We start from the raw sequence: 227186 nt of genomic DNA on the forward strand, positions 1-227186 counted from the left end.
TGCCACGTCCGGGTATTGCTTGATGAAGCTGCTGATCACCGGCGGCAGTGCATAACGGGCCTGGGTGTGGGTGGTGGCGATCGAGAGGGTGCCTTTCTTCTCGTTGGAGAATTCCTGGGCGATCTGCTTGATGCTCTCGACCTTGCGCAGAATCTCGCCAGCGGTGGTGATGATGCGTTCACCAGCCGGGGTGACACGGGTCAGATGCTTGCCGCTGCGAGCGAATACCTCGACGCCCAGCTCGTCCTCGAGCAGGCGGATCTGCTTGCTGATGCCCGGTTGCGAGGTATAAAGGCTTTGGGCTGTAGCCGAAACGTTGAGGTCGTGGTGCGCCACTTCCCAGATGTAGCGCAATTGTTGAAGCTTCATATGAATCCCTCAAAGCAGATAGACGCCACGGGCATCAGCGACGGTATATAACTATATTAATGGTTCGAAGAATTAATCTAGAACTTTTCTTCAGAAAATTCCAATAGCCGCGTCAGATATCTCCGAGCCGCCGACGCTGCACCAAAGGCACTAGATAAACCGGAACCTTGGCCAGTTGCAGTACCCGCGCGGCCGTCCTGCCCAATGGAGTTTCACCGCCCGTCCCATGGCTGTGACTTCCTACGATCAATAAATCCACAGAGAGTTTCGACGCCTGTTCGAGAATGACTTGCGAAGGGTCCCCCTGGAAAACCCTGACCGATTGAATCAACGCGAGATCCTGCATGCCCTCCCCCAGCTCTTCACGAAAGCTGTCGAGCACTCGTTGTTCGATATTCGCCATCACCGTGCTCAGGCCCTGGCTGTGAAACTCATTCAAGGCCTGCTCGTCGAGATAGCTTTGCAACACCGATTCGGCAAACAGCCCCATGGGTTCTACCGCATGAACCACGTGCAAGTCGGCATTGAATGTCCGAGCCAATTCCAAGGCATGTTGCATCACATAGGGCGCATACAGACCGAGGTCAGTGGCATACAGCATCGAACGAATCATATGACCTCCTCGACTGCCAATATGGCGGAGATTGATTCAGCTTAGCAGTGCCAAGGCGACTACGGCGTCCGGCGCAAGCCCGTGGCCATTGAGTCAAACCTTGGTTTCATTGCTGATGCCATGAGGCACATGGCCGGTGGCGACCACTTCGCGAGCCAGCTCGCAATGGCCCGCCTGATCGTCGAAGAACACATCGGCAGCGAAGGCTTCGAGAAACGCTGCCTTCTCCAGGCCACCCAGGAACAACGATTCGTCCAGGCGGATATCCCATTCGCGCAGGGTGCGGATCACCCGCTCATGGGCCGGTGCCGAACGTGCAGTTACCAGGGCAGTGCGGATCGGACAATCGTCGTCGGGAAACTCGCGCTGCAATAAATTGAGCGCGGCGAGGAAGCCTTTGAACGGCCCCCCACGCAACGGCTCACGGGCGGACTCGCGCTCCTTGGCCTGAAAGGCTTCCAGGCCCCCGAGCTGATAGACCCGCTCCGACTCATCGGAAAACAGCACCGCGTCGCCGTCGAAGGCAATCCGCAGTTCGGCGCTGGCGGCACGCCGAGCGCCACCGGAAAGAATGGTCGCCGCGGCAAACCCGGCGTCCAGCGCACTGCGCACATCCTCGGCATGGGTGGAAAGAAACAGGTCGCAACCAAAAGCCGCGAGATAGGGATAAGGGCTTCGCCCACCGACAAAAGCGGCCCGGGAAATATCCAGGCCGTAATGCTGGATCGAATTGAAAACCCGCAGGCCCGTATCGGCGCTGTTACGCGATACCAGCACCACCTCGACCCGTGCACGGCCGAGGCTGGCATTGAGGCTCAGGAGCTTTTTCACCAGGGGGAACGCATCGCCCGGTTCGAGCGACTCCTCCTCGTGATCGATCTGATACTTGCGGTAGGCCTCGACCCCTTCGGCCAGATAGACCTTATGGCTTTCACTGAGATCGAACAGGGCCCGCGACGAGATCGCCACCACCAATTTACCGCCCAAGCCCTTTGCCATTTCGCCTCCCCCAATACTGCGATCAACCGTTATGCCGGTCGATAAAACTCAACGCCTGATACAAGGCCTGCATTTTCGGCAGTTCGCATCCCGCCGCCTTGGCCGCTGCCAATGGCGCAGCGTAGATGGCCGATAGTTCCAGCGCACGCTTGTGCTGGTAGTCGTGGTACATGCTCGGCCAATAGTCCGGCATGTTCTCGGTCACCTTGAACAAGTGCTCAGCATAGCCGTCCGGCATGCTATGGCCACAGGCCTGGGCGCCCTGCACCACTTCACGCATCAAGGCCTGAATCAACTCGCGACTGTCGGCATCGGCCATCAGCGGCGTGGTGCTGGCCTTGAGCAACACCGACAAGCCGTTATACGGCACATTCCACACCAGTTTCTGCCAGCGTGCCTGTTGCAGATTGGCCATGGCCTGGGAACCGATCCCAGCCTTGCGGAACAGATCGGCGCCCTCTTCAACTATCGCCTGGCGCTGCGACTCGTCTTGTGTTGCCGGGCCGCTGTGATAACCCAGGTTCACCGCGCCCAGCGCCTGATGCTCGATCACCCCCGGCCCGGCACGGTGCACGCAGATAAAACACAGGCCGCCCAATAGATGCAGCGCGTCGGGAAGCAGGTCGCGCAAACCGTCTTCCACATCCAGGCCATTCTGCAGCAACAGCACCTTGGCGCCGGGAGCTGCCGCGGCAAGGATGGCCGGAGCCAACTCGGCGTTGCTGGTGGTCTTGGCCCCCACCAGCAGCCAATCGCAGGGCGGCATGTCTTCAGCATTCGCGTAAGCCTGGACCGGGTTCAGGGTCAGCCCGCCATGCACAGCGCTATGCAATTGCAAACCGCGCTCAGTGACCGCGGCGAATTCGCTGCGCAACAGGAAATGCACATCCAGGCCGGCTCGCGCCAGCAGCATCCCATAGAAACCACCGATCGCTCCGGTACCGATAATGCCGATTCGCGGCGTGTGGACTGCTTCCATCAAGGCAACTCCTCTGGAATTCGATTCAACGCGTGCACCAGGCGCTCGCTGAGCTCGCCGGGTATCAGGCGCGACTGTAAGGCCCCATAAAATTCACCGTCGCGCACCACAAACAATGCCGGCAGGTGAAACACCTGATAACGCTCGACCGCTCCGCCATTGTTCCCCGCGTCGATCCAGCACAACCGCTCGATCGGCAGATCGAACCCGGGCAGCTGCTGCCGGGCCCAACGACAGCTGGCGCAACCCGCGCTGGTAAATATCACCAGCGAGACACCGCTCATCGCCAACAATTGCTGATCGATATCGAAATCAGTCAGCTCCAATTCGACCACTATACTGGGGGAAACAATGTCACATAGCCGACACTCGGAGTCCGCGTTCATGGGACGTTTCATTCCTCATCCTGACGATGTTCCGGTTGAGCTGACCTTACGCAAGCACGCCTGCATTTCGCGTCAACGGTTGCACACTATCAGCCTGGGCGGCATGGCTTGCAATTATCACCGCGCCTGGCGCCATGGCACCGCACTGCAAGTAAGCATGCCCACTCTGGGGGAAAACGCCCGCTACAACGGTTATGTGGCCTGGTGCCTGCGACGCAAGCGCGGTTATCTGGTGGGCATCGCCTTCGTTGACGAACAAACCCTGTTCCGTGCGCGGATGAGCGAGCAGGTCTGCCAGATTACGCATTACTGCCACCTGCATGAACCTCAAGCCGAACAGCGACAGATCGAGGCCCTGGCCCAGCAATGGGTCGAACAGCACGCCGCCGAGTTCTCCCACGACCGGGTTCATCAGGCTTTTATGCGGCCAGCGCTGGATTAAACCCGCCTCTGCCCATTGTCGACCCCCGGTGTAACGCGCTAAGGTTCGGCTCCCCGACGCGCTTAAATCCGCTGTGCACCGCCGCGCGGGGATCGCTGGCGGCCGGCACCCGTGACCTGACGAGTAACACGATGGCTGATTTACCGATCAACGACCTTAACGTCGCCTCCAACGAAACCCTGATCACTCCCGATCAGCTCAAGCGTGACATTCCTCTGAGCGATGTCGCCTTGCGCACCGTGACCAAAGGTCGCGAAGTGATCCGCAATATTCTCGATGGCACCGACCACCGCCTGTTCGTCGTCATCGGCCCTTGCTCGATCCACGACATCAAGGCTGCCCACGAATATGCCGAACGCCTGAAAGTCCTGGCCGCCGAAGTCTCCGACACCCTTTACCTGGTGATGCGTGTGTACTTCGAAAAACCGCGGACCACCGTTGGCTGGAAAGGCTTGATCAACGACCCCTACCTGGACGACTCGTTCAAGATCCAGGACGGTCTGCATATCGGTCGCCAACTGCTGCTGGACCTGGCCGAAATGGGCCTGCCGACTGCCACTGAAGCGCTGGATCCGATCTCCCCGCAGTACTTGCAGGACTTGATCAGCTGGTCGGCGATTGGCGCGCGCACCACCGAATCCCAGACCCACCGCGAAATGGCCTCGGGCCTGTCTTCGGCGGTCGGTTTCAAGAACGGCACCGATGGCGGTCTGACCGTTGCCATCAACGCCCTGCAATCGGTTTCCAGCCCTCACCGCTTCCTCGGCATCAACCAGGAAGGCGGCGTATCCATTGTTACCACCAAGGGCAATGCCTACGGTCACGTGGTTCTGCGCGGTGGCAATGGCAAGCCGAACTATGATTCTGTCAGCGTCGCCCTCTGCGAACAGGCGCTGAACAAGGCGAAGATCAAGCCGAACATCATGGTCGACTGCAGCCACGCCAACTCCAACAAGGACCCGGCCTTGCAGCCGCTGGTAATGGAGAACGTGGCCAACCAGATTGTCGAAGGCAACCAGTCGATCATTGGCCTGATGGTTGAAAGCCACCTGAACTGGGGCTGCCAGGCAATTCCCAAGGACCTGGCCGAACTGCAATATGGCGTGTCGATCACCGATGCCTGCATCGATTGGGAAAGCACCGAGAAAACCTTGCGCAGCATGCACGCCAAGCTCAAGGACGTCCTGCCGAAACGGGTTCGTAACTGATCCCGTATCGCAGACACAAAAACGCCGGGCCAAGCCCGGCGTTTTTTTTGGGGACGTCCCCGCTCAGAGCTTCGCGGCGTGACGCTGATGGCGCTCCATATAGCGCTCCACATATGAGCACGACGGAATTACCGTGTAGCCCATACGGTCAGCATATTCCAACGCCTGCTCGGTCAGTGCCGCAGCGATACCACGGCCACGCAACGCGTTAGGCACGAACGTCCGATAAATATCCAGGGTCTGCTTACCCAGGTCCATATAGGTCAGGTAGGCACGATGACCGTCCACATTGGTCTCGAACTGATGACCAGCCTGGTCATGGTGGATGGACAACGCCTCGCTCATCACTACTCCTCGCGGGTCTTGGATTCTGACCCCTACCTTACCGATGTTTTTCCGGCGAAGGAACAACTCTACGCCACCCCGTGCCTGTCAGGACACCGAGAAGAGCTTGTCGCTCTCGCATGACCGAGCACGTTTCAAATAGTAGGCACCATTGGCGCCAATGCTCAAGGGACGCTTGTGCTCCAGCTACTGGCGGCAGGCCAGTTTAGCGTCGACGCAGCCCCCGAAAACCTGTTCCAGATACATGCGTAGCGGTCGATCAAAGCGCCTGATGATCAACAACCTGAACATCGCCGGATGTTGAGATTTAAGACGAGCCCGCCCATTTAAAGTCACCTCAACATGGACAAAGATGCGTGAGACGCCCCGCAGAATCTGAACAAAAGTGTAGACGAATCGATATAGATAGACTTTGTCCTACATTCCGCAAGCGCTGTGCAAAGAGGCTCTACGGCAGATTCGGTTAACAAGCGCAAGCTCCCAACTGGGTGACAAGGTTGCGTATTTTTTATACAGATCGATAAAAAGTTGCTCGAAAAAGATTCAACGCCTAGAATTTTTTTTGCTTCTTGCGCTACGTCAGTTTACTTACTACAAGTAATGGGTAGTATGTACGCCGGCCATTTCATCACTCGGATGAGATAGCTACTTAATAGAAAGTCCTTGAAGGGGAACACGATGAACAACGTTCTGAAATTCTCTGCTCTGGCTCTGGCCGCAGTTCTGGCTACCGGTTGCAGCAGCGTATCCAAAGAAACCGAAGCTCGTCTGACTGCAACTGAAGACGCAGCAGCTCGCTCCCAGGCTCGTGCAGACGAAGCCTACCGTAAAGCTGATGAAGCTCTGGCTGCTGCTCAAAAAGCACAACAGACTGCTGACGAAGCTAACGAGCGCGCTCTGCGTATGCTGGAAAAAGCTAGCCGCAAGTAATAGTCCCTCGGGATTGTTATCGAGCCGACCCATTTATTGGGTCGGCTTTTTTATTGCCCGGGTTTTCTTGCGGCAATAAAAAACCCGTCGACGCCCTGAAGCCTCGACGGGTTGTCGTTTCAGCCGTTATTGCTGCATATCGATAGGCAGCGCCGATGCCACGGGGGCATTAGTCGGTATGGCGATCTCTACTGGCAAACCATCTTCGGCCGCCACCACGTCGCGCACCACATCCCAGTTCATTCGCAGGTTATTGGCCAGGTCTTCACGCTTGAGCAAGGCATTGATCACCGCAGTGTGCTTGTCCACGACCGAAGGATTACCTTTGTCATCCAGTGGCGTGTGGGCCTCCAGATAGACTTTGCCAGCGCTGATACCAAACTTGTACGGGTCGTTGAGAATACGTACCGATGTTCCCACCGGCACCATGCTCGCCATTTCCAGGACGTTATTGTTGAACATCCGGAAACAGCCATGGCTGGTGCGCATGCCAATACCGAACTTCTTGTTCGAACCGTGGATCAAGTAGCCCGGCGTCCCCAGGGTAAATTTGAATGGCCCCAACGGGTTATCCGGCCCCGCCGGCACCACGTTTGGCAGCGGGTCACCGTCAGCCGCATGCTCGGCCTTGATCGAGGCAGGCGGAGTCCAGGTCGGATTCGGGGTTTTCGCGACAATGCTGGTATGGGCGATCGGCGATCCCCAACCTTCCCGGCCAATGCCCAGGGGGAAGGTATAAACCACGTCCCGCCCTTTCGGGTAGTAATACAGGCGATATTCGGCCAGGTTGATCACGATGCCTACACGAGGCCCCGGCGGCAGGATGAAGCGCGTCGGCAACACCACTTCGGTACCTGCACCCGGCAACCAGGGGTCGACTCCCGGGTTGGCCGCGACCATCTCGTAATAGCCCAGGTCGTAGGTCGTGCCCAGATCGGCGAAGGTGTCTTCGTACTTGGCCTTGATTACCTGTACCTGACCGACGATATCTTCGCCTGGTGGAGGTAGAGGCAGTTCCAATGCGGCAACAGGGCCGGCCACACACAAGGCGGCAAGCGTCAGGCAACGGGTGACGACAGGAAAGCGCGGCAACATCCGGAAAATCCTTCGCATGATCAACGAGTAAAAAAAGTGATTGTACACCCGCCCACAGGGCTGCGGGAGCGGCAGCTGTAACAGCATAAGGGTGACCGGGCGGGACCTTGCTGTCTTAGAGTTCGAAACGCAACTCTGGCCAGATCGGTGGCGTACCACGCTTTTGCGATTCGAGGATTGCCCGACACAACGGACACAGACGCTGATCCTGGAAAATGGTCCGGTCGACACTCGACCAGCGCGGTTGCGCGGGCAGCAAGGTGCCACACAAGGTGCGATCGGCAGATCCACCCAACTCCAGCTGACGCGTCACCAGATGCACCCGGACTTCCTGGCAGGCGAACAGGTCGAGCTGTTCGTCAGGCTCGATCAGTTGGTAGGCAAACAGGGACCAGGCGGGACGCGGCATCGGGGGCTCCAAATCGGGGGCGCCACATTAGCCGAAACACTGCCGGTAGAAAAGCGTCAAAGCAGCGGTTTTAGCGTCGGCCAGACATTTTCCAGCAACTTGCCCTGAGCGGTGACCGCAGGGTGGATGCCATCAGCCTGCATCATCTCGGGATGGCCACCGACCCCTTCCAGGAAAAACGGCACCAGCGGCACGCTTTTTTCGCTCGCAAGCCTGGTGTACACCTCGGCGAATGCCTGGGTGTAGCGCACGCCGTAATTGGGTGGCAATTGCATGCCAAGCAACAGCACCTTGGCACCACTGGCCTTGGAGCTGTCGATCATCGAAGCAAGATTTTGTTGCAATTGCGTTGGCAGCTGCCCACGCAAGCCATCGTTGCCGCCCAGTTCGAGAATCACCAGCTCCGGCTTATGCTCTGCAAGCAGCGCCGGCAGGCGCGCCTGGCCCCCTGCGCTGGTGTCTCCACTGATGGAAGCATTGACCACCTTATCGTTGAAACCTTCGCTCTTGAGCCGCTGCTCGAGCAATGCCACCCACCCCTGCCGGGTATCCAGGCCGAAAGCCGCGCTGATACTATCGCCAACGATCAGGACTGTACCTGCCGCTGCGTTCTGGGCCATGCACATCAAGGCCAGGCCAGCACTCAAAAACCACACACGCATCGGATTCTCCATGGGCGCAAGCATTCTCACTGCGCGGAACCTTAGCAAAGTGGTTCCCAGCGCGGAAGGTGAACTGACCATCCTGCACGAACTCAGCCTGGAACTGAACAAAGGCGACAGCCTGGCCATCGTCGGCAGTTCCGGCTCCGGAAAATCCACCCTGCTCGGCCTGCTGGCCGGGCTCGACCTGCCCAGCAGCGGCGAAGTCACTCTGGCCGGCCGCGGCCTGAGCAGCCTGGACGAGGATCAGCGCGCGCGGATCCGCGCGGAACATGTGGGTTTTGTCTTCCAGTCGTTCCAACTGCTCGACAGCCTCAATGCCCTGGAGAACGTCATGTTGCCCATGGAGTTGGACGGCCGTCGGGATGCCCGCGAGCGCGCAACGGAACTGCTCCAGCGCGTCGGCCTCGGGCAGCGCCTGAGCCACTCCCCGCGGCAGCTCTCAGGTGGCGAACAACAGCGGGTGGCCATTGCCCGAGCTTTCGCCGCCGAACCTGACGTGCTGTTCGCCGACGAGCCGACCGGCAACCTGGACAGCCATACCGGCGAGCGCATCAGCGACCTGCTGTTCGACCTGAACAAGGAAAGCGGCACGACGCTGGTCCTGGTCACCCACGATGAACGCCTGGCCCATCGCTGCCGGCGCCTGATCCGTCTTGAAGCCGGCCTGCTGGTCGCCCCACTGGAGCCTTGATGGCACGCCTGCCGCTGTTGCGCCTGTTCAGCCTTGCCATTCGCCAACTCCTGCGCGACGCCCGCGCCGGAGAACTGCGGGTATTGTTCTTCGCCCTGGTCGTGGCGGTAGCCGCCAGCACCGCCATCGGCTATTTCGGCGCGCGCCTCAACGGCGCAATGCTACTGCGCGCGACGGAGTTTCTTGGCGCGGACCTGCTGCTTGAAAGCAGCTCTCCGGCAAGGCCCGAACAGATCCAGAGCGGCCGGGAACTGGGCCTGCAACATGCGCAGGTGGTGGAATTCTCCAGCGTGATCGCCACCGACAACGGCATCCAGCTTTCCAGTATCAAAGCCGCAGACGACGCCTACCCGCTACGCGGCGAACTTAAAAGTGCCCCGGCCCCCTACGCGGCGGAAGAAACCGGCGGCGGCCCACAACCGGGCGAAGCCTGGGTCGAAGGCCGATTGTTGACGGCGCTGGACCTGAAAATCGGCGACAGCATCGACGTCGGCATGAAAACTCTCCGCCTGATCCGCGTACTGACTTACGAGCCGGATCGCGCCGGCAACTTCTACAGCCTGACCCCCAGGGTGCTGATCAACCTCAGCGACCTGAACGCCACCGGCGTGGTGCAGCCGGGCAGCCGGGTTAGCTATAAAGAGCTCTGGCGCGGCCCGGGAGCGGCCCTGGAAACCTACCGCCAATTGATCAAACCCGGCCTGGCGGCCAACCAGCGCTTGCAGGATGCCCGTGATGGCAATCGCCAGATCGGCGGAGCCCTGGGCAAGGCCGAACGCTACTTGAACATGGCCAGCCTAGTGGCGGTATTGCTGGCAGGCGTGGCGGTTGCCCTCTCCGCTGCGCGCTTCGCTTCCCGCCGCTTCGACGCCAGCGCACTGCTGCGCTGCCTGGGCCTGTCCCGCCGGGAAACCATGTTGCTGTTTACCCTGCAATTGGCCCTGCTCGGTATCCTGGCCAGCGTAGTGGGCGCACTGCTCGGCTGGCTCGCCCAGCTTGGACTGTTCTATCTATTACATGACTTGCTACCCACCGATGTGCCTCCCGGCGGGCTTCTCCCTGCTGTCGCCGGCATCGGCACCGGCCTGGTGGCACTCGGCGGGTTCGCCTTGCCGCCACTGGCGGCGCTGGGACGTGTCCCACCCTTGCGGGTGCTACGTCGCGACCTGCTGCCGATCCCCTCGAGTACCTGGATGATTTACGGCACGGCGTTACTGGCCCTGGGCCTGATCATGTGGCGCCTGAGCCTGGACCTGCTGCTGACCTTCGCCTTGCTCGGCGGCGGCGTCATTGCCGCCCTGGTTCTGGGCGGGTTATTGCTGCTGGCGCTGCAGAGCCTGCGCCGCTTGCTGGCCAGGGCGTCGCTGCCGTGGCGCCTGGGGTTGGGTCAGTTGCTGCGACATCCCTTGGCCGCTGCCGGACAATCCCTGGCCTTCGGCTTGATTCTGCTGTCGATGGCCCTGATTGCGTTATTGCGCGGCGAGTTGCTCGACACCTGGCAAAACCAGTTGCCAAAAAACGCCCCCAACTATTTCGCGCTGAATATCCTGCCCGCGGACAAGCAGGCCTTCACGGACAAGCTAGTGGCACTTTCCGCGCCTTCCGCGCCGCTGTATCCGGTGGTGCCAGGGCGGCTGATCAGCATCAACGGCGAACCGGTCCGGGAAATCGTCAGCAAGGATTCCAGCGGCGACCGCGCCGTACAACGGGACTTGAGCCTGACCTGGGCCGCGGATCTACCCGCGGGCAATAAGATCACCAGCGGCTCGTGGTGGGCCCAGCAGCCCGAAGGGGATCTGCCTGGCGTCTCGGTCGAGGCCCAAGTCGCCGAAAGCCTGAAACTCAAGCTCGGCGACCAGATGATGTTCAGCGTCGGTGGAGTCAATCGCGAGGCCAGGGTGACCAGCCTGCGGGAAATCAACTGGGACAATTTCCAGCCCAACTTCTTCATGATTTTTCAGCCGGGCACGCTGCGGGACCTGCCCGCCACCTACCTGACCAGCTTCTATCTGGCCGCGGGGCACGACCAGCAAGTGGTCGAATTGTCTCGGGCCTTCCCGGCGGTGACCATCCTGCAGGTGGAGGCCTTGCTCGAACAACTGCGCAGCATCCTGGCCCAGGTCACCCTGGCCGTGGAGTACGTGCTGCTGTTTGTACTGGCCGCCGGCATGGCGGTGCTATTTTCCGGGTTGCAGGCCACCCTGGACGAACGTATTCGCCAAGGCGCGCTGCTACGAGCACTGGGAGCGGAGCGACAGTTACTGGTCAAGGCCCGGCGAATCGAATTCGGGCTCCTGGGGGCCGTCAGCGGGTTACTGGCTGCATTGGGATCGGAGTTGGTAAGCCTGGTGCTCTATCGGTTTGCCTTCGACCTGCCTTGGCATCCTCATCCCTGGCTACTGCTCCTGCCCGTTATCGGCGCCTTGCTGATCGGCGGGGCCGGTGTCTATGGAACGCGCCGGGCATTGAACGCCAGCCCGCTGACAGTACTGCGCGAGGGGTAAAACCCTCGCATGCGGTTCACTTCACATATTCAATCTGATTGATCCACCAGCACATCTCTCCGCCAGGTGTCTGCACCAGCGCTTCGTCGCCGACTTCCTTCTTCAGCAGCGCCCGGGCCATGGGCGAATCGATAGAGATGTAATCTTTCTGCCCATATATCTCGTCGTAACCAACGATGCGCAAGTGCTTGGTTTCGCCCTCCTCATTCTCGATATCAACCCAGGCGCCAAAAAATACCCGGCCTTCCTGTTCCGGTGAGTAGGACACCACCTTCATGTCTTCGAGCCGCTTGCGCAGGTAGCGCACTCGTCGGTCGATTTCCCTCAGCAGTTTCTTGTTGTATTGGTAATCAGCGTTTTCACTCCGGTCCCCCAGGGAAGCGGCCCAAGTTACTTTTTGCGTCACATCCGGACGTTTCTCCCGCCACAGGTAATCCAGCTCTTTTTTCAGAGCTTCGAAACCTTCCTGCGTAATGAGCTTGGTACTCAATTGGTTAATTCCCCATGCAGCGCCTTGTGGGCTGTTCAGCATTATTGGATGAGCGATGCAGGTGCCCTTGTGCCTTGGACGATGCTCGCCATCTTGAGCGAGAACCATGATAAATGAACCTGCTCGACTGCCTCTACTTTACCCACAAAAAGCGTGAACTCACTCATTGGGCATAAAACAGACAGCCATAAAAATATAACCAACTTCCCGACAAGCAACCGTCATTCGAAACGCAACCTGCCCGATATTCAATACTTTAAAACATTAGCGCCAAACCCCAGCCAAGGCCCGAGAAACAAGGCCAACGGCGGTATGTTTGACGTACAAGTAAAACGTCATTCAGCTCATCTATGACACTATAAGATTCGTCTGATTTGCTTTTCAGATGAGGTGGATAACATACCTGAATAATCATCAAGACATCGAGATGCCTATATGGGAAGTATCATTATTGTCGACGATCATCCGTTGATTCGACTCGCTACAAGAACCGTTCTGGAGCCTCATGGACATCATATCGTCGCAGAGGCAGACAATGGAGCAGACGCTGTCCAGCTGGTACGCAAGCATCTTCCAGACCTGCTCATCCTGGATTTGAACATACCCAATCTCGACGGTTTTTCCGTCATCTCACATATAAAATCCGCCGGATTGCCTACAAAAACCCTGGTGCTGACTTCCAGCAACTCCAAGAACTTCGCATTGCGTTGCTTACAAGCCAGTGCAGCCGGTTTTCTGTGCAAGAACGATAATCTGAACGAACTGGCCAATGCGGTAAAAGCCATATTATCGGGTTATAGCTATTTCCCCGAAGATACCATCAGCACCTTGCAACAGAATACAAACGCCGCCTGTCAGGAAAGTGTGTTGATTGCCCAGCTGACAGACCGGGAAATCACCGTCCTGAAACTATTGGCGAGCGGTCTGAATAATCAGAAAATTGCCGATGCCCTGCTGATCAGCCACAAGACGGTGAGCACTTATAAGGTCAGGCTGCTAAAACGGTTCAACGTTTCCAATCTGGTAGCACTGGCGGAGTTGGCCAAACGCAACTCCGTGGTTTAAACCCTGGATATGGATCGAGCCTTGGAACTCGGAAATATCAGCAAACTTCAACCTCGACAAGGCCGATCACTACCTACGGGTGATCAAGCCTTGGCGAGCCACACGGGTCAGATGCCGGATGACTTCAGCAGCATTTTCCGAGCTGGGCGCCTGTATTACTGCGAGATCAAAACTGTCGTTGGCAAAACGCGCCAAGGACTCGCCGTCTTCGATGAACTGGATCAGAAAAGCCGCAGGGCCTGTGCTGCGACGTGGCCAGCCGTCGAGATAACGCAGCAATGTGGGCTGGTGGGTGCCGCCAAGCAGAATTTTTGGATTGCGCTGAACAAGATTCGCCGTGATTGGCGCCAGACGTACAGGAGGGTGGAGTGCATTCATCGTGTCGTGTCTCTGCCTCAATTTTCTGCCGGGCAGGTGAGAGGCAACACCGAACCAGCGCTTTAGCGGTATTTCGAAGCCCGTCGAGCTTCTATCGGTGATATCCCCATCACCTGGCGCCCCGCAAGTAGCTGTTTAAATCGGCGCATAAGCGGCAATCCTAGAGAAGCCGACGGGGTAGTGTCAAGAATCCCCAATAATGAAATCGACAATGAAAAAAGGCCCGCTACAAGCGGGCCTTTGGGCATTTGCTGGAAGTTACTTGGCGATCGCGGCATCAAGCGATAATTTGCCCGCACCTTCGATCAGAACCGCGATAGTGCCACCGAGCAGAGCCAGGGCGAACTCATAACCATTGTTCGCCATGAACAGGCCATTGCTGATATGCACGGAGAAAATCGCGACCAGCAAAGTGAAGCTCAACCCCAACGCAGCAGGACGTGCCAGCAGGCCGATAATCAGCGCCAGACCGCCAAAGAACTCGGTCCCCCCGGCCAGCAACGCCATCAAATGTCCCGGCGCCAGACCAATGCTCTCCATCCACTGTGCCGTACCGGCCAACCCATAACCGCCAAACAGGCCGAAGAGTTTTTGCGCGCCATGAGCGGCGAAAATGATGCCGACAAAAACTCGCAGGACAGTCAGGCCATAACCTGCGCGGGTGCTCAGTACAGTTTTGATCAGTGTGCTCATGCTGTGTAGTCCTTTGTAGTGGGGGTATGGGTCGCTATATTAATCATAAAAACTCATGTTAAAAGTGCAAAAATAGCAAGATAACAATCAAGTTTATCGATTATTTCCGTGAGACGACCTTACGCGCTTGCGGCTCCAACGATTCGCGTTCCCGGTCAAACGCCAGATAGTATTTGTTGACGCTATTAACATAGCTGACGGCGCCCATTCCGACCTGCTCCATGGCAATGCGCTCTACCTGGAAAAACCACTGGTTGGGATTCAACCCGCGCCGTCGGGCTTCGGTCCGCATACCCTGCACACGCTCCGGCCCCATGTTGTAGGCCGCGAGGACAAACGCCATGCGTTCGCGCTCGTTGAGCTTGGGGCTGGCAAAGAATTTGCGCCGGATCAACGCCAGGTACTTGGCGCCGGCCAGGACATTGTTGTCGAGCGTCTGGATGTTACTTACCCCGACCCGCTGGGCAGCCGAGGGAGTGATCTGCATCAGGCCGGTCGGGCCGCTGCCGCTCCTGGCATTGGGCTGCAACGACGACTCCTTGAAGGCCAGGGCCGCCAGGTTCAACCAGTCCATGTTCTGTGCATCGGCATGCTTTTGTAATACCGGGCGCAGTTTTTCCAGACGCTGGCGATCGGCCCGAGTCAACGGATTATGGACTTGGTAAAGGCGCCGATAGATGCGCAAGAAAGCAACGTCCTGATCGGCTGGTGCCTTATACACCTTCAGAAAACGATCGATGCTCGCCCGCAGCATCGAAGCGTCACGCCGCACGAACCAATGCTCCTGGCCTGGCTCGCTGATAACCAGTTGCCGATCGAAACGCAGCTTTGGCAGGACTTTTCCCCAGCGCTCGGCAATGGGCTTTTCGACGATGGTCAGGTGAAAAATTCCGCCCTGAACCATTTCCAGGACATCTTCGACGGCCAGGCTCGGGTCGACCCATTCAACCTTGATCGGCGCCAGCTTATGCAGCGCCAGCTTCTGGTTGATCTGGCTCACCGCATCCCCGGCGGCACTGCCCGTGGTCAACGCCAGTGTCTTGCCGGAAAGCTGCTCGAGGCGGGTATAACGCCGCTCGCCCTTGATGCCCACCAGCAACAGCGGGACGTTGCTGGCAACCGGCTCGCTGGGGCTCACCGCCTGCCCCGGTAGCGCCTCCAGTAATTCTCCCGGAGCCACCAGATCCCCTTCCCCACGCAGCAGCGCACCGAGCAGCTGATCCTTGGCTTTGGGAATGATCTTAAGACTGATTTCCTGACCGTCGCGGGCATGGCCATTGAGGTATTGCTCAAAGGCACGCAGGCGGTGGTATTCGACGCCGATGGCCTGCCCCTGGACCTCGCCGGAGCTGTTGCGGCTCTGGTTGACCAACACCCGCAAGACCCGACTGCCGCGAATTTCCGCCAGGTCGCGAACCTTGCCCGCAACAGCGGCTTCCGGAGGGCCAGCCAAGCGCGCAACCGCCGGCAGGGGCAGCAGCAACGACAAGCACAACGCTAGCAAAACCGAGGGTCGCGTCATCCGCTCTCCGGGAAGAATACTGGCCGTTTAATCGAACACGGGCGAAAAAACGAACGACAGAAACAGAGCGCCTAGAGCGCTGACAAGATGCGAAAGACTGGCACAACCACGGCAGGCACACCAACCACGGCCTTTCTTCCGGCAGCAAGAGACAGCTTCAACTCATTGTAGTTCTTGGCTTTTCTTATAAATCTACAAGCTCTGATATGCTTTCCGGCCGCAGGCGGAGATAGCACCATGCAACTCATCGATATCGGCGTCAACCTGACCAACCCGAGTTTCGCCGAAAAACACCGGGCAGTACTCGACCGCGCCTATGCCGCCGGTGTCTGCCAATTAGTGCTGACCGGCACCAGTGTCGAAGGCAGCGAACAGGCGCTCGAACTGTCGCGGCAATTGGACGAAAGCGGTCGCCAGTTATTTTCTACCGCCGGTATTCATCCGCACTGCGCCAGCGATTGGAATGCCGACAGCGCACAGCGCCTGCGCAGCCTGCTCAAGGAAAATAGCGTCAAGGCCGTGGGAGAATGCGGCCTGGATTTCAATCGGGATTTCTCGCCCCGCGCGCAGCAGGAAAAAGTCCTGGAAGAACATCTGGCGCTGGCCGCTGAACTGCAACTGCCAGTATTTCTGCATGAACGCGACGCCAGCCAGCGGCTGCTGGAAATACTCCGCGATTTCCGCGATCGGTTGCCGGCCGCGGTGGTGCATTGTTTCACCGGTGAACAGCGCGCGCTGTTCAACTACCTGGATCTTGACCTGCACATCGGCATTACCGGGTGGATCTGCGATGAACGCCGCGGCACTCACTTGCACCCTCTGGTACGCGAGATTCCCCGCGGGCGCTTGATGCTCGAAAGCGATGCCCCCTATCTGTTGCCCCGCAGCTTGCGCCCCAAACCGAAAAACGGTCGCAACGAACCGGCCTACTTGACCGAAGTGTTGCGCGAGGTGGCCCTGCATCGAGGTGAAAGCCAGGAAGAACTGGCGGCCCACAGCACTGCCAGCGCCCGGGCCTTTTTCGACTTGCCCGATATTGCTTGATGCATATCAAAATTCGGCACTCTGCATAGCGGCACAATAATGGCACCTTGCCAATACTGTTCCGCTTAATCAGAGAAGACCTTCCATGGGTGCCTGGCTCAGCAATATCTCACTGAAATACAAGTTCTGGGCGGTCAATGCGGTCGCCTTCGTCACCACGCTGTTATTGGTCCTGTACGCCGTCCAGCTGGAACAACACGCGCGTAGCCAGGCCTCGCAAAACTCCGCCAAGGCTCAAGCCAGCCTGCTCGGCGCCTGGCCCACCGGGCAGACGCTGCCCAGCGCTGAAAATATATTGAGCTTCGCTGCCGGCCAAATTCCCAGCCTCGACAAACGCCCCTTACCGCAATTGAGCAATGCCAAGGGATGGGTGGCGCTCGATGAAATGCCACTGTTCGGTGAAAACCCGCTGATTGGTGCACAAGTGCTGCGCCGTCCCGATGGCCAACAGGTTGCAGTGCTTGCCCATGGGCCGAGCCTGCACCAGGTGTTCAGCGAACGCTTCAGCCAATACGCGCTGGCCGTGCTGGTCCTAATGCTGGCAATGCTGGGAGCTTCGCAACTGCTGATCCGTTTTCTGCTCAGCCAACTGAACACCCTCAAGGATGTGATGCTGCACGTGGAAAAGACCGGCGACCTGTCGGCCCGCGTGCCCTTGTCATGCACGGACGAAGTCGGCCAGATGGCCAGCGCCTTCAACGCGATGCAGGCGGGTTACCAGCGAGTGGTCAATACAGTCGCCAACACCGCCCGGCAGCTGGATATCGGTGCCGCGCGCCTGGCATCGAGCATGAACGATGTGCGTCACGGCATGCTGGGCCAGCAAAGCGAAACCGATCAGGCCGCGACAGCGATCAACGAGATGTCCGCCACCGTCTATCACATCGCCCAGCATGCCGGGGCCACGCGAGACCGCTCGCAGACCGCCGACGCCCTCGCCGGCAGCGGCCAGGAAGTAGTGGGCCGCGTGCAAAAGTCCATTGCCGGGCTCTCCACTGGCGTGCAACAGACCGCCGAGATGATCCAGCGCCTGGCCGAGGACAGCCAGAAGATCAATGGCGTGGTCAATGTGATCCACAGCATTGCCGAACAAACCAACCTGCTGGCGCTCAACGCCGCGATCGAAGCGGCGCGCGCGGGTGAAATGGGCCGGGGGTTCGCGGTCGTTGCCGATGAAGTACGCAACCTCGCCAAGCGGGTGCAGACCTCGACCGACGAAATCACCCGGATGGTCTCCGCCCTGCAAGCCGGTACTCGCGACGCGGTGGACTTCATGCAGGAAAGCTCATTCAAGGCGGATGACTGTGTACAGCAGGCACAGGAAGCCGGTGCAGCCCTGGAGGAAATCACCGCTGCCGTGGCGCAGATGCGTGAAAGCAATACTCAGATTGCGGTGGCGGCCGAGCAGCAAAGCCAAGTGGCGGAAGAAATGAACCGCGCCGTGGTGAGTATTCGCGACGTCACCGAAAACACCGTGCAGCAGACCGTCGACTCGGCGACCACCAGCAACGAACTGGCGACCCTGGCTGGGGAACTGAGCAAGGCCATCGGTCAATTGAAGCTGTAAACCGCGACTTTCGCTCCTGCAGGATCGACCTGCCTGCAGGAGCTGCTCCCCTGCCAGCCTATCGCCCCCATAGCCAGCCTTGATTCGCCGACGCCCCGCGTGGGGCCTATCCTTTGATGCATAGGCTTCTACGAATCAAGGATCGCAGTCATGGGCAAACGTCACCCCAACCTCCCCGCCTGGCAATGGCGCTCCTACCCGCATAACCACCGCAACCCGACCAACCTGGTGTTGCATCTGATTGCGGTGCCGTTGTTCATTGTCGGCTTTCTGTTGCTGGTTTCAGGGGTGTTCGGCTTGAACTTCACCAACGTCGCCATAGGCGTGGTCGGCCTGATCGCGGCCTTGGGCCTGCAGCGTCACGGCCACAGCCTGGAGGCCCAGGCCGCCGAGCCTTTCAGCGACCGTAAAGATGCGGTCCAGCGCCTGCTGGTAGAACAATTCGTGACCTTTCCACGTTTCGTCCTCAGCGGCGCCTGGTGGCGTGCATGGCGCAAGCGCCACCGGCATTGAGAAGGTTTCAGCCGAAGATGGTGACCGTCTGGCGGCTGAGCGCGATCAATTGACCTTCCGCACTCCAGAGTGTCGCAGCCGCATGCCCGTAACCGTCACGGGCATGTTCGATACTGACCCGGTATTTGCACCAGTCCAGGGTGCTCAACGCCTGCAGCGGCTGCACGAATTCAATGGTCCAGGTCAGGGTGCTGCCGGGCGCCGGGCTGGTCAGGTGTGGTAGCAAGGCCGGTGGCCAGGCGTCCACCAGCGCGAGGATGTGCGACTCGCTCATGGGCTCTTCCTTCACATCGCCACGCAGGCGCACCCAGCCCCCCATATCCCGCGATTTGTTACCGGTAAACGGCATGCCACCGATGCTCCAGCGCATTGCCAAATAGCGCATGAACGCCGGTGTCACGCCCTCGATGCAAGGCAGCTCCGGGCATTCGTCCCAATGCTTCATGGCCGGCGCTTGCTCGGCGACGACCGAGACCTCGGATGGGCGAGAAGCACCGAAACTTCCCTGCACCAGCGTCACCACCTGGCCGTCCTGCACGGCGCGCCCCAGCACCTGGCTGACGGCCTTGCCCTCGCGCAGCACCTCGACTTCGAAGCTGACCGGCACATCAGGGCTAACCGGCCCGACAAAGGTGATCGCCAAAGAGCGTACTGGACGCTCGGCGGGGACTTTTGCGCGCATGGCCTCATACTGCAAAGCCGCTACCAAGCCGCCAAAGCTGGCCCGCCCCTGCGCCCAGTCGGCTGGAATGGACAGCTCCAACGGGGTCTGGCGGACGGCATCAAGCAAGTCGCAAAAGCGCATGAGAACCTCAGGTCAAAAGAGAGATTCGAGGATCTTAACCAGCAGCAGCCAGCCATCAAGCATTTATACCCGCCAAAAATACTGGCAGATAAGCCGCCAGGCGATTTCAGGAGCGGAAGCAGGCAGCGCTCAGTTTGTCGAGTACCCGATCGGCACGGGCCTCGGCTTTGTGCATGGTGGCATGCCAGACCGGAACACAAGGCAACAGGTCTGCCTGCCGCTCGGCCTGGGCCAGCCATTGCCAGCAATCATGCCAGTCGCCCAGCGCGCCCTGGGCGTCCTTCAAGAGAGAAACCGCCTTGGGCGACAATTCGGCAAGCTCGGGGTAAGCCTCGGCGGCGTAGCGCACACGCTTGATCAGCAGGCGTAGGCGGTGCCGATCATGAGCCGGATCATGCAGGGCCTGATCCAGTGCCTTCCATTGCTTGGCCAGGCGTTTTTCGATGCGCTTGCGCAAGCCACGCAACAGTTCCTGACGCTGCGCCGCCCGCAGGAAACGCGGAAAGGCATCGATCACCAGCAACAGTTGCTTGAGTTCGGCACCGGTCGCCACCGCCCGATATTCATCCGCCAAGCCGGTGGTACGACGCTCGGCGGCCTGATGGTAATCATGCTTGTGCAGGTACGCGGCCAGGACCTCGCGGTCGCGCAGCGGCGTCGTCAATTGCCCGACCGCCGAAGCAGCCGCTTCCAACTGTTCGACGCCCGGCAAGCCGCGCAGCGCCCGCAACAAGCTGCGCAGGCGACGCACCGTAGTGCGCAGATCGTGCAGCGCCTCGGCATCGGTCACCGCCAGCAACCGTGCCTGGCACGCCAACAAGCGCACCTCCAGTGCCAATACCTGTGCCACCAACCGATCAACCAAGGCAGACATCATGATCCTCGAAACGAATGGCCCGGTCCGCAGCACAAAGGCTGCGACCGGGCTCTGGCAGGATGGGCAGGCGTAACACGACGCCTGCGAGACTGAAACTGAAGAGCGCTCTTCAGTCTAGCGGCAAACGGCGCGACCGCGATCAGCGACCGGCGCGCGACTCACGAATATAGAAACGGGCTTTCTCGGCTTTTTTGGTGCAACCCTCGAAGGCTTCGAATTGCTGCTGGGTCTTGGCACCGGTCAGCAGCGACAAGGCTTTGGAATAGCTGACCGTGCCAGCGAAGCCTTCAGCCTTGGCCAGGTCCAGTTCGCGCCAGGCCGCATCCAGTTGCGAACCGCAGCTGTCGCGATAGGCGGTCTTGCCGGCACAACCACCGAGTACCAATGCAATCAACGGCAGACAGATCCAGGCTTTCATCAATGACACCTCAAATTAGGGGAAAACAGTCGTGAATAAATAAGAACAATCGTTAACGTAAGACGATCGCCGCCGCAAAAAGTGCCTTGGCCCGCCCTGGCAATATAGCCGCGCGAGCATACCTTCATGCGGCAAAACATGGGAAAAATCCCTTTGCCCAAGGCCCGGACCGGCATCAGTGATTGAACCGAAACCCTCGATGGGTGCATTGTGGAAATCTGTCCGGCTAAGGATCGAGTCATGAAGAAGCGTGTCGCACTGGTCCTGGGCTCTGGTGGTGCCCGGGGTTACGCCCACATAGGGGTGATCGAAGAAATCGAAAGAAGAGGTTATGACATTGCCTGTGTCGCAGGCTGTTCCATGGGCGCGGTGGTCGGTGGCATCTACGCCGCCGGCAGGCTGGATGACTATCGCAGTTGGATCGAAAGCCTGGATTACCTGGACGTACTGCGACTGGTGGACGTCAGCTTTCGCCTAGGGGCGATACGCGGCGAGAAGGTGTTCGGCCAGATCCGCAAGATCGTTGGCGAAATCAACATCGAAGACCTGCGCATCCCCTACACGGCCGTGGCTACCGACCTGACCAACCAACAGGAAATCTGGTTCCAGGAAGGTTGCCTGCATCAGGCCATGCGGGCTTCGGCGGCGATCCCCAGCCTGTTTACGCCGGTCATGCAAGGCAATCGCATGCTGGTGGACGGCGGCTTGCTCAACCCGCTGCCGATCGTGCCGGTGGTCTCCAGCCACTGCGACCTGATTATTGCCGTCAACCTCAACTCGACCAACCAGCGTCGCTACCAATTGCCGGTGATCCAGCGCCCCGCCGCCTTCAAGAGCCGCTTCGACAGCCTGATCAATTCCCTGGGCTCGCACCTGCCCTTTCGCCGCAAGCAAGCCGAACAACTGCTGCTGCTCGAACAGGAGGCGCTGCGCAGCGAGGCAGCCGATGTTGGCGCGCCCTGGATCGAATCCGCCGAGCCTGAGGCCCAGCAACCGGCCGCGGCTCCGGAAACCGACGGCGCGCCAAAATCGGCGACCGGCTCGTTCATTATCGACAACGTCGGCCCCGCGTCCCTGCTGGACCTGATCAACCAGAGCTTCGAGGTCATGCAGACTTCGCTGGCCCAGTACAAGATCGCCGGCTATCCCCCGGACATCCTGATCAACGTGCCCAAGCGGGTATGCCGGTTCTTCGAGTTCTACAAGGCTCCGGAACTGATCGCACTGGGGCGGGAAATCGCCAGCGATACCCTGGACCGTTACGAAAACGAGCTGAATTGAAAGGGGTTTGCGGGGAACGGAATATGGCTATCGCGAACAAGCCCGCGCCTACAGAGCGAGCTTGCCCGCGATAAGCTCACCTCACTCCTGCGCTTCCAGCAACCGGTATCCCACTCCGGCCTCGGTCACGATAAAACGTGGCCGGGTCGGATCGTCCGCCAGCTTCTGTCGCAGGTGGCCGACCACAATACGCAGGTAATGACTGTCCTCGGTGTGCGTCGGCCCCCAGATGTCCTTGAGCAATTGCTGCTGGGTGATCACCCGTCCCGGATGCCGCGCCAGCTGCGCCAGTACGGCGTACTCCTTGCGCGTCAGCGCCACTTCGGCACCGTCGAGCAGGACCCGGCGATACGCCAGGTCCACGCTCAGCGGGCCAAAATTCAGGGCTGCCTCCTGCGCTTCGCCAGCGGGTGCCTGGCGCAACAACGCCCGAATCCGCGCGAGGAATTCCTGGATGCCAAAAGGCTTGGTCACATAATCGTTGGCGCCGCTGTCCAGCGCTTCGACCTTCTGCCCTTCGCTGGCCCGCACCGACAGCACCAGCACAGGTACGCCCGACCATTCGCGAAACTCGCGCAGCACCTGCTGGCCGTCCATGTCCGGCAGGCCAAGGTCGAGCACCAGCAGGTCCGGCTTGTTCAGCGCGGCCTGGGCCAGGCCCTCGTTGCCGGTGCCGGCCTCCAGCACCTTGTAGCCCTGGGACACCAGGCTGATACGCAGGAACTTGCGAATTTGCGGCTCGTCATCAATGACCAGGATGGTCGCGGTCTGGCTCATGGTTTTGCTTCAAGACAAATAAGTGGCGCAAGAGTAGCGCAGACCGCGCCCTGGATCGTAAAGAACATGTGCGGCCCTCCTGGCCTCGTTGGGTTGACGCTGTTTATCGGCACTCAGGCCTCTCCTTCAAGCTCGGGTTGCACTTGCAGCGGCAAGCACAGGGTGATGCAGGTGCCACGCCCCTCGATCCCCTCGCCCACGGTGATATGCCCCCCGTGTGCACCGACCATGCCCTGACAGATCGCCAGCCCCAGGCCGGTCCCCTGCCCGCCGCGATCGCCCCGTGCGGCGGTGTAGAACATGTCGAAAATCCGCGGTCGATCTTCCACAGGAATCCCCGGCCCCTCGTCGCTCACGGCAAACAGCAGCTCGGTATCGCTGGTCCCGACGCTCAGTTGCAAACGGCCGTTGGCCGGTGAAAAGCGCGCGGCGTTTTCCAGGACATTGATCAGCGCCTGTTCGATCAGCGCCGCATGCACGAACAGCAAAGGCAGTTCGGCCGGCAGCTCGGTGCTGACCTGCAGCGGCGCCAGCACCACGCGCAGGCGATTTATGGCGCTGCCAACGATATCGGCCGGCGCCACCCAGTCTCGCGCCAGCTTCAACGAGCCATGGCCGAGACGGGTCATGTCCAGCAGATTCTGAATGTAGCGATCCAGGCGCTCGGCTTCATCGCGTGTGCCTTCGAGCAGTTCGCGACGGTCTTCCAGCGGGATCGCCTCGCCCAGCGCCAACAGGCTGTCGATGCTACCGCGCATCGAAGTCAGCGGTGTGCGCAAGTCATGGGACACCGAGGCCAGCAGCGCACTGCGCAATTGCTCGGTTTCGCCATGCAGGCGCGCCGCTTCCAGGTCCTCGGCCAACTGTGCACGGGCCAGGGCCTGGGCCAGCGGCTGGCTCAAGGCGCTCAACAAGCGACGACGCTGAGCATTGAGCTCCTCGCCTTCTTTAGGGCACACCCCCAGCAAGCCCAGCGGACCTTCGTCGACAGATAACGGCCACCACCACCAACGCCCGAACGGCAGGGTTCCGGTGCCCCTCCCCGCCGGTTGATCGTGTTGCCAGGCCCAGTCGGCGGCGGCCCGTTCGGATTCGGAAAACTGCAGCGGCCCGCCTGTCTCGACCTTCCAGCCGCCCTGCCCGTCGCGATTGAGCAGGCACAGCTGCAGCTCTTTCCAGCCATTGAGATGCTGCGCCGCGGCGCTGATCACCGCCTGCCGGTCGGTGGCGGCCGTGAGTTTGCGTGACAGGTCCAGCAGTTCGCTGGTTTCTTCCTGGGTGTCGCGCAAGGCCTGCAGCTGCCGACGCTGGCGCGCCGCCAGGTTGCCGGTCAAGGCGGCCATCAACAGGAAGAACAGCAGCGTCAGCACGTCTTCCTCGCGCTGGATGCTGAAAGAGAACGTCGGCGGAATAAACAGGAAATCGTAGGTCAGGAACGACAGCGCCGCGCACACCAGCGCCGGCCCAAGGCTACTGCGCACCGCCACCAGCAGCACCGCGGCGAGGAACACCAGGGAGATGTTCGGCAGCGCCAATACGCTCGCCACCGCCCACGACAGCCCGGAAGCCAGGACCGTCGCCAGCACCGCCAGGGCATAGTCGAACCAGATCAGCGAACGCTCCGCCCGCAGGCGTGGCTGTCCGGGTTCGTCCTCGCTGTCGAGCACATTGATTTCCAGGCCCTGGGCATTGCGCAACAGGCGCGCCGCCAGGCCGCCGCCGAACAAGCGGCGGCGCAGGCGTTTGCGCGACTGCCCCACCAGCACCAGGCTCGCGCGTCGCTCCGCGGCATGCTGGATCAGGGTCTTGGCCACCTCGCCGGCGCGCAGCAGGACCACCTCACCCCCCAGGCGCTCGGCCAGTTGCTGGGCGCTTTGCAGGCGTTGGCGCGACTGCTCGTCGGGAGGCCGGCCGTTATCCACATGCACCAGGCTCCATGGCAAATGACGGCGCCGCGCGACATGACTGGCATGGCGCACCAGGCGCTCGGCCTGGGCATCACCGTCGACCCCCACCAGCAAGCGCCCACGCACTGCCGGCGCGGCCTGCCCAAGCTTGCGATAACCCTGGGCCAGATCGTCGTCGACCTGCGCCGCCGCGGCCTGCATCGCCAGCTCGCGCAACGCGGTGAGGTTGGTCTGGGTGAAGAACGCGTCGATCGCCGCCCGGGCCTGCTCCGGCACATACACCTTGCCTTCGCGCAGGCGCTCCAGCAGCTCGCGCGGCGGCAGGTCCACCAGCAGCAATTCGTAGGCTTCCTGCAACACCCAGTCGGGCAAGGTTTCGCGCACTTGCACGCCGGTAATGCCACGGACCTGGTCGTTGAGACTCTCCAGGTGCTGCACGTTGACCGTGGTGAAGACGTCGATGCCGGCCGCCAGCAATTCCTGGATATCCTGCCAGCGCTTGGCGTGCCGGCTGCCGGGGGCGTTGGTGTGGGCCAGTTCGTCCACCAGCACCAGCTTGGGCCTGGCCTTGAGCAGACCGTCGAGGTCCATCTCTTCGAGCATGACCCCGCGGTATTCGGAACGCACCAGCGGCTGCTGCGGCAAACCACTGAGCAAGGCTTCGGTTTCCGCGCGGCCGTGGGTTTCCACCACCCCGGCCAAAACCTTCACCCCCTGGCGCAATTGCGTGTGCGCCGCCTGCAACATGGCGTAGGTCTTGCCGACGCCCGGAGCGGCGCCCAGGAAGACTTTGAGCCGGCCGCGGCCGTCATGGGGCAGATCGGCTAACAGGGCGTCGGCGCGGCCGGAATCACTCATGCATTTTTCTCTCTGAATTCAAAAGACATCCCATCTGCAATCTAGCCGCTGACGAAGGCGGCGACCGGCCGCCAACCCGGTAGTAGAGGCGATCAGGCCGCAAATCCGTGAAACCTGATTTTACGGCCGCTGCGCAGCCGATCGCAGGCTGCGCCAGCGGCTACATGGGTCATTTCACGGCCAGGTGTTCCAGCGCCATGTTCAGCGCCAGCACATTCACCACCGGCGGGCCAACCAGCGGCTGCTCGACATGAGCGTCCACCAGTTGCTGCAGCGTGGCGAGCGGCAGGCTGCGAGCCGCTGCGACCCGCGCCAGTTGATAGTTAATCGCCGCCGGTGGCAAGTGCGGATCCAGGCCGCTGCCCGAAGTCGTCAGCAACGCCAGCGGTACCGGCCCCTGCCCGGGCACCGCCAGCTTGTTGGCCTCGTCGATCACGCGGGTGGCCAGGGCCGGGTTGCTCGGCGCCAGGTTGCTCGCGCTGCTGGACACCGTGGCAAAGGCCCCGGCCGATGGGCGCGGGTGGAACCAGCTGTCGCCGCTGAAATCCTGGGCGATCAAGGCCGAGCCACGAACCTGGCCCTCGCCGTCGAGCACCAGGCTGCCATTGGCCTGTTTCGCAAACGCCACCTGGGCCACACCGGTGACCGCCAGCGGATAGGCCACGCCAGTGATCAGGGTCATCAACACAATCAGGCTCAAGGCCGGACGCAATACACTAGACATTCTCAAATCCTCGATTCGGTTAACAAACCCAGCAGGAGCCAGCTTGCCGGCGCCAGGCGCCGCGCGGTGCGTCAGGCACGACGCTCGCTCCTGCGGGGGATGCAGTTACACCAGGTGCAAAGCGTTCAGCAGCATGTCGATCAGCTTGATGCCCAGGAACGGCACCAGGATCCCGCCCAGGCCGTAGATCAGCAGGTTGCGGCGCAGCAGATGGGCCGCGCTGGCCGCCTGCACCCGCACCCCGCGCAGGGCCAGCGGGATCAGCACGACGATGATCAGGGCGTTGAACACGATCGCCGAAAGAATCGCGCTCTGCGGGCTGCTCAACTGCATGACGTTGAGCACCCCGAGCTGTGGATAAATCGCCGCGAACAGCGCCGGCAGGATCGCGAAATACTTGGCTATATCGTTGGCAATGGAAAAGGTGGTCAGGGCGCCACGGGTGACCAGCAGCTCCTTGCCGATCTGCACCACGTCTAGCAGCTTGGTCGGATCGCTGTCGAGGTCGACCATGTTCGCCGCTTCGCGCGCCGCCTGGGTGCCATCGTTCATCGCCATGCCGACGTCGGCCTGGGCCAGCGCCGGGGCGTCGTTGGCGCCGTCGCCGCACATGGCGACCAGGCGACCGTCATTCTGCTCGTGGCGAATGCGCGCCAGCTTCTTCTCCGGCGTGGCTTCGGCCAGCACGTCATCTACCCCGGCCTCGGCGGCGATGGCGGCGGCGGTCAGCGGGTTGTCGCCGGTGACCATCACGGTGCGGATCCCCAGCTTGCGCAGCTCGGCGAAACGCTCGCGAATGCCTGGCTTGACCACGTCCTTGAGGTGGATGGCCCCCAGCAGTTTGCCCTCGGCGCACACCAGCAACGGCGTGCCGCCGCTCTGGGCGATCTTGTCGATCTCGCGGGACAGCGCCGGCGCCAGGTCGCCGCGTTGCAGGCCGACGAAGGTCAGCACCGAATCCACCGCGCCCTTGCGATAGACCCGCCCTTGATAGTCGACACCGGACAGCCGGGTCTCGGCACTGAACGGCACGGCGGTCAGCGCTTCGGTGCCGGGCTCGGGCTGTGGATAAAGTCCACGCAGGTATTCGACGATGGATTTGCCTTCGGCCGTGTCGTCCGCCAGCGAGGCCAGCAAGGTCGCCTCGGCCATTTCCTGGTTGTTGACCCCGGGCGCTGCGTGGATGGCCGCGCAACGACGGTTGCCGAAGGTGATGGTGCCGGTCTTGTCCAGCAGCAGCACATGCACATCGCCCGCTGCTTCCACTGCGCGGCCGGATTTGGCGATCACATTCAGCCGTACCAAACGGTCCATCCCGGCGATCCCGATGGCCGACAGCAGGCCACCGATGGTGGTCGGAATCAGGGTCACCAACAACGCCACCAGGAACACCAGCGGCAGGCTGCCATTGGCAAAATGGGCGAACGGCTGCAGGGTCACGACCACGATCAGGAAGATCAGGCTCAGGCCGATCAGCAGGATGTCCAGGGCCACTTCGTTCGGGGTCTTCTGGCGCTTGGCGCCTTCTACCAGGGCGATCATGCGGTCGAGGGTCGATTCGCCCGGATTGCTGGTAATGCGCACCAGCAACCAGTCGGATACCAGCCGGGTATTGCCGGTCACGGCCGAGCGATCGCCGCCGGACTCGCGAATGACCGGAGCCGATTCGCCAGTGATGGCCGCTTCGTTGACCGCGGCAATGCCTTCGATGACCTCACCGTCGCCGGGAATCATTTCCCCGGCATCGACGCGCACCACATCGCCTTTGCGCAAATTGGCGGCCGGGATCACCTGGAAACTACCATCGGCTTTCTTCAGGCGCGCACTCAGGCCTTCGCTGCCGGCCTTGAGGCTGTCGGCGCGGGCCTTGCCACGGCCTTCGGCCAGGGCCTCGGCGAAGTTGGCGAACAGCACGGTGAACCACAGCCAGAGGGCGATCTGCGCGGCGACGAAGGTCGGGACCGTGGTCTCCGGCAAGAAGCACAGCACGGTAGTGAAGATGGCGGTCAGCTCGACCACCAGCATTACCGGCGAACGTTTCAACTGGCGCGGGTCGAGCTTGACGAAGGCCTGCACCAGCGCCGGACGCCACAGGGCCGCGATCGAGGTTTTCTGTTGTTCGTCGGTTGTGTGTTTCGAAGCCGCGGCTTTGACGCCGGGCATTTCGGTTACGGCCTTCTTGGAGGAAGGAACATGCATATTCATCGTTAAGTCCTCAGCCCTTCATTCCAAAGGCAGCCAAGCTCAAGTGTTCGGCAATCGGGCCCAGCGCCAGGGTCGGCAGAAAGGTCAACCCGCCCACCAGCAATATGGTCATGGTCAGCAGCGTGACGAACAGCGGGCCATGGGTGGGGAAACTGTTCTGGCCGACCGGCGCGGTCTTTTTCAGCGCCAGGCTGCCGGCCAGTGCCAGCACCGGCAGGATGTAGCCGAAGCGGCCGATCAACATGCCCAGGCCCAGCATCAGGTTGTGGAACGGGGTATTGGCCCCAAGGCCGGCGAAGGCCGAACCGTTGTTGGCGCTGGCCGAGGTGTAGGCGTACAGCAACTGGCTGAAGCCATGGGCGCCTGGGTTGCTTACCGCTGATACCGGCCCAGGCAGGCTCGCGGCAATGGCGCTGAGCACCAGCACGCCGACCGGCATCACCATCAGGGTCACCACCAGCAACTGCACTTCCCTGGCCTGGAGCTTCTTGCCCAGGTATTCCGGGGTGCGGCCGATCATCAGGCCGGCCAGGAATACAGCGATCAGCACGTTCAGCAACATGCCGTAGAGGCCCGCGCCGACCCCGCCGAAAATCACTTCGCCGACCATCATGTTGATCAGCGCGACCATGCCGCTCAGCGGGCTGAGGCTATCGTGCATGCCGTTGACCGAACCGTTGGAGGCCGACGTGGTGGTCACCGACCAGAGCACGGTGGCGGTGGTACCGAACCGCGATTCCTTGCCTTCGAGCGGCGCGGCCTGTTCGACCGCGGCATTGTTCAGGGCCGGGTTGGGCTGGGACTCGGACCACAGCGAGGTCGCTCCACCGATCAGGAACAGCGCCAGCATGCAGGCAATGATCGCCCGGCTCTGCCGCAGGTCCTTGACGTAATGGCCGAAAGTGAACACCAGCGCCACCGGAATCAGGATGATCGAGGACACTTCGAAAAGGTTGCTCCAGGCCGTCGGGTTCTCGAACGGATGCGCCGAGTTGACGCCAAAGAAGCCCCCGCCGTTGGTGCCCAATTGCTTGATGGCGATCTGGCTGGCGGCCGGGCCCAGCGGGATCACCTGGTCGACGCCTTGCAGGGTCACGGCGTTGACGTAATGGGCCAAGGTTTGCGGTACGCCCTGCCAGACCAGCAACAAGGCCAGCAGCAGGCACAACGGCAACAGGCCGTAGAGGGTGGCGCGGGTCATGTCGACCCAGAAGTTGCCCAGGGTCTTTGCCGAACGCCGGCCGATGCCTCGGCACAAGGCAACCAGCACGGCCAGGCCGGTGGCGGCGCTGACGAAGTTCTGCACGGTCAGGCCGATCATCTGGCTCAGGTAGCTCAGCGAGGCTTCACCGCTGTAGGACTGCCAGTTGGTGTTGGTCATGAAGCTGACCGCGGTGTTGAACGCCAACGTCCACTCTTGCCCCGGCAGGTTCTGCGGGTTGAGTGGCAAATGGTCCTGGAACAACAGAATCGTGAACAGCAGCACAAAGCCGGCCAGGTTGAACGCGAGCAGGGCCAGGGCATATTTCTGCCAGCTCTGTTCGCTGTGCGCATCGACGCCCGAGAGCCGGTAGCAGGTGCGCTCGACCGGTCCCAGCAGCGGCGTCAGCCAGGTGCGCTGGCCCTCCATCACCTTGTAGTAGAACCGCCCCAGGAAAGGTGCGGGCAGCAGCACCAAGGCAAAGAAGCCGAGGATCAGCCAATAGTCATAACTGTGCATAGCCGCTCCTAGTTCCGATCCGCGCGCAACAGCGCAACCAGTAGATAGATGAACAGCCCCACTGCCAGCAGCAGGGACACCCCGTCCAGAACGCTCATGGAATCTCTCCGTCGTACGGCAATCGCCGCGTGTGGGGGGCATTGTCGGCAGGGAGGCTGTAAAGGAACGAGGGCGAGGGCGCGCAAGGCGCATAAAGAATGCGTAAAGAATGGCTTTACGCGGGGTTTACGTCGGGGCCGGCAAGCCTTTGGGAAGGTTCCAGGGCGGCCATCGCGAGCAAGCTTGCCTCTACGGAAAAGCAGGGTTTATTTGAGGTCGCGATCAGCACCTCCAGGCCGCCGCCGCCCTCTTGTGGCACGTTCGTGCACCAATCCGAATGCCTTGGCTCGCGAAATATCCGGAAACATCCTCGATGCGACAGCTTTTTGCGCTTTACGACGCCCCTTCCCGCCCTGGCATGAGCGGTGCAATGAGCAGCCCGAGCACTTCATTCCGTTCCGGGAGCCATGCATGAACACACAACTCAAACCAACGCTGGGCACGCTGCATTTATGGGGGATCGCGGTCGGGTTGGTGATTTCGGGGGAATACTTCGGCTGGAGTTATGGCTGGGGCGTCGCCGGTACCCTGGGCTTTCTGCTGACCTCGCTGATGGTCGCTGCCATGTACAGCTGTTTCATCTTCAGCTTCACCGAACTGACCACCGCCATTCCCCATGCCGGCGGCCCCTTTGCCTATAGCCGCCGGGCCTTCGGCGAAAAAGGCGGGCTGATTGCCGGGCTGGCGACCCTGATCGAATTCGTCTTCGCGCCACCGGCCATTGCCCTGGCGATCGGGGCCTACCTGAATGTGCAGTTCCCCGCCCTGGACCCGAAGCATGCGGCGGTCGGGGCCTATATCGTGTTCATGGGGTTGAACATCCTCGGCGTCAAACTCGCCGCGACTTTCGAGCTGGTGGTCTGCGTGCTGGCGGTGGCGGAATTGCTGGTATTCATGGGCGTGGTCGCGCCGGCCTTCAGCTTCAGCAACTTCGCCCTCAACGGCTGGGCGGGCTCGGATACCTTCGGCGCCCCCGCGATTGCCGGGATGTTCGCGGCGATTCCGTTCGCCATCTGGTTCTTCCTCGCCATCGAAGGCGCGGCCATGGCCGCCGAAGAAGCCAAGGACCCGAAACGCACCATCCCCAAAGCCTACATCAGCGGCATCCTGACCCTGGTGCTGCTGGCCATGGGCGTAATGTTCTTCGCTGGCGGCGTGGGCGACTGGCGCGCCCTGTCGAACATCAACGACCCGCTGCCCCAGGCCATGAAAGCCGTGGTCGGAGACAACTCCGGCTGGCTGCACATGCTGGTGTGGATTGGCCTGTTCGGCCTGGTGGCGAGCTTCCACGGCATCATTCTGGGCTACTCGCGGCAGTTCTTCGCCCTCGCCCGCGCCGGCTATCTGCCGGCATCGCTGGCCAGGTTGTCGCGCTTCCAGACGCCGCACCGCGCCATCATCGCCGGTGGCCTGATCGGCATCGCCGCCATCTACAGCGATGGCTTGATCAACCTGGGCGGCATGACCCTGACCGCGGCGATGATCACCATGGCCGTATTCGGCGCCATCGTGATGTACATCATGAGCATGCTCAGCCTGTTCAAGCTGCGTAAGACCGAACCGCACCTGGAACGCACCTTCCGCGCCCCCGGCTATCCGCTGGTTCCGGCCATTGCCCTGGCGCTGGCAATCGTCTGCCTGGTGGCCATGGCCTGGTTCAACAGCCTGATCGGCCTGATCTTTCTCGGCTTCATGGCGGTCGGCTTCATTTACTTCCAATTGACCGCGCAGCTACGCGCCAATGCGCCGGCGGATGCAATGCTGACCGGGCTCTGAGCGGTTGCCGGCCATCTGCGAGCGCTGCGACACGACCGCTGTTCAGCCGCCGGTAACGGCTAGAAGACTGATACGAGAGAAGTCATGGGGGCAGATCAGGCTTAGAATGGAACCACTGCGAAATGCTGTAACTCGAAGTGGTATGGCAACTTGACGGGCGAAACTCCTCGCCCGCCGGTATGCCCTCAAGGAGAGCCCTATGCCCTGGTATGCCTGGTTGATTCTGGTCGTTGCAATCGGCTCGATCGTTGGTGGCCTGATGCTGCTGCGCGACACCGCCAACAAGGTGGAACTGACCGATGAGCAACGCAAGCGCGTTGCAGAGCGCAACGCGGAAGCGGACGCCAAGGACGCGCAAGACCGCTGACTGGATCGCCCTATCGAACAGCCCCGCCCTTCTCGAAATGGCGGGGCTTTTTTATCCGCCTCGGTGGCCGGCAGCGTTATTTCTCCCAGGCAGCCTTGGCGATCTGCAGACCGTGCAGGCCTTTGTAGGCGGCCCGCTCAGGCTGGCGCCAGCCTTCGAGCAATGCCTCGTCGAGCCGATAGATCTCCACGCCCAACGGCCGGCAGACGCTGAGCGGGTCCTGAGCCTCGGGCCCCCACATTGGCAGCGACAAGTCGCCACCCGGGCAGGTCGATAGGGCGCACAACAGATCGATCTCGGCAAAGAATTCCAGGTAATCGCCCTTCTGCGCCGGGCACGCCTTCATGAAATACATGTCGTCGTGATTGAGCCCGGTGCACTGAAAGATGTTCAGCACGTCATGCACATCGAATTCGGTCAGGCCGTGGGGCAAGACCGCACGCGTCAGGTTGGAATGGCAATGGTGGTGAAAATCCTCGCCGGTGAGCATGCGGTTCACGTAGGGGTCGCAGCGGGTGCCGAGCAGGTCGTGCAGGCGCCCGCCATGCTCGTCGATGCCGTAACCGGCCAGGCTGTCGTCGGTGATGGTCACCAACGGCCGCAAAAACGGCAGGTTCGACCACAGCCGGTCATGGGTGCTGACATGCGCCCCCTGCAATTGCCGGGTACGGGCGGCCCACAGACGCTCGCGCGGGTCGTTGGCATTCCAGACGTTGAAATCCCCGACTTGCGGGCCGGCCGGCGTGGTCACCCGGAACACATGCCCGGCCGGCACATGCCAAGCGCGCCCGGTGCGGATCGGCACCTCGAATTGCTCGATCAAGGTACGTTGGCCCTTGCTGTCGCGGACCCGCTCATAAAAGGCCGTATCCACCTGCAGGGCCGAGCCTTTGCTGACCTGATAAGCCGCGGGATAGTCTTTGTACATGGTTGAAATCCTCGATCAGTGGCGGGAAGAGTGGCTGAGGATGTCGAGCAGCAGCCGTTCGGAATCGTCGAGGTAAACCGCCAGGGTTTCACCAGCGGCATGCTTGTCGCCTTCGGCGAGCAAGTCATGGATCAGCCGGTCCCGGGCCAGCCAGGGCGATTGAAAATGCTGCTCGTCAGGGGCGGCACAGAACACCAGGCGCATCTGCGCCACGACGTTGGTGAAGAATTCGTCGAACAAGGGGCTGCGCATCAGGCCGACGATGTGTTGATGAAAGGCCAGGCTGTGGGTGCCCACCGAGCGCCAATCCTCGCGCTCGCGGGCGAGTTCGCTGGCCTCGATTGCCTCGAGCATCCGGTCGGATTGGTACTCACGCAACGGCTTGCTGGAGGCGATGGCCTGAAGTTCCAGGGTACGCCGCACCTGGAACAGGTCCCGCACCTCATCTATCCCCAACCTGCGCACCGTGACGCCCTTGTTGCGTGTATAGCGGGCCAGGCCTTCTTGCCCCAGACGGTGCAAGGCCTCGCGGATGGTATTGCGCGAGGCGTTGTAGGCGGACACCAGGTCGCTTTCCACTAGGGGCATGCCCGGCAGCAAGCGACCGCCGATGATATCGGCGCGTAATTCGAGGGTTATCTGATCGGCCAGGGACAATGCGTCGTTCATGAATATCGCCTTGCGATTGTTGAACAATCCATGGATATCCAATAACCACTATTCATGCCAATAGCTGGAAAACATCATTAAATCGCGCCCTTTTCTGCTGATTTAACGGAGACAGCGTGAGACTTCTGGGATAAAAAGTGCAGTCATCCTGCTATCAACCTTGGGTAAGATGGCTCCCCGGTTGTGGAGATTTCCCCGATGCGTTATTCGCAAGACCATAAAGCCCAAACCCATCAGCGCATCATCAAGGAAGCCGCCGAGCGCTTTCGGCGCGACGGCATCGGCGCGACAGGCCTGCAACCGTTGATGAAAGCCCTGGGCCTGACTCATGGCGGTTTCTACTCGCACTTCAAATCCAAGGACGAGCTGATCGAAAAAGCCCTGCAGGCCGCGGCCGCAGAACTCGATACCCACTGCGCCATGCTGTTTGCCCAGGAAAAACCACTGCAGGCCTTTATCGACAGCTACCTGTCCGAGTGGCATCAGACCTCCCCCGGTCAAGGTTGCCCGCTGCCCACCATGTCTTCGGAACTAGGCCTGCGCGGGCAAGCGAGCCCCACCACGGATGCGGAGCTCAATGCGCGACTCACGCAGGTAGAGGCAAACCTCAAGGGAGAAGATGCCGCCGACCAGAGCCTGGTGATCATGTCGACCCTGGTCGGAGCCCTGGTGCTGTCGCGCGGCGTCGAGAACCCCGATCTGGCCAAACGGATACTGGAAGTAACACGCGAGCACCTGAAAAAGCAGGATGGGCAGACGGGGTGATCCGCATCATCCTCCCGCCTCAGCATGGTTATTTGTAGCGAGCTGCCGCGCTGCTTTTCGACAAGTTGGGCCCCGGCAAAACGCGCAACTACGAAGGCGTCCTAATCAGCCGAGTCGGGTAGCGAGGGGATGGTGATCAACTCACCCTGATCAAAACCGGCCAGAGCTGCATCCACTATCTCGGTGGCATCCATAACCATTTCAGCTGGAATCCCCTGGGCGTCGATGCCCGAGCGCTCCCAGAAGATCTCAGTGCGGGTTACCCCGGGCAATACCGCCTGGACCTGCACGCCTTTACCGTCCAGTTCCGCAGCAAGCGACTGAGTCAGGCTCAGGACATAGGCCTTGGTCGCACTGTAGGTCGCATTAAAACTCTCGGGAATCAGCGCCACCACCGAAGCGATATTGATGATCGCCCCTCTTCCCGCTGCCGAGAAGCTGGCGGCAGCAGCGGCAGCCAGACGAGTGACCGCGATCACATTGAGCTGGATCATCGCCTCCAGCCGATCCGTATCGGCAACGGCCAGGCTTCCGTCGGCAACGATACCGGCATTGTTCAGCAACAGATTGATACTCGAGTCGGAACGCAAACGCTGCTCGACCTTCAACACATCGGCCTTGAGCGTCAGATCGGCTTTCAACACTTCAACCTGCACCTTGTGCTCGGCCCGCAGCCGGGTAGCCGCGGTTTGCAGGCGCGGCTCATCTCGTGCAACCAGCAACAGATCGTAACCACGAGCGGCCAACCGCTCGGCATAAACCGCACCGATGCCAGATGAAGCACCGGTGACAAGTGCCAGCCCCTTGGGGGAAATCGAGTTCATAACGGATCTCCAGAAAAGTGCTTGAGAAGGGAAAGACAAGGAATTGATACGCTGCTTGGGAAGCGATTTAATTATAGTCATAATTCAATAAAATATTACGATCATAATTATATTGAGACGAGTAGACAACATTGAATGGCGCAATCCTGCTTATGGTGCTTTGCGCACTATGGGCCCGAAAAACACAAGGCCGATCAATGATCGGCCTTGTGCATGAATTGAAGCGTCAGTTGACCTTCAACTTTTCCCGGTTGCTTTCCAGAATCGCCCTGCCGATTCCCTTGACCTCGAGCAGTTCGTCTACTGACGAGAAAGCTCCATTAGCTTCACGATATGCAACAATTGCCTTGGCTTTTACTTCACCTACCCCCAACAGTTCACGCTGCAACGTAGCAGCGTCAGCCCTGTTGATATCGACCATGGCAGTTTGTGGGGCAGCTACCGCAGTCACGGCTGGCACCGTGCTTGCCGTCTCTTGTTTCGACGCGGGAGCAGCAACTACGCTGATAGAGGCGCTTGTCAGCAGGGCAAAAAGCAGGGAATAGAAATAGTTTGTACGCATAAATGACACTCCATGACACCGTTGATAAAGATGCAGCTTTTCCGAAGCTGCCTCTCAAACGTAGGCCATGGTGATGCACTGTCAAAAATGGATTGATTGCAGTTTATGTAATAGTGCCGCCCTCATCACTCTGCTCGGCGCTCCGACTCACCGGCCCGATACTTCACAGCTAGAATGAGCAACGGTACATAGGCCACGATCACCCCCAATCCTCCGTCTAGCTTCTGCATGGCAACAAACAGACCGATGGGTAACAGCCAGAGAAGGTTGATCGATGCGACGCCCAAGGTAACCTGGAAATGACTTCCCAGTTGGCGTGAAGCGAACTGATAACCATGGCTGCGATGAGCTTCATAGATGCGCTCTCCACGTAAAAAACGCCGGATCAAGGTAAAAGTCGCATCAACAATGAACACCCCGAGCAAAATGCACCATACCCACAGGAAATCGGCGTTTCTCCAGGCGGCCTGCAGTGAAAGAATACCCAGCACAATACCCAGGAAACCGCTGCCGATATCACCCATGAAGATTTTCGCCGGCGGAAAATTCCAGTACAGGAAACCCAGTGTCGAGGTGGCGAGCAGCAAGGGCGGCCAGATCAAATCGTCATATCCCGACAACCAATAGATCAGGCAAATACTCAGGCAGGATGTCACGGCTTCGACACTGGCAATTCCATCGATGCCATCCATGAAGTTGTAGAGGTTCAACATCCAGACCAGATACACCACAGCCAATGCATGCCCGATCCAGCCAAGCTCCAGCGTCATGCCGAACACCTCAAGCGCCGGCAACCCTCCCAGCCAGAACAAGGCCCAGAGACTACCTGCAAAATGTCCGAGCAAACGCCAGCGGGCCGCAATGGGCCGATGATCGTCAATAAACCCAAGCAAGGCGATACCAGCACCCGCGCCTGAGAGACTCCAGACCAGATTCGGGCCGATAGCTCCAAGCATGCCGGCCAAGGGCAAGGCAATAAGGAAGGTCAGGACGATACCTACCCCGCCACTACGCGGAGTAGGAATGGAGTGGGAGCTGCGTGCGTTCGGAATCTCCATCAGCCTGTGAGCCAGCGCATAACGAAGAAAAGCTCCAGTCACCCCCAGCGAGAGGGTCGCCATGATCGGTAGCGACCACAAAAGCCCTATCCAGGGAAACCATAAGTCAGACGATGCTTGAAAGCTCAAGGTGTCGACTCCAACGGCATGTCGTGGCAGCGAAGTCCGGAACCAGACTGCAGTCCCGGCTGACCACTTCAATATGTTTTTTATTTTTGTAGTTGCAGAGCAGAACGTTTTTACCGACGGGTCAAGGCAGTGCCGCCCCCATAGTGTCCACTCTGTGTAAGTACAACAAGAACGCAGGTAATGCTTAACAAGTGTAATCGCCCCTCAGCACCAAACAGCAAGTTCATGGCGACCGAAGGGCTAATGATGCAACTAGGGCTCGAGCCGGCGCTGCTGATAAATCCAGTCGACAATCTCGCTGTCCGGAGTGTAGCCACTGACCGTGTCGCGCAACAGTTGCCGGACTCTCGAGTAATCATCCTGGTCGACCGCCAACAGCAACTCGCCCAGCCTGGCCTTCAATACATCCCAAGGCAGATAGTCTTCATTGGCGCTCATGATCATTGGATGCTGCGTCGCTACGACGTTATCGCCGATCAACAGTTCTTCATAGAGCTTTTCGCCTGGCCGCAGTCCCGTGAACTCGACGGCTATGTCGCCATGGGGGTTCTTTTCGGAACGCAAGCTCAATCCGGACAGATGAACCATCTTCTCGGCCAGTTCGACAATCCTGACCGGCTCGCCCATATCCAGCACAAACACATCACCACCCTGCCCCATGGAGCCCGCCTGGATTACCAGTTGGGCCGCTTCCGGAATAGTCATGAAATAACGCGTGATACGGGGATGGGTGACCGTCAAAGGCCCACCGGACTTGATCTGCTTGTGAAACAACGGAATGACCGAACCGGAAGAGCCCAGCACATTGCCGAAACGCACCATGGTAAAGCGGGTTTTATTCACCCGGGAAACATTGGCGTGCTCCCCGAACAATACCGGAGCCACCTCACGGCTCAGAGCCTGCAGCGTCATTTCGGCCAGACGCTTGGTACTGCCCATGACATTCGTCGGGCGTACCGCCTTATCCGTTGAAATTAGCACGAAGTTCGCGACATTCGCACGAAGAGCGGCCTGCGCCGTACTCAATGTGCCCATCACATTGTTCAACAGGCCTTCAGCGATATTGTGCTCGACCATGGGGACATGCTTATAGGCTGCGGCGTGATACACCGTATCCACATGCCAGGTTTGCATGATATCGAGCAGTTTTTCCTGATTACGCACGGACCCCAGGATCGGCAACAACTTCACGGACAGCGACTCGCGAACGATGCGCTGTTCGAGTTCCTGCAAGATGCTGTAGAGATTGAACTCACTGTGCTCGTAGAGCAGCATCGTGGTCGGGCGCAACGCAAGAATCTGACGGCACAGTTCCGAACCGATCGAACCACCGGCACCCGTGATCAGTACCGACTGCTCCTTGATGCAATGCTCGAGCAACTCTTCCTGAGGGGGGACCGAGTCGCGCCCCAGCAGGTCTGCAATGTCGACTTCCTGAATATCATCGACTTTGACTCGTCCGCTCGCCAAATCCATAAAACCCGGCACACTTTGCACATGCAGACCGAACCCCTCGAGGAAACTCAGGATCTCTCGGCGTCGCGTACGGTTGGCAGAAGGGATTGCCAACAGGATCTGCTGAGCTCCGGTCACATCGATCATTTGCTGAATATGTTTGGGCTTATAGACATGCAGCCCGGAAATCACTCGCTCGGCAATATTGCTGTCGTCGTCGATAAATGCTACTGGGCGCATCAAGCGCCCCATCCGCAAAGCAGCGACCAACTGGTTACCCGCCGCACCGGCGCCGTAGATGGCCACTTTAGGCAAACCGTCATCTCGAGCAGCGAATGGAACATGTTGAGCCGCGGTAAACCAATCGCCCAGAAAATACTGCCTCATCCCCAGACGCAGCCCCCCAATCATTACGAGGCTCAGCCACCAGTAGTTGAAAATGATAGATCGTGGAACCACATTCTGATGATTGCTATACCAATAGACTACCATCCCCAGTATTAAAGCAGACAGGCTTACTGCTTTGATAATTGCAATAAGCGCGTCATTACCAAAATAGCGCATCACAGCGCGATACATACCGAAGCGAATAAATAGCGGAATAGCGACAACCGGTGCACAAATGAATAGCCATGAGTGGGCTAACAACGGGTTGATCATCTCATCAACCCCCAGGCGAACAACGAAAGCCAGCCACAGAGCAATCCAGACTAAAACGATATCCGTTGCAACCTGGATTAATCGCTTTTGCCGGCGCGGCAAACTCAGTAGCCAGTTACGTAAGTTGTCAATCATCCTTTGTTAACCCCACCACCTGCAATCTGCTGAACATCCCGATTAAACTCAAGCATATGCCAAAGTAAATGCCGTTCATTTTTTTCAATTAGAAACCGCAAGTCTCATTACTTCCTCCAAGATGAGGCAGGTTTTTTCCATTTCAACTTCAGTTAATGTAGGATGAACAAGAAACATTAAACTTGTCTCTCCTAACTCTAGTGCAATAGGTAATCGTGTTACAGGACGCCACTCAGTACCCTCAAACGCCTTCTCCAGATAGACTTCCGAGCAAGAGCCTGAATAACATGGAACCCCCCGACTGACTATCTCAGCGATAATGCGATCACGAGACCATCCCTTTGCCAATCTCAGTGGATCCACAAATACATAGCATTTGTAAGCTGCGTGGATGATATCGGGCTCTGCTTCGGGAACTCTTAAACCTGACAACATTTCAGCGCAACGCCATATGCGTTGCGCATTTGCTAGTCGAGAGGCATGCCAATCAGGCATACGAGCCAACTGAATCCGACCAATCACCCCTTGTACTTCAAGCATGCGCCAGTTGGTACCAAAACTCTCATGTACCCAACGGAAGCCCGGAGCGTGCTGGCGTTCATAGACAGCCTCCCAGCTTTTGCCGTGATCTTTGAATGCCCACATCTGTGCCCAGAGGCCGCGATCATTGGTAGTTACCATACCGCCCTCTCCGCCCGTAGACATAATCTTGTCCTGGCAGAACGACCATGCTCCCACATGACCTATGGAGCCAACAGGGCGTCCCTTATATCGGGCACCGTGCGCTTGGGCACAGTCTTCAATCACCTTGATATCATAACGGGCTGCCAACGTCATGATAGGGTCCATGTCACAAGGCCAACCTGCCAGATGGACACAGATGATGCCTCGAGTACGAGGCGTCAACACCGCCTGAATAGTCTCTGCGGTTATATTCTGGGTGTCTCGATCAACTTCAGCAAACACTGGAACCGCACCAGCATTAACGATACTGGAAACGGAGGCCAGAAAGGTGCGCGGGGTAACGATGACCTCATCTCCAGCACCGATCCCCAATGCATGCAACGCTAAATCAAGTGCAACAGTACCGTTTGCCAAAGCGATCGCATATTCCGTACCGGCCCACACGGCAAACTCTTTCTCAAACTCGCGACACTCCTGCCCCGTCCAATAATTTACTTTATTGGAAAGCACCACATCGCGAACGGCGTTGGCTTCTTCATCCGTGAACGACGGCCAAGGAGAAAATGGGGTATTCAACACAGTTTTTACCTGCTATCCAAAATTGAAAAGGAACTATTGGTAATCAAACTCGCCATTTGGCTAACGACGCCTGACCGGCTGTTGATTTACGAGACTCAGGATCTGTCCAGCACTCGTGCAGGCACCCCGGCTACGGTCATATTATCAGAGATATCGGATACCACCGCGGCACCGGCACCCACAACCACATTGTCACCTATATGGATCTGTTGCCTGACACTGGCACCGATGCCGATCCAACTGGCGTCACCTATCTGAACCCCACCCGCCAGGCTCGCCCCCGGACTGATATGGGTACACACCCCGACAACACAGTCATGTTCAATACAGCAGCTCGTATTGAGTATCACCCCTTCGCCCACCGACGCGAATGCATTTACCACTGCAGATGCAAAAACAACGGAGCCCGAACCGATAGACGCATACTGACTGACCACCGAAAGCGGGTGAACAAGTACGGGCAACCGTGCCCCAGCGGCCTTCAACTCATAAAGCTTGCTTCGACGAATACCGTTATTGCCAATAGCAACCAAAATACCATCGAATTCCTGCACTCGACTGAGCAGATCCTTACTCGTTCCGACCACTGGCCATACTTCATTGGACGTAACCCCTGGCCAGGCGTCATCAAAGAACTCGATCACCCGCCAACCGCAACATTCGGCCGTATCTGCAACAACTTTCCCATGACCGCTGGCCCCGAGAATAGCCAGCCTTTTCATTTCTTCGTCCCGGTAAATCGCGACATCGTCACTTCGCCCTCGGCGCTGATTCCATCCTTGATCACAACTTTTTTGATCGTGAGAAAAATAATTTTCAGATCGAGCCACACGGATTGGTTATCCACATACCAAACATCAAGCTTAAACTTCTCTTCCCAAGACAGTGCATTTCGACCATTGATCTGTGCCCACCCAGTAACCCCCGGTCTAGCTTCATGCCTACGCAACTGCTCTTCGTCATACAAAGGCAAATACTCCATCAACAAAGGCCGTGGCCCCACCAGACTCATATCCCCCTTGATCACATTCCACAGCTCCGGCAATTCATCCAGGCTGCTGGAGCGAAGAAACGTGCCGAATGGTGTCATCCGCTCCGAATCCGGAAGTGGTTTACCGCTGGCGTCCACTGCGTCTCGCATTGTACGAAACTTGATCATTTCAAATGGCTTACCACCGAAACCAGGACGTACCTGACGGAACAATATCGGCGACCCCAAGCGTTTGCGAATAAGATAAGCGACCACCAGTATCAAGGGAAATAAGAGAATTAACCCAATTCCAGCCGCTAAAACATCGAAGAAGCGCTTTAACATCAAAGATCCCTGAAAAATTTTGAGCAGCGTTACATAACTGAATCGCAATAACAGCTAGCGTTTCGACAAGCGTTTAAAGTGTTCACCAAAACGTGCAACCCCCACACGCAAGGACAGTACCCTCTTGTAATACGCCTGACCGCTTTGCGCCATCCAATCACGCTCCGATGAGGGGGTATTCATCAACGCCAAGGCCGCGTCAGCAATGGATTGCGGATTATCCGACTCACTGACAACACCACAATCCGCATCACGCACAAGGTCGGCAGCATCCCCGTCGACCGCCATCAACACAGGCTTGCCCGCGGCCATATAAGCCTGGGTTTTAGACGGAATAGTGATAGTGAACAACGGATCCTTCTTCAAGTGCACAAGCAGCGCATCTGCATTGGACAGGTACGCCCCCACCTCACTCATGGGAACGGCCGGAAGAAAAAGCACGTTATCCAAATTTCTTTTTACTGCCAGCTCCTGTAGCCGCGCTACCTCGACTCCGCCACCAAGAAAAATGAAGGAAATCTTATCCGTCTGCTCACGGACCAACTGCGCTGCCGTAATGACTGATTCCAGCGATTGCGCCTTACCCATATTGCCGGCAAACAAAATGCGAAACGTTGAAGCATCAGGAAAGTTCACCGGTAGTGTTGCACAAGGTGCAGCAACCGTAGCTTCGGCACACCAGTTGTATATAAGATCAATTTTTTGCTCAGGAACGCCTCGCTCCACCAACAAACGCTTGAACCCCGGTGAAAGAACTACAAGTTGATCGACACGACGATATACCCAGTCACAAATACTGGAAACGACTCTCAAGGCTTTCCCGTTGGAAAACATTCCAGTCGCTTTGAGTGTATCCGGCCACATGTCCTGAATATCGTAGACAACTGGAACACGCCGAAAAATCCGGATGAGTACTGCAGCAATACCCACTGTCAATGGTGGATGATAGGCATAAATCACATCTGGCTTACGGGCACCGAAAAGCCCATAGAACAACGCACTGGCCGCGAAGCTTACATAGTTCAGTACCCGACCTATGCCACCCTGCCCGTGACTCGGATAGAGGGGCAGGCGCGTCACCTTCACCCCATCAATAATCTCGCGCTGCAAAAATCTTACTTTGTAGCCGGGATAAAGCTTGCCCCCTGGATAGTTCGGAAAACCGGTAACGACCTCGACCTCGAAACCCTGCGCTACCAACTCACGCGCAAATACGAGCCCTTTGAAAGTAGGTTCAGGATCAAACCACTGAGTCAGCAATAGAACGCGGGTCGCCATCCTGATTAGTACCTTCTCCAGACAGTACGCATCACGTAATCACGATAACTGTGGATGATACGAACTACTTTTTCCGAAACATTCGGCATACTGTAGTCCTCTACCAAACGAAGATTACGGGTCTCACCACGCGCCTGGCTCTCGATCAGGTGAAGCCCCTGTAGAACACGCTCAACCTCCAATCCAACCATCATAACGGCGGCTTCTTCCATCCCTTCCGGCCGCTCATGGGCCTCACGCAGATTCAGCGCAGGAAAGTTGAGTATCGAAGACTCTTCATTGATCGTTCCACTGTCCGACAAAGCCGCCTTGGATGTGAGCTGCAGCTTATTGTAGTCCTTGAAGCCAAGCGGCTTGAGTAACCGAACGTTGGGATGAAAAGTGACACCCAGTGTATCCACTCGTTTTTGCGTACGGGGGTGAGTAGACACAATGACAGGAAGGTCGTAGTTGCAAGCGACTGTATTGAGGACATCCACCAGCTTGAGGAAGTTCTTGTCCGATTCGATATTCTCCTCCCGGTGTGCGCTGACAACAAAAAACTGACCCGCCTTCAGACCAAGGCGCTCCAGCACATCCGATTCGTCAATCCCGCTGTGATAATGGGTGAGTACCTCAAACATCGGACTACCGGTCTTGATGACCATGTCCGGTGAAAGCCCCTCACGCAAAAGGTAGTCGCGGGCAATCGTGCTATAGGTCAGATTGATATCTGCAGTGTGATCAACAATACGACGGTTAATCTCTTCAGGCACGCGCATATCAAAACAACGGTTGCCGGCCTCCATGTGGAAGGTTGGGATCTTGCGACGCTTAGCTGGAATGACAGCCATGCAGCTGTTGGTATCACCCAGGACCAGTAGCGCATCCGGCATAATTTCTGCTAGCACACGATCGACCGAAATGATGACATTCCCTATCGTTTCTGCGCCCGTCGTGCCGGCAGCACTCAGAAAGTGATCCGGCTTACGAATACCAAGATCCTGAAAGAAAATCTCATTCAGTTCGTAATCATAGTTCTGACCTGTGTGCACCAGGACATGATCACAGTGTTCGTCCAGTGCCGAAATGACACGTGATAGGCGAATAATTTCGGGACGCGTCCCAACAACAGTCACTACTTTCAACTTCTTCATCACAATCCTCTACCTAATCAATCAGCCTCAAGGGCTCAGTGGCAACGCGAAGGTATCCGGATGTTCGCGATCAAAAATCTCATTGGCCCACAGCATCACAATCATTTCGTCGCTGCCGACATTGGTGATGTCGTGTGTCCAGCCCGGGACAGTTTCCACAATCACTGGCTGCTCACCTGTAGTTTGCAGTTCGTAGAATTCGCCCGAAATGATCTGGCGAAAGCGAAAGCGAGCGTGGCCCTTGATAACAAGAAACTTTTCGGTCTTGGTGTGATGATAATGACCACCACGAGTAATCCCAGGGTGAGCGGTAAAATAGGAAAACTGACCTGCACTGGGTGTCTTCAGCATTTCCACGAATACACCACGAGGGTCGCCATACTTGGGAACCTCGTAGGTAAAAGACTCTGGGGGTAGGTAACTGAGGTAAGTCGAGTACAGTGCTCGGGTCAAGCCTGTTCCAACAGCCTCACTGATCAGTGTCGAGCGACTGTCACGGAACGCTTGTATTTTCTCCGCTACAGCACCGACGGTCGTGGAGTACACCGGTTGAACCTGTGCTTGACGGTCTGGAGGGGCGCAACCGTCCAGAATTTCGATGAAATGCCGTATCACATCATCGACATAGACCAGTTTGATCGCTGCCCGTTCATCATGAACATTGATGGGTAAACCACGTGAAATATTATGGCAGAACGTCGCTACCGCCGAATTATAGTTCGGCCTAGCCCACTTCCCAAAAACATTGGGAAGGCGAAAAACATGCAGATCAATCGCATGCTTCTCTGCCAGATCATTGAGTGCCTGCTCTGCCGCTAGCTTGCTGACGCCGTAAGGATTGTCACAGTCGGCCTGCGTAGACGATGTATATATAACCGATAGCTTGCGCCCGCTAGCAGCTACAGCGTCACAGAGCAACTGCGTGAGATCACTATTGCCACTCTTGAACTCTGCTGGATCCTGAGGACGATTTACCCCAGCCAGATGGACGACACAATCAGCGTCAGCAACCAGCGTCTTAAGCAATGCACTGTCGTCGTTTCGGCCGAAACGCAAAATCTCGATATCACTGCGCTCACGCAAATGGGCTTCAAGATTCTTGCCGATAAAGCCGTTTATACCGGTAATCAGGACCTTCATCTTCACTCCTCTGGCGTAGCATGTTCGCCACGCTGGATAGCTAGGATAAAATCCAGCTTAAGTAACAATTTTTGCATGCCCGCAACATCAAGACGTTCGGTGTTATGGGAATTATAATCTTCCATCCGGGAGATTTTTTCCTCACCTTGCTCGACAAATTTGCTGTAATTCAGGTCTCGAAGATCGGGCGGAACGCGGAAGTACTCCCCCATGTCCTCAGCACAAGCCATTTCTTCGCGACTCAACAGCGCTTCATACAGTTTCTCGCCGTGCCTAGTGCCAATAATCTGAATAGGATGCTCAGGCTTCCCAACCATCTGGGTTAAGGCTCGCGCCAGTGTCTCGACAGTGGCTGCTGGGGCCTTCTGAACAAACAAATCGCCGTTATTACCATGCTCGAACGCATACAAAACCAGATCGACTGCATCGGCCAGAGTCATCATGAAACGTGTCATGTTCGGATCGGTGATCGACAGCGGAATTCCCGCCCGGATCTGCTCAATGAACAATGGAATCACCGAACCACGGGAAGCCATGACGTTTCCATAACGGGTGCCACAGATAACTGTTTTCGTATCATCGACATTGCGGGACTTCGCGACCATGACTTTTTCCATCATGGCTTTTGAAATCCCCATTGCATTAATGGGATAAACCGCCTTGTCGGTGCTCAAGCAAACAACCCGCCGAACCCCATTTTGAATGGCTGCTTCGAGAACATTATCGGTGCCAATGACATTCGTCTTCACTGCTTCCATCGGATGGAACTCGCAAGACGGGACCTGCTTCAATGCGGCCGCGTGAAAGATGTAGTCCACCCCTCGAGTCGCGTTGAGGATGCTCTGATAATCTCGTACGTCACCGATATAGAATTTCAGCTTGCTGTTGGCATAGCGCTTGCGCATGTCATCTTGCTTTTTCTCGTCACGGCTGAATATCCTAATTTCAGCAATATCCGTATCAAGAAAGCGCTTGAGTACCGCGTTGCCAAAGGAACCCGTGCCGCCAGAAATGAGAAGTTTTTTTCCACTGAACATAATGAGTCCTGAATCTGATGCAAGCTAGTATCAGCTCGATTGCAAGGCTGAGTAGACGACATCAGCCTTTTGCTGATCGCTCGGATAACTGATGAGAACGGCTCTATAAGGGCCTTTGAAAACGAAGAAGCTACCAGCAGCCACACCGACCACGCCGCATTTGGCGACGACACTGTGCATGTCTTCAAGAGAACCGCCACCGCCTAAAACAGTGATCGGTATATTGACCGCTTCCCGAAGCTTTGCAGCCAGGGTAAGGTCATACCCCTTCATCCGCCCGTCATTTTCGATGGCGTTGATAACAATCTCACCGGCACCCAACTGCTGCAGTTCTAACGCGACCTCCAGAACGCTGCGCTTGGTATTACGCGTGCCATTATGGGTCCAGACATCCTGACTTTTGCTGAGCATACGCGGCTTGTGATCAAGGACCACAACGACACTCTGGCGGCCGATCTCTTCGGCAATCCTGGTAATCAGCATCGGATCATCTAGCGCTGCAGAGCTGATCGCGACTTTTTCTACCCCCAGGCTGATGATTTTTTTAGCCTGCTCAGCTGTGCGGATACCACCGCCGTAGCAAAGAGGCATACGGCATTCAGCAGCCAGATTGGCGATTTGCTTGTAATTGGGCTCAACGCCTTTTACCGAGGCGTCAATGTCCAATACGATCAGCTCATCGGCCTCTTTCTCATTAAAGATTTTCACTGCATTGATCGGGTCCCCTACGTACTTGGGGTCCTTGAAGCGGACGGTTTTCACCAGACCGCCATCCTGAATCAACAAGCATGGAATGATTCTGGGCCTGAGCATCTCAAAGTTCCGCGAAGTTTTTCAAAAGGGCCGCCCCAAAGTGATGGCTCTTTTCGGGATGGAACTGCACGCCAAACACATTACCTTCGGCGACAGCACAGACAAAGTCCTGACCATAGGACGCAGAGGCAATACCGCCTGCCCCCCCTTCACAATCGAAAAAGAAAGAGTGCAGAAAATAGAATCGTGCGTCCTCTTCCAGGCCTTTAAAAAGCGGTACATCCGGCCAAGGTCGTACATCATTCCAGCCCATATGTGGCAATGGAATTCCCTTGAGCTCGGGTACATCCGCAAATGCCTTCACTCGACCCTTGACCCAGCCAAGTCCCGGCAACAGACCTTCATCACTGGCGGACGCAAGTATCTGCATGCCAACACAAATCCCAAGAACCGGAACACCTTGCTCTCGCACCAACCTTTCAAGGGTCGGACGCATGCCCGAAGCGTCGAGACGCTCCATCGCATGATCGAAAGCACCAACGCCCGGGAGGATCAATCGCGTCGCACCCTCAAGGTCCGCCGGCTGCCTTGCAATCGTCACTGGGATACTCAGCCGTTTGTAGACATTGACGAACGCCTGAATATTACCCAATCCGTAATCGATGATAGTGATCATCTGAACAGTCTTCTCTCCAATCCCAAGGCGCTCATTACACGCGAACCGACACCAATGAGGAAGCGCTTGTTGCGGTAATCACGATAGGTTTTATTTTCGCCGTCGAAAATTTCCTGGAGCTGCTCCACAGAAAGATCAAGCTTGTTTGCCACATACTCAAACTCTCCCTTGAGGAACTGTTCATCCAGTTCAGGCCTGGAGATTCTCTCTAAGGCATCTTCGCGGGTCAGCTGACCTGTCATGATCAAGCTGGAGAAGTGGGCTCGTCGCTTCTCGTAACCAAATTTACGAGGCATCCAATAGTCTTCGTAAAAGCGGGTAAAACGAGACTCATGGTGTTTGTGCTGGAATTTCTTCCAACCGTACAGCCGCTCCAAGGTTGCTTCGGCATCCTTTTTGATGTAGGGAACGAGATTTAGCGGTTTGACAACCTCCATGCCCAAGATCCGTTGATACAAAATCTTGTAAATCAAAATATCGGTCAACGGGAAGCTATTGAGCTTGCGCTTGCCAAAACGTCCGTGAATGTCTTTGAAAAGGGTTTTATCGATTCCAGGATAACCGCCCCACTCTTCAGGCTCACGACAACATTCCGTAGAAAAATTCGCCCCAGTCAGTACGTACTTGATTCGATGTTCACGCGCGAACTTATAAAGACCGGAGAAAAAAGCCGCATCTTGTGGCAAGTCCTGATCAGCGATCTGCGAGCGGAAAAAAGACACTTGCAGGTCTTTCATCTCTTCCCAGTTGATCACATCAGTGTACAAATCAAGACCCAGCCCATCGACCAGCTTCTCGATATTACCCACTGCCTGATCAGTGTTCCAACCGGCATCAACGTGAAACAGTAAAGGCCGCAAGCCCATCTTTACCTTAGCGACATAGGCTGCATAGGAGCTATCCAACCCTCCGCTCAGACCAATAATGCAATCGAAATCCTTGCCACGGCCATGGGCTTTGATCTTCTCGGCCAAAGCCATCAATTCGGCTTCTCCTTGCTGATCCGTGTGCCAGTTTGGCTCGATGGTAGTCTTGAAATTGTTGCAGTAATCACAGACACCTTGAGCATCGAAGGTAATCCTAGGATCGCTCGTATCCATGATGCACTGCGTACAGATCTGATAGTTCGCCATAAAAATTCCGTATTAAATCAGCAGGCGTTTCGCCATACGTCGATAGTCTAAAAGCTCGGATGCGATCTCCCAAGACCGAGTCGACATCCCTTGAAGCAAAGTGGGGTTGCGTTCTATCTGCTCAAACGCCGAGAGCTGTTCCTCGAAAGACTTAACCTTCCAGCCATTCCCCTGGACAAAGGGCTGATGACTTGGAACATCTGCAAGCACGACCGGACAACGAGCACACAAGCTCATCTGCATGGTCGCAGATTGACTACCCGGTTGTACGTAAACATCAGCAGCACATAGCAATTGATACAGCTCATCAGCGGACTTCCAGCCCAGGTAACGAATACGAGGGTCAGCTGACGACAACCGTTTCACCTCATCCTGAATCGACTCGTGCACCTGACCGACGATCAGAAACGAGAAATGTTTGGATTTGACTCTTGAGAAAGCCTTCAGGCTTTCCGTAAGCTTTTTCTTCGTATCAAATTTCCCGGACTGCAAAAATACCGTATGGCGATCATCGAACCCATGCTCCCCCCTAAGCTTGGTTCGGTAGCTCTGGTAGGTTTCCTCGTCTGCGATGTCCCCCCCCAGAGGGAAAAATTCCAACGCGCTTGGGGGTAAGCCGTAGACAGCCTTACAGAATTCCATGGTTTCAAGCGAGATGCAAAGAACCTTGTCCATCCATGGCAGCGAACGACGAATAATCGGACGATAGTAAAAACGATGCAAAAGACTTGATAAAAAACCTGTAGCGCTATTGTTAGCATCCTCATGACTATCTACATAAAGGCGGACATGCGGATTGGCACGCTTATAGCGCACAGCCGATAGCAACTCCCAGCCACACAATCCATGAAACACAATAACGTCAGGTGCGAACTTAGTAAGTATCGAATCCACCCCTGGGTGCATCCTCAATTTTTTCTTTATAAAAAATGGAAACATTCCCGAGTAGGGAAGCCTGATGACCTCAGCCCCGTCACTGCCGACGTACTGACCTGGCGAGATATAACCTAAAGAGAAATTATCAACATACGTTTCAGTCGAGGCAACCACCAGCACTTCGTGCCCTGCTGTCACGTGCTCCCGTACGAGTTCATTCTCTTGATAACGGTAATTATCAATATAAAAACAAGAAAGGCACAAATGTACAATTTTCATAACAGCCCCCGGGCCTTTAGAAAGGTTTCGGGATAGTTAAAATCAGGAGCCACAGCACGTAACTCCTCATCCGAATATTCCCACCATTGGCTCTTTAGAAGTGCAGCGATCACCGCCTCCGAGAACCTGTAGCGAATCAACCGAGCAGGGTTCCCAGCATAAATCGCGTAAGGAGGGATATCTTTGGTAACAACACTGCCCATACCGACAACAGCACCGACGCCAATAGTAACGCCACCTTTTACATACACACCCTCACCGATCCATACATCGTGACCGATCACCGTACGAGGCTGCCAGTGATACTCGTGCCTTGAAAACTTTGTTTTGATACTCTCTTTATGAGAAAGAAATACAGGGCTGGTCGAAACATACTCCATAGGATGTCGCGCCCCACCAACAACTACCTTACTGGCAATGGAGCAAAAACGACCGACCTCACACTTGATAAATGTACAGTCATAACCACAGAACGAATACGCACCGAAGGTGGTACCCAATACTGTACTCCCAGATTCCACTTTTGACGTTGAGGGGATAGAGGAGTCGATGACAGCTTTACCCCTGGCTTTTTTCAGGACCCTCGAAAAAAAATATTCAATCACGCAGCCAACTCCTTACGCAGACCGAAGTGAAATCTGTACTTATCAATCAACAACATCAGGATCCAATAGAACCCACCAAACGAAGTCAGCATGGTAAACAAGGAACCATTCGTGGAAACAAAAGCCAATGGAAAAAGCGCAGAAAAGAGGAATACCTTACTCCACCCCCTTGCGGCCCAATCCAGAACTAGTAACCATACTGCATATGCCATACAGATAACTACAACACCAACCGCCCCCGCAGCCGCAACTCCATCGGTTGCTACAAAATTTGCGTTTGACTGACTCTGTATACCTAAGACCCTTTCAGCAAGTATTTTCCCCAACGCAGGCCACTTCTCGTCAGCTACATAAGCAGCAGGAATATCAATAAGACGCCCCAACACTGAAACATGCGACCAATATGTATAACCCTGCTGCGAAAAGAGATCATAGTACTGACTAACAAAAAGCCCCGGAATGGCAATAGTTCTCGTAAAAATATAAACCCCAAGCTGATTCACAACCGATGAATACTTAAAAAGAAAGGAAATCAATAGTATTAAAAATGAACCACCCAAAAACAAATAGTACACATTGGATATACCCCCCCCCCTCACCCTGAAAACCAGACACATAACCAACAGCACAAAAGGCAGTAAAATCACAGTACGCTCCGCCGTAATCATATAAACAAAAATAAATGCTACCACGGCAAGCACTAAAGAAAAAAACCTCTTATATAAAACCCCACAAACAAACAATACCGGCGCAAAAACATAAGCCAAATAAACCTGACAGTACCCAATAAGAAGAGAGGTCGCCGCGCCTTTTTCTCTTTGACTATATATATCACTTAGACCTGAAAACGCCAAAATGTCACCATACGTAGAGTACAAAGCAATAAAGCAGACAAGCGCCCCGATAATATTAATAAGAACCACCCCCCGAGAAGGAGCCTTTCCTATTAGCGCATCCGCCCCCTGCCTTACACTACGACTCACAACACAACAAAAGACCATCCCAAAGCAAAAGCCACTAAGCAGCCAAAAATACCTGACCAGAGAATCATCATGATTCAATACAGCTATAACTACCGCCGGCACATACACAAAAAACATAAGGCTATACAAAAAAATCGATGATGGGCGACATAGCGTTAGTGGTAACACCACCGAAGGAATAACTACTAGAAAAAAAATAAACACAATAGCCAAAGCATCATAGCTAACTTTATTAAACCCCCAAAAAGCCTGGTCAACCGACAAATAAAACTCTTGCCCAATAGCAATAGAAATAGAGTAAAACAACACACATAAAATCAAATAACAACGCGACTTCCTTATACGCGGCCATGATTCATGCAAACCAGAAGAACCCGCATCATATTTCAAAGCCCATTCACCCCAAAATATCCGAATAAAAAGAACGTTCCTGCGACTTCATAAAGTTTGAGTTATGCCATAGCAACGTGAACACCCCTCCAACTGAACGACAGGCGTCTTTAAATCGCTCAACCATCTCTTTTGCCTCTTGGCCAGTACCAAGATCAAGGTAAGAGGAGCTGATCAGCGTTACATCCATGACAATCAAAGGACGGATGCGCAAATCTAATGCACGCTGGGCCACCGGATCAAATCCTTGATACTCATGACAGGTACCACACCGAAAGCCTGGAAGCTCGGCGTAACCAAGCGTGCTGTCGTAGGTCATGCCCGCCCCCTCCCAAGCCGCTAATGTTACTGGCTGACTCCAGCGTAAGTAATGCATACGCCCTCCCCAGCCACCTTGCACAATACCCTCTTCAGCACAAACCTTACGTAAGCGTTCAGCTTCATTTTTTAAGGCATCACCACAAAGGTAGGTATTGTAACTGGGGTGTAAACCTATTTCATGGCCACGAGCATGAATAGTACGAAGCAGATCGCGTATCGCTGGATGTTCAAGCTCATAATCGGCATCCTTCAAAGGATCCGTGCGACCACAAATAAAATAAAATGCGCTCACGATGCCATGACGCTCGGACTGATCCATGATCCAATTAAATGTGTTAGACGGATCGAAACGACTTAAACGCTGCCCACTCGTTAATTTCACGATAGGCGCCCGAATCGCACTCACAATGTCGGCACGCTTGAGGAGATCACCACCAACTGCCCGTATCAACCGTTTTGCAGAACGAAATGCATAGCGACTGGGCTCGTCCACATCGTGTGAAACCTTGATCGAAAAGAGATGCTTCTCAAGAGTGAGTTGCGGCCATTGACGCCCGATAACCTGCCCCAAGACAGCCAGCCATTCGTCCACCAGCGGACGATCAAGATACCCCCACTTATGCGCATGCGAGCATCGAGCGGGAAACCGATTATGCTCATCGAGATCCTGGCGCCCTACTTCTTCACAACGGGCCAGCATCCAATATGTAAAACCCAGCACATCATAATGAATACGATAACCTGAACTCACCTGCTCCAATAATGGAACAGGCAACACCTCAACCCCCGGAACAGCTAACGTGTCCAAATAGACAGGAGCCCACCCTTCACTCCTCGGGTCCCAGGTAGCACAAGGTAAGTCAGAGTCACTGCGATTGAACGTTACTGAATCCAGGCAAAAATCGATGCCCCCCTGCTGCTCATTAAATTCGAGACGAATGCATTGGGGACCAACCAAGGAAAGCCGAGCGGTTTGACCAAAACGCTCACTGAGAATCCCTTGCATCCAATTGAGCGTCGCCTCATTGGGCCAACCTGAGCACTCCATCAATCCTCACCTCTGAGATCCTGAAGAAAAAAGTAAAGCTTGAGGAGTTTCGAGGGTGTTCGCGTAATGGAAAAGCAAGGAATCTGAACCGCTCCAAACCCTCGAATAAAGTACTCTACTGATTCCAACATCGACCCTCCGAAATCAAAGCGATTGGTAACTCCCGAAGCCTCCCACATACATAGGCTTGTTGCTCCGCTGCTGCGTAACTCAGGATCACCTCCCCCCAAGATAGTAGATGCTGTTTTCATCCCAAACGATGTAGAGACCTGCATGATGACGGCCTTCCGGATCTTCCGCGATGAAAACTTTTCGAGAGTTACGAGCGGCACAGGCCTTGCAAATACGCTTGACAAGCTCCTCCAGGCAAGGCACCTGCATGCCTTGACGCTTAAACACAAAATTATTCAGCGAGAGGAAATCCTCCAAGGAGGGGTCGTCTCTGATTTAGACATCATGATGGCGAGCTCATATCGACCAGTAGCTAACAGAGCTAAAACTGAAAAAATTGCCAAATACAATGCAAATACGCCAAATTCATCTAGCCTGTATAGACTTATCAATATCGGACCGATAGCAACGGGAATCGCCTGGGCAAGGGCCATTCCCGCCATCAATGTAATGACACTCCGTAAAAAGAACCTTTCGACATGTGTCTGGAAATCACCCGTGATCTTCCATAAATGACGCAACTATTTGCTCTTGATGCTCAACCGTTAAGTAGGGGTGCATCGGAAGACTGACCACTCGCTCGGCAACATTATCACCAATCGGCAAACTAACAGAATCATCGGCGACAGCAGGCTGGCGGTTGAGTGGAATAGGGTAGTGAACAGCCGTTGGAATACCCTTCCCTTTTAGCTTTTGCTGAAATTGATCACGATCTTCAACACAAAGAGTGTACTGAGCAAACACGCTCATGTTGTAAGACTCAACAAAGGGTATGACGCCAACACTAGAGCCCTGCAATAAGCGACTGTACGTTTCCGCCACCGTTTGGCGTCGTAGGATTTCGTCCTCAAAAACATCAAGCTTTGGCAACAAAATTGCCGCTTGCAACGTATCCAAACGGCTATTCACACCTACTCTGACGTGATGATAACGACGATCCTGACCATGTCGCGCTATTTGCCGCATAACCTTGGCCAACTCTTCATCATTGGTGAACAGCGCACCGCCATCGCCATAGCACCCCAGCGGCTTACTCGGGAAAAAACTTGTGCAGGAAATAGTTGTCACGTTACATGAACGACGCCCTTTGTAGGTCGCACCAAAACTCTGCGCAGCGTCTTCAATAACAGGAATACCATGACGAGCAGCTATGGTATTAATTGCGTCGTAGTCCGCACACTGCCCATACAGCGACACTGGAATGATTGCTTTGGTCTTCGGTGTAATTGCCGCCTCAAGCAAACAAGGATCCAAATTGTATGTACGAGAATCGATATCTACATAGACCGGTTTTGCACCTAACAATGCAACTGTTTCTGCCGTTGCAATATAGGTAAATCCCGGCGTGATGACCTCATCACCCGGCCCAATGCCCAGCGCCATCTGAGCAATCTGCAATGCGTCAGTTCCGTTCGCGCAGGTAATACAATATTTTGCACCGACGAAGGCTGCCAGCCGCTCTTCCAGTTCAGTTACTTCTGGACCAAGAATGTATTGGCCATGGGCCAGCACCCGCTGGATAGCCGCGTCGATTTTGTCTTTGATCCGAATTTGCTGGGTTTTGAGGTCAATAAACTCAATCACAATCGATGTCCATTTTTGTTATACGGTTACCGGTGAGCACATAACGCGCACCTGTATGGATACATACTGCCTGAGCCTCCCCCTGCAGAGGGAGTTCAAGCTGCTCGCCGAACTCGCTCATCCAACCAATCTGACGAGCAGGCACTCCCACCATCAAGGCATAGTCCGGGACAGACTTGTTAACCACCGCACCTGCACCTATAAAAGAAAAGGCACCTATAGTCACACCGCAGACGATAGTGCAGTTAGCCCCCAAGGTTGCCCCTGTCTTTACTAGAGTATCGCGATATTCGTTCTTACGCTCGACTAAAGAGCGGGGATTATAAACATTGGTGAAAACCATGCTAGGGCCACAAAAAACGCCGTCTTCCAACGTTACATTGTCGTACACAGAAACATTATTCTGAATTTTGCAGTTATCACCGATAACAACCTTATTACCCACAAAGGTATTTTGTCCTAATGACACACTTTTACCAATCCTGGCGCCAGCACACACATGGACAAAGTGCCAAATCCTGGTTGCCTCCCCAATCTGCGCTCCGGGATCGACAATTGCAGAAGGATGTTGATAGTACGACATGTTAGCCCCTGAATACTCAATGGGTTGACCGTGAGTTGATGAGCATGGAAGCAGCAAGGCTACTGCGGAGGACACACGCTCAACTGTCTAGAACGCTGGACATCTTTACAGTTCAGCTCCATCATCACAAAGAGAGCATGAGTACAGAAACATCATTTCTAAAAACTCAATAAAGCTCCCCATTGACGACTACTGAGAAAGCCTGCTACTGCCAAATACTTCCACAACTACAGCCCCTACAACCATCAAAAAAACCGAAAGATAAACCTAGAAAAACAACCCTAAAAACATCAACCAGCGCTAGTAAGATCAGAAAAAATATTTTTACATTTTTTCTCAACACAAAAACAACAATTCCAAGCAACTATTATCGAAAACACTGCGGGGCACTAAAAAAGCCACCCCCGCTTGATTGAATTGTTTAACTAATTAGACCTGCAAGCGCGGGGTGACCTTCATCATTCGAAGGAGTGATTATTCGTGAAGAGCGAATAACATCAACTGTTTCAACACAGTGCCGCGCATCTTCTAACCCATATCCTCTACCAGCCAAAATCTCCTTGTAGCTGGTGGTATGCAAGTCAGTAAAACCTTCAGAAAATTCCATTTCTTCACCGCCTACGGTGATTGAGCGATAAGTTGGCTTCTTACCTTTCACCGATGCAGGAAGATCGTTGGCATCAATAGACAAAAACCAACGCACCCGCGCCTTTTCATACTCCAAGTAACCAGCCGCTTTATAGTCGCTGGAAAAATGCACAACATTGCGCTGCAACTTTCCAAATATAAAGTGAAGCATATCGTAAAAATGAACACCAATATTAGTTGCGACGCCAAACGACTTACGGGGATCCCCTTTCCAGCTCTCCATATACCACTTACCTCGCGAAGTGATATAGGTAAGTTCAACATCATATTTCTGCGCTCTATTCTCTCGCGCCACCTTGGCTTTAAGATCAAGGATAGCCTGGTGATGTCTCAATTGCAGGATATTGAAAACACGCGAACCAGTTTCTCTCTCAACAACTGCGAGCTCATCAAGAATCGACACGCTCGGCACCAGTGGCTTTTCACAAATGACATCGCAACCAAGGCGCAAGCCTGCAGAAATATGAGCATGGTGCAAATAGTTCGGGGAGCAGACAGCAATATAATCAAGTGAAGTTTGTTGATCGCGCTTTAGACGAAATGCATGCTCCTGAAAACGCTCAAACTCAGTAAAAAATTCACTATCCGGGGATATACTATCAATAATACCTACAGAATCATTGATATCATAAGCTGAAACCAATACATTGCCAGTGTCCTTGATCGCACGCATATGGCGTGGAGCGATGTATCCGGCGGCACCGATCAGTGCGAATTTTTTCATAAAGCAAGATTCCTTTTGAAGGACAGCCCCCAACCAAGCTCTTGAAAAATGGCCGGAGCTGAAATCTCGATAAATATATATCAAGCCTTGATAATATGAGCAGCAGCAGTGCGATATTTACCTCTGCTATCGACAATCAGACGCGCAGAGGCTCTGATCAACTCATAGTCAAACTTATCGTGATCCGTGGCTAAGACTACTGCATCGTAAGAAGCGATATTCTCCGCAGTCAGCGCCTCACTGCTAAGAGTGAAGTGATGTTCACGCATGGTCGGAAATACTGGAACATGCGGATCACTATAAGCAATACAACTGCCTTTGGCTTCTAGCAACTCCATGATTTCTACAGAAGGTGACTCGCGCATATCGTCAACATTCTTCTTATAGGCAATGCCCAGCACCAAGATCTTACTACCCTTCAATGCCTTGCCATGCTCATTCAGCCCATCCACAAGCTTACTAACAACATACTCGGGCATAGCTTGGTTGACCTCACCAGAAAGCTCAATAAACCGGGTATGCAGTCCATACTCACGTGCTTTCCAGGTCAGATAAAATGGGTCAATTGGAATGCAGTGCCCGCCCAACCCAGGCCCCGGATAATAGGCAGTAAAACCAAACGGCTTGGTCGCAGCCGCATCCACAACCTCAAAAATATCAATACCCATGCGGTCAGCGACAATTTTCATCTCGTTAACCAAACCAATATTAACTGCCCGATGAATATTTTCGAGGAGCTTGGTCATCTCGGCAGCTTTCGTTGAGCTTACTGATATGACCTTATCAATTGCCTGCTCGTACAGAGCAACACCAACTTCCAGACACTCTGGGGTATCACCACCAATAACTTTAGGGATTGTACGTGTTTCAAAATCAGGATTTCCAGGATCTTCACGCTCAGGCGAATATACCAAGAATATATCCTTACCGACAATCAGCCCACCTTCCTGAACACGCGGAAGAAGCTCTTCCTCAGTAGTTCCCGGATACGTCGTACTTTCCAGCGAAATTACCTGACCGGCACGCAAATAAGGCTTAATCGCATCCGTTGTATTGATAACGAAGCTCATGTCCGGCTCACGATACTTGTTCAACGGCGTCGGCACACAAAGAATCAGCGCATCACATTCCGATACACGACTAAAATCAACAGTTGCTTCGAAACCGCTCTTGCAGGCGTGGGCAATCTTACTTGATGGAATATGCTCAATGTAGCTCTCGCCTGAATTGAGCTTACTTACCTTGTGACTGTCGATATCAATACCGAGCACACGAAAGCCAATAGCATTGTAACGAAGCATCAAAGGCAGCCCCACATAACCGAGACCTACAATCCCAATCAATGCCTCTTTACTTTTGAACTTGGCGACACTGGCCTGTTTCTGCAGGTGCATCAGTAATACTCCGACTCAAGAAAGGTAAAAACTTGTTTAAATGATAAATTCCGGACCGCTCCAAGTAACCCAGGTAACTGATTCCCACCCGCTCCTAGCTACACGAACACAAGTCAAGCCAGCGCCCCTCCCAAAAACCTGAGAGTCTCGCTCGGACCAAGGCACCTTTACGACCAGCGGTAGACTCACTCATCATCACCGGCCACCTCATTTCCGGCAAGCAGACCAACAAAGGCTATCGAATGACTTACCTGATGCGCCCACAGACCTCTACCACCTCGCTACAGCAGAACGCGTATGCGAAAATTATAACCAGAAATCAGGTTATTCCTGAATGCCAAACGAGAATTAATCGAGGATTCCCGCCAGTCTCGTGCTGCAAATACGCAAATGTAACGGCTAAACGTAAGCCTATACAGACTCGAGGCCGGTCTAATTCGCAAAAAATGAGTTGAGACGTCCAAAATTACGCTGCGCGCCGCATTTTCCAATGCCGCACGCAAGGGAATGTGAATCGACCAAATCATTTGTACTCTCTATGCTATTGCATCCTTAGCTTGAATCATAACGTTTTATGCTATGTCATCAGATGCGACTTAGTGGCACCTCAGCCATCAGCAAACCACCTTGAATTTTCAAAACCGCCACCGCTCCTTACCCCCTTCCCCGCTCAGGTCATGCCCTGCGAAATGAAATCCGCAGCAGCGCAATACTAAAACCAGCAATGACACCCAAAAGAAGACCTATCAATACGATCATCTCTTTTTGAGGCTTAACAGGCCTATCGGATGGCTTTATGACACCATCCATACGATACACCTCAACATCGCGAGGGCTGAACTCTGTTAGCGACATGTAAAAATGGTAACGGGCTTCGTGCTCTCTCAAGGAGTCTGTAAATGGATCTTGAGATGCTCGCTTCTCAAGATTAGCAATCTCAGCCCTTAGCGCCCTAGCCCCTCGCATATAGAGCTCCTGCCCCACTCCTTCTTTTTGCATTTCAATCAGAATTCCGCCCGTTACAGCAGGTGAGACCTCCAACCCGATCTTATCTGCAACAGTAAGAGCTTCACGCAACCGAGCAATGGAGTCTTCTCGCTTTTTTTCGGAACTTTCACGTAGTACTGAAATTTGCTGCCCAACATCTCGAGCACGCACTTCAGCCTCTCGATTAATATTTTTTAATATTTCCATTTTGGCAGATTTGGCCGCTCCGACCACATACTCCCTCAACCAAAGCGCGATCTTGTCCGGATCAGCACCTTGAATGGCGACCTGATAACGATCAGCCCCTCGAGAAGACACTGTCAATGCTTTTACAAGGTCGGCATACAACGCCTCCTCTGAGCGCTTCTGCTCTCCACCGCCCAACCCCGGCAAATATACCTCATTAAAAAAAGCTCGCAACCGAGACTCAGATTGCAACTCAACAAGAAATACAGAGTAAATATCTTTCACCGTAAAAGCAGATAATCCCGTCTCACTAATTCGGCCATAATTAAAGTTCGCAATTTCATTTTGAGTTGGCGGAATCACATAGACCTTTGACTCATATACCGGCGCCACCAGCAAGGCATAACATAAAGCGATCAAAGTTGCGACAGCCGCAATACTAAAAATCAACCACCTCTGCAGCCACAAACCATCAAACAGCGCCCGCAGATCCACCTCATCACTACCCACAGGCGAACTCGAATTACTCAACATAACGATTGGTTCCGTTCAAATTATAGGCTTTTTCATCTTTTCATTAGCTACAACAACCACAGCAAAAACGTAAAGAACATCAGTTACTGCCTACCCCTGTGAAACAATTTCAACTTAATATCATACAAATGTAATTCACCACTTAAGATCCATATAAAATAAGAATCCGACACACGAAACTTACATTAACACTTAACACAACTCATCCAGCGACAGACTTTCGCCCGAGCAGAACACCGCATAGCGGTCCAACAATCATTCCGACAAGCAAGGAGACGGTAACGAACACAGAAGCGGGCAACGGAGGTGTCGACCATACAGCGAATGACAGAGTAACTTCTTGCTGGTTTTCAAGAATAAAAAGTAAATACGTCAATGCAACCAATAGCGCCACTACAACTAAGACCACACGCTTAAAGCCCCCCCTCCTCTTGATTAAGAGTTTCATACCCTTTCTCCATCCCCCTCATCCTCATTAACCCGATCTCTTAGCTCTTTGCCAGGCTTGAAGTGAGGTACAAATTTACCATCGAGACTGACAGATTGACCGGTCTTCGGATTGCGACCTACCCGCGGCGCACGATAGTGCAGGGAAAAGCTACCAAACCCTCGAATCTCAATGCGATCTCCGGTTGCCAGGCACTGGGACATTTGCTCAAGCATAGTCTTGATGGCCAGCTCCACATCCTTGGATGAGAGCAGCCCTTGATGGGTGACAATTCGTTCGATCAACTCCGACTTCGTCATATTTTTCCCTTCTTTTTCAAGCAGCTAGGTAAGCGCTTCAAAGGTTTTAGCACGGCCGGGGGATTTTGAACAGCCCAAGCATTGACTTATCTCCCACCTTGCGAAAACGCCATAAACGAAGGCATTCGACAACACCTAAAACGAAAAACCCTGCAGCAATTTGATCTTCCACCACGCCATTCTACTAGTGGCATATGACAAGCATGGTCCGTGTAAGGTACCCCGCAGGATTCCAGCCAAAGGGATAGTCACCCTCTTCGTCCTTGGCATCACTGGACCTGGTGATGACCTTGTAGCCATTCCCCTTGCATTCGCGTTCAGCACGCTTGTAGCACCTGCCCCATCCAGCGCCAAGACCGGAGCAATCAATCTCAATACCGCTAACTCCACGGACTGCATGGACCTTAGCATTGGCCGCACAGCCGACCAGGATTAGAACTGCAAAAACCACAATGAGATTTTTCATCTACTTCCTTATATCGGGCCATCGCCCATCATCATTCAGCTTAAACAAGCCTAGCCCTGATTAGGTTATTGATCCGCCTAGGAAAATAGACACCCGAATGACTCTATTGGTTTCCCCCGCTTGATAGGTACAAGCCAAAACCTAAATCGCAAGCACAAAAAAGGGCGACCGAAGTCGCCCTTTTTCTATGGTCTGACAGAACTTAGTTCTGCTTTTCCATCTGTGCACGCAGCAGGTCGCCCAGAGTGGTAGGACCAGCAGCGATATCCGAAGCAGCTGGCTTGTCGCGCAGGCTCTGGATAGCTTCTTTCTCGTCTTCAACGTCTTTCGACTTGATCGAGAGCTGGATTACACGGCTCTTACGGTCAACGCTGATGATCTTGGCTTCTACTTCTTCGCCTTCTTTCAGAACGTTACGAGCATCTTCGATGCGGTCACGGCTGATTTCGGAGGCTTTCAGAGTCGCTTCGATATCGTTGGCCAGGGTGATGATGGCGCCTTTGGCGTCAACTTCTTTTACAACACCCTTAACGATTGCACCCTTGTCGTTCTCTTGAACGTACTCGGAGAACGGATCGCTTTCCAGTTGCTTGATACCCAGGGAGATGCGCTCGCGCTCCGGGTCAACCGACAGGATAACGGTGTCCAGCTCGTCGCCCTTCTTGAAGCGGCGCACGGCTTCTTCGCCCACTTCGTTCCAGGAGATGTCGGACAGGTGAACCAAACCGTCGATGCCACCGTCCAGACCAATGAAGATACCGAAATCGGTGATCGACTTGATGGTGCCGGAGATTTTATCGCCCTTGTTGAACTGGCCAGAGAAATCTTCCCATGGGTTAGATTTGCACTGCTTGATGCCCAGGGAGATACGACGACGCTCTTCGTCGATGTCCAGAACCATAACTTCCACTTCGTCGCCGACTTGTACGACTTTCGAAGGATGGATGTTCTTGTTGGTCCAGTCCATTTCCGAAACGTGCACCAGACCTTCAACGCCTTCTTCCAGCTCAGCGAAGCAGCCGTAGTCGGTCAGATTGGTTACACGAGCGGTAACGCGAGTGCTTTCTGGGTAACGAGCTTTGATAGCAACCCACGGATCTTCGCCCAGTTGCTTCAGGCCCAGGGAAACACGATTGCGCTCGCGATCGTACTTCAGAACCTTGACATCGATCTCGTCGCCAACGTTGACGATTTCGGAAGGATGCTTGATACGCTTCCAAGCCATGTCGGTGATGTGCAGCAGGCCATCGACGCCACCCAGATCGACGAATGCGCCGTAATCGGTGAGGTTTTTGACGATACCTTTGACTTGCTGACCTTCCTGCAGGGATTCCAGCAGAGCTTCACGCTCAGCGGAGTTCTCGGCTTCGAGGACGCTACGGCGGGAAACGACAACGTTGTTGCGCTTCTGGTCGAGTTTGATGACTTTAAACTCGAGCTCTTTGCCTTCCAGGTGCGTGGTGTCGCGCACTGGACGGACGTCAACCAGAGAACCTGGCAGGAACGCACGGATGCCGTTAACGTCGACAGTGAAGCCGCCTTTAACCTTACCGTTGATAACGCCCTTGACCACTTCTTCGGCTGCGAAGGCTGCTTCCAGAACGATCCAGCATTCAGCGCGCTTGGCTTTTTCACGGGACAGCTTGGTTTCACCAAAGCCGTCTTCAACCGAATCCAGAGCAACGTGAACTTCATCACCAACATTGATGGACAGTTCGCCAGCATCGTTGTAGAACTGCTCAAGCGGGATCAGCGCTTCAGACTTCAGACCAGCGTGAACGGTTACCCAACGCGCTTGGTAGTCGATGTCGACGATAACACCGGTGATGATGGAGCCTGCCTGAAGGTTCAGGGTTTTTAGGCTTTCTTCAAAGAGTTCCGCAAAGCTTTCGCTCATTTTAATTCCTGTTGATAAGGGCGAAGAATACGCCCATCTGCCACATCCCAGACAATGTGGGTTACGTTCATATAAAAGAAGGACCGCAGGACTATGACTGGTCCCCTGCGCTCCTCCTTGGTCACCCGGCGATATCGCGAATGGCGATTTCGCTCAAGATGCGTTCCAACACCTGCTCGATGGACAACTCCGTGGAATCCAGCTGTATAGCGTCAACCGCCGGTTTGAGCGGGGCGACTGCTCGCTGGGTGTCACGCTCATCGCGCGCACGAATCTCATCTAGCAGACTCGACAGACTAACACCATCGACTTTTCCCTTCAACTGCAAGTAGCGGCGACGCGCACGCTCCTCGGCACTTGCGGTGAGGAATATCTTCAGCGGCGCATCGGGAAATACCACTGTTCCCATATCGCGCCCATCGGCCACCAGCCCTGGCGGCTCCTGAAAAGCTCGTTGACGCTGCAACAGCGCATCGCGCACCGCTGGCAGCGCCGCGACCTGGGAGGCCCAGGCACCGACCTGCTCGTTGCGCAAGTCGTCGGTGACGTCATCGCCCTCCAGAATGATGCGTTGTGGATGACCTTCGGTCGCTCCGACGAACTGCACATCCAGATGAGCCGCCAATAGCTTCAGCGACTCCTCGTTGGTCAGGTCGACCCCATGATTGCGCGCAGCAAATGCCAACAGTCGATACAAGGCGCCGGAATCCAGCAGACACCACCCCAGGCGCTTGGCCAGAATCCCGGCGATAGTGCCTTTGCCCGAGCCACTTGGCCCGTCGATGGTGATGACTGGCGCCTTGATGTTCACGACTGAGCCTCTTGCGCAACACGAATACCGACCTGCGCGCACAACGCGAGGAAGTTCGGGAAAGACGTGGCCACGTTGGCGCAATCATGGATGCGGATGGGCGCATTGGCGCGCAACGACGCCACGCTGAAAGCCATGGCGATACGGTGGTCGCCGTGCCCATGCACTTCGCCGCCGCCGATCTGGCTGCCATCGATAATAATACCATCCGGAGTCGGCTCGCACTTGACACCCAAGGCCAGCAAGCCGTCGGCCATCACCTGGATGCGGTCGGACTCCTTGACCCGAAGTTCTTCGGCGCCACGCAGCACGGTGCGCCCTTCGGCGCAGGCCGCGGCAACGAACAACACCGGGAATTCGTCGATCGCCAGCGGCACCAGCTCTTCCGGAATCTCGATACCTTTGAGCTTCGCCGCGCGAACACGCAGATCCGCCACCGGCTCGCCACCGACCTCACGCTGGTTCTCCAGGCTGATATCAGCCCCCATCAAACGCAGGATGTCGATTACCCCGGTACGGGTCGGGTTGATGCCAACGTGCTCGAGCACCAACTCGGAACCTTCGGCGATCGATGCAGCTACCAGGAAGAAGGCTGCCGAGGAAATATCCGCAGGCACCTCGATATGGGTTGCCTTCAGCTTGCCACCAGACTCGACCGAGGCCGTGGCACCTTCGACCGCTACCGGATAACCGAAGCCACGCAGCATGCGCTCGGTGTGATCACGGGTTGGCGCAGGCTCAGTCACGGTGGTCTTGCCTTCGGCGTACAGGCCAGCCAACAGCAGGCAGGACTTAACCTGGGCACTGGCCATTGGCATGGTGTAGGTCAGGCCCTTGAGCTTGCTGCCACCGCGGATGGTCATCGGCGGACGCCCTTCCGCGGCGGTCTCGATGACTGCTCCCATCTCGCGCAGCGGGTTGGCCACGCGATTCATCGGGCGCTTGGACAGCGAAGCATCGCCCGTCAGCACGCTATCGAAGCTTTGCGCGGCCAACAGGCCGGACAGCAGACGCATCGAAGTGCCGGAGTTGCCCAGATAGATCGGCCCTGGAGCCGGCTTCAGGCCATGCAGGCCAACACCGTGGATGGTCACGCGACCATGGTGCGGCCCCTCGATCACCACGCCCATGTCACGGAAAGCCTGCAGCGTCGCCAGGGCGTCCTCGCCCTCGAGGAAGCCTTCGACTTCGGTAGTACCTTCAGCCAGGGAGCCGAGCATGATCGAACGGTGAGAAATCGACTTATCGCCTGGTACACGAATCCGCCCAGTCAGGCGGCCACCAGGATTTGCCAGGAAAATCAGGTTATTGGAGTTCATAGCGTCCACATAGGCCCGGCGGGCCAGGATTTTACTGAAATGCTCGCGAGCAACCCGGGCGCGAGTGAATACGCCCAACAACTGGTGCCCGTCCCCTGCATCGACCGCGTCGCGCAGAGCGTCGAGGTCGTTGCGAAATGTATCGAGTGTGCGCAGGACAGCTTCGCGATTGGCGAGGAAGATGTCGTGCCACATGACCGGGTCGCTACCGGCGATTCTCGTGAAATCGCGGAAACCGCCCGCAGCGTAACGGAAGATGTCCAGATTTTCACTGCGCTTGGCCAACGAATCGACCAGACCGAACGCCAGCAAGTGCGGCAGATGGCTGGTTGCCGCCAGCACTTCGTCATGACGCTCGACCTGCATGTGCTCGACATCGGCCCCCAGCTCTCGCCAGAGTTTATCAACCACCGCCAGCGCTGCCGGGTCAGTCTGTTCCAGCGGCGTCAGGATCACCTTGTGGCGGCGGAACAACTGGCCATTGGAGGCTTCCACCCCGCTTTGCTCGGAACCGGCGATCGGATGCCCTGGGACGAAGCGCGGCGGCATGCCGCCAAAAGCCTCGGTCGCCGCTCGCACCACATTGCCCTTGGCGCTACCGACATCGGTCAGAATCGCCTGCCCCAGATCCATGCCAGCCAGAATTGCCAGCAGCTTTTCCATGGCCAGAATCGGTACCGCCAGCTGAATCACGTCAGCGCCCTGGCATGCCAGCACCAGGTCTTCTTCGCAGCGATCCACTACGCCCAGTTCGACGGCCAGCTTGCGCGATTGCGGATCGAGATCCACACCGACGACCTCGCGGCATACGCCGCTTTCACGCAGCCCCTTGGCAAAGGAACCACCGATCAGCCCCAGGCCGACCACCACCAGGCGACCGATCATAGGCACCGCAGGTTGCACTGGAATGACATCAACCACGAGCCAGGACCTTGGCCAAAGCCTCGAGGAAACGGGTGTTTTCCGCTGGCAGGCCAATGGTGACGCGCAGATGATTCGGCATGCCGTAGTTAGCCACCGGACGCACGATCACCCCTTCGCGCAACAAGCCCTGGAACACCGGCGCGGCAACCTGCCCCAGATCCACGGCAATAAAGTTGCCCCTGGAAGGAATCCAGGCCAGGCCCAGCTCTCGGAAGCCGGCTTCCAGCTGCTGCATGCCCGCCTCGTTCAGGCGACGGCTTTCGGCCAGGTAATCGATATCCTGCAGCGCCGCGCATGCCGCCGCCAAGGCCAGGCTGTTAACGTTGAATGGCTGACGAACACGGTTGAGCACATCGGCGACCGTCGGCGTCGACAAGCCATAACCGACGCGCAGCGCCGCCAGGCCATAGGCCTTGGAAAAGGTTCGGGAAACCAGCAGGTTCGGATAGGCCGCCAGGAAATCCAGGCCATCAGGCAAGTCGCTGCCCTCGGCGTATTCGATGTAGGCCTCGTCCAGCACCACCAGTACATGCGCCGGCACATCCTGGAGGAACTCGTCCAGCGCCTCGGCACTGAACCAGGTACCGGTCGGATTGTTCGGGTTGGCGATAAAGATCACCCGGGTATCGGCATCGATGGCCTGCAGCATGGCCGGCAGGTCATGCCCCCAATCCTTGGCAGGAACTACACGGGCTTCGGCACCTACGGCCTGGGTAACGATCGGATACACGGCAAAGGCGTGCTCGCTGAACACCGCATTCAGCCCGGGCGCCAGGTAGGCACGGGCAACCAGCTCCAGAATGTCATTGGAACCATTGCCCAGGGTGACCTGCGCCAGATCGACGCCACAACGCTCGGCCAGCAAAGTCTTGAGTGCAAAACCATTGCCATCCGGATAGCGGGTCAGCTCGGCCAGTTCTTCGCGAATCGCCGCCAACGCCTTGGGGCTGGCGCCCAGCGGGTTTTCGTTACTCGCCAGCTTGACGATTTTCGCCGGATCGATATCCAGCTCGCGCGCCAGTTCGTCCACGGGCTTGCCCGGAACGTAAGGCGAAAGTTGTTGCACGCCCGGCTGTGCCAGAGCGAGGAAGTCGCCACTCATTGTTAAAGCCTCAGAGAACCGCTTTCGGGTAGGAACCCAGCACCTTGAGTGCCACTGCTTCCTGACTGATCTTCTCCAGCACACCCTTGATCAATGGATCGCGGTGATGGCCGACGAAGTCGATGAAGAACACATAAGTCCATTTTCCGCTGCGCGATGGCCGAGTCTCGATACGCGTCAGATCGATACCGTTTTCATGGAAAGGCACCAGCAGCTCATGCAGAGCGCCAGGCTTGTTACTCATGGAAACGATGATCGAAGTCTTGTCGTCACCGGTCGGCGGCACTTCCTGGTTACCAATCATCAGGAAGCGCGTGGAGTTGTCCGGACGATCCTCGATTTTCTCGGCAAGACGGGTCAAGCCATACAGGCTGGCCGCCATATCGCCGGCGATGGCCGCCGAGTTCCACTCACCCTTGACCCGCTTGGCCGCTTCGGCATTGCTGGAAACCGCAACCCGCTCGACATTCGGATAATGCGCGTCCAGCCATTTGCGACACTGCGCCAGGGACTGGGCGTGGGAGTAAATGCGGCTGATGCTATCGGTCTTGGTGTTTTCACCGACCAGCAGATGATGGTGGATACGCAGCTCGACTTCGCCGCAGATCACCATGTCGTGCTCGAGGAAACTGTCGAGAGTGTGGTTGACCGCACCCTCGGTGGAGTTTTCCACAGGCACCACGCCAAAGTTCACCGCTCCGGCCGCCACTTCACGGAATACTTCGTCGATTGCCGCCATCGGTTTGCTGATCACCGCGTGACCGAAGTGCTTCATGGCCGCGGCCTGGGTGAAGGTGCCTTCCGGACCGAGGTAAGCCACTTTCAGCGGCTGCTCGAGCGCGAGGCAGGACGACATGATTTCACGGAACAACCGCGCCATCTCTTCGTTGCCCAACGGCCCCTGATTGCGCTCCATCACCCGCTTGAGCACCTGAGCTTCACGCTCAGGACGATAGAACACCGGCACTTCGCCTTCGGCCAGCGAGGCCATCTTTACTCGCGCGACTTCCTGGGCGCAGCGCGCACGCTCACTGATCAGCTCCAGGACCTTTTCGTCCAGAGCGTCAATGCGCAGGCGCAGTGCCTTGAGTTCTTGCTCAGACATTAGCCATGTTCCTTCTCGAACTCTGCCATGTATGCCACCAACGCGTTGACAGCATTGATGTCGACGGCGTTGTAGATGGAGGCGCGCATGCCGCCCACCGAACGATGTCCCTTGAGGTTCAACAGGCCACGTGCGTCGGCACCGGCCAGGAACGGCTTGTCCAGACGGTCGTCCGCCAGGCGGAACGGCACGTTCATCCACGAGCGGTCCGACTTGTTGATCGGGTTGCTGTACAGGCCGCTGGCATCAATGAAGTCATACAGGGTGCGCTGCTTGACGTCATTGAGCTTGGCGATGGCTTCCACCCCGCCCTGCTCCTTGAGCCACTCGAACACCAGGCCGGACAGGTACCAGGCCAGGGTCGGCGGAGTGTTGTACATCGAGCCGTTGTCTGCCGCGACCTTGTAGTCGAGCATGGTCGGGCACAACGAACGCGCACGACCCAGCAGGTCTTCGCGAACGATATTGACCACGATGCCGCTCGGGCCGATGTTCTTTTGTGCGCCGGCATAGATCATGCCGAAACGCGAGATATCCACAGGACGCGAGAGGATGTCGGAAGACATGTCGGCCACCAGCGGAACATCGCCGGTTTCCGGGACCCATTGGAATTCCAGGCCGCCGATGGTTTCATTCGGCGCGTAGTGCACGTAGGCCGCGTCTTTCGACAGTTGCCATTCGTTTTGGCCAGGAATGGCGAAGTAGTCGTAAGGCTTGGCGGTGGCAGCCACATTGACGTGGCCGTAGCGCGAGGCTTCTTCAATGGCCTTCTGCGACCAGATACCGGTATCGATATAGTCGGCAGTGCCATTTTCAGGCAGCAGGTTCAGTGGAATCTGAGCAAATTGCTGGCTGGCGCCGCCTTGCAGAAACAGCACTTTATAGTTCGAGGGGATATTCAGTAGATCACGCAGATCCTGCTCGGCCTTGGTGGCGATGGAGACGAACTCATCGCTGCGATGGCTCATCTCCATGACCGACAGGCCCTTGCCATGCCAATCCAGCAATTCGGCCTGGGCACGCAACAGTACAGCTTCAGGTAGCGCAGCGGGACCTGCGCAGAAGTTATAGGCTCGTTTGCTCACATCCACTCTCGCTATGCATTCACGGTAGCGGACAGAGCAAACACTCTGCCCTGCTACGATTTATTTAGTCTTGCGACTCTTCTTCGCCTGCGGCGTCAGCCTGCTGGCCTTCGACGGCATCATCCGAGTCGGTCACCGCATCCAGCACGGCGCCCTCGAGCACCTCGCCATCCTCGCCTTCCAATTCATCGCCTTCGACTTCCGACGGCTCCTGGACCCGCTCCAGGCCCACCAGCGTTTCGTCGCTGGCCAGCTTGATCAAGGTCACGCCCTGGGTGTTACGGCCCAGGCTGGAAACTTCGTCAACACGAGTGCGCACCAGGGTGCCCTGGTCGGAAATCAGCATGATTTCCTCGCCGTCGAGCACCTGGACCGCCCCGACCAGACGGCCGTTACGCTCGTTGCTGACCATGGCGATAACGCCCTGGCCGCCACGCTTGTACTCAGGGAACTCGCCGATCGCCGTACGCTTGCCGTAGCCACGCGCCGAAGCGGTGAGGATCTGGCTGCCTTCTTCGGGGATCAGCATGGAGATCAACTTCTGCCCTTCCGGCAGACGCATGCCGCGCACACCACGGGCGGTACGGCCCATGGCACGAACGTCGGACTCCTTGAAGCGAGTTACCTTGCCGCCATCGGAGAACAGCATGACTTCGCGCTCGCCATCGGTGATCGCGGCCGAAATCAGCACATCACCCTCGTCCAGTTCCAGCGCAATCAGACCGACGCTGCGCTGACGGCTGAAGGATTCCAGCGGAGTCTTCTTCACGGTGCCGTTGGCGGTCGCCATGAAGATGTAGTGACCTTCGGTGTATTCCTCGACCGGCAGCATGGTGGTGATGTACTCACCGTCGTCCAGAGGCAGCAGGTTGACCAGCGGACGACCGCGCGCGGCACGGGACGCCTCGGGGATTTCGTAGGTTTTCAGCCAGTAGACCTTACCCTTGCTGGAGAACAGCAACAGCGTGGTGTGGCTGTTAGCCACCAGCAGGTGAGCGATGTAGTCCTCATCCTTGACGCCGGTTGCCGACTTGCCTTTGCCGCCGCGACGCTGGGCCTGGTACGCAGCCAGTGGCTGGGTCTTGGCATAGCCGCCGTGGGAAATGGTCACGACGCGCTCTTCTTCCGGAATCATGTCGCCCAGGGTCAGGTCGAGGCGGGCATCGAGAATTTCGGTGCGACGCACATCGCCGTACTCGGCGCGAATGACTTCCAGCTCTTCACGGATCACTTCCATCAGGCGCGTGGCGCTGTTGAGGATGCGGATCAGCTCGCCGATCTGGTTGAGGATCTCCTGGTACTCGGCCAGCAGCTTTTCATGCTCGAGGCCGGTCAGGCGGTGCAGACGCAGTTCCAGGATGGCTTGCGCCTGCTCTGGCGACAGGAAGTACTTGCCATCGCGCAGGCCATATTGCGGATCGAGGTTCTCCGGACGGCAGGAATCCGCGCCGGCACGCTCGACCATGGTCATCACCGCGCTGGATTCCCAAGGCGTGCTGATCAGCGCTTCCTTGGCTTCCGACGGGGTCGGCGAGGCCTTGATCAGGGCGATGACCGGGTCGATGTTCGACAGGGCAACGGCCTGGCCTTCGAGAATGTGGCCACGTTCACGGGCCTTGCGCAGTTCGAACACGGTACGCCGGGTCACCACTTCGCGACGGTGACGCACGAAGGCTTCCAGCAGGTCCTTCAGGTTGAGGATCCGCGGACGACCATCGATCAGCGCAACGATGTTGATACCGAACACGCTCTGCAGCTGGGTCTGGGCGTAGAGGTTGTTGAGAATCACCTCCGGCACCTCGCCACGACGCAGCTCGATCACTACGCGCATACCGTCCTTGTCGGACTCGTCGCGCAGCTCGGTGATGCCTTCGAGCTTCTTCTCCTTGACCAGCTCGGCGATCTTCTCGATCAGGCGCGCCTTGTTCAGCTGGTAAGGCAACTCGGTGATGACGATCTGCTGACGGCCACCGACCTTGTCGATGTCCTCGATGATCGAGCGGGCACGCATGTAAATGCGGCCGCGGCCGGTACGGTAGGCTTCGATGATGCCTTCGCGACCGTTGATGATCGCCGCGGTCGGGAAGTCCGGCCCTGGGATGTGCTGCATCAGCTCATCGACGGTCAGTTCCGGATTGTCGATCAGCGCCAGGCAACCGTCGATGACTTCGCCGAGGTTGTGCGGCGGGATGTTGGTCGCCATGCCCACGGCGATACCGCTGGAACCGTTGACCAGCAGGTTGGGGATCTTGGTCGGCATGACCGCGGGGATCAGCTCGGTGCCGTCGTAGTTCGGCACCCAGTCCACGGTTTCCTTGTGCAGGTCGGCCAGCAGTTCGTGCGCCAGCTTGGTCATGCGCACTTCGGTGTATCGCATGGCCGCCGCGTTGTCGCCGTCGACCGAACCGAAGTTACCCTGGCCGTCTACCAGCAGGTAGCGCAGGGAGAATGGCTGGGCCATACGAACGATGGTGTCGTATACAGCGGTATCACCGTGCGGGTGATACTTACCGATCACGTCACCGACAACACGGGCAGATTTCTTGTACGGCTTGTTCCAGTCGTTACCGAGCTCGCTCATCGCGTACAGCACACGCCGGTGCACGGGCTTCAAGCCATCGCGCGCATCAGGCAGTGCCCGCCCGACGATTACGCTCATCGCGTAGTCGAGATAGGACTGTTTCAGCTCGTCTTCGATATTGACCGGGAGGATTTCTTTGGCCAGTTCGCCCATGAGAAGCCTGATTCCTTTTTCTGGTGAAACTTCGTCACATCCATATGGGACGAACGAAGCTCGCCGCTGCAGGCCTAGTGCCATGCACCGACTTACGACAAATCAACAAGTTATGCCATGGATTTGCGCAGTGAAGGCAGTCACTTCGGACCACCTTGGAAACCGCCGGATGTTATCACAATCGCCGCCACGCACCTATCCCCCTGATGCGCATGGAGCATAGTTAGTTGACCGATGACAGGCTGATAAGAGACGAGAGAAGCTCAGAGGCTGATTTCGCGCGTAAATGCGGATTTTTTCCCGGACTGACGACCACCCCACGGCAGCCCGCAGCGAAACCTTTTGCAAAACGATCTCAGTGCAAGCGCTTGCGGCACATCAATTGGGCCATTTTCGCGGTGTCGGGACGCTCGACTATGCCCTTCTCGGTGATGATTGCGTCGATCAGGTCCGCAGGGGTGACATCAAATACCGGGTTATAGGCCTCGACCTCCGCCCCTACCCGCTTGCCGCCGACCTCCAGCAACTCCTTGCCGTCGCGCTCCTCGATCGGAATGTCTTCGCCACTGGCCAGGGCCATGTCGATGGTCGAGCTGGGCGCGACCACCATGAAACGCACGCCGTGGTGCATGGCATTGACCGCCAGTTGGTAAGTGCCAATCTTGTTCGCCACGTCGCCATTGGCGGTAATGCGGTCGGCACCGACTATTACCCAGGTCACGCCCTTGGTTTTCATGATGTGCGCGGCGGCGGAGTCGGCATTCAAGGTCACCGGAATGCCTTCATTGGCCAGCTCCCAGGCGGTCAGGCGCGAGCCTTGCAGCCAGGGACGGGTTTCATTGGCGTACACCCGCTCGACCATCCCTTCGATAAAGGCCCCGCGAATCACCCCCAGCGCCGTGCCAAAACCGCCAGTCGCCAGGGCGCCGGTGTTGCAATGGGTGAGGATGGCCTGGGCATTGCCCTGGTGTCTGCGAATCAGGTCGACACCCAGCTGCGCCATGGTCAGGTTGGCTTCGCGGTCGCTTTCATGAATGGCCAGGGCTTCCGCCTCCAGCACCGCCAGCGGGTCGGCGTGATCCTTGAGACGCTCCAGGCGCTCACGCATGCGGTTCAGCGCCCAGAACAGGTTGACCGCAGTCGGGCGCGAGTCGGCGAGTAGTGCGAAATCTTCTTCCATCGCCGCCTGCCAGTCGCCACCGGCGGCAAAACGCGCGCGCGCCGCCAGGACCACACCATACGCGGCGCTGATGCCGATCGCCGGCGCGCCACGCACCACCATCTGGCGAATGGCCTGCGCGACGCCGGCCGCGCTAGTGTAGGCAATCCAGCTTTCTTCGAAGGGCAAAATACGCTGATCGAGCAGATACAGGGCGTCATCCCGCCAATCGATGGCCTTTACCTTCTCCGCAGCCAACAGTCGATCGCGCATCCCTCACCCCGCACTCATGAACAAAAGCCGCCGATTATAGCGATCCCCCGGCGAAGACGCTCGGGTATACTTCGCCATCCTCCACACACGCCCTGGAACCGATCTTCGATGCCGAACCCTGTCGTTGCCCTCGACCTGCTCCTGTTGCCGACCTGGCTGGTGCCTGTGGAACCGGCCGGCGTAGTGCTCAAGGAACACGGCCTGGGTATCCGCGACGGCCGCATCGTGTTCATCGGCCCGCGTGCCGACGCCCTGAAGCTGCAGGCCGCCGAGGTCCGCGAGCTGCCTGGCATGCTGCTCAGCCCCGGCCTGATCAATGCCCACGGCCACGCGGCGATGACACTGTTCCGCGGCCTGGCCGACGATCTGCCGCTGATGACCTGGCTGGAAAACCACATCTGGCCAGCCGAAGCCAAATGGGTCGATGAGGCTTTCGTGCGCGACGGTACCGACCTGGCCATCGCCGAACAGCTCAAAGGCGGGATTACCTGCTTCTCCGACATGTATTTCTTCCCGAAGGTTGCCAGCGAGCGTGTGCACAACAGTGGCATTCGGGCGCAGATCGCCATTCCGATCCTCGACTTTCCGATCCCGGGCGCCAGCAGCGCCGACGAGGCCATCCGCCAGGGCGTCGAGCTGTTCGGCGACCTCAAGCATCATCCGCGCATCAAGATCACTTTCGGCCCCCACGCGCCCTACACGGTCGGCGACGAAAACCTCGAGAAGATCCGGATCATCGCCGAAGAGCTCGATGCCTCGATCCACATGCACGTCCATGAAACCGCCTTCGAAGTGCAACAGGCCGTTACCCGCCACGGCGAGCGACCCTTGGCCCGCCTGTCGCGACTGGGGTTGCTCGGGCCGCGCTTCCAGGCCGTGCACATGACCCAAATCAGCGATGACGACCTGGCTTTGCTGGTAGAAACCAACAGCAATGTCATTCACTGCCCGGAATCGAACCTGAAACTGGCCAGCGGCTTCTGCCCGGTGGAGCGGCTGTGGCAGGCTGGCGTCAATGTGGCAGTGGGTACCGACGGGGCCGCCAGCAACAACGACCTGGACCTGCTCGGCGAAACCCGTACCGCCGCACTGCTGGCCAAGGCGGTGGCAGGCTCGGCCAGCGCCCTGAATGCACACCAGGCGCTGCGCATGGCCACGCTCAACGGCGCGCGAGCCCTGGGCCTGGAGAGCGAAATCGGCTCGCTGGAGCTCGGCAAGGCCGCGGACCTGGTGGCTTTCGACCTCTCAGGCCTGGCGCAGCAACCGATCTACGACCCGGTTTCGCAGCTTATATATGCCACCGGCCGCGATTGCGTGAAACACCTTTGGGTCGCCGGCAAGCAATTGCTCGACGACCGGCGCCTGACGCGCCTGGACGAACAACAGCTGCACGCCACGGCAACTACCTGGGGCCGGCGCATCGGCGGCCATACCGAATAGCAGGAACCCTCGAGCCTCGGCTCGAGACAGGACAGCAAGAATTTTCCAGATTCAGAGGATTACCCATGAGTAACGTCGACCACGCCGAAATCGCCAAATTCGAAGCCCTCGCCCATCGCTGGTGGGACCGCGAGAGCGAATTCAAACCGCTGCACGACATCAACCCGCTGCGCGTCAACTGGATTGACGAGCGCGTCAACCTGGCAGGCAAGAAAGTCCTCGACGTCGGCTGCGGCGGCGGCATCCTCAGCGAAGCCATGGCCCAGCGTGGCGCCACGGTAATGGGCATCGACATGGGCGAAGCCCCCCTGGCGGTGGCACAGCTGCACCAACTGGAATCCGGGGTGAACGTCGAATACCGGCAAATCACCGCCGAAGCCCTGGCCGAGGAAATGCCCGAGCAGTTCGACGTCGTCACCTGCCTGGAAATGCTTGAGCACGTACCGGATCCTTCCTCGGTGATCCGCGCCTGCTTCCGCATGGTCAAACCCGGCGGCCAGGTGTTCTTCTCGACCATCAACCGCAATCCAAAGGCCTACCTGTTCGCCATCATCGGCGCCGAATACATCATGAAGCTGCTGCCGCGCGGCACCCATGACTTCAAGAAATTCATCCGCCCTTCCGAACTGGGCGCCTGGAGCCGCGACGCCGGCCTGACCGTCAAGGACATCATCGGCCTGACCTACAACCCGCTGACCAAGCACTACAAGCTGGCCGCCGACGTCGACGTCAACTACATGATCCAGACCCTGCGAGAGGAATAAGCCCATGCGTATCAGAGCAGTTCTTTTCGACATGGACGGCACCCTGCTCGACACCGCGCCGGACTTCATCGCCATCTGCCAGGCCATGCGCACCGACCGCGGCCTGGCGCCGATCGCGGACAAGCATATCCGCGACGAAATCTCCGGCGGCGCCCGGGCCATGGTTGCCGTCACCTTCTCGATGGACCCGGAATCGCCGGGCTTCGAAGAGCTGCGCCTGGAGTTCCTGGAGCGCTACCTCAAGCATTGCGCGGTGCACAGCAAGCTGTTCGACGGCATGGCCGAGCTGCTGGCCGATATCGAGAAAGCCAATCTGATCTGGGGCGTGGTCACCAACAAGCCGGTGCGGTTTGCCGAGCCGATCATGCAGCAACTGGGCCTGGCTGAACGCTCCGCCCTGTTGATCTGCCCCGATCACGTGAAGAACAGCAAACCCGATCCGGAACCCTTGATTCTGGCGTGCAAGATGCTCGACCTCGACCCGGCCAGCGTGCTGTTCGTCGGCGACGACCTGCGCGACATCGAGTCGGGACGCGATGCAGGCACCCGGACCGCCGCGGTGACCTACGGCTACATTCATCCGGACGACAATCCCAAGCACTGGGGCGCCGACGTGGTGGTCGACCATCCGCTGGAACTGCGCCAGGTCCTGGATCAGGCTCTGTGCAGCTGCTGATCTGTTCAGGCTTTCGCTTCTGATTTCCCGAGGTTTTTATGTTTGATTATTCCGCCCGCCCCGAACTGCTCAAGGATCGGGTCATTCTGGTCACCGGCGCCGGTCGCGGCATCGGCGCCGCTGCCGCCAAGACCTTCGCCGCCCACGGCGCCACCGTACTGCTGCTGGGCAAGACCGAAGCCAACCTGACCCAGGTGTATGACGAGATCGAAGCCGCCGGCCATCCTCAGCCGGTGGTGATTCCGTTCAACCTGGAGACCGCCCTGCCGCACCAGTACGACGAGCTGGCTGCCATGGTCGAAGCCGAGTTCGGCCACCTGGACGGCTTGTTGCACAACGCCTCGATCATTGGTCCGCGCACGCCACTGGAACAACTCTCGGGCGAGAACTTCATGCGCGTGATGCAAGTCAACGTCAACGCCATGTTCATGCTGACCAGCACCCTGCTGCCGCTGCTCAAGCTGTCCCAGGACGCGTCGGTGGTGTTCACCTCCAGCAGCGTTGGCCGCAAGGGCCGCGCCTACTGGGGCGCGTATGGCGTTTCGAAATTCGCCACCGAAGGCCTGATGCAAACCCTGGCCGATGAAATCGACGGCGTCGCACCGGTGCGCGCCAATAGCGTCAATCCGGGCGCAACCCGTACCAGCATGCGGGCCCAGGCCTATCCCGGGGAAAACCCGAGCAATAACCCGGCCCCCGAAGAAATCATGCCGGTCTATCTCTACCTCATGGGCCCAGACAGTACCGGCATCAACGGCCAGGCCTTCAACGCCCAGTAATGTTCCTCCCTTGGCCGCGACGGAATACCGCCGCGGCACCTCCTTTCCCACCGGCCTTCGCCCGATCATCGCCAAACCAATGCCTCACCCGGCAGGGCCAACCTTCCCGCAGCCCAAGCCAACCCGCTGAATTCAAACGTATTTTTATCACATGAAGCGAATGGCATGACTTTCGCTCCTAATTTGCTCAGATACGCAGCGTATTGGCGAAACTCAGCGACGATTGAGTCAGGGCTTATAACAGGCCGTAAAGCGGATTAGACTGTGCTCTCTTTGTCCTACGGGACTGATGGAACAGTATGACGTGCAGCCATGAGCCGCTCTCACCCAGCCAGTAAGACTGCATTACGTGCTCAGGGGCCCACGCCATATGAAAACACCGACCCAGACCAACGCAATTGACTTCGACAGCGCCAAATTGCAACGCCTGGGCTTTGGCCAGCAGTCACCGCTCCTGCAACGTCCGGTCAGTCTCGCCCAGTTGCGCCAGCAGCTGAGCCTGCAATTGCAGACCAGCCTGGAACCGCAACACATTCTTGGCTTGTTCTTTCGCGAAACCCAACGCCTTGTGCCCCTGGACGCCCTGGTTTACCAGCACAAACCCAGCGACTTGCGCCTGGAATTCGGCCAGCGCGGCCATCATTCCATCAGCTACAGCCTGAGCCATGAAGGCGAGACCATGGGCGAGCTGGTATTTCGGCGCAATCAACGCTTCAGCGATCAGGAGCAGGGCCATCTGGAGTCGCTGCTGTCCACCCTGCTTTACCCGATGCGCAACGCCCTGCTCTATCGGGCCGCCACCCGTAGCGCCCTGCGCGACCCCTTGACCGACACCGGCAACCGGATCGCCATGGACCAGACACTGCAACGGGAAATTGACATGGCCCGCCGCCACCTGCACCCGCTGTCGCTGTTGATGCTGGATATCGATCATTTCAAGAGAATCAACGACAGCCATGGGCACAGCGCCGGCGATGAAGTGCTCAAGGCCGTCGCCGCGACCATCAAGGCGCAGTTGCGTAACGTCGACATGGTGTTTCGTTTTGGTGGCGAGGAGTTCTTGATCCTGCTGTCCAACACCGGCCGCGATGCCGCCGCCATGGTGGGGGAACGGCTGCGCCAGGCGGCCCAGGCCAAGGATTACTGGGCGGACGGGACCTTGATCGAACTGACGGTCAGCCTGGGTTGCTCGACCCTGCTGCCGGGGGAATCGGCCGAGAGCCTGCTGCGCCGCGCGGACAGCGCGCTATACGTGGCCAAGCGTGAAGGCCGCAACCGCCTGGCAATGGCTGGCTGAGAGAGCGGCCAGGGCTGCCCCAGTCGCAGGCGCCCTTCAACCTTCGACCAGCGCCATCCGTCCACGGGCCGCCGGAGCCTTTTCTTGCTGCATGCAACGCTCCAGGAACAGATGCATGTAGTCATAACTCTTGCAGATCGCCTGGCGCAGTTCGCTCTGCAAGGCTTTGCTCGGCTTCATGCCGGCCAGGGTACAGATGATTTCCAGCGCTTCCCAAGGGTGTGCATCGTCATATTGGGCATGCATTTTCAGCCACTTCATCGCCCGCTTGCGCTCTTCTTCGGGAAAGGCCGCCGCATAGACACCGCTGGAACAGACCAGCGCCGACCACTCACCCGTTGCGCCCTCGATGGCATAGTTGGTGGCCGCAATCGCCACGATCAGCGAGTCGGCGGAGCTGGTGTGCCAGCACCAATGACTCAACGCGTGCAATTCGGGGGGCACCTGCTGCGCCTGCAGGTCTTCCAGGCTCACGCCGTGGGCGCGACTCCAGTTCACCCAGTAATCGGCATGATTGAGCTCGACTCGGATATTGCGCATCAACCAGCGCCGCGCCATGTCTTCCCCCGGGTGACGGGCAAAACGGGTCTTGGTCAGGTTCTGCGCCATGTACAGGGCGAATTGCTCGACAACCGGCCAGCCACCGATCAGGTACTGGCGCATGGTCTTGTTGCTGAGCTTGTTATCGCGCATGCGCTGGTACAGTTCGTGGTCGACCACGCGGCGCTTGCTTTCGCTGCAATCCTGGATCAGCTGCTGGGCCCAGGCGGGGTAGCTTGCAGCGTCCATCAGCGGACCGGTTCGGTTGAATGCGTCGATCACTGTCGGGGCTCCTTTTGATGGTGATGGTACGGATCAGCGAGAGATTCAACGGAACGTGCCAGGAGCCTTGAATAACAGAGGCTGTGGTCGCGAAGGCCGGCACTGCAGACTGTCGCAGGTAAAGAGCTGTGGGCGCTCGATCAGGTAGCCCTGAGCGTAATCCACGCCGATCTCCAGCAATGCCTGCTCAATCTGCGGAGTTTCGACAAACTCGGCAATCGTGCGTTTACCCATCACATGACCGATATGGTTGATCACCTCGACCATCGCGCGATTGACCGGGTCGTCCAGCATATCCTTTACGAAACTTCCATCGATCTTCAGGAAGTCTACAGGCAAATGTTTGAGATAAGCGAATGACGACATTCCCGCGCAGAAGTCGTCGAGGGAAAAGTGACAACCCAAGCCTTTGAGTTCGTTAATGAATCGAATGGCGCTGCCGAGATTGGAGATGGCGCTGGTCTCGGTGATTTCAAAACAAATCATGTCTGCTGGCACCCCATGGACAATGAACTGCTCGCGCAGGAAATCCAGGAAAGCCTCGTCGCCAATGGTCGCACCAGACAAGTTGATCGCGCACATGGCCAAAGGCCCCTCGCGCTCTTCGCGAATGCATTCGGCAATGATCTTGAACACATTCTGCACCACCCAACGGTCCAGGGAAGTCATCAAGCCGTAGCGCTCGGCGGCCGGGATGAAGCTGTCGGGCAGGATCATCCGCCCGGCCTCGTCATGCAGGCGCAGCAGAATCTCGATATGCCCGCCGAGCCGGTCCACATGGCTCAAGGCGGCTATTTCCTGGGCATAAAGGCAGAAGCGGTTTTCCTCCAGCGCCATGTGCAGGCGCTGGACCCAGGCCATTTCACCAAAGCGCAGGGACAACTCCGAATCGTCCGCGTGATACACCTGGACCCGGTTGCGCCCCTTCTCCTTGGCCATGTAGCACGCCATGTCCGCCGCCCGCAGCGACGCCTCGAGGGTGGTCGGCGATTGCGCCACGTGCACCAGGCCGATGCTGACCGTGGTAACGAAGGGCCGGCCCTTCCAGACAAAATGCAGGTTCTGCACCGTCTGGCGCAGGCCTTCGGCGATCTTTTCCGCCGCTTCCGGCGAGCAGTTCTCCAACAGGATGCCGAACTCGTCGCCGCCCAGGCGCGCCAGGGTATCGCCCTCGCGCAGGCCCGACTGGAGCAAGGCGCAGATATGCCGCAGCAACTCGTCCCCCGCCGCATGGCCGCAGGTGTCGTTGACCAGCTTGAACTGGTCCAGGTCGAGGAACATCAATGCATGCCGTCCCGCCTGCCGGCTCAGGTTGTGCAATGCCTGTTCCAGGCGGTATTCGAACTCGCGGCGGTTCGCCAGGCCGGTCAAGGCGTCGTGCGTCGCCTGCCAGGACAGATTGGCAATGTATTGGCGTTCCTGGGTCATGTCGTGCAGCACCAGCACCGTACCGCTGACTTTGCCGGCGTTCTGGATAGGCGCACCGACCAGCGTCACCGACACCGTGCTGCCATCCAGCCGCTGGATCAGCTTCGAGTGTTCGCTACCGCCGCTGAGCTGGCCGCTGAGGATGTGTTCGATCAGGGTAAAACCGTCGGCCTGGGCGTTTTCATCCAGCAGGTTGAACAACGCGGCCAGCGGCAGCCCCACGGCCTGTTCGGCCTTCCAGTGGGTCAACTCCTCGGCGGCCGGGTTCATGTAGGCAATGGCGCCGTCTACATCGGTGGTGATGACGCCGTCGCCAATGGATTGCAGGGTGATCTGCGCCCGCTCCTTTTCCAGCTGCAGGGCGCTGGCGAATTCATGACGCTGTGCCAACAGCTTATGAGTGCGCAGTAATGCCAGGACGATCAGACCCAACGCAGTGGCCAGGTTGGTAATCAGCAACAGCCTGAGAATGACCCGCGAGCCTTCGCCCAGGGCATCGCTGAAGGCCTTCGCCGCCGGCGTCACGCCGTCGTTGATGGCGAAAATCTGGTTCTTCCAGCGCTGGATATCGGCTTCGGAGGCCTGGCTGCTGGTAATGCCGCGGTGCATTTCATGGGCCACGCTATCGAGTTGCACCAGGTAACTGTCGCCCACGGTCCACAGGTCGATGGCCTTTTCCAGGTAGCTGAAATGACGAAAGTTCAGGTACAGCCAAATCACGCTGTCACTGTCGGCGGGATGGTTGCCGCCCTTGAGAATCCCCGCCCGCGCCGCACTCAGGTCGGGCGGTTGCCGATCCAGCGCGACCCGCAGCTCATGCCCGCCCTGAGGCACGGCGATCGCATTCTGGTATTTCAGAAAGATCGACTCATCGCGGCTGTCGGCGTAGAGATTGAGGTAATAGATGGCGTCTTTCTGGCCCTTGGACCAAAGACTTTCTCCGGCAACGTAACCACGTACCGCCGAAAGGACATATAAGCTGAGGCCACCCAGCAGCGCTTGAAACAACACCACCGCGATAAATGGCCAGACGATGCCCAATAGCCGTGGCGTTCCGAGAGTCCGCTTTTGCTTCATGAGGTCCCTTGCATAAGCACTGCCAGATGAACACCCGAGAAAATACCGCTCCTGACAGCACAGACTAGGCTAATTTCCGTGGCTTCGAACGCACGGGACGCGGCGTTCCAGCCCGATACCAGCCAAGATGCGGCGCAGCCTTGCTACAGGCGGGTCATTTCCTCAAGGAAATTCAAGCACTAAGCACAGAAATCCGGACAAAACTCAAGGTCGCGGGACTTGCTGCAGATGCCCATACAGCTTGGCATAAAGACCACCATCGGCAATTAGCTGCTGATGGTCGCCATCTTCGGCAATCTGCCCACCATCGAACACCAGGACCCGATCCGCCTGTTTTACCGCAGACAGGCGGTGGGCAATGATCAGCGTGGTCCGCCCATGGAGGAAACGCGTCAATGCCTGGTGCAGGTTGTACTCGGTGGCGGCATCGAGGGCCGAGGTGGCTTCATCGAGGATCACCACCTTGGGTTCGGCCAGGACCATCCGCGCGATCGCCAGGCGCTGGCGCTGCCCGCCGGACAGGCGCACGCCGGAGCGGCCGACCACGCTGTCCAGGCCGTTGGCCAGGGAACGCACCGTCGAATCCAGCTGGGCGATCTCCAGCGCCCGCCAGCAAGCTTCGTCGCTGCGCTCGCGCCCCATGGTCAGGTTGGCGCGAATGCTGTCGTTGAACAGCGCCGGATGCTGCAGCACCACCGCCACGTTTTCGCGCAGGGTTTCCAGGCCGATTTCCTGCTGGGTCGAGCCGCCAAAGCGAATGACGCCCGCCTGCGGTGTGTAGAGCCCCAGCAACAGTTGCACCAGGGTACTTTTGCCACCGCCACTGGCTCCGACGATCGCTACTTTTTCCCCCGGCTCGATCGACAGGTTCATCTGGTCGAGCACCAGTTCGTCGCCGTAACCGAAGCTCAGGCCGCTGACCTCGATCCCCACCGTCTCGCGCCCCTGGAAGGGGTCGACACCGCCGGCGTATTGCGGTTCGTCAGCCCGCGACAGCAGCTCGTTGATACGCGACAGCGCGCCACCGGCGGCGTAGTAGGCGTATTGCAGGTTCAGCAGTTGCTCCACCGGGCCGATCATGAACCACAGGTAGCTGAACACGGCCAGCATCTGGCCGATGGACAGATCGGAAAACAGCACGGTGAGCATGGCCGCCGCACGGAAGATATCGATACCGAACTGAAACAGCAGCCCGCTGGCACGATTGGAAGCGTCGCTCTTCCATTGCGAGGCCACTGCGTAGTCCCGCACGTCCTGGGCGCGCCGGCCGAGACGGCCGAGGAAAAAGCCCTGGCGGTTGCCGGCGCGGACTTCCTGGATCGCGTCCAGGGTTTCGGTCAGGGCCTGGGTGAAGCGCGAGGTGCTGTCGTTCTCGAGCTTCTTGAGGTGCTTGACCCGCTTGCCCAGCTGCACCGTGGCGTAGATCACCAGGGGATTGAACAGCAGGATCAGCAGCGCCAGCTTCCAGTGCATCCACATCAGGATGCCGGCCGTGCCCACCAGCGTGAGCATCGCCACCAGAAAGCGGCTGAGGGTCTCGCCGACGAACTTGTCCAGGGTGTCGAGATCGGTGACCAGGTGGGTCGTGACCGTACCGCTGCCCAGGCTTTCGTATTCGCCCAGGGAAATGCGCTTGAGGCGCTCGATCAGCCGCAGGCGGATGCGATAGACGATGTCCTTGGCCAGCCCGGCAAACAAGCGGGCCTGCAGCACGTTGAACAGCAAGGCCGCGCAACGCAGCATCAGGGTGACCAGCAACATCAGGCCGATGTAGCCAGCGGCACTCTGCCAGCCAGCCGGCAAGGCCTGGTTCATCACTTTCAACGCCGCATCGCCGTGCCCCAGCAACACTTCATCCACCAACAACGGCAGCAGCAATGGGATCGGCACGCTGCACAGCGTGGCCAGGACGGCCACGCCGTTGGCGATCCACAGGGCTTTTTTATGCTGCAGGGCGAGCCGGCGGACTTCCGTCCAGCTCAAGCGGTCGACGGGTTCCGGCGCTTGTGGATCACGAACCAGCTCACGCACAGGCAGCACGCTCCAGCCAACGGCCGAGCAACGGAGCAAGCTCACCCAAAGGCTGGTAGCCATTGGTCAACAAGGCCAGCTGGCCATTGCGCTCGGCAAGCAAGGTGGGGAAACCGGCGATCCCCAAATCCTGGACCCAGGTGAAGTCGGCGGCAGTGGCGGCATGCTGTTCGGCGCGATCGAAAGCCTCGGCGAACTCGATGCGCGGCACGCCCGCTTCCTCGGCCAGCTCCACCAGCACGCTGGCACGGGTGACGTCACGGCCTTGGGCGTAAAAAGCCTGCTGGATCAGTCCCAGGAGTTTCCAGGCGCAATCCGGCGCCAGGCTGCGCGCCGTCACGATGGCACGGCACGCGGGTTCGGTGTCGTAGACAAAACCGTCGGGCAAGGCGCCCTCGAACTTGAACGGCTGGCCGGTGGCCTGAGTGACCGCCTGCCAGTGTTCGATGATATAGCGGCGAGTGGTTGGCTCCAGCGCCGAGCCGCTGCCGGTCCGCAGGCCGCCCACCACCAGGTGCAACTCGACGCCCGCTGCCCGCGCCTGCTCGACCAGGGCCTCGGCCACTGGAGCGAAGCCCCAGCACCACGAACACATCGGGTCCATCACGTAGAGCAGGCGGGCAGACATGGCTCAGGCCTCGGAAGATGATTGCTTGTAGTTGTAACCAATCGGGTGCGGCATGTTGCGAGCCTTGGCCAGTTCAATCTGCTTCTGCCGGTCGATGGCGCTGCGGCGGGTTTTCTCGCTCAGCGTGTCCCAGCAATGCGGGCAGCTGATACCCGGCACGTAGTGCTCGCTGGCGCGGTCTTCGACGCTGACCGGCGTGCGGCAGGCATGGCATTGATCGTAGTCGCCCTCGCTGAGGTCATGACGCACGGTCACCCGATTGTCGAAGACGAAGCAGTCGCCCCGCCATTTGCTCTCCTGCTGCGGCACCTCTTCGAGGTACTTGAGGATGCCACCCTTGAGGTGGAAGACCTCGCCGAAGCCTTCACTGAGCATATAGCTCGACGCTTTTTCGCAACGAATGCCACCGGTGCAGAACATCGCGACTTTCTTGTGCTTGCTCGGGTCGAAGTTGGCTTTGATGTAATCAGGAAACTCGCGAAAACTGGTGGTCTTCGGATCGATGGCGCCTTCGAAGGTACCGATCGAGACTTCATAGTCGTTGCGGGTGTCGATCAGCAGCACTTGCGGATCGCTGATCAGCGCGTTCCAGTCCTGCGGCTCGACGTAGGTGCCGACCTGCTTGTTCGGGTCGACGCCGGGCACGCCCAGGGTCACGATCTCTTTCTTGAGCTTGACCTTGGTGCGGTAGAACGGCTGCTCGTCGCAGTACGATTCCTTGTGGTCGATGTCGACCATGCGCGGGTCGTTCCTGAGCCAGGCCAGCAGCCCGTCGATGCCTTCGCGGCTACCGGAAACGGTGCCGTTGATGCCTTCTTCGGCAATCAGCAGGGTGCCCTTGATGCCGTTGTCGAGCATCGCGTTGAGCAGTGGCTCGCGCAGGGAAACGTAATCTTCGAGGGTGACGAACTTATACAGTGCCGCCACGACAATCGGTTGTGTCATGGGTCATTCTCCAGGTGGCTACCCTCGTAAAGGGTGAACCGGATGCAAAAAAAACGCGCCGACTGAGCGGCGCGTTGCGGATTCTAGCAAAAAACCTGTGGTTAATGCTTGCTGCCGCCAGCGCAGGTCGGCGAGGCCGGGGCCGCGCCGATCTTCGCCCATTCCTGCGGCGTGTAGGTATGCAGCGCCAACGCATGGAACTGGCCCATCAGCTCGCCCAGGGTCGCATAGACCTTCTGGTGACGCTTGACGCTGTTGAGCCCGGCAAACTGCTCGCTGACCAGCACGGCCTTGAAATGGGTTTCCAGACCGCGGCTGTGCATGTGGCTTTCATCCAGCACTTGCAAATGCTCGGGCTGCAATGCGCCCAATGCCGATTCGATACGTTGTTGCATGGTCATTCCTGGCTCCGCTTACTTCTTCTTCGCCGGTGCGGCCTTAGGCTCGAGCTCGGCGGTCATGTCGGCCAGCAGCTTGTTGACCACCGGCACGGCGCTTTCCAGCTTGGCCTGGGTCATCTGCGCCGATTGCTGGGTCAGCTGCGGCATTTTTTCCAGGACTTTCTTGCCCAGCGGCGACCGGTAGAACGCCACCAGGTCCTTGAGCTCGGATTCGCTGAAATTGCTGGTGTAGAGCTTGACCATGTCCGGCTTCAGCTTGTTCCAGCCAATGGCCTGGTCCAGGGCGGCGTTGGCCTTGGCCTGGTAGGTTTCCAGTACGGCTTTCTTCGACTCTGGGGCTTTGGTCTGTTCAAAACGCTGGGCAAACATTTGCTGCACTTGCATGTACACCGGAGTGCCCAGCTTGTCAGCGTGCGCCAGGGTCAGGAAAGCTTCGGCACTGGCGTTGTGGCTGGCGGTATCGGCAAGAACCTGGCCGCTGGCGCAAACCAGAACAACCGCGGTACAGATGGCACGAAGACGAGTCATCGAGTTTCCTTTTCTAGCAGGCGAGGTATAACCCCAAGGGCGCCCATTCTGCGCCTAAAAAACTCTGTCGCTCAACCCCAAGCCTTGTCGTACCTGCATTTGCTCGACCAAACGACACAAAAGACGCTTTATGGAACCCAGGCTGTGGATCACGGCCTAAACTGCGCAATCAGACCTACAGGAGTGAGCACGATGAGTCGTATCGAAACCGACAGCCTTGGCCAGGTTGAAGTCCCGGACGAAGCCTATTGGGGCGCCCAGACCCAGCGTTCGCTGATCAACTTTGCCATTGGCAACGAGCGCATGCCGCTGTCGGTCCTGCATGCCCTGGCATTGATCAAGAAGGCCGCGGCCCGGGTCAACGATCGCAACGGCGACCTGCCTGCCGACATTGCCCGCCTGATCGAACAGGCCGCCGACGAAGTGCTCGACGGCCAGCATGACGACCAGTTCCCGCTGGTGGTCTGGCAGACCGGCAGCGGCACCCAGAGCAACATGAACGTCAACGAGGTGATCGCCGGGCGCGCCAACGAACTGGCCGGCAACCCGCGCGGCGGCAAGGCGCCGGTGCACCCCAACGACCATGTGAACCGCTCGCAAAGCTCCAACGACTGCTTTCCCACGGCCATGCACATCGCCGCGGCCCAGGCGGTGCAGCAACGCCTGCTGCCAGCGATCGCCGAACTGTCCGGCGGCCTGGCCGAACTCGCGGCGCGCCACATGAAGCTGGTGAAAACCGGGCGCACCCACATGATGGACGCCACGCCCATCACCTTCGGCCAGGAGCTGTCGGCCTTCATCGCGCAACTGGACTACGCCGAGCGCGCCATTCGCGCGGCCCTGCCGCCCGTGTGCGAACTGGCCCAGGGCGGTACCGCCGTCGGCACCGGGCTGAACTCGCCCCACGGCTTCGGCGAGGCGATTGCCGCCGAACTGGCGGCCTTGTCCGGGCTGCCGTTTGTCACCGCACCGAACAAGTTTGCCGCCCTCGCCGGCCACGAACCCTTGACCACCCTTTCCGGCGCCCTGAAGACGCTGGCGGTGTGCCTGATGAAGATTGCCAACGACCTGCGCCTGCTCAGCTCCGGGCCGCGGGCCGGCCTGGCCGAAGTCAGGCTGCCAGCCAACGAGCCGGGCAGCTCGATCATGCCGGGCAAGGTCAACCCGACCCAATGCGAAGCCTTGTCGATGCTGGCCTGCCAGGTGATGGGCAACGACGTCGCCATTGGCTTCGCCGCCAGCCAGGGCCACTTGCAGTTGAACGTGTTCAAGCCGGTGATCATCCACAACCTGCTGCAATCGGTGCGCCTGCTCGCCGACGGCTGCAGCAACTTCCAGCAGCACTGCATCGCCGGGCTGGAGCCCGATCCGGTGCAGATGGCCGATCACCTGGAGCGCGGGCTGATGCTGGTCACCGCGCTCAATCCCCATATCGGCTACGACAAGGCTGCCGAGATCGCCAAGAAAGCCTATGCCGAGAACCGCACCCTGCGTGACGCGGCCCTGGATCTGGGTTACCTGACGGACGAAGAGTTCGATGCCTGGGTGCGGCCGGAAAATATGCTGGAGGCGGGCAAGCAGGGCTGATGCAAGTCAGCGATTGAACAGACGCTATCGCGGGCAAGCCTCGCTCCTACAGGATAGGGGCTTGCCCGCGATCGACGATAACGCGACCTAGCTCTGCGGCACTTCCATGCGCACCCGCCGCGCCTTGAGCCCGGCCATCAGCGAAGGCCCCAGGGCCGTCAAGGCCGACCCCAGCACCACCAGCACCGCCCCGCCATAGCCCAGGCCGTTGATCTGCTCAGCATGCACATACTCGGGCCATAACCAGGCCGCCACGGCCACCGCGGCGAAGGTCACCAAGGGCGTGATCGCCAGCGTGGCACTGACCCGTGACGCCTCCCAATGCGCCAGCGCTTCGGCGAACGCGCCATAGGCAATCAGGGTATTCAGGCAGCAGGCCAGCAACAGCCAGCCTTGCAGCGGGCTCAGTTGCAGCGCTTCGAGAGGATGCGCCCAAGGGGTAAGCAACAGCGCGCAGAACAGGTAGATCACCATCATTACCTGCAAGGAATTCCACACCGTCAGCAATTGCTTCTGGCCCAGGGCGTAGAAGGTCCAGACCGCCGACGCCGCGAGAATCGTCAGCACACCGGCGGTGTAGTTGCTCAAGGATGTCAGCAGCTCGGTCAGGTGCTGGTTGAAAAACAGCCCGAAACCGATCAGCAGTACCGCCAGGCCAAGCCCCTGCCCCAGGCTGAAACGCTCCTTGAACACAAACAGGCTGGCGATCAACAGCAGGATCGGTCCCATCTGCACCACGAGCTGCGCGGTGCCAGGGCTCAGCAGGTTCAACCCCATCAGGTACAGCACGTAGTTGCCCACCAGCCCGAAGACGGCCATCAGCACCAGCCAGCCACCGCGCGGCCCGAGCACTCGCCAGCGGGGCAGGCGCTTGACCGCCGCCAGGTAGACCAGCAGCAAACCACCGGATACCAACAGGCGAAACCAGGTCACGGTCACCGGGTCCATCACCATCAACACTTGCTTGAGCTTGATCGGCAGGATGCCCCATAGCAGCGCCGTAAGCAGTGCGAGGAACAATCCATAAACCCAGCGACCGGACGAAACGTGCATGCGAGCCCCAAATGCCTGATGGAGAGAGCCGGCATTCTAGGCCCGGGGCCATGACTTACACAGAGACAGTTGGAGGGGGAACGTAAATAGGACTGTGCTGGTCGCAAAAACATCGCGGGCAAGCCTCGCTCCTACGGGAACATCACCGTTCTGTAGGAGCGAGGCTTGCCCGCGATGGCTACGGGAACATCACCGTCCTGTAGGAGCGAGGCTTGCCCGCGATGGCTTTAGCGCACCGCTTCGAACAACCCGGTCGCGCCCATACCGCCGCCCACGCACATGGTGACGATGCCGTAGCGCAGGTTGCGCCGTTGCAGTTCGCGCACCAGGTGGCCGACCTGGCGCGAGCCGGTCATGCCGAACGGGTGACCGATGGAAATCGAACCGCCGTTGACGTTGTACTTGGCGTTATCGATCTGCAGCCGGTTACGGCTGTACAGGCATTGCGAGGCGAAGGCTTCGTTCAGCTCCCAAAGGTCGATGTCGTCCACTTGCAGGCCCTTGGCCTTGAGCAGCTTGGGTACGGAGAACACCGGGCCGATGCCCATTTCGTCCGGCTCGCAACCGGCCACGGTGAAGCCGCGGAAAAACGCCTTCGGCTTGAGCCCCAGCGCCAAGGCCCGTTCCAGGCTCATGACCAGGGTCATGGAGGCGCCATCGGACAATTGCGAGGAGTTGCCGGCAGTTACCGAGCCGTCTTCGGCGAACACCGGCTTCAAACCGGCCAGGCTTTGCAGGGTGGTGTCCGGGCGGTTGCAATCGTCACGATCGACCACGCCGTCAAGGACCTGCACCTGGCCGCTGTCCTTGTCCTCGACCCGGTATTTCACCGCCATCGACACGATCTCGTCGTCGAACAGCCCGGCTGCCTGGGCCGCCGCGGTCCGCTGCTGGCTCTGCAGGGCGTACAGGTCCTGCTCCTCGCGGCTCACGCTGTAGCGCCGGGCGACCACCTCGGCAGTCTGGCCCATGGGGAAATAGATGCCTGGCACCTGCTCCTTGAGCAGCGGGTTGATCAGGTTGTCGGTGTTGACGCTTTTCATCGTCAGGCTGATGGATTCGACGCCGCCGGCGACAATGATGTCGCTGCAACCGGAGGCGATCTGGTTGGCCGCGATGGCGATCGCCTGCAGGCCGGACGAACAGAAACGGTTGAGGGTCATGCCCGCGGTGCCAGTGCCCAGCCGGGACAGGACCGCAACGTTGCGCCCGATGTTGTAACCCTGGGCGCCCTCGTTGGAGCCGGCACCGACAATGCAGTCCTCGACGCTGGCCGGGTCGATACCGTTGCGGCTCAGCAGCGCATTGACGCAATGGGCGGCCATGTCATCCGGACGGGTCTGGTTGAACTTGCCGCGAAAGGACTTGGCCAGACCGGTCCGAACGCTATCGACGATCACCACTTCACGCATGGCATACCTCATTGTTGTTGTCGGTTGTGAGTGAGTCGAGCATAGATCCAGGCCTTGCCCGGCCGCGACGATCATTCATCCGGCGTATGCAAAACCATCGCGGTGCTGGGTTTATCCAGTGACCCGCTCACAACCCACGGCGGTTATTTCTTGCCCTTCTTGCCTTTCCTGTCCTTTTTCTCGGACTTGTCGAACGCCTCTTCCAGCGCCCGGTTGAGGGTGCGCAATACCTTGACCCGGGCCCAGCGCTTGTCATTGGCCTCCACCAGGGTCCAGGACGCGACCTCGGTGCTGGTGCGGTCGACCATATCGCCGACGGCGGCGCGGTAGGCGTCCCACTTGTCGCGGTTGCGCCAGTCGTCCTCGGTGATCTTGAAACGCTTGAACGGAATCTCTTCGCGGACCTGGAAACGCTCCAGCTGGGTCTGCTTGTCGATCGCCAGCCAGAACTTGACCACAATCACCCCGGCGTCCTCGAGCTGCTCTTCGAAGTCGTTGATCTCGCCATAGGCGCGCAACCAGTCCGCCGGGCTGCAATAGCCCTCGACCCGTTCCACCAGCACCCGGCCATACCAGGAACGGTCGAACACGGTGAACTTGCCCCGTGCCGGGATGTGCCGCCAGAAGCGCCACAGATAAGGCTGGGCCCGTTCCTCCTCGGTCGGCGCGGCAACCGGCACGATGCTGTATTGGCGCGGGTCCAGCGCCGCCGCGACCCGGCGAATCGCCCCACCCTTGCCGGCCGCATCGTTGCCCTCGAAAACCGCCACCAGCGCGTGCTTGCGCATGCGCTTGTCGCGCAGCAGGCCGGCCAGGCGCGCCTGCTCGGTAATCAGTTGCTCCTCGTAGTCGTCCTTGTCCAGTTGCTGGCTCATGTCCAGGCTGTCGAGCAGGGTCAGCTTGTCGACCGCCTCGCCCAGCGGCGCCACATGGGACTCGACTTCGAGCGTCGGCCGGTTGAGCGCGCTCTGCAGGCCTTCGAGGAGAATCTTGCCCACCGCCAGGCTGCGGTAATGCGGGTCCACGCCTTCGATCACATGCCAGGGCGCGTAGTCGCGGCTGGTGCGGCGCAACACCCGCTCGCCATATTTGACGAACTTGTCGTAGGTCTCCGACTGCTGCCAGTCCAGCGGGCTGATGCGCCAGCTGTGCAGCGGGTCGTCCTGCAAGGACTTGAGGCGGGCCTTCATCTGCTTCTTGGACAGGTGGAACCAGAACTTGAAGATCAGCGCGCCTTCGTCGCAGAGCATTTTCTCCAGGCGCTCGGCGCCGGCGATGGCCTGGTCGAAGCGACCGTCCTTGAACAGCTCGTGCACCCGGCCCTGGAGCATCTGGCTGTACCAGTTGCCGAAAAACACGCCCATGCGGCCCTTGGCCGGGAGCATCCGCCAGTAACGCCAGGCCGGTGGTCGCGCCAGCTCTTCGTCGGTCTGCTGGTCGAAGGTGCGGACCTCGATCAGGCGTGGGTCCATCCATTCGTTGAGCAGTTTCACCGTCTCGCCCTTGCCGGCGCCCTCGATGCCATTGATCAGCACGATCACCGGGAACCGGGCCTTCTGCCTCAGCTCGAACTGGGCCTCCAGCAGGGCTTCACGCAGGGCCGGGACTTCGGCGTCAAAGGTTTTTTTGTCGATGGCGTGACCGATTTCGGCAGATTCGAACATGAGCGACTCCCTGGCAAGATGGAGCAAGACTAGCGGATCGACCTAGGCTTTGTCGGCCCCGAACTTGCCGCTTATTGCCGTGGATCATTACCCGGTGTGTCGATCGGCTAGAATGGCCGCCTTGCCGCTACCGAGCCGAACATGAGCGCCGAATTGCCCCCTCCCCAGTCCCACGCCCAGCTCGATTGGGACGACCAAGGTCGCCCGCGTTCGCGGGTCTTCGACGATGTGTATTTCTCCACCGAGTCGGGCCTGGACGAAACCCGCCATGTGTTCCTCGAACAGAACCGCCTGCGCGAGCGTTTTGCCGCGTTGCCGCCCAGTGGCCGCTTCGTCATCGGCGAAACCGGCTTCGGCACCGGCCTGAATTTTCTCTGCGCCTGGCAGCTGTTCGAGCAACAGGCTGACGCCAGCGCACGCCTGCATTTCGTCAGCGTGGAAAAGTACCCGCTGACGCCCGCCGACCTGCAGCGCGCCCTGGCCCTGTGGCCGGAACTGGCGCCGCTGGCCGAGCGCCTGTTGCGCGCCTATGTCGCGGTGCACCAGGGCTTTCAGCGCCTGGTGCTGGACGAGGGCCGGGTCACCCTGACCCTGCTGGTCGGCGATGCCCTGGAGCAATTGCCGCAACTCGACGGCCAGATCGACGCCTGGTTCCTCGACGGTTTCGCCCCGGCGAAAAACCCCGAGATGTGGACCGCCGAGCTGTTTGCCGAACTGGCGCGCCTGGCCGCACCGGGTTCGAGCATCAGCACCTTCACCAGCACCGGCTGGGTGCGTCGCTTGCTGAACGCCGCGGGTTTCAAGATGAAGCGCACCCCAGGCATCGGCCACAAGTGGGAAGTGCTGCGCGGCGAGTTCCTCGGCTGGCCCGAAGACGTGCCGGCGCCCGCCGCCGGCAAGCCCTGGTTCGCTCGCCCGACGCAACCGGTTCAGGACAAACACGCCCTGGTGATCGGCGCCGGCCTGGCCGGATGCGCCAGCGCCGCCAGCCTGGCCGCGCGGGGCTGGCGGGTCAGCCTGCTGGAGCGCCACGGGCAACTGGCGCAGGAAGCCTCGGGCAACCCGCAGGGCGTGCTGTACCTGAAACTCTCGGCCCACGGCACCGCCCTGTCGCAGATGATCCTCAGCGGCTTCGGCTACACCCGACGCCTGCTCGAACAGCTGCAACGGGGCGTCGACTGGGACAGTTGCGGCGTGCTGCAACTGGCCTTCAACGCCAAGGAAGCCGAACGCCAAGCGCAGTTGGCGGCGGCTTTCCCGGCGGAGCTGTTGCATCAGCTGGACCAGCCCCAGGCCCAGGCCCTGGCCGGTGTCGGCCTGGCCCACGGCGGGCTGTTCTACCCGGAAGGCGGCTGGGTGCATCCGCCGGCCTTGTGCCAGTGGCAAGCCGCGCATCCGCGGATTCGCCTGCTGCCCCACCACGATGTACTGGAACTGCGCCGGGCCGACGGCCAATGGCAGGCCTGGGACGGCGAGCAGCTGCTGGCCAGTGCCGAGGTGGTGATCCTCGCCGGCGCCGCCGAGATCAAGCGCTTTCCCGCCAGCGCCGAGCTGCCGCTCAAGCGCATCCGCGGGCAGATCACCCGCCTGCCGCAGACCGCGCGCAGCCAGAGCCTGGCCACGGTGGTCTGCGCCGAAGGTTATGTGGCCCCGGCGCGCCTGGGCGAACACACCCTGGGCGCCAGTTTCGACTTCAAGAGCGACGACCTGACGCCCACCGCGGCCGAGCACGCGGGCAACCTGCAGATGCTCGAAGAGATCTCCCAGGACTTGGTGGAACGCCTGGAAGCCGACCGGCTGCAAGCGCAAACCCTCGAAGGACGGGCCGCCTTCCGTTGCACCAGCCCGGACTATCTACCGATCGTCGGCCCCCTGGCGGACCAGGCGGCCTTCGCCGAGGTGTACGCGGTGCTGGGCAAGGACGCGCGCCAGGTTCCGGACCTGCCCTGCCCCTGGCTCGACGGCCTGTATATCAACAGCGGCCACGGCTCGCGCGGGCTGATCACCGCGCCGCTGTCGGGCGAATTGCTGGCCGCCTGGCTGGACAACGAACCGCTGCCCCTGCCGCGCAGCGTGGCCGAGGCCTGTCACCCCAATCGCTTTGCCTTGCGTCGGTTGATCCGCGGCAAGCCATGAAACAAAACCGCGATGCCAGGCGCCCTGGCATCGCTTCGCCACCTGCGCGCAAACGCCCACTGGCCCGGCCCGCGCGCCAAAACCCCAAGCAGATCAAGGCCTTCACCTCAACCTGCAACGCAGCAGCGTCGCGCCGCTTATAACTCATCGGTCTAAAACTCCAGGGTTTCACCTGGGTCAGTTTCCGGGTACCTGGCGTTTTTGGCCGGTACCGATTGACCCCTCCCCAACGGAAAAACCGGTAAGGACTTATGTGCGGATTAGCTGGAGAACTACGTTTTGATCATCAACCCGCCGACCTGGCAGCGGTTGAACGAATTACCCACCACCTCGCCCCTCGCGGCCCCGACGCCTGGGGTTTCCATAGCCAGGGCCCGATAGCCCTGGGCCATCGACGCCTGAAAATCATGGACCTGTCGGACGGCTCGGCCCAGCCGATGATCGACAACCAGCTGGGCCTGTCCCTGGCGTTCAACGGCGCGATCTACAACTTCCCCGAACTGCGCGCCGAGCTGGAAAGCCTGGGCTACGCCTTTTACTCCGGCGGCGACACCGAAGTGCTGCTCAAGGGTTATCACGCCTGGGGCGCCGACCTGCTGCCGCGGCTCAACGGCATGTTCGCCTTCGCCATCTGGGAACGCGACGCCCAGCGCCTGTTCATTGCCCGCGACCGCCTGGGCGTCAAGCCGCTGTACTTGTCGCGCACCGGCCAGCGCCTGCGCTTCGCCTCGGCCTTGCCGGCGCTGCTCGAGGGCGGCGACATCAACCCGCTGCTCGACCCGGTGGCGCTCAACCACTATCTGAACTTCCACGCCGTGGTGCCGGCGCCGCGCACCCTGCTGGCGGGCATCGAGAAACTGCCGCCGGCCACCTGGCTGCGCGTCGAAGCCGACGGCCATACCGAGCAGCAAACCTGGTGGACCCTGCCCTACGGCCCACGCGCCGATGAAACCGGGCTGACCCTGGAAGACTGGCGCGACCGGGTGCTCGACAGCACCCGCGAAGCCGTGGCGATCCGCCAACGGGCGGCGGTGGATGTCGGCGTGCTGCTGTCTGGCGGCGTCGACTCGAGCCTGCTGGTCGGCCTGCTGCGGGAAGTCGGTGTGGACAAGCTTTCGACCTTCTCCATCGGCTTCCAGGATGCCGGCGGCGAACGCGGCGACGAGTTCCAGTATTCGGACCTGATCGCCCACCACTACGGCACCGATCACCATCAGTTGCGCATCAACGAACGCGAGATCATCGAACAGCTGCCGGCGGCGTTTCGCGCCATGAGCGAGCCCATGGTCAGCCATGACTGCATCGCTTTCTACCTGCTGTCCCGGGAAGTCGCCAAGCACTGCAAGGTGGTGCAGAGCGGCCAGGGCGCCGACGAGCTGTTCGCCGGCTATCACTGGTATCCGCAGGTGGATGGTGCCAGCGATCCTTACGCGGCCTACCGCGAGGCATTCTTCGACCGCAGCTACGACGACTATGCGGCCACCGTGCAGCCGCAGTGGCTGACCGCCCACGACGCCGCCGGCGACTTCGTGCGCGAGCATTTCGCCCAGCCCGGGGCTGCCGCGCCTGTGGATAAGGCCCTGCGCCTGGACAGCACGGTGATGCTGGTCGACGACCCGGTCAAGCGTGTGGATAACATGACCATGGCCTGGGGCCTGGAGGCGCGCACGCCGTTCCTCGACTACCGGCTGGTGGAGCTGTCGGCGCGGGTGCCGGCCCGGTTCAAGCTGCCCGATGGCGGCAAGCAGGTGCTCAAGGAAGCCGCGCGGCTGGTGATCCCCAGCGCGGTGATCGACCGCAAGAAAGGCTACTTCCCGGTGCCCGGCCTCAAGCACCTGCAGGGCGCCACCCTGGACTGGGTGCGTGAACTGCTGCTCGATCCGAGCCAGGATCGCGGCCTGTTCAACCCGGCGATGCTCGACCGCCTGCTGACCGACCCACAAGGCCAGCTGACCCCGTTGCGCGGCTCCAAGCTGTGGCAACTGGCCGCGCTGAACCTGTGGCTCAGCGAACAAGGAATCTGACCATGAAACCCCATGCCACGGCTTACAGCCAACGCTTGCTGCGCGGTCAGGCGCCCTCCTACGAGCGGCTGCAGGCGCGTTTCGCCGAAGACCGCAGCGCCCTCGGCACCGACCCCATCGCCGTGCATTGCGGCTGGGGCCGGCTGCTGATCGGCCACACCTTTCCCGACCCGACGAGCCTGGCCGAGGAACTGCTCAACGAAAACCCCGGCGAGCGCGACATTGCCCTGTATGTCGCCGCGCCCCAGCAGATCCTCGGCCTGGAACCGACCCAGCTGTTCCTCGACCCGTCGGATACCCTGCGCCTGTGGTTCAGCGATTACCGCCAGGCCACCCGGGTGTTTCGCGGCTTCCGCATTCGCCGCGCGCAAAGCAGCGCGGACTGGCAGGCCATCAACCAGCTGTACCTGGCCCGCAACATGCTGCCGGTCGACCCGGACCTGTTGACCCCGCGCCACGCCGGCGGGCCGGTGTACTGGCTGGCCGAAGACGAAGACAGCGGCGCGGTGATCGGCAGCGTCATGGGCCTGGACCACCAGAAGGCCTTCCACGATCCGGAGCACGGCAGCAGCCTGTGGTGCCTGGCGGTAGACCCGCAATGCACCCGCCCGGGGGTCGGCGAAGTGCTGGTCCGGCACCTGATCGAACATTTCATGAGCCGCGGCCTGAGCTACCTTGACCTGTCGGTGCTGCACGACAATCGCCAGGCCAAGTGCCTGTACGCCAAGCTGGGTTTTCGCACGCTCTCGACCTTCGCCATCAAGCGCAAGAACGGCATCAACCAGCCGCTGTTCCTCGGCCCCGGGCCCGAGGCGCAGTTCAACCCTTACGCGCGGATCATCGTCGAGGAAGCCCATCGCCGCGGCATCGATGTGCAGGTCGACGACGCCGAGGCCGGGATGTTCACCCTCAGCCATGGCGGCCGCCGGGTGCGCTGCCGCGAATCCCTCAGCGATCTGACCAGCGCCATCAGCATGAGCCTGTGCCAGGACAAGAGCCTGACCCACAAGGTGCTGAAAAATGCCGGGCTGAACCTGCCGGCGCAACGACTGGCGGGCAACGCCGACGACAACCTGGCGTTTCTCGACGAGCACGAACGGGTGGTGGTCAAGCCGCTCGACGGCGAACAGGGCCAAGGCGTGGCCGTGGATCTGCGCACCATCGAAGAAGTGCAGCGGGCCATCGACCATGCCCGGCAGTTCGACAGCCGGGTGTTGCTCGAGAGCTTCCACGAGGGGCTGGACCTGCGCGTGCTGGTGATCGGCTTCGAAGTGGTCGCCGCGGCCATTCGCCGGCCGGCCGAGGTGATTGGCGACGGCCAGCATGCCATCGGCCAGCTGATCGAAGCGCAAAGCCGGCGCCGCCAGGCGGCTACCGACGGCGAAAGCAAGATCCCCCTGGACCACGAAACCCAGCGCACCCTGCAGGCCGCCGGGCATGACTACGACAGCGTCCTGCCGGCCGGCGAACGGCTGTTCGTGCGACGCACCGCCAACCTGCATACCGGCGGCACCCTGGAGGATGTCACCGCGATTCTGCATCCGAAACTGGCGGACGCGGCAATCCGCGCGGCGCGGGCGCTGGATATCCCGGTGGTCGGCCTGGACCTGATGGTGCCGGCGGCGGACCAGCCGCACTACGTGTTCATCGAGGCCAACGAGCGTGCCGGCCTGGCCAACCACGAACCGCAGCCGACGGCGGAACGCTTTGTCGATCTGTTGTTTCCCCACAGCCAGCCGGCGGCCTGACCATCATGGGCCGACCAGTACCGGCCTTATCGCGGGCAAGCCTCGCTCCTACAGGGGGCGCGGCCATTGCTCGCGATGCCTTTTCATCATCAGGAGTCTCCATGACCCGATCGATTCCCGAACCGGACCTCACCTATTTGCAGAAAGTCCTCCTGGAAATGCTCGCCATTCCCAGCCCCACCGGCTTCACCGACACCATCGTGCGTTACGTCGCCGAGCGCCTGGAAGAGCTGGGTATTCCCTTCGAACTGACTCGCCGCGGGACCATTCGCGCCACCCTCAAGGGCCAGAAGAACAGCCCGGACCGCGCCGTCTCGGCACACCTGGACACCATCGGCGCCAGCGTGCGCGCGGTGAAAGACAACGGCCGCCTGACCCTGGCCCCGGTGGGCTGCTGGTCCAGCCGTTTCGCCGAGGGCAGCCGGGTCAGCCTGTTCACCGACAGCGGCGTATTGCGCGGCAGCGTGCTGCCGCTGATGGCCTCGGGGCACGCCTTCAACACCGCGGTGGATGAGATGCCGATCAGTTGGGACCACATCGAATTGCGCCTGGATGCCTACTGCACCACCCGCGCCGACTGCGAGTCGCTGGGCATCGGCGTCGGCGATTTCGTGGCGTTCGACCCCTTGCCGGAGTTCACCGAAAGCGGCCATATCAGCGCCCGCCACCTCGACGACAAGGCCGGGGTCGCGGCGCTGCTGGCCGCGCTCAAGGCCATCGTCGACAGCGGCGAACCGCTGATGATCGATTGCCATCCGCTGTTCACCATCACCGAAGAAACCGGCAGCGGCGCGGCGGCAGCCCTGCCTTGGGACGTCAGCGAATTCGTCGGCATCGACATCGCCCCGGTCGCCCCCGGCCAGCATTCCAGCGAGCACGCAGTGAGCGTGGCCATGCAGGACTCCGGCGGGCCTTACGACTATCACCTGTCGCGCCACCTGCTGCGCCTGGCCACGGAGCACGAGCTGCCGGTGCGCCGCGACCTGTTCCGCTATTACTTCAGCGATGCCCATTCGGCGGTGACCGCCGGCCACGACATCCGCACCGCCCTGCTGGCCTTCGGTTGCGACGCCACCCATGGCTACGAGCGCACCCATATCGACAGCCTCGCGGCCCTCAGCCGCCTGCTGGGCGCCTACATCCTCAGCCCGCCGGTATTCGCCAGCGATGCGCAGCCGGCCCAGGGCTCCCTGGACCGCTTCAGCCATCAGCTGGAGCACGATGCGCAAATGGAAAGCGACACCCGGGTGCCGTCGGTGGACAGCCTGGTGGGGCAAAAGTCCTGAGGTGCAACGCCCTGAAGGAAAAGCCGCGGCCCGCGCAAGGTTTGCCTAGCCGCGCGGGGCCCGGCGCAGTAGGATCCGGGATTGTTTGCCGGAGGCCCGTATGCTGATTCCCCATGACCAACTGGAAGTCGACACCCTGACTCGCCTGATCGAAGACTTCGTTACCCGCGACGGCACCGACAATGGCGACGACACCCCGCTGGAAACCCGCGTCCTGCGCGTGCGCCAGGCGCTGACCAAGGGCCAGGCGGTGATCGTCTTCGACCCGGACAGCGAGCAGTGCCAATTGATGCTCAAGCACGACGTGCCCAAGGAATTGTTCGACTGATTCCCGGCCGGCACCGGGCGCATCGCGGCACCCGGTGCAGGCCAGTTTTTCAGCCGTTGCCCAAGCGCGGCCCGAACAGAATGATGCTCGCGCCGATGATGCACAGCGCCACGCCGAGCCAGTCCGAGCTCAGTGGCCGCACCCGCTCCACCACCCCCAGCCAGCCGATCGACGCAATGATGTAGATCCCGCCGTAGGCCGCATAGGCGCGGCCGGCGTAGGTCGCTTCGATCTTGGTCAGCAACAGGGCGAACAGCGCCAGGCTGACCAGCGCCGGGAGTATCCACCAGGCGCTTTTGCCCTGGCGCAGCCACATCCAGAAGGCGTAGCAGCCGGCGATCTCGAACAGCGCGGCGAGAAAGAACCACAGGTAATTGAGCATGCAAGGTCTCGTCAGGATGCCAGATGCTGGCAACCCTAACGACGCGCCGGGGCAGGAGCAAGCTCAGCTGGCGTTTTGCCTGGCCTTGGCGCGCATCTTGTCGGCCATGAGGGTCATTTCGTCGTACAGCAACTGCGGGTTCTTCTGCTTCAGGGCCCAGGCCATGCGCCCCTGTTCGTGGGGCAGGATCATGAATTCGCCGGCGGCGACCCGGGCGTAGATGTAGTCGGCGATGTCCGCCGCGCTGATCGGCGAGCTTTCCAGCAGCTTGCCGACCTGGGCCTTCATCGCCGGGGTCGGGCCGCGGAACGAGTCCAGCAGGTTGGTCTGGAAGAACGACGGGCATACCACATGCACGTCGATTTCCTGCTGGGCCAGCTCGATCAACAGGCTTTCGGACAGGGCCACCACGCCGGCCTTGGCCACGTTGTAGTTGCTCATGGCCGGGCCCTGCATCAATGCCGCCATCGAGGCGATGTTGATGATCGTGCCCTTGCTCTTTTCCAGCAGCGGTAGGAACGCCTTGCAGCCCTTGACCACGCCCATCAGGTTGATCGCGATCTGCCAGTCCCAGTCCTCCAGGGACAACTCGCTGAAGAAGCCGCCGGAGGCCACGCCGGCGTTATTGACGATCACATCGATGCCGCCGAGCTTGACTTCACAGGCCTGGGCGAAGGCGGTGAGCTGGCTGTAATCGCGCACATCGCAGCGTTGCACGAAGCCGTCGCCGCCCGCTTCGCGCACCAATTTCAGGGTTTCCTGCAGGCCGGGTTCACTGACATCCGACAAGGCCAACTGCCAGCCTTCGCGCGCCCAGCGCAGAGCGATTTCGCGACCCAGGCCGGATCCGGCGCCAGTGATCATCATGCGATTTTGCATAGGAGATGCCTTGTTGTTCCGGGAAAGTTGAAGCGCAGTGTAGCGAAGGATTTTGCGCCCCCCATGCACCATCAGATTGCTGAATGCCCCAGGCAAACCGGGGCCTCGGTGCGACTTTCCCGGTTAGTTGCAAGTTCGACCGGGCCTCGATACTCGGTACTAAACGAAATAGACCGACAACCAAAAAAGATTAAAAAAACTTGGAATCATCTTTAAAAGCGTGGAGTCGGAATGAATAAGCGGTTCGATATTCGAACCCTGCCGCATCTTCGATCATCCAATAAGGACAACGACATGGGCACAATCCTGATCATTATTCTGATTCTTCTGCTGCTCGGTGGTCTTCCAGTATTCCCGTACTCCAGAAGCTGGGGTTATGGCCCGTCCGGCATTATCGGTGTGGTACTGGTTGTGCTGTTGATCCTGTTACTAGTGGGCTATATATAAGTTCCGACACTGTATAGCCGTCCAAAAAAAAAGAGGCCCTAGGGCCTCTTTTTTAGTTGCTGCGATCGATCAATCCGGCGTGCCGTGCACCACGCCCGCGGTGTTATCCATCAGGCTCTTGGTGGCGGTTTGCAGGAAGGCTTCCAGCTTGTGCTTCAACTCGGCGGTACGCGGTGCGTTCGGCACGACTTCGGCATGCGGGTTGGCGCCCAGTTCGTACTGGTAGATCTTCGGCGCCATTTCCTTCTCTCTGGGCAGTACCAGGATCTGGTCGGCGGTGACGATGGCAGTAGTTTGCTCGCTGCCCGACGGCTTGATCACGCCGAAACCGGTGTCGCCTTCCGGCAGGTTGAGCAGGTCACGCCCCCAGCACTGGTGACGCACTTCGCCACCCAGGCGGCCCATGATGGTCGGCACGATGTCGACCTGGGTGCCCACGGTGTGGTTGCGCTGGCCGAATTTTTCCTGGATGCCCGGCGCGATCATCAGCATCGGCACGTTGAAGCGGCCCAGGTCCATTTCGGTGATCTGGCGCTCGTTGCCGAAACCATGGTCGCCGACGACCACGAACAGCGTTTCCTTGAAGTACGGCTCTTTGCGCGCCTTCTCGAAGAACTGGCCCAGGGCCCAGTCGGAGTAGCGCATGGCGGTCAGGTGTTCGTTCAGGCTGCCACGGTTGGTCACCTTCTCCACCGGCAATGGCGTCGGCAAGGCATACGGCGTGTGGTTGGACAGGGTCTGCAGCAGGGCATAGAACGGCTTGCCGTTTTCCCGCGCCTTCAGCTCTTCCAGGCCACGGTTGAACATGTCCTGGTCGGACACGCCCCAGGTCGGATCGGAGAACACCGGATCGACGAAGTCGTTGCGCCCGACGAAGTTGGTCATGCCCTGGTTGCTGAAGAAGCCCGACTGGTTGTCCCAGGCGAAATCGCCGTTGTAGACATACACGTCGTCATACTTGCGGGCACTCAGCACCTGCGGCAGGCCGGACAGCTTGTGGCTGCCCTCCGGGGTCTGCATCAGGTATTCGAAACCCGGCAGGTTGGGGAAGCAGGCCATGGTGGCGAACATGCCCTGGTGGGTATGGGTGCCGTTGGAGAAGAAACGGTCGAACAGCAAGCCTTCCTTGGACAACTGGTCCAGGTACGGCGTGATGTTGCCCGGGCCGCCCAGGGCGCCCACCGAGTGACCGGCCATGCTTTCCATCAGGATCACGACCACGTTCTTGATCGGCAGGGTCTTGTCGGCCGGCGGCATGTAGTCGCGGCGCACGGCGGCGATATCGGCCTCCACCAGTTTGTCGTCCGGCATTACCAGCAGGTCGCGCACCACTTGCTGCGCCTCAGGCTGCGGCAGGGTGGCTTTCCAGATATTGCTGCGGTCTTCGCCCATCCGGCTCTTGGCCGCTTCGACCAGCGACAGCGTGCCATTGAGGCCCAGCTGGTTGGCGAAGTTCGAATCGGTGGTGTAGACGTCGCCCCAACGCAGCGGCGGGCCCTGGCGCAGGGTGCCACGGGCGGCGACCACGCAGATCAGCAGCAGGACCACGAATACCGCGGTGCGGGTATACCAGGGAGCGACTTGCCGGGTGCCGATGTTGCCACCGCTGAACGGGCCACGTGGCCGGGTCGCGCGGTCGGCGCCCTTGAACGCCAGGCTCAGCAGCCAGGTGCCGATGACCCAGGCCAACAGGTAGCGCACTACCGGGAAACCGTACCAGAGCATGCTCATCACGGTTTTCGGGTCTTCCTTCACGTACTGGAAGACCAGGCCGTTGAGACGCTGGTGGAATTCACGGTAGAAGTCCATCTCCATCAGGCCGAGGAACAGCGCGACGCTCGAGACAATGGTCAGCCAGAGGCGGAAGAAGCCGCGAGCCGCCATGGCCCGGGCACTGAACACCGCCAGCAGCAGTGGAATACTGAGGTAGACCACCAGGCGCACGTCGAAGCGCAGGCCGTTGGCGAAGGCTTCAAGGAAGGTCGAGGCCGGTGTGTCGAGGATCATCTCGCGGTTGTAGACCAGCAGCGCCACGCGCAGCAAAGACAGCATGACCATCATGACCAGCGCGCAGAGCAGCGTATAAGCCAGGTGCGATTTGACGGTCGGTTGCAGCAGGCGACTCGAGGCTCGCTGCTGACTCAGGGCGTCCGGGTTTGCCATATCGTTTTAGGACCCAAATGGAAGTTGAAGTTGCGAAAAAAACAGCTGCGCTTTGCCCTCTTCTAGCCACTCGGGGCTGGGGGGATGGCGCGGTGCGCAAATGTTGCACGATCAGCAGCGGCATTGCCATTGATTACTGGCAGGCGCCCTTGCCCGGCCGGCAACGGCCTGGAGCCTGAGATCGCTTGGGATGCAACGGAAAAACAATGCTGGCGGATTGTCGTGGAGGCTTTGTGAAAATTTCGTGCAGCGCATATTTGGTCACATAAAAAAAGCCCTGGTGGGGCGTCTTCCGGGCTTCCTCGGCGGGCTGTTCGGCACCGGCAACGACTGTCGCGACAACGCCAAGAGGCCGCTGCGCATGGGCCGCTTGCCGTCAGGCGGATGGCCAAGCATAAGGCGGGACGCAGGGCCGTCGGCGGACGGCCGCTGCGCTGGCGGCACCGCCAGCCTTCAGAGCCGCACGTTACCCCGTGGCCCGGCAATCGCCCAGATGATCAGGCCCAGGACCGGCAACAGGATGATCAACAGCACCCAGAGGATTTTCATCCCGGTTTCGGCGCCGCTCTTAAGCACATTGATGATCGCCCAGATATCCAGCGCGAGGATGATCAATCCAACCAGCGTATTGAAGGTGGAACCCATGGTGTCGCTCCTAAGTGAGGGCTTGCCCACTTAGGATAGTCGGCCAGCGCCGGGGTTCCTTTTTATTGCCGGCGCGGCCAGGCGCTCAGACGTGGATCGCGACCTTGAGCGTTTCCAGCGCCGGCGCGGCGGCGATGCCGGCTTCGGCGCACAGCTCCAGCACGCGCGGAACATCGTTGCCGTAGACCAGTACCACTTGCAGCTCGTCGTCCAGCAATTGGCTGAAGTTCATCAGCACATAACCGCCGTTTTCCGGGTTCATGCTGCCCATCTGGATCTGGATGCGGTTGAGCGCCGTCAGGGCCTCGGTCTTGGCCAGTTGCTTGGGCTTGATGTTGAACGCCACGCCCGGACCGAAAGACGCGACGATCTGCGCGAACAGGTCCATATAGGTATCGGCCTGGAACAGCACGGTTTCCGGCAGGCTGCCGACCACCACCCATTCGCCCAGCGGGATGGGGAAGCTGTCGTCGTAGTTGATGTCCGGGTTGGCGGCCAGGAAGGCCTGGGGATCGGCGTAGGCCTGGGCGGCTTCGTCGGCGATCCGCAGGATTTCTTCTTCGCCCATGCAGCCGGAGCTGATTTTCGTGATGAGTTCGGCGAGGACGGTTTTCATGGGCGGATCCTGAGACGGGGGAAATTTCGAGGGCGCGAAGGATAGCTTAAAGCGCAGCGGCCAGCTAATCGGCTGCTGTAGCCCGCTTGCTGGCGAGCGAGGCAATGCGCGGTGTCAGCTGGGGCGCTATCGCGAGCAAGCTTCGCTCCTACAGAAGAGCTGCAGCTCCTGATCACGCCAGCAGTTTTTCCAGCTGCGCGGTGGTATCGACGGCGCCCATGGTCTTCGCCGCGTCCAGCGCACTCACGCCATTGGCGTCGGTGGCCCGTGGGTTGGCGCCCTTGCTGATCAGGTAGTCGACGATTTCCGTGCGGTTGAACATCGCCGCCATCATCAGCGCGGTGCGCCCATCAAAGGACGAGCCTTCGATCTCGGCCCCGCCTTCCACCAGCGCCTTGACCACCGCCAGGTCGCCCTTGAACGCCGCGCCGGCGATCGGGCTCTGGCCATTGTCGTTGCGGATCTCGGGGTCGGCCTTGTGCTTGAGCAAGACCTGCACCGCGTCCACATGCCCGTAGTAGCTGGCCAGCATCAGCAGGGTGTCGCCCTTGTGATTGCGCAGGTTGACCGGCAGACCGCTGCTCGCCAGCTTGTCGAGCATCTGGGCGTCGCCTTGACGTGCGACGTTGAAGACCTGCTCGGTAAACTCGGCGGCTTCTTCTGCGGTCATCTGGCGGCTTTTGTCTGACATCGGGAACTCCACTTTCGGCCAATCGGAAAGCCGCTAGTTTCCCCAAGCGGCTCCCGCCCTGTCATCCCTTTTTTCTCAAGGATGACCATAGCCAGAATCAATAACGGTGCCGGCCGGCGCAAATGTCCGCCAGCACCGCCTCCGTCACCTGGACGTAAGTCGCTGACCCCGGCAACCAGGCATACACCGGATCGCCACCGGTCTTGGTCGGGTCGAAGGCTTCCTCCTTGAGCCGGGTCTTCTGGTACTTGAAGGTGCCGGTGGTTTCCATTTTCACCTTGACCCGCAGGAACAGCGGCACCGCGTAGCCTGGCAGATGCTCGCGGGCGAACTGCAGCAGCTCGGTGAAATCCAGGGTCGCCAGGGATTCGGCCGGGGTGATCGCCGCCATCCCGGCGCGACCGTTGGTGTTGTGCACTTCCACGCCATAGGCCACCGCCTCGGCGACCTGCGGATGCTGCAGGAGGATGTTCTCCACCTCGGTGGTGGAGACGTTTTCGCCCTTCCAGCGATAGGTGTCGCCCAGGCGGTCGATGAACTGCGCATGGCCAAAGCCGATATCGCGCAGCAGGTCGCCGGTATTGAAGTAACGGTCGCCCTTCTCGAAGACGTCGGTGAGGATCACCTTCAGGTTTTTTTCCGGCTCGGTGTAGCCGTCCAGCGGCGCCTTGTCGTCGATCTTCGCCAGCAGCAGGCCCTGCCCGCCCTTGGCGACCTTCTGCATGAAGCCGGAACCGTCGCGGATCGGCGCACAGGTGTCGTGGGCGTACTCCACCAGCGCCCAGGGCGCCAGGGAAAAGCCCACGGTGTTGTCGAAGTTGAGCACGTTGGTAAAGCCGATATTGCCGTCGCTGGCGGCATACAGCTCGCAGATATGCTCCACGCCGAAACGCTGCTTGAACGGCCCCCACACGCCGGGGCGCAGGCCGTTGCCGACCATTTTCACCACGCTGTTGTCACGGTCCTGCTCGCTGGCGGGCTGGTCGATCAGGTAACGACACAGCTCGCCCACATAACCGATGGTGGTCGCCTTGAACCGCCGGGCATCGTCCCAGAACCGGCTGGCGCTGAACTTGCGGCGAATGGCGAAGCCCGAGGCGCCGCTGATGGCCGAGCCCCAGCACACGCACAGGCCCGTGGCGTGATACAGCGGCAAGGTGCAATACAGGATGTCGGTCGGCTGCATATCGAGGGCGATCATGCCGAAGCTGGCCGAGGTTCGCATCCAGCGTCCGTGCTTGAAAATACCCGCCTTGGGCAGCCCGGTGGTGCCGGAGGTGTAGATATAGAAGCACGGGTCGTCGAGATAGATCCGCGCGGTACTGGGGGGATTGGCGGACGCACTGCCGGCACTGGCAGCCATCAGGTCGGTGTAGCCGGCGGGGGTGGGCCCGGGCGCCGCATCCGGATCGGCAACGAACCAGGTGCGTGCCTCGTCGATGGCGACCTGCTCGCGAATCGCCGCATAGGCCTTTAGCAGTTCGCCGCCGACCACGACGGCCACCGGCTTCACCAGGTTCACGCTGTGCACCAGCACGCTGCCGGTCTGCGCGGTGTTGAGCATGGCGCAGATGCCGCCAAGCTTGGCCACCGCCAGCACGCTGACCAGCAACTCGGGACGGTTCTCGACAAAGATCGCCACCACGTCGCCCTTGCCGATGCCCTGGCTGGCCAGGTAATGGGCGATGCGGTTGGCCCACTGGTTGGCCTGCGCGTAAGTGAACACTCGGTCGCCGTATAGCAGCGCCGGGCCGTCGGGGTTGCGTTGCGCGGCCTGCTCGAAGGTCCAGCCCAGCCCGCAAGGCTGGTCGGCGTGCTTGACGTTGGCGATCCGCATGCCCTTGATGACCCGCGGCAACGCCCGGGCGATGGAGGGCAATTTGCGCAGCATCATGCCCCAGGTAATCATGTCGTGCTGACGAGTGCTCATGACGGCTCCTGCTCGACGCAAAAAGGTTCCTGCACCAGCCAGGCCGGGCAGGCAGACAAGGTCGACGGGATGGCTCAGCTAGGCGCCGAGCGTGGGCCGCCACGGCAAGCCGGAGGAGAAAGGCTGGGCGTGCAAGTGGCAAAAGCGCAGAGCATGGCGTTCATGGATGACGTCCTATTTTCTTATTATCAGGCGCCCATGACCCAAGGGATCACGACGCATTGACTGTCCATGTCGATGAAGCGTCTGGTTGACCTGTACAGCCCGGAATATCGAGGCGCGGGGCTTTAGTGCAAGGGTTGTTGCAAAGCCGCTGCTGGCAAAAAAATACGTCAGCGGTTCCTGGGCTGTACACGGAGTTTTTGCAAAGTTTTGTATCTTCTCGACGCCGTCAGGCTCTTCACCGCAAAGGGCTGGCCTGCGGCTGAATCATTTGCATGGACGGACTGTCACAGGGGTTATGAACCTCGGCCTTGCGGCGGCCAGGATCTCGCAAAATGCAGGATGCATGATGGCCGTTCATGCAAATTGCACGGCCGCTTAAACGGCAAATAACATTAACTGTTTGATTAATAACGAATTTTTAAAAATATTAAGGCTGGCACAATCGCTGCACCTATCACTCTGGGTTTGCCATTCAAGAACCAATGGAGCTGATAGACATGAGCCTGATCCAAGAAAAATTCGCTTCCCTGTTCTCCAACTACGAAGTGACCACTCAGCCACGTCCAGATGGCGGCATCCTGCTGACGCTGCGTAACAGCGAAGGTAAACAGCTCAAACGCTCGATTTCCTATGCGCAGCTGCATGCGGGGGACCAGTTGTCGTGGGTGATCAGCGCGCTGCGTCGCGACCTCGCCGAACAGGCCAGCGAATTGCCTCAGATTTCCCTGCTGCAAAGCCAGAACCGTTTTGCCTTGCCGTCCTATCACTCGCTGTAAATCCGGACAGCGTGATAACCGACAGCCCTGTTCAGGCCGTGCCAGCCTTGTGCTGACACGGCCTGAATGGTTTCACAACGCCGCGTATCGATAACGCGAAGCTCGACGCCCTCGCCTGCTTTCCCCTTCACCCCGTCTTCACGGGCTGCCAGCAAGTGTTCGACGGACTCAGCCCGGGCGGCGTGGGCTCAATCCTCCAGGCGCGGGAACTGGCTGGCGATATCGGAACCGGTGGCGGTGGCGACCCAGCCTTGCGGGTTGTTGAACATGCGGATTGCCACCAGGTAGGGGTTTTCGCCCATGTCAAACCAGTGCGCGGTCCCGGCCGGTACCGAGATCAGATCGTTCTTCTCGCAGAGCACGGCGTACACGTAATCATCGATATGCAGGCTGAACAGGCCGCGACCGGCGACGAAAAAGCGCACTTCGTCCTCGCCGTGGCGGTGCTCATCGAGGAACTTGGCGCGCAGCTCAGCCTTCTGCGGATGATTATTGTCGAGGCTGAGCACATCGACGCTGATATAGCCGCGCTCGGTCATCAGGCGGTCGATCTGTTGCTGATAGGCGCTTATCACTTCTTCCTGGCTGGCGCCCGGCTGGATCCGCGTCGCGGCTTGCCAGCGATCGAAACGCACGCCCTGTTCGGCCAGGGTCGCGGCGATATCGTCGAAATGGGTCAGCACCTTGTTCGGCAGGTCCGGGCTGGATACGTGGTAAACGGACAGGCTGCTCATCTTGGCAATTCCTCGTTATCGGCAGTGCGCTGCGGCTCTTGCAGTCCGGTCAGGCAATGCGGTCATCAGGCGGTGGCCCCTTCGTTGGAAGAAAGCCTTAACGGTTCAACCAGCGCGAATCTTCAACTCGCACCGCAACAGGTATTCGACGGCTTCGATCCGGCGCGGCACGTCATTGATGCGCGCGCCAGGTCAATCGCCCACGGGCTCATGGCTTCTGCTCTTGCATGCGGGTGGCAATGATAACGGCTGCCGCCAGCGCTGCGAGGCTTGCAATACTAAAGGTCAATGTCGCCCCCAGGGCGTTCCAGCTATAGCCGGAATACAACGCGCCCAGCGCGCCGCCGATGCCGGCCAGGGCCGCGTACAAGGCCTGCCCCTGCCCTTGCTGGCGGTCACCGAAGCTGCGCTGCACGAAATGAATGGCCGCGGCATGAAAGCTGCCGAAGGTCGCGGCGTGCAGCACCTGGGCAAACAGCAGCACCCAGAGATGCTCGGCAAAAACGCCGAGCAGCAGCCAGCGCAGGGCCGCCAGCAGGAAACTCGCCAGCAGCACCCGGCGCACCGAAAACCGCGACAGAATCCAGCTCATCGCCAGGAAAACCAACACTTCGGCGACCACCCCCAGCGCCCACAGCAAGCCGATCAAGCCGCGGCTGTAGCCCAGGTGCTCCAGATGCAGGGTCAGGAAGGTGTAGTAAGGGCCGTGGCTCATTTGCATCAGCGCCACGCAGGCATAAAAAGCCAGCACGCCGGGGCTGCGCAACTGGCTGAGAAAACCTTGCGCGAGCGAGCGGCTGCCCTGGCTCGCGGGCTGGGCATTGGGCACCCAGGCGCTGCTGAGGACGATTCCAGCCATGATCAGCACCAGGGCCGCGGGGTAGATATCCAAGCTCAGCCATTCGAACAGACGCCCCAGCGCCACCACCGTGAGGATGAAGCCGATCGAGCCCCACAGGCGAATCTGGCTGTAGCGCGCGGTCTGGCCCTTGAGATGCGCCAGGGTGATCACTTCGAACTGCGGCAGCACCGCGTGCCAGAAGAATGCATGCAGGGCCATGACCATCGCCAGCCAGGCGTAGCTCTTGCTGATGAAAATCAGCGAAAAGCTCAACAACGTGCAGATGGCGCCAAAACGCACAATGGCCAGGCGCTGGCCGGTGTAGTCGCCAAGCCAGCCCCAGATATTTGGCGCCACGCAGCGCATCAGCATGGGAATCGCCACCAGCTCGCCGATACGCGCGCTGGAAAACCCCAGGTGGTCGAAGTACAGCGCCAGGAAAGGCGCGGTCGAACCCAGCAAGGCGAAATAGAACAGGTAGAAACTGGAGAGCCGCCAGTACGGGAGCGCCGCCACGGCCGTCAGACCGTGGCGACTGGCAGGGACGCCATTACAGCTGGCCCAGCACCGGCGTGCTGACGCGCACGTCGGCGTTCTGGCCACGATGACGCAGCAGGTGATCCATCAGCACGATGGCCATCATGGCTTCGGCGATCGGCGTCGCGCGGATGCCGACGCACGGGTCGTGGCGACCCTTGGTGATGACGTCCACCGGGTTGCCATCGACGTCGATCGAGCGGCCCGGGGTGGTGATGCTGGAGGTCGGCTTGAGCGCCAGGTGCGCGACGATCGGCTGGCCGGAGGAAATCCCGCCAAGGATGCCGCCGGCGTTGTTGCTGAGGAAACCTTGCGGAGTCAGCTCGTCGCGATGCTCGGTACCACGCTGGGCCACGCTGGCGAAACCGGCGCCGATCTCCACGCCCTTGACCGCGTTGATGCTCATCAGCGCGTGGGCCAGCTCGGCGTCCAGGCGGTCGAAGATCGGCTCGCCCAGGCCCGGCATCACGCCCTCGGCGACCACGGTGATCTTCGCCCCCACCGAGTCCTGGTCGCGACGCAGCTGATCCATGTAGGCCTCCAGCTCCGGCACCTTGTCCGGGTCGGGGCTGAAGAAGGCGTTGTCTTCCACCGAGTCCCAGGTCTTGAACGGAATTTCGATCGGGCCCAGCTGGCTCATGTAGCCACGCACCACGATGCCCTGACTGGCCAGGTATTTCTTGGCGATGGCCCCGGCCGCCACACGCATGGCGGTTTCCCGCGCCGAGCTGCGGCCGCCGCCGCGGTAATCGCGGATGCCGTATTTGTGGTGGTAGGTGTAATCGGCGTGGGCCGGGCGGAACAGATCCTTGATCGCCGAGTAGTCCTTGGACTTCTGGTCGGTGTTGCGGATCAACAAGCCGATGGAACAGCCGGTGGTCTTGCCTTCGAAGACGCCGGAGAGGATTTCGACTTCATCGGCTTCCTGGCGCTGGGTAGTGTGGCGGCTGGTGCCGGGCTTGCGCCGGTCCAGGTCGCGCTGCAGATCGTCCAGCGACAGCTCAAGACCCGGTGGGCAGCCGTCGACAATGGCGACCAACGCCGGGCCATGGCTTTCGCCCGCGGTGGTGACAGTGAACAGCTTGCCGTAGGTATTGCCGGACATGCAGGGCGCTCCGTGAAATCAGCCGAAATAACTCAATCTGGATTACTGAGCCGGGAAGTATACGCAGGCTACCCAACTAGTTCATCCTCGAACCTTATCCGTGTCCGGAAGTCCAACCGGCACTTTCTTCATGATGGCGTGATGATGCTGCGAGTTCTTCTCTTGAGCCTTACCCTGTTCACCGGCCTGGTCCAGGCGGCCGTGCTGCAACGTCCCATCAGCCTCGACACCGGCACTGGCGAGTTATACGGCTCGCTGCTGCTGCCCAAGTCCGACACCCCGGTGCCGGTGGTGCTGATCGTCTCCGGCTCCGGCCCTACCGACCGCAACGGCAACAACCCCGACGGCGGGCGCAACGACAGCCTCAAGCGCCTGGCCTGGGTGCTGGCCAAGCACAACATCGCCAGCGTGCGCTACGACAAGCGCGGGGTGGCCGCCAGCCTCGCCGCCACCCCCGACGAGCGCAACCTGACCCTCGACGCCTACGTCGCCGACGCCGTGGCCTGGGGCAAGAAACTCAAGAGCGACCCGCGCCTGGGCCCGTTGATCATCCTCGGCCACAGCGAAGGCGCGTTGATCGCCACCCTGGCCGCACCCCAGGTCGATGCGGCAGCGGTGATTTCCATCTCCGGCACCGCCCGCCCGGTGGACCAGGTGCTGCGCCAACAATTGAGCTACCGCCTGCCGGCGCCGCTGATGCTGCGCAGCAACGAACTGCTCGACAGCCTCAAGGCCGGCCGGATCGACACCGACGTACCGCCGCAGCTGGAAGTGATCTTCCGCCCCAGCGTGCAGCCGTACCTGATCACCCTGTTCAAGGAAGACCCGGCCGCCGCTTTCGCCCGCCTGAAGATGCCGGCCCTGATCGTCCAGGGCAGCAACGACATGCAGGTCGGCGTCGGCGATGCGCAGATGCTCAAGGCCGCCAAGCCGGACGCCCAGCTGGCCCTGATCGAGGGCATGAACCATGTGCTGCGCATCGTGCCCAACGACGTCAAGCGGCAACTGGCCTCCTACAAGGACCCGCAACTGCCCCTGGCCTCGGAACTGGGCACCCGCATCATCGGTTTTATTGACGGACTTCACGCCCGTTGACGCGTTTTTCCCTCCAGTCCTGAAAAAAACGGCCGATAAGCCTTTGCCGGCCGTTCACTTGCCGTCGGCAAGCAGCGCTTGGACAGGATCTCGCCGTTATGACCGATACCCAGAACCCTCCCGAAACCGAGGTTGAAAACCCCGCTTCCGAAGCCGTGGCGTTGCCATGGGCGGATGTCCATGCCGAGCATCACCGGATGCTTCGCCTGGCGCCGCTGCAAACCGATCGCGCCACGGGCGGACGGCCCCTGCGTTTTATCGAGTTCGGTTATGCCGAGCGCAGCAACAAGGAGCGCAGCCTGTTGCGCATGACCCTCCAGTTGCCGGGCCAACGGGTGCGCAAGGAGCAGAATCATCTGGATGTCTGGGTCGACCACACGACGCGACGCGTGCGCTTCGAGCCCGAGAACCTGCAGATCGAACCGGCGAACCGCGGTATCGGCCGCTTTCTGCTGGCGCAAGGGGCAAGCTGGGCGCAGAAAAAGTGGCCGCACTATCGCGTGGACGGTTTCGAACTGGCGAACAAGGATGCGCTGAACGAGGCCACGCGCCTGCGCCGCGACCATTTCCTGCGGGTCCAGGGCTTCGATGTGGTGTATGCCGATGCGCAGCATCTCAAGGGCAGCGTCAAGCATGTCCAGGTTGGCGAACTGCTGCCCAACTGGAACACCGAAAAGCTGCAATTCGTCGAGATTCTCGAAGCCGCGCAGATGCTCCAGCAAGCCGAGCAGAACCTCGAAGAACAGGAAGTGAAGCTGCGCAAGCACGAAGAGAAAGTCGCCAAGTACAAGCGCGAAGACACCGGGCTGCGCTTCACCATCACCTGCCTGGTGGCGTTTGCAGTGTTCCAGGCCGGGTTGCTGATCTGGATCGCGACCCACCGCTGAACCCTGGCCGCCTCTACGGACAACCGTAGGACCGAAGCTTGCTCGCGATAGCGTCCGTCCAGGCACACCCCGGTACCTGGATCGCGGGCAAGTCGGATCGCCGCCCGCTCGCTCCTACAGAACGCCGATCAGACCCGTGAGCTGAACAGCGCCTGGTGCTGCCGGCACTGCTCGGCGGTGAGCATGAACACGCCGTGGCCGCCACGCTCGAACTCCAGCCAGGCGAAATCGACTTCCGGATACAGGGCTTCGACGTGGACCTGGCTGTTGCCAACCTCGACGATCAACAGGCCCTTATCGGTCAGATGATCGGCCGCCTCGGCCAGCATGCGCCGCACCAGGTTCAGGCCATCGTCGCCACAAGCCAGGCCCAGCTCCGGCTCGTGCTGGTATTCCTCGGGCATGTCGGCGAAGTCCTCGGCATCCACATACGGCGGGTTCGACACGATCAAATCGAAACGCTGGCCCGGCAAACCGTCGAAACCGTCGCCCTGCACCGTGAACACGCGCTCATCGACGCCATGGCGCTCGATGTTCTGGTTCGCCACCTCAAGGGCTTCGAACGACAAGTCGGCCAGCACCACCTCGGCATTGCGGAACTCGTAGGCGCAGGCAATGCCGATGCAGCCGGAACCGGTGCACAGGTCGAGAATCCGTGCCGGCTCCGAACCCAGCCAGGGTTCGAAACGCTTTTCGATCAGCTCGCCGATCGGCGAACGCGGGATCAGCACACGCTCGTCGACAATGAACGACAGGCCGCAGAACCAGGCCTCGCCCAGCAGGTAGGCGGTGGGCACGCGCTCTTCGATGCGACGCTTGAGCAGGCGTTGCAGGTTGACCAGTTCATCGTCCTCCAGCGCGCAGTCCAGGTAGCTGTCGGCGATTTCCCACGGCAAGTGCAAGGCCCCCAGGACCAATTGACGGGCTTCGTCCCAGGCGTTGTCGGTCCCATGGCCGAAAAACAGATCCTCCCCATGAAAACGGCTGACAGCCCAACGGATATGGTCGCGCAGAGTGCGCAGGCGGGAAGTGATCACGGGACAGACTCCTGAAAAAACGACTGGCGATTCTAACAGCCAAAACGTCCGAGGACGACGCATGAAAAAACTCGGCCTGCGGGGCGTCCAGGCCTTTTTTCCGGCATTCGGGCCGATTGAGCATGGCCCTTGACAAGGCTGTAGGCCAGCAACCACGCACCTTACGTTAGTAGCGATTCACAGAAGCGCTCCGCCAGAGGACAATGTCGCAAAAGCGCCACTCACAGGAGCCCCAGAATGTCCGTTCCAAAGACGATGTTTCAACTCAGCGGTCGTGGTTATGCAGCGGCTAATTTGAGCCACGCGACCCTTGTGATCATCGACGCCCAGAAAGAGTACCTCAGCGGCCCGCTGGCCCTGTCCGGCATGGACGCCGCAGTCGACAACATCAAGCAACTGGTCGCTGCCGCCCGCTCCGCCGGCCGCCCGGTCGTGCATGTGCGCCACCTCGGCACCGTCGGCGGCCTGTTCGACCCGCAGGGCGAACGCGGCGAATTCATCCCCGGCCTGGAACCCCAGGGCGACGAAACCATCATCGGCAAGCTGCTGCCGAGCGCCTTCCATGGCACCGAGCTGGAAAAGCGCCTGCAAGACCTGGGCTCCCTGGACTTGATCGTCTGCGGTTTCATGAGCCACTCCAGCGTCAGCACCACCGTGCGTGCGGCAAAGAACCTGGGCTTTCGCTGCACCCTGGTGGAAGACGCCTGCGCCACCCGCGACCTGCCCTACAAGGGCGGCATCCTCACGGCCGAGCACGTCCAGCAGACCGAAATGGCGATCATGGCGGACAACTTCGCCACCCTTGCCCTGACCAAAGATCTGATCTGATCGACCTGCAATGAGCGGTCTACCGGCCGCTCATCCGTAAAAGCCTCTCGTTTGCCGCAATTGCCTTAGCCTCAGGAACCACCCGGTCATCTTTCGGTCGAAGGGCCGATATCCATTGAGGAAGGTCGGAATGAAGATATCCGATGGTTTTGACGCACGTCGTCTGCGGCCCAAAGGCCCGCGGAACTGGCGTTTGCGCCTGGGCGCGGCATTTTCCGCGTTGCTGGCGACCTTCGGTGTGCTGCTGGCGATGGCCGGGGCCGCCAGCCTGTTGGGGCGCCCTCCTGCACTGAGTGAATTGAACGCCAGCCCGGCAGGTTCCGCGGTGATTCTAGCGGTCGGCCTGTTACTGCTGTATGTCGGCGTCTGGCTGTGGCGGCGCTGCCGGCGGCGCATGCGCCAGCCGCAAACACTGAACATGGCTCCGCACCTGATGAAGAAACACGACTGAATCGACGGCAACACGTTTTGTCCCGCTCCTCTGCCGCCGAGTTGGGTAAACTGCGCGGTCTTCGCGGAGGCTGACATGCAAGACGACGATTTTTCCCTATTCAAAAGCGCGATCCAAGGCGTCAAACCGATCAAGCATGATCGCGCCGAAACCGGCAAACCCAAGGCGGACCGGGCGCAGATCGCCAAGCTGCGCCAGGCTGCCAGCGTGCGTACCGAAACCACCGCCGTCGACGGGCTGTCGGATCAGTTCGTGATCGACGTCGGCCCGGAAGACGATCTGATGTGGGCCCGCGACGGGGTCCAGGAAAGCCAGATGCGCAAGCTCAAGGTCGGCCAGATCCCTTTCGAGGGTAGCCTCGACCTGCACGGCATGAGCGTGGAAAAGGCCCGGGAAACCCTCTGGGCGTTCCTCGCCGAAGCCACCAAGTTCGAAATCCGCTGCGTGCGCGTCACCCACGGCAAGGCCGTGCGCCTGGACGGCAAGCGACCGATGATCAAGAGCCACGTCAACACCTGGCTGCGCCAGCATCCCCAGGTGCTCGGCTTCACCTCGTGCCAGGCCAAGCATGGCGGCGCCGGGGCGGTCTACGTGATGCTCAAACGCACCATGATGGAAGGCCGCGACGAGTAAAGCCGCTTCGTCGCGCTTGCAGCGTCGGGTCCGCCACCGTACCCTTGCCCTTTGCGTAAAATCCCACAGGTAGTTTCATGTCCCTGGAACAGAATTACACGGCGATCCTCGGCCAATTGGGCGAAGACGTCTCCCGCGAGGGCCTGCTCGACACGCCAAAACGTGCCGCCAAGGCCATGCAGTACCTCTGCCGCGGTTATGAGCAAACGCTGGAAGAAGTCACCAACGGTGCCTTGTTCAGCTCCGACAACAGCGAAATGGTGCTGGTCAAGGACATCGAGCTCTACTCGCTGTGCGAGCACCACCTGCTGCCATTCATCGGCAAGGCTCACGTCGCCTACATTCCGAGCGGCAAGGTGCTGGGCCTGTCGAAAGTCGCACGCATCGTCGACATGTATGCGCGTCGCCTGCAGATCCAGGAAAACCTCAGCCGCCAGATCGCCGACGCGGTCCAGCAAGTGACCGGCGCCCTGGGTGTCGCGGTGGTGATCGAGGCCAAGCACATGTGCATGATGATGCGCGGTGTGGAGAAGCAGAACTCGTCGATGATCACCTCGGTGATGCTCGGTGAATTCCGCGAAAACGCGGCGACTCGCAGCGAGTTTCTCAGCCTGATCAAGTAAGACGGCTACCCAAAGAACCGGCGTTCATCGCCGGTTTTTTTTCGCCTGGCAAAAATCAGGTAAGCTGCCGCCCCTTCTTTCATGGGCAAGAGGCAATAACGTGATCGTCAAAGCGCTTCGAGTCGGCCTGGGCCAGCTCATCATTTTCATCGACTTCATCACCCGCCCACGCAAGCAGCAGCGCCCCGTCGCCGCTCAAGCCCAGGTCGAACAGGCCGCCAAGGGCCTGACCCTGTATCAGTTCCACGCTTGCCCGTTCTGCGTGAAAACCCGCCGCACCCTGCACCGCCTGAACGTTCCGGTGGCCCTGCGCGATGCGAAAAACAACGAGCAGGACCGCCAGACCCTGCTGGAACAAGGCGGCAAGATCAAAGTGCCGTGCCTGCGTATCGAAGAAAATGGCCAGACCACCTGGATGTACGAGTCCAAGGCGATCATCGCTTACCTGGACCAGCGTTTCGCAACAGCTTGAATGGTTGGTGGCGTTCTGAAGGACGTCATCGCGGGCAAGCCTCGCTCCTACAGGTTTGCGATGTAGGAGCGAGGCTTGCCCGCGATAGCGCCAGAACAGCCCCACAAGATCCAGACCATAAAAAAACCGACCCAAGGGTCGGTTTTTTGTTTCCCGCAGAGACTCAGTCGAGCATCCCGACATGCCGCGGGTGGCTTTGCACCCGTTGCATCCAGGCCTGGATTGCCGGATAGCGCGCCAGGTCGAAGCCCCCTTCATGGGCGACATGGGTGTAGGCATAAAGCGCGATATCGGCAATCGAATATTGCTCGCCCACCAGGTACGGCGTGCGCGCCAGCTGCTGTTCCATCACATCCAGGGCCTTGTAGCCACGCTTTTGCAGCTTCTGGTGTTCGTGCAAGCGCTCTTGCGGCAGGCCCAGATAGAGCTGGATAAAACGCGCCACGGCAATGTACGGCTCATGGCTGTATTGCTCGAAAAACTGCCACTGCAAGACTTGCGTGCGCAAACGCGGCTCGCTGGGCAGGAATTCGCTGCCATCGGCAAGAAAGTTGAGAATCGCGTTCGATTCCCACAAGCAGGTGCCGTCTTCCAGCTCCAGCACCGGGATCTTGCCGTTGGGGTTCTTCGCCAGGAACGCCTCGGTCTGCGTATCTCCATTCAAGATGTCCACCGCATGCCATTCGTAAGGCTGGCCAAGCAGATTGAGCATCAGCTTGACCTTGTAGCAGTTGCCGGACCGGTAATCGCTATAAACCTTGTACATGGCCCTCTCCTTCTCAGGCTGCCTGTGCAGCCTGCGCTTGACGTATCACGGTGGCCAGCCGCTTGAGACCTTCGTCCAGACGCGCCGGATCGATATGACTGAAATTCAACCGCAAGTGACCTGGGTTGCGGTCCGGCTCGGAGAAAAAGGGTTCGCCCGGCATGAATGCCACATCCTGCTCCAGCGCCGCCTGCAGCAAAGTGCGGGTATCCAGCGGCTGTTTCAAGGTCAACCAGAAAAACAGCCCGCCCTGGGGCACCTACCAGTCGGCCAGATCGCCAAAGTGGCGCTGCAGGGCAGCCTGGAAATCGTCGCGGCGGCCCCGGTAGAAATCGCGCAACTCACTCAGATGTTGCCGGTACTTTTCGCTGCCGATCCATTGCAACGCCTGCCATTGGCCGACGCGGTTGGTGTGCAGGTCCGCCGACTGCTTCAACCGCAGCAAATGAGGAAACAGGTCCGGGCTGGCGATCAGGTAACCGACCCGCAGCCCTGGCAGCAGCGTCTTCGACACCGTGCCGGTGTAGATCCAGCTGGCCTTGCGCAGGCGCCCGACAATCGGCGCGGCGTTGCCGTCGTCGAACGTCAGTTCGCGGTAAGGCTCATCCTCGATCAGGGTTACGCCGAACTCGTCGAGCAACGCGGCCACGGCGTCACGCTTGGCTTCGCTGTAGCGCACCGCCGAAGGGTTCTGGAAGGTTGGGATCAGGTAGATGAACGCGGGACGATGCTGCTCCAGGCGCACGCGCAACTGCGCCAGGTCCGGCCCATCGGCCTCCAGGGGCACGGTCAGGCAGTCGGCGCCGAACAACTGGAAGATCTGCAACGCCGCCAGGTAGGTCGGCGCTTCCAGCAGGATTTCACTGCCCTTGTCGATGTACAGCTTGGCCGCCAGATCGAGGGTCTGCTGGGAGCCGCTGACCACCAACACCTGGCTGGCCTCGCATGGCACGCCCAGCGCCCGGGCTTGTGCGGCCAGGGCCTCGCGCAACTGCGGCTCGCCTTCGCTCATGCCGTATTGGCCCATGGACACCGGCATCGCCTGCCAATCGACTTGGGGCAGCATCGCTTCGGCAGGCAGCCCACCGGCGAAGGACATCACTTGTGGACGCTGCGCGGCGGCAAGGATTTCACGGATCAGTGAGCTTTTAAGACGCGAGACACGTTCGGAGAAGGCCATGCGGAGTCACCCTAGCGAAGGAGGAGGAAAATACGTCAAACTGCTTGACCGAAATTACGCCGACCTGCGCAGATACGTCAATATGCTTGACCTTAAAAACCCGACCACCCAACAAGCCGCCATGGAAGCCTTTTTCTTTGGTTACCAGGCGTTCACCGCCAAGGCCGACGAAATGCTCGAGCGCCGCGGCCTGAGCCGTGTGCACCAGCGCATCGTGTTTTTTATCGCCCGCTACCCGGGCCTGAGCGTAAAAGAACTGCTCACGGCCCTGGGCGTGAGCAAGCAGGCGCTGAACATTCCGCTACGCCAATTGATGGAGATGTATCTGGTCAACAGCGTTGCCTCGCAGACCGACAAACGCAAACGCTTGCTGGAGCTGACCGAAGACGGGGCGCACTTTGAACAATCGCTGCGGCGCGAGCAGGTAAAGCTACTGCAACGGGTCTTCGCCGAAGCCGGCGAGGCGGCGGTGGATGGCTGGCTGGCGGTGAACAAGGCCCTGGGCGAAAACCGCTGATCGCGTTCTGGCCAACGCAGACACTCAGATATATCGAGGACACAGCTTTACGACCGCTACGTGCTCGATCGCAGGCTGCACCAGCGGCTACAGGGCATATAGCCTTTCTGGCGAACTTTTCGCACACAAACCAAAAAACATTATTTGCTTTATTTGTATACAAAAGCATAATTCGCCACGTGCGAGTTCCTGACCCATAGGTCAATAAAAGCCCGCAAGCCTTACATGCCTCAAAGAGCCGCCGCCCACCCTCACGTGCCCGGCTCTGGAAAAAATAATAAAACTCTTGAGGAGTACTCGCTGTGGAAAGCCGCAAATCCGAAGCCCCCACGCTGGAAATCTCGCCGCCGCTGAACAGTGGCTGGCTGGAGCGAATCTTCAAACTCAGGTTGCATGGCACCACGGTGAAGACCGAGTTGATCGCCGGTCTGACAACCTTCATCACCATGGCCTACATCATCTTCGTCAACCCCAACATCATGGCCGATGCCGGCATCGACCACGGCGCGGCCTTCGTCGCCACTTGCATCGCTGCGGCCCTGGGCTGCCTGCTGATGGGGCTGTACGCCAACTGGCCGGTCGGCCTGGCGCCCGGCATGGGGTTGAACGCCTTTTTCACCTACACCGTGGTCGGCACCATGGGCTACAACTGGGAAACCGCCCTCGGTGCGGTGTTCGTGTCCGGCGTGCTGTTCATGTTCCTGACCTTCTCGCGCATCCGCGAATGGCTGCTCAACAGCATCCCGGCGAGCCTGCGCTTTGCCATGGGCGCCGGCGTGGGTCTGTTCCTCGGGCTGATCGGCCTGAAAACCGCGGGCATCGTGGTCGACAGCCCGGCCACCCTGATCAAGCTTGGCTCCCTGCGCGAACCCGGCCCGCTGCTGGCGGCGATCTGTTTCCTGATGATTGCCGTGCTCAGCTATCACCGGGTGTTCGGCGCGATCCTCATCAGCATCATCAGCGTGACGCTGGCCGGCTGGGGCCTGGGCCTGGTGGAGTACGGGGGCATCATGTCGGCCCCGCCGAGCCTGGCGCCGACCTGGATGGCCATGGACGTGGCCGGGGTGTTCAACGTCAGCATGATCAGCGTGGTGCTGGCCTTCCTTTTCGTGCACATGTTCGATACTGCCGGAACCCTGATGGGCGTGGCCCAGCGCGCCGGACTGGTCAACCCCGACGGCAAGATCGAGAACCTCTCCCGCGCCCTGAAGGCCGATAGCGCCTCCAGCGTATTCGGCGCGGTGGTCGGCGTTCCCCCCGTGACCAGCTACGTGGAAAGTGCCGCGGGCGTCGCCACGGGTGGTCGGACTGGTCTTACCGCCGTGACCGTAGGTGTGCTATTTATCGCAGCCATGTTTTTCGCGCCGCTGGCTGGCATGATCCCCGCTTATGCCACCGCCGGAGCGCTGATTTATGTGGCGATGCTGATGATGGGCGGCATGGCCCACATCGATTGGGAAGAAGCCACCGACAGCATTCCGGCCATCGTGACCGCGATCATGATGCCGCTGACCTTCTCGGTCGCCGACGGTATCGCCCTGGGCTTCATCACCTACGTGGCGTTGAAGGCCGGGACGGGCAAGCACAAGGAAATCTCCATCAGCCTGTGGGTGCTGTGCGCGATCTTTATCGCCAAGTTCATTTTCTTGTAGGTACATCGGTTTCAAACGGCCTCACCCCGTCGGGTGAGGCTTTTGCACATAAGGAGAAAGGCAATGAGCGTGGAAACCTGGCTGTTGTTCAGCGGTGCGGCATTGGTGGTGATCCTGATTCCGGGCCCGCTGTCCCTGCTGATGATCAGCAACAGCCTGAATTACGGTTTGCGCCGGTCCTACCCGGCATTTCTCGGCGGCGTGTTTGCCTCGATCTGCCTGCTGAGCGCCTCGGCCCTGGGCCTGGGCGCCCTGCTGCTGGCCTCGGAACAATTGTTCAGCGCGCTGAAAATCGTCGGCGCGCTGTACCTGTTCTACCTGGCCTGGCAAAGCTGGCAGCAATCGCGGCAGCCCGCCCACGGCGCCGAAGTGCCCGAGGCTGCACCGAAACCACGCTTTCGCGCACTGTTCGGGCGCGCTTTTGTGCTGGGCGCCAGTAACCCGAAAGACATTCTGTTCTTCGCCGCGTTCCTGCCGCAGTTCCTCAGTGCCGAGCAACCCTTCCTGCCACAGCTGCTGATCATGATCGTCACCTGGACCGTGCTCGACCTGTTGTGCAAGCTGGCTTACGGCCTGGGCGCCCACGGCGCGGCGCGCTACCTGCGCAGCGGCAAGGGCCAGAGCTGGTTCAACCGGGTCAGTGCCGGGCTGTTTAGCGGTGCTGGCGCTGCGTCCTTGTTGAGCCGTTGAAGTGCTTCGCGGGCAAGCCTCGCTCCTACAAACCTGTAGGAACGAGGCTTGGCCGCGATGACATCCCCCCAGACACCTTTTTCACGGGCGAAAAAAAGCCCGCAGTGTGAGCGGGCGAAAGACCAAAGAAGCTATTTGCGCAGGCTTCGTGGGGGGAAAGTCCTAGCTTCCTCTATAGGTCGAATAACTGTAGGGCGAGATCAGCAACGGCACGTGGTAATGGTCTTGCTCGGCCGAGATGCCGAAGCGCAGTACCACCACATCGAGGAACGCCGGCTCGGGCAGTTGTACGCCGCGAGCACGGTAGTAGTCGCCGGCATGGAATTGCAGTTGGTAAACCCCGGTGCGGTAGTCATCGCCTTGCAGCAACGGCGCATCGCAACGGCCATCGCTGTTGGTCAGGGCACTGGCAACGAGCTCCAGCTGCGCACCTTCGACCCGGTACAACTCGACCTTGATGGCGCTGCCTGGGCAACCATGCGCGGCATCCAACACGTGTGTAGTCAAACGTCCCATTGATTCTGCGTGTCTGTGCGTACCTACACGTCCAGACCTCGCGCCTCCTGAAGTCAGTTGATAAGGAGACCGCACCGTTTCGGAGCACGAAAGGATGCGGCGAGGAATTTATTAAGACACTTTTCAAAAAAATTGTACACAATAAAAATCATCCATTTTCAGGCTCTTCGCCCAATCCTTCGTAGCGCCTTGATCGGCGGCTACGCCATGAGCGCAGAAGACTTTTCATTCATTAGCTGACCAACCAGGCAGGTTTCTTGCAATACCCCGGCATGCGCACCGTTAATGAAAAATGCAAAAAATCGGGCTTACAAACCGAATGAAAAGTTGTATACAATTAGCCCATCGCTGTGACGCCAGCCTGTCTTTCCCTTCAGGCCCCGCCACGCCACCGTTATCACGATAAGAAGGAAGACTGCAGTGAGCGCTGACTACCCACGCGACCTGATCGGTTACGGCTCCAACCCTCCTCACCCTCACTGGCCGGGCAATGCCCGCATCGCCCTGTCGTTCGTGCTCAACTACGAAGAAGGCGGCGAGCGCAACATCTTGCACGGCGACAAGGAGTCCGAAGCCTTCCTGTCGGAAATGGTCGCCGCCCAGCCCCTGCAGGGCGAGCGCAACATGAGCATGGAATCGCTGTACGAATACGGTAGCCGTGCCGGCGTCTGGCGGATTCTCAAGCTGTTCAAGGAATTCGACATCCCGCTGACCATCTTCGCCGTCGCCATGGCCGCCCAGCGCCATCCGGACGTGATCCGCGCCATGGTCGAAGCCGGCCACGAAATCTGCAGCCATGGCTACCGCTGGATCGACTACCAGTACATGGACGAAGCCCAGGAACGCGAGCACATGCTCGAAGCGATCCGCATCCTCACCGAAATCACCGGCGAACGTCCGCTGGGCTGGTACACCGGCCGCACCGGCCCGAATACCCGGCGCCTGGTGATGGAGGAAGGCGGCTTCCTCTACGACTGCGACACCTACGACGACGACCTGCCCTACTGGGAAAGCAACAACCCGACCGGCAAGGCGCACCTGGTAATTCCCTACACCCTGGACACCAACGACATGCGTTTCACCCAGGTCCAGGGCTTCAACAAGGGCGACGACTTCTACCAGTACCTCAAGGATGCCTTCGACGTGCTGTACGCCGAAGGTGCCGAGGCGCCGAAGATGCTGTCCATCGGCCTGCACTGCCGCCTGATCGGCCGTCCGGCGCGCCTGGCCGCCCTGAAGCGTTTTATCGAGTACGTTAAAGGTCACGATCACGTCTGGTTCACCCGCCGCGTGGACATCGCCCGCCACTGGCAGCAAACCCATCCGTTCCCGGGGGCGTCGAAATGAGCACCTTCCAGACCCTGAAACCCTCGACCCTGAGCCGCGACGCTTTCGTCAAAGCCTTCGCCGACATCTACGAACATTCGCCATGGGTGGCCGAAAAGGCCTTCGACCTGGGCCAGGATGCCTCGATCGACCGAGTCGACACCCTGCACCAGCGCATGAGCGACATCCTGTTGAGCGCCGACCACCAGAGCCAGCTGGCCCTGATCAACGCTCACCCGGACCTGGCCGGCAAAGCCGCCGTCCAGGGACAACTGACCGAAGCCAGCACCAATGAACAGGCTGGCGCCGGTATCCACCAATGCACGGCCGAAGAGTTCCAGCGCTTCACCGAGCTGAACGACGCCTACAAGGCCAAGTTCAAGTTTCCCTTCATCATGGCGGTAAAAGGCAGCAACCGGCATCAGATCCTCGCAGCGTTCGAAGCACGCATCCACAACTCGGTGGACACCGAATTCCGGTGCGCGCTGGCAGAGATCAACAAGATTGCCCTGTTCCGATTACTGACTCTTTAGCGAACAGCCCTTGTGAAGGCCCCGAGCGCGAATGAACGCCGAAACGCCCGAGGTCCAGCAAGCATCCCAAGCCACTTAGTAAAGGCAGACAAGAAGAATGAAAGCTTACGCCGTACCTTTCGAGAAGTTCGTCAACCTGGCCGACGCCCGCCTGGGCACCAAGATCATCTCGGTGACCGATGACTGGTTCGCTGACGCCAACCGTCTGTTCCAGCCGACCCCGGCCGTATGGAAGGAGGGCGTTTTCGATGACAACGGCAAGTGGATGGACGGCTGGGAGTCGCGCCGCAAGCGCTTCGAGGGCTACGACAGCGCAGTGATCCGCCTGGGCGTGCCCGGCCAGATCAAGGGCGTGGACATCGACACCTCATTCTTCACCGGCAACTTCCCGCCATCGGCGTCCCTGGAAGCCTGCTTCCTGGCCGAAGGCGAGCCGAACGAAAACACCCAGTGGGTGGAAGTGCTACCGGCCGTCGAGCTGCAAGGCAACAGCCACCACTACCACGAGATCAGCAACGACCAGGCGTTCAGCCACCTGCGCTTCAACATCTACCCGGATGGCGGCGTGGCTCGCCTGCGCGTGCATGGCATTCCGTATCGCGACTGGTCGGCGGTCGGCGACAACGAGCAGATCGACCTGGCCGCCGCCCTCAACGGCGGCCGCGCCCTCGCCTGCTCCGACGAACACTTCGGCCGCATGAGCAACATCCTCAACCCGGGCCGCGGCATCAACATGGGCGATGGCTGGGAAACCGCACGCCGCCGCACGCCTGGCAATGACTGGGTGATCGTCGCACTGGGCCACCCGGGCGAGATCGAGAAGATCATCGTCGACACCCTGCACTTCAAGGGCAACTACCCGGACAGCTGCTCGATCCAGGGTGCCTTCGTCAAGGGCGGTACCGACAGCCAGATCGAAACCCAGTCGCTGTTCTGGCGTGAACTGCTGCCGAGCCAGAAACTGGAAATGCACGCCGAACATACCTTCGCCGAGCAGATCAAGGCCCTGGGCCCGATCACCCATATCCGCCTGAACGTGTTCCCGGACGGAGGCGTCAGCCGCCTGCGAATCCTGGGCAAGGTCGCTCGGTAATACCGAGCCCGTAGGAGCGAAGCTTGCTCGCGATAGGGGTTGTCCGGTCGACACCTGCTGTCCGGTCTGACGCCATCGCGAGCAAGCTTCGCTCCTACAAAAATATGACTGACCGAAAAACCGAATTCACAGATTAAGAAGAACAGCATGCGCACATTGATGATTGAACCGCTGACCAAAGAAGCCTTCGCCCCCTTCGGTGACGTGATCGAAACCGACGGCAGCGATCACTTCATGATCAACAACGGTTCGACCATGCGCTTCCATCGTCTGGCTACCGTGGAAACCGCCACGCCGGACGACAAGGCGATCATCAGCATCTTCCGCGCCGATGCGCTGGACATGCCCTTGACCGTCCGCATGCTGGAGCGCCATCCGCTGGGCAGCCAGGCTTTCATTCCGCTGCTCGGCAATCCCTTTCTGATCGTGGTCGCGCCACTTGGCGATGCACCTGTATCGGGCTTGGTCCGTGCCTTTGTCAGTAATGGCAGGCAGGGCATTAATTACCATCGCGGCGTCTGGCACCACCCGGTGCTGACGATCGAAAAGCGGGATGACTTCCTGGTGGTTGATCGCAGTGGCACAGGCAATAACTGCGATGAGCATTTCTTTGAAGAGGATGAGTGTTTGATCCTCGCCCCCCACCAATAAGAGAAGGTCTGATCACTCGACAACAAGGGTGACAGGCGTGAGGTAAAGACTGTGGAAGCACATCTGTTGGAATGGCTCAACCTGAGCGTGCGTTGGGTTCACATGATCACTGGCGTGGCCTGGATCGGCGCGTCGTTCTACTTCGTCTGGCTGGAAAACAACCTCAATCGCGTCAACCCCAAGGACGGCCTGTCCGGCGACCTCTGGGCGATCCACGGTGGCGGTATCTACCACCTGGAAAAATACAAACTGGCCCCACCGTCCATGCCGGAGAACCTCCACTGGTTCAAATGGGAAGCCTACTTCACCTGGATGTCGGGGATCGCCCTGCTGTGCCTGGTGTTCTACTACAACCCGATGCTCTACCTGGTAGCGCCCGGCAGCGGCCTGACCGGCCCTGAAGGCGTGGCCATCGGCATCGGCGCCCTGATCGCCGGCTGGTTCATCTACGACTTCCTCTGCGATTCGCCCCTGGGCAAGAAACCCGCCCTGCTCGGCCTCATCCTGTTCGTGCTGTTGATCGCCGCGGCCTATGGCTTCAGCAAGGTGTTCAGTGGTCGCGGAGCCTACCTGCATGTCGGCGCCATCATCGGCACCATCATGGTCGGCAACGTGTTCCGCATCATCATGCCGGCCCAGCGCGCGCTGGTAGCCGCCATCGCGGAAAACCGCACACCGGACCCGACCCTGCCGGCCAAGGGCCTGCTGCGTTCGCGCCACAACAACTACTTCACCCTGCCCGTGCTGTTCATCATGATCAGCAACCACTTCCCGAGCACCTACGGCAGCCAGTACAACTGGTTGATCCTGGCCGGTATCGCGGTGCTGGCAGTGCTGGTGCGCCACTACTTCAACACCCGCCACGACAGCCACAAGTTCGCCTGGACCCTGCCGGTCGCGGCCCTGGGCATGATCTGCCTGGCCTACGTCACCGGCCCCGCGCAGATGGCCAAGGGCCCGGAAGTAGCCAAGGCCCCGGCGAAGATCGAGTACCAGCCACTGCCGGAAACCGCTATCGGCGGAGGTGCCAAGCCCGCAGCCGCAGCCGCAGCGGCTCCGGCGGCTCCGGCGGCCGACGCGGCTCCGGCGCAAGCGGCCACGGCAACCCAGGGCCCGGCGTTCGACAAGGTGCATACGGTGATCCAGGAACGTTGCACTGTCTGCCACTCGGCCAAGCCCTCCAGCCCGTTGTTCAGTGCCGCCCCAGCTGGCGTGATGTTCGACACCCCGGAGCAGATCAAGCTCGAGGCCCCCCGCATCCAGGCCCAGGCAGTTGCCAGCCAGATCATGCCGCTGGGCAACATCACCCAGATGACCCAACAGGAACGTGACCTGATCGGCGCCTGGATCAACCAGGGGGCGCGCACCAACTAGTTACCGCGGTGCCTTGACCACCGCTATCGCAGGCAAGCCTCGCTCCTACAGCATGTGTGTGTTGCTTCTGTAGGAGCGAAGCTTGCTCGCGATCAACCGCCACGCGGTTGGCCTGCTGCAAAAAGCTGTTCGCAACCACACAGCTTTCTAATCACAAGAATAAAAAAGATCCGAGGTGTTGCATGTCCGCGTTAACCGAACCGCGCATCCCCGACGCACCCGCCATTGCGCGACTGCCCCTTTTGCAACTGATCCTGGTCGGGTTGCAGCATGTTCTGCTGATGTACGGAGGCGCCATCGCGGTGCCGCTGATCATCGGACAGGCCGCGGGTCTGAGCCGTGAAGAAATCGCCTTCCTGATCAATGCCGACCTGCTGGTCGCCGGCATCGCCACCATCGTGCAGTCCCTCGGCATCGGCCCCATGGGCATCCGCATGCCGGTGATGATGGGCGCCAGCTTTGCCGCGGTGGGCAGCATGGTGGCCATGGCCGGCATGCCTGGCATCGGCCTGCCGGGGATCTTTGGCGCGACCATCGCCGCCGGCTTCTTCGGCATGCTGATCGCGCCCTTCATGTCCAAGGTGGTGCGCTTCTTTCCGCCCCTGGTCACCGGCACTGTCATTACATCCATTGGCCTGTCGCTGTTCCCGGTCGCGGTGAACTGGGCGGGCGGTGGCGGCCACAACGCCGAATTCGGCTCCCCCATCTACCTGGCCATCGCTGCGCTGGTACTGGGCACCATCTTGCTGGTGCATCGGTTCATGCGCGGTTTCTGGGTGAACATTTCCGTGCTGATCGGCATGGGCCTGGGCTATGTGCTCTGTGGCCTGCTCGGCATGGTCGACCTCAGCGGCATGGCCCAGGCGCCATGGCTGCAGGTGGTCACGCCACTGCATTTCGGCATGCCGCAGTTCCATCTGGCGCCGATCCTTTCGATGTGCCTGGTGGTGGTGATCATCTTTGTCGAGTCCACCGGCATGTTCCTCGCGCTGGGAAAAATCACCGGCCAGGACGTCACCCCGCGCATGCTGCGCCGCGGCCTGCTGTGTGATGCCGGCGCTTCGTTTTTCGCCGGTTTCCTCAATACCTTCACCCACTCTTCGTTCGCCCAGAACATCGGCCTGGTACAGATGACTGGCGTGCGTTGCCGCTCGGTGACCATAGTCGCCGGCGGCCTGCTGATCGCGCTGAGCCTGCTGCCCAAGGCGGCCTTCCTGGTGGCTTCGATCCCACCGGCGGTGCTGGGCGGCGCAGCCATCGCCATGTTCGGCATGGTGGCGGCGACGGGTATCAAGATCCTCCAGGAAGCCGACATTGCCGACCGGCGCAATCAGCTGCTGGTGGCGGTGAGCATCGGCATGGGCCTGATTCCGGTGGTTCGTCCGGAGTTCTTCGCCCACCTGCCCCTGTGGATGAGCCCGATCACCCATAGCGGAATCGCCATGGCCACCCTCAGTGCCCTGGCCCTCAACCTGCTGTTCAACATCCTGGGCGGCGCCGAGCGGGTCGCCAGCAACGCCCGACACGCCCACCAGCATTGAAGCCTGGACGGGGCGGCCTGGCGGTCGCCCCTGCTTGACCGTCACTACCTGAAATACACGCACGACAGGCAGACCCGGCACACACCCGGTCGCAGTCGGCGGCTGCCTGCGCCTTGACAATAAAAACAAACAGGGAGCAACACGATGAGACATGCACACGCACGCCTGCTGCTCGGCGGTGGATTGCTGGCCACGACCCAGGTCATGGCCGGCGACTTGCTGCTGTGGCAGACCAATAGCCTGACGTACCTGTACGGCAAGAACTTTGAGATCAACCCGTCGATCCAGCAGACGGTGACCTTCGAGCACGCCGACCGATGGAAGTACGGCGACACCTTCCTGTTCGTCGACAAGATCTTCTACAACGGCCAGGAAGACCGAAACAAAGGTCGCCACGCCTTTTACGGCGAGTTCAGCCCAAGGCTGTCGTTCGGCAAGATCCTCGACCGCTCATTCGCCTTCGGCCCGGTCAAGGATGTGTTGCTGGCCATGACTTACGAATATGGCGAGGGCGACAGCGAGGCCTATCTGGTCGGCCCCGGTTTCGACCTCGCCGTGCCGGGCTTCAACTATTTCACCCTGAACTTCTACCGCCGCCAGACCGAAGGCCCGCGTCCCGGCGATGGCGTCTGGCAAATCACCCCCACCTGGTCCTACAGCATCCCGCTCGGCCGCTCCAACCTGTTGATCGATGGCTACCTGGATTGGGTGGTGGACAACGACCAGAACGATCGCGGCACCTACCACGCCAACCTGCATATCAACCCGCAGATCAAATACGACCTGGGCAAAGCCCTGCGCCTGGGCGAGAAGCAGTTGTATGTCGGCCTCGAATACAGCTACTGGAAAGACAAATACGGCATCCAGGACAGCGCCAACCTGGACACCAACCAGAACACCGCCAGCCTGCTGGTAAAGGTGCACTTCTAGAATGGGCGGCAAACACGCCCCAAAGTTGTTTCAAGTGCGCTATTGCAGGGCACTTGAGCAAGGCCGTGGGAGCCAGTATTCTCCGCGGCCGCCTGTATCCGGTGAAAAAAAAAGCCCGGATTTAAAACCTGACCAGAGAGCCAACTTATCCCGGCCCCTGGAAAGTACCAAGGCGTACCGATTTAAAGCCGAAGCCACTCTCGATCGACTGCATTTCTCAAGTCGTGCGGGAGTTTTTGCGTTTTTTTTCGCCTTGGCTCAGCTCTTGCTATCAGCAACAAAGCTGACCGATCGGATGATTTTTCAGCCACTGAAAAGGTGCCATACCAGAGCACCGGCTTTTAAGAAAAAACGTGGTCCACTTACTTTTTGGGAGCAACCGAATGAACCGCATCTGTAAAGGCCTGATGCTTGCCGGATCCTTGCTGGCAGGGGCTCAGGCCACGGCCGGCGAGCTGTTGCAATGGCAGAACAACAGCCTGACTTATCTCTACGGCAAAGACTTCACGATCAATCCGCAGATTCAACAAACCGTTACCTTCGAACATGCCGATGCCTGGAAGTACGGCGACAACTTCCTGTTTATCGACAAGATCTTCTACAACGGCAAAAAGGACGCGAACGTCGGCCCGAACACCTATTACGGCGAGTTCAGCCCGCGTCTTTCATTCGGCAAGATCTTTGATCAGAAGTTGGAGTTCGGCCCGATCAAGGATGTATTGCTGGCCATGACTTACGAGTTCGGCGAAGGCGACAACGAGTCCTATCTGATCGGTCCGGGTTTCGACCTGGCAATCCCCGGGTTCGACTACTTCCAGTTGAACTTCTACAACCGCCAGACCGAAGGCAGCCGCGCCGGCGATAACGTCTGGCAGATCACGCCAGTCTGGTCCTACACCATTCCCGTGGGCCAATCGGACATCCTCATCGACGGCTTCATCGACTGGGTGGTGGACAACGACAAGAATGCCAAGGGCGAGTACCACGCCAACCTGCACATCAACCCGCAGATCAAGTACGACCTGGGCAAGGCGCTGAAACTCGGCGACAAACAGTTGTATGTCGGTATCGAATACGACTACTGGAAGAACAAATACGGGGTCAAGGACACGCCGTACTTCGACACCGACCAGAACACCGCCAGCCTGCTGCTCAAGTACCATTTCTGATGCATTGAATTCCGTTCCCGTGCTGGCCACGGGAACGGATTGCATCGAATAAATCGATAGTAACGCGCCGATATTCGCAACCATCGATCAGTTGAGCTGACATAGCATGTCGCTCATTCCAACCTGATCAGGAGTTGCATCGATGACTCAATTTCGCAAAGTACTCAGTATCCATACCGGCCAGCCCGCTTCGGATGGCGCCGGCGTCAGGCTGACCCGGGTCTTCGGTGGCCAGGGTGTCGAGCGTTTCGACCCGTTCCTGATGCTCGACGAATTCGGCTCGGAAAACCCCGACGACTACATCGCAGGCTTTCCGCCCCACCCCCATCGCGGTTTCGAAACCGTCACCTACATGCTCGAAGGCCGCATGCGCCACGAGGATCACCTGGGCAACGTCGGCCTGCTGGAAGGCGGTGGCGTGCAGTGGATGACCGCCGCCAAGGGCATCATCCACAGCGAGATGCCGGAACAGGAAGAAGGCGTGATGCGCGGCTTCCAGCTCTGGCTGAACCTGCCGGGCAAGCACAAGCTCGACCAGGCCGGCTACCGGGACATCCAGCCCCAGGACATCCCGCGGCTGACCACCGCCAACGGCGTGGAAGTGGTGGTGATTGCCGGCCGCTTCGATGACGGCCAGGTGCAGCAGGCCGGCGCCGTCGAACGGCCGGACACCGAACCGCACTATTTCGACCTGCGTCTGCCGGCCGGCGCCAGCATCAGCCCGCGCCTGCCCGAAGGGCATCGGGCCCTGCTGTATGTCTATGAAGGCCAGGTCGATCTGCCCGGGCATCCGCAACCGGTCGCCAGCAGCAAGCTGGTGCGCCTGGCCGACCAGGGCGAGATCCAGCTGAGCAGTGCCGCCGGTGCCCGCGTGCTGTTGATTGCCGGCAAGCCGCTGGGCGAGCCGATCGTGCAGTACGGGCCGTTCGTGATGAACACGCGGGAAGAAATCGAACAGGCATTGCGGGATTTTCGCGACGACAAACTGACCGCCTGAAGCGCACAGCTCCAAGCGCCTATCGCGGGTAAGCTCTCCTCTACAGCGACACGTTATGGCCTGTAGGAGCGAAGCTTGCTCGCGATGTTCTTTCAGGCCGTCGCGACCTCTGCCGCCAACCCCAGGAACCGCCGCAATTCGTCGCGCTTGGCCAAGGCATCGCTGCGCCCCAGCTCGATCAACTCGCTGCAATATCCCGACTCGAACAACAGGTAACTCAGGACCCCGGCGCCGCTGGTCTTGGTCGCCCCCGGACCGCGCAGAAACAAGCGCAATGCCGCCGGCAATTCATGCCGGTGACGCGCGGCGATTTCATCGATCGGCTGGCTGGGCGCGATCACCAGCACCTCCACCGGCGCCACGCCCAAAGCGCGAACCGGCGTGCCCGACGGCAGCAAGTGACTGAACTGGTTAAGCCGCTGCAACAGTTCGATGTCACTTTCCAGGCTGTCAATGAAAGTACTGTTGAGCATGTGGCCACCGATCTGCGCCAGCGTCGGCTGCTGCCCGGTGTAGGTGCGTTGCTGGGGCACCTGGGGATCGACGCCACGGGGGTTGCCGCTGACCCCGACCACCAGCACCCGGCTGGCTCCCAGGTGCAACGCCGGACTGATGGGGGCCGATTGGCGCACCGCACCGTCGCCGAAATATTCCTGGTCGATTTTCACCGGCGCGAACAACAGCGGGATCGCCGAACTGGCGAGCAAGTGCTCAACCGTGAGCTCGGTGGGCTGGCCGATCCGTCGATGGCGCAGCCAGGCATCAATGGTGCCGCCGCCCTGGTAGAAGGTCACCGCCTGGCCCGACTCATAACCGAAGGCCGTAACCGCCACTGCCTGCAGGTGCTTTTGCGCAATGGCCTGGCGAATACCGGACAGCTGCAATTTATCGTTCAACAATTGCCGCAGCGGCGAACTGTTAAGCAGCGCCACCGGCACCTGCGCGCCCAGGCCAAGCAGGCTGTGGCCGACGAACCGGGTGGCCTGGCGGATCACCCCAGGCCAGTCGCTGCGAATCACCTGATGGCTGCGAAAGCCCTGCCAGAACGCCGTCAGACGCTCGATGGCGGCAGTGAAATCCAGCGCGCCGCTGGCCAGGCTGACCGCGTTGATCGCCCCGGCCGAGGTCCCGACGATCACCGGAAAGGGATTGCTCGCCCCCGCCGGCAGCAACTCGGCAATCGCCGCCAGCACCCCCACCTGATACGCCGCACGAGCCCCGCCGCCGGAAAGAATCAATCCTGTGACCGGTTCCGCTGGGCTCATCGCTACACTCCATGGCGCTGATAAAGGGTTTTCAGGGTTCTGTACGAAACGTTGGCAAGCGATGGGCAAAACCGGCGAGCAACGGCCAGGGCCGCGAGCGCCTTTAGCGGCCTGGATGAGCATTGGGAGCGGACCTGTTTACCAGCCTGCTTCGCGTGGCACCGCCGCTTCCCAGCGCGCAATTGTGTTTCGTACAGAGCCTAACGCGATAATTTCAACCGCGCTTCTTATACAGCTTCGGCTCGCCTGGCGGACGGCTCTTGAAGCGCCGGTGCGCCCACAGATACTGCTCCGGGCACTCGCGTAGCACCTCTTCGATCCAGCGGTTGATGCGCAGGCAATCGGCCTCTTCGGTCTCGCCCGGGAAACCCTCCAACGGCGGGTGAATCACCAGGCGATAACCACTGCCGTCGGCCAGCCGCTGCTGAGTGAAAGGCACCACCAGGGCCTTGCCCAGGCGGGCAAATTTACTGGTAGCGGTGACCGTCGCCGCCTGGATGCCGAACAGCGGCACGAACACGCTTTGCTTGGCGCCGTAATCCTGGTCCGGCGCGTACCAGATGGCACGCCCGGCGCGCAGCAGCTTGAGCATGCCGCGCACGTCCTCACGTTCCACTGCCAGGGAGTCCAGGTTGTGCCGCTCGCGGCCACGGCGCTGGATGAAGTCGAACAGCGGGTTCTTGTGCTCGCGGTACATGCCGTCGATGGTGTGCTGCTGGCCCAGCAAGGCCGCGCCAATTTCCAGGGTGGTGAAGTGCAGGGCCATGAGGATCACGCCCTTGCCTTCCAGCTGCGCCTGCTTGAGGTGCTCCAGGCCTTCGACATGGGCCAGGCGCGCCAGGCGTGGCTTGGACCACCACCAGCTCATGGCCATTTCGAAAAAGGCGATGCCGGTGGAGGCGAAGTTCTCCTTGAGCAGGCGCTTGCGCTCGGCGGCGGACTTCTCGGGGAAACACAGCTCCAGGTTGCGCTTGGCGATCCGCCGGCGCTCGCCGGCCACCCGGTACATCAGCGCACCCAGGGCACGACCGATCCACAGCAGCAGCGGATAAGGCAGCTGGACCACCAGCCATAGCAGGCCCAGGCCCAGCCACAGCGGCCAGAAACGGGGATAAAGAAATGCAGCTCGAAAACGCGGGCGATCCATTACAGATTCCGGACAGACAACAAGGTCGCGCATTCTACATCGGTTCGACCCGGCTTGCGGCCCGCGGGCGTTCTCGTTATAAGTCTCGGCACTTTTAGTGACAAGCCGCTTTAATGCCGACCATGAGCCAAACCGAATCGCAAGACCTGGATCCTGTGTTCCAGTTGAAGGGCAGCATGCTGGCCATCACCGTGCTGGAACTGGCCCGAAACGACCTCGAAGGCCTCGATCGCCAACTGGCGGCGAAGGTCGCGCAAGCCCCGAATTTCTTCAGCAACGCCCCGCTGGTACTGGCCCTGGACAAACTGCCGGCCAGCGAAGGCGCCGTCGACCTGCCCGGCCTGATGCGTGTCTGCCGTCACCATGGCCTGCGCACCCTGGCGATCCGCGCCAGCCGCATCGAAGACATCGCCGCCGCGATCGCCGTCGACCTGCCCGTCCTGCCGCCGTCCGGCGCCCGTGAACGCCCGCTCGAGCCGCAGGAAAACGAGGCCCGGAAAAAGCCGGAAAAACCGCCTGAGCCGACCATCAAGCCAACCCGGATCATCACTTCGCCAGTACGTGGCGGGCAGCAAATCTATGCCCAGGGTGGCGATCTGGTAGTCACTTCCTCGGTCAGTCCGGGTGCGGAACTTCTCGCCGATGGCAACATCCATGTATACGGCCCGATGCGCGGCCGGGCGCTGGCCGGGGTCAAGGGTGATACCAAGGCGCGGATTTTCTGTCAGCAATTGAGCGCTGAACTGGTGTCCATCGCCGGCCAGTACAAGGTTTCCGAGGACTTGCGGCGCGATCCTTTGTGGGGGGCCGGAGTCCAGGTCAGCCTGTCGGGTGACGTGTTGAACATCACACGTCTTTAACGGATACTGCCGCATTTTCCAAGCATCTCTAAAACATAGCGAAAACGGCTCAAACGAAGTGGGAGCAGGTGTTTACCGACCTCCAGCCAAGGCTGTCCGACTGCAGTAGTTTTTCAAAGAGATGTTTTTCAGGGGCTAAAAGTCCTTTTTCCTTAGGGGTGAAACACCTTGGCCAAGATTCTCGTGGTTACATCCGGCAAGGGTGGTGTGGGTAAGACCACCACCAGCGCCGCTATCGGTACCGGCCTCGCTCTGCGCGGCCACAAAACTGTCATCGTCGACTTCGACGTCGGCTTGCGTAACCTCGACCTGATCATGGGTTGCGAACGTCGCGTGGTGTATGACTTCGTCAATGTGGTCAATGGCGAAGCCAACCTGCAGCAAGCCCTGATCAAAGACAAGCGCCTGGAAAACCTCTACGTACTGGCCGCCAGCCAGACCCGCGACAAAGACGCGCTGACCCAGGAAGGCGTGGAAAAAGTGCTGATGGAGCTCAAGGAGACCTTCGAATTCGTGGTCTGCGACTCCCCTGCCGGTATCGAGAAAGGCGCCCACCTGGCCATGTACTTCGCCGACGAAGCGATTGTCGTGACCAACCCGGAAGTCTCCTCGGTACGTGACTCCGACCGCATGCTGGGCCTGCTGGCCAGCAAATCCAAGCGCGCGGAGAACGGTGAAGACCCGATCAAGGAACACCTGCTGCTGACCCGCTACAACCCTTCGCGTGTCAGCAACGGCGAAATGCTGGGCGTCGAAGACGTCAAAGAAATTCTCGCAGTAACGCTGCTGGGCGTGATTCCAGAATCCCAGGCAGTACTCAAGGCTTCCAACCAAGGCGTTCCGGTGATTCTCGATGACCAGAGCGACGCCGGCCAGGCGTACAGCGATGCTGTCGACCGTCTGCTGGGTAAAACCGTGGAACACCGGTTCCTTGATGTTGAGAAGAAGGGATTCTTCGAGCGCCTGTTTGGAGGTAGGTAATGAATCTTTTTGACTTCTTTCGTGCCAGCAAAAAAGTAAGCACCGCGTCGGTAGCGAAAGAGCGTCTACAGATCATCGTGGCGCATGAACGCGGCCAACGCACTACCCCTGATTACTTGCCTGCCTTGCAGAAGGAACTGGTGGAAGTAATCCGCAAGTACGTCAATATCGGGTCCGATGACGTGCATGTTGCGCTGGAAAACCAGGGCAGCTGCTCGATCCTGGAACTCAATATCACCCTGCCTGATCGCTGATCGACCAGGCTGGAGCCACGGCGGCTCGATCCCTCGGTTTTTCTACGGGAGCACACATGCTCCTGTAGAAGCCGGGTCGATCGAGCCGCCGTTGGCGTTTGTTACGAGGCTGTTTTAATGCCGCTGTCGAATATCCGCATCATTCACCAGGACGCCGCCGTGCTGGTGGTGGACAAGCCCACCCTGCTGCTCTCCGTGCCCGGCCGGGCCGATGACAACAAGGATTGCCTGATCACCCGCCTGCAGGAAAACGGCTACCCGGAAGCCCGCATCGTGCATCGGTTGGACTGGGAAACCTCCGGCATCATCCTGCTGGCCCGCGACCCCGATACCCATCGCGAACTGTCCCGGCAATTTCACGACCGCGAGACCGAAAAAGCCTACACCGCCCTGTGCTGGGGCCAGCCGGAACTGGACAGCGGCAGCATCGACCTGCCACTGCGCTACGACCCGCCGACCAAACCGCGGCACGTGGTGGACCACGAATTCGGCAAGAACGCCCTGACCTTCTGGCGCGTGCTGGAACGCTGCGGCGACTGGTGCCGCGTCGAGCTGACCCCGATCACCGGGCGCTCGCACCAGTTGCGGGTGCATATGCTGTCCATCGGCCATCCGCTGCTGGGCGACGGCCTGTACGCGCATCCGCAAGCGCTGGCCGCCTGGCCACGCCTGTGCCTGCACGCCAGCATGCTCAGCTTCACCCATCCGCAGAGTGGCGAACGCCTGCGCTTCGAATGCCCGGCGCCATTCTGATCGAGAGCGGCCACCGTAGCGGGACGCCCCTCCGCCGAGGGGCTCACCCAGGAAAAATCCGATCGAGAATTAAGACTAATCCGAATAATTTGTTATGAGTTTGTGAAAAAAATATTAAAATAATGGCCATTCGACATTAAGGCAGGAAGCCCCCGTGCTCAGCAGTCAGCCATTTCAACGCGATTACCCCTTCACCTTCTGCTTCCTGAATACCACCCTGCATCTTCGCGAAAAACCTTCGGCAGACGCCCGCACAGCCCTCGAACAACTCATCCGCCAACGTCACGACCACAAACAGACCCGCGCCAGTACTCCCTTGGCGACCGGCGAGATACCGCTGTTCGCCAAGGTACAGCCCCTGGATACGCTCAAGGCGAAAGTTCGCGTCACCCTGGGCAAACCCCAGCGCAACGGTCGCTTCGACTGGCCGCTGGAAGAGCTGTTCAACACTGTCGAAGCCCAGCGACGCGGCGTACAGATGTCCGACCTTGAAGGATTCGGCTATACCCGGGACCGCCTGGGACTGGTACAGGAATACTTCATCATTACCCGCCTGCTGGATGATTACGTCGACGGCGTACAGTGGTTGCGCAACAACCCGGACAAGATCGAGCCTTTTATCCGCGATGCATTCGGCCTGTTGCACTCCCTCGCGCAAAAGAACATCACCCACATGGATTTCTGGGCCGGCAACATCATGATCAGCCCCCAGGCTCCGCTCAAGGCGATCGACTTCGAGAACTGCTTCGCGACCATCACGCCCCACGCCAGCGAAACCCTGGGTTTTCAGTTGGGTTTCTTCTATCGCCGGGAAGTCTACAAACTGATTACCGAAGCCCGATACGATGCGCTGGTGGAGGAATACCTCGATCAACTGCCGGGTATTTGCGCAGAGAAATTCAATGAGGTTTACCAGGCCAGCAAGCATGAATATGTGGGTCGCAAGCAACGCCGCGAAGTATTCCTCAAAGGCAACCTGATTACCGGTTGAGCCGTTTTCCCTGCCGCGACGAATGTTGTCTCCCTCAACGGCATTGCGCCTGCAATGCCGCGAGCCGATACGGTAAACTCGCGCCACTGCTGTCTGGAGTTACTTATGCGCGAAGAGTTGAACCAGGGCCTGATCGACTTCCTCAAGGCCTCCCCTACCCCTTTCCATGCAACCGCCAGCCTCGTTCAACGCCTGGAGGCCGCGGGCTACCAGCGTCTCGACGAGCGCGAGCCGTGGACCACCGAAGCCAACGGCCGCTACTACGTCACCCGCAACGACTCCTCCATCGTGGCCGTCAAGCTGGGCCGGCATTCGCCGCTGCACGGCGGTATCCGCATGGTCGGCGCACACACCGACAGCCCGTGCCTGCGCGTCAAGCCGCAACCGGAGCTGCAACGCCAGGGCTTCTGGCAACTGGGCGTGGAAGTCTATGGCGGTGCCCTGCTGGCGCCCTGGTTCGACCGCGACCTGTCGCTGGCCGGTCGCGTCACCTTCCGTCGCGATGGCAAGGTCGAAAGCCAGCTGATCGACTTCAAGGCACCCATCGCGATCATCCCCAACCTGGCGATTCACCTCAATCGCGAAGCCAACCAGGGCTGGGCCATCAATGCCCAGACCGAACTGCCGCCGATCCTCGCGCAATTCGCCGGTGACGAGCGGGTCGATTTCCGCGCGGTGCTGACCGACCAACTGGCCCGCGAACACGGCCTGAACGCCGATGTGGTGCTCGACTACGAGCTGAGTTTCTACGACACCCAAAGCGCGGCGGTGATCGGCCTGCATGGCGACTTCATCGCCGGCGCGCGCCTGGACAACCTGCTGTCCTGCTACGCCGGCCTGCAAGCCTTGCTCAACGCCGACACCGAGGAAACCTGCGTTCTGGTCTGCAACGACCATGAAGAAGTCGGCTCCTGCTCGGCCTGCGGCGCCGACGGCCCGATGCTCGAGCAGACCCTGCGCCGCCTGCTGCCCGAAGGCGACGAATTCGTTCGCACCATCCAGAAATCGTTGCTGGTCTCGGCCGACAACGCCCATGGCGTGCACCCCAACTACGCCGACAAGCATGACGCCAACCATGGCCCGAAACTCAACGCCGGCCCGGTGATCAAGGTCAACAGCAACCAGCGCTACGCCACCAACAGCGAAACCGCCGGTTTCTTCCGCCACCTGTGCATGGCCGAAGAAGTGCCAGTGCAAAGTTTCGTGGTGCGCAGCGACATGGGCTGCGGCTCGACCATCGGCCCGATCACCGCCAGCCACCTGGGCGTGCGCACCGTGGATATCGGCCTGCCGACCTTTGCCATGCACTCGATCCGCGAACTGTGCGGCAGCCAGGACCTGGCTCATCTGGTGAAGGTATTGAGCGCGTTCTACGCCAGCCGCGACCTGCCGTAGGCCTCGTGCAACCGCTGCCACAGGCTGCGAAAAACCCGCAATGGGCTTCAGCGATCCCTGGATCCTGCGCCTGTTTCACGGGCGATCGCAGCCTCCGGCAGCGGCTATAAGGGCGCTGAATCATTTCTGATGCACATCAACCCGAACTCTGCCAAAGCCACCTAGACTTAGCAGCATCCTTCTCCGACAAGGCTGTCCCCATGATCTCGATGTCTTCGTTCCATTCCATGCTCATTCCCATTCTGACGGGAATGATCCTGCTGGCCATCGGCTTCAACTTCCGCGACAAGAACGCCGGTGTATTCAGCATGTGGATCGGCATGCTGCTGATCCTAGGCACCGTGGTGTACAAGATCCTCGCCAAACTCGCCGAATAAATGCGCCATCCAGGCTCGCATTGGTTTTAGCTGCCTCGTACACTCGGTCGATCCGCTTTTTCTGAGGTTGACCGCCTAGTGTTCGTTCGTCTTTCCGCATTGCCCTACTGCCTGCTTCTCTGCCTGCTGGTGCTGCTGCCGCTGTCATCAGCCCAGGCGGTGGGGTTGCCCGGCCTGCTTGGTACCGGCAAAACCCAGCCACCCGCCGAGCAACCCCTCGGGCAGTCGCTGGATGAAGTCATCAAGTCGTTGGAAAACGACCAGCAACGAGCCCAGTTGCTGACTGACCTGAAAAAGCTCCGCGACGCCACGAAAAAAGCCCAGACGCCTGCCGAAGAAGGAGTGCTCGGCCTGATCGGCGGCACCCTGTCCAGTTTCGAAAAGCAATTCTCCGGCGCCGACAGCCCGATCACTCGCTGGTCGAGCGAATTCAACCAGGCCAAGGATGAACTGGGCGCCCTGATGCTGCCGGCCAGCGAATGGCTGCCGATCATCTTCGCCTTTGCCCTGATCCTGATGGTCTGGAGCCTGCTGGCCGCGGCGCTGATCTGGCTCAGCCACCGCCTGCGGGAGCGTTTCGGCCTCACCGAAGAACTGCCGCAACATCCCAAGACCTGGGACCTGTTGCGTTTCGCCCTGCGCAAACTGGGCCCCTGGCTGATCGCCCTGATCATGACCGTGTACATGACCTACAAACTGCCGTCGTCCCTGGGCAAGGACCTGGCCATGGTCCTGGCTTATGCGCTGGTGGTCGGCACCTGTTTCTCGGCCATCTGCGTGATCGCCTTTTCCGTGCTGGACGGCCCGCATCGCCACCGCGCGCTGTACATCCTGCGCCGCCAGGCGTTCCGGCCGTTGTGGCTGATCGGCAGTTTCGCCGCCTTCGGCGAAGCCCTGAGCGACCCGCGGCTGATCGCCAGCCTGGGTAGCCACCTGGCGCATACGGCGGCCACCTTCGCCAATGTCATGGCGGCCTTGTCTACCGGCGTGTTCATCCTGCGTTTTCGCCGGCCGATCGCCCACCTGATCCGCAATCAGCCGCTGTCCCGGCGCCTGACCCGCCGCGCCCTGAGCGACACCATCGAAATCATCGGCACCTTCTGGTACCTGCCGGCGCTGGTGCTGGTGGCCATTTCGCTGTTCGCCACCTTCGTTTCCGCCGGCGACACCAGTACTGCCCTGCGCCAGTCGCTGATCTGCACCGTGCTGCTGGTGCTGTGCATGGTGATCAACGGCCTGGTGCGCCGTCACTCGCTCAAGCCCCTACGCGGGCACAAGCGCCACGCCCTGTATTCCGAGCGCCTGAAAAGCTTCTTCTACACCCTCGCCCACCTGCTGGTGTGGCTGGTATTCATCGAGCTCGGCCTGCGGGTCTGGGGCATGTCGCTGATCCGCTTCACCGAAGGCGACGGCCATGAAATCAGCGTCAAGCTGTTCAGCCTCGGCGGCACACTGCTGTTCGCCTGGCTGATCTGGATTCTCAGCGACACCGCGGTGCACCACGCCCTGACCCGCTCGCGCAAAGGCCTGGCCAACGCCCGGGCGCAAACCATGATGCCGCTGATTCGCAACGTGCTGTTCGTGGCGATCGTCATCATTGCCCTGATCGTCGCCCTGGCGAACATGGGCATGAACGTCACGCCACTGCTGGCCGGTGCCGGGGTAATCGGCCTGGCCATCGGTTTTGGCGCCCAGTCGCTGGTGGCCGACCTGATCACCGGCCTGTTCATCATCATCGAAGACTCCCTGGCCATCGACGACTACGTCGACGTCGGCGGCCACCTGGGCACCGTCGAAGGCCTGACCATCCGCACCGTGCGCCTGCGGGACATCGACGGCATCGTGCACACCATCCCGTTCAGCGAAATCAAGAGCATCAAGAACTACTCCCGGGAGTTCGGCTACGCGATTTTCCGCGTGGCCATTCCGTACAACATGGACATCGACGAAGCCATCAAGCTGATGCGCGATGTCGGCCAGAAGATGCGCACCGACCCGCTGCAACGCCGCAATATCTGGTCGCCGCTGGAGTTCCAGGGGGTGGAAAGCTTCGAGTCCGGCAACGCGATCCTGCGCGCGCGCTTCAAGACCGCGCCGATCAAGCAATGGGAGGTGTCGCGGGCTTTCAACCTGTCGCTCAAGCGCCACCTCGACGAAGCCGGGATGGACCTGGCCACACCGCGCATGAGCGTGCAGGTGATCACCGCTGGCGGCGGCGCGGAGAAGGATTCGGCGATGTCCCTGTAGGAACGAATTCAGACGACGTCGACACCGACATGGATCGCGTCGTGGCGCCAGAACTCCAGGTCGCAGTCGATCAGCCGCTGGTGCTGGTCGTAATTGACCCGGGCGATCCGCAGCCCGGGGCTGCCCGCCGAGACCTTCAACGCCGCCGCGGCGTCCACCGGCAAGGAGGTCGGCACAATCTCGAAACGCACCCGGCCGTAATGCAGATCGTAGTGCCGCGCATACAGCTCGGTGATCGACTGGTTCAGGTCGAACTCGAGAATGCCCGGGAAGTACTGCGGATTGAGGTAATGCTCCACATACAGCACCAGGCGCTCGTCGATACGCCGTACCCGACGGATCTGGATCACGCTCGACAGCGCCGGCAACTGCAGCCAGGCGCAGACCGCCGCAGACGCCGGTTGCAGACGCGCCGAAATCATCTCGGTCGACGGCTCCCGCCCCTGGGCACTGACCATCGCGTGAAAGTGGCTGCGCTGCATCAGGTTGTAGGCCAGCCGTGGCGGCGAGACGAACCAGCCGCGCCGCTCCTCACGGTAAATCTGGCCCTGGGCCTCCAACTGCAGCAAGGCTTCACGCACGGTAATCCGGGTGGTGCCGAATAACTCGCTGAGCTTGCGCTCGGCCGGCAGCTTGCTGCCGGGCGCCAACAACCCGTGATCGATCTGTTCCTGCAGGACCTGCCCAATGGCTGTCACCGCCTTGACTGCCTCTTCACGCATCAACGTTACCTATCTGGACTAGACCAGCACTGTTTCAGGGCAAAACGTGCCTGGAAAAAGGCACTCATCCTTTACCGAAAGCCTAGGCAATGCATATGACTGACAGATGACAAAGCCGTCGAATGGCTGTGCCAGACACCTGCAATTGGCCGGCCAAGTCCTTTCATATCAGCCGCTTAGCCTTGGTCTACGCTTAACTCTCAGCCCTTCGCCTGCCGCCCGCAAATGCCTTGCAGGACTGATGCCGACATCAAAGTGTCATCCAGCCGGCTTAAATTGGCTCAGGTATTGCTGACCTAGACCAACAACGTTAGACAAACACAGCGTTGAACACGCCCAAAGGAGCTTCGGATGAAACAGCTTTTCCTGGCATCACTGTTAGGCTCGACCATCGCCATGTGCACCGCCGCCATGGCCGCTGATACCGACTTGAAGACCCTCGAAGCCGCGGCGAAAGCCGAAGGCGCCATCAACAGTGTCGGCATGCCCGACGACTGGGCCAACTGGAAAGGCACCTGGGAGGACCTGGCCAAGCGCTACGGCCTCAAGCACATCGACACCGACATGAGCTCGGCCCAGGAGATCGCCAAGTTCGCCGCCGAGAAAGACAATGCCAGCGCCGACATCGGCGACGTGGGCGCGGCCTTCGGCCCGATCGCGGTGAAACAGGGCGTGGTCCAGCCTTACAAGCCAAGCACCTGGGACCAGATCCCGGACTGGGCCAAGGATAAGGACGGCAACTGGGCGCTGGCCTACACCGGCACCATAGCCTTCATCATCAACAAGAAGCTGCTGCACGGCTCCGAAGCCCCCAAAAGCTGGGCCGACCTGGAAAAGGGCAAGTACAAGGTTTCCATCGGTGACGTGAGCACCGCGGCGCAGGCCGCCAACGGCGTGCTGGCGGCCGCTATCGCCAAGGGCGGCGATGAAAAGAACATCCAGCCAGCGTTGCTGATGTTCGCCGAGATCGCCAAGCAGGGACGCCTGTCGCTGGCCAACCCGACCATCGCCACCATGGAAAAGGGTGAGGTGGAGGTCGGCGTGGTCTGGGACTTCAACGGCCTGAGCTACCGCAACAAGATGGTCAACAAGGACGACTACATCGTGCTGATCCCCTCGGACGGCTCGGTGATCTCTGGCTACACCACTATCATCAACAAATACGCCAAGCACCCGAACGCGGCCAAGCTGACCCGTGAATACATCTTCAGCGATGCCGGCCAGATCAACCTGGCGCGCGGCAATGCGCGTCCGATCCGCGCCGAGCACCTGACCCTGCCCGCCGAAGTCCAGGCCAACCTGCTGCCCAACGAGCAGTACAAGAAAGTCACGCCGATCAAGGACGCCGACGCCTGGGAGAAAACCTCCAAGGCCCTGCCACAGAAATGGCAGGAAGAAGTGATCATCAACATGCAGTAATGCTGCATCCGTAGGAGCGAGGCTTGCCCGCGATGGCTTCACTGCGATCTACCTTAAACCGCAGTGAAGCCATCGCGGGCAAGCTCCGCTCCTACAGGGCTGTTCTGTCTTGCGGAGTTCTCGCCCCATGTCACACAACGTCATCCTTGTCGTGCTCGACGGCCTTAACCACGAGGTCGCCTGCCATGCCATGGGACACCTTCAGGCCTATGTCGGCGCAGGACGCGCAGCGCTGTACAAACTGGAATGCGAACTGCCTGCCCTGTCCCGACCGCTCTACGAATGCATCCTGACCGGGGTGCCACCGCTGGACAGCGGCATCGTGCACAACAACGTCTCGCGCCTGTCCAACCAGCGCAGCATTTTCCACTACGCCAGCGCCGCCGGGCTCAGCACCGCCGCCGCGGCCTATCACTGGATCAGCGAGCTGTATAACCGCACGCCCTTCAACCCGGCCCGGGACCGGCATACCGACAGCAAGAAGCTGCCGATCCAGCACGGGCATTTCTACTGGAACGACCACTACCCCGATTCCCACCTGTTCGCCGATGCCGAACACCTGCGGCTGCGCCATGCGCCGAACTTTCTGCTGGTGCACCCGATGAACATCGACGACGCCGGCCACAAGCACGGCCTCGACACCCCGCAGTACCGCAACAGCGCGCGCGCGGCGGACATCATCCTCGCCGATTACCTGCAAGGCTGGCTCGACGCCGGCTACCAGGTGCTGGTGACGGCCGACCACGGCATGAACAACGATCGCTCGCACAACGGCCTGCTGCCGGAGGAGCGGGAAGTGCCGCTGTTCGTCCTCGGCGATGCGTTCAGTTTCAGCCCCGTCGCCACGCCGGACCAGACCGAATTGTGCGGCACCATCTGCGAGCTGCTCGGCGTGCCCCACGACAAACCTGTATGCCGGGAGTTGCTGAAGTGAATGCATTCACCCGCGGCAAATGGCTGGCGATCCTGTGCCTGCTGCCCTTTGCCCTGTTCTTCATCGTGTTCCAGATCGCCCCGCTGCTCTGGGTCATGGTCAATAGCTTGCAATCGGAAGAGTTCGGCTGGGGCCTGGCCAACTTCAACAAGATCTTCAGTTCCAGGTTCTACCTGCAGGCCATCCAGTACAGCCTGGAGATCAGTTTCTGGTCGAGCGTATTCGGCATTGCCATCGCGATTCTCGGCAGCTACTCGCTGCGCCGGGTCGACTCGAAGCTGCGCAATTTCGTCAACGCCTTCGCCAACATGACCAGCAACTTCGCCGGCGTGCCGCTGGCGTTCGCCTTCATCATCCTGCTGGGCTTCAATGGCAGCATCACCATCATGCTCAAGCAGGCGGGGATCATTCAGGACTTCAACCTGTACTCCAAGACCGGCCTGATCATTCTCTATACCTACTTCCAGATTCCCCTGGGCGTGCTGCTGCTCTACCCAGCCTTCGACGCCCTGCGCGAAGACTGGCGCGAATCCGCGGCATTGCTCGGCGCCAGCGGCTGGCAATTCTGGCGGCATATCGGCCTGCCGGTGCTGACCCCGGCGCTGCTGGGGACCTTCGTGATCCTGCTGGCCAACGCCCTGGGCGCCTATGCCACGGTCTATGCGCTGACCACCGGCAATTTCAACGTGCTGCCGATCCGCATCGCCGCCATGGTTTCCGGCGATATTTCCCTGGACCCCAACATGGCCAGCGCCCTGGCCGTGGTCCTGGTGGCGCTGATGACCCTGGTGACCATCGTCCATCAGTTTTTGCTGAAGAGGAGCTACCATGTCTCGCGCTGAATCCGGCTCCGCCGCCTTCTATCACCGGGCCGTGGTGTACCTGTTGTTCGCCATCCTCCTGCTGCCGCTGGCCGGGACCCTGATCTATTCCATCGCCAGCAGCTGGTCGGCGACCATCCTGCCCAGCGGCTTTACCTTCAAGTGGTACATCCAGCTGTGGAGCGACCCGCGCTTCCTGCATGCCTTCGGCCAGTCGCTGCTGGTCTGCGTCGGTGCGCTGGTTCTTTCGGTGGTGCTGATCCTGCCGCTGCTGTTCGTGGTGCATTACCACTTCCCGCGGCTCGACGCGCTGATGAACATCCTGATCCTGCTGCCGTTCGCGGTTCCTCCAGTGGTGTCCTCGGTGGGCCTGCTGCAACTCTACGGTTCGGGACCGTTCGCCATGGTCGGCACGCCGTGGATCCTCGTCGGCTGCTACTTCACGGTGGCCTTGCCGTTCATGTACCGGGCGATCACCAACAACCTGCAGGCGATCAACCTGCGCGACCTGATGGACGCCGCCCAATTGCTGGGCGCCAGCACCTGGCAGGCGGCCTTCCTGGTGGTGCTGCCGAACCTGCGCAAGGGCCTGATGGTGGCGCTGCTGCTGTCATTCTCGTTCCTGTTCGGCGAGTTCGTGTTCGCCAACATCCTGGTGGGCACCCGCTACGAGACCCTGCAGGTCTACTTGAACAACATGCGCAACAGCAGCGGCCACTTCACCAGCGCGCTGGTGATTTCCTACTTCTTCTTTGTGCTGGTCCTGACCTGGGCCGCCAACATCTTGAACAAGGACAAAAGCCAATGAGCTTCGTCAGCGTCCAACACCTGCAGAAAAGCTACGCGTCATCAGGGCGTACCGGCACCCCGGTGTTCAGCGACATCAACTGCGAAATCCACAAGGGCGAATTCGTCACCCTGCTCGGCCCGTCCGGCTGCGGCAAATCCACCCTGCTGCGCTGCATCGCCGGCCTGACGCCGGTGGACGCCGGCAAGATCCTCCTCGACGGCCACGACATCGTGCCCCTGAGCCCGCAGAAACGCGGGATCGGCATGGTGTTCCAGAGCTATGCGCTATTCCCCAACATGACCGTGGAACAGAACGTGGCGTTCGGCCTGCGCATGCAGAAGGTCAACGCCGACGAGAGCCACAAGCGCGTACTCGAAGTCTTGCGCCTGGTGGAATTGGAGGATTTCGCCAGCCGCTATCCCCATCAATTGTCAGGCGGCCAATGCCAGCGCGTGGCGCTGGCCCGTTCGCTGGTGACCCGTCCGCGCCTGTTGCTGCTGGACGAACCGCTGTCGGCGCTGGACGCGCGGATCCGCAAGCACCTGCGCGAACAGATCCGGCAGATCCAGCGTGAACTGGGGCTGACCACGATTTTCGTGACGCACGATCAGGAAGAAGCCCTGACCATGTCCGACCGCATTTTCCTGATGAACCAGGGCAAGATCGTCCAGAGCGGCGACGCCGAGACGCTCTACACCGCGCCGGTGGATGTGTTCGCCGCCGGATTCATCGGCAACTACAACCTGCTGGACCCGGAAAGCGCCAGCAGGCTGCTGCAGCGGCCGATCAACGGGCGTATCGCAATACGTCCCGAGGCCATCGAATTGCGCAAGGACGGCGAACCCGACGCCCAGATCCGCAGCCATAGCCTGCTGGGCAACGTGATCCGCTACCGGGTCGAGGCCCGCGGCGTGGAACTGGTGGTGGATGTTCTTAACCGGTCGCCGGACGACCTGCACCCCGATGGTCAACGCCTGGCACTTTCCATCGATCCCACGGCCCTCTGTGAGGTAGCCTGATGATTTTGACGCAGACGATTAAGAGAGAGCGCTACTAATGGCCCTGGCAATTTTTGATCTGGACGAAACCCTGATCCACGGCGACTGCGCCACCCTCTGGAGCGAGCAGATGGGGCGCCTGGGCTGGGTCGACAGCGAGTCTTTCATGCGCCGCAACAATGAGCTGATGGACGCCTACAGCCACGGCAAACTGGCCATGGAAGAGTTCATGGCCTTCAGCCTGGAGCCGATTGCCGGACGCACCCCGGAAGAAGTCGGGCACCTGATCGGCCCCTGGGTCGAGGACGTGATCGAGCCGATCATTTTCAGCGACGCCTGCAAGGCCATCGCCGCACACCGCAAGGCCGGCGACCGGATCCTGGTGATCTCGGCCTCGGGCACTCATCTGGTCCAGCCCATTGCCGAACGCCTGGGCATCGATGAAGTCCTCGGCATCGAGCTGGAAGTGCTGCACGGGGTCTACAGCGGCAATACCCTGGGTACCCTGACCTACCGCGAAGGCAAGGTCACCCGCCTGCTGGAATGGCTGGATGCCGAAGAGGAAAACCTTGAAGGCGCAAGCTTCTATTCCGATTCGCGCAACGATTTGCCGTTGCTGCTGAAGGTCGACTATCCGCATGTGGTCAACCCGGACCCGGTGCTGCGCGAACATGCGGAACAGGCCGGCTGGCCGATTCATCAGTGGAAGTAGACGCCTCCGTAGTCGCGGCCGAAGGCTGCGATCGCCCACAACCTGGGCGCAGGATCTGAAGATCGCTGAAGCCCTTCGGGCTTATCGCAGCCTGCGGCAGCGGCTACAGGATCAGGCCAACGTCTCGTCGATCACCAGCACCAGCTTGCCCGATACCTGGTTGGTCGCCAGCTCGGCAAACGCCGCCTCGGCGTCCTTGATCGGGAAGGTCTTGGCCAGTTGCGGGCTCAGGCGTCCTTCGGCGAACAGCGGCCAGACATGCTGGCTGAGATCACTGAACAGATCGGCCTTGAACTGCTCGTCGCGGCTGCGCAGGGTCGAGCCCAGCAACTGGATGCGCTTGCCAAGGATCTGCGCCAGGTCCAATTGGGCCTCGCGCCCACCCATCAAGCCGATCAGCACCCAGCGCCCATCGAGGGCCAGCAGCTTGACGTTGTGCGCCGCATAGTTGGCGCCGACTGGATCCAGGATCACATCGAACGGCCCGAAATCCCGCAAGCCTTCCAGGCCGTCGGTACGCACCACGCCGCCCTGGGCGCCCAGCGCTTCACAATAGGCGAGGCGATCGGCGGAGCCGACGCTGACCCAGCACGGGTTGCCGAACGCCTTGCACAGCTGGATCGCGGCCGAACCGACGCCGCTGGCACCGGCATGCAGCAGGACCTTTTCCCCCGGCTTGAGGGCCGCCAGCTGGAACAGATTCAGCCAGGCCGTGCTGTAGACCTCGGGCAGCGCCGCCGCTTCCACCAGGGACAGCCCTTCGGGCACCGGCAACACATGACGGGCATCGACCACCACTTCCTCGGCCATGCCACCACCGGCCAGCAACGCACAGACCCGATCGTCGATCTGCCAGGCAGATCCCGGACCGACCTCGCTGATCACGCCCGAACACTCCAGGCCCAGCACCTTGCTGGCCCCCGGCGGCGGCGGATAAAGCCCGGCCCTTTGCAGCAGGTCGGCCCGGTTCAACCCCGCAGCCGCCACACGGATTCGCACTTGTCCTACGTCGCACGTCGGACTGGGCTCTTCAACCCACTCCACATGACCTTCAACGCCTTGCAATGCTTTCACAGTGCCTCCATAGTGAGTCTGGACTGAGCCCGGAGCTGTAGCACCGGGCTTTTTGCATTATGCGACCGGTCCTTGTGGAACCGGCGACTTCAAAGACGGCCTAATATGCGTTATCAATTGCCCCCGCGTCGAATCAGCATGAAGCATTTGTTCCCCAGCACCGCCCTCGCTCTTTTCATTGGTCTCGGTCTACTGCCGATGTCGACCAATACGTTCGCAGCCAATAGCTGGGACAAACTTCAGCCGGATCGCGACGAGGTAATTGCCAGCCTGAATGTCGTCGAGCTGCTCAAGCGTCATCATTACAGCAAGCCACCGCTGGACGACGCGCGCTCGGCGATCATTTATGACAGCTACCTGAAGCTGCTGGACCCGTCGCGCAGCTACTTCATGGCCAGCGACATCGCGGAATTCGACAAGTGGAAAACCCAGTTCGACGACTTCCTCAAAAGCGGTGACCTGAACGCCGGCTTCACCATCTACAAACGCTACCTGGACCGCGTCAAATCGCGCCTGGACTTTGCCCTGGCCGAACTGGGCAAAGGCGTCGACAAACTCGACTTCAATGCCAAGGAATCCTTGCTGATCGATCGCAAGGACGCGCCCTGGCTCAAGACCAACGCCGAACTCGACGACCTGTGGCGCAAGCGCGTCAAGGACGAAGTCCTGCGCATGAAGATCGCCGGCAAGGAGCCCAAGCAGATTCAGGAAACGCTGACCAAGCGCTACAAGAATCAGCTCGCCCGCCTGGACCAGACCCGCGCCGAAGATATCTTCCAGGCGTACATCAATACCTTCGCCATGTCCTACGACCCGCACACCAACTATCTGTCGCCGGATAACGCGGAGAACTTCGACATCAACATGAGCCTGTCGCTGGAAGGCATCGGCGCCGTGTTGCAGAGCGACAACGACCAGGTCAAGGTCGTGCGCCTGGTGCCGGCCGGCCCGGCGGACAAGACCAAGCAAGTCGCCCCGGCGGACAAGATCATTGGCGTGGCCCAGGGCGACAAGGAAATGGTCGACGTGGTCGGCTGGCGCCTGGACGAAGTGGTCAAGCTGATCCGCGGTCCGAAAGGCTCGGTGGTACGCCTGGAAATCATCCCGGCGAGCAACGCGCCGAACGACCAGACCAGCAAGATCGTCTCCATCACCCGCGAGGCGGTGAAGCTGGAGGAGCAGGCGGCGAAGAAGTCGATCCTCAACCTCAAGCAGGACGGCAAGAACTACAAGCTCGGGGTAATCGAGATCCCGGCCTTCTATCTGGACTTCAAGGCCTTCCGTGCCGGCGATCCGGATTACAAGAGCACTACTCGCGACGTCAAGAAGCTGCTGACCGAGCTGCAGAAAGACAAGGTCGACGGCGTGGTCATCGACCTGCGCAACAACGGCGGCGGTTCTTTGCAGGAAGCCACCGAGCTGACCAGCCTGTTCATCGACAAGGGCCCTACCGTGCTGGTGCGTAACGCCGACGGCCGGGTCGACGTGCTTGAAGATGAAAACCCCGGCGCCTTCTACAAAGGCCCGATGGCGCTGCTGGTCAACCGTCTCTCGGCTTCGGCCTCGGAGATTTTCGCCGGTGCGATGCAGGACTATCACCGCGCGCTGATCATCGGCGGCCAGACCTTCGGCAAAGGCACCGTGCAGACTATCCAGCCGTTGAACCATGGCGAGCTGAAACTGACCCTGGCCAAGTTCTACCGGGTTTCCGGGCAGAGCACCCAGCATCAGGGCGTACTGCCGGACATCGATTACCCGTCGATCATCGACACCAAGGAAATCGGTGAAAGCGCCCTGCCCGAAGCCATGCCGTGGGACACCATTCGCCCGGCCATCAAGCCGGCGGTGGATCCGTTCAAGCCGTTCCTCGCGCAGCTGAAATCCGAGCATGACCTACGCTCGGCCAAGGACGCCGAGTTCGTCTTCATCCGCGACAAGCTGGCCCTGGCCAAGAAGCTGATGGCGGAAAAAACCGTCAGCCTCAACGAAGCCGAACGTCGGGCGCAACATGCCGATATCGAGGCCAAGCAGCTGGCGCTGGAAAACATCCGCCGCAAGGCCAAGGGTGAAGAGCCGCTCAAGGAGCTGAAGAAAGAAGACGAGGACGCCATCGCAGCCGCCGATCCGGACAAGACCAAGCCGGAAGACGACGCCTACCTCAGCGAAACCGGGCGGATCCTCCTCGATTACCTGAAGCTCAACACCGCGGTCGCCAAGCACTAAGATGATGGCAATTTAATGCTGACGCTCCTCGGAGCGTCATCAAACAGTCATTATTCTGTCGTGAAATAAAGGACCGGGCGCTGCTCTTGAATCAAGGGCGCGCCCGGTCCTTTTTTTATCGACAGAGATCGCCATGACCACGACCGAACAGCTGAGTGCCTTGAGCTCAATCCTGGCTCAAAGCGGTTTGCACAGTCTGTTCCAACCGATCATCTGTCTCTCCGAACGACGCATCCTCGGCTACGAGGCCCTGAGCCGCGGCCCGTCCAATAGCCCGCTGCACTCCCCTGTCGCCCTGTTTGCCGTGGCTCGCCAGGCCGGACGCCTCAGCGAACTGGAAATCGCCTGCCGCCAGAGCGCCTGCAAGGGTTTCAGCGAGCGGCAGTTGCCCGGCAAGCTGTTTCTCAACGTCTCTCCAGAATCACTGCTCGAGGCCGCTCACCAGCCCGGCCGGACCTTGCAACTGCTGCAGGACTTCGGCATCCCGCCGAGCCAGGTGGTGATCGAGCTTACCGAGCAGACCCCGATCGATGATTTCCAGCTGCTGCACAACGCGCTGCATCATTATCGGGACATGGGTTTCTCGATCGCCCTGGACGACCTCGGTGCCGGATATTCAAGCCTGCGCCTGTGGTCCGAACTGCGCCCGGATTACGTGAAGATCGACCGGCACTTTATCGACGGCATCCATCAGGATGCCCTCAAGCGCGAGTTCGTCGGCTCGATCCTGCAAATTGCCAAGGCCTCGCGCGCGCAGGTGATCGCCGAGGGCATCGAGGTGGCCGAGGAGCTGGAAGTACTCACGGAAATGGGCGTAGACCTGCTGCAAGGCTACCTGCTCTGCCGCCCCCAGGAACATCCGCCCCGTGATGGCCGCAACCTGCTGCCCAAGCGTGAAAGCACCGCCGCGACGCTCAACGACGAGGGCAGCGACCTTAGCGCCCTGCTCAACGAACAACCGGCGGTAACGCGCAACATACCGACGGCCACGGTGCTGGAAGCCTTCCGCCGCCAGGCGAACCTCAATTCGCTGGCGGTGCTCGACGAACAGGGCCAGCCGTGTGGCATCGTGCATCGCCATTCGTTGTCCGATGCCCTGCTCAAGCCCTTCGCCACCGATCTGTTTGCCCGCAAGCCCATCAGCCGCCTGATGAACGATGACTTCCTGGCGGTGGAGCTCAGCCAGTCGCTGCAGCAGGTCAGCCGCTTGATCACCAGCCGCGCCCGGCAGCGGATCGAGGAAGATTTCATTATCACGCTCAATGGCGGCTACCTGGGTTTGGGGCGGGTCATCGATGTGCTCAAGCTGATCACCGAGCTGAAGATCCAGCAGGCGCGATACGCCAACCCGCTGACCTTGCTGCCTGGCAATGTGCCAATCCAGCAGTGCCTGACCCACCTGCTGCAGCAAGGGCGGGAATCGCTGATCTGTTACGTGGATATCGACAGCTTCAAACCCTTCAATGACATCTATGGCTATGGCCGTGGCGATGAAGTGCTGCTGTGTCTGGCGCAGTGCCTGAATGATCGAGTGGACCCCAGCCGCGATTTTGTCGGCCATATCGGCGGCGACGACTTTCTCCTGGTGCTGGGGCCCGAGGAGTGGCAAAAGCGCTTGAACCAGCTGCTGGACGACTTTCATAGCCAGTGCCGGCGCTTCTATCGCAGCGAACACCTGGAAGCCGGCTGCTTCGTCGCCCCTAATCGCCAGGGGGTTCGCCAGGAATTCGCCTTGCTGTCGCTGTCCATTGGCGTGGTGCACCTGTATCCACAGGCCTGTGGACAACTTGATGCCAGCCAGTTGGCCGAGCTGGCATCGCAAGCCAAGCACCACGCCAAGAACGTGCCGGGCTACAGCATTCATGTAATCGACAGCCGCCAGATGGCCGGCAGTTCTACGGTTGCCGCGGGCCAGATTGCGGAGCCGACGTATGCGCCTGATTCAACTGCGCCAGCTTGACCTCGGCCAACGGGTGGCCGGCCTTCGCCGCCATCGCCCACCAACGGGCCGCTTCTGCCGCGTCTGGCGCCTTGCTCGGCGAACCGGCCAGGCTGATGACGCCCATCTGATAGGCCGCCTTGGCATCCCCGGCCAGCCCGGCAAGTCGCAACAGGCGCATGCCTTCTTCACGGGCCCCGAGCCCCTGGCCACGAAAAGTCAGGATATGGCCATAAAAGCTCTGCGCGCCGACGTCACCCAGATTCGCCATGCGCGCCAGTTGCCCTTCCAGCCAATGCCAGCCTCGCGGCTGGCGTACAAACCAGGACCAATGAAACAACCGACGAGCCAGCCAGTAGCCGACGCGCGCCTTGAGGCGCCAGAACACTCAGGCCTCCACCGATTCGGGATATTCATACTCGAACACACGAACCACTTCCGAGGCATGCCACGAAGCGGCCGCCACCCCATCGGAAGGTCCGGAAAAACGCCCAAGACGCTCCGCACATTCAAAAAAACCGGTGCGCGGCAAGCGGCTTGCCCCCTGGCTGATCACCAGCGAACTGCGCAGCGGCTGCTCCGCACGCGCATCCAGCGCGGCCAGATGCTCAAGGGCCGCGGTCAGGGTCTGCATGGCGGGGGTGGGTAGCTGCAAGCGCTCAAGCAGAGCGCGATAGGTCAAAAGATGGCGTTGCCGACGGGCCTGGTCGAGTTCACTCAACAGGCCATCCCAGTGTTGACGACTGATCCTTACGCTCACAATTCATCCCTCCAACCCGGAACCGTCAATTCCCAGGCCAGGCTACGGCGTATAGCGGCGTCCGGTTGACGCTCACCGCTTTCGATCATGGCCAGATAAGACGGACTGATACCTACCGTACGAGCAAGCGCCTCGATGGCGATTCCCTTGGCTTCACGCAAACTGCGGAGTTGATCCAGACCCGGAAGCGGCTGGTCGGCGGTGCTGGCGATAGGCCCCTTGGCTTCTCGCGGTGATTGTTCGTTGATACCTGCTGCTTTTAGCAAAGCCTGATACTGAGCCCATGGCAGAACCGCATACTCGGGCTCGCCATCGCGTGCAATTATCTGAATATCCATTACTACCCCGTAGGACGACACATAACGAGTCGGACTTTTCCTTATGAAGTGTAATCCTAACAGTGACCAAGGTCGCGGGGGCAGCGTTGTAAGGATCCGAAATTTACTCAGTTTTTATTTGGACCTTCCAATTGCAATTGCTCCGGGGTATCGGGCAAGCGTTCTACCACCGCCAGCTTCTCCGGCCGCTGGCGATCGCGCCAGGCGCGAAAGGCGCTGAGCTCGGCGTCCAGGGTCTTCATGATCCAGGCCAGGACGGCAATGTCGTCGAGCATGCCGAACATCGGCAGGAAATCCGGTATGGCATCCAGCGGACTGAGGAAGTACATCAGGCCCGCGACCACCGACAACAGGGCCTTGGGACTGATCGCGCGATACTCGCCACGCCAGTAAGCCAGGCACAGCGCCTGCAGCAGGCGAAAGTCGTCCTTGAGCTTGCCGAGACGGCCGCCTTGCAAGGCGCCTTTGCTGGCTACGGCGAATAGCAGGGTCGGCAAGCGGCCACGGCTGAGCAAACGACCGGCCAAAGGCAGGAAACGGGCAAAATTCCAGGGTGCTTTCATCATCACTCCCACTGAAATGTTATCCACACAAATTGTGGATAACCTTGTGAACAGAGCCGCTTTTCATAGCTGAAAGCCCCGTTTTACAAGGGCTCGGCTCAGATCGGGCGTTTTTTACTCACATAAAAAAACCCACAATTTCATTGACTTGGCTGCTTCATGCGGCTAGCCGCGGCGCGTCCTGTTAAGACTATGCCCTATGCCGTCGGTTCGCATTTTTTCCCGGACCAATGACCAGATACGACAACGCCCCGTAAGGACGGGGCGTTGTCATGAAGCAGACGAAGATTACTTGGCGTCGTCTTGTTTCGCTGGATCCTTGATACCCAGCAGTTCCAGCTCGAACACCAGGACCGAATTGGCCGGAATGGCCGGGCTCGGGCTCTGTGCGCCATAGGCCAGATCGCTCGGGATGTACAGCTTGTACTTCTCGCCGACGTGCATCAGTTGCAGGCCTTCGACCCAACCCGGAATCACGCCGCTGACCGGCAGATCGATCGGGCTGCCGCGCTCGACCGAGCTGTCGAACACAGTGCCGTTGGTCAGGGTGCCGGTATAGTGAACGGTCACTACGTCGGTCGGCTTAGGCTGGGCGCCATCGGCTTTTTTCAGCACTTCGTACTGCAGGCCGGAGGCGGTAGTGGTCACGCCAGCTTTCTTGCCGTTTTCTTCGAGGAATTTCTTGCCGGCTGCCGCCGACTCTTCGCTGACCTTGGCCATGCGCTCTTCAGCACGCTTTTGCAGCGCAGCGAAGGCTTCGACCAGTTCGTCGTCTTTCAGCTTCTGTTCTTTCTTGCCGATGGCATCTTCGATGCCCTGGGCTACCGCTTTGGAATCCAGGTCATCCATACCTTCCTGGGCAAGGCTTTTGCCCATGTTCAGGCCGATACCATAGGAAGCTTTCTGCGCCGGGGTTTTCAGCTCCACGCTGGTCTGCGAGTCACAACCCGCGAGTACCAGGCTAACCAGGGCTACCGCCGCCGCTAACCGATGCTGTTTCATGCTATTTCCTTGTTCATGCGCCTAAAGGGCAATCGAGTAAAGCCGCGAGCTTATCAGGCGGCCACGACCAATGGCTACCGGCATGAGAGCCGGATTAGCCCGATAAGTTCACGTGTTTAAAAGCATTTCACCTGCCATGACAACGAGTGGGAAAAGAACCTCCGTCGAACACAAAGGCTGACACCCGGCCGAGATCTGACGTAATGGCCACTTGCCCGGCTGTTGGCCCTGAGGCATAAGGAAGCCACAACTCGACAAGGATGTTTATCTTGCGCCTCTTATCCCGTGTTTTGCTCCTGATTTTTGCCTTGATCGGCGTCGCCCTGGCCGTGGTCCTGTATTACGTGGCCAACCCGAAATTGCCCGACTATGTACCCGCCCAGGTGCATTACCAGGATCAATGGAGCGCCGCCGACCGCCAGACCTATTACTTCACGCCCCAGGGCACCCAGGTAAAGGGCCTGAGCTATGAGTGGTTCGCCGCCCTGGAACTGCCCTTCTCCACGCAACGCTTCGCCGCGCCGCAGTACCTGGCCCGCTTCGGCTTCCTGGTCGATCCGACGCAGCAAGCCAATGCCGATAATCCGGCGAACCTGCCGGTCGGCTTCACCCGCCATCAGAACCCTGGCAGCTCGCAGCAGTACCTGGACATCACCTGTGCCGCCTGTCACACCGGCGAGTTGCGCTACAACCAGCAAGCCCTGCGGGTCGACGGCGGTTCGGCGCAGCATGTGTTGCCCTCCAGCGTGCCCACCCTGCGCGGTGGCAGCTTCGGTCAGGCACTGGTCGCCAGCCTGGCGTCCACCTACTACAACCCGTGGAAATTCGAGCGTTTCGCCCGCAACGTACTGGGCCAGGGCTACGACGCCGGGCACAAACAACTGCGCAAGGACCTCAAGGCATCGCTGGACACCTTCCTGCGCGTTGCCTGGAACGATACCCATCGCGGCCTCTATCCCACCGAAGAAGGCCCTGGGCGTACCGATGCCTTTGGCCGGATCGCCAATGCCAGCTTCGGCGATGCCATTTCTCCCGACAACTATCGGGTGGCCAATGCACCGGTGGATTATCCACAGCTATGGGACATCTGGACCTTCGACTGGGTGCAGTGGAACGGCTCGGCCCAGCAGCCGATGGCCCGCAATATCGGTGAGGCACTGGGCGTTGGCGCCACCCTGAACTTCTTCGATGCCCAGGGCCAGCCGCTCAAGGGCGATGCGCGGTACCCATCGAGCGTTCGGGTGCGCGACCTCAACCGCATCGAAGAAACCCTGCAACGGCTGAAGCCGCCGACCTGGCCGGAAGAGCTGTTCGGCAGCATCGACAAGCCAATGGCCGCCAAAGGGCGCGCGCTGTTCGCTGAAAATTGCGCGGGCTGCCATGTTCCAGCGGTGAGCGAGATCAACGGGCGTCCGGTGCAGCAATTGAAAATGCTGCCAGTCGCGGTCATCGGTACCGACCCCAATACCGCCAACAATATTGCCGACCAGCGCTACGACCTGAGCGCGCTGCAGTGGGATGCCGCCGAGCTGGCGCAATCGAATGTCCAACTGCACCCCACGCCCACCGAGCCGCTGGATATGCGCCAACTGTCGGTGGCCAAGGGCCTGGCCTATGTCACGGCCTTCGTCGAAGAGCGCGCCTACCGCGACGCCCAGGTGACCCCGGCCGAGCGTCCGCGACTCGACGGCTACGGCCTGCCGATCGGCGTACGCGAACTGCGCGCGTACAAGGCCCGGCCGCTGGCTGGGGTATGGGCCACCCCGCCCTTCCTGCATAACGGTTCGGTCCCCAGCCTGTACCAGTTGCTTTCGCCCCAGGACGAACGCGCCAGCACCTTCTATAAAGGCACCTTCGAATACGATCCGAAGCATCTGGGCTATCGTACCGAGCCGTTCAAGAACGGCTTCCTGTTCGATACACGGGTCAGCGGCAACCACAACGGTGGACATGAATTCCGTTCGGGCAAACGTGGCGACGGGGTCATCGGCCGCCTGCTACAGCCCGAGGAGCGTTGGGCACTGCTGGAATACCTGAAAGTGCTGGGTGGGCCGCTGGAGGCGCAACTGCCATGATCGCGACCTTCATCGAAAGGGCATTTCCATGCTGATCACGCTATGGCTGCGCCTTGGCGCGCTGCTGCTCAAGACACTGGTGCTGCTGGCACTCATCACCCTGCTCGGCTGGGCGCTGAGCAGCGCCTGGTCCATCTGGCGCTACCAGGGACCAGTCTCGACCGAGGAACAGATCCCACCCGGCGAAGCCGCCATGACCCAGGACATCATCCAGACCGCCGTGCGCATCGTCGATCAGCATCGAGATAACACCCGTTACCTGCGCGACGCCCACGCCAAGGCCCACGGCTGCGTAAAGGCCGAGGTCCAGGTGCTCGAGCAACTGGCGCCGCCGTTGCGCCAGGGCGTGTTCGCCGAACCCGGCAAGACCTGGCAAGCCATGGTGCGGCTATCCAACGGCAATGCTTATCCACAATTCGATAACATTCGTGACGCCCGGGGGATGGCGATCAAATTGCTGGACGTGCCCGGCCCCCAGTTATTGAAGGAACAGCAGGGCCGCGGCGAACAGGATTTCGTGATGTTCAACCATCCGAACTTCTTCGTCAGCGATGTCGCCGAGTACCGGCAGAATGTGGCTGCGCAGGCGGACGGAAAAAAGGTCGGTGCCTTTTTCCCCGGCTGGGATCCACGCACCTGGCAGGTCCGCCACCTGTTCATTGCCCTGGCCACCCTGTCGCCGCCACCGACCAGCCCGACGCAAACCCGTTATTTTTCGGTTTCGCCCTACAAGTTCGGCAGTGCCAATGCCAAGTTCCGCGTCGCGCCGGATCCCGACAGCTGCCCGACGTACAACCTGCCAGCACAAAACCAGGCGCTGCCCAACTTCCTGCGCAGCGCCCTGAACCAGCAGCTGTCGACCGACCGCGTGCCGGCCTGCTTCGTGTTGCAGGTGCAGCGCCAGGACCCAAGCCACTACATGCCTATCGAAGACACCAGCATCGAATGGCGCGAAAGCGATGCGCCCTTCGAAACCGTGGCGCGAATCCGGATTCCCGCCCAGGACTTCGATACCCCGCAGCAAAACCTGCAATGCGACAACCTGTCCTTCAACCCCTGGTTCGGGCTGGAGGCGCACCGCCCCATCGGCGGCATCAATCGCCTGCGCAAGGCGGTATACGAAGCAGTCAGCGACTACCGGCACAGTCGCAACGCCGAGCAGTGATCCAGAAACGAAAAAAGCGGCCCGCTGGCCGCTTTTTTGGGGAGCATTTGCATACTCCAGACAGCAGAAAGCCCGCGTTAGCGGGCTTTCTGTAATGAGCTGGCGTTCAGTGCTCCAGCTCATCGAATATGGCGCAGCGGACGGGACTCGAACCCGCGACCCCCGGCGTGACAGGCCGGTATTCTAACCGACTGAACTACCGCTGCGCGTAGCGTTGAAAGCAAGTGGTGGGTGATGACGGGATCGAACCGCCGACCCTCTGCTTGTAAGGCAGATGCTCTCCCAGCTGAGCTAATCACCCTTTACCTTCGTTGCGGGGCGCATTATTACACAGAAATTCATAACGTGCTGATTTAAATAACAAAATTATCAAAAAAAGCTGAATTTCGATGTGTCGGGCGCCTCGCATGAAACCCAGGCACAAAAAAGCCCGCGTTAGCGGGCTTTCTGTGATGACCTGGCGTTCAGTGTTCCAGATCATCGAATATGGCGCAGCGGACGGGACTCGAACCCGCGACCCCCGGCGTGACAGGCCGGTATTCTAACCGACTGAACTACCGCTGCGCGTAACACTGAAAGCGAATGGTGGGTGATGACGGGATCGAACCGCCGACCCTCTGCTTGTAAGGCAGATGCTCTCCCGGCTGAGCTAATCACCCTTCACGTTCGGTGTGGCGCGCATTCTACGGAGCGCCCCCTACTCTGGCAAGCACTTTTTAAAATAATTTTTTCAGGCCTTCCAAAGGCTTAGCGGAGGGTTGGCCTATGGAGCTGCGCGGAGAATAATGCCCCCCTTTGTATAAAGGAGTGATTCACCCCATGTGGTTCAAGAACCTGCTTATCTATCGCCTGACCCAAGATCTGCCTTTTGATGCTGAGGCGCTGGAAACCGCACTGGCCACCAAACTGGCGCGTCCATGTGCAAGCCAGGAGTTGACCACTTACGGTTTCGTCGCGCCGTTCGGCAAAGGCGAAGATGCGCCGCTGGTGCATGTCAGCCAGGATTTCCTGCTGGTCGCCGCGCGCAAGGAAGAACGTATTCTGCCCGGTAGCGTGGTACGCGACGCGGTCAAGGAAAAGGTCGAAGAGATCGAAGCCGAGCAGATGCGCAAGGTCTATAAAAAGGAACGCGATCAGATCAAGGATGAAATCATCCAGGCGTTCCTGCCGCGCGCCTTTATCCGCCGCTCCTCGACTTTCGCCGCCATCGCGCCGAAACAGGGCCTGATCCTGGTCAACTCGGCCAGCCCGAAACGCGCCGAAGACTTGCTCTCCACCCTGCGCGAAGTACTCGGCACCCTGCCGGTGCGCCCGTTGACCGTGAAGACCGCACCGACCGCAATCATGACCGACTGGGTAAAAACCCAACAAGCCGCCGACGACTTCTTCGTGCTCGACGAGTGCGAACTGCGCGACACCCACGAAGACGGCGGCATCGTCCGCTGCAAGCGCCAGGACCTGACCAGCGAAGAAATCCAGCTGCACCTGAGCACCGGCAAAGTGGTCACCCAATTGTCCCTGGCCTGGCAAGACAAACTGTCCTTCATGCTCGACGACAAGATGACGGTCAAGCGCCTGAAGTTCGAAGACCTGTTGCAAGACCAAGCGGAGCAGGACGGCGGCGACGAAGCCCTCGGCCAACTGGACGCCAGCTTCACCCTGATGATGCTGACTTTCGGCGATTTCCTCCCGGCGCTGTTCGAAGCCCTGGGTGGCGAAGAGATTCCACAAGGCATCTGACCTTGTAGCAGCCTGCTTGCTGGCGACGGGCCGCATCCGGCCTTATCGCCAACCAGTCGCTCTTGCAGGAGCACTACAGACGCCACCGCTTTCGGTGGCGTTTTCATATAAGAAGGAACAGGCCATGCGTGCACTGGCAGCATTAAGTCGTTTTGTCGGTAATACCTTTGCGTACTGGGTACTGATTTTCGCGGTGGTGGCGTTTTTGCAGCCAGGCTGGTTCATCGGCCTCAAGGGCGCCATCGTGCCGCTGCTGGGCCTGGTGATGTTCGGCATGGGCCTGACCCTGAAGCTCGAAGACTTCGCCGAAGTCGCCCGCCACCCTTGGCGCGTGGCCCTGGGCGTGGTCGCGCACTTCGTGATCATGCCGGGCGTGGCCTGGTTGCTGTGCCAGGTATTCCACCTGCCGCCGGAAATCGCCGTCGGCGTGATTCTGGTCGGCTGCTGCCCGAGCGGCACCTCATCCAACGTCATGACCTGGCTGGCCCGTGGCGATCTGGCGCTGTCGGTGGCGATTGCCGCCGTCACGACCTTACTGGCGCCGCTGCTCACGCCCGCCCTGATCTGGCTGCTGGCCTCGGCCTGGCTGCCGGTTTCGTTCATGGAGCTGTTCTGGTCGATCCTGCAAGTAGTGCTGCTGCCGATCGTGCTCGGCGTGGTTGCCCAGCGCGCTCTTGGCGAGCGGGTGCGGCATGCGGTGGAGGTATTGCCGCTGGTGTCGGTGGTCAGCATCGTGGTCATCGTCACCGCGGTGGTGGCTGCCAGCCAGGCGAAAATCGCCGAGTCCGGACTGCTGATCATGGCCGTGGTGATGCTGCACAACAGCTTCGGTTACCTGCTGGGTTACTTCACCGGCCGCTTGTTCAAGCTGCCACTGGCGCAACGCAAATCCCTGGCCCTGGAGGTCGGCATGCAGAACTCCGGCCTCGGCGCTGCATTGGCCAGCGCGCACTTCTCGCCCCTGGCGGCGGTGCCGAGCGCGCTGTTCAGCGTCTGGCACAACATTTCCGGGGCGCTGCTTTCCACCTGGTTCCGCCGCATGAGCGAAAAGGACGAGCGCGTCCTGGCGGCTCAGCAGGCGAGCGACTAAGGACAAGCCTTGATCCCCGGAATAATGATGGGCACTATACTGCGCAACGCGGGGACGACCCCGCGGCTCGATCGAGTCATTATTCTGGGGACGACCCCGTCAATCGATGGAGGTCATCATGTCCTGGATCATTCTGTTTTTTGCCGGCCTGTTTGAAGTGGGCTGGGCCGTCGGCCTCAAATACACCGACGGTTTCAGTCGCCCTCTCCCCACTGCGCTAACCATCGCCGCCATGGCCGTCAGCCTCGGCCTGCTGGGCCTGGCCATGAAGGAGCTGCCGCTGGGCACCGCCTATGCCATCTGGACCGGGGTCGGCGCAGTCGGCACGGTGATCGCCGGGATCATTCTGTTCGGTGAGTCCATGGCGCTGTTCCGCCTGGCCAGCGTGGCATTGATCATCACCGGGCTAATCGGCTTGAAAGTCAGCGCGGCCTGATGAGCCCCCTGTAGCCGCTGCCGCAGGCTGTGATAAGGCCAAAGGCCTTCAGCGATCTTAAAATCCTGCGCCCACGTTGTGGGCGAGTGCAGCCTGCGGCAGCAGCTACAGGTATCAGCGCACGCTACCGCGCAGCTCACCGACCAGAGTTTGCAAACGAGTCGGTTCGGCACTCTCGGCAGTTACGGCCGCCCCCGCCACCAGGGTCACTCTCGACCATAAGCGACGGAACAGGCCCTTGCTCGGGTCGCGACTGAAGAAGCTGCCCCATAGCCCCTGCAACGCCAGTGGAATCACCGGCACCGGCGTCTCTTCGAGAATCCGCGTCAGCCCACCCTTGAATTCATTGAGCTCACCGTCGGCGGTCAACTTGCCTTCCGGAAAGATACACACCAGCTCGCCGTCCTTGAGGTAACGGGCAATCTGGGTGAATGCCCTTTCATAGATCTGGATGTCTTCGTTGCGCCCGGCAATCGGAATGGTCCCGGCGGTACGGAAGATGAAATTGAGCACCGGCAGGTTGTAGATCTTGTAATACATCACGAAACGAATCGGCCGCCGCACAGCGCCGCCGATCAGCAAGGCATCGACGAAGGACACGTGATTGCACACCAGCAACGCCGCGCCTTCGTCCGGGATCGCCTCCAGGTTGCGATGTTCGACCCGATACATGGAATGGCTGAGCAGCCAGATCATGAAGCGCATGCTGAACTCGGGCACGATCTTGAAGATGTAGGCATTGACCGCGACGTTCAGCAGCGACACCACCAGGAACAGCTGCGGAATCGACAGTTTGGCCAGGCTCAACAGGACGATCGAGACAATCGCCGACACCACCATGAACAGCGCGTTGAGAATGTTGTTCGCGGCAATCACTCGCGCCCGTTCGTTTTCCGGGGTCCGCGACTGAATCAGGGCATACAGCGGCACGATGTAGAAACCGCCGAAAATACCCAGGCCAAGAATATCGATCAGCACCCACCAGGCGTGGCCGAACCCCAGCACTTCGATCCAGCCGTAACCCGCCTCGCTTGCCGGAATCCCGCCGGAATGCCACCACAACAGCAAGCCGAACACCGTCAGGCCAAGCGAGCCAAAAGGCACCAGGCCGATCTCGACCTTACGTCCCGAGAGCTTCTCGCACAGCATCGAGCCGACAGCGATGCCCACCGAGAACACGGTGAGGATCAGCGTGACCACCGTCTCGTCGCCGTGCATCCACTCCTTGGCATAGGCCGGAATCTGCGTCAGGTAGATCGCACCGACAAACCAGAACCATGAGTTGCCGACGATCGAGCGCGATACCGCTGGGGTCTGGCCCAGCCCCAGGCGCAAAGTGGCCCAGGACTGGCTGAAGATATTCCAGTTCAGGCGCATGTCCGGGGCAGCTGCCGCGGCTCGGGGAATGCCGCGGCTGGCAAGGTAGCCAAGCACGGCGACGGCAATGATCGCCGTCGAGACAATCGGGGCGTATTGGGTGGAGGACATCATGATCCCGGCGCCTATGGTCCCGGCCAGAATCGCCAGGAAGGTGCCCATTTCCACCAGGCCGTTACCGCCCACCAATTCCTCCTCCCGCAGCGCCTGGGGCAGGATCGAATATTTGACTGGGCCGAACAGCGCCGAATGGGTGCCCATGGCGAACAGCGCCAGCAACATCAATGACAAGTGATCGAAGATGAATCCCACCGCCCCCACCGCCATGATCACGATCTCACCGAGCTTGATCAGGCGGATCAACGCGTCCTTGGCGAACTTCTCGCCAAATTGCCCGGCCAGCGCCGAGAACAGGAAGAACGGCAGGATAAACAGCAAGGCGCAGAGGTTGACCCAGATCGAACGGTCACCCTCGATGGCCAGCTTGTAGAGGATGGCGAGGATCAGCGACTGCTTGAAGATGTTGTCGTTGAACGCACCGAGGGATTGGGTAATGAAGAACGGCAGGAAACGCCGCGTGCGAAGCAAGGTGAATTGCGAGGGATGACTCATCTTCCATGTCCCTGAGTGGCTTGGATGCTGTTATTGGATTATCGATCTTCGATCCAGGCCACAACCTTACCTAAAGTTCGCGGATTATTTCGCTAATCCTGCGATGCAGGGCGAAACGAACAACTCGCCCCGGTAGGCGCCCTGCAGCGTGCGCGTGCCCACCAGCAGCCACATCGACGCCAGCGCCAGGACCAGCAGGCTGCCGAACACCGCGAAAAACGTCAGGTTCAGGGTAGCGGCCAGCTTCAGGGTGGTCAGGGCATAAACCCCCAGCGGGAAGGTGAACCCCCACCAGCCAAGGTTGAACGGAATGCCGTCGCGCAGATAACGCAGGGTGATCAGCACCGCCACCAGCATCCACCACAGGCCGAAACCCCACAAAGTGATACCGGCCACCAGCCCCAGGCCCGCGGCGATTTCTCCAATGCCGGCCATGCCGTTGGCGGCAAAGATCGCCGGAGCGTCCGCCCCCAGCAACAACATGCCCAGCGCTCCCGTGCCAATCGGCCCCAGGGCCAGCCAGCTCGAGGCAGCCATGCTTTCGTGAGGCAGCTTATGCAAGGCCATGCGCAGCAAAAGGATGGTCAGGATGCTGAAAGCCACCGGCAACGAGAAGGCCCAAAGCACGTAGCTGGTCACCAGCATCACCAACTGCGCATGCGCGTCCGCCAGGTGCGGCGCCAGCAGCCCGCCACTGGCGGCGGCGACTTCGGCAGCGACCACCGGCAATAGCCAGACCGCGGTCATCTGGTCGATGCGGTGCTCCTGGCGGGTAAACATCATGTAGGGAATCAGCACTCCGCAGGCCAGCGACAGCGCCACGTCCAGCCACCACAGCACCTCGGCCAGTTGCACCACGCCTTCGCCCCAGCGCGGTACGCCGAACAGCAGAAAGCCGTTGATGATGGTGGCCAGACCCATGGGAATGGTGCCGAAGAACATCGAAACCGTGGAATGCCCGAAGATCCGCCGGGCCTCGTCGAAGAACAGCACCCAGCGTGCCGCGTAGGCCGCACTGAATAATACGAACAGCAGGATAGTGAATAGCCACAGCCCCTCGGCCAACAGGTGCAGGCCCGGGATCTGCAAGGGCAACTGGGCCAGCGCCAGGGCCAGCACGCCGGTGCCCATGGTGGCGGCGAACCAGTTGGGGGTGAAATGGCGAATGGCTTCGCGAGGATGTTGCAGATGGCTCAAGGGCCGTCCGGTTCTGATGGCGTTGGGGCATGTCATGGTGCGATCTCCTGTCCTCCGATGAGGTGGAGCCATGATAGAACCAGATCGAATATCTATATAACGGGTAATTTCTCTATCTGTTATCTATTCTATAGATATACAGTTCAAATCGCCCACACCTTGAGCACTGCCTCTCCGCGCGTTCAACTTTCCTGAGCGACGCAGCCCTTGGCGCTTTGCTGGCGCAGCAACCCAAGCAAAGCGCCCAGGGACAGCAGAATCAGCACCGCGCCATAGCCGTCGGTAGTCGCGATCAGACCAAGGCTGCGGGTCAGGTTCCCCGCCAGCAGCGAAGGCAAGCAGAACGCCAAATAACTGAGGACATAAAACGCCGACATCAACCCTGCCCGCTCATGGGACAAGGCCAGGGGCATCACGCTGCGCAAGGCACCAAGGAACCCGGAGCCAAAACCGCCGCCCGTGACCAGAGTGCCGAGGAAAAACAGCGGCAGGCTGGCGGTGTGCACGGCAATGAGGATCAGGCTGATGCCCACGGCCAACAAACTCGCGCCCAAGCGCAGCACCTTGTCCGCCGGGCGATGGCGCAGGGAAAAAATCATCAGCGCACCGCTTAGGGTCAACACCGCGACCAGGCCGCCACCGATGAGGTTCGAGGTCGAGCCCGTCGCGGTTCGCACCAGCGATGGCGCCAACGACAGGAAAAAGCCACCGACGGCCCATACCGCCACGTCCACCGGCAAGGCCAGCCAGAGCGCTCGTCGTGCCTGGGGCGGCACATGCAAGGTCGGCCGCAGGGAAGCCCAGGCACCGGGCTGGGCACTGACCGTTTCCGGCAGGCGCCAAACGTACAGGGCCTGGGCGATAAACAGCCCGAGCAGCAGCCAGTACGCCAGTTGCAGCGGCAACGGCGCATATTCCACCAGCAAACCGCTGCCCATCGCTCCGCACGCCATCCCCAGCAATGGCGCTACGCTATTGATCAGTGGTCCCTGCTGCCGATCGGTATCCAGCAGCGCTGCGCCCAGTACGCTGGTGGCCATGCCGGTGGCGAAGCCTTGCATGAGCCGCGCAGCAATCAGCCAGGCCACACTGTCGGCCTGGATGAACAGCAGCATTGCCAGGATTTCCAGCAGCAACGCCATGCGGATCACCGGTTTACGTCCCAGATAATCCGACAGCGAACCCACGGTCAGCAGCGCTGCCAACAGGCTCAAGGCATAGACGCCGAAGATCAGGGTCAAGGTCGCCGAGGAGAATTGCAGCGCCTGCTGATACAGGTGGTACATCGGCGTCGGTACGCTGGAAGCCGCGAGAAAACTGAGTAAGGTGACCGCCTGGAACAGCAATCCGGAACGGTTTGATAATGAAGAGTCGACAGGATTGGACATGCGCACGCTCCGCTAAAGCTAATTTTTTGCTTTTGCGGAGTGTGCTACCGCCTCGCTCTTAAAGCAAATTCTTTGTGTTAAGGTTCGATCCCATGGCTATTAAAGAAGGTTTACGCCCAGGCGGGCGCAGCGCCCGGGTGCAGGAATCCATCCACTCGGCAGTCCGTGAACTCCTCGAAGAACAGGAGCGTTCGACCCTGACCGTACCGCAAATCGCCGTCCGTGCCGGTGTCACGCCTTCGACTATCTATCGACGCTGGGGCGATTTATCGGCGCTGCTGGCGGATGTCGCCCTCGAACGCATGCGCCCGGACAGCGAACCGGCCGCTACCGGCAGCCTGCGCGGCGACCTGCAAGCCTGGGCCGAACAGTACCTCGATGAAATGAGCTCCGAGCCGGGTCGCAACATGATGCGCGACGTGCAACGCAGCACCACGCCCGGCTATTGCGCGAACATTCTCAGCGGGCAACTGCAGATCATCCTCGATCGCCACCGACACAACGAAGCGGCCTTGCCCAGCGTCGATCACCTGCTGAACATGGTGGTGGCGCCAACGGTGTTCCGCATCCTGTTCGCCGCAGAACCGCTTGAAGTAGAGCAATTGCACACGCTGATCGACATCGCCCTGCGGTCTTGAGCCGCCAGCGCGGCCCCCACCCGAAAATACGCGTTTGCAATAGAGGCTGGCCGGCGCCCCTTTTCCCCTGCGACACCTGGCCGCGCCAATACCTTGGTCGACACTGACGAACCCCGAACATCGTGCGAGACTGTCTGACCGGGCTGGAGTGCCCGGCGCGCCTTTATGTTCGGAGTTCCCATGTCGCTGTCCAGCGGGCTGATTGCCATCGTCGCCCTGGCCTATATGGCCATCATGTTCGCCATCGCCTTTTACGGTGACCGTCGCAGCGCGCCCTTGCCGCCGCGGGTGCGTGCCTGGGTGTACAGCCTGTCGCTGGCGGTGTATTGCACCAGCTGGACCTTCTTCGGCGCCGTGGGCCAGGCCGCCGAACAACTCTGGTCGTTCTTGCCGATCTATCTGGGACCAATCCTGCTGCTGGTGCTGGCGCCTTGGGTCCTGCAAAAAATGGTGATGATCAGCAAGCAGGAGAACATCACCTCCATCGCCGACTTCATCGCCGCGCGCTACGGCAAGTCCCAGACCCTGGCGGTGGTGGTGGCGCTGATCTGCCTGGTCGGCGTGCTTCCTTACATAGCCTTGCAGCTCAAGGGCATCGTGCTCGGCGTAGACCTGCTGATCGGCGCAGGCGCCGACACCATGGGCACCCGCGCCCAGGACACGGCGCTGATCGTGTCGCTGATCCTGGCGCTGTTCACCATCGTCTTCGGCACCCGCAACCTCGACGCCACCGAACACCACCGCGGCATGGTGCTGGCAATCGCCTTCGAATCCCTGGTCAAGCTGCTGGCCTTTCTTGCGGTCGGCGCCTTTGTCACTTATGGCCTGTACGACGGTTTCGACGACCTGTTCAGCCAGGCCATGCTCGCCCCGCGCCTGGAGCAGTACTGGAAGGAAACCATCAACTGGCCGTCGATGGTGGTGCAGACCGGCGTCGCCATGATGGCGATCATCTGCCTGCCGCGGCAGTTCCACGTCACCGTGGTGGAGAACATCGAGCCCCAGGACCTGCGCCTGGCCAAGTGGGTGTTCCCCGCCTACCTGGCCCTGGCCGCGCTGTTCGTGGTGCCGATCGCCCTGGCCGGGCAGATGATGTTGCCCAGCTCGGTCCTGCCGGATTCGTTCGTCATCAGCCTGCCCCTGGCCCAGGCCCATCCGGCCCTGGCCGTGCTGGCCTTTATCGGTGGCGCGTCGGCCGCCACCGGCATGGTGATCGTCGCCAGCGTGGCGCTCTCGACCATGGTTTCCAACGACATGCTGCTGCCCTGGCTGCTGCGCCGGCAGAGTGCCGAACGGCCGTTCGAAGTGTTCCGTCACTGGATGCTCTCGGTGCGCCGGGTCAGCATCGTGGTCATCCTGCTACTGGCCTATGTCAGCTATCGCTTGCTGGGGTCCACCGCGAGCCTGGCGACCATCGGCCAGATCGCCTTCGCCGCCGTGACTCAACTGGCGCCGGCCATGCTCGGCGCGCTGTACTGGAAGCAGGCCAATCGCCGCGGCGTGTTCGCCGGCCTGGCGGCCGGTACCTTCCTGTGGTTCTACACCCTGGTCCTGCCGATCGCCGCCCACAGCCTGGGCTGGTCGCTGAGCAGCTTCCCGGGCCTGGCCTGGCTGCACGGCAACCCGCTGAACCTGCCGATTACGCCATTGACCCAGGGCGTGGTGCTGTCGCTGGCCGGCAACTTCACGCTGTTTGCCTGGGTCTCGGTGCTGTCGCGCACGCGGGTTTCGGAACACTGGCAGGCCGGGCGTTTCATTGGCCAGGAAATCAGCGGCCGCCCCAGCTCCCGATCGATGCTCTCGGTGCAGATCGACGACCTGCTCAAGCTCGCCGCGCGCTTTGTCGGGGAAGAACGGGCCCGCCAGAGCTTTATCCGGTTTGCCTACCGCCAGGGCAAAGGCTTCAACCCCAACCAGAACGCCGACGGCGAATGGATCGCCCATACCGAGCGCCTGCTGGCCGGCGTACTCGGCGCCTCGTCCACGCGCGCGGTGGTCAAGGCGGCCATCGAAGGGCGGGAAATGCAGCTTGAGGACGTGGTGAAGATCGCCGACGAAGCCTCGGAAGTGCTGCAATTCAACCGCGCCTTGCTGCAGGGAGCGATCGAGAACATCAGCCAGGGCATCAGCGTGGTCGACCAGTCCCTCAGGCTGGTGGCCTGGAACCGACGCTACCTGGAACTGTTCAATTATCCGGACGGGCTGATCAGCGTCGGCCGACCGATCGCCGACATCATTCGCCATAACGCCGAGCGTGGCCTGTGCGGGCCGGGCGAGGCCGAGGTGCATGTCGCCCGTCGCCTGCACTGGATGCGCCAGGGCCGCGCCCATACCTCCGAGCGCCTGTTTCCCAATGGGCGGGTGATCGAGCTGATCGGCAACCCGATGCCGGGCGGCGGGTTTGTCATGAGCTTCACCGACATCACCCCCTTCCGCGAAGCCGAACAGGCCCTCACCGAGGCCAACGAAGGCCTGGAACAGCGGGTCGCCGAACGGACCCAGGAACTGTCGCAACTCAACGCCGCGCTGACCGAGGCCAAGGGCACCGCCGAGGCCGCCAACCAGTCCAAGACCCGCTTTCTGGCGGCCGTCAGCCACGACCTGATGCAACCACTGAACGCTGCCCGGCTGTTCTCCGCCGCCCTCTCCCATCAGGACGACGGCTTGTCCGCCGAAGCACAGCAACTGGTCCAGCACCTGGACAGTTCCCTGCGCTCCGCTGAAGACCTGATCAGCGACCTGCTGGACATCTCCCGCCTGGAAAACGGCAAAATCAATCCGGAGCGCAAGCCATTCGTGCTCAACGAGCTGTTCGATACCCTGGGTGCCGAATTCAAGGCGCTGGCCCAGGAACAGGGTTTGCAATTCCGCTTGCGTGGCAGCCGCCTCAGGGTCGACAGCGACATCAAGCTGTTGCGCAGGGTGCTGCAGAACTTCCTGACCAACGCCTTCCGTTACGCCAAGGGGCCTGTACTGCTAGGCGTGCGCCGCCGCGGCGGCCAACTGTGCCTGGAGGTCTGGGACCGCGGGCCGGGCATTCCACTGGACAAGCAGCAAGTGATCTTCGAAGAGTTCAAGCGCCTCGACAGTCACCAGACCCGCGCCGAAAAAGGCCTGGGCCTGGGCCTGGCGATCGCCGATGGCTTGTGTCGCGTCCTCGGTCATGGCTTGCAGGTTCGGTCCTGGCCGGGCAAGGGCAGCGTCTTCAGTGTCAGCGTGCCCCTGGCCAAGGCAGCCGTCAGCGCGCCGGGACAGGTGGCCGAACTCAACGGCCACCTGCTGTCCGGCGCCCAGGTACTCTGTGTCGATAATGAAGACAGCATCCTGATCGGCATGAACAGCCTGCTCACCCGCTGGGGCTGCCAGGTCTGGACTGCGCGCAACCGGGAAGAATGCGCCGCGCTGCTTGGCGACGGCGTGCGCCCGCAACTGGCGCTGGTGGACTATCACCTGGACGATGGCGAAACCGGCACCGAGGTCATGGCCTGGCTGCGCACCCAGTTGGGTGATCCGGTACCTGGCGTGGTGATCAGCGCCGACGGACGCCCCGAGATGGTCGCCGAAGTACACGCCGCCGGGCTGGACTACCTGCCCAAGCCGGTGAAGCCGGCGGCGCTGCGAGCGCTGCTGAGCCGCCACTTGCCACTCTGAAGTTTCTCTAGCCGCCGATCAATCCGGCAGTTCGAGCATTGCCCCGTCGGCATCGGTCATCGCCCGCTCCAGCAGGTCTGCCGGCAGGCTCTTGCTGGCGCGCGCGCCGAGCAAGCGCAATTGCTCGCTGCGGCTGACCAGGTTGCCACGCCCCTCGGTCAGCTTGTTACGTGCGGCGCTGTAGGCCTTGTCCAGCTGCTGCAGGCGATTGCCGACTTCGTCCAGGTCCTGAATGAACAACACGAACTTGTCGTACAGCCAACCGGCGCGTTCGGCGATTTCCCGGGCGTTCTGGCTTTGCCGTTCCTGCTTCCACAGGCTGTCGATCACTCGCAGCGTGGCCAGCAAAGTGGTCGGGCTGACAATCACGATATTGCGGTCGAAGGCTTCCTGGAACAGATTGGGTTCAGCCTGCAAGGCGGCGGAAAAAGCTGCCTCGATAGGCACGAAGAGCAATACGAAATCCAGGCTGTGCAAGCCTTCCAGGCGCTTGTAGTCCTTGCCGGCCAGACCTTTGACATGATTGCGCAAGGACAGCACGTGCTGCTTCAGCGCCGCCTGGCCGATCACCTCATCGTCCGCGGCGACGAACTGCTGGTAGGCGGTCAGGCTGACCTTGGAATCCACCACCACCTGCTTGTCGCCCGGCAACAGGATCAGCACGTCAGGCTGGAAGCGCTCGCCGTCCGGCCCCTTGAGGCTGACTTGGGTCTGGTATTCGCGGCCCTTTTCCAGGCCGGCATGCTCCAGCACTCGCTCAAGAATCAGTTCGCCCCAGTTGCCTTGGGTCTTCTGGCCCTTGAGCGCGCGGGTCAGGTTGGTCGCTTCGTCGCTCAGGCGCAGGTTCAGTTGTTGCAGGCGCTCAAGTTCCTTGCCCAGGGAAAAACGCTCGCGCGCCTCGGCCTGGTAACTTTCCTCGACCCGCTTCTCGAAGGACTGAATGCGCTCCTTGAGCGGGTCGAGCAATTGTCCGAGACGCTGCTGGCTGTTCTCGGCAAAACGCTGCTCACGCTCGTCGAAGATCTTGCCCGCCAGCTCGGCGAACTGCGCCCGCAGCTCATCCCGCGAACCTTGCAGATCACTCAGGCGTTGTTGGTGGCTTTCCTGCTGCTCGCGCAATTCGGCATTCAAGGATGCGGCCTGGGCGTCCAGGCGCCGCAGCTCAGCTTCCTTGTTGGCCCGCTCCAGGTTCCAGGCGTGGGCGGCATCCCGGGCGTTGTCGCGCTCGATCTGCAGCAACTCGACTTCCCGGCGCACCGCCGCCAGATCGGCCTGCTTTACAGCGTTGGCCTGGCCAAGGTCGCTGATTTCATCGCGGCAGGCATCGAGCTGCGCATTCAAGCCATCCTGCGCCAGCAATGCAGTGGCCAGGCGCTCTTCCAGGAGAGAGAGTTCAGTTTGTCGGGAGCTCAGGCGACGCTGCAGTTGCCAGGCGAACGCCATCAAGGGCAATGCCGCGCCTGCCAGACCAAGCAATACGCTGGTCAAGTCCATAGCCATAGCCACTCCAGACAATGAAATAAAGCTTGAAGGTTAACCAAGCGACCGAGGCTTGGACAGCTCAGTCTTCGATCTGGTCAAGCGCCTGCTGGGCCCGGCGATCGCCAGCCCGTGCGGCCTGGCGTAGCAGGTCATGACCGATACGCCGGTCGCGGGCATTGCCACATTCGCGGCACATCAGCTGGCCAAGACGACTCTGCGCCGCCACGACCCCTTCCCGGGCTGGCTGCTTGAGCAAACGCCCGGCAAAGTGCTTGACGTTCCGGTTATCACCCAGGCGCGGGCTATCGAGCAGCCACATGGCCACACGCAACGAAAAACGCTTGGGTTCGGTAACACTGGAGGAGGCAGAGGTAACTGAAGGTGACACTGAGCGAAACTTCATAAAGCACTGTAGGGCAGATCGGAAGGCGCGCCACTCTACTCCTTTTTTCGCACGCGTAAAGTCGAAAAAAAGTCGGCACGCCCGTGCTAGAGCAAGCGCTTGGGACAATCCACAGAAGCTGTGGATAACTCAGTGGACAACCGCCCTACAAGTCGCCGAAAGCCGCATGGGACGGGGCCCGCAGTCAAACTGACGATTTTTTCACCAGTAAAAAAAACCGATGTTTTTCATTGACTTAAATTTTCATCGCAGGCATTGGAGGCCCTGGCAGCCGAGGTGACAGCTCGGTGACAACCTGCGCAACTATTGTGCACAAGTACCCTCGATCCGGTTATATCGGCGCAGTTTTTTTGTCTATTCGCAGAACAACAACAGCCAAGACGAAAATGCCAGTAACAGGTTTTTCCGCTTATCCCTGACCAATGGCTGGGCGATTGCGCCGATGCGCTCGATCCGGACCATGCATAACCATTTTCCTAGCATACTTGCATCAAGATCATCAATTCGTTATCATCCACAGCGTTAGTACCAAGCTGAAAGTCAATTCTGGTCGAACAAGTCCCCCGGTTCAGCTTCCCTGAAGAGAAGTTTCTACCGACTACACGGGATCGACCACCTCGCTGGTTTCCAGGTAAATCTTTCGCCGACACCGCCTTTGAACATATTGCAAAGGATGTCGCGAAGCTCTTTTACTCTGACCGAACCAACCTGCAAATTGATCAGGATCTTCACCTGGGGGTCAGAACCTTACCCCCCCGCTGTGATTGCCTGCCCTCCTAAGTACCTACCTGCCAGCCCTAGCGCGCACTTGATAAAGCGCTTCCAACTGGCTGCTTTGTTCCAGTCGGGTTCTTCGTACGACCAATGGTGGTCGGCGTTACTGGAACGTTTTAACGTTGCACGGTTCTTAACCGTGTCATTTGTAGGAACACCCAATAACTATGTCTACTCAAATCCAGACTCAGGATGCCATTCGCACCCTTACCAACGCTTTTGCTCCAATGAACTGCCTGATCATGGCTGCTCGCAAAGGCTGCTTCAGCTTCACCCTGGTCAACGAACACGGTATCGCCCGTCACAGCGAACGCCTGTATCCCGACCAGTATTCCAGCGCCGAGCCGCTGCAAGCGGTGATCGAACGCACCCGCCAGGCCCTGACTGCCTGAGACGCAAGAGCGTTGAAACCCGAAGCCCCGCCTCAGTAGCGGGGCTTTTTATTGCCTGTTGTTTCGGCTTTTCCGGCTTCAGCTAAAGCACCTTCCGATATAACGGTTATAACAGGAAGCCGGAAATATTTTAAAAACAGGCCTTTACAGCAACGATATGACACTACACTTCAACTCAAGCGGCATGATCCGCTTCCGGCGAGTCTGACCGATCCACCGCTGCCAAGCTCCCCCATCAGGCCTCGCCGGCCACTTTCACGCTTCGAGGGCTTTATGGGTATTGCCGCCAGCGAACTGTGCCGCTACGTGATCCGACCCACCCTGCTCTATCTGGGCAGCCACAGTCGCACCGCAGAATCACTGCTGCTAGGCATTGCCGCCAGCCAATCCGCCCTCGGCTCCGCCCTTCATGACCGCAGGGGGCATGGCCTGTACCGCATCGCCGAACCCCGCCACCAGGCGCTCTGGGACCATTACCTGGCCCTGGACCCGGAACGTGCCAGCCTGGTCCGCGGCCTGGCCAGCCAGCATGCCTTCCTCAGCGGACCGCACCTGGAATTGACCGTCAACCTGCGCTACGCCACGGCCATCGCCTGGCTGCTGGTAGAAGAACAAAACACCCCGCTCCCCGCGGCCGACGACTTGCTCGGCATGGCCCGCATCTGGAAACACATCTTCCAACCCCAAGGACGCTTGCGGGACTTTGCCGACGCCTGGCACACCTGTGTTGCACCGCTGAATCAGGTCGCCTGCTGATCAGGCTTTCTGCAAGATCGCGGAAACAATGGCAATTTTGGTTGGATTGTCCTACAAAACCGCTCTATCTCAAGCCATACAGCCTATAGCGCTAAGGAGGAAATGTTGGTAATTTCCGCTCCGGTGATCACCAGGAGTTCTAATAATGAAAAAAGTAATACTCAAAACCAGCGTTAGCCTTGCCGTTGCCATGGCATCCACACAACTTTTCGCGAGTGGTTTTGCCCTGAACGAACAAAGCATCAGCGGTATGGGTACTGGTTTCGCCGGTCGATCCTCTGCTGCCGATGATGCAAGCACAGTTTTTGGTAACCCTGCCGGCATGTCGCGCCTGAAGCGCCAGCAAATCACTGGCGGTATCGCGGCCATTGATGCATCCAGCGACATCAACGATGCCAGCGGCAGCCGCAGCGGCACCAACAAGGGCGATATGGTGCCCTTCACCGCAGTACCGATGGGCTTCTACGTCAAGCCGATCAACGATCAGTGGGCGTTCGGCCTGGGTGTCTACGCCCCCTTCGGCCTGATCACCGACTACGAAAGCGGCTTCCAGGGCCGTAACTTCGGCAGCAAAAGCGAAGTTAAAGTCATCACTTTCCAGCCAACCGTGAGCTATGCCTTCAACGACAAGGTATCGATCGGTTTTGGCCCGACCGTCAACCGTATTTCCGGCACCCTGGAATCGGCACTGACCACGCCACTGTCGCCTAACGACGGCAATGTCCAGATCAAGGGCGACGACGTTGGCTACGGCTACAACATCGGCGTGCTGGTCCAGGCAACCGACTCCACTCGCGTAGGCCTGACTTACCACTCCAAGGTCAAGTACAAGCTGGAAGGCCACACCGAAGTCAGCCCAGGCGCCGGCACTCCGAGCGCCCTGCTGCGTGGCGCTCGCTACGATGCGTCGCTGGACATCACCACTCCTGAATCGGCCGACCTGTCGGTGACCCAGGAGATCAACGATGCCTGGAAACTCTACGCCGGTGCCACCTGGACCCGCTGGAGCCGCCTGAAGGACATCACCGTGCAAAACGAAGGCGTGACCGCCGGCGCCGGTGGTCTTCTGGCCCCGGGTGCCCTGAGTTCCATCAAGGAAGAGCAGAACTGGCACGACACCTGGGCCTACGCCATCGGTACCTCCTACCAGCTGAACAAGCAGTGGGTATTGCGTACCGGCCTGAGCTTCGACCAGTCGCCAGCCAACAACAAAGACCGTTCGCCACGCATCCCTACCGGCGACCGGACCATCTTCAGCCTCGGCGCCGGCTGGAGCCCATCCGAAGACCTGACCATCGACGTGGCCTATTCCTACCTGAAGGAAGAGAAGGTCAAGGTCAACAACCACAATACGCTCGGCCAGTCTTACAGCTCCGAGTACGAAAACAGCGCGAACGGCTTCGGTATCGGTGCAACCTACCGCTTCTAAAGCCTGATGGCCTGAACGAAAAAGCCCCCGCATCCAAAGATGCGGGGGCTTTTTTATTGATCGCGGATAACACTCAGGGCCTGGATGCCAGTGCCTTCTCCACCGCCTCGATCAATTCGGGACTGTCCGGCTTGGTCAGGCTGGAGAAGTTGGCGATCACCTTGCCCTGGCGATCGACCACGTATTTGTAGAAATTCCACTTTGGCGCACTGCTCTGCTCGGCCAGGACCTTGAACAGGTGCACCGCATCCGGGCCCCTGACCCGCTGCGGCTCGGTCATGGTGAAGGTCACGCCGTAGTTCACATAACAGACCTTGGCCGTTTCCGCGCCATCCTTGGCCTCTTGCTTGAAGTCGTTGGACGGCACGCCCACCAGTTCCAGCCCCTGGTCCTTGTAACGCTGGTACAGCGCCTCGAGGCCCTTGAACTGCGGGGCGAAGCCACAAAAGCTTGCGGTGTTGACCACCACCAGCGGCTTGCCGGCAAAGCGCTGGCACAAGTCGATGGATTCCTTGGCGCGCAGCTTGGGCAGCGAGCCCTGCAACAACGACGGGCATTCGCCCGCCCACGCCGGACCGGCCAACACCATCATTACCGCTGGAACAGCAAGCCAACGCGCCAACATAGTTCGACTCCTTGAAAATACCGTCAGAGGGCGAAAACTACTCGCCCGGCGAAAGTCCTGGCAAGCGCTGCCTAACAGACGCCCATGCCCAATTGCATCAGCGCCAGCCCGCCCCGGTGCCAGCCCCACCAGGCCAGCGCCAGCAGCACGACGCCGATCGCCAGGCCCGCGCCGCAGAAACCGATCCGACTCATGCCGCGCTCGCTTGCAAACGCGCTACCGGGCGCTCGCGCACCGGCCAGTTCAGGGCCGCGGCCAACAGACTGAGGAGAATCGCCACCTGCCAGATCAAGTCATAACTCCCGGTCCGATCGTAGACCACCCCGCCGAGCCAACCGCCGAGGAACGAGCCCAATTGATGAAACAGAAACACAATGCCCCCGAGCATGGACAGGTTGCGCACGCCGAACAAGGTTGCCACCGTGCCATTGGTCAGCGGCACCGTCGACAGCCACAGGAAGCCCATGGCCATGCCGAACAGATAAGCGCTGAGCTGCGTCACCGGCAGCCATAGAAACAGGCCGATAACCACCGCGCGCAACAGGTACAGGCCCGTCAGCAAGCGCGGCTTGGACATGCGCCCGCCCAGCCAGCCGGCGGTGTAGGTACCAAAGATATTGAACAGGCCGATCAGCGCCAGCACCGTGGTGCCGACGGTGGCCGGCAAGTGCTGATCGACCAGGTAGGCCGGTAAATGCACACCGATGAACACCACCTGGAAGCCGCAGACGAAAAAGCCGAACGCCAGCAGCCAGAACCCGGAATGGGAACAGGCCTCACGCAAGGCCTCGCCGAGGCTCTGTTCATGCCCCAGGCTTGGCAGCGGTTGATCCTTGAGCATGCTCACCAGCGGCACGATCAAGGCCACCAACAGGCCCAATACCAGCAGCGCCGAGGACCAGCCCAGCCAGCCGATCAACCCCAGGGTGCCCGGCAGCATGGCGAACTGACCGAACGAGCCGGCCGCGCTGGCGACCCCCATGCCCATGCTGCGTTTTTCCGCCGGCAATGCCCGTCCCACCACGCCGAGAATGACCGAGAACGAGGTTCCGGAAAGACCGATACCGATGAGCAATCCGGCACTCAACGACAGCGACAACGGCGAGTCGGCCAAGCCCATGAACAACAAGCCGACGGCGTACAGCACACCGCCGATCAGCACTACCCTGGCCGCGCCGAAGCGGTCGGCCAGAGCGCCGGTGAAAGGCTGGGCCAGGCCCCAGATCAGGTTCTGCAGGGCGATGGCAAAGGCGAACACCTCGCGCCCCCAGCCGAACTCGGCACTCATGGGCGGTAGGAACAGCCCGAAGCCGTGCCTGATCCCCAGCGACAAGGCCAGGATCAGCGCACTCCCCAGAAGAACCCAACCGCTGGTACGCCACATCGAAGTCATCGTTATTCTCCATTTGCGGGTATATACCCGCTTATCAACGAACAAACGGCGTTCACGCCAGTTCGTTCAGCAAGGCCAGCAAGGTTTCGCGTTTCTCTGCACCCAGGCGGTCGATCAAGCGTTGCTGCGCCGCTTCCCAGGCCGGCAAGGCGGCCAGCAGTCGTTGCCGGCCCTCCTCGGTCAGCTGGACAATGCGATTGCGTTGATCCTCGCCTTCAGACAGCCGGACCAGCCCTTCGCCTTCCAGCACCCGCAGGTTGCGGCCCAGGGTGCTGCGGTCCAGGCCCATGGCCTCGGCCAGGCTGGAAATGCTCGGTTGGTCCAGGCGCTGTAGGTTACTCAGCAAGGAATACTGGGCAACGTTGATCCCGAAGCCATCGAGGGCGCCGTCGTAGAACCTGCTGACGCCGCGGGCGGCGCGACGCAGGTTGGTGCACAAACATTGAGAAGGAAGCATGGTGCGTGTATATACCCGCGATTATCGGAAAGCAAGAATTTTGCAGCTTAGGCGCACGAATTAAAACCCGCACCGGCTCTTTCTAAAACAACGCCAACCCCACCAGCACCGCGACTTCCAGCAGCTCCAGCAACGCGCCCGCGGTGTCCCCGGTGGTGCCACCCAGACGGCGCAGCATCAACTGGCGCAAGCCGGCGAACACCGCCCCCGCCAACACCAACGCCACCACCCCGGCATAGCCGCCGAGCCCCACACACACCAGCGCAGTGAACGCCAGCAGCCACTTGCCTGCCAGGCGCGGCAGGTGATTCGCCAACGCCTGCCCCAGGCCGCCAGGGCGCACATAAGGCGTGCAGAGAAACAACCCCAGCAAGGCGCCACGGCCGATCAACGGCGCCAGCAACAGGGCCACGCCGGATTGCTGCTCGATCAGGGCCACCAGTGCGGCGAACTTGAGCAACAGCACCAGCCCCAGGGTGACCACGGCGATCGGTCCGCTGCGCGGGTCTTTCATGATCGTCAGCGTGCGCTCGCGATCGCCAAAACCGCCGAGCCAGGCATCCGCGCTGTCGGCCAGCCCGTCCAGATGCAAGGCACCGCTGAGCAGCACCCAGACCGTCAGCAACAGCGCCCCATGCAACAACAGCGGAGCGCCGCTCAAAAGCTGGTTCAGCCCCCAGAGCAACACCCCGAACAGCAAGCCGACCAGCGGATAGAACAACAACGAGCGGCCCATTTCCTCAGGCAACGGCATGCCCGGCAAACGCACCGGAAAACTGCTGAGAAATTGCAGGGCGATCCAGAATGGCAGCACGCTCAGACTCCTTCGCTCAACACCGGACCCGCCTCGACAAGCAGGCTGAACAAGGCGCCATGCGCGACTTCGACATTCAGTAACTGCTCGCGCGGCAAACCACGGGCCTGGGCCAACAACAGCCGCATCACCCCGCCATGGCTGACCAGCAGCACCCGCTCGCCGGCATAACGCTGATGCAGACGTTCGACCGCCCCCAGCACCCGCGCGGAAAACGCCAGCACCGGCTCGCCCTGCGGTGGGGTAAAGGCATAGGGATCGGCCCAGAACCGCCCCAGCGCCTCGGCGTCGCTCGCCATCAACGCCGCCGCGCTCTGCCCTTCCCAGGCGCCGAAATGCAGTTCCTGCAGGTCCGGGTCCAGGCTCACCGGCAGCGCCAGGCGCGCACCCAGCTCCTCGGCGAAACGCGCGCAGCGCTGCAAGGGCGAACTCACCAGCCGATCCCAAGGCCCCTGGCCCGTGACCGCGACACGCATCTGCCGCCAACCGGCGTCGGTCAGGGCATCGTCGAGGCTGCCGCGCAGGCCGCCACCGAGTTCGGTTTCGCCATGGCGCAGCAGGTCCAGGCGCAAGCTCATGCCGGACGATCCGCCACGGCCGCCTCGGCGAAAGTCGCCATCTGCCCGTGCAGGTCGCAAGCCAGGCGCAGCAAGGGTACCGCCAGCGCCGCACCGCTGCCCTCGCCCAGGCGCAGGCCGAGGTCCAGCAGAGGCTCGGCCTCAAGGCTTTGCAGGACATGCCGATGCCCCGGCTCGGCTCCGCGGTGGCCGAACAGCAACCACTGGCGGCATTCAGGGTTCAACCGCACCGCCACCAGCGCCGCCACGCTGCAAATGAAGCCATCGACCAGCACCGCCACGCCCTCCTGGGCACAGGCCAGGTACGCCCCCACCAGCGCGGCGATCTCGAAACCGCCGAGGTTGAACAAGGTCTGCAAGGCATCGCCACGCTGCGCGGCATGCAGGCTCAAGGCGCGCTCGATGACCCACGCCTTGTGGCTGACGCCCGCCGCATCCAGCCCGGTGCCCGGCCCCGCCAGGTGCGTCACCGGAATGTCCAGCAAGGCACAGGCCACGGCACTGGCCGCGGTGGTGTTGCCAATGCCCATCTCGCCGCCGATGAACAGCTGGCTGCCCTGGGCGACCGCGCGCAGCACGCTGTCACGCCCTGCTTGCAAGGCCTGCTCGCCCTGGGCCTGGGTCATGGCCGGGCCCAGGGCGAAGTTCGCGGTGCCCGCCCCCAACTGTAAATGCCGCACGCCGGGCAGGTTCAAGCCGGGCGTCACCGTGCCGAGGTCGATCACTTCCAGATGTGCCCGCAACTGCCGCGCCAGCACGCTGATTGCCGCGCCGCCGCTGACAAAGTTGTGCAACATCTGCCCGGTGACTTCCTGCGGATAAGCCGAAACGCCCTCGGCCACCACCCCGTGGTCACCAGCGAAAATCGCGATCCACAGCTGCTCCAGGCCAGGCTTGACCCGCCCCTGCAGCCCGGCCAACTGCACCGCCACCCGCTCCAGCTGCCCCAGCGAACCCGCCGGCTTGGTCAATTGTTGCTGGCGCGACTGCGCTGCCTCCAGGGCTTGAGTGTCGAGCGCCTTGCACGGGCGCAGCCACCAGAAGTCATTCATAACGCAGTTCCTTTCAGGGTCAGGGGCAGACCGGCCACCGTCAGCACCACACGCTGACAACGCTCGGCCAGGGCTTGATGCAACCAACCGGCTTCATCGACATAGCGGCGAGTCAATTCGCCCAGCGGCACGACACCCATTCCGGTCTCGTTGCTGACAAAAATGATTTCTCCCGGCAGCGACGCCAGGCACTCCAACAAGGCTTCGCGTTCGCTGGCGAGCCGCTGGGCATCTTCCAACAGCAACAGGTTGGTCAGCCACAAGGTCAGGCAATCCACCAGCAGGCAGCGCTCGGTGCTCGCCGCCTCGCGCAGCACCCGCGCCAATTCCAACGGCTCCTCGATCAATGCCCATTCGGCCGGGCGCCGTTCGCGGTGATGGGCGATGCGCTGGTTCATCTCGCCGTCCAGCGCCTGGCTGGTGGCGATGTAGGTCACGGCCAGGCCGCTCTCGCCGGCAAGCTTTTCAGCCAGGCGACTCTTGCCGGAGCGGGCGCCACCGAGGATCAATTGCAACATGTTGGAAACCCTTGAATTGAGGTACAGCCACAGCGGCGCGGCAATGCCGGCGCCGAAGCTCTAAAGCCCGCACAGCTGGCGCAGGTGCTCGGTGTCCAGGTGCTGTTCCACCAGGTCGGCCAGGCGCTCGATATCGCGCTCGCGCAAGGCGTGGTAATCGACCTCCTGCACCTCGCGCAAGCCCGCCCAGCGCAGCAATGCACCACAGGCCGCCGGCGCCTCGAACAGACCGTGCAGGTAAGTGCCGAGAATCTGCCCGTCGACGCTGCGCGCGCCGTCGCAGCGGCCGTCGTCCAGGGTCACGGCGGCCAGTTCCAGGGCTGGCCCGGTCGTGACCCCGGCATGGATCTCATAACCGCTGACCTCGGCCTCCTCCAGCGCCAGGCGTCCGCGCACGTTGCGCAGCTGCTTCTCTTGTTCCAGCACCGTTTCGAACGCCAGCAGTCCCAGCCCCGCGCTGGAGCCTGGCGCGCCTTCCAACCCCAAAGGGTCGTGCAGCTGCTCGCCAAGCATCTGCAAACCGCCGCAGATGCCCAGCAGCTTGCCGCCGTAGCGCAGATGCCGGGCGATGGCCGTGTCCCAGCCCTGGGCGCGCAGGTACGCCAGGTCGCTGCGCACGCTTTTCGAGCCGGGCAGGATAATCAGGTCGGCCGGGCCGATCGCCTGGCCAGGGCCGATGAATTGCAGGTCCACCTGCGGGTGCAGGCGCAGCGGGTCGAAGTCGGTGTGATTGCTGATGCGCGGCAACACCGGCACCCGCACTTTCAGCACCTGCCCGGCCTTGTCGGCCTGGCGCTGGTCGATGCCGTCCTCGGCTTCCAGATGCAGGTCCAGCACGTAGGGCAGCACACCGATCACCGGTTTGCCGGTACGCGCTTCGAGCCAGTCGAGGCCCGGTTGCAACAGGGCGATATCGCCGCGAAAACGGTTGATGATGAAACCTTTGACCCGCGCCTGCTCGCTCGCCGACAACAGCTCCAGGGTGCCTACCAGGTGGGCGAAAACCCCGCCACGGTTGATATCGGCGATCAACACCACGGGGCAGTCCACCGCTTCGGCAAAGCCCATGTTGGCGATATCCCCGGCCCGCAGGTTGATCTCCGCCGGCGAGCCGGCGCCCTCTACCATCACCACCGGATAAGCCGCGCTCAGGCGTTGGTGGGAAGCCAGCACGGCTTGCATGGCGATGGCCTTGTAGTCGTGATAGGCCACGGCGTTCATGGTGGTCACCGCACGACCGTGAATGATCACCTGGGCCCCGGTGTCGCTGTTGGGCTTGAGCAGCACCGGGTTCATGTCGGTGTGTGGCTCCAGGTGCGCGGCCTGTGCCTGCACCGCCTGGGCCCGGCCGATCTCACCGCCGTCGGCGGTCACGGCGCTGTTGAGGGCCATGTTCTGCGGCTTGAAAGGCACGACGCTGACACCCTGGCGTGCCAGCCAACGGCAGAGAGCCGTCACCAGGGTGCTTTTACCGGCATCGGAAGTGGTGCCCTGCACCATCAAGGTGGTCATGGATATTCCTTGGCGTAGGCGACGAAGGCCTGTTCGAGACGCGACCAGTCGGCTTCGTCGGCCGGCAGGCCAAAGCGCAGGCTGCTGTTGTGGGTGAACAGCCGCAGCAGGATGCCCCGGCGCGCCATGAATTCATGCAACAACTCGGCGCGGTCGGTGATCAGCCACTGGAACAGCGCGCAGCCGCCGTGGGGCTTCAGACCGTGGCGTTCGAGCAGTTGCGCCAGACGCAGGCTCGCCGCTTCGCTGCGCACCCGCTGCCGCGCATGGCCTTCACTGTCGCGCAGGCACACCTGGCCCAGCACCCGCGTCGGCCCGCTGACGGCCCAGGGGCCGACCTGTTCGGCCAGCAGCTTGAGCAGCTTGCGCTCGGCCAGGACAAACCCCAGCCGCACACCGGCCAGGCCAAAAAACTTGCCGAAGGAGCGCAGGACGATCAACCCCACTTGATCGGCCTGGGCCGCCAGGCTCAGTTGCGGCGTGTTGTCCATGAAGGCTTCGTCGACCACCAGCCAGCCGCCGCGCTGCGCCAGGCGCGCGTGCCAGTCCAGCAGGCGCTCCGGGGTCAGGCTCAAGCCCGTGGGGTTGTTCGGATTGACCACCACCAGCACGTCCAGGCTGTCGAGGAAGAAGTCCACTTCCTGCTCCAGCACTTCACGCACGATGTAGCCGTTGCGGCGCCAGGCTTCGGCATGCTCGGCATAACAAGGCGACAGCACGCCGACCTTGCCGGCGCGACGCAAGCGCGGGAGCAACTGGATCGCCGCCTGGGAGCCGGGCACCGGCAGTACATGGGTAGCGCCGTAATAATCGCGCGCCGCCTGCTCCAGGCCATCGTCGGTTTCCGGCAAGCGCGCCCAGGCTCGCATTCCAATCTCGGGAATCGGCCACGGCCAGGGCGCCAGGCCGCTGGACAGGTCCAGCCAATCGGCCTCGGCGATGCCGTATTGCTCGGCCGCCTTGCGCAGGCGACCACCGTGCTCAAGCATAGAATTCAGCTCCCACGCAGAGAATCAGCAGCCACAGCCAGACCCCGCGCTGCACCAGTTGCCAGCCGCGATCGATGGACGAGGCGTCGGCCGCCGCGCCCTCACCCAACTGCGGGCGCTGGTGCAGCTCGCCGTGATAGATCGCTGCGCCGCCCAGCTCGACGCCCAGGGCACCCGCGCCGGCCGCCATCACCGGCCCGGCATTCGGGCTGTCCCAGGTCGGCCCCTGGCGGCGCCAGCATTTCAGCGCCAGGCGGGTCTTGCCCAGCAAGGCGTAAGTCAGGGCTACCAACCGGGCCGGAATATAGTTGAGCAGGTCGTCGATTTTCGCCGCCGCCCAGCCAAACCGCTCGAAACGCTCATTACGATAGCCCCACATCGCATCCAGGGTGTTGCTCAGGCGATAGAGCACCACGCCCGGGGCGCCGGCCACGGCGAACCAGAACAGGGCGGCGAACACCGCGTCGCTGCCGTTTTCCAGCACCGACTCGGTGGCCGCGCGGGCGACTTCAGTGGCGTCCAGCTCACTGGTCTGCCGGCTCACCAGATAACCGACCCGTTGCCGCGCCAGGTCCAGGTCGTCGCTGCGCAAGGCCTGGGCCACCGGCTCGACATGCTCGCCGAGGCTGCGCAGGCCCAGGGCACAGTAAAGCGCCAGGATCTCGAACAACCAGCCGATGTAGGGCAGCCAGGAAAACAGCGTCGCCAGCAGGGTCAACGGCAACACGGCGATGACCCAGGCGGTGACGCCATGGCTGCGCCAGCCGCGACCGCCGGAGTTGAAGCGTTGCTCGATGCGATCGGCAAAACGGCCGAACGCCACTAGCGGATGCCAGCGCTTGGGTTCGCCCAGCAACGCGTCCAGCGCCACCCCGGCGACACTCAGCAACGCCACACTCATTGACTCACTCCCCAATAATTTTCATACAGCAATTCACTCAGCGGACGCTCCCGCGCCCAGCCTTCGAGCACCAGCATCGGCGCCGGGTAAAACTCGCCGACCGGGCCCAGGCACAACACCGCCAGGGGCTTGGCCCCAGCCGGCAGGCCAAGCAGCTCGGCCAGGGCAGCCGGTTCGAACAGCGACACCCAGCCCATGCCCAGCCCTTCGGCGCGAGCCGCCAGCCACAGGTTCTGAATGGCGCAGGAGAGCGAGGCCAGGTCCATTTCCGGCAAGGTGCGGCGGCCGAAAATATGCCGCTCACGGTCGTCCGTCAGCGCTGCCACCAAGACTTCGGCGCAGTCGTTGATGCCTTCGACCTTGAGCTTCATGAACTCATCGGAGCGCTCGCCCAGGGCTTGCGCCGTGCGCACCCGCTCCTCTTCCACCAGTTGCTGGATCTGCCCGCGCAACGGCCGGTCGCTGATACGGATAAACCGCCAGGGCTGCATCAGGCCGACACTCGGCGCCTGGTGCGCCGCCTCCAGCAGGCGACGCAAGACCTGCGGCTCGACCGTGCCGCCAACGAAGTGGCGCATGTCACGGCGCTCGGCGATCGCGCGATAGACCGCGTCGCGTTCGGCCGCGGAAAAGGCGTTGTCGCTCATGGGCGCTGCCCGAGCACGCTCGCTCCTGCCGGCGCCAGCAGGGCTGCCACCGCTTCGGGGTTGGACGGGAAATAGAAATGCACATAGGAGGCGGTCATGCGTCCTTGGCGGTAAACCGCTTCCGCCCCGCGCCCGCCATTCGGGCTCAGGCCCCGGGCGATCGGCGCAAGCTCGGTGCTGGTCAACGAATGGTGGTAGGTATGCCCGCGCAACGAACCTTCCGGCAGCTCCACCGCTTGCAGGGCCAGGGCCGCCAGGCGTTTCTGCATCACCGCATCGCCGGGCAACAGGCCCAGCAGTTCGGCACGCTCGCCGTCGACATCGGTCAGGGAATCGAGCAGATACAACATGCCGCCGCACTCGGCGAGCAGGGGTTTGCCAGCGGCATGGTGCGCGCGGATCGCCTCCAGCATCGAGCCGTTCGCCGCCAGGGCCCGGTGATGCAGCTCCGGGTAACCGCCCGGCAGGTACAGGCTGTCCACCTCCGGCAGCGCCGTGTCATGGATTGGCGAGAAAAAGCTCAGCTCGGCGCCCATGGCCCGCAACAGATCCAGGCTGGCGCCATAGGTAAAGGCAAAGGCTTCGTCGCGAGCCACGGCGATGTGCACACCGGCCAGCAGCGGCTCGGCGGCCACTCTCTGCGGAGCGGCAAACGCCACGGCGGGCGGCAAGGCCACTTCGCAACTGCCTGCCAGGGCGGCCGCGGCAGCATCGAGGCGCAGGTCCAGATCATTGAGCTCGCTGGCCTGCACCAGCCCCAGGTGGCGACTAGGCAGTTCGATGCCGGTCTCCCGGGACAGCGCGCCGTACCAGCGCAGCCCCTCGGTCAGGCTGCCTTCGAGCAACTGCGCATGGCGCAAGGTGCCGACCCGGTTGGCCAGCACCCCGGCGAACGGCAAGTCCGCCTGGTAACGCGCCAGCCCCAGCGCCAGGGCGCCGAAAGTCTGGGCCATGGCCGTGCCATCGATCACCGCGAGCACCGGCACCCCGAAATGCCGCGCCAGGTCGGCGCTGGACGGCGTGCCGTCGAACAGCCCCATCACGCCTTCGATCAGGATCAGGTCCGCCTCGCCGGCGGCCTCCCACAACAGGCGGCGGCTTTCCTGCTCGCCGACCATCCACATGTCCAATTGATACACCGGCGCACCGCTGGCGCGCTCGAGGATCATCGGGTCGAGAAAGTCCGGGCCGCACTTGAATACACGCACCTTGCGCCCCTGATTGCGATGCAGGCGGGCGAGCGCGGCGGTCACGGTGGTCTTGCCCTGGCCGGAAGCCGGGGCGGCAATCAGTACCGCCGGGCAATGACGGGCATCATTCACAGTTCGACGCCTTTTTGCGCTTTGATCCCGGCCTGGAAGGCATGCTTGACCATGCCCATTTCGGTGACGGTATCGGCCAGCTCGATCATTTCCGGCTTGGCGCCACGCCCGGTGACCACCACATGCTGCATCGGCGGCCGGGCCTGCAGGTCGCTGAGCACCTGGTCCAGGTCGAGGTAGCCATGTTTCAAGGCGATGTTCAGTTCATCGAGCACCACCAGGCCGATCTTCGGATCGCTCAGCAGTTCGCGGGAAACCGCCCAGGCCGCTTCGGCCGCGGCGATGTCACGCTGGCGGTCCTGGGTTTCCCAGGTGAAGCCTTCGCCCATGACATGGAAGCGCACCTGCTCCGGGAAGCGCCGGAAGAACAATTCCTCGCCGGTGCTGTTGCGGCCCTTGATGAACTGCACCACGCCACATTGCATGCCGTGGCCCATGGCGCGGGCGAGCATGCCGAAGGCCGAGCTGCTTTTGCCTTTGCCGTTGCCCGTCAGCACCAGCAGCAACCCGCATTCGTTCGGCGAATTGGCGATGCGTTCATCGATCACGGCTTTTTTGCGCAACATGCGCGCCAGGTGGCGCTCGTCACGATCGGGGGATTCAGTCATGGGGCAGCTCTCCGTTGGGGCTGGATAACGGGGGGCAGGAATAGGAATAGACGGCGCAAGCCTGGCATCGCCCACCGTGATGCCGTTGGATGGATCAGGCCGGTCTCCGGGCTTGTGAGTGGCTTGGTTGCCCAACTGCGCGCCTTCCCATGTCGACAGTCGACACAGTGGCATCAGGCGCAGTCTTGACTCATTTACCGTTGCGGGGGCAGCGCCGGAATCGTCAGGCGTGCGCTGTTGGCACGCGTACTCACCGGCTTCCCTGTTTCACTCTGTCGACCCAAGGCCACAGAGCACCTGAAACAAGTCGCGAAGGTTAGAGGGTTGGGGGTGGAGCGTCAATTAAAGCCGGGGCCAGGCAGATCGACGAACAACCTGCCTATCGGAAACATGACGCCAATCTTGTGCCACACTCAATGCAGTGATATCAAATAGCCATAATCGCGTTAAAAAACTCCAGAATCTCAACAATAATAGGAAAAGTCCGATGCAAGGGATGATCATCAGCAATCCGAAACTGGAATTCCTGCGCCCCGCCCTGGAACGCTGGTTCGATTGCATCGACCGCTACAACGCCGTGCGCGGCGATAACGAAAGCCCTTACTGGTTCGATGAAAAAGCCAACCTGGGGTTGCTCTCGGCCGCGGCCTGGATGGCGGAGATGGTCACCCTGGAGCACACCCCCAGCAAAAAACAGCTCGAGGATGGCGACCGCAACGGCCGCACCGACCTGTACATCGCCACGCAGGAAGAACGGGTCTACATCCAGGCCACCCAGCGCTGGCCCCGGGTCAACAGCCTGCACCTGACCCAGCCACTGCTGGATGCCGCCAGCGACGCGAAAAAGGCCAGTTACCCCAGCGACCTGAAACTCGGCTGCCTGTTCGTCACGCCGCAGAAAACCCAACACAGCGCCACTCCGGAAGAATTGCAGGACATGGTCGACGACCTGCAAAAGGAACATTGCTGCGCCGTGGCCTGGTATTTCCCATACGCCTACCGCAAATTGCGCAACGAAGCCGGCAACTATCATCCCGGCGTTGCCGTGCTGTTCAAGGAAGCACGCTGAGCGGCTGGAACCATTGCCCATCTGTGCTTCTCTATGACTACACAGAAGCCGTGCACTCATAGGGAAATCAGCATGCTCAAGCCTCACTACGCAATCCTTATCGCCATCGCCGCAGGCCTTGCCGCCTGCGGCGAAACCTCCAGACTCCAGGTATCCGACGGTACAGGCCCTTCGCCGAAGCTGCCCGAACCGAACAAAACCCTGATCCCGACCGTAAACATCGCGCCCGCGATCGGCTGGCCGGAAGGCGCCAAGCCGATAGCCGCCGCCGGCACCCAGGTAGTGCCATTCGCCGAGGGCCTGGAACATCCGCGCTGGCTGTATGTGCTGCCCAATGGCGACGTACTGGTGGCGGAGACCAACGCCCCGGCTACACCCGACGACGGGAAAGGTTTGCGTGGCTGGATTGCCAGCAAGATCATGAACCGCGCCGGCGCCGGCGTACCCAGCCCGAACCGCATCACGCTGCTGCGGGACAAGGACCACGACGGCGTGGCGGAGACCCGCACGGCGTTCCTGGAAAACCTCAACTCGCCGTTCGGCATGACGCTGGTGGGTAACGACCTGTACGTCGCCGATACCGATCGCCTGCTGCGCTTCCCCTACCAGGAGGGCGATACCAGGATCAGCGCCCAGCCGACCAAGGTGGTCGACCTGCCTGGCGGCAAGCTGAACCATCACTGGACCAAAAACGTGATTGCCAGCAAGGACGGCAGCAAGCTGTACGTCACGGTCGGCTCCAACAGCAACGTCGGCGAAAACGGCATGGATCAGGAAGAAGGTCGTGCCGCCATCTGGGAAGTCGACCGTGCCACCGGCCAGAAACGGATCTTCGCCTCAGGCCTGCGCAACCCCAACGGCCTGGACTGGGAGCCAAACAGCGGCCAGTTGTGGACGGCGGTCAACGAACGCGATGAGATCGGCAGCGACCTGGTGCCGGACTACATCACCTCAGTCAAGGACGGCGCCTTTTACGGCTGGCCATTCAGCTATTACGGCCAGCATGTCGATGTGCGAGTCACCCCGCAGAATCCGGACCTGGTGGCCAAGGCCATCGCTCCGGATTATGCCGTCGGTCCGCACACTGCCTCTCTGGGCTTGGCATTCGCCCAGGGCAGCAAATTGCCAGCGCCGTTCACCCAAGGCGTGTTCATCGGCCAGCATGGCTCGTGGAACCGCAAGCCCCTCAGCGGCTACAAGGTCATCTTCGTGCCGTTCGCCAATGGCAAGCCGACGGGCCAACCGGTGGATGTCCTCACCGGCTTCCTCAGCGCCGATGAGAAAGCCATGGGCCGGCCGGTCGGCGTAGTGATCGACAAGCAAGGCGGGCTGCTGGTGGCCGACGATGTCGGCAACAAGGTCTGGCGCGTGTCGGCAGCCAAGGCGCCATAGGTTTCAGCGCTTGCGACACAGGGTCAAGCCATCGCCCAGGGGCAGCAGCGACAGATCGACACGCGGGTCATCCTTCAAGGCGCGATTGAGTGCCTGGATGGCCCGGGTGTCTTCGCTCTGGGGATTGTCCTCCAGCACCCGGCCGCTCCACAGCGTGTTATCGAACACCGCCAGTCCGCCCGTGCGCAGCAGCCTCAAGGCGCTTTCCAGATAGGCCGGGTAGTTGGCCTTGTCGGCATCGATGAAAATCAGATCGAAACCACCCACGCCCTCTTCCTGCTCGATCCGCGTCAAAGTCTCCAGGGCGGGCGCCAGGCGCAACTCGATGCGCCCGGCGACCCCGGCCTCCTGCCAGTAGCGGCGGGCGGTGGCGTTATAGTCGCCCGGGATATCGCAGCAGATCAGCCGGCCACCCTCCGGCAGGGCCGCGGCCATGGACAAGGCGCTATAGCCGGTGAAAGTGCCCACTTCCAGCACCCGCCTGGCACCGATCAAGCTGACCAGCAACGCGAGGAATTGCCCTTGCTCCGGCGCCACCTGCCAGCGCGCCATGGGCAGCGCCTGGGTTTCGTCGCGCAGACGGCGCAGCAACGGCGTTTCGCGCAGGGAAACGTCGAGCAGGTAATCATAGAGGGCGTCGTCGAGGTTGAGGGTACGAGCGGTCATGGCAACCTCGACAAAGGAATAGACCTAAGGGTTATGCGCCAGATGCTCTGGCTGCAGTACGCGCTTGGCGCTCAGGTAGGCCTTTTGCCAATAGGCCTTGGACAGGCTGTCCAGCTTCACCGTGCCGCCGGTGGCCGGCGCATGCACGAAGCGGCCTTCACCGACATAGATGCCGGCGTGGCTGACCTGGGAACCGCCATTGGTGGCAAAAAATATCAGGTCACCGGTCTGCAAGGCGTTCTTGCCGACATTCGGCGCCCGCATGCCGATCATTTCGCGGGTCGAGCGCGGCAGTGAAATACCGGCCGCATCGCGATAGACATAGCCGATCAGGCCACTGCAATCGAAACCGGAATCCGGCGTATTGCCGCCCCAGCGATAAGGCGTGCCCACCAGGCCCAACGCACGAAACAGCACGTCTTCGGCAGCCGGCGAAAAGGTCTGGGGAGTATTGAAAACGGGAGCACGTACCACAGGCGCGGGTAGCGGGGTACGGCTGGCACACGCGCTGAGCAGCGCGGCGAGAGCGATCAATGCAAGGCGGGCCGACTTCGACATATGCAGAACAATCCTGATCTGAATGCGGCTTTCTCTGCCGTGAGGCCGAAAACAAAACCGCGTAAGCAAGGCTTACGCGGTTAGTTTTCAACAATAGATCGGAATTCTAGCGTCTACGCACCAAACTTCAAGTAAGACTTTAACTTTGCCTTACAAAACGTCGGCTTATTTGCGCGCGGTGACCACAGTCGGGGCCATGGCGAGGGCGCGCTTGGCTTCGATGAAAGTCTTGCTCCAGTAGCTGTCGCCCAGGCTGTCTACCCGCACGCCACCGCTACGGCGACTGCTGGAGTGGATGAACTGGTCATCGCCCAGATAGATGCCGGCATGGCTTACGCGACCGCGGCGGCCGTTGGTAGCGAAGAACAGCAGGTCGCCCGGCTGCAACTTGTTACGTGCAACCAGCGGAGCGTCAACGTTGATCATTTCACGGGTGGAGCGCGGCAGATTCATGCCGGCTTCTTCACGGAACAGGTAACCGATGAAACCGCTGCAATCGAAACCGGCTTCGGAGGTACCGCCGAAACGGTAACGGGTACCGATCAGGGACATGCCACGTTCGAGGATACTGTCGGCCAGCACTGGCAGCTGATAAGGCTTGCTGTCAGCGAACTCGGCGAGTTCTTTTTCGGTTGCCAGCTCTTCCTGGAAAACAGTGGAAGACTGGGCTTTTGAAGAGTTTTGAACCTGTTGTTGCTCTTGTTGGCTCACTGGAGAGTGAGTAGCGCAGCCAAACAACAGGGTAACGAGTGCAAGAGGCACGAGGGGTGCGAAGCGCTTCAGCATGGGCACGACCGTGGCTTAAGTTATAAAGAAGTCGAGACTATGCCTTTTATCGATCTCATTTGCAAATTCAATCGATTGAAATGTGACTTATCGGTTTCTCGATTACATCTAAGGCCTTAAGCCCATTTTAAACGCTCGCGCTTCTGGATTTGCGTCCGGATGCGGTTTTCTGGCGCCTGGAATATGCCAAAAAGCCACTATCGTCGGCGACTTACCAGCCCAGGGTTTCTTTCAGAAAGGGAATGGTGAGCTTGCGTTGAGCCTGCAAAGAGGCCTGATCGAGACGCTCCAGCAGTTCGAACAGAGCACTCATGCTACGGGTACCGCGCGTCAGGATAAAGTGCCCGACCTCGTCGGTCAGGTGCAGCCCGCGACGCGAGGCGCGCAACTGCAATGCGCGCAATTTGTCTTCGTCGGAGAGCGGACGCATCTGGAAGATCAGCGCCAGGGTCAGGCGCGACTTGAGATCCGCCAGCTTCACCGGCAGCTCCCGCGGGGAAGTCGAAGCCGCGATCAACAGGCGCCGGCCGCTGTCACGCAGGCGATTGAACAAATGGAACAGCGCCTCTTCCCAGTCAGCCTTGCCCGCCACAGCCTGCAAGTCATCCAGGCAGACCAGTTCGTACTGCTCCAGGTTGTCGAGGATTTCGATACCGCGATCCAGCAATTCCGCCAACGGCAGATAGACCGCTGGTTCCCCCAACTGCTCGAACCGCAGGCAGGCAGCCTGCAACAAGTGCGTGCGCCCCACCCCATCCTTGCCCCAGAGGTAGATCAGGCTTTCGGTCCAGCCGGCGTCGGCTTCGCAAAGCCGCTCGACATAGCCGAGTGCTGCGGCATTGGCGCCTGGGTAGTAGTTGATGAAGGTGGCGTCATCACGCAGACGCACACCTAGGGGCAGCTGAATCGGTTTCATGCTGACTGAACAGTTCCAAACGAACCGTTAGTGGCCTCTGTGTAAAGTTTGCAAAGTTTATACCCGTGACGCCGGGCGCACAATGCAGCAGACCACAAGCAAAATCAAAGGTTTGCGTTAGCCTGACGAAATCACCGGGGTTTCTTTGACGGTGGATGTGACAGCTGTAAAGGCCCTCGGCGCCACCCGCCTGAAACGCGGGCGCCCCGAGAGCACAATCACCTGTTGCTACGGCTAGGGTTCTTCCACGCCGCCGTAGATATCCGAGTCCTTGTACAGGTCATGGACATGGCGCACCAGCACCATGATCACCGCGGCTACCGGCAAGGCCAGCAGGATGCCGGTGAAGCCGAACAACTCGCCACCGGCGAGAATCGCGAAAATCACCGCCACCGGGTGCAGGCCGATCCGGTCCCCCACCAACAAAGGAGTCAGCACCATGCCTTCCAGGGCCTGGCCGACCATGAACACCGCCACGATGCCGATCATTGGATACAGGTCGCCACCGAACTGGAACAACCCGGCGATCAACGCCGCACCAATGCCAATGACAAACCCCATGTACGGCACAATGGCCGCCAGGCCGGCAATCAAGCCGATCAACAGGCCCAGCTCCAGCCCGACCAGCATCAGGCCGGCGGCATAGATCATCCCCAGGGCAACCATCACCAGCAACTGGCCACGGACGAACGCCCCCAACACCTCATGGCATTCCCCGGCCAGCGCCACCGCACGCTCTTCGCGATCACGGGGCAACAGGCCGCGGATCTTGGCCATCATCAGGTCCCAATCGCGCAGCAGGTAAAAGCTGACCACGGGAATCAGCACCAGGTTCGCCAGCCAGCCAATCAGTGCCAGGCTCGAGGCCGTTGCCTGGCTCAGCACCACGCCGACGATATCGGTGGTCTGCCCCATGTGTTCGCTGATTGCCGCCTTGACCTTGTCGAACTTCCAGAAACCATCGGACAAGCCCAGCTTGGATTGCGCCCACGGCATCGCCGTGTGCTGCAACCAATCGAGCATCTGCGGCGCCAGTTCGTACAGGCGCAGCAGTTGCTTGGCGAGCATAGGTACCAGCACCAGCAACAACGCCATGACGATCAGGGTGAACAAGGCGAATACCGCCACCACGCCCCAGGTGCGCGACAAGCCGAGCTTTTCCAGGCGATCCACCAACGGATCGAACAGATAAGCCAGCAACAAGGCCACCAGGAACGGCGTCAGGATCGGATGCAACAGGTATACAAACGCACTGAGCAGGACCAACCCGCCCAACCAGACCCAACGACGCGTATCAACCATGAACCACTCCATTGCCTCTATATAAAGAAAGAAAACCTACCAGCGAAAACGCAGTTGCACGGCCGGCGCAGGCGCAGGCGCGGGTGTTGCGCCATCGACAGTCGGCTGGACAGGCGCGGCGCCCGCCGGGACTTCCTGCAACCGGGCCAGACTCAACTGCGCGCGCAACTGCTCGGCGCTGCCGCTGACCCGGTACACCGAACGATCACCCTCGACGCTTTGCAAACGCCCGCCAAAGGGTTCGAGCAAACGCCCCAGCGCCGCGTAGCGCTCCAGATTCATGCCCTGCACTTCCAGCAACTGCTCGCTGGAGGCGCCGGGCTTGACCACGAAACGCGGGGCCAGGCGCTGGCTGACCGCCAGCAGCACGGCATCGGCCAAAGCCGGCACATCGGCTCCCTGGACGCTACCCTGCTCCTTCTGGTCACCCAGCCACAGGCGCCATTTGGCCTGCCACTGGCCACCCTCCTCACTGGCATGCACCGCCAGCAGGGCGTCCGCGCCGTAACGCTCGGACGCGGCACGCAATGGCGCCGGATCAGCACCTTCCAGATTCGGGGCCGTGGCGACAATCTGCTCATTCAGATCAGCCAGCGGCAAACGTAGCGGCAAGCCGCGATGCTGAGCCGCGCGTCGCAGCGGCGCGGCACTGGCCTGGCCATCGCCCACCAGGCTAGAACCTTCACTGGAATCCGTCAGCCACCAGCCGAGAATCGATGGACGATTGCTGCCCCACAGCGGCAAGCCGGCCTGGCGCAACGCCCGATCGGTGCTGGCCGGGTCGAAATCGACTTGCAGGCTCTCGGGAGGGCCGGCGTCGTAGCCGTATTGGCTGATGATCTGCTGCGGGTCCTTGCGAAGGGCCGCCAGCCCCGGGTTTTGCAGGGCCTTGCTATCACCGGTCAGACGCAGCACCAGGGTTTCCAGGGCTCGCTGGGTAGCCTGATCGCGTTCGCCAGGGGCCTGGCTACTGACCGGCTCGCGGACCTGATACAGGTTATTGAGGGTTTCGGCATGACTCGCCAGGCTGACCAATGACAAGCAGCCCATAAAAAGAAATTTGCACAAGCGCATGGAGGATTCCCGACGACAAAAGGCGGCTGGAACAGACCGCATGAACAGACTGGATCCAGGCTGTGACCACAAAGCCTGGGCAAACATTCACCCGATCGATGGAAGTTTTCGTGCTGTCATAACGACAGCGGGTACAAGGCTATACCTTATACAGCGCTGAGCGACCCGATCGACACGCGCAGTTGCGGTTTTTTTTAAGCGGATATGCCCTGCCCGTCGGCCCGAGGATGGCCGCTACACCTCAAGCCTGATAAAATCGCGCGCCTTCGCAGACCGGCAACAGCCGGGGTCGCTGAAATGAGTGCGCGGCATTGCCGCCGCGACTGTTTCAATGGCCTCCCTGGACTCGGTCGATACCCCCTGAATCCCCCCTAAAGGCCTGGATCATGAGCAAGCAACCCTCCCTGAGCTACAAAGACGCCGGTGTAGACATCGACGCCGGTGAAGCATTGGTCGAACGCATCAAGAGCGTCGCCAAGCGCACTGCGCGCCCGGAAGTCATGGGCGGCCTGGGCGGTTTCGGCGCCCTCTGCGAAATCCCGGCCGGCTACAAGCAGCCTGTACTGGTCTCCGGCACCGACGGCGTGGGCACCAAGCTGCGCCTGGCACTGAACCTGAACAAGCACGACAGCATCGGCCAGGACCTGGTCGCCATGTGCGTCAATGACCTGGTGGTCTGCGGCGCCGAGCCGCTGTTCTTCCTCGACTACTACGCCACCGGCAAACTGAACGTCGACGTCGCTGCCACTGTGGTCACCGGTATCGGTGCCGGCTGCGAACTGGCTGGCTGCTCCCTGGTTGGCGGCGAAACCGCTGAAATGCCCGGCATGTATGAAGGCGAAGACTACGATCTGGCCGGCTTCTGCGTCGGCGTGGTGGAAAAAGCCGAAATCATCGACGGCTCCAAGGTAGCCAGCGGCGATGCCCTGCTCGCCCTGCCGTCTTCCGGCCCGCACTCCAACGGCTACTCGCTGATCCGCAAGATCATCGAAGTCTCCGGTGCCGACATCGAAACCGTCCAGCTCGACGGCAAGCCGCTGACCGAACTGCTGATGGCCCCGACCCGCATCTACGTCAAGCCACTGCTCAAGCTGATCAAGGACACTGGCGCGGTCAAAGCCATGGCCCACATCACTGGCGGCGGCCTGCTGGACAACATCCCGCGCGTCCTGCCAAAAGGCGCCCAGGCCGTGGTCGACGTGGCCAGCTGGCAGCGTCCGGCGGTATTCGACTGGCTGCAGGAGAAAGGCAATGTCGACGAACACGAAATGCATCGCGTGCTGAACTGCGGCGTAGGCATGGTGATCTGCGTGGCTCAGGAGCACGTTGAAACTGCCCTGAACGTCCTGCGCGAAGCCGGCGAACAGCCTTGGGTGATTGGTCAGATCGCTAGCGCTGCCGAAGGCGCTGCCCAGGTCGAGCTGAAAAACCTCAAGGCACATTGATGCAAGAGCCGATGCCAGCCACTTGTGATGTAGTGGTGCTGTTGTCCGGTAGCGGCAGCAACTTGCAGGCCCTGATCGACAGTAGCCGGGCCGACGACAGCCCGGTACGCATCCGCGCGGTGATTTCCAACCGCGCCGATGCCTACGGCCTGCAACGCGCACGGGACGCGGGTATCGATACCCGCGCCCTCGATCACAAGGCATTCGAAGGTCGCGAGGCCTTCGATGCCGCACTGATCGAACTGATTGATGCCTTCCAACCCAAACTCGTGGTGCTTGCCGGATTCATGCGCATTCTCAGCGCGGATTTCGTGCGGCACTATCAGGGACGCCTGCTCAATATCCATCCCTCGCTGCTCCCCAAATACAAAGGGTTACACACTCATCAGCGAGCGCTGGAGGCCGGAGACAAAGAGCACGGCTGCAGCGTGCACTTCGTGACAGAGGAACTCGATGGCGGACCACTGGTCGTACAGGCTGTGATCCCGGTAGAGTTGCACGACTCGCCGCAAAGCCTGGCGCAGCGGGTCCACGTCCAGGAACACCGGATTTACCCGATGGCCGTACGCTGGTTTGCCGAAGGTCGACTCACACTCGGCGAACAGGGTGCTTTACTGGATGGTCAGTTACTGGCCGCCAGTGGCCACTTGATTCGTAATTAGGAGATTTTATGCGTCGCGCCCTGCTCTTCGCTTGTGCTCTGCTCGCCCTGCCCTTCGTGCAGGCTGCGGACCTTCAACCCTTCTCCGCCAGCTATACCGCCGACTGGAAACAGCTGCCGATGAGCGGTACCGCTGAACGCAGCCTGGAAAAGAACGCCGACGGCACCTGGAAGCTGAGCTTCAAGGCCTCGATGATGATCGCCAGCCTGACTGAAGAAAGCACCCTGAAGCTCGACAAGGACACCCTGCTGCCGCAGTCCTATCACTTCGAGCGCGGTGGCCTGGGCAAAGCCAAGAAGGCCGATCTGGACTTCGACTGGAACGCCAAGATGGTCACCGGCACCGATCGGGGTGACGCGGTCAAGATCCCGCTCAATCGCGGCATGGTCGACAAATCCACCTACCAGCTCGCCCTGCAGCACGATGTAGCCGCCGGCAAGAAAAGCATGAGCTATCAGGTGGTCGACGATGGTGAAGTCGATACCTATGACTTCCGTGTCCTGGGTTCGGAAAAAGTCGACACCAAGGCCGGCCAGATCGATGCGATCAAGGTCGAGCGCGTGCGCGACCCGACACAGAGCAAACGCATTACCGTCATGTGGTTCGCCAAGGATTGGGATTACCTGCTGGTTCGCCTGCAACAGGTCGAAACCGACGGCAAGGAGTACAACATCATGCTCCTGAACGGCACCGTCAACGGCAAGACAGTCAAAGGCAGCTAAGCCCGCGACACGATGAAAAAAGCCCCGCATGCGGGGCTTTTTTTCGCCTGATGTTTCTGCCTCATCGCTCGTGAGGGGCTTTTCCCTGCCCAGGCCAGTGCGCTTGCTCACCTAGAAATGCCGGCCCGACTGCCGCCCAAACATGAAACTTTTTTCATGAAACCCTGGCTCCTGCGACCGAATGTCACAGTTTTCGCGGCCTGCGCGACTGTTGCAAAAACCGCAAAGAATTATTGCATTTGAAAGCAATTTACTTAGCCAGCTAACAAAATATATAACGGAGTCCTGCACACGCCTTGCTGCAGATCAATAGAGATTGGAGCTAGCAGATGACTGTAAAAGTAACTGAACGCGACGATTCACACATGTCCCATGAAGGCGTAGCCGCAGGTGTACGGATCTGGGACGTGCATCAACAAGACATGCTGGTGGGAATGTTTCATTCCGAGACCGATGCCCATAATTACAAGGCCGAACTGGAGAAGCTGGAGCAGAATCGCGCGCCGCGAAGCTCCTGATTTCTCAATGACTGCCGCGACGGCCGCCACGCATCGACCGCCGCCGCAGAAACAACAAACCCCGCTCAAGGCGGGGTTTGTTGTTTCTGCGGGTTTACCACATCAGATCGTCAGGAATCTGGTAGGCCGCGTATGGATCGTCCTCATCCGGCGCCTCGGTCGGCGTATTGAGCTGAACGATGCGCCGCGGATCGCGCTCCTGGATCTTCAGCGCCGCTTCACGCGGGATCACTTCATAACCGCCGGCGTGATGCACGATGGCCAGCGAGCCGCTGCTCAGCTTGTTGCGCATCAGGGTGTTCACCGACAGGCGCTTGACCTTCTTGTCGTCGACGAAGTTGTAGTAATCCTCGGTGGTCAGCTTCGGCAGGCGCGACACCTCGATCAATTGCTTGATCTGCGCGGCACGGGCTTTCTGCTCGGCCTTTTCCTGCTGTTGGCGGTTGAGCTCCTGGTCGCGCTTGACCTTCTCGGCCATGGCTTCCTGGGCAGCGCGCTGCTGGGTATCGTCCAGTTCGATCTGGCCTTTGTGGGCCAGGCGTTGCTGCTTCTGTTTCTCTTTGCTGACCTGTTTGGCCTGCTTTTGGTTGACCAGCCCTGCTTTGAGCAACTGGTCGCGAAGGGAAAGGCTCATTGATGCTCACTCACTTAGGCAACAGCCTCAGCCGCAGCTGGGCAAATTCTTTTCCTGACGTTTGGCTTCGCCCCACAAGGCGTCCAACTCTTCGAGGGTGCAATCTTCCATGGGTCGGCGGGTATCGCGCAATGCCTGCTCGATAAATCGGAAACGCCGCTCGAACTTGGCATTGGCGCCACGCAAGGTGGTTTCCGGGTCGACCTTCAGATGCCGGGCCAGGTTGACCACGGCGAACAGCAGGTCGCCCACTTCGTCGGCGATCGCCTGCGGATCATTCTCGGACATGGCTTCGAGCACTTCGTCGAGCTCTTCGCGGATCTTGTCCACCACCGGCAATGCATCCGGCCAGTCAAAGCCAACCTGGGCCGCGCGCTTTTGCAGCTTGGCCGAACGGGACAAGGCTGGCAGCGCCGCGGGCACATCGTCGAGCAAGGACAACTGCAACGGCTGCGCCGACTTCTCGGCGCGCTCCTCGGCCTTGATCTCTTCCCAGCGCTGCTTGACCTGCTCTTCATCCAGCCGCGGGGTATCCAGCGCTGCGTACAGATCCCCGGTAGGGAATACATGGGGATGGCGGCGGATCAGCTTGCGGGTGATGCTATCGACCACGCCGTCGAACTCGAAACGCCCCTCCTCGCGCGCCAGCTGGCTGTAATACACCACCTGGAACAGCAGATCGCCCAGCTCGCCCTGCAAGTGCTCGAAATCGCCGCGCTCGATGGCGTCGGCCACTTCGTAGGCCTCTTCCAGGGTGTGGGGGACGATGGTGGCGTAGCTCTGCTTGATATCCCAAGGGCAGCCGTACTGCGGATCCCGCAGTCGCGCCATCAGGTGCAACAGGTCTTCAAGGCTGTACATCGGTCACTCTCATTGCCAAACCATGTTTTCTGTAGGAGCGAGGCTTGCCCGCGATAGCGGTATGTCAGGCAAACCGCCATCGCGGGCAAGCCTCGCTCCTACGCTCCGACTTTCAAGGGGTACGGTTACGGCGGGTTTCGATGATGTTCGGCAACTGGGAAATACGCCCCAGCAACCGCCCTAATGCGTCCAGCCCCGGAATCTCGATGGTCAGGGACATCAGCGCGGTGTTGTCCTCCTTGTTCGAGCGGGTGTTGACCGCCAGCACGTTGATCCGCTCGTTGAGCAATACCTGGGACACGTCACGCAGCAACCCGGAGCGGTCGTAGGCACGAATGATGATGTCCACCGGATAGGTCTGCACCGGCACCGGTCCCCAGCTGACCTGGATGATCCGCTCCGGCTCGCGCCCGGCCAGTTGCAACACCGAGGCGCAATCCTGGCGGTGAATGCTCACCCCACGCCCCTGGGTGATGTAACCGACGATCGCATCCCCCGGCAACGGCTGGCAGCAACCGGCCATCTGGGTCAGCAGGTTGCCGACCCCCTGGATCTGGATATCGCCGCGCTTGCCTGGCTTGTAGCCGGTGGCCTTGCGCGGGATCAGCTCCAGCTGTTCGTTGCCGCGCTCCGGCTCCACCAGTTGCTGCGCCAGGTTGACCAGTTGCGCCAGGCGCAGGTCGCCCGCGCCCAGGGCGGCGAACATGTCCTCGGCGGTTTTCATGTTGGCCTTGTCGGCCAGCTTGTCGAAATCCACCTGCGGCAGATCGAGGCGATTAAGTTCGCGCTCGAGCAGGGTCTTGCCCGCTGCCACGTTCTGGTCGCGGGCCTGCAGCTTGAACCAGTGGACGATCTTCGCCCGCGCCCGCGACGTGGTGACATAACCCAGGTTCGGGTTCAGCCAGTCGCGGCTCGGCGTGCCGTGCTTGCTGGTGATGATCTCGACCTGCTCGCCGGTCTGCAGGCTGTAGTTGAGGGGCACGATGCGCCCGTTGATCTTCGCGCCGCGGCAGTTGTGGCCGATCTCGGTATGCACGCGGTAGGCGAAGTCCAGCGGGGTGGCGCCTTTCGGCAAGTCGATGGCGTGGCCGTCGGGGGTGAAGATGTAGACCCGATCCGGTTCGATATCCACCCGCAGCTGTTCGGCCAGGCCGCCGATATCCCCCAGCTCCTCGTGCCACTCGAGCACCTGACGCAGCCAGGAGATTTTCTCTTCGTAGTGGTTGGAACCGGATTTGACGTCGGTGCCCTTGTAGCGCCAGTGCGCGCAAACCCCCAGCTCGGCCTCTTCGTGCATCGCGTGGGTACGGATCTGCACTTCCAACACCTTGCCTTCAGGGCCGATCACCGCCGTATGCAGCGAGCGGTAGCCGTTCTCCTTGGGGTTGGCGATGTAGTCGTCGAACTCTTTCGGAATATGCCGCCACAGCGTATGGACGATGCCCAGCGCGGTGTAGCAGTCGCGCATTTCCGGGACCAGCACGCGTACCGCGCGCACGTCGTAGATCTGGCTGAACTCCAGGCCCTTGCGCTGCATTTTGCGCCAGATCGAATAGATGTGTTTGGCCCGGCCGCTGATGTCGGCGTCGACGCCGGTGGCCTGCAGCTCGTTCTGCAACTGGTTCATCACGTCGGAGATGAAGCGCTCGCGATCAAGGCGCCGCTCGTGCAGCAATTTGGCGATCTGCTTGTATTGCTCAGGCTCCAGGTAGCGGAAGGACAGGTCCTCCAGCTCCCACTTGATATGCCCGATACCGAGGCGATGGGCCAGCGGCGCGTAGATGTCGAAGACTTCCCGGGCGACCCGATTGCGTTTCTCGTCGTCGGCGTGTTTTACCGCGCGGATCGCGCAAGTCCGCTCGGCCAGCTTGATCAACGCCACGCGCACGTCATCGACCATCGCCACCAGCATCTTGCGCAGGTTTTCCACCTGGGCCTGGGTGCCGAGCACGAGGGATTGACGAGGGCTGAGGCTGGCGCTGATCGCCGCCATGCGCAGCACGCCGTCAATCAGCTTGGCCACCACCGGGCCGAAGCGCTGGCTGACGGCCGGCAGCGGAATCTGGCCTTCCCGGACGCCGCGGTACAGCACCGCGGCCACCAGCGAGTCCTGATCCAGCTTGAGATCGGCGAGGATCTCCGCGATCTCCAGGCCCGTGCTGAAACTCGACAGGTCTTCGCCGCTGAGATTCTTCGCGGCGATGTGTTGTAACTCTGCCTCACGAGCGAACTCGCAGGCTTCTTTCAAGGCTTCACGGTCCAGTGCCATGTCGACGCTGACCGCATGATCGAGCCACGCCTCGAGATTGATACTGCCGTCGGTGTTGATCGGCTGGTGCGCTCTCACCTGTACCATCTTGCTTTACCTTCCCTACGACGCACATTCAATGCGTCAAATCGCTGACCTTCACTGCCAGTATTTCCTCGCTGGGCCGGCGAGTGCTGCCTGACGGGCCAACGGATTAGACGAGCCATCCTAGCTCGCTTCAAATAACGCCATGGCCTCGACATGTGCCGTCTGAGGAAACATATCGAGGATCCCGGCACGTTTTAACCGGTAGCCCTGCCTGACCAGTTCGACTGTGTCACGCGCCAGAGTGGCAGGGTTGCATGACACATAAACCAGGCGCTTGGCGCCCAGGCTCGCCAGCTTGCGTACCACCTCGAAAGCCCCGTCCCGAGGTGGGTCCAAGAGTACCGCAGAAAAGCCTTCGCGGGCCCACTCGGCGTCGCCCAGGGGCTGCGATAAATCGGCCTGAAAAAACCGGGTGTTATGCAAATTGTTGCTAGCGGCATTCTGTGCGGCGCGCTCAACCATGGTTGCCACCCCTTCGACTGCCACCACTTCACGAACGCTCTGCGCCAGCGGCAAGGCAAAGTTGCCCAGGCCGCAAAACAGGTCCAGCACGCGCTCGTCGGCCTGTGGCGCCAGCCACTCCAGGGCCTGGGCCACCATCGCCTCGTTGACCCCGGCATTGACCTGGACAAAGTCCCCCGGCCGATAGGCCAGCTGCAGATTCCACGGCTCCAGGCGATAGCCCAGGGCCTGGTCCGGGTCCACCGGTTGCGGCTCGTCTTCGCCATGCAGCCACAGCTGGGCCTCATGGAACGCGCAGAACGCCTGGAGAATCTCCAGGTCAGCCGCGGACAACGGCGCCATGTGACGCAGCAGCACGGCAATCGCCGAACCGCTGAACAACTCCACATGCCCCAGCGCCTGAGGTTTACTCAGACGCTGCAACATGGCCGGCAAGCGGCTCATGATCGGTTGCAAGGGCTGTACCAGCACCGGGCATTCGTCGATAGGGACAATGTCCTGGCTGCCGGCCGCGCGGAAACCCACTTCGAGCTTTTTCGCCTTGGCGTCCCAGCGCACCGCGACCCGCGCCCGACGTCGGTAGCCGAACTCCGGACCGCTCAACGGCGCCGCCCACTCCTGCGGCTCGACACCGGCGACACGCGACAGCTGCTCGGCGAGCATGCGCTGTTTCAGGGCAAGCTGTTCGTCGTGGGGCAGATGCTGCACGCTGCAGCCGCCGCAACGCCCGGCATGGGGGCACGGCGCCGGCCGCCGCAAATCGCTGGCGGTGAATACGCGCTCGGTACGGGCTTCCACCACTTTGCCGTGGGCGCCCAACACTCGCGCCTCGACCTCTTCGCCCGCCAGCGCACCGGCGACGAACCAGGTACGCCCCTCAAGGAAGGCAATGCCACGGCCGTCGTTGGCCAGGCGCTCGATCTTCAGGCGCTGTTTCTTTCCGACGGGGATCTGCGCCGCCCGGCTGCCGCCCGCAGGCTGGAAGCGCAGGCCTCTGACTGGCTTAGCCATCAGTTGGGCGCATCGAAAATGCCGGTCGACAGGTAACGGTCGCCACGGTCACAGATGATCGCGACGATCACCGCGTTTTCGACCTCGCGGGACAGGCGCAACATCGCCGCCACCGCACCGCCTGACGATACGCCGCAGAAGATGCCTTCTTCGCGGGCCAGGCGCCGGGTCACGTCTTCGGCTTCGCTTTGCGCCATGTCGACGATGCGATCGACGCGACTGGCCTGGTAGATCTTCGGCAGGTATTCCTGCGGCCAGCGACGAATGCCAGGAATGGCCGAGCCTTCCATCGGTTGCAGGCCGACGATCTGCACGTTCGGGTTCTGCTCCTTCAGGTACCGCGAGGTGCCCATGATGGTGCCGGTGGTGCCCATGGAGCTGACGAAATGGGTAATGGTGCCCTCGGTCTGCCGCCAGATTTCCGGGCCGGTGCCGGTGTAGTGCGCTTCAGGGTTATCGCCGTTGGCGAACTGGTCGAGCACCTTGCCGCGACCTTCGGCCTGCATCTTTTCGGCCAGGTCGCGCGCACCTTCCATGCCCTCTTCCTGGCTGACCAGGATCAGCTCGGCGCCATAGGCGGTCATCGCCGCCTTGCGCTCGGCACTGGAATTGTCGGGCATGATCAAAATCATCTTGTAGCCCTTGATCGCCGCAGCCATGGCCAGGGCGATCCCGGTATTGCCCGAGGTCGCCTCGATCAGCGTATCGCCGGGATGAATCTGCCCACGCAGCTCGGCGCGCGTAATCATCGACAGCGCCGGGCGGTCCTTGACCGAACCCGCCGGGTTATTGCCCTCGAGCTTGAGCAGCAGGGTATTGCTGGTGACGCCAGGCAGGCGCTGCAAACGGACCAGCGGGGTGTTGCCGACGCAATCGGCGATGGTGGGGTACTGCAAGGTCATGGCGTATTCGCAATCCGGACTGCGGGGGCGCCTATCATACCGGCAAACGTTCGCAGGCCATATCACGCAAAGTGAGGGTCTTATGGCTTAACGATATAAGGCAGTGAATCGGCCTCGATCGGCGGCGCCTCCACCGCAACGGCAGCCCGTAGAAGCATGTACAGGCGCAGGCCGCGACCGGCATTTTCAGCCCACAATTGGCCGCCCTGACGCTGTACGGCGTTGCGCGCAATGCTCAGCCCCAGGCCGAAACCGCCATTGCCGGGACGCGAGCCATCGAGGCGGGTGAAGGGATCGAAGATCCGCTGCAGATCGGCATCGGCCACGCCCGGCCCTTCATCCTCCAGCCACAACAGCCAATGCTCGCCCTGGCGCTGGCCGTCCAGCAGCACACGACCGCCGGCGGGGGAATGGCGAATGGCATTGCGCAAGATGTTTTCCAGGGCCTGGGCCAGGGTATTGAGATTGCCCCGCACCCAGCACGAGGCGTCCAGCGCGCAATGCAGTTGCGTGGCCGACCAGGCGCTTTCGAAGCAGGCGTTTTCCGTGAGCATTTCCCACAGAGCCTGGATCTGGATGTCTTCCTCGACCAGCGGCGCCCGCTCGGCGTCGAGCCAGGCCAGTTGCAGGGTGTCGTCCACCAGCCGCTGCATGCCATCGACTTCCCGCGCCAGCCGCTCGCGCAACGCCGGCAGGCTCTGTTCGCCATCGCAGGCCACCCGCAGGCGGCTCAAGGGCGTGCGCAATTCATGGGAAAGATCGCGCAGCAATTGCTGCTGCAAGGCCACCGTGCCTTGCAGGCGCTCGGACATCTGGTCGAAGGCCCGGCCCAACTCACCCAGTTCATCCTGGCGACTGGTGGTCTGGCTCGACAGTCGCGCATTCAATTGATCGGCGCGCCAGGCGTTGGCCTGCTCGCGCAGCTGGTTCAGCGGCACCACCAGCAGTCGATACAACCCGACACACAGCAGCAGGGTAAACAGGCCGGGGATCACCCCGTTGGTCAGCACCCGCCAGAACACCCGGTAGCGCCCGGGCATGAACCGCTGGGGCAATTCGATCACCAGGCTGCCAGCGGACGGATCGTTGGGAAATGGAATCTTCAGCCAGGGCAAACCACGGGTGTGGCGGCTGACCGGCCAATCCAGGCCGCGCAGGAAGGTCAGGTGCTGGCTCTCGGTTTCGCTCAGCGGATAGCTGCTCAGCGACTGCAGGTCGCGCCCGATGACGCCGATCCAATGGCGCTCGCGCCCGGCCATGCCTTGCAGCCAGGTATCGACCCCGGCCCTGTGGCCCTGTTTCCAGGCGTGTTCGGCTTCGGCGGCGTAGCCGGTCAGCGTGCCGCGGGCCTCATCGGAGAGGAACAGGTTTTTCTGTTCCATATAGCGGCCCCAGGACCAGCTCAGCCAGATCATCAGCAGGCAGAACGCGACCAACAGGCAGGCCAGCTTCCAGAACAGCGAGTGCCTGCCGGGCAGCTCAGGCCATTTCATCGATGGCGCTCAGCACATAGCCCTTGCCCCAGACCGTGCGTACTTCGCGCGCGAGGTAACCGATGGCCTTGAGTTTGCGGCGGATCTGGCTGACATGCATGTCCAGGCTGCGATCATGGGGCGCATAGCCACGCTGCAGCACATGCTGATAAAGGAAGGGTTTGCTCAGGACCTCGTCGCCATTGCGATTGAGCGTCTCCAAAAGACGGTACTCGCTGCGGGTCAGCCCGGCCCACTGCTGCCCGTAATGCACGTCGCACAGTTCGTCGTCGAAATGCAGCCCGCGCGCTTCCTGCCTGAGCGGCGCCGGGTCCGGCCGGCGGTCTAGGGCCACACGCCGCAAGATGGCTTCGATCCGTACCCGCAGCTCGGCCATGCTGAAAGGCTTGGGCAAATAATCGTCGGCCCCCAGGCGAAAACCGCTGATGCGATCCGCCTCGGCCCCCAGCGCCGACATCAGCAGCACCGGCGTGGAATGGCTCTGGCGAAAATGCGTGAGCACCTCCAGGCCGTCCATCCCCGGCAGCAGGATATCCATCAGCACCACATCGAACGATTGCTCGCGGGCCATCGTCAGGCCTTCCTGGCCGTTCTGGCACCAGGTCACCTCAAAACCACAACGCCCCAGTTGCTCATGCACATAGGCACCGAGCACCAGGTCGTCTTCGATACTCAGGATCCGGGGATGGCCGGCAGATACGGGATTCATTGGCTTCTGCAAGTAATTCTCAGTTGCGCGATTATTCAAGATTGTCCGCGGCCGGGCAACCGACACCGGTCGACAAAACGCTGGCCGGGCGCCGAGACATCCGAGCCATTGCGCGGTCAATTTTGCGAAGAATGCCGTCAAGCAAATGGCTACACTGCGCAGGTGGTGCGCACCGGACGTGCGCAGGGTTCATTCAAAATGGCGTGGTAGCAGGAGAGTTGCGTGCTTAAGAAACTGGGAATCAAAGGCCGCGTGCTGTTACTGACCTTGCTGCCAACCAGCCTGATGGCGTTGGTACTGGGCGGTTATTTCACCTGGATGCAGCAATCGGACCTGCAAACCCAGCTTCTGCACCGAGGCGAAATGATCGCCGAGCAACTGGCGCCCCTGGTGGCTCCCGCCCTGGCCCATCAGGACACTTCCCTGCTGGAGCGCATCGCCACCCAATCCCTGGAACAGCAGGACGTGCGCGCAGTGACTTTCCTCGCGCCCGACCGCACGCCGCTGGCCCATGCCGGCCCGAGCATGCTCAACCAGGCGCCGACCGGCAACGGCAGCCAGATGCTGCAACGCACCGGCAGCGACGCCACCCGCTATCTGCTGCCGGTGTTCGGCCGCCACCGCAACCTGGCCGGCGACCTGATTCCCGACGAGTCCGACCGCCTGCTCGGCTGGGTCGAGCTGGAACTGTCCCATAACAGCATGCTGCTGCGCGGCTACCGCAGCCTGTTCGCCAGCCTGCTGCTGATTACCGCCGGGCTGATCTGCACCGGCCTGCTGGCACTGCGCATGGGGCGAACCATCAACGACCCGCTGAGCCAGATCAAACAGGCCGTCACCCAGCTCAAGGACGGCAACCTGGAAACCCGCCTGCCCTTGCTCGGCAGCCAGGAACTGGACGAGCTGGCCTCGGGCATCAACCGCATGGCCGGCACCCTGCAGAATGCCCAGGAAGAACTGCAGCACAGCATCGACCAGGCCACCGAGGACGTCCGGCAAAACCTGGAGACCATCGAGATCCAGAACATCGAGCTGGACCTGGCGCGCAAGGAGGCCCTGGAGGCCAGCCGGATCAAGTCCGAATTCCTGGCCAACATGAGCCATGAAATCCGCACGCCGCTCAACGGCATCCTCGGCTTCACTCATTTGTTGCAGAAAAGCGAGCTGACCCCGCGCCAGCTGGATTACCTGGGCACCATCGAAAAATCCGCCGACAGCCTGCTGGGAATCATCAACGAAATTCTCGACTTCTCGAAAATCGAAGCCGGCAAGCTGGTGCTCGACAGCATTCCGTTCAACCTGCGCGACCTGTTGCAGGACACCCTGACCATTCTCGCTCCGGCCGCCCACGCCAAGCAGCTGGAACTGGTCAGCCTGGTGTATCGCGATACCCCGCTGTCGCTGGTGGGCGACCCGCTGCGCCTCAAGCAGATCCTCACCAATCTGGTGAGCAACGCCATCAAGTTCACCCGCGAAGGCACCATCGTCGCCCGGGCCATGCTTGAAGAGGAGCACGAAGACAGCGTGCAACTGCGCATCAGCATTCAGGACACCGGCATCGGCCTGTCGAACCAGGACGTGCGCGCCCTGTTCCAGGCGTTCAGCCAGGCCGACAATTCGCTGTCGCGACAACCCGGCGGGACTGGCCTGGGGCTGGTGATTTCCAAGCGCCTGATCGAACAGATGGGCGGCGAGATCGGCGTCGACAGCACGCCCGGCGAAGGTTCGGAGTTCTGGATCAGCCTGCGTCTGCCGAAAACCCGCGACGACGCCGAAGACCTGCCGGCCCCGCCGCTGCTCGGCAGGCGGGTCGCGGTCCTGGAAAACCATGAGCTGGCGCGCCAGGCCCTACAGCATCAACTCGAGGACTGCGGCCTGGAAGTCACTCCGTTCAACACCCTGGAAGCCCTGACCAACGGGGTGACCGGCGTGCACCAGACCGACCAGGCGATCGATCTGGCGGTCCTCGGCATCACCACCAACGACATGCTGCCGGAACGCCTCAACCAGCACATCTGGGACCTCGAGCACCTGGGCTGCAAAGTCCTGGTGCTGTGCCCGACCACCGAACAGACGCTCTTCCACCTGTCGGTGCCCAACCCTCACAGCCAGTTGCAGGCCAAACCGGCGTGCACGCGCAAACTGCGGCGCGCCCTGGCCGACCTGGTCAACCCCAAGGTGGTGCGCAGCGAGCCGAGCGAACCGATCGCCAGCCGCCCGCCACGGGTGCTGTGTGTCGATGACAACCCGGCCAACCTGCTGCTGGTGCAGACCCTGCTCGAAGACATGGGCGCCAAGGTGCTCGCGGTCGACAGCGGCTATGCGGCGGTCAAGGCGGTGCAGAACGAGTCGTTCGACCTGGTGATGATGGACGTGCAGATGCCCGGCATGGACGGTCGCCAGAGCACCGAGGCGATTCGCCAGTGGGAAAGCGAGCGCAACTGCACGCCGCTGCCAGTGATCGCCCTCACCGCCCACGCCATGGCCAACGAAAAGCGCGCGCTGCTGCAAAGCGGCATGGACGATTACCTGACCAAACCCATCAGTGAGCGGCAACTGGCCCAGGTGGTGCTGAAGTGGACCGGCCTGGCCCTGCGCAACCAGGGCCCGGAACGCTCTGGCGAAGTGTCTGGCAACGGCCTCGAGCTGCAAGTGCTGGATCACGACGAAGGCTTGCGCCTGGCCGCCGGCAAGGCGGACCTGGCGGCCGACATGCTGGCCATGCTCCTGGCCTCGCTGGAAGCCGATCGCGAAGCGATTCGCGCCGCCCGTACCGCCAACGATCACAATGCGTTGATCGAGCGGGTCCATCGCCTGCACGGGGCGACCCGCTATTGTGGAGTGCCGCAGTTGCGCGCCGCCTGCCAGCGCAGCGAAACCCTGCTCAAGCAGGAAGACGTCAAGGCCTTCGCCGCCCTCGACGAGCTCGAACGGGCCATTAGTCGCCTGGCCACGGAGGCCCGCATCAACGCCTGATTCAAGGCAACGACACGTCAGCCCCGCAGGTTCATGCTCGGGGCAACTTTCACAAGGACGACGCCATGCGCACGATTCTCTTCAGCAGCCAGAACTATGACCGCGACAGCTTCCTCGGCGCCGCCTTGCCGCCGGGCATCGAGCTGCAATTCCAGGCGGCGCGCCTGAGCCTGGACACCGCGGCGCTGGCCGAACACCACGACGTGGTCTGTGCCTTTATCAACGACGACCTGAGCGCCCCGGTACTGGAGCAACTGGCTGCCGGCGGCACGCGCTTGATCGCGCTGCGTTCGGCCGGCTACAACCATGTCGACCTGGCCGCGGCCAAGCGCCTGGGCCTGGGCGTGGTGCGGGTGCCCGCCTACTCGCCCCATGCCGTGGCCGAACACGCCGTGGCGCTGATCCTGGCGCTGAACCGCCGCCTGCACCGCGCCTACAACCGCACCCGCGAAGGCGACTTCAGCCTGCACGGCCTGACTGGCTTCGACCTGGTGGGAAAAACCGTCGGCATCGTCGGCACCGGGCAGATCGGCGCCACCTTTGCCCGGATCATGGCCGGCTTCGGCTGCCAGCTGCTGGCCCACGACCCCTTCCCCAACCCGCAAGTCGAAGCCCTGGGCGCGCGCTACCTGAGCCTGCCGGAGCTGCTGGCCCAGGCGCAGATCATCAGCCTGCACTGCCCGCTCACCGCCGATAGCAAACACCTGATCAACCGCCAGAGCCTGGCGCGGATGCAACCGGGAGCGATGCTGATCAACACCGGCCGCGGTGGCCTGGTGGATACCCCGGCGCTGATCGAGGCGCTGAAGAACGGCCAACTGGGCTATCTCGGGCTGGATGTCTACGAAGAGGAAGCGCAGCTGTTCTTCGAAGACCGCTCCGACCTGCCGCTGCAGGACGACGTGCTGGCGCGGCTGCTGACTTTCCCCAACGTGATCGTCACCGCCCACCAGGCATTCCTCACCCGCGAGGCCCTGGCGGCGATTGCCGAGACCACCTTGCACAACATTGCCGCCTGGGCCGCTGGCGCGCCCTGCAATCAAGTGGAAGGCTGAGCCGAATCGACGGACCGGCGGTAAGCGAAGGTCATCTGCCTGCAACCTGAGGGATCGGGCTGCGTGCTAGCATACGCGCCAGATTTGGAGGACCCATGGTCGAACACGATTTCCGCTACAGCCTGATGAACCCGCAACACACCCTGATCGAATGCCGCGCCCTGGTGCCCGGCCGCTATCAGGTCACCGGCAACGGTGGTTCCATCCGCAACGACGACGTACTGATCGTGACCCTCAAGGGCAGCAAAGACCTGTCGATGCGCCTGACAGTGGAAACCGTGCGGCACCTGATCAACCCGGTCGGCCAATGGGTCGCCGTGGCCCGTGGCCCGGTATTCGGCGAACTGGCGATCCATCAATGGCAGGTCAACTGCGACAGTTGCGCGACCGAGCTGAGCTTTGAGTTCGCGGTGGATGCCAAGCTGGGCAGCAAGGCGCAAAAGCCCGCCGCCAGTGCGCGGATCGCCGAACTCGGCTGGATCGGCGAAGGGGAAAAGCACCGCTGCCCGAAATGCCAGCGAGCCGCCCAATGAAACGCCTGGCATTGACCACCGCGCTCGGCGCCAGCCTGCTGGGTTGCGCGGCGGAACCAGTGAAACTGCAGCAGGATCGCAGCTACATCCTGGAATGGATTGGCGAACGTCCGCTGATCGATTACAGCCACCTGACCATCACCCTCGGTGAAGACGGCCGTGCCTATGGCAACGGCGGCTGCAACCACTGGTTCGCGCCCTACACCCTGGAAGGCGACAAGCTCAGCTTCGGCAAGGTCGGCAGCACCCGCAAGATGTGCGCGCCGGCCCTGATGGAGCAGGAGCGACGCTTCCTGCAGGCGCTGGAAACAATCCAGCGCTGGGATATTTCGCCGATCGAACAAGTGCGTTTCTGGCCGGCCGAGGGCAAGCCGTTGCGCTGGTGGCTCGAGGAAGGCTGATACCGCCCCCTGTAGCCGCTGCCGCAGGCTGCGATAAGGTCCGCAGGACCTTCAATCGCAACGGCCTTGCAGGCCGATCGCAGCCTGCGGCAGCGGCTACAGATCAATGTCCGCGCAGGGCTTCCAGCTTCGCCATCACGCCCGCCGCGGTCTGTTCGCCCATCAGTTGCTCACGCACCTTGCCCTGGTCGTCGATGATGTAGGTCACCGGCAGGCCCTCGCTGCGCGGCAGGTCGAAAATTTCTGCCGGGTTCTGCGCCAGCACGGTGAACTTGATGCCCAGCTTTTCGCTGGCGTTTTTCAGTTCTTCGCCCTGGACGTTGTCGAAATTGACCCCCAGCACACTCACCGGCTGCCCCTTGAGGCCTTCGGCCAATGCATTGAGCTCAGGAATCTCGGTACGGCACGGCCCGCACCATTCGGCCCAGTAATTGAGCACCAGCCACTGTTTGTCCACGCGCTCGGCGGCGACCTTCTGGCCATATTGATCGACCCCGTAATCGTTACCGCAGCCGCTCAGCAACAACGTGCCGATGATCGCCAATGCCGCTGCCAGTTGCCTTGCCATGCCTTGATCCTTGTATTGAAAAAAACCAGTCAAACCCGCTTTCTCGTGCGACCCATCGCCTCGCAAGGTTCAGGACTGCCCGTCGCACAGGTAGAATAGCCGCCACCTTACGCAAGATGCGACCCGCCCATGACCGATCTGACGCTTTATCACAACCCGCGCTGCTCGAAATCCCGCGGTGCGCTGGAACTGCTGGAAGCCCGTGGCCTGACCCCGACCGTGGTCCGCTACCTGGAGACTCCGCTCGACGCCGCCCAACTGCAAAGCCTGCTGGGCAAGCTCGGGATCGGCGCCCGCCAGCTGCTGCGCACCGGCGAAGACGAGTACAAGACCCTCAACCTGGCCGATGCCAGCCTGAGCGAAGCGCAGCTGATCGCGGCCATCGCCGCCCATCCAAAACTCATGGAGCGGCCGATTCTCGAAGTCGGCGACAAGGCCATCATCGGCCGGCCGCCGGAGAATGTGCTGGAGATCCTGCCTTGAGTACGCCGTACATCCTGGTGCTCTACTACAGCCGCAACGGCTCGACCAACGAGATGGCCCGGCAGATTGCCCGGGGCATCGAACAAGGCGGCATGGAGGCGCGCCTGCGCACCGTGCCGGCGATCTCCGCCGATTGCGAAGCCGTGGCCCCGAGCATTCCGGAAGACGGCGCGCTGTACGCCAGCCTCGACGACCTGAAGCACTGCTCCGGCCTGGCGCTGGGCAGCCCGACCCGCTTTGGCAACATGGCCGCGCCGCTGAAGTATTTCCTCGATGGCACCAGCAACCTGTGGCTGACCGGCGCCCTGGTCGGCAAGCCGGCGGGCGTGTTCACCTCCACCGCCAGCCTGCACGGCGGCCAGGAAACCACCCTGCTGTCGATGATGCTGCCGCTGCTGCACCACGGCATGCTGATCACCGGCCTGCCCTACAGCGAATCGGCCTTGCTGGAGACCCGTGGCGGCGGCACGCCGTATGGGGCCAGCCATCATGCCGGTGCCGACGGCAAGAGCCCGCTGAACGAACATGAGGTTGCCCTCTGCCGCGCCCTGGGCCTGCGCCTGGCCAAGACGGCCCTGCAACTGGAGAGCAACCGTGGCTAAAAAGCCGAAGATCCTGCCTGCCATCGAGTGGCTGGAGCCGCGCGTACGCATCACCCGGGTGCTGAGCCTGATCTGCTTTTTCGGCCTGGTCGGCTTGCTCTGCGGCTATTACCTGTTCGTTGCCGACCTGCACGGCGCCCGGCCCTGGGTGATCCTGCTGATCGAGCTGGTGCCGCTGTTGTTGATGGCGCCGGGCATGCTGGTGGGCAGCGCGCGCGGGCACTCCTGGATGTGCTTCGTGGTGAACCTGTATTTCATCAAGGGCGCACTGGCTGCCTACGATCCGAACCGGCAGCTGTTCGGCATCCTGGAAATGCTCGCCAGCCTGGCGGTGTTCTGCTCGGCCTTGCTCTATGTGCGCTGGCGCTTCCAGCTCAACCGCAAGCTGGCGGGCGAAGGCCTGGGCAGCACCGCCTGACAGCACGCCATCGCGGGCAAGCCTCGCTCGGAATGCTTCTGTAGGAGCGAGGCTTGCCCGCGATGATTTCAGCCCAATCGCTGAATCAGTGGTTGACCGTATACGCCAGCATCATCGAGATCTGGCACAGCGGCCGGCCACTTTCGGCGTGCCACTGGTTGAAGGCGCCCTGCACGGTGGCCAGGTCCTTGAGGCTGCTCGGCACCTTGTCGATGATCTGCTGGGCGTTGAGCGCCGCCACCACGTCATAGGTCGGCACAAAGGTGTCCTTGCCGACCATCCGCAGGAAGCGCGGGGCCGACAGGCCGCCCAACTGGTGGCCGTGCTTGGCCAGGTATTTCCACAGGCCGACGATGTCGGTCACTGGCCAGTCGGCGATCAAGGCGCCGAAGCTGCCCTTCTCTTTTTCCACGTCGAGCACCATCTGCGCGTTGCGCGGCACGCTCTTGAGCTTGCCCAGGTGGCGAATGATCCGCGCGTCCTGCATCAGCCGCTCAAGATGCTCAGCGCCCATCAGCACCACTTTTTCCGGGTCGAAACCGAAGAACACCTCTTCGAAGGCCGGCCACTTGGCGTCCACCAGGCTGTGCTTCAAACCGGCGCGAAACACCCGCAGGGCCAGGGTCGAGAGATAACGGTCATCGCTGATCTTGCGCAATTGCGCCGGAGTTTTCGGCACCGGCAGATGGGCTTCCAGCTCGGCCGCCGAACCGAAGCGGTTCAGACAGTATTCGTGCAGCCACTTGTAATCGCGCATGCCCTCTCCTAATGACGATAAAGAAACGGCGCTCAGAAGAGCGCCGTGATTCCACGATACAGAGCCGCGAAACGACTCAGAGGTTTACCACATTGACGAACCGCGAGGCCGCGGTTTCATCGACCTTCAGGCTGGTGAAGTCGAACAGGTTGCGGTCCGCCAGCTGCGACGGCACCACGTTCTGCAGCCCGCGGAAAATGCTTTCGGTACGGCCCGGGGTCTTGCGCTCCCACTCCTGGAGCATTTCCTTGACCACCTGGCGCTGCAGGTTTTCCTGGGAGCCGCAGAGGTTGCACGGGATGATCGGGAACTGCTTGAGGTCGGAATAGGCCTGGATGTCCTTCTCGCTGCAATAGGCCAGCGGCCGGATCACCACGTTGCGCCCGTCATCGGCCCGCAGCTTGGGCGGCATGGCCTTGAGCGAGCCGTTGTAGAACATATTGAGGAAGAACGTCTCGACGATGTCGTCGCGGTGGTGACCCAGGGCCATCTTGGTCGCGCCGATCTCGTCGGCGAAGGTGTACAGGGTGCCGCGACGCAGGCGCGAGCACAGCGAGCAGGTGGTCTTGCCTTCCGGTATCAGCTCCTTGACCACCGAATAGGTGTCCTTCTCGACGATGTGGTATTCCACCCCCAGCGTCTCGAGGTAGGCCGGCAGCACGTGCTCGGGGAACCCGGGCTGCTTCTGGTCCATGTTCACGGCGACGATGTCGAACTTGATCGGTGCAACCTTCTGCAGGTGCATCAGCACGTCGAGCATGGTGTAGCTGTCCTTGCCGCCGGACAGGCAGACCATGACCTTGTCGCCGTCTTCGATCATGTTGAAATCGGCGACCGCTTCCCCGGCCTGACGGCGCAAGCGTTTCTGCAGTTTGTTCTGGTTGACCGTAAGAGTGCCCATGGCGCTTGAAATCCGCGGTGTGTGACGAAAAGCCGGACATTTTACGCAAAAAGTGCGCGCGGGCGAAGCGTCGGGCATGCGCTGGCCGAGCAAATCGCCGAATGCGATTACCAGCCGGGCCAACAGCGCGATTTGCTCTAACGCCCGCGTCTTTTACAGAGCAGTCCTTTCTATACTGCGACATAAGGTCGCACACATATCCAGACCTTTACTTACTTGGCCGCTGGCCCGTAGGCGCTCCGTTGGGGGGCGATGGCACTAACAAAGGAGTGACTGACTATGATTCATCATGTCGTGGGACTCTTCACCCACCCCGATCAGGAATGGCGAGAAATACGTGGCGACGAAGAGGAAAGCATCAGCCACATGTATCTCACTCACACGCTGATTCTCGCGGCGATTCCAGCGGTTTCGGCATTTATCGGCACCACCCAGGTCGGTTGGGTCATTGGCAATCGAGCGCCGGTCATGCTGACCATGGAAAGCGCGCTGTGGATGACCATCATGTCGTACCTGGCAATGTTGGGCGGGGTCGCGGTCATGGGCGCCTTCATCCACTGGATGGCCCGCACCTACGACGCCAACCCGAGCCTGGCACGCTGCGTCGCGTTTGCCACCTATACCGCAACTCCGCTGTTCATCGGCGGCCTGGCGGCGCTGTATCCGCACATGTGGCTCGGCATGATCGTCGGCACGGCGGCCATCTGCTACACCGTTTACCTGCTGTATGTCGGGTTGCCGACCTTCATGAACATTCCGTCGGATGAAGGCTTCCTGTTCTCGAGCTCCGTACTGGCCGTTGGGCTGGTGGTGCTGGTCGCGATCATGGCGTTCACGGTGATCGTCTGGGGTCTTGGCGTCGGCCCCGTTTACACCAACTGACGCTGCTCAAAAAACAAATACAATCTGCCAACACAGGCCGCCGCAAGGCGGCCTTCTAATCTGCACAACGACCATTCGGCGCCTGGACGATTCGGAATGCGCCCGCTTTGCGGCATACTCATTCGCTCTGGAGAACCGTTAAGCATGCCCGAGCAACTCAATACCCGCGTCGAAGACTGTTTCCAACTCGCTGAATCCTTTTTCAAACGACCTTTCAAACGCCCGGTGGTCAGCCTCAAGTTACGTGGCCAGAAAGCCGGTGTCGCCCATCTGCACGAGAACCTGCTGCGCTTCAACCCGCAGCTGTACCGGGAAAACACCGAAGACTTCCTCAAGCAGACCGTGGCCCATGAAGTCGCGCACCTGATTGCCCACCAGCTGTTCGGTGATCGTATTCAGCCCCACGGCGAAGAATGGCAGCTGATCATGCGCGGCGTGTACGAACTGCCGCCCAATCGCTGCCACACCTACGAGATCCAGCGCCGCAGCGTGACCCGCTACATCTATCGCTGCCCCTGCGACAACGACTTCCCGTTTTCCGCCCAGCGCCATCGCCTGGTCACCCAGGGCCGGCGTTATCTGTGCCGGCGTTGCCGGCATACCCTGGTGTTCAGCGGCGAAATGCGGGTGGAATGAGCCCAGACGCTTACAGGATGACGCGGTTTTGTCGTAGTTCGGTAATGCGCTGAGCGCTGTAGCCCAGTTCGGCCAGCACCTGATCGCTGTGCGCGCCCAGCGCCGCACCGATATGCCGAGGCTCCGGCAAGCCCTGGGAAAACTTCAACGGACAGGCCATCTGCGGCTGATAGCTGCCATCGCCGCGCGGCACCTGGCTGACCACTTGCCGAGCCTGCAACTGCGGATGCGCCACCGCCTCCGCCAGGCCCAGCACCGGTTCGACGCAGGCATCGACCGCGGCAAACAACTCGCAGAGCTGGGCAAAGTCGTGCTTCTCGAACTCGACCTGCAAGGCCTGCTTGAGCGCCTGTTGTTGCTCGGGCTGCGGCGACAGCCCCTGGGCCGCCAGTTCCGGGCGCCCCAGCGCCTGGCACAGCGCCTGCATGAACGGCGGCTCCAGGCTACCCACCGACAGCCAGCGGCCATCGCGGCTGCGGTAATAATCGTAGAAGCTGCCGCCGTTGAGCACCTGCCGCTCTACCGCCGGTTCGACCCCGCACGCCAGGTAGCCGGCCCCGGCCATGGCGTTCAGGCTGAACACGCAATCGGTCATGCTCACGTCCAGATACTGCCCCTGGCCGCTGTGCTGACGGGCAATCACTGCCGCCAGCAGGCCGATAACCCCATGCAGCGAACCGCCGGCGATGTCCGCCGCCTGGATGCCCAAAGGCAGCGGCCCACTGTCCTTGCGCCCGGTGTAGCTGGCCAGGCCCGCCAAGGCCAGGTAGTTAATGTCATGGCCCGCGCGATCCCGGTACGGGCCCGTCTGGCCGTAACCGGTGATCGAGACATAGATCAGCTTCGGGTTGAGTGCCTTCAACGCCTCGTAGCCCAGCCCCAGGCGCTCCATCACTCCCGGGCGGAACTGCTCCAGGACAATGTCGTATTCCAGCACCAGCTGGCGGACCACCTCCAGCGCCTCGGGCTGCTTGAGGTCCAGCGCCAGGCTGCGCTTATTGCGATTGAGGTAGGCATGGCTGGCCGAGACGCCCTGATCGTGGGGCGGCAGCACCCGCAGCAGATCCATGCGGGTCGGCGATTCGATGCGCAGCACCTCGGCGCCCATGTCCGCCAGCAGCAAGGAGGCGAACGGCCCCGGCAGCAGCGTGGAGAAATCCAGTACCTTGAGTGACGCCAATGGCCCTTGCATGAGCTCTCTCCTTCCCGATTGACTGCCCACAGAGTAGGCAGCGCCCCGGGCCCCCGCAATCACCGCAAGCGCCACCCGGGCTGACCGTTGCGCTCAAGCGCCAGGCATGAAAAAACCCGCCGGAGCGGGTTTTTCATCAACGCGGTGAAGTTACTTCACGGACGTCGGGGTTGGGCCTTCGGCAACGCCCAGGTCATCTTCTTCGCGGGTGTCGTTGATCGCACGACCACCGGAAGCCAGCTCGGTCTGCAACTGGTCTTCGTCCAGCTCCTTGACCCACTTGGCCACCACGACGGTCGCTACCGCGTTGCCTACCAGGTTGGTCAGCGCACGGGCTTCGGACATGAAACGGTCGATACCCAGGATCAGCGCCAGGCCGGCTACCGGCAGGTGGCCCACGGCCGACAGGGTCGCCGCCAGCACGATGAAACCGCTACCGGTCACGCCCGCAGCCCCTTTGGAGGACAGCAGCAGCACCAGCAACAGGGTGATCTGGTGAGTGATGTCCATGTGGGTGTCGGTCGCCTGAGCGATGAACACGGCCGCCATGGTCAGGTAGATCGAAGTACCGTCGAGGTTGAACGAGTAACCGGTCGGGATCACCAGGCCCACTACCGACTTCTTCGCACCCAGGCGCTCCATCTTGATCAGCATGCGTGGCAGGGCCGATTCCGACGAAGAAGTACCCAGCACGATCAGCAGCTCTTCACGGATGTAGCGGATCAGTTTCAGGACGCTGAAACCGTGGGCGCGGCAGATGCCGCCCAGCACCACCAGCACGAACAGCACGCAGGTGATGTAGAAGCAGATCATCAACTGGCCCAGCTGCACCAGCGAACCCACGCCGTAGGCGCCGATGGTGAAGGCCATGGCACCCAGCGCACCGATCGGCGCGAGCTTCATGATCATGTTGATGATGTTGAACATCACGTGGGCGAAGCGGTCGATGAAGTCCAGCACCGGCCTGCCGTAGGCACCCAGGCGATGCAGGGCAAAACCGAAGATCACCGAGAACATCAGCACTTGCAGGATGTCGCCGTTGGCGAAGGCGCCGACGATGGTGTTCGGAATGACGTTGAGGATGAAGCCGACGATGCTCTGGTCCTTGCCGGCGGTGACGTAGGCCGCCACTTTCGAGGCATCCAGGGTGGACACGTCAATGTGCATGCCGTTGCCCGGCTGCACCACGTTGACCACGACCAGGCCAATCAGCAGGGCGATGGTCGAGACGATTTCGAAGTACAGCAGCGCGTAGCCACCGGTCTTGCCCACCGATTTCATGTTCTGCATGCCGGCGATACCACTGACGACGGTACAGAAGATGATGGGCGCGATGACCATCTTGATCAGTTTGATGAACCCGTCACCCAGCGGCTTCAGGGCCACACCGGTCTGCGGGTAGAAGTGACCGAGCAGGATGCCGATAGCGATGGCAACGATCACCTGGAAGTACAGGGATTTATACAGTGGCTGACGAGTCGTCATTGCAAAGTTCCTCAAGAGCACCGTTGCACACCATCCATCGATGCACACGACGCCTAAAGTGCGAACCCTCCTGCACTGGAGGGATTTGTTGTGTAGAGCTGCGGGGAACACCTCTCGCTGCTCCCTACTCCCGGATCGCTATCGCAAAGCCCGTGCCAGCTTGCCAAAAAACCCTGAAGGCCTTTGGACATCAGGGTTTGCTCCCGCCCCTCGCATGCTTCGCCCCTAAGCGAAGTGGCGGATTTCCGCCCATCCGCCGGTGCTCGTCCTACAATTTGGCGGATATCCGCCTTGCCCAGCCGTGGGCGGCTGTTAACATCCGCCACTTAATGGATGGATCGACCTTCATGCGCGAACGCACCATCGCCAGTCATTTCGCCCGCGCCGCCCTGGGCGGGGCCCGTCGACGGGGCTACGACTATTCGGAACTGCTGCAGACCCTGGGCATCAGCCTCGAACTGCTGAACGAACCCAAGGCGCGTATCGCTCCCGAGCAGTTCGCCAGCCTGCTGCAACAGCTCTGGCAAGTCCTGGATGACGAATACCTGGGCTTCGGCGACGGCCCGAGCAAGCGCGGCACCTTCGCCATGATGTGCCATGCGCTGATCCACTGCCGCACCCTGGAGAAGGCCCTGCAGCGCGGCTTGCTGTTCTATGGCCTGTTCCCCCACGCGCCGCGGCTGCGCCTGACGCGCGAAGGGGAAATGGCCCGCCTGAGCCTGGACGACGCGGCGCTGTGGGACCCGGACCACTTTCTCAGCGAGAGCCTGCTGGTGATCTGGCATCGCCTGGGCAGTTGGCTGATCGGCCAGCGCATCCGCCTCGAACAAGCCTGCTTCAGCTACCCGAAACCCGAGCATGGCAACGAATACGACCTGCTGTTCCCCTGCCCCCTGGTGTTTTCCCGCGACTGCAGCAGCCTGTTGTTCCACAGCCGCTACCTGAACATGCCGTTGCTGCAGGACGAACGAACCCTCAAGCATTTTCTCGAACGCTCCCCCGCCGACTTGTTGGCCCGCCCGGACGATGGCGACAACCTGAGCAGCCAGCTGCGCCGCCTGCTCAGCCGCGACAGCAGCCGCTGGCCAGACCTGGAAAGCATCGCCCAGCATTTGCACATCAGCCCGCAGACCTTGCGCCGGCACTTGCGCGAAGAAGGCACGAGCTTTCAGGAATTGAAGGATCAGTTGCGCCGCGATATCGCCATCTACCACCTGCGCCGGGCCGACCTGTCGTTGCAACAGATCGCCGAGCAGACCGGCTTCTCCGAGCCATCGGCGTTTCATCGCGCATTCAAGAAGTGGACCGGGCTGACGCCGGGCGCTTACCGCGCCCAGGCCACCTGAGCGCGCCTCAGATCGCCGGGAAGTGAATGCGGAACGCCGCCCCGCCCAGCTCGGAATCGCCCAGGGTCAATTGCGCGCCGTAGCTGTCGATGATGTCCTTGACCACCGCCAGGCCGATCCCCTGCCCCGGGTGCTGGCGATCCAGGCGTTCGCCACGCTGGAGAATCCGCGCCCGCTGGTCCGGCGGCACGCCCGGGCCGTCGTCCTCGACACACAACTGCGCGCCATCCAGGTCTTCGCGAACACTGATGCGCACCTCGCTCAGGCACAGGCGATAGGCGTTCTCCAGCAGGTTGCCGAGCAGCTCGAGCAAGGCGCCATGCTCGATCGGCACATAGCAGCGCTCCGGCAGATCGAACGAGACCCGCACCTGCTTGTCGCGGTAGACCTTGTCCAGGGTGTCGCACAGGCTTTTGAGCACCGGGCGCAGACGCACCTGGTGACGCACCAGGCCGCTCTTGCGCAGGCTGGCCCGCTGCAACTGGTAACTGATCTGCTGGCTCATGCGTTCGATCTGGGTTTGCAGCACCCAGGCCTGCTCACGATCCTGGGGACGCAGGGCCATGTCTTCGCTGACACCCTGCAACACCGTCAACGGGGTTTTCAGGCTGTGGGCCAGATCGTCCAGGGAATCGCGATAACGGCTGCGCTGCTCGCGCTCGCTGTGCAACAGCCGGTTCAACGAACCGGTCAGGCGCAACAGTTCGCGCGGGTGTTCTTCACTGAGGCTCTGCCGGGTGCCGCTTTCGATTTCGTCCAGCTCCTGGCTCAGCCGGCGCAGCGCCTGCAAACCCCAGGTCAGGCCGAGCCAGAGCAACGCCAGGAGCACCAGCAACGCGGCGCCAAAACCCAGGTAAAGGTTTTCCCGCACCCCTTCCAGGGTCAGCTGGTATTCACGCACCGGCTGCAAGGCGACGATGCTGAACGCCGCGCTTTTGCCGCCGAGCAGCTTGACCTCGACGTCGTAGACGAAAAACTCCTGGCCGTTGACCTCGCGGATACGCGCGAACTCGTTGCCGCGACCGTCATAGCGCGGCTTGTAGTTGATGTTCTCTTCCTGGGTCGCCTTCGAGCGCCAAACCAGCCGCCCCTCGCGATCATAGATGTAGCCCAGCAGGCGGCTGTCGGTCAGGTTGAAACGCTCGTCCGGCAATTGCGCCGGCATTTGCAGGTGATTGTTCTCGACCCGGGCGGCCGAGATCAGCGTGGTCACGTCGGAAGCCAGGCGCTGCTCGATGGAATCCTGCAGCGCCAGGCTGAACGCGCCTTGCATGGCCGGCAACAACGCCAGCATGAACAGCACTGCCAGCGTCGTGGCCGCCAGCATCAGGCGCAGGCGTAACGATCGAATCATCGGCAGCGCTCGTTGAACAGATAACCCAGGCCACGCACGGTCTCGATGGGCTTGAAGCCCGACGGCCCTTCCAGCTTGCGCCGCAGGCGGCCGACCAGCACCTCGATCACGTTCGGATCGCGCTCGTCATCGTCGGGGTACAACTGCTCCATCAACCGGTCCTTGGCCACCACCTGCTGATGATGGCGCATGAGGTACTCCAGAATCCGGTACTCGTAGGCGGTCAGCGCCAGCGGCTGCTCGTCGAGCGAGGCCTGCTTGCGATTCAGGTCGAGCAGCAGCGGGCCGGCGATGATGGTCGACTGGGTGAAGCCGCTGGAGCGGCGCAGCAGCGCGTTCAGGCGCGCATCCAGTTCCTCGAACTGGAACGGCTTGACCACATAGTCGTCGGCGCCGGCGGCCAGCCCTTCGACCTTGTCCTGCCAGTTGCCGCGAGCCGTGAGGATCAGGATCGGAAATGCCTTGCCGCGCGAGCGCAACTGGCGGATCAAGTCCAGCCCGCCCATGCCCGGCAGGCCCAGGTCGATCACCGCCAGATCGTGGTTGAACTGCTCGGTCTGGTACAACGCCTCCTCGGCATTGGCCACGGACTCGACCACATGGCCGCTGTCCGTAAGGCGGGTTTGCAAGTGATGGCGCAGCAGCGCCTCATCTTCAACGACGAGCAGTTTCATGCAGCTCTCCCAGGCAAAATTCGACATCTCCAAGGGCGGTCACACGCCCTGATCGTATAGATGGCAACGCCGGATCTTGCTTTGGCAGATCCGGCGCGTTCAGAACCAGGACGGCAGTTTAGAAAGCGTAGTTGGCCGACAAGTACGTCTGGGCGCTGCTGGTCAGGCTCAGCGAACCCTGCTTGCTGCCACCGTGCTCGCTCATCTCGGTGCTGGCATTGCTACGCAGGTAACGGTAACCCAGTTCGACCGAAGTGTTATGTGTAACCTGCTGCAGGACACCGGCCTGCACGCCGATGGCATAACCGATGTCGCTGTCGCGGCTGAAGCCTGGGGAATCCTGGGTCAGCTTGGTCAGGCCCGCGGTGCCGCCGCCGAACAGTTTGGTGCTGCTGGTCACCGGCAGGAACATATCGTAGCTGCCGAGCAGGTTTTCCTGGCGCAGTTTAATGCCATTGTGCGAACCGGAGACATTGTCGTAGGTGGCGTAGTAGCGATGCTGGTCGTTCTGCTGGCCCACGCGCAGGCCCCAGGTGCCGTCCTTGCCGATCACACCGTCGGCGTTCGGATTGTTCAGGTTGCTGTTGAGCAGGCTGGATTTCTTGACCTTGTCGCTGGTCTGGCCGTAGGTAAGGCTGGCGAAGTTGCTGTCGGCGGCCTGGACGACAGCGCTGGCGCCAAGAACAGTGAAGGCCAGGATCATCTTCTTGAATGTAGTCATGGGTGTTTCCTCATTCGCTATGTGTTTTCAAGTACGGAGCCAGACTACCGACCCCGCCCTGAACTCCCCCTGAACACACTCTGAACCTGGGCTGAATCAAATCGACTAGGCTCACTGGCAGTCTTTAAAAAGGAGAAAGGACCATGCGCGCGCTTCTTGCTTGCTTACTGTTGGCCTTCTGCACGACGAGCCAGGCGGCCATCAAGACCCAGGAAATCCCTTACCAGAGCCCTGACGGTACCCGGCTCATCGGCTACTACGCCTATGACGACGCGTTGGAAGGGCCACGTCCCGGCGTTGTGGTGGTGCATGAATGGTGGGGCCTGAACGACTACGCCAAGCGCCGGGCCCGGGATCTAGCGGGATTGGGCTACAGCGCCCTGGCCATCGATATGTACGGCGAGGGCAAGAACACCGAGCACCCGAAAGACGCCATGGCCTTCATGCAGGCCGCGTCCAAAGACAGTGCCGCCGCCAGCGCGCGCTTCAAGGTCGGCCTCGAGCTGCTGAAACAACAGCCACAAACCGACCCGGACAAGCTGGCCGCGATCGGCTACTGCTTCGGCGGCAAGGTGGTGCT

218 protein-coding genes, 4 tRNA genes, 2 pseudogenes and 1 riboswitch (2 of these 225 only partly in view) are annotated in these 227186 nt (G+C 60.6%); of the genes and pseudogenes, 89 read left to right on the top strand and 135 right to left on the bottom strand.

Annotation, left to right across the window (positions count from 1 at the left end; genetic code table 11):
- From cysB to BLV20_RS09285, 5 genes are all read right to left on the bottom strand, one after another.
- Nucleotides 1-369, bottom strand: partial view of an HTH-type transcriptional regulator CysB gene (gene cysB, locus BLV20_RS09265; RefSeq protein ID WP_007931387.1) — the 5' end (the start) only. It extends 606 nt beyond the left edge of the window; only the first 369 of its 975 coding nucleotides appear in the window; it begins with the start codon at nucleotides 367-369; the stop codon falls past the left edge of the window.
- A 112-nt stretch (nucleotides 370-481) separates the two neighbouring features.
- Nucleotides 482-982: a universal stress protein gene (locus BLV20_RS09270; RefSeq protein ID WP_092300098.1), complete on the bottom strand. Its 501-nt coding sequence runs from the start codon at nucleotides 980-982 to the stop codon at nucleotides 482-484.
- A gap of 93 nt (nucleotides 983-1075) precedes the next feature.
- A complete protein-coding gene (locus BLV20_RS09275; RefSeq protein ID WP_016704334.1) occupies nucleotides 1076-1981 on the bottom strand; it encodes a 5'-nucleotidase in 906 nt (301 codons plus the stop codon).
- A 22-nt stretch (nucleotides 1982-2003) separates the two neighbouring features.
- Entirely contained in the window at nucleotides 2004-2960 is a 957-nt protein-coding gene (locus BLV20_RS09280) for a putative 2-dehydropantoate 2-reductase (RefSeq protein WP_092300101.1), read from the bottom strand.
- Nucleotides 2960-3346 carry a YbbN family protein gene (locus BLV20_RS09285; RefSeq protein ID WP_092300105.1) on the bottom strand — a complete coding sequence of 129 codons (387 nt, stop codon included), beginning with the start codon at nucleotides 3344-3346 and terminating at the stop codon, nucleotides 2960-2962. The genes BLV20_RS09280 and BLV20_RS09285 overlap by 1 nt, the downstream gene beginning before the upstream one ends.
- Between BLV20_RS09285 and BLV20_RS09290 the strand changes: the two genes are divergently transcribed.
- Together BLV20_RS09290 and BLV20_RS09295 are read left to right on the top strand one after the other, a co-directional pair.
- On the top strand, nucleotides 3345-3788 hold the full coding sequence (locus tag BLV20_RS09290; RefSeq protein ID WP_092300108.1) for a PilZ domain-containing protein: 444 nt from the start codon (nucleotides 3345-3347) through the stop codon (nucleotides 3786-3788). The two genes, BLV20_RS09285 and BLV20_RS09290, sit on opposite strands and share 2 nt — an antisense overlap.
- Before the next feature lie 131 nt (nucleotides 3789-3919).
- Nucleotides 3920-4996, top strand: a complete 1077-nt coding sequence (locus tag BLV20_RS09295; protein WP_092300111.1) for a 3-deoxy-7-phosphoheptulonate synthase — start codon at nucleotides 3920-3922, stop codon at nucleotides 4994-4996.
- 63 nt (nucleotides 4997-5059) lie between these two features.
- Here BLV20_RS09295 and BLV20_RS09300 read toward each other — a convergent pair whose 3' ends face one another.
- Nucleotides 5060-5341 carry a GNAT family N-acetyltransferase gene (locus BLV20_RS09300; RefSeq protein ID WP_007931380.1) on the bottom strand — a complete coding sequence of 94 codons (282 nt, stop codon included), beginning with the start codon at nucleotides 5339-5341 and terminating at the stop codon, nucleotides 5060-5062.
- A 678-nt stretch (nucleotides 5342-6019) separates the two neighbouring features.
- Between BLV20_RS09300 and oprI the strand changes: the two genes are divergently transcribed.
- Nucleotides 6020-6271, top strand: a complete 252-nt coding sequence (gene oprI, locus BLV20_RS09305; RefSeq protein WP_003172710.1) for an outer membrane lipoprotei OprI — start codon at nucleotides 6020-6022, stop codon at nucleotides 6269-6271.
- Between the two features lie 126 nt (nucleotides 6272-6397).
- Here the strand turns inward: oprI and BLV20_RS09310 are convergent, their stop codons facing one another.
- The 3 genes from BLV20_RS09310 to BLV20_RS09320 form a co-directional block, all read right to left on the bottom strand.
- Nucleotides 6398-7366 carry a L,D-transpeptidase family protein gene (locus BLV20_RS09310; RefSeq protein WP_092300114.1) on the bottom strand — a complete coding sequence of 323 codons (969 nt, stop codon included), beginning with the start codon at nucleotides 7364-7366 and terminating at the stop codon, nucleotides 6398-6400.
- A 115-nt stretch (nucleotides 7367-7481) separates the two neighbouring features.
- Nucleotides 7482-7775, bottom strand: coding sequence for a hypothetical protein (locus BLV20_RS09315; RefSeq protein ID WP_007931378.1), 294 nt, complete (start codon nucleotides 7773-7775; stop codon nucleotides 7482-7484).
- Between the two features lie 56 nt (nucleotides 7776-7831).
- Nucleotides 7832-8437 (bottom strand): arylesterase, encoded by a 606-nt coding sequence (locus BLV20_RS09320; RefSeq protein WP_092300117.1) that lies wholly within the window; start codon nucleotides 8435-8437, stop codon nucleotides 7832-7834.
- A gap of 10 nt (nucleotides 8438-8447) precedes the next feature.
- Between BLV20_RS09320 and BLV20_RS09325 the strand changes: the two genes are divergently transcribed.
- Nucleotides 8448-9131: an ABC transporter ATP-binding protein gene (locus BLV20_RS09325; RefSeq protein WP_092300120.1), complete on the top strand. Its 684-nt coding sequence runs from the start codon at nucleotides 8448-8450 to the stop codon at nucleotides 9129-9131.
- Nucleotides 9131-11635 (top strand): ABC transporter permease, encoded by a 2505-nt coding sequence (locus BLV20_RS09330; RefSeq protein ID WP_092300123.1) that lies wholly within the window; start codon nucleotides 9131-9133, stop codon nucleotides 11633-11635. The genes BLV20_RS09325 and BLV20_RS09330 overlap by 1 nt, the downstream gene beginning before the upstream one ends.
- Nucleotides 11636-11651: 16 nt before the next feature.
- Here the strand turns inward: BLV20_RS09330 and greB are convergent, their stop codons facing one another.
- Nucleotides 11652-12125, bottom strand: coding sequence for a transcription elongation factor GreB (gene greB / locus BLV20_RS09335; protein WP_092300127.1), 474 nt, complete (start codon nucleotides 12123-12125; stop codon nucleotides 11652-11654).
- Between the two features lie 435 nt (nucleotides 12126-12560).
- On the opposite strand from greB, the gene BLV20_RS09340 reads away from it, so the two are divergent.
- On the top strand, nucleotides 12561-13190 hold the full coding sequence (locus tag BLV20_RS09340) for a response regulator transcription factor (protein WP_092300130.1): 630 nt from the start codon (nucleotides 12561-12563) through the stop codon (nucleotides 13188-13190).
- A 69-nt stretch (nucleotides 13191-13259) separates the two neighbouring features.
- On the opposite strand, the gene BLV20_RS09345 is transcribed toward BLV20_RS09340, so the two are convergent.
- The 3 genes from BLV20_RS09345 to BLV20_RS09355 all read right to left on the bottom strand — a co-directional run bounded on the left by BLV20_RS09345 (nucleotide 13260) and on the right by BLV20_RS09355 (nucleotide 15783).
- Nucleotides 13260-13568, bottom strand: coding sequence for a hypothetical protein (locus BLV20_RS09345; RefSeq protein WP_092300133.1), 309 nt, complete (start codon nucleotides 13566-13568; stop codon nucleotides 13260-13262).
- A gap of 258 nt (nucleotides 13569-13826) precedes the next feature.
- A complete protein-coding gene (locus BLV20_RS09350; RefSeq protein ID WP_038577146.1) occupies nucleotides 13827-14261 on the bottom strand; it encodes a DoxX family protein in 435 nt (144 codons plus the stop codon).
- A gap of 100 nt (nucleotides 14262-14361) precedes the next feature.
- Nucleotides 14362-15783 carry an MltF family protein gene (locus tag BLV20_RS09355; RefSeq protein WP_092300136.1) on the bottom strand — a complete coding sequence of 474 codons (1422 nt, stop codon included), beginning with the start codon at nucleotides 15781-15783 and terminating at the stop codon, nucleotides 14362-14364.
- 237 nt (nucleotides 15784-16020) lie between these two features.
- Between BLV20_RS09355 and BLV20_RS09360 the strand changes: the two genes are divergently transcribed.
- The 3 genes from BLV20_RS09360 to BLV20_RS09370 all read left to right on the top strand — a co-directional run bounded on the left by BLV20_RS09360 (nucleotide 16021) and on the right by BLV20_RS09370 (nucleotide 18907).
- On the top strand, nucleotides 16021-16827 hold the full coding sequence (locus BLV20_RS09360) for a TatD family hydrolase (protein WP_092300139.1): 807 nt from the start codon (nucleotides 16021-16023) through the stop codon (nucleotides 16825-16827).
- Between the two features lie 85 nt (nucleotides 16828-16912).
- On the top strand, nucleotides 16913-18394 hold the full coding sequence (locus BLV20_RS09365; RefSeq protein WP_092300142.1) for a methyl-accepting chemotaxis protein: 1482 nt from the start codon (nucleotides 16913-16915) through the stop codon (nucleotides 18392-18394).
- Between the two features lie 150 nt (nucleotides 18395-18544).
- Complete coding sequence (locus tag BLV20_RS09370; RefSeq protein ID WP_092300145.1) at nucleotides 18545-18907, top strand: Mpo1-like protein; 363 nt, start codon at nucleotides 18545-18547, stop codon at nucleotides 18905-18907.
- A gap of 7 nt (nucleotides 18908-18914) precedes the next feature.
- On the opposite strand, the gene BLV20_RS09375 is transcribed toward BLV20_RS09370, so the two are convergent.
- From BLV20_RS09375 to BLV20_RS09385, 3 genes are all read right to left on the bottom strand, one after another.
- The gene (locus tag BLV20_RS09375; protein WP_092300148.1) at nucleotides 18915-19712 is read right to left on the bottom strand and encodes an acyl-CoA thioesterase; all 798 of its coding nucleotides are present in this window, start codon (nucleotides 19710-19712) and stop codon (nucleotides 18915-18917) included.
- Between the two features lie 106 nt (nucleotides 19713-19818).
- Nucleotides 19819-20586, bottom strand: a complete 768-nt coding sequence (locus tag BLV20_RS09380) for a CHAD domain-containing protein (RefSeq protein WP_092300151.1) — start codon at nucleotides 20584-20586, stop codon at nucleotides 19819-19821.
- A 142-nt stretch (nucleotides 20587-20728) separates the two neighbouring features.
- Nucleotides 20729-21007 (bottom strand): hypothetical protein, encoded by a 279-nt coding sequence (locus BLV20_RS09385; protein WP_092300154.1) that lies wholly within the window; start codon nucleotides 21005-21007, stop codon nucleotides 20729-20731.
- Between the two features lie 240 nt (nucleotides 21008-21247).
- Here BLV20_RS09385 and BLV20_RS09390 point away from each other — a divergent pair, with 240 nt between their 5' ends.
- Nucleotides 21248-22288: a patatin-like phospholipase family protein gene (locus BLV20_RS09390; RefSeq protein ID WP_092300157.1), complete on the top strand. Its 1041-nt coding sequence runs from the start codon at nucleotides 21248-21250 to the stop codon at nucleotides 22286-22288.
- An 81-nt stretch (nucleotides 22289-22369) separates the two neighbouring features.
- On the opposite strand, the gene BLV20_RS09395 is transcribed toward BLV20_RS09390, so the two are convergent.
- The 6 genes from BLV20_RS09395 to kdpF all read right to left on the bottom strand — a co-directional run bounded on the left by BLV20_RS09395 (nucleotide 22370) and on the right by kdpF (nucleotide 30577).
- A complete protein-coding gene (locus BLV20_RS09395; RefSeq protein ID WP_092300160.1) occupies nucleotides 22370-23065 on the bottom strand; it encodes a response regulator in 696 nt (231 codons plus the stop codon).
- Between the two features lie 113 nt (nucleotides 23066-23178).
- A complete protein-coding gene (locus BLV20_RS09400; protein ID WP_092300163.1) occupies nucleotides 23179-25830 on the bottom strand; it encodes a sensor histidine kinase in 2652 nt (883 codons plus the stop codon).
- A 169-nt stretch (nucleotides 25831-25999) separates the two neighbouring features.
- A complete protein-coding gene (gene kdpC, locus BLV20_RS09405; RefSeq protein ID WP_092300165.1) occupies nucleotides 26000-26554 on the bottom strand; it encodes a potassium-transporting ATPase subunit KdpC in 555 nt (184 codons plus the stop codon).
- Between the two features lie 105 nt (nucleotides 26555-26659).
- The gene (gene kdpB, locus BLV20_RS09410; RefSeq protein WP_175540162.1) at nucleotides 26660-28759 is read right to left on the bottom strand and encodes a potassium-transporting ATPase subunit KdpB; all 2100 of its coding nucleotides are present in this window, start codon (nucleotides 28757-28759) and stop codon (nucleotides 26660-26662) included.
- A gap of 10 nt (nucleotides 28760-28769) precedes the next feature.
- A complete protein-coding gene (gene kdpA, locus BLV20_RS09415; protein WP_092300168.1) occupies nucleotides 28770-30479 on the bottom strand; it encodes a potassium-transporting ATPase subunit KdpA in 1710 nt (569 codons plus the stop codon).
- An 8-nt stretch (nucleotides 30480-30487) separates the two neighbouring features.
- Nucleotides 30488-30577 carry a K(+)-transporting ATPase subunit F gene (gene kdpF / locus BLV20_RS09420; protein ID WP_007899818.1) on the bottom strand — a complete coding sequence of 30 codons (90 nt, stop codon included), beginning with the start codon at nucleotides 30575-30577 and terminating at the stop codon, nucleotides 30488-30490.
- Nucleotides 30578-30989: 412 nt separating this feature from the next.
- On the opposite strand from kdpF, the gene eat reads away from it, so the two are divergent.
- Nucleotides 30990-32354 (top strand): ethanolamine permease, encoded by a 1365-nt coding sequence (eat, locus tag BLV20_RS09425; protein WP_092300171.1) that lies wholly within the window; start codon nucleotides 30990-30992, stop codon nucleotides 32352-32354.
- A gap of 199 nt (nucleotides 32355-32553) precedes the next feature.
- Nucleotides 32554-32721, top strand: coding sequence for a DUF2897 family protein (locus BLV20_RS09430; RefSeq protein WP_092300174.1), 168 nt, complete (start codon nucleotides 32554-32556; stop codon nucleotides 32719-32721).
- A 76-nt stretch (nucleotides 32722-32797) separates the two neighbouring features.
- Here the strand turns inward: BLV20_RS09430 and BLV20_RS09435 are convergent, their stop codons facing one another.
- A complete protein-coding gene (locus BLV20_RS09435; RefSeq protein ID WP_092300177.1) occupies nucleotides 32798-33649 on the bottom strand; it encodes an urea carboxylase-associated family protein in 852 nt (283 codons plus the stop codon).
- A 15-nt stretch (nucleotides 33650-33664) separates the two neighbouring features.
- Nucleotides 33665-34318, bottom strand: coding sequence for a GntR family transcriptional regulator (locus BLV20_RS09440; protein ID WP_092301033.1), 654 nt, complete (start codon nucleotides 34316-34318; stop codon nucleotides 33665-33667).
- 198 nt (nucleotides 34319-34516) lie between these two features.
- Between BLV20_RS09440 and BLV20_RS09445 the strand changes: the two genes are divergently transcribed.
- A complete protein-coding gene (locus tag BLV20_RS09445; RefSeq protein WP_092300180.1) occupies nucleotides 34517-35083 on the top strand; it encodes a TetR/AcrR family transcriptional regulator in 567 nt (188 codons plus the stop codon).
- Nucleotides 35084-35111: 28 nt separating this feature from the next.
- On the opposite strand, the pseudogene BLV20_RS09450 reads toward BLV20_RS09445, so the two are convergent.
- The 18 genes and pseudogenes from BLV20_RS09450 to BLV20_RS09530 form a co-directional block, all read right to left on the bottom strand.
- A pseudogene (locus BLV20_RS09450) lies at nucleotides 35112-35907 on the bottom strand (SDR family NAD(P)-dependent oxidoreductase).
- A 226-nt stretch (nucleotides 35908-36133) separates the two neighbouring features.
- Nucleotides 36134-36469 carry a ComEA family DNA-binding protein gene (locus BLV20_RS09455; protein ID WP_092300183.1) on the bottom strand — a complete coding sequence of 112 codons (336 nt, stop codon included), beginning with the start codon at nucleotides 36467-36469 and terminating at the stop codon, nucleotides 36134-36136.
- A 125-nt stretch (nucleotides 36470-36594) separates the two neighbouring features.
- The gene (locus BLV20_RS09460; RefSeq protein WP_092301037.1) at nucleotides 36595-37617 is read right to left on the bottom strand and encodes an MraY family glycosyltransferase; all 1023 of its coding nucleotides are present in this window, start codon (nucleotides 37615-37617) and stop codon (nucleotides 36595-36597) included.
- A 291-nt stretch (nucleotides 37618-37908) separates the two neighbouring features.
- Nucleotides 37909-39906 (bottom strand): polysaccharide biosynthesis protein, encoded by a 1998-nt coding sequence (locus tag BLV20_RS09465; protein WP_175540163.1) that lies wholly within the window; start codon nucleotides 39904-39906, stop codon nucleotides 37909-37911.
- 84 nt (nucleotides 39907-39990) lie between these two features.
- On the bottom strand, nucleotides 39991-41169 hold the full coding sequence (locus BLV20_RS09470; RefSeq protein ID WP_092300186.1) for a DegT/DnrJ/EryC1/StrS family aminotransferase: 1179 nt from the start codon (nucleotides 41167-41169) through the stop codon (nucleotides 39991-39993).
- A 95-nt stretch (nucleotides 41170-41264) separates the two neighbouring features.
- Nucleotides 41265-41891, bottom strand: a complete 627-nt coding sequence (locus BLV20_RS09475) for an acetyltransferase (protein ID WP_092300189.1) — start codon at nucleotides 41889-41891, stop codon at nucleotides 41265-41267.
- Nucleotides 41888-42484, bottom strand: coding sequence for a sugar transferase (locus tag BLV20_RS31580; protein WP_218190297.1), 597 nt, complete (start codon nucleotides 42482-42484; stop codon nucleotides 41888-41890). The genes BLV20_RS09475 and BLV20_RS31580 overlap by 4 nt, the downstream gene beginning before the upstream one ends.
- 54 nt (nucleotides 42485-42538) lie before the next feature.
- A complete protein-coding gene (locus tag BLV20_RS09480) occupies nucleotides 42539-43762 on the bottom strand; it encodes a glycosyltransferase family 4 protein (protein WP_218190298.1) in 1224 nt (407 codons plus the stop codon).
- Between the two features lie 5 nt (nucleotides 43763-43767).
- Complete coding sequence (gene wecB / locus BLV20_RS09485; protein WP_092300191.1) at nucleotides 43768-44898, bottom strand: non-hydrolyzing UDP-N-acetylglucosamine 2-epimerase; 1131 nt, start codon at nucleotides 44896-44898, stop codon at nucleotides 43768-43770.
- A 27-nt stretch (nucleotides 44899-44925) separates the two neighbouring features.
- The gene (locus BLV20_RS09490) at nucleotides 44926-46038 is read right to left on the bottom strand and encodes a UDP-2-acetamido-2,6-beta-L-arabino-hexul-4-ose reductase (protein ID WP_092300194.1); all 1113 of its coding nucleotides are present in this window, start codon (nucleotides 46036-46038) and stop codon (nucleotides 44926-44928) included.
- Between the two features lie 2 nt (nucleotides 46039-46040).
- A complete protein-coding gene (locus BLV20_RS09495) occupies nucleotides 46041-47075 on the bottom strand; it encodes a polysaccharide biosynthesis protein (protein WP_092300197.1) in 1035 nt (344 codons plus the stop codon).
- Between the two features lie 30 nt (nucleotides 47076-47105).
- Nucleotides 47106-47888 carry an AglZ/HisF2 family acetamidino modification protein gene (locus BLV20_RS09500; RefSeq protein WP_092300200.1) on the bottom strand — a complete coding sequence of 261 codons (783 nt, stop codon included), beginning with the start codon at nucleotides 47886-47888 and terminating at the stop codon, nucleotides 47106-47108.
- A 1-nt stretch (nucleotide 47889) separates the two neighbouring features.
- Nucleotides 47890-48504 (bottom strand): imidazole glycerol phosphate synthase subunit HisH, encoded by a 615-nt coding sequence (hisH, locus tag BLV20_RS09505; RefSeq protein WP_092300203.1) that lies wholly within the window; start codon nucleotides 48502-48504, stop codon nucleotides 47890-47892.
- Entirely contained in the window at nucleotides 48501-49637 is a 1137-nt protein-coding gene (locus BLV20_RS09510; RefSeq protein ID WP_092300206.1) for an N-acetyl sugar amidotransferase, read from the bottom strand. The genes hisH and BLV20_RS09510 overlap by 4 nt, the downstream gene beginning before the upstream one ends.
- A gap of 12 nt (nucleotides 49638-49649) precedes the next feature.
- The gene (locus tag BLV20_RS09515; RefSeq protein WP_092300209.1) at nucleotides 49650-50792 is read right to left on the bottom strand and encodes a glycosyltransferase family 4 protein; all 1143 of its coding nucleotides are present in this window, start codon (nucleotides 50790-50792) and stop codon (nucleotides 49650-49652) included.
- Nucleotides 50789-51397, bottom strand: a complete 609-nt coding sequence (locus tag BLV20_RS31925; RefSeq protein ID WP_305883258.1) for a CatB-related O-acetyltransferase — start codon at nucleotides 51395-51397, stop codon at nucleotides 50789-50791. Before BLV20_RS31925 ends, BLV20_RS09515 begins: the two co-directional genes overlap by 4 nt.
- Nucleotides 51394-52770, bottom strand: coding sequence for a hypothetical protein (locus tag BLV20_RS09525; RefSeq protein ID WP_256577725.1), 1377 nt, complete (start codon nucleotides 52768-52770; stop codon nucleotides 51394-51396). Before BLV20_RS09525 ends, BLV20_RS31925 begins: the two co-directional genes overlap by 4 nt.
- Before the next feature lie 7 nt (nucleotides 52771-52777).
- On the bottom strand, nucleotides 52778-54139 hold the full coding sequence (locus BLV20_RS09530; protein ID WP_175540164.1) for a polysaccharide deacetylase family protein: 1362 nt from the start codon (nucleotides 54137-54139) through the stop codon (nucleotides 52778-52780).
- Between the two features lie 273 nt (nucleotides 54140-54412).
- On the opposite strand from BLV20_RS09530, the gene BLV20_RS30900 reads away from it, so the two are divergent.
- A complete protein-coding gene (locus BLV20_RS30900) occupies nucleotides 54413-54826 on the top strand; it encodes a hypothetical protein (protein WP_139192691.1) in 414 nt (137 codons plus the stop codon).
- Here the strand turns inward: BLV20_RS30900 and BLV20_RS09535 are convergent.
- The 16 genes from BLV20_RS09535 to mtnA form a co-directional block, all read right to left on the bottom strand.
- A complete protein-coding gene (locus tag BLV20_RS09535; RefSeq protein ID WP_092300218.1) occupies nucleotides 54803-55894 on the bottom strand; it encodes a DegT/DnrJ/EryC1/StrS family aminotransferase in 1092 nt (363 codons plus the stop codon). The two genes, BLV20_RS30900 and BLV20_RS09535, sit on opposite strands and share 24 nt — an antisense overlap.
- A complete protein-coding gene (wbpD, locus tag BLV20_RS09540) occupies nucleotides 55887-56477 on the bottom strand; it encodes a UDP-2-acetamido-3-amino-2,3-dideoxy-D-glucuronate N-acetyltransferase (protein ID WP_092300221.1) in 591 nt (196 codons plus the stop codon). The genes BLV20_RS09535 and wbpD overlap by 8 nt, the downstream gene beginning before the upstream one ends.
- A gap of 421 nt (nucleotides 56478-56898) precedes the next feature.
- On the bottom strand, nucleotides 56899-57849 hold the full coding sequence (gene wbpB / locus BLV20_RS09545) for a UDP-N-acetyl-2-amino-2-deoxy-D-glucuronate oxidase (RefSeq protein WP_092300224.1): 951 nt from the start codon (nucleotides 57847-57849) through the stop codon (nucleotides 56899-56901).
- Nucleotides 57850-57929: 80 nt separating this feature from the next.
- Nucleotides 57930-59243, bottom strand: coding sequence for a UDP-N-acetyl-D-glucosamine 6-dehydrogenase (gene wbpA, locus BLV20_RS09550; RefSeq protein WP_092300227.1), 1314 nt, complete (start codon nucleotides 59241-59243; stop codon nucleotides 57930-57932).
- A gap of 675 nt (nucleotides 59244-59918) precedes the next feature.
- Nucleotides 59919-60950 carry an LPS O-antigen chain length determinant protein WzzB gene (locus BLV20_RS09555; RefSeq protein WP_092300230.1) on the bottom strand — a complete coding sequence of 344 codons (1032 nt, stop codon included), beginning with the start codon at nucleotides 60948-60950 and terminating at the stop codon, nucleotides 59919-59921.
- Nucleotides 60951-61152: 202 nt separating this feature from the next.
- Entirely contained in the window at nucleotides 61153-61398 is a 246-nt protein-coding gene (locus BLV20_RS09560) for a lipopolysaccharide assembly protein LapA domain-containing protein (protein WP_092300233.1), read from the bottom strand.
- Nucleotides 61395-61697 carry an integration host factor subunit beta gene (gene ihfB, locus BLV20_RS09565; RefSeq protein WP_092300236.1) on the bottom strand — a complete coding sequence of 101 codons (303 nt, stop codon included), beginning with the start codon at nucleotides 61695-61697 and terminating at the stop codon, nucleotides 61395-61397. The genes BLV20_RS09560 and ihfB overlap by 4 nt, the downstream gene beginning before the upstream one ends.
- Before the next feature lie 184 nt (nucleotides 61698-61881).
- Nucleotides 61882-62163, bottom strand: a complete 282-nt coding sequence (locus tag BLV20_RS31695) for a hypothetical protein (RefSeq protein WP_092300239.1) — start codon at nucleotides 62161-62163, stop codon at nucleotides 61882-61884.
- A 202-nt stretch (nucleotides 62164-62365) separates the two neighbouring features.
- Nucleotides 62366-64060: a 30S ribosomal protein S1 gene (rpsA, locus tag BLV20_RS09575; protein ID WP_007931318.1), complete on the bottom strand. Its 1695-nt coding sequence runs from the start codon at nucleotides 64058-64060 to the stop codon at nucleotides 62366-62368.
- Nucleotides 64061-64181: 121 nt separating this feature from the next.
- Entirely contained in the window at nucleotides 64182-64871 is a 690-nt protein-coding gene (gene cmk / locus BLV20_RS09580; protein ID WP_007931317.1) for a (d)CMP kinase, read from the bottom strand.
- Nucleotides 64868-67075 carry a bifunctional prephenate dehydrogenase/3-phosphoshikimate 1-carboxyvinyltransferase gene (locus tag BLV20_RS09585; RefSeq protein ID WP_092300242.1) on the bottom strand — a complete coding sequence of 736 codons (2208 nt, stop codon included), beginning with the start codon at nucleotides 67073-67075 and terminating at the stop codon, nucleotides 64868-64870. The genes cmk and BLV20_RS09585 overlap by 4 nt, the downstream gene beginning before the upstream one ends.
- Before the next feature lie 28 nt (nucleotides 67076-67103).
- Entirely contained in the window at nucleotides 67104-68216 is a 1113-nt protein-coding gene (hisC, locus tag BLV20_RS09590) for a histidinol-phosphate transaminase (protein WP_092300245.1), read from the bottom strand.
- Between the two features lie 10 nt (nucleotides 68217-68226).
- Nucleotides 68227-69321 (bottom strand): prephenate dehydratase, encoded by a 1095-nt coding sequence (pheA, locus tag BLV20_RS09595; RefSeq protein ID WP_092300248.1) that lies wholly within the window; start codon nucleotides 69319-69321, stop codon nucleotides 68227-68229.
- On the bottom strand, nucleotides 69321-70406 hold the full coding sequence (serC, locus tag BLV20_RS09600; RefSeq protein ID WP_092301046.1) for a 3-phosphoserine/phosphohydroxythreonine transaminase: 1086 nt from the start codon (nucleotides 70404-70406) through the stop codon (nucleotides 69321-69323). The genes pheA and serC overlap by 1 nt, the downstream gene beginning before the upstream one ends.
- A gap of 64 nt (nucleotides 70407-70470) precedes the next feature.
- Nucleotides 70471-73140: a DNA gyrase subunit A gene (gene gyrA, locus BLV20_RS09605; protein WP_092300251.1), complete on the bottom strand. Its 2670-nt coding sequence runs from the start codon at nucleotides 73138-73140 to the stop codon at nucleotides 70471-70473.
- Between the two features lie 355 nt (nucleotides 73141-73495).
- Nucleotides 73496-74572, bottom strand: a complete 1077-nt coding sequence (mtnA, locus tag BLV20_RS09610; protein ID WP_092300254.1) for an S-methyl-5-thioribose-1-phosphate isomerase — start codon at nucleotides 74570-74572, stop codon at nucleotides 73496-73498.
- A 108-nt stretch (nucleotides 74573-74680) separates the two neighbouring features.
- On the opposite strand from mtnA, the gene BLV20_RS09615 reads away from it, so the two are divergent.
- The 5 genes from BLV20_RS09615 (at nucleotide 74681) to BLV20_RS09635 (ending at nucleotide 79528) form a co-directional block, all read left to right on the top strand.
- Nucleotides 74681-76012, top strand: coding sequence for a TRZ/ATZ family hydrolase (locus BLV20_RS09615; RefSeq protein ID WP_092300257.1), 1332 nt, complete (start codon nucleotides 74681-74683; stop codon nucleotides 76010-76012).
- 65 nt (nucleotides 76013-76077) lie between these two features.
- Nucleotides 76078-76776, top strand: coding sequence for a bifunctional 2-polyprenyl-6-hydroxyphenol methylase/3-demethylubiquinol 3-O-methyltransferase UbiG (ubiG, locus tag BLV20_RS09620; RefSeq protein WP_092300260.1), 699 nt, complete (start codon nucleotides 76078-76080; stop codon nucleotides 76774-76776).
- A 4-nt stretch (nucleotides 76777-76780) separates the two neighbouring features.
- A complete protein-coding gene (mupP, locus tag BLV20_RS09625) occupies nucleotides 76781-77452 on the top strand; it encodes an N-acetylmuramic acid 6-phosphate phosphatase MupP (protein WP_092300263.1) in 672 nt (223 codons plus the stop codon).
- Between the two features lie 38 nt (nucleotides 77453-77490).
- Complete coding sequence (locus tag BLV20_RS09630) at nucleotides 77491-78231, top strand: YciK family oxidoreductase (RefSeq protein ID WP_092300266.1); 741 nt, start codon at nucleotides 77491-77493, stop codon at nucleotides 78229-78231.
- 370 nt (nucleotides 78232-78601) lie between these two features.
- The gene (locus BLV20_RS09635; RefSeq protein ID WP_092300269.1) at nucleotides 78602-79528 is read left to right on the top strand and encodes a GGDEF domain-containing protein; all 927 of its coding nucleotides are present in this window, start codon (nucleotides 78602-78604) and stop codon (nucleotides 79526-79528) included.
- A 36-nt stretch (nucleotides 79529-79564) separates the two neighbouring features.
- Here BLV20_RS09635 and BLV20_RS09640 read toward each other — a convergent pair whose 3' ends face one another.
- The 7 genes from BLV20_RS09640 to BLV20_RS09670 all read right to left on the bottom strand — a co-directional run bounded on the left by BLV20_RS09640 (nucleotide 79565) and on the right by BLV20_RS09670 (nucleotide 87388).
- Nucleotides 79565-80317, bottom strand: a complete 753-nt coding sequence (locus BLV20_RS09640; protein ID WP_371914306.1) for an iron-containing redox enzyme family protein — start codon at nucleotides 80315-80317, stop codon at nucleotides 79565-79567.
- Between the two features lie 78 nt (nucleotides 80318-80395).
- Nucleotides 80396-82855: an EAL domain-containing protein gene (locus tag BLV20_RS09645; RefSeq protein ID WP_092300275.1), complete on the bottom strand. Its 2460-nt coding sequence runs from the start codon at nucleotides 82853-82855 to the stop codon at nucleotides 80396-80398.
- Between the two features lie 204 nt (nucleotides 82856-83059).
- Nucleotides 83060-84886 (bottom strand): ABC transporter ATP-binding protein, encoded by a 1827-nt coding sequence (locus tag BLV20_RS09650; RefSeq protein ID WP_092300278.1) that lies wholly within the window; start codon nucleotides 84884-84886, stop codon nucleotides 83060-83062.
- Nucleotides 84879-85481 carry a DsbA family protein gene (locus BLV20_RS09655; protein WP_175540177.1) on the bottom strand — a complete coding sequence of 201 codons (603 nt, stop codon included), beginning with the start codon at nucleotides 85479-85481 and terminating at the stop codon, nucleotides 84879-84881. The genes BLV20_RS09650 and BLV20_RS09655 overlap by 8 nt, the downstream gene beginning before the upstream one ends.
- Before the next feature lie 36 nt (nucleotides 85482-85517).
- Nucleotides 85518-86459, bottom strand: coding sequence for an oxygen-dependent tRNA uridine(34) hydroxylase TrhO (locus tag BLV20_RS09660; RefSeq protein ID WP_092300284.1), 942 nt, complete (start codon nucleotides 86457-86459; stop codon nucleotides 85518-85520).
- 101 nt (nucleotides 86460-86560) lie between these two features.
- Nucleotides 86561-86860 carry a BolA family protein gene (locus BLV20_RS09665; protein WP_016704374.1) on the bottom strand — a complete coding sequence of 100 codons (300 nt, stop codon included), beginning with the start codon at nucleotides 86858-86860 and terminating at the stop codon, nucleotides 86561-86563.
- 12 nt (nucleotides 86861-86872) lie between these two features.
- A complete protein-coding gene (locus BLV20_RS09670) occupies nucleotides 86873-87388 on the bottom strand; it encodes a DUF2059 domain-containing protein (RefSeq protein ID WP_092300287.1) in 516 nt (171 codons plus the stop codon).
- A 192-nt stretch (nucleotides 87389-87580) separates the two neighbouring features.
- On the opposite strand from BLV20_RS09670, the gene BLV20_RS09675 reads away from it, so the two are divergent.
- On the top strand, nucleotides 87581-88975 hold the full coding sequence (locus BLV20_RS09675) for a class II fumarate hydratase (RefSeq protein WP_092300289.1): 1395 nt from the start codon (nucleotides 87581-87583) through the stop codon (nucleotides 88973-88975).
- Nucleotides 88976-89062: 87 nt separating this feature from the next.
- Here the strand turns inward: BLV20_RS09675 and BLV20_RS09680 are convergent, their stop codons facing one another.
- The 3 genes from BLV20_RS09680 to pap form a co-directional block, all read right to left on the bottom strand.
- A complete protein-coding gene (locus BLV20_RS09680) occupies nucleotides 89063-90028 on the bottom strand; it encodes a DMT family transporter (protein WP_092300292.1) in 966 nt (321 codons plus the stop codon).
- Nucleotides 90029-90255: 227 nt separating this feature from the next.
- Nucleotides 90256-91440 carry a thiolase family protein gene (locus BLV20_RS09685; protein WP_092300295.1) on the bottom strand — a complete coding sequence of 395 codons (1185 nt, stop codon included), beginning with the start codon at nucleotides 91438-91440 and terminating at the stop codon, nucleotides 90256-90258.
- 143 nt (nucleotides 91441-91583) lie between these two features.
- Nucleotides 91584-93104, bottom strand: coding sequence for a polyphosphate:AMP phosphotransferase (gene pap / locus BLV20_RS09690; protein ID WP_092300298.1), 1521 nt, complete (start codon nucleotides 93102-93104; stop codon nucleotides 91584-91586).
- 141 nt (nucleotides 93105-93245) lie between these two features.
- Between pap and mnmC the strand changes: the two genes are divergently transcribed.
- From mnmC to BLV20_RS09715, 5 genes are all read left to right on the top strand, one after another.
- A complete protein-coding gene (mnmC, locus tag BLV20_RS09695) occupies nucleotides 93246-95240 on the top strand; it encodes a bifunctional tRNA (5-methylaminomethyl-2-thiouridine)(34)-methyltransferase MnmC2/FAD-dependent 5-carboxymethylaminomethyl-2-thiouridine(34) oxidoreductase MnmC1 (RefSeq protein WP_092300302.1) in 1995 nt (664 codons plus the stop codon).
- A gap of 251 nt (nucleotides 95241-95491) precedes the next feature.
- Complete coding sequence (locus BLV20_RS09700) at nucleotides 95492-97264, top strand: N-acetylglutaminylglutamine amidotransferase (protein ID WP_092300305.1); 1773 nt, start codon at nucleotides 95492-95494, stop codon at nucleotides 97262-97264.
- A gap of 2 nt (nucleotides 97265-97266) precedes the next feature.
- Nucleotides 97267-99012: an N-acetylglutaminylglutamine synthetase gene (gene ngg / locus BLV20_RS09705; protein WP_092300308.1), complete on the top strand. Its 1746-nt coding sequence runs from the start codon at nucleotides 97267-97269 to the stop codon at nucleotides 99010-99012.
- Between the two features lie 101 nt (nucleotides 99013-99113).
- Nucleotides 99114-100298, top strand: a complete 1185-nt coding sequence (locus tag BLV20_RS09710) for an osmoprotectant NAGGN system M42 family peptidase (protein WP_092300311.1) — start codon at nucleotides 99114-99116, stop codon at nucleotides 100296-100298.
- Between the two features lie 100 nt (nucleotides 100299-100398).
- Nucleotides 100399-100626 (top strand): YheU family protein, encoded by a 228-nt coding sequence (locus tag BLV20_RS09715; RefSeq protein WP_007932245.1) that lies wholly within the window; start codon nucleotides 100399-100401, stop codon nucleotides 100624-100626.
- A gap of 49 nt (nucleotides 100627-100675) precedes the next feature.
- Here the strand turns inward: BLV20_RS09715 and BLV20_RS09720 are convergent, their stop codons facing one another.
- A complete protein-coding gene (locus BLV20_RS09720) occupies nucleotides 100676-101008 on the bottom strand; it encodes a YnfA family protein (RefSeq protein WP_092300314.1) in 333 nt (110 codons plus the stop codon).
- A gap of 63 nt (nucleotides 101009-101071) precedes the next feature.
- Nucleotides 101072-101887, bottom strand: coding sequence for an SDR family oxidoreductase (locus BLV20_RS09725; protein ID WP_092300317.1), 816 nt, complete (start codon nucleotides 101885-101887; stop codon nucleotides 101072-101074).
- A gap of 294 nt (nucleotides 101888-102181) precedes the next feature.
- Between BLV20_RS09725 and BLV20_RS09730 the strand changes: the two genes are divergently transcribed.
- Complete coding sequence (locus BLV20_RS09730) at nucleotides 102182-102334, top strand: DUF3309 family protein (RefSeq protein WP_092300320.1); 153 nt, start codon at nucleotides 102182-102184, stop codon at nucleotides 102332-102334.
- Nucleotides 102335-102403: 69 nt separating this feature from the next.
- Here the strand turns inward: BLV20_RS09730 and BLV20_RS09735 are convergent, their stop codons facing one another.
- The 5 genes from BLV20_RS09735 to BLV20_RS09755 all read right to left on the bottom strand — a co-directional run bounded on the left by BLV20_RS09735 (nucleotide 102404) and on the right by BLV20_RS09755 (nucleotide 108379).
- Nucleotides 102404-104497 carry an LTA synthase family protein gene (locus BLV20_RS09735; RefSeq protein WP_092300323.1) on the bottom strand — a complete coding sequence of 698 codons (2094 nt, stop codon included), beginning with the start codon at nucleotides 104495-104497 and terminating at the stop codon, nucleotides 102404-102406.
- A 453-nt stretch (nucleotides 104498-104950) separates the two neighbouring features.
- Nucleotides 104951-105142, bottom strand: coding sequence for a PLDc N-terminal domain-containing protein (locus tag BLV20_RS09740; RefSeq protein WP_092300326.1), 192 nt, complete (start codon nucleotides 105140-105142; stop codon nucleotides 104951-104953).
- Nucleotides 105143-105227: 85 nt separating this feature from the next.
- Nucleotides 105228-105758, bottom strand: a complete 531-nt coding sequence (locus tag BLV20_RS09745; RefSeq protein WP_092300329.1) for a hypothetical protein — start codon at nucleotides 105756-105758, stop codon at nucleotides 105228-105230.
- A gap of 172 nt (nucleotides 105759-105930) precedes the next feature.
- Nucleotides 105931-106449, bottom strand: a complete 519-nt coding sequence (locus tag BLV20_RS09750; protein ID WP_092300332.1) for an ankyrin repeat domain-containing protein — start codon at nucleotides 106447-106449, stop codon at nucleotides 105931-105933.
- Between the two features lie 97 nt (nucleotides 106450-106546).
- Nucleotides 106547-108379: a long-chain-acyl-CoA synthetase gene (locus BLV20_RS09755; RefSeq protein ID WP_092300335.1), complete on the bottom strand. Its 1833-nt coding sequence runs from the start codon at nucleotides 108377-108379 to the stop codon at nucleotides 106547-106549.
- Nucleotides 108380-109041: 662 nt separating this feature from the next.
- Here BLV20_RS09755 and BLV20_RS09760 point away from each other — a divergent pair.
- Nucleotides 109042-109320, top strand: coding sequence for a DUF3509 domain-containing protein (locus tag BLV20_RS09760; RefSeq protein WP_009045039.1), 279 nt, complete (start codon nucleotides 109042-109044; stop codon nucleotides 109318-109320).
- A gap of 188 nt (nucleotides 109321-109508) precedes the next feature.
- On the opposite strand, the gene BLV20_RS09765 is transcribed toward BLV20_RS09760, so the two are convergent.
- The 3 genes from BLV20_RS09765 to aroC all read right to left on the bottom strand — a co-directional run bounded on the left by BLV20_RS09765 (nucleotide 109509) and on the right by aroC (nucleotide 112537).
- Nucleotides 109509-110054 (bottom strand): 1,2-dihydroxy-3-keto-5-methylthiopentene dioxygenase, encoded by a 546-nt coding sequence (locus BLV20_RS09765; protein WP_092300338.1) that lies wholly within the window; start codon nucleotides 110052-110054, stop codon nucleotides 109509-109511.
- Nucleotides 110055-110262: 208 nt separating this feature from the next.
- Nucleotides 110263-111411, bottom strand: a complete 1149-nt coding sequence (locus BLV20_RS09770; RefSeq protein ID WP_092300341.1) for an MFS transporter — start codon at nucleotides 111409-111411, stop codon at nucleotides 110263-110265.
- A gap of 34 nt (nucleotides 111412-111445) precedes the next feature.
- The gene (gene aroC / locus BLV20_RS09775) at nucleotides 111446-112537 is read right to left on the bottom strand and encodes a chorismate synthase (RefSeq protein ID WP_092300344.1); all 1092 of its coding nucleotides are present in this window, start codon (nucleotides 112535-112537) and stop codon (nucleotides 111446-111448) included.
- Nucleotides 112538-112678: 141 nt separating this feature from the next.
- Between aroC and BLV20_RS09780 the strand changes: the two genes are divergently transcribed.
- Nucleotides 112679-113632, top strand: coding sequence for an alpha/beta hydrolase (locus tag BLV20_RS09780; protein WP_092300347.1), 954 nt, complete (start codon nucleotides 112679-112681; stop codon nucleotides 113630-113632).
- Between the two features lie 98 nt (nucleotides 113633-113730).
- Nucleotides 113731-114519 carry a hypothetical protein gene (locus BLV20_RS09785; protein ID WP_092300350.1) on the top strand — a complete coding sequence of 263 codons (789 nt, stop codon included), beginning with the start codon at nucleotides 113731-113733 and terminating at the stop codon, nucleotides 114517-114519.
- A gap of 128 nt (nucleotides 114520-114647) precedes the next feature.
- Here BLV20_RS09785 and prmB read toward each other — a convergent pair whose 3' ends face one another.
- On the bottom strand, nucleotides 114648-115556 hold the full coding sequence (gene prmB, locus BLV20_RS09790; RefSeq protein WP_092300353.1) for a 50S ribosomal protein L3 N(5)-glutamine methyltransferase: 909 nt from the start codon (nucleotides 115554-115556) through the stop codon (nucleotides 114648-114650).
- A 237-nt stretch (nucleotides 115557-115793) separates the two neighbouring features.
- Between prmB and BLV20_RS09795 the strand changes: the two genes are divergently transcribed.
- From BLV20_RS09795 to BLV20_RS09815, 5 genes are all read left to right on the top strand, one after another.
- Nucleotides 115794-116384, top strand: coding sequence for a cysteine hydrolase family protein (locus BLV20_RS09795; RefSeq protein ID WP_092300356.1), 591 nt, complete (start codon nucleotides 115794-115796; stop codon nucleotides 116382-116384).
- Nucleotides 116385-116514: 130 nt separating this feature from the next.
- On the top strand, nucleotides 116515-116835 hold the full coding sequence (locus tag BLV20_RS09800; protein WP_092300359.1) for a hypothetical protein: 321 nt from the start codon (nucleotides 116515-116517) through the stop codon (nucleotides 116833-116835).
- A 75-nt stretch (nucleotides 116836-116910) separates the two neighbouring features.
- Nucleotides 116911-117468 (top strand): Smr/MutS family protein, encoded by a 558-nt coding sequence (locus BLV20_RS09805; RefSeq protein WP_092300362.1) that lies wholly within the window; start codon nucleotides 116911-116913, stop codon nucleotides 117466-117468.
- Between the two features lie 77 nt (nucleotides 117469-117545).
- Complete coding sequence (gene folE, locus BLV20_RS09810) at nucleotides 117546-118091, top strand: GTP cyclohydrolase I FolE (RefSeq protein WP_003204506.1); 546 nt, start codon at nucleotides 117546-117548, stop codon at nucleotides 118089-118091.
- Nucleotides 118092-118191: 100 nt separating this feature from the next.
- Nucleotides 118192-118563 (top strand): glutathione S-transferase N-terminal domain-containing protein, encoded by a 372-nt coding sequence (locus BLV20_RS09815; RefSeq protein ID WP_092300365.1) that lies wholly within the window; start codon nucleotides 118192-118194, stop codon nucleotides 118561-118563.
- A gap of 163 nt (nucleotides 118564-118726) precedes the next feature.
- Here BLV20_RS09815 and BLV20_RS09820 read toward each other — a convergent pair whose 3' ends face one another.
- The gene (locus BLV20_RS09820) at nucleotides 118727-119329 is read right to left on the bottom strand and encodes a glutathione S-transferase family protein (RefSeq protein WP_092300368.1); all 603 of its coding nucleotides are present in this window, start codon (nucleotides 119327-119329) and stop codon (nucleotides 118727-118729) included.
- Between the two features lie 13 nt (nucleotides 119330-119342).
- A pseudogene (locus tag BLV20_RS09825) lies at nucleotides 119343-120509 on the bottom strand (PLP-dependent aminotransferase family protein).
- An 82-nt stretch (nucleotides 120510-120591) separates the two neighbouring features.
- Here BLV20_RS09825 and BLV20_RS09830 point away from each other — a divergent pair.
- From BLV20_RS09830 to BLV20_RS09840, 3 genes are all read left to right on the top strand, one after another.
- Nucleotides 120592-121026: a MarR family transcriptional regulator gene (locus BLV20_RS09830; RefSeq protein WP_092300371.1), complete on the top strand. Its 435-nt coding sequence runs from the start codon at nucleotides 120592-120594 to the stop codon at nucleotides 121024-121026.
- Between the two features lie 302 nt (nucleotides 121027-121328).
- Nucleotides 121329-122678, top strand: coding sequence for an NCS2 family permease (locus BLV20_RS09835; protein WP_092300374.1), 1350 nt, complete (start codon nucleotides 121329-121331; stop codon nucleotides 122676-122678).
- A 63-nt stretch (nucleotides 122679-122741) separates the two neighbouring features.
- Nucleotides 122742-123368, top strand: a complete 627-nt coding sequence (locus tag BLV20_RS09840; protein WP_092300377.1) for a LysE family translocator — start codon at nucleotides 122742-122744, stop codon at nucleotides 123366-123368.
- Nucleotides 123369-123530: 162 nt separating this feature from the next.
- Here BLV20_RS09840 and uraH read toward each other — a convergent pair whose 3' ends face one another.
- Nucleotides 123531-123884 (bottom strand): hydroxyisourate hydrolase, encoded by a 354-nt coding sequence (gene uraH, locus BLV20_RS09845; RefSeq protein WP_053280391.1) that lies wholly within the window; start codon nucleotides 123882-123884, stop codon nucleotides 123531-123533.
- A gap of 420 nt (nucleotides 123885-124304) precedes the next feature.
- Between uraH and puuE the strand changes: the two genes are divergently transcribed.
- The 9 genes from puuE (at nucleotide 124305) to BLV20_RS09890 (ending at nucleotide 133498) form a co-directional block, all read left to right on the top strand.
- Complete coding sequence (gene puuE / locus BLV20_RS09850) at nucleotides 124305-125231, top strand: allantoinase PuuE (RefSeq protein ID WP_092300379.1); 927 nt, start codon at nucleotides 124305-124307, stop codon at nucleotides 125229-125231.
- The gene (gene uraD / locus BLV20_RS09855) at nucleotides 125228-125743 is read left to right on the top strand and encodes a 2-oxo-4-hydroxy-4-carboxy-5-ureidoimidazoline decarboxylase (protein WP_092300382.1); all 516 of its coding nucleotides are present in this window, start codon (nucleotides 125228-125230) and stop codon (nucleotides 125741-125743) included. Before puuE ends, uraD begins: the two co-directional genes overlap by 4 nt.
- A 97-nt stretch (nucleotides 125744-125840) precedes the next feature.
- Nucleotides 125841-126836: an allantoicase gene (alc, locus tag BLV20_RS09860; protein ID WP_092300386.1), complete on the top strand. Its 996-nt coding sequence runs from the start codon at nucleotides 125841-125843 to the stop codon at nucleotides 126834-126836.
- Nucleotides 126837-126983: 147 nt separating this feature from the next.
- Nucleotides 126984-127487: an ureidoglycolate lyase gene (locus tag BLV20_RS09865; RefSeq protein ID WP_009050214.1), complete on the top strand. Its 504-nt coding sequence runs from the start codon at nucleotides 126984-126986 to the stop codon at nucleotides 127485-127487.
- 51 nt (nucleotides 127488-127538) lie between these two features.
- A complete protein-coding gene (locus tag BLV20_RS09870; protein ID WP_092300389.1) occupies nucleotides 127539-128861 on the top strand; it encodes a urate hydroxylase PuuD in 1323 nt (440 codons plus the stop codon).
- Nucleotides 128862-129043: 182 nt separating this feature from the next.
- A complete protein-coding gene (locus BLV20_RS09875; protein WP_092300392.1) occupies nucleotides 129044-130402 on the top strand; it encodes a nucleobase:cation symporter-2 family protein in 1359 nt (452 codons plus the stop codon).
- A gap of 144 nt (nucleotides 130403-130546) precedes the next feature.
- On the top strand, nucleotides 130547-131332 hold the full coding sequence (locus BLV20_RS09880; protein WP_092300395.1) for an outer membrane protein OmpK: 786 nt from the start codon (nucleotides 130547-130549) through the stop codon (nucleotides 131330-131332).
- Nucleotides 131333-131715: 383 nt separating this feature from the next.
- Nucleotides 131716-132501: an outer membrane protein OmpK gene (locus BLV20_RS09885; protein ID WP_092300398.1), complete on the top strand. Its 786-nt coding sequence runs from the start codon at nucleotides 131716-131718 to the stop codon at nucleotides 132499-132501.
- A gap of 142 nt (nucleotides 132502-132643) precedes the next feature.
- Entirely contained in the window at nucleotides 132644-133498 is an 855-nt protein-coding gene (locus tag BLV20_RS09890; RefSeq protein ID WP_092300401.1) for a pirin family protein, read from the top strand.
- 92 nt (nucleotides 133499-133590) lie between these two features.
- Here the strand turns inward: BLV20_RS09890 and BLV20_RS09895 are convergent, their stop codons facing one another.
- Both BLV20_RS09895 and BLV20_RS09900 read right to left on the bottom strand, forming a co-directional pair.
- Complete coding sequence (locus BLV20_RS09895) at nucleotides 133591-134763, bottom strand: patatin-like phospholipase family protein (protein WP_092300404.1); 1173 nt, start codon at nucleotides 134761-134763, stop codon at nucleotides 133591-133593.
- Nucleotides 134764-134977: 214 nt separating this feature from the next.
- Complete coding sequence (locus BLV20_RS09900; protein WP_092300407.1) at nucleotides 134978-135910, bottom strand: lipid A biosynthesis lauroyl acyltransferase; 933 nt, start codon at nucleotides 135908-135910, stop codon at nucleotides 134978-134980.
- A gap of 122 nt (nucleotides 135911-136032) precedes the next feature.
- Between BLV20_RS09900 and minC the strand changes: the two genes are divergently transcribed.
- The 8 genes from minC to BLV20_RS09935 all read left to right on the top strand — a co-directional run bounded on the left by minC (nucleotide 136033) and on the right by BLV20_RS09935 (nucleotide 143768).
- Nucleotides 136033-136770 carry a septum site-determining protein MinC gene (gene minC / locus BLV20_RS09905; protein WP_009045065.1) on the top strand — a complete coding sequence of 246 codons (738 nt, stop codon included), beginning with the start codon at nucleotides 136033-136035 and terminating at the stop codon, nucleotides 136768-136770.
- 168 nt (nucleotides 136771-136938) lie between these two features.
- Nucleotides 136939-137751: a septum site-determining protein MinD gene (gene minD / locus BLV20_RS09910; protein ID WP_007928664.1), complete on the top strand. Its 813-nt coding sequence runs from the start codon at nucleotides 136939-136941 to the stop codon at nucleotides 137749-137751.
- Complete coding sequence (gene minE, locus BLV20_RS09915) at nucleotides 137751-138005, top strand: cell division topological specificity factor MinE (protein WP_007928666.1); 255 nt, start codon at nucleotides 137751-137753, stop codon at nucleotides 138003-138005. The genes minD and minE overlap by 1 nt, the downstream gene beginning before the upstream one ends.
- 117 nt (nucleotides 138006-138122) lie before the next feature.
- Nucleotides 138123-138758 (top strand): RluA family pseudouridine synthase, encoded by a 636-nt coding sequence (locus tag BLV20_RS09920; RefSeq protein WP_007928667.1) that lies wholly within the window; start codon nucleotides 138123-138125, stop codon nucleotides 138756-138758.
- 154 nt (nucleotides 138759-138912) lie between these two features.
- Nucleotides 138913-139749, top strand: coding sequence for a hypothetical protein (locus tag BLV20_RS09925; RefSeq protein ID WP_092300411.1), 837 nt, complete (start codon nucleotides 138913-138915; stop codon nucleotides 139747-139749).
- A 105-nt stretch (nucleotides 139750-139854) separates the two neighbouring features.
- Entirely contained in the window at nucleotides 139855-141144 is a 1290-nt protein-coding gene (locus tag BLV20_RS09930; protein WP_092300414.1) for a M18 family aminopeptidase, read from the top strand.
- 200 nt (nucleotides 141145-141344) lie between these two features.
- The gene (locus tag BLV20_RS31350; RefSeq protein ID WP_175540165.1) at nucleotides 141345-141521 is read left to right on the top strand and encodes a hypothetical protein; all 177 of its coding nucleotides are present in this window, start codon (nucleotides 141345-141347) and stop codon (nucleotides 141519-141521) included.
- Between the two features lie 78 nt (nucleotides 141522-141599).
- Nucleotides 141600-143768, top strand: a complete 2169-nt coding sequence (locus BLV20_RS09935) for a mechanosensitive ion channel family protein (RefSeq protein WP_092300417.1) — start codon at nucleotides 141600-141602, stop codon at nucleotides 143766-143768.
- An 8-nt stretch (nucleotides 143769-143776) separates the two neighbouring features.
- On the opposite strand, the gene phnR is transcribed toward BLV20_RS09935, so the two are convergent.
- Nucleotides 143777-144490 (bottom strand): phosphonate utilization transcriptional regulator PhnR, encoded by a 714-nt coding sequence (gene phnR, locus BLV20_RS09940; protein WP_092300420.1) that lies wholly within the window; start codon nucleotides 144488-144490, stop codon nucleotides 143777-143779.
- A gap of 351 nt (nucleotides 144491-144841) precedes the next feature.
- On the opposite strand from phnR, the gene BLV20_RS09945 reads away from it, so the two are divergent.
- The 6 genes from BLV20_RS09945 (at nucleotide 144842) to BLV20_RS09970 (ending at nucleotide 150164) form a co-directional block, all read left to right on the top strand.
- Complete coding sequence (locus BLV20_RS09945; RefSeq protein WP_092300423.1) at nucleotides 144842-145909, top strand: ABC transporter substrate-binding protein; 1068 nt, start codon at nucleotides 144842-144844, stop codon at nucleotides 145907-145909.
- A gap of 127 nt (nucleotides 145910-146036) precedes the next feature.
- Nucleotides 146037-146843, top strand: a complete 807-nt coding sequence (locus BLV20_RS09950; protein ID WP_092300426.1) for an alkaline phosphatase family protein — start codon at nucleotides 146037-146039, stop codon at nucleotides 146841-146843.
- Nucleotides 146822-147685, top strand: coding sequence for an ABC transporter permease (locus tag BLV20_RS09955; protein WP_175540166.1), 864 nt, complete (start codon nucleotides 146822-146824; stop codon nucleotides 147683-147685). Before BLV20_RS09950 ends, BLV20_RS09955 begins: the two co-directional genes overlap by 22 nt.
- A complete protein-coding gene (locus BLV20_RS09960) occupies nucleotides 147672-148472 on the top strand; it encodes an ABC transporter permease (protein WP_092300433.1) in 801 nt (266 codons plus the stop codon). The genes BLV20_RS09955 and BLV20_RS09960 overlap by 14 nt, the downstream gene beginning before the upstream one ends.
- Nucleotides 148469-149473, top strand: a complete 1005-nt coding sequence (locus tag BLV20_RS09965) for an ABC transporter ATP-binding protein (protein ID WP_092300436.1) — start codon at nucleotides 148469-148471, stop codon at nucleotides 149471-149473. Before BLV20_RS09960 ends, BLV20_RS09965 begins: the two co-directional genes overlap by 4 nt.
- 37 nt (nucleotides 149474-149510) lie before the next feature.
- Nucleotides 149511-150164: an HAD family hydrolase gene (locus tag BLV20_RS09970; RefSeq protein WP_092300439.1), complete on the top strand. Its 654-nt coding sequence runs from the start codon at nucleotides 149511-149513 to the stop codon at nucleotides 150162-150164.
- Nucleotides 150165-150275: 111 nt separating this feature from the next.
- Here BLV20_RS09970 and BLV20_RS09975 read toward each other — a convergent pair whose 3' ends face one another.
- The gene (locus BLV20_RS09975; protein ID WP_092300441.1) at nucleotides 150276-151238 is read right to left on the bottom strand and encodes a zinc-binding dehydrogenase; all 963 of its coding nucleotides are present in this window, start codon (nucleotides 151236-151238) and stop codon (nucleotides 150276-150278) included.
- A 138-nt stretch (nucleotides 151239-151376) separates the two neighbouring features.
- On the opposite strand from BLV20_RS09975, the gene BLV20_RS09980 reads away from it, so the two are divergent.
- Together BLV20_RS09980 and BLV20_RS09985 are read left to right on the top strand one after the other, a co-directional pair.
- Nucleotides 151377-153461 (top strand): carboxy terminal-processing peptidase, encoded by a 2085-nt coding sequence (locus tag BLV20_RS09980; RefSeq protein WP_175540167.1) that lies wholly within the window; start codon nucleotides 151377-151379, stop codon nucleotides 153459-153461.
- Between the two features lie 133 nt (nucleotides 153462-153594).
- Complete coding sequence (locus BLV20_RS09985) at nucleotides 153595-155421, top strand: bifunctional diguanylate cyclase/phosphodiesterase (RefSeq protein WP_092300447.1); 1827 nt, start codon at nucleotides 153595-153597, stop codon at nucleotides 155419-155421.
- Here BLV20_RS09985 and BLV20_RS09990 read toward each other — a convergent pair.
- The 5 genes from BLV20_RS09990 to BLV20_RS10010 form a co-directional block, all read right to left on the bottom strand.
- Nucleotides 155357-155788: an SEL1-like repeat protein gene (locus tag BLV20_RS09990; protein WP_092300450.1), complete on the bottom strand. Its 432-nt coding sequence runs from the start codon at nucleotides 155786-155788 to the stop codon at nucleotides 155357-155359. The two genes, BLV20_RS09985 and BLV20_RS09990, sit on opposite strands and share 65 nt — an antisense overlap.
- Nucleotides 155789-156160 (bottom strand): hypothetical protein, encoded by a 372-nt coding sequence (locus tag BLV20_RS09995; RefSeq protein WP_092300453.1) that lies wholly within the window; start codon nucleotides 156158-156160, stop codon nucleotides 155789-155791.
- Nucleotides 156157-156498 carry a helix-turn-helix domain-containing protein gene (locus tag BLV20_RS10000; protein WP_092301049.1) on the bottom strand — a complete coding sequence of 114 codons (342 nt, stop codon included), beginning with the start codon at nucleotides 156496-156498 and terminating at the stop codon, nucleotides 156157-156159. The genes BLV20_RS09995 and BLV20_RS10000 overlap by 4 nt, the downstream gene beginning before the upstream one ends.
- A 107-nt stretch (nucleotides 156499-156605) precedes the next feature.
- Entirely contained in the window at nucleotides 156606-157061 is a 456-nt protein-coding gene (locus BLV20_RS10005; protein WP_092300456.1) for a YkvA family protein, read from the bottom strand.
- A 288-nt stretch (nucleotides 157062-157349) separates the two neighbouring features.
- Nucleotides 157350-158063, bottom strand: a complete 714-nt coding sequence (locus tag BLV20_RS10010; RefSeq protein ID WP_075121093.1) for a BamJ family beta-barrel-assembly machinery protein — start codon at nucleotides 158061-158063, stop codon at nucleotides 157350-157352.
- A gap of 269 nt (nucleotides 158064-158332) precedes the next feature.
- On the opposite strand from BLV20_RS10010, the gene BLV20_RS10015 reads away from it, so the two are divergent.
- Both BLV20_RS10015 and BLV20_RS10020 read left to right on the top strand, forming a co-directional pair.
- Nucleotides 158333-160138, top strand: coding sequence for a di-heme-cytochrome C peroxidase (locus BLV20_RS10015; RefSeq protein WP_092301052.1), 1806 nt, complete (start codon nucleotides 158333-158335; stop codon nucleotides 160136-160138).
- Between the two features lie 28 nt (nucleotides 160139-160166).
- Nucleotides 160167-161303 carry a catalase family protein gene (locus tag BLV20_RS10020; RefSeq protein WP_092300459.1) on the top strand — a complete coding sequence of 379 codons (1137 nt, stop codon included), beginning with the start codon at nucleotides 160167-160169 and terminating at the stop codon, nucleotides 161301-161303.
- A gap of 129 nt (nucleotides 161304-161432) precedes the next feature.
- Here the strand turns inward: BLV20_RS10020 and BLV20_RS10025 are convergent.
- The 4 genes from BLV20_RS10025 to BLV20_RS10040 all read right to left on the bottom strand — a co-directional run bounded on the left by BLV20_RS10025 (nucleotide 161433) and on the right by BLV20_RS10040 (nucleotide 161962).
- Nucleotides 161433-161509: transfer RNA gene (locus BLV20_RS10025), tRNA-Asp, on the bottom strand.
- 19 nt (nucleotides 161510-161528) lie between these two features.
- Nucleotides 161529-161604 (bottom strand) — tRNA-Val (locus tag BLV20_RS10030).
- 186 nt (nucleotides 161605-161790) lie between these two features.
- Nucleotides 161791-161867, bottom strand: a tRNA-Asp gene (locus BLV20_RS10035).
- A 19-nt stretch (nucleotides 161868-161886) separates the two neighbouring features.
- A tRNA-Val gene (locus BLV20_RS10040) sits at nucleotides 161887-161962 on the bottom strand.
- A 160-nt stretch (nucleotides 161963-162122) separates the two neighbouring features.
- On the opposite strand from BLV20_RS10040, the gene rdgC reads away from it, so the two are divergent.
- From rdgC to sugE, 3 genes are all read left to right on the top strand, one after another.
- Nucleotides 162123-163043, top strand: coding sequence for a recombination-associated protein RdgC (gene rdgC / locus BLV20_RS10045; RefSeq protein WP_009045083.1), 921 nt, complete (start codon nucleotides 162123-162125; stop codon nucleotides 163041-163043).
- 124 nt (nucleotides 163044-163167) lie between these two features.
- Nucleotides 163168-164133, top strand: coding sequence for a bile acid:sodium symporter family protein (locus BLV20_RS10050; protein WP_092300462.1), 966 nt, complete (start codon nucleotides 163168-163170; stop codon nucleotides 164131-164133).
- Between the two features lie 118 nt (nucleotides 164134-164251).
- Nucleotides 164252-164569, top strand: coding sequence for a quaternary ammonium compound efflux SMR transporter SugE (gene sugE, locus BLV20_RS10055; RefSeq protein WP_007927818.1), 318 nt, complete (start codon nucleotides 164252-164254; stop codon nucleotides 164567-164569).
- A gap of 114 nt (nucleotides 164570-164683) precedes the next feature.
- Here sugE and BLV20_RS10060 read toward each other — a convergent pair whose 3' ends face one another.
- From BLV20_RS10060 to BLV20_RS10070, 3 genes are all read right to left on the bottom strand, one after another.
- Entirely contained in the window at nucleotides 164684-166558 is a 1875-nt protein-coding gene (locus BLV20_RS10060; RefSeq protein ID WP_092300465.1) for an MFS transporter, read from the bottom strand.
- An 84-nt stretch (nucleotides 166559-166642) separates the two neighbouring features.
- Nucleotides 166643-167791, bottom strand: a complete 1149-nt coding sequence (locus tag BLV20_RS10065) for a TDT family transporter (RefSeq protein WP_092300468.1) — start codon at nucleotides 167789-167791, stop codon at nucleotides 166643-166645.
- A gap of 146 nt (nucleotides 167792-167937) precedes the next feature.
- On the bottom strand, nucleotides 167938-169143 hold the full coding sequence (locus BLV20_RS10070) for an MFS transporter (protein WP_092300471.1): 1206 nt from the start codon (nucleotides 169141-169143) through the stop codon (nucleotides 167938-167940).
- 92 nt (nucleotides 169144-169235) lie between these two features.
- Here BLV20_RS10070 and BLV20_RS10075 point away from each other — a divergent pair, with 92 nt between their 5' ends.
- Together BLV20_RS10075 and BLV20_RS10080 are read left to right on the top strand one after the other, a co-directional pair.
- Nucleotides 169236-169781 carry a TetR/AcrR family transcriptional regulator gene (locus BLV20_RS10075; protein ID WP_092300474.1) on the top strand — a complete coding sequence of 182 codons (546 nt, stop codon included), beginning with the start codon at nucleotides 169236-169238 and terminating at the stop codon, nucleotides 169779-169781.
- A 180-nt stretch (nucleotides 169782-169961) separates the two neighbouring features.
- Entirely contained in the window at nucleotides 169962-173432 is a 3471-nt protein-coding gene (locus BLV20_RS10080) for a hybrid sensor histidine kinase/response regulator (protein ID WP_092300477.1), read from the top strand.
- Between the two features lie 18 nt (nucleotides 173433-173450).
- Here BLV20_RS10080 and rmuC read toward each other — a convergent pair whose 3' ends face one another.
- Nucleotides 173451-174875, bottom strand: coding sequence for a DNA recombination protein RmuC (gene rmuC / locus BLV20_RS10085; protein WP_175540180.1), 1425 nt, complete (start codon nucleotides 174873-174875; stop codon nucleotides 173451-173453).
- 118 nt (nucleotides 174876-174993) lie between these two features.
- Nucleotides 174994-175317, bottom strand: a complete 324-nt coding sequence (locus BLV20_RS10090) for an SEL1-like repeat protein (RefSeq protein ID WP_092300483.1) — start codon at nucleotides 175315-175317, stop codon at nucleotides 174994-174996.
- A gap of 941 nt (nucleotides 175318-176258) precedes the next feature.
- Here BLV20_RS10090 and BLV20_RS10100 point away from each other — a divergent pair.
- From BLV20_RS10100 to BLV20_RS10110, 3 genes are all read left to right on the top strand, one after another.
- Nucleotides 176259-176483 carry a hypothetical protein gene (locus BLV20_RS10100; RefSeq protein ID WP_007927809.1) on the top strand — a complete coding sequence of 75 codons (225 nt, stop codon included), beginning with the start codon at nucleotides 176259-176261 and terminating at the stop codon, nucleotides 176481-176483.
- A gap of 273 nt (nucleotides 176484-176756) precedes the next feature.
- The gene (locus tag BLV20_RS10105) at nucleotides 176757-177239 is read left to right on the top strand and encodes a hypothetical protein (RefSeq protein ID WP_092300486.1); all 483 of its coding nucleotides are present in this window, start codon (nucleotides 176757-176759) and stop codon (nucleotides 177237-177239) included.
- Between the two features lie 145 nt (nucleotides 177240-177384).
- Nucleotides 177385-178668, top strand: a complete 1284-nt coding sequence (locus BLV20_RS10110; protein ID WP_092300489.1) for an OmpP1/FadL family transporter — start codon at nucleotides 177385-177387, stop codon at nucleotides 178666-178668.
- Between the two features lie 73 nt (nucleotides 178669-178741).
- Here BLV20_RS10110 and BLV20_RS10115 read toward each other — a convergent pair whose 3' ends face one another.
- The 14 genes from BLV20_RS10115 to cobO all read right to left on the bottom strand — a co-directional run bounded on the left by BLV20_RS10115 (nucleotide 178742) and on the right by cobO (nucleotide 190084).
- On the bottom strand, nucleotides 178742-179293 hold the full coding sequence (locus BLV20_RS10115; RefSeq protein WP_092300491.1) for a glutathione peroxidase: 552 nt from the start codon (nucleotides 179291-179293) through the stop codon (nucleotides 178742-178744).
- A gap of 71 nt (nucleotides 179294-179364) precedes the next feature.
- Nucleotides 179365-179487: a hypothetical protein gene (locus tag BLV20_RS31700; protein WP_256577730.1), complete on the bottom strand. Its 123-nt coding sequence runs from the start codon at nucleotides 179485-179487 to the stop codon at nucleotides 179365-179367.
- Nucleotides 179484-180686, bottom strand: a complete 1203-nt coding sequence (locus BLV20_RS10120) for an MFS transporter (RefSeq protein WP_092300494.1) — start codon at nucleotides 180684-180686, stop codon at nucleotides 179484-179486. The genes BLV20_RS31700 and BLV20_RS10120 overlap by 4 nt, the downstream gene beginning before the upstream one ends.
- A 52-nt stretch (nucleotides 180687-180738) precedes the next feature.
- Nucleotides 180739-181143, bottom strand: coding sequence for a MarR family winged helix-turn-helix transcriptional regulator (locus BLV20_RS10125; protein ID WP_023966547.1), 405 nt, complete (start codon nucleotides 181141-181143; stop codon nucleotides 180739-180741).
- Nucleotides 181144-181225: 82 nt separating this feature from the next.
- On the bottom strand, nucleotides 181226-181957 hold the full coding sequence (locus BLV20_RS10130; RefSeq protein ID WP_092300497.1) for an adenosylcobinamide-GDP ribazoletransferase: 732 nt from the start codon (nucleotides 181955-181957) through the stop codon (nucleotides 181226-181228).
- A gap of 2 nt (nucleotides 181958-181959) precedes the next feature.
- Nucleotides 181960-182535 carry an alpha-ribazole phosphatase family protein gene (gene cobC / locus BLV20_RS10135; protein ID WP_092300500.1) on the bottom strand — a complete coding sequence of 192 codons (576 nt, stop codon included), beginning with the start codon at nucleotides 182533-182535 and terminating at the stop codon, nucleotides 181960-181962.
- Entirely contained in the window at nucleotides 182532-183587 is a 1056-nt protein-coding gene (cobT, locus tag BLV20_RS10140; RefSeq protein WP_092300503.1) for a nicotinate-nucleotide--dimethylbenzimidazole phosphoribosyltransferase, read from the bottom strand. The genes cobC and cobT overlap by 4 nt, the downstream gene beginning before the upstream one ends.
- Nucleotides 183584-184105, bottom strand: a complete 522-nt coding sequence (cobU, locus tag BLV20_RS10145; protein WP_092300507.1) for a bifunctional adenosylcobinamide kinase/adenosylcobinamide-phosphate guanylyltransferase — start codon at nucleotides 184103-184105, stop codon at nucleotides 183584-183586. The genes cobT and cobU overlap by 4 nt, the downstream gene beginning before the upstream one ends.
- Nucleotides 184106-184165: 60 nt before the next feature.
- The gene (locus tag BLV20_RS10150; protein ID WP_092300510.1) at nucleotides 184166-185617 is read right to left on the bottom strand and encodes a cobyric acid synthase; all 1452 of its coding nucleotides are present in this window, start codon (nucleotides 185615-185617) and stop codon (nucleotides 184166-184168) included.
- The gene (gene cobD, locus BLV20_RS10155; RefSeq protein WP_092300513.1) at nucleotides 185614-186606 is read right to left on the bottom strand and encodes a threonine-phosphate decarboxylase CobD; all 993 of its coding nucleotides are present in this window, start codon (nucleotides 186604-186606) and stop codon (nucleotides 185614-185616) included. The genes BLV20_RS10150 and cobD overlap by 4 nt, the downstream gene beginning before the upstream one ends.
- On the bottom strand, nucleotides 186599-187507 hold the full coding sequence (gene cbiB, locus BLV20_RS10160; protein WP_092300516.1) for an adenosylcobinamide-phosphate synthase CbiB: 909 nt from the start codon (nucleotides 187505-187507) through the stop codon (nucleotides 186599-186601). Before cbiB ends, cobD begins: the two co-directional genes overlap by 8 nt.
- Nucleotides 187504-188154 carry a 5,6-dimethylbenzimidazole synthase gene (gene bluB / locus BLV20_RS10165; RefSeq protein ID WP_092300519.1) on the bottom strand — a complete coding sequence of 217 codons (651 nt, stop codon included), beginning with the start codon at nucleotides 188152-188154 and terminating at the stop codon, nucleotides 187504-187506. The genes cbiB and bluB overlap by 4 nt, the downstream gene beginning before the upstream one ends.
- A complete protein-coding gene (locus BLV20_RS10170; RefSeq protein WP_092300522.1) occupies nucleotides 188151-189476 on the bottom strand; it encodes a cobyrinic acid a,c-diamide synthase CobB in 1326 nt (441 codons plus the stop codon). The genes bluB and BLV20_RS10170 overlap by 4 nt, the downstream gene beginning before the upstream one ends.
- Nucleotides 189473-190084: a cob(I)yrinic acid a,c-diamide adenosyltransferase gene (gene cobO / locus BLV20_RS10175; protein WP_016702503.1), complete on the bottom strand. Its 612-nt coding sequence runs from the start codon at nucleotides 190082-190084 to the stop codon at nucleotides 189473-189475. The genes BLV20_RS10170 and cobO overlap by 4 nt, the downstream gene beginning before the upstream one ends.
- A 79-nt stretch (nucleotides 190085-190163) precedes the next feature.
- Nucleotides 190164-190400: riboswitch (cobalamin riboswitch) on the bottom strand.
- Nucleotides 190401-190571: 171 nt separating this feature from the next.
- Between cobO and BLV20_RS10180 the strand changes: the two genes are divergently transcribed.
- Together BLV20_RS10180 and BLV20_RS10185 are read left to right on the top strand one after the other, a co-directional pair.
- Nucleotides 190572-191153, top strand: coding sequence for a hypothetical protein (locus BLV20_RS10180; RefSeq protein ID WP_092300526.1), 582 nt, complete (start codon nucleotides 190572-190574; stop codon nucleotides 191151-191153).
- Between the two features lie 72 nt (nucleotides 191154-191225).
- Nucleotides 191226-192545, top strand: coding sequence for a PQQ-dependent sugar dehydrogenase (locus BLV20_RS10185; protein ID WP_092300531.1), 1320 nt, complete (start codon nucleotides 191226-191228; stop codon nucleotides 192543-192545).
- 3 nt (nucleotides 192546-192548) lie between these two features.
- On the opposite strand, the gene BLV20_RS10190 is transcribed toward BLV20_RS10185, so the two are convergent.
- The 6 genes from BLV20_RS10190 to BLV20_RS10215 all read right to left on the bottom strand — a co-directional run bounded on the left by BLV20_RS10190 (nucleotide 192549) and on the right by BLV20_RS10215 (nucleotide 197847).
- A complete protein-coding gene (locus BLV20_RS10190; RefSeq protein WP_092300534.1) occupies nucleotides 192549-193211 on the bottom strand; it encodes a class I SAM-dependent methyltransferase in 663 nt (220 codons plus the stop codon).
- 24 nt (nucleotides 193212-193235) lie between these two features.
- A complete protein-coding gene (locus BLV20_RS10195; RefSeq protein WP_092300537.1) occupies nucleotides 193236-193769 on the bottom strand; it encodes a C40 family peptidase in 534 nt (177 codons plus the stop codon).
- Between the two features lie 165 nt (nucleotides 193770-193934).
- A complete protein-coding gene (locus tag BLV20_RS10200; RefSeq protein ID WP_092300540.1) occupies nucleotides 193935-194555 on the bottom strand; it encodes a C40 family peptidase in 621 nt (206 codons plus the stop codon).
- Nucleotides 194556-194766: 211 nt separating this feature from the next.
- The gene (gene hda / locus BLV20_RS10205) at nucleotides 194767-195471 is read right to left on the bottom strand and encodes a DnaA regulatory inactivator Hda (protein ID WP_007898944.1); all 705 of its coding nucleotides are present in this window, start codon (nucleotides 195469-195471) and stop codon (nucleotides 194767-194769) included.
- Nucleotides 195472-195705: 234 nt separating this feature from the next.
- A complete protein-coding gene (locus tag BLV20_RS10210; RefSeq protein ID WP_092300543.1) occupies nucleotides 195706-196773 on the bottom strand; it encodes an AI-2E family transporter in 1068 nt (355 codons plus the stop codon).
- Between the two features lie 36 nt (nucleotides 196774-196809).
- Nucleotides 196810-197847 (bottom strand): DUF2066 domain-containing protein, encoded by a 1038-nt coding sequence (locus BLV20_RS10215; protein WP_175540168.1) that lies wholly within the window; start codon nucleotides 197845-197847, stop codon nucleotides 196810-196812.
- A 386-nt stretch (nucleotides 197848-198233) separates the two neighbouring features.
- Here BLV20_RS10215 and purM point away from each other — a divergent pair, with 386 nt between their 5' ends.
- The 4 genes from purM to BLV20_RS10235 all read left to right on the top strand — a co-directional run bounded on the left by purM (nucleotide 198234) and on the right by BLV20_RS10235 (nucleotide 201194).
- Entirely contained in the window at nucleotides 198234-199292 is a 1059-nt protein-coding gene (purM, locus tag BLV20_RS10220) for a phosphoribosylformylglycinamidine cyclo-ligase (protein WP_092300549.1), read from the top strand.
- Nucleotides 199293-199303: 11 nt separating this feature from the next.
- On the top strand, nucleotides 199304-199954 hold the full coding sequence (purN, locus tag BLV20_RS10225; RefSeq protein ID WP_092301055.1) for a phosphoribosylglycinamide formyltransferase: 651 nt from the start codon (nucleotides 199304-199306) through the stop codon (nucleotides 199952-199954).
- Nucleotides 199955-199962: 8 nt separating this feature from the next.
- Nucleotides 199963-200676, top strand: a complete 714-nt coding sequence (locus tag BLV20_RS10230; RefSeq protein WP_092300552.1) for a DUF3108 domain-containing protein — start codon at nucleotides 199963-199965, stop codon at nucleotides 200674-200676.
- Between the two features lie 329 nt (nucleotides 200677-201005).
- A complete protein-coding gene (locus BLV20_RS10235) occupies nucleotides 201006-201194 on the top strand; it encodes a hypothetical protein (protein WP_092300555.1) in 189 nt (62 codons plus the stop codon).
- Between the two features lie 94 nt (nucleotides 201195-201288).
- Here the strand turns inward: BLV20_RS10235 and BLV20_RS10240 are convergent, their stop codons facing one another.
- From BLV20_RS10240 to BLV20_RS10270, 7 genes are all read right to left on the bottom strand, one after another.
- Nucleotides 201289-201828, bottom strand: a complete 540-nt coding sequence (locus tag BLV20_RS10240; RefSeq protein ID WP_085531898.1) for a DUF2058 domain-containing protein — start codon at nucleotides 201826-201828, stop codon at nucleotides 201289-201291.
- Nucleotides 201829-201855: 27 nt separating this feature from the next.
- Nucleotides 201856-202689 carry a nucleoside triphosphate pyrophosphohydrolase gene (gene mazG, locus BLV20_RS10245; protein WP_092300558.1) on the bottom strand — a complete coding sequence of 278 codons (834 nt, stop codon included), beginning with the start codon at nucleotides 202687-202689 and terminating at the stop codon, nucleotides 201856-201858.
- 112 nt (nucleotides 202690-202801) lie between these two features.
- Complete coding sequence (gene relA / locus BLV20_RS10250; protein ID WP_092300561.1) at nucleotides 202802-205045, bottom strand: GTP diphosphokinase; 2244 nt, start codon at nucleotides 205043-205045, stop codon at nucleotides 202802-202804.
- A 120-nt stretch (nucleotides 205046-205165) separates the two neighbouring features.
- Nucleotides 205166-206518 carry a 23S rRNA (uracil(1939)-C(5))-methyltransferase RlmD gene (gene rlmD / locus BLV20_RS10255; RefSeq protein ID WP_092300564.1) on the bottom strand — a complete coding sequence of 451 codons (1353 nt, stop codon included), beginning with the start codon at nucleotides 206516-206518 and terminating at the stop codon, nucleotides 205166-205168.
- Nucleotides 206518-207420, bottom strand: a complete 903-nt coding sequence (gene cysM / locus BLV20_RS10260; RefSeq protein ID WP_092300567.1) for a cysteine synthase CysM — start codon at nucleotides 207418-207420, stop codon at nucleotides 206518-206520. Before cysM ends, rlmD begins: the two co-directional genes overlap by 1 nt.
- Before the next feature lie 80 nt (nucleotides 207421-207500).
- Nucleotides 207501-208913 (bottom strand): sensor histidine kinase, encoded by a 1413-nt coding sequence (locus BLV20_RS10265; protein ID WP_092300570.1) that lies wholly within the window; start codon nucleotides 208911-208913, stop codon nucleotides 207501-207503.
- Nucleotides 208900-209622, bottom strand: coding sequence for a response regulator transcription factor (locus BLV20_RS10270; protein WP_092300573.1), 723 nt, complete (start codon nucleotides 209620-209622; stop codon nucleotides 208900-208902). The genes BLV20_RS10265 and BLV20_RS10270 overlap by 14 nt, the downstream gene beginning before the upstream one ends.
- A gap of 222 nt (nucleotides 209623-209844) precedes the next feature.
- On the opposite strand from BLV20_RS10270, the gene BLV20_RS10275 reads away from it, so the two are divergent.
- The 4 genes from BLV20_RS10275 to BLV20_RS10290 all read left to right on the top strand — a co-directional run bounded on the left by BLV20_RS10275 (nucleotide 209845) and on the right by BLV20_RS10290 (nucleotide 214587).
- Nucleotides 209845-212598, top strand: coding sequence for a response regulator (locus BLV20_RS10275; protein WP_092300576.1), 2754 nt, complete (start codon nucleotides 209845-209847; stop codon nucleotides 212596-212598).
- Nucleotides 212599-212663: 65 nt separating this feature from the next.
- Entirely contained in the window at nucleotides 212664-213653 is a 990-nt protein-coding gene (locus BLV20_RS10280; RefSeq protein ID WP_092300579.1) for a 2-hydroxyacid dehydrogenase, read from the top strand.
- Between the two features lie 95 nt (nucleotides 213654-213748).
- On the top strand, nucleotides 213749-214186 hold the full coding sequence (locus BLV20_RS10285) for a hypothetical protein (RefSeq protein WP_092300582.1): 438 nt from the start codon (nucleotides 213749-213751) through the stop codon (nucleotides 214184-214186).
- Complete coding sequence (locus BLV20_RS10290) at nucleotides 214183-214587, top strand: META domain-containing protein (protein ID WP_092300585.1); 405 nt, start codon at nucleotides 214183-214185, stop codon at nucleotides 214585-214587. Before BLV20_RS10285 ends, BLV20_RS10290 begins: the two co-directional genes overlap by 4 nt.
- Nucleotides 214588-214690: 103 nt before the next feature.
- Here the strand turns inward: BLV20_RS10290 and BLV20_RS10295 are convergent, their stop codons facing one another.
- On the bottom strand, nucleotides 214691-215155 hold the full coding sequence (locus tag BLV20_RS10295) for a TlpA disulfide reductase family protein (RefSeq protein WP_092300588.1): 465 nt from the start codon (nucleotides 215153-215155) through the stop codon (nucleotides 214691-214693).
- A gap of 129 nt (nucleotides 215156-215284) precedes the next feature.
- On the opposite strand from BLV20_RS10295, the gene arsC reads away from it, so the two are divergent.
- From arsC to BLV20_RS10310, 3 genes are read left to right on the top strand one after another with little or no spacing between them, the layout of a single operon-like run.
- Entirely contained in the window at nucleotides 215285-215638 is a 354-nt protein-coding gene (gene arsC, locus BLV20_RS10300) for an arsenate reductase (glutaredoxin) (RefSeq protein WP_007931799.1), read from the top strand.
- Nucleotides 215635-216240, top strand: a complete 606-nt coding sequence (wrbA, locus tag BLV20_RS10305; RefSeq protein ID WP_092300591.1) for an NAD(P)H:quinone oxidoreductase — start codon at nucleotides 215635-215637, stop codon at nucleotides 216238-216240. The genes arsC and wrbA overlap by 4 nt, the downstream gene beginning before the upstream one ends.
- Nucleotides 216233-216658, top strand: coding sequence for a DUF2069 domain-containing protein (locus BLV20_RS10310; RefSeq protein ID WP_092300594.1), 426 nt, complete (start codon nucleotides 216233-216235; stop codon nucleotides 216656-216658). The genes wrbA and BLV20_RS10310 overlap by 8 nt, the downstream gene beginning before the upstream one ends.
- An 85-nt stretch (nucleotides 216659-216743) precedes the next feature.
- Here BLV20_RS10310 and BLV20_RS10315 read toward each other — a convergent pair whose 3' ends face one another.
- Nucleotides 216744-217415: a DNA-3-methyladenine glycosylase I gene (locus BLV20_RS10315; protein WP_053269715.1), complete on the bottom strand. Its 672-nt coding sequence runs from the start codon at nucleotides 217413-217415 to the stop codon at nucleotides 216744-216746.
- 76 nt (nucleotides 217416-217491) lie between these two features.
- Nucleotides 217492-218316, bottom strand: coding sequence for a tRNA 2-thiocytidine(32) synthetase TtcA (ttcA, locus tag BLV20_RS10320; protein ID WP_092300597.1), 825 nt, complete (start codon nucleotides 218314-218316; stop codon nucleotides 217492-217494).
- A 279-nt stretch (nucleotides 218317-218595) separates the two neighbouring features.
- Here ttcA and BLV20_RS10325 point away from each other — a divergent pair, with 279 nt between their 5' ends.
- Entirely contained in the window at nucleotides 218596-219198 is a 603-nt protein-coding gene (locus tag BLV20_RS10325) for a Yip1 family protein (protein WP_092300600.1), read from the top strand.
- Nucleotides 219199-219342: 144 nt separating this feature from the next.
- A complete protein-coding gene (locus BLV20_RS10330; protein WP_092300602.1) occupies nucleotides 219343-219834 on the top strand; it encodes a SprT family zinc-dependent metalloprotease in 492 nt (163 codons plus the stop codon).
- 10 nt (nucleotides 219835-219844) lie between these two features.
- On the opposite strand, the gene BLV20_RS10335 is transcribed toward BLV20_RS10330, so the two are convergent.
- Together BLV20_RS10335 and BLV20_RS10340 are read right to left on the bottom strand one after the other, a co-directional pair.
- Entirely contained in the window at nucleotides 219845-221026 is a 1182-nt protein-coding gene (locus BLV20_RS10335) for a CaiB/BaiF CoA transferase family protein (RefSeq protein ID WP_092300606.1), read from the bottom strand.
- A gap of 150 nt (nucleotides 221027-221176) precedes the next feature.
- A complete protein-coding gene (locus tag BLV20_RS10340; protein WP_092300609.1) occupies nucleotides 221177-222511 on the bottom strand; it encodes a dicarboxylate/amino acid:cation symporter in 1335 nt (444 codons plus the stop codon).
- 347 nt (nucleotides 222512-222858) lie between these two features.
- Here BLV20_RS10340 and BLV20_RS10345 point away from each other — a divergent pair, with 347 nt between their 5' ends.
- Complete coding sequence (locus BLV20_RS10345; RefSeq protein WP_092300612.1) at nucleotides 222859-223857, top strand: AraC family transcriptional regulator; 999 nt, start codon at nucleotides 222859-222861, stop codon at nucleotides 223855-223857.
- Between the two features lie 7 nt (nucleotides 223858-223864).
- Here BLV20_RS10345 and BLV20_RS10350 read toward each other — a convergent pair whose 3' ends face one another.
- The 3 genes from BLV20_RS10350 to BLV20_RS10360 form a co-directional block, all read right to left on the bottom strand.
- Complete coding sequence (locus tag BLV20_RS10350; protein WP_092300615.1) at nucleotides 223865-225211, bottom strand: ATP-binding protein; 1347 nt, start codon at nucleotides 225209-225211, stop codon at nucleotides 223865-223867.
- Entirely contained in the window at nucleotides 225208-225885 is a 678-nt protein-coding gene (locus BLV20_RS10355; RefSeq protein WP_092300618.1) for a response regulator, read from the bottom strand. The genes BLV20_RS10350 and BLV20_RS10355 overlap by 4 nt, the downstream gene beginning before the upstream one ends.
- Nucleotides 225886-226003: 118 nt before the next feature.
- A complete protein-coding gene (locus BLV20_RS10360; RefSeq protein WP_092300621.1) occupies nucleotides 226004-226606 on the bottom strand; it encodes a hypothetical protein in 603 nt (200 codons plus the stop codon).
- Nucleotides 226607-226749: 143 nt separating this feature from the next.
- Here BLV20_RS10360 and BLV20_RS10365 point away from each other — a divergent pair, with 143 nt between their 5' ends.
- A protein-coding gene (locus BLV20_RS10365; RefSeq protein ID WP_092300624.1) for a dienelactone hydrolase family protein crosses the window boundary here: on the top strand, nucleotides 226750-227186 show its 5' portion. It continues 355 nt past the right edge of the window; the window shows 437 of its 792 coding nt (coding positions 1-437); the start codon lies at nucleotides 226750-226752; its stop codon lies off the right edge, out of view.

The organism is Pseudomonas sp. NFIX28 (assembly GCF_900107395.1).
Taxonomy (GTDB): Bacteria; Pseudomonadota; Gammaproteobacteria; order Pseudomonadales; family Pseudomonadaceae; genus Aquipseudomonas.

Coding starts and splice junctions, on each gene's coding strand:
- folE (WP_003204506.1), top strand. CDS start 117,546: ATGTCCCTGGAACAGAATTACACGGCGATCCTCGGCCAATTGGGCGAA.
- mtnA (WP_092300254.1), bottom strand. CDS start 74,572: ATGCGCGATCGACTGTTGGCTGCGGAGAAGGTAAAGGCCATCGATTGG.
- BLV20_RS09355 (WP_092300136.1), bottom strand. CDS start 15,783: ATGACGCGACCCTCGGTTTTGCTAGCGTTGTGCTTGTCGTTGCTGCTG.
- BLV20_RS09615 (WP_092300257.1), top strand. CDS start 74,681: ATGCCGAACCCTGTCGTTGCCCTCGACCTGCTCCTGTTGCCGACCTGG.
- BLV20_RS10075 (WP_092300474.1), top strand. CDS start 169,236: ATGGCTATTAAAGAAGGTTTACGCCCAGGCGGGCGCAGCGCCCGGGTG.
- BLV20_RS09720 (WP_092300314.1), bottom strand. CDS start 101,008: ATGCTCAATTACCTGTGGTTCTTTCTCGCCGCGCTGTTCGAGATCGCC.
- BLV20_RS09670 (WP_092300287.1), bottom strand. CDS start 87,388: ATGACTCGTCTTCGTGCCATCTGTACCGCGGTTGTTCTGGTTTGCGCC.
- BLV20_RS09955 (WP_175540166.1), top strand. CDS start 146,822: ATGCCGGGAGTTGCTGAAGTGAATGCATTCACCCGCGGCAAATGGCTG.
- hda (WP_007898944.1), bottom strand. CDS start 195,471: ATGAAACCGATTCAGCTGCCCCTAGGTGTGCGTCTGCGTGATGACGCC.
- BLV20_RS09285 (WP_092300105.1), bottom strand. CDS start 3,346: ATGAACGCGGACTCCGAGTGTCGGCTATGTGACATTGTTTCCCCCAGT.
- BLV20_RS09880 (WP_092300395.1), top strand. CDS start 130,547: ATGAGACATGCACACGCACGCCTGCTGCTCGGCGGTGGATTGCTGGCC.
- BLV20_RS10195 (WP_092300537.1), bottom strand. CDS start 193,769: ATGTCGAAGTCGGCCCGCCTTGCATTGATCGCTCTCGCCGCGCTGCTC.
- BLV20_RS09475 (WP_092300189.1), bottom strand. CDS start 41,891: ATGAAAAGGCTGGCTATTCTCGGGGCCAGCGGTCATGGGAAAGTTGTT.
- BLV20_RS31700 (WP_256577730.1), bottom strand. CDS start 179,487: ATGAGTCGGATCGGTTTCTGCGGCGCGGGCCTGGCGATCGGCGTCGTG.
- kdpB (WP_175540162.1), bottom strand. CDS start 28,759: ATGAATATGCATGTTCCTTCCTCCAAGAAGGCCGTAACCGAAATGCCC.
- BLV20_RS09980 (WP_175540167.1), top strand. CDS start 151,377: ATGAAGCATTTGTTCCCCAGCACCGCCCTCGCTCTTTTCATTGGTCTC.
- ihfB (WP_092300236.1), bottom strand. CDS start 61,697: ATGACGAAGTCGGAGTTGATCGAACGAATTGTCACCCATCAAGGGCTG.
- BLV20_RS10235 (WP_092300555.1), top strand. CDS start 201,006: ATGACTGTAAAAGTAACTGAACGCGACGATTCACACATGTCCCATGAA.
- BLV20_RS09380 (WP_092300151.1), bottom strand. CDS start 20,586: ATGTCTGCCTTGGTTGATCGGTTGGTGGCACAGGTATTGGCACTGGAG.
- BLV20_RS09330 (WP_092300123.1), top strand. CDS start 9,131: ATGGCACGCCTGCCGCTGTTGCGCCTGTTCAGCCTTGCCATTCGCCAA.
- BLV20_RS10200 (WP_092300540.1), bottom strand. CDS start 194,555: ATGCTGAAGCGCTTCGCACCCCTCGTGCCTCTTGCACTCGTTACCCTG.
- BLV20_RS10050 (WP_092300462.1), top strand. CDS start 163,168: ATGCGTGCACTGGCAGCATTAAGTCGTTTTGTCGGTAATACCTTTGCG.
- BLV20_RS09390 (WP_092300157.1), top strand. CDS start 21,248: ATGAAGAAGCGTGTCGCACTGGTCCTGGGCTCTGGTGGTGCCCGGGGT.
- BLV20_RS09660 (WP_092300284.1), bottom strand. CDS start 86,459: ATGACACAACCGATTGTCGTGGCGGCACTGTATAAGTTCGTCACCCTC.
- uraD (WP_092300382.1), top strand. CDS start 125,228: ATGAGCACCTTCCAGACCCTGAAACCCTCGACCCTGAGCCGCGACGCT.
- BLV20_RS09495 (WP_092300197.1), bottom strand. CDS start 47,075: ATGTTCAGTGGAAAAAAACTTCTCATTTCTGGCGGCACGGGTTCCTTT.
- gyrA (WP_092300251.1), bottom strand. CDS start 73,140: ATGGGCGAACTGGCCAAAGAAATCCTCCCGGTCAATATCGAAGACGAG.
- eat (WP_092300171.1), top strand. CDS start 30,990: ATGAACACACAACTCAAACCAACGCTGGGCACGCTGCATTTATGGGGG.
- BLV20_RS09310 (WP_092300114.1), bottom strand. CDS start 7,366: ATGTTGCCGCGCTTTCCTGTCGTCACCCGTTGCCTGACGCTTGCCGCC.
- BLV20_RS09780 (WP_092300347.1), top strand. CDS start 112,679: ATGATGCTGCGAGTTCTTCTCTTGAGCCTTACCCTGTTCACCGGCCTG.
- mupP (WP_092300263.1), top strand. CDS start 76,781: ATGCGTATCAGAGCAGTTCTTTTCGACATGGACGGCACCCTGCTCGAC.
- BLV20_RS10100 (WP_007927809.1), top strand. CDS start 176,259: ATGTCTACTCAAATCCAGACTCAGGATGCCATTCGCACCCTTACCAAC.
- BLV20_RS09900 (WP_092300407.1), bottom strand. CDS start 135,910: ATGGATCGCCCGCGTTTTCGAGCTGCATTTCTTTATCCCCGTTTCTGG.
- BLV20_RS10150 (WP_092300510.1), bottom strand. CDS start 185,617: ATGACCACCTTGATGGTGCAGGGCACCACTTCCGATGCCGGTAAAAGC.
- BLV20_RS10185 (WP_092300531.1), top strand. CDS start 191,226: ATGCTCAAGCCTCACTACGCAATCCTTATCGCCATCGCCGCAGGCCTT.
- BLV20_RS10330 (WP_092300602.1), top strand. CDS start 219,343: ATGCCCGAGCAACTCAATACCCGCGTCGAAGACTGTTTCCAACTCGCT.
- alc (WP_092300386.1), top strand. CDS start 125,841: ATGAAAGCTTACGCCGTACCTTTCGAGAAGTTCGTCAACCTGGCCGAC.
- BLV20_RS09740 (WP_092300326.1), bottom strand. CDS start 105,142: ATGGGTTCCACCTTCAATACGCTGGTTGGATTGATCATCCTCGCGCTG.
- BLV20_RS09455 (WP_092300183.1), bottom strand. CDS start 36,469: ATGCGTACAAACTATTTCTATTCCCTGCTTTTTGCCCTGCTGACAAGC.
- minC (WP_009045065.1), top strand. CDS start 136,033: ATGAGCCAAACCGAATCGCAAGACCTGGATCCTGTGTTCCAGTTGAAG.
- BLV20_RS10270 (WP_092300573.1), bottom strand. CDS start 209,622: ATGAATCCCGTATCTGCCGGCCATCCCCGGATCCTGAGTATCGAAGAC.
- BLV20_RS09365 (WP_092300142.1), top strand. CDS start 16,913: ATGGGTGCCTGGCTCAGCAATATCTCACTGAAATACAAGTTCTGGGCG.
- BLV20_RS09560 (WP_092300233.1), bottom strand. CDS start 61,398: ATGAAACTCTTAATCAAGAGGAGGGGGGGCTTTAAGCGTGTGGTCTTA.
- bluB (WP_092300519.1), bottom strand. CDS start 188,154: ATGAGCGACAACGCCTTTTCCGCGGCCGAACGCGACGCGGTCTATCGC.
- BLV20_RS10065 (WP_092300468.1), bottom strand. CDS start 167,791: ATGACATGCCCCAACGCCATCAGAACCGGACGGCCCTTGAGCCATCTG.
- wbpD (WP_092300221.1), bottom strand. CDS start 56,477: ATGTCGTACTATCAACATCCTTCTGCAATTGTCGATCCCGGAGCGCAG.
- BLV20_RS10325 (WP_092300600.1), top strand. CDS start 218,596: ATGATTCATCATGTCGTGGGACTCTTCACCCACCCCGATCAGGAATGG.
- BLV20_RS09385 (WP_092300154.1), bottom strand. CDS start 21,007: ATGAAAGCCTGGATCTGTCTGCCGTTGATTGCATTGGTACTCGGTGGT.
- BLV20_RS10360 (WP_092300621.1), bottom strand. CDS start 226,606: ATGACTACATTCAAGAAGATGATCCTGGCCTTCACTGTTCTTGGCGCC.
- BLV20_RS09275 (WP_016704334.1), bottom strand. CDS start 1,981: ATGGCAAAGGGCTTGGGCGGTAAATTGGTGGTGGCGATCTCGTCGCGG.
- minE (WP_007928666.1), top strand. CDS start 137,751: ATGAATCTTTTTGACTTCTTTCGTGCCAGCAAAAAAGTAAGCACCGCG.
- aroC (WP_092300344.1), bottom strand. CDS start 112,537: ATGTCCGGCAATACCTACGGCAAGCTGTTCACTGTCACCACCGCGGGC.
- BLV20_RS09490 (WP_092300194.1), bottom strand. CDS start 46,038: ATGAAGGTCCTGATTACCGGTATAAACGGCTTTATCGGCAAGAATCTT.
- BLV20_RS10315 (WP_053269715.1), bottom strand. CDS start 217,415: ATGCGCGATTACAAGTGGCTGCACGAATACTGTCTGAACCGCTTCGGT.
- BLV20_RS10280 (WP_092300579.1), top strand. CDS start 212,664: ATGCGCACGATTCTCTTCAGCAGCCAGAACTATGACCGCGACAGCTTC.
- BLV20_RS09760 (WP_009045039.1), top strand. CDS start 109,042: ATGAGCCTGATCCAAGAAAAATTCGCTTCCCTGTTCTCCAACTACGAA.
- BLV20_RS09985 (WP_092300447.1), top strand. CDS start 153,595: ATGACCACGACCGAACAGCTGAGTGCCTTGAGCTCAATCCTGGCTCAA.
- BLV20_RS09500 (WP_092300200.1), bottom strand. CDS start 47,888: ATGCTCAGGCCCAGAATCATTCCATGCTTGTTGATTCAGGATGGCGGT.
- BLV20_RS09665 (WP_016704374.1), bottom strand. CDS start 86,860: ATGACCATGCAACAACGTATCGAATCGGCATTGGGCGCATTGCAGCCC.
- BLV20_RS09345 (WP_092300133.1), bottom strand. CDS start 13,568: ATGAATGCACTCCACCCTCCTGTACGTCTGGCGCCAATCACGGCGAAT.
- cobT (WP_092300503.1), bottom strand. CDS start 183,587: ATGAATGACTTCTGGTGGCTGCGCCCGTGCAAGGCGCTCGACACTCAA.
- cysM (WP_092300567.1), bottom strand. CDS start 207,420: ATGACCTTGCAGTACCCCACCATCGCCGATTGCGTCGGCAACACCCCG.
- BLV20_RS09555 (WP_092300230.1), bottom strand. CDS start 60,950: ATGTTGAGTAATTCGAGTTCGCCTGTGGGTAGTGATGAGGTGGATCTG.
- oprI (WP_003172710.1), top strand. CDS start 6,020: ATGAACAACGTTCTGAAATTCTCTGCTCTGGCTCTGGCCGCAGTTCTG.
- ttcA (WP_092300597.1), bottom strand. CDS start 218,316: ATGGGCACTCTTACGGTCAACCAGAACAAACTGCAGAAACGCTTGCGC.
- BLV20_RS10265 (WP_092300570.1), bottom strand. CDS start 208,913: ATGAAATGGCCTGAGCTGCCCGGCAGGCACTCGCTGTTCTGGAAGCTG.
- BLV20_RS09735 (WP_092300323.1), bottom strand. CDS start 104,497: ATGGCAAACCCGGACGCCCTGAGTCAGCAGCGAGCCTCGAGTCGCCTG.
- cobC (WP_092300500.1), bottom strand. CDS start 182,535: ATGAGCTTGCGCCTGGACCTGCTGCGCCATGGCGAAACCGAACTCGGT.
- BLV20_RS09950 (WP_092300426.1), top strand. CDS start 146,037: ATGTCACACAACGTCATCCTTGTCGTGCTCGACGGCCTTAACCACGAG.
- BLV20_RS10350 (WP_092300615.1), bottom strand. CDS start 225,211: ATGATTCGATCGTTACGCCTGCGCCTGATGCTGGCGGCCACGACGCTG.
- BLV20_RS09700 (WP_092300305.1), top strand. CDS start 95,492: ATGTGCGGATTAGCTGGAGAACTACGTTTTGATCATCAACCCGCCGAC.
- BLV20_RS10120 (WP_092300494.1), bottom strand. CDS start 180,686: ATGACTTCGATGTGGCGTACCAGCGGTTGGGTTCTTCTGGGGAGTGCG.
- BLV20_RS09375 (WP_092300148.1), bottom strand. CDS start 19,712: ATGCGCTTTTGCGACTTGCTTGATGCCGTCCGCCAGACCCCGTTGGAG.
- BLV20_RS09640 (WP_371914306.1), bottom strand. CDS start 80,317: ATGGACGCTGCAAGCTACCCCGCCTGGGCCCAGCAGCTGATCCAGGAT.
- BLV20_RS10210 (WP_092300543.1), bottom strand. CDS start 196,773: ATGGTTGATACGCGTCGTTGGGTCTGGTTGGGCGGGTTGGTCCTGCTC.
- BLV20_RS09435 (WP_092300177.1), bottom strand. CDS start 33,649: ATGTACAAAGACTATCCCGCGGCTTATCAGGTCAGCAAAGGCTCGGCC.
- sugE (WP_007927818.1), top strand. CDS start 164,252: ATGTCCTGGATCATTCTGTTTTTTGCCGGCCTGTTTGAAGTGGGCTGG.
- BLV20_RS10000 (WP_092301049.1), bottom strand. CDS start 156,498: ATGGATATTCAGATAATTGCACGCGATGGCGAGCCCGAGTATGCGGTT.
- BLV20_RS09360 (WP_092300139.1), top strand. CDS start 16,021: ATGCAACTCATCGATATCGGCGTCAACCTGACCAACCCGAGTTTCGCC.
- BLV20_RS10295 (WP_092300588.1), bottom strand. CDS start 215,155: ATGGCAAGGCAACTGGCAGCGGCATTGGCGATCATCGGCACGTTGTTG.
- BLV20_RS10110 (WP_092300489.1), top strand. CDS start 177,385: ATGAAAAAAGTAATACTCAAAACCAGCGTTAGCCTTGCCGTTGCCATG.
- BLV20_RS09655 (WP_175540177.1), bottom strand. CDS start 85,481: ATGTGTTCGTGGTGCTGGGGCTTCGCTCCAGTGGCCGAGGCCCTGGTC.
- BLV20_RS09730 (WP_092300320.1), top strand. CDS start 102,182: ATGGGCACAATCCTGATCATTATTCTGATTCTTCTGCTGCTCGGTGGT.
- BLV20_RS10070 (WP_092300471.1), bottom strand. CDS start 169,143: ATGTCCAATCCTGTCGACTCTTCATTATCAAACCGTTCCGGATTGCTG.
- BLV20_RS31350 (WP_175540165.1), top strand. CDS start 141,345: ATGATCTCGATGTCTTCGTTCCATTCCATGCTCATTCCCATTCTGACG.
- BLV20_RS09530 (WP_175540164.1), bottom strand. CDS start 54,139: ATGGAGTGCTCAGGTTGGCCCAATGAGGCGACGCTCAATTGGATGCAA.
- BLV20_RS09440 (WP_092301033.1), bottom strand. CDS start 34,318: ATGAACGACGCATTGTCCCTGGCCGATCAGATAACCCTCGAATTACGC.
- BLV20_RS10090 (WP_092300483.1), bottom strand. CDS start 175,317: ATGAAGTTTCGCTCAGTGTCACCTTCAGTTACCTCTGCCTCCTCCAGT.
- BLV20_RS09445 (WP_092300180.1), top strand. CDS start 34,517: ATGCGTTATTCGCAAGACCATAAAGCCCAAACCCATCAGCGCATCATC.
- BLV20_RS31580 (WP_218190297.1), bottom strand. CDS start 42,484: ATGTTAAAGCGCTTCTTCGATGTTTTAGCGGCTGGAATTGGGTTAATT.
- BLV20_RS09785 (WP_092300350.1), top strand. CDS start 113,731: ATGACCGATACCCAGAACCCTCCCGAAACCGAGGTTGAAAACCCCGCT.
- BLV20_RS10240 (WP_085531898.1), bottom strand. CDS start 201,828: ATGAGCCTTTCCCTTCGCGACCAGTTGCTCAAAGCAGGGCTGGTCAAC.
- BLV20_RS09865 (WP_009050214.1), top strand. CDS start 126,984: ATGCGCACATTGATGATTGAACCGCTGACCAAAGAAGCCTTCGCCCCC.
- BLV20_RS09340 (WP_092300130.1), top strand. CDS start 12,561: ATGGGAAGTATCATTATTGTCGACGATCATCCGTTGATTCGACTCGCT.
- BLV20_RS09715 (WP_007932245.1), top strand. CDS start 100,399: ATGCTGATTCCCCATGACCAACTGGAAGTCGACACCCTGACTCGCCTG.
- BLV20_RS09800 (WP_092300359.1), top strand. CDS start 116,515: ATGAAGATATCCGATGGTTTTGACGCACGTCGTCTGCGGCCCAAAGGC.
- BLV20_RS09755 (WP_092300335.1), bottom strand. CDS start 108,379: ATGAGCACTCGTCAGCACGACATGATTACCTGGGGCATGATGCTGCGC.
- BLV20_RS10005 (WP_092300456.1), bottom strand. CDS start 157,061: ATGAAAGCACCCTGGAATTTTGCCCGTTTCCTGCCTTTGGCCGGTCGT.
- BLV20_RS10125 (WP_023966547.1), bottom strand. CDS start 181,143: ATGCTTCCTTCTCAATGTTTGTGCACCAACCTGCGTCGCGCCGCCCGC.
- ngg (WP_092300308.1), top strand. CDS start 97,267: ATGAAACCCCATGCCACGGCTTACAGCCAACGCTTGCTGCGCGGTCAG.
- BLV20_RS09395 (WP_092300160.1), bottom strand. CDS start 23,065: ATGAGCCAGACCGCGACCATCCTGGTCATTGATGACGAGCCGCAAATT.
- BLV20_RS09710 (WP_092300311.1), top strand. CDS start 99,114: ATGACCCGATCGATTCCCGAACCGGACCTCACCTATTTGCAGAAAGTC.
- BLV20_RS09945 (WP_092300423.1), top strand. CDS start 144,842: ATGAAACAGCTTTTCCTGGCATCACTGTTAGGCTCGACCATCGCCATG.
- wbpA (WP_092300227.1), bottom strand. CDS start 59,243: ATGCACCTGCAGAAACAGGCCAGTGTCGCCAAGTTCAAAAGTAAAGAG.
- BLV20_RS10340 (WP_092300609.1), bottom strand. CDS start 222,511: ATGACGACTCGTCAGCCACTGTATAAATCCCTGTACTTCCAGGTGATC.
- cobD (WP_092300513.1), bottom strand. CDS start 186,606: ATGCTTGAGCACGGTGGTCGCCTGCGCAAGGCGGCCGAGCAATACGGC.
- BLV20_RS09930 (WP_092300414.1), top strand. CDS start 139,855: ATGCGCGAAGAGTTGAACCAGGGCCTGATCGACTTCCTCAAGGCCTCC.
- rdgC (WP_009045083.1), top strand. CDS start 162,123: ATGTGGTTCAAGAACCTGCTTATCTATCGCCTGACCCAAGATCTGCCT.
- BLV20_RS31695 (WP_092300239.1), bottom strand. CDS start 62,163: ATGAAAAATCTCATTGTGGTTTTTGCAGTTCTAATCCTGGTCGGCTGT.
- BLV20_RS09875 (WP_092300392.1), top strand. CDS start 129,044: ATGTCCGCGTTAACCGAACCGCGCATCCCCGACGCACCCGCCATTGCG.
- BLV20_RS09805 (WP_092300362.1), top strand. CDS start 116,911: ATGCAAGACGACGATTTTTCCCTATTCAAAAGCGCGATCCAAGGCGTC.
- BLV20_RS10020 (WP_092300459.1), top strand. CDS start 160,167: ATGCTGATCACGCTATGGCTGCGCCTTGGCGCGCTGCTGCTCAAGACA.
- cobU (WP_092300507.1), bottom strand. CDS start 184,105: ATGTTGCAATTGATCCTCGGTGGCGCCCGCTCCGGCAAGAGTCGCCTG.
- BLV20_RS09515 (WP_092300209.1), bottom strand. CDS start 50,792: ATGAAAATTGTACATTTGTGCCTTTCTTGTTTTTATATTGATAATTAC.
- BLV20_RS09295 (WP_092300111.1), top strand. CDS start 3,920: ATGGCTGATTTACCGATCAACGACCTTAACGTCGCCTCCAACGAAACC.
- BLV20_RS10215 (WP_175540168.1), bottom strand. CDS start 197,847: ATGCGCTTGTGCAAATTTCTTTTTATGGGCTGCTTGTCATTGGTCAGC.
- BLV20_RS09370 (WP_092300145.1), top strand. CDS start 18,545: ATGGGCAAACGTCACCCCAACCTCCCCGCCTGGCAATGGCGCTCCTAC.
- BLV20_RS10345 (WP_092300612.1), top strand. CDS start 222,859: ATGCGCGAACGCACCATCGCCAGTCATTTCGCCCGCGCCGCCCTGGGC.
- purN (WP_092301055.1), top strand. CDS start 199,304: ATGCCAGCCACTTGTGATGTAGTGGTGCTGTTGTCCGGTAGCGGCAGC.
- pap (WP_092300298.1), bottom strand. CDS start 93,104: ATGTTCGAATCTGCCGAAATCGGTCACGCCATCGACAAAAAAACCTTT.
- BLV20_RS09795 (WP_092300356.1), top strand. CDS start 115,794: ATGTCCGTTCCAAAGACGATGTTTCAACTCAGCGGTCGTGGTTATGCA.
- purM (WP_092300549.1), top strand. CDS start 198,234: ATGAGCAAGCAACCCTCCCTGAGCTACAAAGACGCCGGTGTAGACATC.
- BLV20_RS09630 (WP_092300266.1), top strand. CDS start 77,491: ATGTTTGATTATTCCGCCCGCCCCGAACTGCTCAAGGATCGGGTCATT.
- rlmD (WP_092300564.1), bottom strand. CDS start 206,518: ATGGCTAAGCCAGTCAGAGGCCTGCGCTTCCAGCCTGCGGGCGGCAGC.
- hisC (WP_092300245.1), bottom strand. CDS start 68,216: ATGAGTGGCGACTTCCTCGCTCTGGCACAGCCGGGCGTGCAACAACTT.
- hisH (WP_092300203.1), bottom strand. CDS start 48,504: ATGATCACTATCATCGATTACGGATTGGGTAATATTCAGGCGTTCGTC.
- BLV20_RS09280 (WP_092300101.1), bottom strand. CDS start 2,960: ATGGAAGCAGTCCACACGCCGCGAATCGGCATTATCGGTACCGGAGCG.
- BLV20_RS09325 (WP_092300120.1), top strand. CDS start 8,448: ATGGGCGCAAGCATTCTCACTGCGCGGAACCTTAGCAAAGTGGTTCCC.
- cbiB (WP_092300516.1), bottom strand. CDS start 187,507: ATGAGTGTGGCGTTGCTGAGTGTCGCCGGGGTGGCGCTGGACGCGTTG.
- BLV20_RS30900 (WP_139192691.1), top strand. CDS start 54,413: ATGATGACGGCCTTCCGGATCTTCCGCGATGAAAACTTTTCGAGAGTT.
- wecB (WP_092300191.1), bottom strand. CDS start 44,898: ATGAAGAAGTTGAAAGTAGTGACTGTTGTTGGGACGCGTCCCGAAATT.
- mazG (WP_092300558.1), bottom strand. CDS start 202,689: ATGTACAGCCTTGAAGACCTGTTGCACCTGATGGCGCGACTGCGGGAT.
- BLV20_RS09970 (WP_092300439.1), top strand. CDS start 149,511: ATGGCCCTGGCAATTTTTGATCTGGACGAAACCCTGATCCACGGCGAC.
- BLV20_RS10335 (WP_092300606.1), bottom strand. CDS start 221,026: ATGCAAGGGCCATTGGCGTCACTCAAGGTACTGGATTTCTCCACGCTG.
- BLV20_RS10290 (WP_092300585.1), top strand. CDS start 214,183: ATGAAACGCCTGGCATTGACCACCGCGCTCGGCGCCAGCCTGCTGGGT.
- BLV20_RS09680 (WP_092300292.1), bottom strand. CDS start 90,028: ATGCACGTTTCGTCCGGTCGCTGGGTTTATGGATTGTTCCTCGCACTG.
- BLV20_RS09890 (WP_092300401.1), top strand. CDS start 132,644: ATGACTCAATTTCGCAAAGTACTCAGTATCCATACCGGCCAGCCCGCT.
- BLV20_RS09430 (WP_092300174.1), top strand. CDS start 32,554: ATGCCCTGGTATGCCTGGTTGATTCTGGTCGTTGCAATCGGCTCGATC.
- BLV20_RS09725 (WP_092300317.1), bottom strand. CDS start 101,887: ATGCAAAATCGCATGATGATCACTGGCGCCGGATCCGGCCTGGGTCGC.
- BLV20_RS09965 (WP_092300436.1), top strand. CDS start 148,469: ATGAGCTTCGTCAGCGTCCAACACCTGCAGAAAAGCTACGCGTCATCA.
- BLV20_RS09765 (WP_092300338.1), bottom strand. CDS start 110,054: ATGAGCAGCCTGTCCGTTTACCACGTATCCAGCCCGGACCTGCCGAAC.
- BLV20_RS09300 (WP_007931380.1), bottom strand. CDS start 5,341: ATGAGCGAGGCGTTGTCCATCCACCATGACCAGGCTGGTCATCAGTTC.
- BLV20_RS09585 (WP_092300242.1), bottom strand. CDS start 67,075: ATGATCGGTCGCCTGGTGGTGGTCGGCCTGGGGCTGATCGGTGGTTCC.
- BLV20_RS09480 (WP_218190298.1), bottom strand. CDS start 43,762: ATGGCGACCCGCGTTCTATTGCTGACTCAGTGGTTTGATCCTGAACCT.
- BLV20_RS10355 (WP_092300618.1), bottom strand. CDS start 225,885: ATGAAACTGCTCGTCGTTGAAGATGAGGCGCTGCTGCGCCATCACTTG.
- cobO (WP_016702503.1), bottom strand. CDS start 190,084: ATGACTGAATCCCCCGATCGTGACGAGCGCCACCTGGCGCGCATGTTG.
- phnR (WP_092300420.1), bottom strand. CDS start 144,490: ATGCGTGAAGAGGCAGTCAAGGCGGTGACAGCCATTGGGCAGGTCCTG.
- ubiG (WP_092300260.1), top strand. CDS start 76,078: ATGAGTAACGTCGACCACGCCGAAATCGCCAAATTCGAAGCCCTCGCC.
- arsC (WP_007931799.1), top strand. CDS start 215,285: ATGACCGATCTGACGCTTTATCACAACCCGCGCTGCTCGAAATCCCGC.
- BLV20_RS09745 (WP_092300329.1), bottom strand. CDS start 105,758: ATGAAAACCGTCCTCGCCGAACTCATCACGAAAATCAGCTCCGGCTGC.
- BLV20_RS10060 (WP_092300465.1), bottom strand. CDS start 166,558: ATGAGTCATCCCTCGCAATTCACCTTGCTTCGCACGCGGCGTTTCCTG.
- BLV20_RS10105 (WP_092300486.1), top strand. CDS start 176,757: ATGGGTATTGCCGCCAGCGAACTGTGCCGCTACGTGATCCGACCCACC.
- BLV20_RS09830 (WP_092300371.1), top strand. CDS start 120,592: ATGCTTGACCTTAAAAACCCGACCACCCAACAAGCCGCCATGGAAGCC.
- BLV20_RS09290 (WP_092300108.1), top strand. CDS start 3,345: ATGGGACGTTTCATTCCTCATCCTGACGATGTTCCGGTTGAGCTGACC.
- BLV20_RS09645 (WP_092300275.1), bottom strand. CDS start 82,855: ATGAAGCAAAAGCGGACTCTCGGAACGCCACGGCTATTGGGCATCGTC.
- BLV20_RS09315 (WP_007931378.1), bottom strand. CDS start 7,775: ATGCCGCGTCCCGCCTGGTCCCTGTTTGCCTACCAACTGATCGAGCCT.
- BLV20_RS09820 (WP_092300368.1), bottom strand. CDS start 119,329: ATGTACAAGGTTTATAGCGATTACCGGTCCGGCAACTGCTACAAGGTC.
- kdpF (WP_007899818.1), bottom strand. CDS start 30,577: ATGAGCGTTCTGGACGGGGTGTCCCTGCTGCTGGCAGTGGGGCTGTTC.
- BLV20_RS09920 (WP_007928667.1), top strand. CDS start 138,123: ATGCCGCTGTCGAATATCCGCATCATTCACCAGGACGCCGCCGTGCTG.
- BLV20_RS09960 (WP_092300433.1), top strand. CDS start 147,672: ATGTCTCGCGCTGAATCCGGCTCCGCCGCCTTCTATCACCGGGCCGTG.
- BLV20_RS10285 (WP_092300582.1), top strand. CDS start 213,749: ATGGTCGAACACGATTTCCGCTACAGCCTGATGAACCCGCAACACACC.
- rpsA (WP_007931318.1), bottom strand. CDS start 64,060: ATGAGCGAAAGCTTTGCGGAACTCTTTGAAGAAAGCCTAAAAACCCTG.
- BLV20_RS09840 (WP_092300377.1), top strand. CDS start 122,742: ATGAGCGTGGAAACCTGGCTGTTGTTCAGCGGTGCGGCATTGGTGGTG.
- BLV20_RS10180 (WP_092300526.1), top strand. CDS start 190,572: ATGCAAGGGATGATCATCAGCAATCCGAAACTGGAATTCCTGCGCCCC.
- BLV20_RS09270 (WP_092300098.1), bottom strand. CDS start 982: ATGATTCGTTCGATGCTGTATGCCACTGACCTCGGTCTGTATGCGCCC.
- BLV20_RS10190 (WP_092300534.1), bottom strand. CDS start 193,211: ATGACCGCTCGTACCCTCAACCTCGACGACGCCCTCTATGATTACCTG.
- uraH (WP_053280391.1), bottom strand. CDS start 123,884: ATGGGACGTTTGACTACACACGTGTTGGATGCCGCGCATGGTTGCCCA.
- BLV20_RS10230 (WP_092300552.1), top strand. CDS start 199,963: ATGCGTCGCGCCCTGCTCTTCGCTTGTGCTCTGCTCGCCCTGCCCTTC.
- wbpB (WP_092300224.1), bottom strand. CDS start 57,849: ATGAAAAAATTCGCACTGATCGGTGCCGCCGGATACATCGCTCCACGC.
- BLV20_RS09510 (WP_092300206.1), bottom strand. CDS start 49,637: ATGGCGAACTATCAGATCTGTACGCAGTGCATCATGGATACGAGCGAT.
- rmuC (WP_175540180.1), bottom strand. CDS start 174,875: ATGGCGTTCGCCTGGCAACTGCAGCGTCGCCTGAGCTCCCGACAAACT.
- BLV20_RS09350 (WP_038577146.1), bottom strand. CDS start 14,261: ATGAGCACACTGATCAAAACTGTACTGAGCACCCGCGCAGGTTATGGC.
- BLV20_RS09465 (WP_175540163.1), bottom strand. CDS start 39,906: ATGATTGACAACTTACGTAACTGGCTACTGAGTTTGCCGCGCCGGCAA.
- BLV20_RS09675 (WP_092300289.1), top strand. CDS start 87,581: ATGAGTCGTATCGAAACCGACAGCCTTGGCCAGGTTGAAGTCCCGGAC.
- BLV20_RS09635 (WP_092300269.1), top strand. CDS start 78,602: ATGAAAACACCGACCCAGACCAACGCAATTGACTTCGACAGCGCCAAA.
- pheA (WP_092300248.1), bottom strand. CDS start 69,321: ATGTCTGAGCAAGAACTCAAGGCACTGCGCCTGCGCATTGACGCTCTG.
- kdpA (WP_092300168.1), bottom strand. CDS start 30,479: ATGCACAGTTATGACTATTGGCTGATCCTCGGCTTCTTTGCCTTGGTG.
- BLV20_RS10115 (WP_092300491.1), bottom strand. CDS start 179,293: ATGTTGGCGCGTTGGCTTGCTGTTCCAGCGGTAATGATGGTGTTGGCC.
- BLV20_RS09685 (WP_092300295.1), bottom strand. CDS start 91,440: ATGCGTGAAGTGGTGATCGTCGATAGCGTTCGGACCGGTCTGGCCAAG.
- BLV20_RS09895 (WP_092300404.1), bottom strand. CDS start 134,763: ATGAGCCCAGCGGAACCGGTCACAGGATTGATTCTTTCCGGCGGCGGG.
- kdpC (WP_092300165.1), bottom strand. CDS start 26,554: ATGTCTAGTGTATTGCGTCCGGCCTTGAGCCTGATTGTGTTGATGACC.
- mnmC (WP_092300302.1), top strand. CDS start 93,246: ATGAGCGCCGAATTGCCCCCTCCCCAGTCCCACGCCCAGCTCGATTGG.
- BLV20_RS10010 (WP_075121093.1), bottom strand. CDS start 158,063: ATGAAACAGCATCGGTTAGCGGCGGCGGTAGCCCTGGTTAGCCTGGTA.
- BLV20_RS09400 (WP_092300163.1), bottom strand. CDS start 25,830: ATGAGTGATTCCGGCCGCGCCGACGCCCTGTTAGCCGATCTGCCCCAT.
- BLV20_RS09885 (WP_092300398.1), top strand. CDS start 131,716: ATGAACCGCATCTGTAAAGGCCTGATGCTTGCCGGATCCTTGCTGGCA.
- relA (WP_092300561.1), bottom strand. CDS start 205,045: ATGGTACAGGTGAGAGCGCACCAGCCGATCAACACCGACGGCAGTATC.
- BLV20_RS09750 (WP_092300332.1), bottom strand. CDS start 106,449: ATGTCAGACAAAAGCCGCCAGATGACCGCAGAAGAAGCCGCCGAGTTT.
- BLV20_RS09320 (WP_092300117.1), bottom strand. CDS start 8,437: ATGCGTGTGTGGTTTTTGAGTGCTGGCCTGGCCTTGATGTGCATGGCC.
- BLV20_RS10080 (WP_092300477.1), top strand. CDS start 169,962: ATGTCGCTGTCCAGCGGGCTGATTGCCATCGTCGCCCTGGCCTATATG.